Origin of the sequence: Pseudomonas sp. Irchel 3F6 (assembly GCF_900187595.1) — a bacterium.
Lineage (GTDB): Bacteria > Pseudomonadota > Gammaproteobacteria > Pseudomonadales > Pseudomonadaceae > Aquipseudomonas > Aquipseudomonas siliginis.
In genome coordinates this window covers 1-230,686 of the sequence record NZ_FYDP01000004.1, presented here as the reverse complement: position 1 = coordinate 230,686, position 230,686 = coordinate 1, and the positions used below count along the sequence as shown (strand labels likewise).

The window sequence follows — 230,686 nt, the reverse complement described above, 5'->3', positions numbered from 1 at the left end:
CTCGTTCAGCGGGTAGGCTGGCAGTTCACGGCGATACAACTCCAGATACTCGACACTAGCACCAAGCGCGCGCAGGCGCTCGGCGAGCAGTTCACGACCGCCCTCGCCGCGCAGGATCATCACCTGCGCGCCGGGCTGGCTGACCGCCTCGCGCAGACGCGGCAATTGCAGCAAGGCTTCACTGTCATCGCCGTCAACCGGAAAGCTCACATCGAGACCGTGTTCGCGAAGAATGCCTGCGGTCGCCGCGCCGACGCTGAACCACGGCATGCTCAATGGCGGCGCGCCTTCAGACTTGAGCAAGTCCACCGCGATCCGCGCCGCCGGTTTGCTGACCACGATCACTGCGCTGCAAGCGGGCAATCGCGAAATCGCTTGGCGAATAGTGTCAGAGACCGGCAGCGGAACAATGTCCAAAAGCGGCAGACAACTGCTGAAAATCCCGTGCCCGGCCAGCTGTTCGGCCAGCGCCGCGCAGTCGTCTGCCGGGCGCGTCAGCAGCAGGCGCCAGGCTGTCACTCGTGACCCGCCTCGCCGTAGACAGCTTTGAGAATGTCGTCAGCGCCTTGCTTGAGCAAGTCTTCAGCGACCTGCACACCCAAGGTTTCCGCGTCGGCACGCGGCGCCCGGGCTTCGGCACTGAGAAGCTTGCCGCCGCTCGGCTCACCGACCAGACCGCGCAACCACAACTGCTCGCCTTCAAGCACGGCGTAGCAGGCGATCGGCACTTGGCAGCCGCCGTTCAAATGTTTGTTGAGGGCGCGTTCCGCATTCACTCGCGAAGCGGTATCGGCGTGATGCAAAGGCGCGAGCAAGGCGTGGATTTCGTGGTCGGCGCTGCGGCATTCGATGCCGACCGCGCCCTGGCCACCGGCCGGCAGGCTGTCATCGACACTGATCGCCGAAGTGATGCGATCTTCGAAACCCAGGCGGATCAGGCCGGCAGCGGCGAGGATGATCGCGTCGTACTCGCCGGCGTCGAGCTTGGCCAGACGGGTGTTGACGTTGCCACGCAGGAACCGGATCTGCAGATCCGGGCGACGCGCCAGCAATTGCGTCTGCCGACGCAGGCTCGAGGTGCCGACGATGGCACCGGCAGGCAGCGCTTCAAGACTGGCGTAGGTGTTGGAGACGAAAGCATCGCGCGGGTCTTCACGCTCGCAGATGCAAAACAGGCCCAGGCCTTGCGGGAAGTCCATCGGCACGTCTTTCATCGAATGCACGGCGATATCAGCTTCGTTTTCCAGCAGCGCGGTTTCCAGTTCCTTGACGAACAGGCCCTTGCCGCCGATCTTCGACAGTGGCGAGTCGAGCAGCTTGTCACCGCGACTGACCATGGGCACCAGCGTCACCAGCAGGCCCGGGTGGGCCGCCTCGAGACGGGCTTTGACGTATTCGGCCTGCCAGAGGGCCAGCGCACTTTTACGGGTGGCGATGCGGATTTCGCGAGGGGACATGGAACAATCCGTACTGAATAGATACCGCGGATAATAACAGCTCAGTCAATTTCACTTTGACCTGAATCAGAACCGGCGCGGCCTCCCTGGCCTGCCATGCCGGGTAAAAGAACTCGAAAGGCCCGGCGAAGACCGGGTCACAGCCCCTGCATCATCTTGCGCACACCGGCAACATGCCGCCGACTGACAATCAGCGCATCGCCATTGAGGCCTTTGAGGAACAACTGGAAATGTCCCAGTGGTGTGCGTTGCAAGCGCTCGATGCGGTCGCGAGCGACCAGCGCGTTGCGGTGGATACGCACAAAGCGTTCGCCGAATTCGTCTTCGAGGGCTTTGAGGGGTTCGTCGAGCAGCACCTCGCCGGCTTCATGACGCAGGGTCACGTATTTGTGGTCGGCGATGAAGTAGACCACCTGATCCAGCGGAATCAGCTCGATGCCTTTACGGGTCCGTGCGCTGATGTGGCTGCGTGGGCCGTTGCCACTTTCGGCAGCGGGACGGGTCAGGGCCGAGAGTTGCGCCCGGTTGGGACGTTCAGCCCGCTTCAGGGCTTCATTCAAGTGTTCGGTTCGCACAGGTTTCACCACATAGCCCACGGCGCTGGCCTGCAGGGCTTCCACGGCAAATTCATCGGGACTGGTGCAAAACACCACGGCCGGCGGCGTCTCTCGTTCGCACAGTCGGGCAGCAACCTGCAGGCCATCGAGGCCCGGCATGCGGATATCGAGCAGCACGATATCCGGCTTGTGGCTGTCGATCAGCGCTAACGCCTCCTCGCCATTCGTGGCACTGGGCTCCAGGACTGTGTAACCCTCGAGCTCGCTCACCATACGGCTTAGGCGCTCGCGAGCCAGGGGTTCGTCATCAACGATCAGGACATTCATATTGCGCTGGATTCCTGCGTGAGTCTCGCACAAGGATAGCGTAGACAGGTGTAGTGACCTCCGTCACCGCGATCCACGCTAAGACTAGCCCGAGCGCCAAAAAGTGCCGTACGTCGGCCAGCAATATTTGCCAGCGTCCGGGTCGAACGGCTCAGAGCCCAGTGTTTCCTGCGTTTCTCGCGGTGGGTGACCGTTGTACAACTCACCCGCCCCCTCTTCTTATAGCCAGTGGCCGGACCTTTGCATGATCCGCATTCGCACCGACCCTTATGTCCACTGTAGACGTTCGTCGGAACGATATTGCTCAATCAAAAAATATCCTTTTGTAAATTCCTTGCAGACCGCGCCGGACATGCCTGACACATCCGCGAAAAAACGTATCGACCGGTGTCAGCGACAGGATTGGCAACCCTGTTATTATCCGCGCCAGCGTTTCACGCCATTTCTTCAAGCCGATACGAGCGAATTCATGAGCACTGACAAGACCAATCAGTCCTGGGGCGGCCGCTTCAGTGAACCCGTCGACGCCTTCGTCGCCCGCTTCACCGCCTCCGTCACTTTCGACCAGCGCCTGTATCGCCACGACATCATGGGCTCAATTGCCCACGCCACCATGCTGGCCAAGGTCGGCGTGCTGACCGATGCCGAGCGCGACAGCATCATCGATGGCCTGAAGACCATTCAGGGCGAAATCGAGGCCGGCCAGTTCGACTGGCGCGTCGACCTCGAAGACGTGCACATGAACATCGAAGCACGCCTGACCGACCGCATCGGCGTCACCGGTAAAAAGCTCCACACCGGGCGCAGCCGCAACGACCAGGTCGCCACCGACATCCGTCTGTGGCTGCGCGATGAAATCGACCTGATCCTCGCCGAGATCACCCGCTTGCAAAAGGGCCTGCTGGAGCAAGCCGAGCGTGAGGCCGCAAGCATCATGCCGGGCTTCACCCACTTGCAGACCGCGCAGCCGGTAACTTTCGGGCACCACATGCTGGCCTGGTTCGAAATGCTCAGCCGCGACTACGAGCGTCTGGTCGACTGCCGCAAGCGCACCAACCGCATGCCATTGGGCAGCGCCGCGCTGGCCGGCACCACCTACCCGATCGACCGCGAATACACCGCGCAACTGCTCGGCTTCGACGCCGTCGGCGGCAACTCGCTGGACAACGTTTCCGATCGCGACTTCGCCATCGAATTCTGCTCGGCCGCAAGCATCGCGATGATGCACCTGTCGCGCTTCTCCGAAGAGCTGGTGCTGTGGACCAGCGCGCAGTTCCAGTTCATCGATCTGCCGGATCGTTTCTGCACTGGCAGCTCGATCATGCCGCAGAAGAAAAACCCTGACGTGCCCGAACTGGTACGCGGCAAGACCGGCCGCGTCTTCGGCGCGCTGATGGGCCTGCTGACCCTGATGAAGGGCCAGCCGCTGGCCTACAACAAGGACAATCAGGAAGACAAGGAGCCGCTGTTCGACGCCGCCGACACCCTGCGCGATTCGCTGCGCGCGTTTGCCGACATGATCCCGGCGATCAAGCCGAAACACGCGATCATGCGTGAAGCGGCACTGCGCGGTTTCTCCACGGCGACCGACCTGGCGGACTACTTGGTGCCCCGTGGCCTGCCGTTCCGTGATTGCCATGAAATCGTTGGCCACGCGGTGAAATACGGCGTCGACACCGGCAAGGATCTGGCCGAGATGAGCCTCGAAGAACTGCGTCAGTTCAGCGATCAGATCGAGCAGGACGTGTTTGCCGTGCTGACCCTGGAAGGCTCGGTGAATGCCCGCGATCATATCGGCGGGACTGCGCCGACGCAGGTCAAGGCTGCGGTGGCGCGCGGTCAGGCCCTAATCGCCAGCCGCTAAAAGCCAAGAGCTTCGCGAGCAGGCTCGCTCCCACCGGGATTCTGGATGTTCACAAAATTGTGTTCACCACCGACTCAATGTGGGAGCGAGCCTGCTCGCGAAGGCGTCCTTCAGAGCGCTATATAATTCACTTTTTGGCAGCAATCATCGCCAAAAACGCCGGCATCGCCGCATCCTTGTCAGCGGCAATCTTCTGCACATGCGGATTCTGCTCTAACCGCTCCAGCAGCGCCTTCGCCTGCGGCATCTCGGCCAGCAGATCAATCCCGAACAGCTTCTGCCCGACCGCACAGGCCAGCGGCACGCTGTAGAGGAAATACAAATCGGCAATGCTCAGGCTGTCACCCGCCACATACGGGGCGAACTGGCCGTGGCGGCCGAGTGCCGCGAAGCCCAGCAGCAGCTCCGTCCGGGTCTTCTCTTTGATCGCCTCCGGCAACGTCATACCGAAAAACGCCTCGCCATAGCAGGCACGCCCCGGCAACTCGATGTACAACTCGATCTCCTTCGCAATCGCCAATACCTGCGCGCGCTCGAACGGATCGCTGGGCAGGAGCGGCGTGCCCTTTTGTGATTGTTCGAGGTATTCGAGAATGATCGCGGTTTCGTTGATATAACCGGCGTCGACGCCCAGCACCGGGACCTTGCCGCGCGGGCTGATCGCCAGTGACTCCGGGGTTTGCGCCGGGTAGAACGTCACCTCTTCGAAGGGCAGGCCTTTTTCCAGCAGCGCCAGTTTGACCATGTTGTAGTAGTTGCTGACAGCAAATCCGTAGAGCTTGAACATCACAGAGCCTCCAGGCCGTGCGGGGTGGGCAGTGCCTGTTTATAGATCGCCGCGACGTTTCCCGCCAGCAGCATCACGCCGCTGAATGCGGGTAAACTGGCGCCTTTCCCTGAGGAGCCTGCCATGAGCGAGCCGACAGATATCGTCAACGATGACGACGAAGAAGCATTCACCGAAGCGACGCTGATCGAAGCCATCGAGAACCAGATCGAAAGCGACACCCCCCCAGCGGCCAAGGCGACATTGAACAAGCTGACTCTGGTCGGTATGGAGCGCGAAGAGATCCTCAACCTCATGGCTCACGTGCTTGCCTATGAGATTGACGCGATGCTCGATGAAGACCGCGCGTTCAACACCGAATGGTATGAAGCGGCCTTGCGCGCATTGCCAGAGCTGCCACCGGAAAAGCTCTAAGATCAAAAGATCGCAGCCTTCGGCAGCTCCTGCACCAATCTTCTGTAGGAGCTGCCGAAGGCTGCGATCTTTTTTATGCGGACTACACTGGAATTCGCCTCAAGACAAAATCCCCTGATCCGAGCACTGGACATGCTGCACCAGCGGGTTCACCTTAGAGGCGCTGTCGTCCAATTCCTAGAAAGTCTGGAGTCCTTATGTCGCTTACCCCTGAGTTGGTTGCCGAACTGGAAGTCCTTGCACTCTTCAACCTGGACAGTTCCCAGGAAGGTCTGAAAATTCATCAGACCGCTGCCCCGAAACACATAGCCGCCGCCAAACGCCTCTTCGAAAAAGAACTAACCGACCAGCCCGATGGCGGTTATCTGACCAGCCTCGGCCGCGATGCCGCGCAAAACGTGCAGACCGTACTGACGATTCTGAGAGAGCAGGAAACCGCCTGACTTTTTCCGACTTTGCCCACGGAAACTCCTGCCACGGGATTTCCGCGGGCCAGCCTGATCACTGCCGATGAAAATCTGACGTCAAAAAACAAATTCAGCTTAAACCTCCTGCTGCGCAGAGGCTAAACTGCGGCCATTCCGAGACCCTCTACGTCCGAGCCTGCAAGCCGGTTTGAGCTGACATGACGCGCACCCACGAAATCCGCCCCGACCTGGACGAAGGCATCGACCGCAAGGTGCTCAGCCAACTGCGCGCCCGTTTTCTCAAACTCAATGAAGGCCGCCTCGGCCGCGCCCTCGAAGGTTTGTCGACGCGCCAGCAAAGCGTGCTGACGCTGTTGCCGCTGTTCTTTCACGTCAATCATCCGTTGCTGCCCGGCTATGTCTCGGGCAGTACGCCGGCCGGTCTCTCGAATTATGAGCCGGACGCCAATGCGCTGACCGAGGCGCAGCGCCTGACCCGCTCGTTTTCTTACAAACCGCGCCATGGCAGCAACCCGCCGCGACCGATTCACGGTTTGTTCCTGATGGGCAGCCTCGGCACGCTGGCACAGGCCGATCAGAGCGACATGGATGTGTGGGTCTGCCATGCCCCAGATCTGAGCGAAAGCGAACTCGCCGAGCTACGCAAGAAATGCCAGTTGCTGGAAACCTGGGCCGCGAGCCAGGGTGCCGAAGCGCATTTCTTCCTGATCGACCCGGCGCGCTTCGTCAAAGGCGAACGTGATGCTCAGCTCAGTTCGGAAAACTGCGGCAGCACCCAGCACTATCTGCTGCTCGACGAGTTTTATCGCACGGCGATCTGGCTGGCCGGGCGCACGCCGATCTGGTGGCTGGTGCCAGTCTATGAAGAAACAGCCTACGACGCTTACACCCACACCCTGCTGTCCAAACGCTTTATTCGCGCCGATGAAACCCTCGATCTCGGGCCGATGGCGACCATTCCGCCCGGGGAATTCATCGGTGCCGGGTTGTGGCAGTTGTTCAAAGGCATCGAGTCGCCCTACAAGTCGGTGCTCAAACTGCTGCTGACCGAGGTGTACGCCAGCGAACATCCGCAGGTGCAGTGCCTGAGCCTGCGCTTCAAGAAAGCCGTGTTCGCCAATCAGCTCGATCTCGATGAGCTTGACCCGTACATGGTCGTGTACCGGCGTATCGAGGAATACCTGCTCGCCCGCAACGAGCCGGAACGTCTTGAGCTGGTGCGCCGCGCGCTGTATCTGAAGGTCAACCGCAAGCTCACCGGCAACAGCCGCAGTCAGGGTTGGCAGCGCGCACTGCTCGAACGCCTGGCCGGCGAGTGGCACTGGGATCAGCGGCAACTGGCGCTGCTCGACAGCCGCAGTCAGTGGAAAGTCCGCCAGGTCAGCGCCGAGCGCCGCGCGCTGGTCAACGAACTCAACTACAGCTATCGCTTCCTGACCCAGTTCGCCCGCAGCGAACAGACTGTCAGCCTGATCAACAAGCGCGACCTCAATGTGCTTGGCCGTCGACTCTACGCGGCATTCGAGCGCAAGGCCGACAAGGTCGAGTTCATCAATCCGGGCATCGCCCCGGACCTGGCCGAAGACACCCTGACCCTGGTGCAGTCGCCGAACAAAAAGGAGCCGGGGCAGACCCAGTGGGGTTTGTACAACGGCAGCCTGACGGCGCTGGAGTGGGAACATTTCGCGCCGATCAAGCGCAGTCGCGAGCTACTTGAACTGCTGACCTGGTGCCACCGCAACGGCGTGATCGACAGCAGTACGCGCCTGGCCCTGCATCCGGGCACCAGCGACTTGAGCGAGTTCGAGCTGTTCAACCTGCTCGGCAGCCTGCAGCAGTGCATCGCCCTGCCCTTGTCCACCGTCGCCGAAGAGCCCTTGCTGCGCGCCGCCGTGCCCAGCGAAGTGCTGCTGCTGATCAACGTCGGCGTCGATCCGCTCAAGCATCACCGTGATCTGAATATTTTGATGACCACCGAACGCACCGACTCGCTGAGCTATGCCGGCGTGCGCGAGAACCTGGTGCTGACCCTCGATCAGGTCACGCTCAACAGCTGGAACGAAGTGCTGGTCAATCGTTTCGACGGCCCGCATGCGCTGCTCGACTGCCTGCGCGATTACCTCAACAACCTGCCGCGCGGCCCGGTGCAGCCGTCGCTGAAAGTGCGCTGCTTCTGCCACAACCGCGCGCAATTCATTGCCCGCCGCGTCGAAGAAATCGTCGACAACGCGCAGACCCTGTTGCTCAGTGACTTGAATCATCGCTACCTGATTCAGGTACAACAGCACTATCACGTGCTGGAGCTGGTGCCGGGTCAGGTCAACCATGTCGCCCTCGCCACCCTGCCGGCACTGCTCGATTATCTGGGCGAAGAACAACCGCGCTACAGCCCGCTGCACCTCGACCCGATGGCGCTGGAAGATCACGACCTCGCGCTGATCCTGCCGATGGGTCAGCCGGAGTGCATTCAGGTGTTCTATCGCATCAGCGAACAGCAGGCGGAGCTGTACGTGCTGGATGAATTCAATGCGCTGTGGCAACAGCAGCTGCCATACCACGACGAGCAGAGTCTGCTGGTGCCGCTGCAGCGTTTTCTGCAATCGATCCAGTACCGCCGTGAAGCGCAATTGCCGATGGACGGTGGCCCTGCGGGCAGCCCCGAGACTTTGTATTACCAGCTGTTGCCGTCAGGCCCGGGGCGCTCGCGCAGGGTCGAAACCCGACCGGCACCGCAGACGCCGGTAAACAAACCGTTCTACGACGTGCAGGCAATCATCGGCAAAGCCGCACCCGGTGAAGTGCAGGTCACCCTGTATTGCAATCAGCGGGAATTCAGCGAGCTGGAGCATGGCGACCAGTTGTTCAGCGTGGTCGCCCGGGAGATCGTCGAGCAGCGTCGCGAGACCGAGCGTTATCGCTGCTACATCACCGACCTCGACCTGTCGGGTCTGCTCGGTGACGGGCACAGTTCAAGCAATCTGTATCTGCGCTACAAGGCGGACCTGGAGCGCTCGTTGAATGAAGCGCTCGAACAGGTTTGAAGCGGGGATTTATTCGGGAAAGGCGCCGCCGTTGACCGGTTGCGATTCCACTTCCAGCAAGGTCAGTTTCAGCGATTTGCCGCCCGGCGCCGGCCAATCGATATGCTGACCGACCTTCAGGCCCAGCAGCGCACTGCCGACCGGCGCCAGAATGGAAATTTTGCCTTCGTCGGCGTTGGCGTCCTTGGGATAGACCAGCGTCAGGTGGTAATCCTTGCCACTGCCTTCTTCGCGGCAATGCACGCGGGAATTCATGGTCACGACATCGGCGGGCACTTCATCGTGGCCGACCACGGTATCGGCGCGGTCCAGCTCGGTTTGCAGCGCAATCACGCCCGGCGCAGCCTGGTCTTTGTCGCTCAGGCTGTCGATCAGGCGCTCCAGACGTTGCACGTCCAGACGGGTAAGGGTGATGGAAGGTGCGGTCATGATCCAGGCAGACTCCTTTCTTCTGCACAAAAAAAGCAAAACCCCGCCAAAAAAGACGGGGTTTTCACCGTGCCTCGGTGGTTTGAGGCGTTCGCGGACACTATCACAGCTCAAAAAATATACAAGTCACGCCCTTTTTTGCCTGGGTGAAACCCTTGTGGCGAGGGGATTTATCCCCGTTCGGCTGCGCAGCAGCCGTATAGATTTTGGGGCCGCTACGCGACCCAACGGGGATAAATCCCCTCGCCACAATATCAACAGGCTTGGGACTTTCGTGCGGTAGCCTGCTGGCAAATCACCCGGCGCCGCTGATCATCCGCCGAGCGCCACTCGCGAATGTCCTCAACGTGGCGCGCGCAGCCGAGACAGACTTTCTGTTCGTCCAGCCGACATACGCCCGTGCACGGCGAAGGCACCGCCGGGCTGACGTTGCTGTAGAGCGGTTTCGGCGGGCGAACAGGCGCTGCATCCGTCACGAATCACAGACCTTCGAAATCGAATTCGGCGCCAGCCTGCTGCTTTACGAGGCGCTGAAGCATTTCGCCCAATTGCTCTTCGCTCTTGTCGCACATCCAGCGCTCGCTTTCTTCGTCATAGTCGAAGTGGAAACCACCGGACACGGCCGCCAGCCACAGCTGACGCAACGGCTCCTGGCGGCTGAAGATCAGCTGCGAGCCATTTTCGAACTTGACGGTCAAGACACCTGCCGAGCTCTCCAGGTCGATATCCAGGTCGCTGTCATCAAAGATATCTTCCAGCGTCTGCTGGGTAGCATCGACCAGATCGTGGAAACGGGCTTCGGACAAACTCATTGCGGCAACCTCAAAAATGTCTGATCAGGCTCAAGCGCCGAAAGATACGGACGCTGCCGACCGATTGCAAAGATTAACGACCAAGCACCTGTCGGCCCATCCAGCACCGCCCCCGTGGGAGCGAGCCTGCTCGCGAAAGCGGTGTGTCAGGCAACGAGCCTGTTGAATTTGCCGACGCCTTCGCGAGCAGGCTCGCTCCCACAGGGATGATGCGCATCACAGGAGCCCCGCCGGACGGGAACCCCCTCGCATAGGCAAGCTGCCGGGTGGCCGGTATACTCCGGCGCAATTAACGCATTTTCAAGGATTTCGCCATGAAGCGCCTGATCTCTTCCCTTGCTGCGCTCGTCGCGGTTGCCTGCCTCGTTTCGGCCTGTGGTCAAAAAGGCCCGCTGTACCTGCCGGATGACGATCAGGACCCGGCCGAACAAGCCCAGTCTTCGCAGAAGCAGCCATCCAAGGCTCACAAGCACGACGTTTACTAAGGGATCGCCATGGACGCTTTTAACTACCGTGGCGGGGAGCTGTTCGCGGAAGGTGTGGCGCTGTCCGCCATCGCCGACCGCTTCGGCACGCCCACCTATGTCTACTCGCGCGCGCACATCGAAGCGCAATATCTGGCCTACGCCGATGCGCTGGCCGGTATGCCGCATCTGGTCTGCTTCGCGGTCAAAGCCAACTCCAACCTCGGCGTACTGAATGTCCTGGCCCGTCTCGGCGCCGGTTTCGACATCGTTTCCCGTGGCGAGCTGGAACGTGTACTGGCCGCTGGTGGCAGCGCCGACAAGATCGTTTTCTCCGGCGTCGGCAAGACCCGTGACGACATGCGCCGCGCCCTCGAAGTCGGCGTACACTGCTTCAACGTCGAGTCCACCGATGAGCTCGAGCGCCTGCAAGTAGTCGCCGCCGAGCTGGGTGTTCGCGCCCCGGTTTCGCTACGCGTGAACCCGGACGTCGATGCCGGCACCCACCCGTACATTTCCACCGGTCTCAAAGAGAACAAGTTCGGCATCGCCATTGCCGATGCCGAAGACGTGTACGTGCGCGCCGCGCATCTGCCGAACCTGGAAGTGGTCGGTGTTGACTGCCATATCGGTTCGCAACTGACCACCCTGCCGCCGTTCATTGATGCGCTCGATCGCCTGCTGGATCTGGTCGACCGCCTCGGCGATTGCGGCATTCACCTGCGCCACATCGATCTCGGTGGCGGCCTGGGCGTGCGTTACCGCGATGAGGAGCCGCCGCTGGCTGCCGACTACATCAAAGCCGTGCGCGAACGTCTCGACGGGCGTGATCTGGCGCTGGTGTTCGAGCCAGGCCGCTTCATCGTTGCCAATGGCGGCGTGTTGCTGACACAGGTCGAATACCTCAAGCACACCGAGCACAAGGATTTCGCCATCGTCGATGCGGCGATGAACGACCTCATCCGTCCAGCGCTGTATCAGGCATGGATGGACGTCACCGCGGTGAAACCGCGCGACAGCGCTGCACGCAAGTACGACATCGTCGGCCCGATCTGCGAAACCGGTGACTTCCTCGCCAAGGACCGCGAACTGGCGCTGGAAGAAGGCGATCTGCTGGCGGTGCATTCGGCCGGCGCCTACGGTTTTGTGATGAGCTCCAACTACAACACCCGTGGCCGTGCCGCCGAGGTGCTGGTGGATGGTGATCAGGTTTTTGAAGTGCGTCGCCGCGAAACCGTGGCCGAGCTGTTTGCCGGCGAAAGCCTGCTGCCGGAGTAACCCATGCTGCTGCGTTTTACCAAAATGCACGGCCTGGGCAACGACTTCATGGTCCTCGACCTGGTCAGCCAGCACGCGCACATTCAGCCCAAACACGCCAAGCAATGGGGCGACCGCCACACCGGTATCGGTTTCGACCAATTGCTGATCGTCGAAGCGCCGAGCAACCCGGATGTGGATTTCCGCTACCGGATCTTCAACTCCGACGGCTCGGAAGTGGAGCAATGCGGCAACGGTGCGCGCTGCTTCGCCCGCTTCGTGCTCGACAAGCGTCTGACCGCCAAACGGCAGATCCGCGTCGAGACCAAGGGCGGCATCATTGAACTGGACGTGCGTAACGACGGCCAGATCGGCGTGAACATGGGCGCGCCGCGCCTGGTGCCGGCAGACATTCCATTCCAGGCGCCGGCCCAGGCCAGCAGCTATCAGCTTGAAGTCGATGGCACCACGGTCGAACTGGCCGCCGTGTCGATGGGCAATCCCCATGCGGTCATTCGCGTGGACGACATCAACAGCGCACCGGTGCATGAACTGGGGCCGAAGATCGAGCACCATCCGCGCTTCCCGGCGCGGGTCAATGTCGGCTTCCTTCAGGTCATCGACCGCCATCGCGCGCAACTGCGTGTTTGGGAACGCGGCGCCGGGGAAACCCAGGCCTGCGGCACCGGCGCCTGTGCCGCGGCGGTGGCGGCCATCAGTCAGGGGTGGATGGATTCGCCGCTGTTGATCGACCTGCCCGGCGGACGCCTGTCCATCGAGTGGGCCGGCCCGGGCGAACCGGTATTGATGACCGGTCCGGCAGTGCGTGTATACGAAGGACAAGTGCGTCTTTGAGCGAGCAGAAATCATGACCGACAAGCCACAGGTACCCGCCCGACCAGCCGACGAATCAGCGTCCGAGAGCCTCGAGGCAGCCGCAGTTGCCGCCTACCTGGAGGCTCATCCGGACTTTTTCGTCGAGCACGAAGAGCTGCTGCCCTCGTTGCGCATTCCGCACCGACGCGGCGACACCGTGTCGCTGGTCGAGCGGCAGATGACCATCCTGCGCGACCGCAATATCGAGATGCGCCATCGCCTTTCGCATCTGATGGACGTGGCTCGTGACAACGATCGCCTGTTTGAAAAAACCCGCCGCCTGATTCTCGCGCTGATGGATGCATCGACCCTGGAAGACGTGGTCATCAGCGTTGAGGACAGCCTGCGTCAGGATTTCCAGGTGCCTTTCGTCAGCCTGATCCTGCTCGGCGACAACCCCGCACCGGTCGGCCGCTGGGTGACTCACGCCGACGCGCAAACCGCGATCGGTGGCCTGCTCACCGAAGGCAAAAGCGTCAGCGGCAGCCTGCGTGAACATGAGCTGGATTTCCTCTTCGGCGAAGAACAGCGCCAGCAGATCGGCTCGACCGCCGTGGTTGCCATCAGCCATCAGGGCATTCACGGCATTCTGGCCATCGCCAGCCGTGACCCGCAGCACTACAAGAGCTCGGTCGGCACCCTGTTCCTGAGCTACATCGCCGAGGTCATGGGCCGCGTGCTGCCACGGGTCAACAGCTCGCTGCGCTCGGTACGCTGACCATGGAACGACAACTGGACGCTTACTGCGAACATCTGCGCAGTGAGCGACAGGTGTCGCCGCACACCCTGTCGGCTTATCGCCGCGACCTCGATAAAGTCCTTGGCTGGTGCATCAAGCAGAACATCGGCAGTTGGGCCGCGCTGGATATCCAGCGCCTGCGCAGCCTGATCGCCCGGTTGCATGCGCAAGGCCAGTCCTCGCGCAGCCTCGCCCGCCTGCTCTCGGCGGTGCGCGGGCTCTATCACTACTTGAATCGCGAAGGCCTGTGTGACCACGACCCGGCCACCGGCCTGGCCCCACCGAAAGGCGAACGACGCCTGCCGAAAACCCTTGATACCGATCGTGCATTGCAGCTGCTGGAAGGTGCGGTCGAGGACGATTTTCTCGCCCGGCGCGATCAGGCGATTCTGGAGCTGTTCTATTCCTCTGGCCTGCGCCTGTCCGAGCTGACCGGGCTCAATCTCGATCAACTCGACCTCGCCGACGGCATGGTTCAGGTGCTCGGCAAGGGCAGCAAGACCCGGCTGCTGCCAGTCGGCGCCAAGGCCCGCGAAGCCCTCGAACACTGGTTGCCGCTACGCGCAATGACCAACCCGGCAGACGATGCCGTATTTGTCAGCCAGCAGGGCCGACGCCTTGGCCCGCGCGCGATTCAGGTGCGGGTCAAACTGGCTGGCGAGCGCGAACTGGGGCAGAACCTGCACCCGCACATGCTCCGGCACTCCTTCGCCAGCCATTTGCTCGAGTCCTCGCAGGATCTGCGCGCGGTGCAGGAATTGCTCGGCCACTCCGATATCAAAACCACACAGATCTATACCCACCTCGACTTCCAGCATCTGGCGGCGGTCTACGACAGCGCCCATCCCCGGGCCAAACGCATGAAAGGCGATGATTCATGAGCATTCAGTTGATCACCTTCGACCTCGACGACACCCTGTGGGACACCGCTCCGGTGATCGCCAGCGCCGAAACCGTGTTGCGCGAATGGCTGAGCGAGCATGCGTCGAACCTGGGCGCGGTGCCGGTGGAGCATTTATGGTCGATTCGCGAGCGTGTGCTGGCGGGCGAACCGGGACTCAAGCACCGCATCAGCGCGCTGCGTCGACGCGTGCTGTTCCATGCGCTGGAAGAAGCCGGATATGCCCACGGCGAGGCGTCGGATCTGGCTGACAAGGCTTTTGAAGTGTTCCTGCATGCGCGGCATCAGATCGAAGTGTTCCCGGAGGTCGAGCCGCTGCTGGAGCTGCTCGCCAATCATTACGCCCTCGGCGTGGTCACCAATGGCAATGCCGACGTGCGCCGGCTGGGGCTGGCGGATTACTTCAAGTTCGCCTTGTGCGCCGAAGACATCGGCATCGCCAAACCGGATGCGCGGCTGTTTCATGAAGCGTTGCAGCGCGGCGGTGTAAGCCCCGCAGCGGCGGTGCATGTCGGCGATCATCCTGGCGATGACATTGCCGGCGCTCAGCAGGCAGGCTTGCGCGCGGTGTGGTTCAACCCGACGGGCAAGGTCTGGGAGGCGGAGCGCTTGCCCGATGCCGAAATCCGCAGCCTGACCGATTTGCCAGCCGTTCTCGCACGCTGGAATGCCACCTCGAAATAATCCACAAACCCTGTGGGAGCGAGCCTGCTCGCGAATGCGGTGTGTCATCCAACATGTATGTCGGCTGACATGCCCTCTTCGCGAGCAGGCTCGCTCCCACAGGCGACTCCATTTGTTTTCAACGGATTTATTTCAGGCATGAAAAAGCCCGCAGCGACGGCGGGCTTTTTCAGCAAGCGAGCGACGCGCCTCAGATAGGGCGGCTGCCGTACTTGTTGTCCGGCTTCTTGGGCGGATCGGCGACCACGTTGGCCTCCACTTCCTGCACCTTGCCGCCGCGCGCAAGGAATTCTTCCATGGCCTTGGCCAGGGCGTCACGCTCCTTGTTCTTGGCTTCGATGCTCGGCAACTCGTCGACCGATACTGCAGCCTTGGCTTTGCCTTTGGCAGCCGGGGCCGGCGTGTCGTCACCGCCATCATCTTCGGCAACGTCTTCCGCTGCCGCTTCCAGGCCTTCCTCGGCCTCGTCTTCGTCGCCTACTTCGAGGTCGTCGTTTTCCAGATCATCGTCGCTCATGTTCTACCTCATGACTTGCCAAAAGCAGATTAGTTATAGACCAGCTTTGGCGACTGTCGAAGCCGCCGTTGAAAAATCTTCTGCCGCTGCCCGGCAGCGGCTCATGCCTGTTCACCGTGCAAGGTGGCGAGGACTTTACGGGCACCGCCATGCTCACGGTGCTCGCCCAGATAAATCCCTTGCCAGGTACCCAGTGCCAGCCGCCCTGCCGCAACCGGCAGACTGATCTGGCAACCGAGCACGCTGGCCTTGAAGTGCGCCGGGAGATCATCCGGGCCTTCGTCGTTGTGCTCGTAGCCGTCTGTTCCTTGTGGGATCAGGCGATTGAAAAATCGTTCGAAGTCGCGACGAACTGCCGGATCGGCGTTCTCGTTGATGGTCAACGATGCCGACGTGTGCTGCAGCCACAAATGCAACAGACCGACCCGACAGGTCTTGAGTTCAGGCAAGCCTGCGAGCAACTCGTCCGTCACCAGATGAAAGCCCCGGGGCCTTGCCCGCAGGGTTATCAGAGTCTGTTGCCACATACAGTTCTCCGCTCGTTCGGGGCGCATTCTAGCGTGCTCTGAAAAAAAACAAAGGCCCTAATATTCCTGCAGCGATGTAAGCGATTGCCCGCAGAAAAAGCCTCGTCGTAAAGACGACCAAAGCCGTAAGAAAAATCCTTTCAGCCGCACCTTGAATGACAAATCCCGGACAAAAAAATGCCCGGCGAACCGGGCAATTTTTTATCGCGCGTACTTACAGGTTGTAGCCGCGTTCGTTGTGTTGTGCCAGATCGAGGCCGACCGACTCTTCTTCCTCGGTTACGCGCAGACCCATGACGGCGTCCAGCACCTTGAGGATGATGAAAGTGACGATCGCGGTGTAGATCACCGTGAAGCCGACGCCTTTGATCTGAATCCAGACCTGCGCGCCAATGTCAGTCACGGTGCCGAAGCCGCCCAGTGCCGGTGCGGCAAACACACCAGTGAGGATCGCGCCGAGGATACCGCCGATGCCGTGCACGCCGAAGGCATCCAGGGAATCGTCATAGCCGAGTTTGCGTTTCAGGGTGGTGGCGCAGAAGAAGCACACCACGCCTGCGGCCAGACCGATCACCAGTGCACCCATCGGGCCTACAGTGCCAGCGGCCGGAGTGATCGCGACCAGACCGGCGACCACGCCCGAAGCAATCCCCAGTGCGCTTGGCTTGCCGTGGGTGACCCACTCGGCAAACATCCAGCCCAGTGCCGCAGCGGCGGTGGCGATCTGAGTAACCAGCATGGCCATACCGGCAGTGCCGTTGGCGGCAGCAGCGGAACCAGCGTTGAAGCCGAACCAGCCAACCCACAGCATCGCCGCGCCCATCAGGGTGTAGCCGAGGTTATGCGGAGCCATCGGTGTGGTCGGGAAGCCTTTGCGCTTGCCCAGTACCAGGCACGCGACCAGGCCGGCGATACCGGCGTTGATGTGCACCACGGTGCCGCCAGCAAAGTCGAGCACGCCCCAGTCCCACATCAGGCCGCCGTTACCGGACCAGACCATGTGCGCGATCGGTGCATAAACCAGAGTGAACCAGATGCCCATGAAGATCAGCATCGCGGAGAACTTCATGCGCTCGGCGAACGCACCGACGATCAGCGCCGGGGTGATGATCGCGAAGGTCATCTGGAAGGTGATGAACACCGCTTCGGGGAACAGCGCCGCCGGGCCGGTGATGCTCGAAGGCGTGACACCGGCGAGGAACGCCTTGCCCATGCCACCGAAGAACGAATTGAAGTTGACGACGCCCTGCTCCATGCCGGTGGTGTCGAAGGCAATGCTGTAGCCATAAATGACCCACAGGATGCTGATCAGACCGGTAATGGCGAAGCACTGCATCAGCACGGAAAGAATGTTTTTCGAGCGAACCATACCGCCGTAGAACAGCGCCAGGCCGGGGATGGTCATGAACAGCACGAGCGCTGTCGAGGTGAGCATCCAGGCGGTGTCGCCGGAATTGAGGACTGGCGCTGCCACTTCGTCTGCCGCCATGGCGATGCCGGGCATTACGATGGACAACAGGGCGCCTAGCCCTGCGAATTTACGCAGAGTCATATTGTTTTCTCCTGGGGCGTTGGGTTTGTGGCGGCGCTTAGATCGCGTCGGTATCGGTTTCGCCGGTACGGATGCGGATCGCCTGTTCCAGATTGACCACGAAGATCTTGCCGTCACCGATCTTGCCGGTGTTGGCCGCTTTGGTTATCGCCTCGATAACCCGATCCAGATCCTTGTCGTCGATGGCCACGTCGATTTTCACCTTGGGCAGAAAATCGACCACATATTCCGCGCCGCGATACAGCTCGGTGTGACCCTTCTGCCGGCCGAAGCCTTTGACTTCAGTGACGGTAATGCCCTGCACGCCGATTTCGGACAGCGACTCGCGCACGTCGTCCAACTTGAACGGCTTGATGATGGCAGTGACTAGCTTCATGAAACTCTCTCCCGAATTGGTGGACTTGCCCCAGGAAAACAAACCCGTCTCAAGTCTAAGCGCAGTGCCTGGCTTTGTAACGCATCGTTGACGCCAGCTAACCGCATCAGACGAAACTCCCCGCTTCGTCTGCCGCACTGCATTCGTCACAGCGACTGCATCAGTGCATGGGTCGAGGGTGACTAAGCAGAAACCTTGCCAGCTCGGCAAAAACCCTGCATTTCAATCTCTTGGCCCCTGTTGCAAGCGCTCGGGCAGAAAAGCTTTTGCCGATACGCACAACAACGGTGCGCCACCGTCCGTCCCCCTGCGCGAAAAGCGTGCATCCGTGCAACGGGATTGACTATAGACACTGCGTGATACACTGCCGGCCATTGTTTCCAGGACATTTCCCATGCTCGCGCCCAAAGACTTCCTCGACGCCCTGAGCGGCACCGCCTCCCGCCTCTTCAGCGGCGACACCCCGCTGCCGAAAGCCGAAATGGAAAGCCAGTTCAAAATGCTGCTGCAAAGTGCCTTCAGCAAACTCGATCTGGTCAGCCGGGAAGAGTTCGATAGTCAGATGGTAGTGCTGGCGCGTACTCGCGCCCGCCTCGAAAGCCTCGAAGCCAAGGTTGCCGAGATGGAAGCGAAGCTGACACCGCCCGCTGAATAATTCGCGTCCCCTGTAGGAGCTGCCGAAGGCTGCGATCTTTTGATCTTCAGCCCTTGAACCATCCCCGCAACGTCCTACAACCTTAATGACCGCCGTCCGATTGCGCCAAAAAGCCCAGGTTTCTAAGCTATCTGATGCTGAATGTTCAGCAGAGGATTGGGCGACCCGGGCAGGGCCATGGTGGAAAAGGGCTTCGCGGATGCTGCAATCGCTATGAGCCCGCATGCCGGAGCTGGGCTCTGCGCAAATCGTAAGTCGACTGAAGATTCATCCATAACTCAGGCGTAGTGTTGAGCTGAATGGCGAGGCTGATTGCCAGATCGGCGCAGATCCTGAGCTGGCATTTCACAAGCTCTTCGATCTCGCTTTCGGGCCATTTCGTGGGCATGGCCAGATCCATGACGGTCATGCTCAACGGCTCCATGAATTCCTTATTCAGAACCTCGCCCGGAAGAATCGGGCGCATACCGCTGCGGTCCATTTTTTTTCGCCTCCAGAGGCTGCGTTGAGTGGCCAAAGTGGAACATCCGACTCCCGGTACAAGACCTTCACACCCCTTTCGCCAGCGTCCTACAAATATTAGGGCATGGCCCTACAAACATCAGCGTCTGCGCCTGATTCCGTGAGCTCTTCGCTGTGATTAGGCTGGTGGCTTTCGCCTGCGCTGGTCGATCCTATTCGTCGAGTTCCAGGCGATACACATTGATCGCCAGACACTCTGGTTCTGGATCCCTCTTGTCTGATTTGCTCAAGCTCAAAGAAAACACGCTGGTTCAGCATCCAGATGGTGGTTACATCTTTGGCACGATCCCCGATATGCCAAAATTCGGCTTGCCAGGCGGGAAGATTTATCTGCGGGTAGGTATTCACCGTCGAGCGAATAGTGGTTTTGGCGTAGTGCACATTTGGGAAGCCCATAGTGCCGATTTGCTCAAGCATGGTTGCCAGACTGCCGATGGGGTAGCAGCGATTGTTGCGAAAATGATCGTCCCGGGGGCGCAAATCTATTGTGAGTTCAAAGAACAACGATGTGGAAACAGGGTCGCGGTACTGAGGACATCTATGGGAACACTGATTCTTGAACCGCGACACGAGCGCGCCACAGGATTTGGTTACTTCGTGGTGACTTGGTACCCGCAAAAACGTGCACATGGCACGTTAGTGGGGCAGATACCACGAGCACCACCAAATCAGAAATAAAAAAAGGCGTCCGATGGACGCCTTTTAAGTATTTTTTGAGGAGTAGTCGCAGCGATTCTTTAGCTCCTGGCTTTACGGCCTTGGGTTCAGAATCCGACAGGCTAGCCCGTCGTCACTACTTCAGAGAAACCAGCTTTCTCTGCTGCCAAAAATGCGGGGGAGCTTTTGCTGGTGCCCAGTCCCGACGAATGCGCAGTTGCAGTCCTCGAATGGGAGGATCCTTCAATGCCGTGCGAGAGTCAACGCTCTAATTCAGGCAAGCAGTGACACCCATCGGGTCTGGATACGTCTTGTAAACCTCTATTTCAGCACCGAAACCCGGCTCAACTACCCTTCAAAAACCCGCATGAAGCGGCTCCCCGATTCAGCTCAAGGAACGACCATGTCCCTCTCCATTGTCCACAGTCGCGCCCAGATTGGCGTGGAAGCCCCCGCTGTTACCGTCGAAGTCCATCTGGCCAACGGTCTGCCGTCGCTGACCATGGTCGGCCTGCCTGAAGCGGCGGTGAAGGAGAGCAAGGATCGCGTACGCAGCGCGATCATCAATTCCGGGCTGCAATTTCCGGCGCGGCGGATCACCCTGAATCTGGCGCCGGCGGATCTGCCCAAGGATGGCGGGCGGTTTGATCTGGCGATTGCCTTGGGGATTTTGTCGGCGAGTGTGCAGGTGCCCTGTCTGACGCTGGATGAGGTGGAATGTCTGGGTGAGCTAGCACTGTCTGGAGCCGTGCGGCCCGTGCGTGGCGTGCTGCCGGCGGCACTGGCGGCGCGCAAGGCCGGACGGGCGTTGGTGGTGCCTCGGGCCAATGCGGAAGAGGCATGCCTGGCCTCGGGCCTCAAGGTGTTTGCCGTCGATCATTTGCTGGAAGCGGTGGCGCATTTCAATGGGCACACGCCGGTCGAGCCCTACGTTTCCGATGGTTTGATGCACGCTGCCAAGCCCTATCCCGACCTCAACGAAGTGCAGGGTCAAACAGCCGCAAAACGCGCATTGCTGATTGCCGCAGCGGGGGCGCACAACTTGTTGTTCAGCGGGCCTCCGGGAACCGGCAAGACGCTGCTGGCCAGTCGTCTGCCAGGATTACTGCCGCCGCTATCCGAATGCGAGGCGCTGGAAGTGGCAGCGATTCAATCGGTCGCCAGCGGGGTTCCCTTGACTCACTGGCCGCAGCGGCCGTTCAGGCAACCGCACCATTCGGCTTCAGGGCCGGCATTGGTCGGTGGCAGTTCGAAACCGCAACCCGGCGAGATCACCCTCGCCCACCACGGCGTGCTGTTTCTCGATGAGTTGCCGGAGTTTGATCGCAAGGTGTTGGAAGTTTTACGCGAGCCTTTGGAGTCGGGACATATCGTCATCGCGCGGGCCAAGGATCGCGTACGTTTCCCCGCGCGATTTCAATTGGTTGCCGCGATGAATCCGTGCCCCTGTGGATATCTTGGCGAACCCAGCGGCAAATGCTCGTGCACACCGGATATGGTCCAACGCTATCGCAACAAGCTGTCAGGGCCGCTGCTGGATCGTATCGATCTGCACCTGACCGTGGCGCGGGAGGCAACCGCGTTGAATCCGGCAGCCAAGCCCGGCGAAAACAGCGCCAGCGCTGCGGCTTTGGTGGCCGAGGCTCGCGAACGACAGCAGAAGCGTCAGGGCTGTGCCAATGCGTTTCTCGATCTGCCGGGATTGAAGCGGCACTGCAAGTTATCCACAGCCGATGAGACATGGCTGGAATCAGCCTGTGAACGGCTGACGCTTTCGCTGCGCTCGGCCCATCGCCTGCTCAAGGTCGCCCGCACTCTGGCAGACCTCGAGCAAGTCGATGCAATCAAGCGCGAACACTTGGCCGAGGCACTGCAATACCGGCCGGCGACACCTTAATGCTCGGTCAGATCAACCAGCGGCGTCTGGCGCACTTCGGTATCACGCCCGGCCTGAATCTCGGTCACGCGCTTCAAGGCGTTATCCACCGCAGCTTTATCCGCCAACAGGCTGTAGCTGATCTGGAACTGCTTGTGCTGTTTTGGGGCGATGGTCGGCACCAGATTCAACGGCCGCTGATAGCGACGGTTATAGGAAAAACTCGTCCCAGGCTCCAGCCCGGTGACGTAGCCCTGCCCCTGGGTGTCGGTGTTTTTCCACAGCGAGAACACCGGCAACTGCTCGGTGTTGAAGCCAACGGATACGCCGAGACTACCGGCCTTGTTGTGCAACACAGTCAAGGTGTCGCCCTTGGCGTCGGCGTAAGGCACGACGTTGTAGACGGTTTCGTCGTAATCCTTGGTTGGCCCGCGATAGGTCTGCCAGTCGGGCAGGTCACCCTTGGCCTTGTCGTTGAACGGCGATACCTGCTTCACCGGCGCAGCGAATTTTGCCCCTTGCTCAAGAAACGGCGTGCTGAAATTGCTGTGATACAGCGCCTGATATTCCTTCGCATAGTCGCCGTTGTTGGTCAGGGTGTCGTTAAGGGCGAAGCTTGCGCTGCCCGGTTCGGTGACCAGTTCGGTCGCTACCGAGAAATCGACTTTCTTGAATGCCTGCTCTTTCAGCTCGCCACGCAGCGTGATGGCATACGGCGGCTTCTCGTCGATGTGCAAAGTGACGGTGCTGGCCGGGATGTTGGCGGCGCGACCGTGCAGGGTCAGCAGTTCGCCGTTGTCCATGCCGGGATGGCCAACCCACTCGTAACCGCAACGGGTGACCAGCTCATTGAAGCCTTCCAGCCAGCCCAGACCACCGCGACCGTTGAGTTCGATGAACGCTGGGTTGACCACGTCCTTGACCGGCGAATCCCAGCCCATGCGCACGTCGCCCACCGAAGCCTGCAACACGTTCATGCCACGGGTTGGCACCACCGAGAGTTTCATCGTGCCGTTATCGATGTCGACGATGCTGACGCCCTCCTGACGACCGCCATGCAGAGTACGCAAGGTCACGGAAAACGGTTTGGCGGTTTTTACACCGAGTTGCTCACTGGTGATCGTCCGGTTTTTTGCCGGAGTGTTGGCGTCGAGCAGGACATAGTCCCAAGCCATGGCATGAGAAGCGGCAGAGAATGCGCCGAGGGCGACGAGGAGTTTGAGCGGGGTCATGGCAGCAGCCTTTATTGGAGTTGTGCCATTTTTATAGCGCTGCGGAAACGTTTCAGCAAGTGTAAAGAAGCGGTGGGAGAAAAGCATTCGCGAGCAGGCTCGCTCCCACAGGGACATCGGGCCTTCACAATATTTGTGAATTACGCCGACTACTGTGGGAGCGAGCCTGCTCGCGATAGCTGTTTCAAAGATGCATCAACGGAAGCGGTCAACCTCGGAACGCAGATCCGCCGCCAGCTTCTCCAGCTCTTTCGCGGTGACAGCCAGGTTCGACACCACCTCACGCTGCTCGCTGTTGGCCAAGGCGATGCTCTGCAAATTGCTGCTCAGCAACGTCGCAGTGCTGCTTTGTTCCTGAGTGGCGGTGGTGATCGCAGCAAACTGCTGGCCTGCCGAACGGCTCTGCTCGTCAATCCGCGCCAGCGCCGAGGCGACATTGGCGTTGCGCGACAGGCCTTCCTGCATCAGCACGTTGCCCTGTTCCATAGTGCTGATCGCGTTGCCGGTTTCCTGTTGGATGCTGTGGATCATGCTGGAGATTTCATCGGTCGCCTGACGGGTACGCGAGGCGAGGCTGCGCACTTCGTCCGCGACCACGGCAAAACCGCGACCTTGTTCACCGGCACGCGCGGCTTCGATGGCAGCGTTGAGTGCCAGCAGGTTGGTCTGCTCGGCGATCGAGGTGATCACACCGACAATTCCGCCGATTTCCTGAGAGCGCTGCCCCAGCGTGTTGATCACGCTGGCGGTGCTGTTCAGCGCACCGGCGATCTGCTCCAGCGACGACGACGCTTCTTCCATCGAGCTGCGGCCGATCTGCGTTTGCTGAGCGTTTTCCTGCGCCAGGCGCTGGGTCGCGCCCATGTTGTCGGCGATGTTCAACGACGTCGCGCTGAACTCTTCCACGGCGCCGGCCATGCTGGTGATTTCGCCCGACTGCTGCTCCATGCCTTCGTAAGCACCACCGGACAAACCGGACAGCGCCTGCGCACGGCTGTTGACCTCTTCCGAGGCGCGGCGGATGTGCTCGACCATGGTCGACAGCGCCTGGCTCATCTGGTTGAACGCGCGGGACAGCTGTCCGATTTCATCGTGGCTCGATACGTTCAGACGCACGCTCAGATCACCAGCACCCAAGGCCTCAGCCTGACGCACCAGATCGCCCAACGGCGCGAGTTTGCTGCGCAGCAGCCAGACCACGGAACCGACCGCAAGCAACATCGCCAGCAGGCTGCCGATCGCCAGTTGCGTACCGACGCTCCAGGTCACCGCGCGGATCTCGGCTTTCGGCATGCTCGCCACCACCGACCACGGACCACCTTCAAACGGCACGGCGATGCTGTAGAAGTCCTCGCCCTTGTCGCTCCAGAACTCACCCTTGCCCGGGGTTTTCACCAGGTTGTTGATGGTCGGGGCGGCTTGATCCAGGTTTTCGACGCCGGCAATCGGCACCAGCCATTTGTTCTGCTCGTCGAGCAGGGCCAGCGAGCCGGTCTTGCCAATGCGGAAGCGCTTGAGATTGGCGAACTGCGCGTTCTGCGCGTCGGTGTAATCGAAACCTACGTACAACACGGCGATGATCTTGCCGCCCGCATCGCGCACCGGTGTGTACTGCGACATGTAGTAGCGCTCGAACAGCAGCGAGCGACCGACATAACTCTGCCCCGCCATCAACTTCGCGTAGGCCGGGTTGGCATGATCGAGCACGGTGCCGATGGCACGGGTGCCGTCCTGCTTGCTGACGTTGGTGCTGACGCGAATGAAGTCTTCGCCGCTGCGCACGAATACCGTGGCCACACCGGCGGTCATCTGCTTGAACTCGTCAACTTCCTTTAAGTTGTTGTTCAGCACTTCGTTGCCCAGATGCAGACCCGGGGTCTGCACGCCGGCCACGGTCACTGGCTGATCAGGGTGCACACTCAGGCCACTGCCGAAGCGTTTTTCGAACAGACCGCTCAGGCGCAGGGTGCTTTCGCGCAGCGTACCGTGGAAGGTACTCAGTTGATCGGCCAGCAGCCGGGCCTCACTGGCCAGATGCTCTTCACGGGTGGCGAGGTTGGCGGAATCCAGCGAACGCAAGGCGAACACCGTACTGCCGCTGATGACTATCGCCAGTATCACAGCAAGGGCAAGACCCAGCTGCGAGGCGATCCGAGCACGAGGTTGAGACATGAACAGCTCCTGGCCGAGCCACCGAATCCTCCTTGATCGCGGTAATTGCCCGGAAAATATTCTAATAGTGGGGTGTAACGCGGAACCGGCACGACGGTTCCACATGCTCGTAGTCGGCGGTAAAACCGAATACTTGAGCGGATTGCGTGGGTATGGCGCAGTAGTGGCATTGTGCCGGCTCGAACGTTTCAGCTCAAGCGCTCTACCGCCGGCAATTGCATGGCGCGGACTTCGCCTTGGAGAAAATCGCTGAGGCGGCGCAAACGTTCACCTCCCGGGCGCGGTTTCGGCCACACCAGGTAATAATTCAGGCCACTGGCGACGGCCGTAGGCCACGGCAGGCTCAAGCGCCCCTGCGCAACATCTTCGGCAACCATCAACAGATCCCCCATCGAAACGCCGTAGCCGCGCGCCGCCGCGATCATGCCCAGCTCCAGCGTATCGAACACTTGTCCGCCCTTGAGCGAGACCTGATCGGACAGGCCCATGCGCTCCAGCCAACTGCGCCAGTCACGGCGATCCGGGGTCGGGTGCAGCAGTTCGGCGGTCGCCAGACGCGCTACATCCCAAGGTTGATCATTGAGCAGGTTCGGCGCGCCGACCGGGATCAATTCCTCGGGAAACAGCAGGCTCGCTTCCCAGTCCGGCGGGAAATGCCCGTCACTGAGCAACACCGCGCAATCGAACGGTTCGTTGTTGAAGTCCACCGAATCAATGTCCATCCACGCGCTGGTCAGTTGCACCTCATTGCCCGGCTGCAAATGGCGGAAGCGACTCAACCGCGCCAGCAGCCAACGCATGGTCAGGGTCGATGGCGCTTTCATGCGCAGGATGTCGTCCTCGGCACGCAAGGTATTGCAGGCGCGCTCAAGGGCGGCGAAGCCTTCGCGGATTCCGGGTAGCAGCAGCCGTGCCGATTCGGTCAGTTGCAGGTTGCGCCCGCTGCGATGAAACAGCCGGCAGGCGAAGTGTTCTTCAAGGGTGCGCATGTGCCGACTGACCGCGCTCTGGGTGATCGACAATTCTTCCGCCGCGCGGGTGAACGAGCTGTGTCGCGCTGCCGCTTCGAATGCGCGCAGGGCATACAACGGCGGAAGGCGTCGGGACATACAAAAAGCTCCAGTAGCGGGGATATAGCCAATCCGGCGGGTACGTTTCAGGATGAGTATTAATCATGCCACCCATCCTTTTTATCCCTTTGTGCAAAGCCTGCCAAGCGCCGAGAATCGACGCTCTTCTGCTTCCTCTGATATTTGGGTGGTGATGACCATGCAGCATCCTGTGCGTACCGAACTCTGGGCCATTCTGCGGCTGGCGGGGCCGCTGATTGCTTCGCAGTTGGCGCACATGCTGATGGTGCTCACCGACACCCTGATGATGGCGCGCCTCAGTCCCGAAGCGCTGGCCGGTGGCGGCCTCGGTGCGGCGAGCTACTCGTTCGTGTCGATTTTCTGCATCGGCGTGATTGCAGCGGTCGGCACACTGGTGGCGATCCGTCAGGGTGCCGGCGACATCATCGGCGCGGCGCGGCTGACGCAGGCCGGGTTGTGGCTGGCGTGGCTGATGGCCCTCGGCGCCGGGCTGCTGATGTGGAACCTCAAACCTGTGTTGCTGCTGTTTGGCCAGACCGAAACCAACGTCAACGCCGCCGGGCAATTCCTCATCGCCCTGCCTTTCGCCCTGCCCGGTTATCTGAGCTTCATGGCTCTGCGCGGCTTTACCAGTGCAATCGGCCGGGCGACGCCAGTGATGGTCATCAGCCTCGCCGGCACGGTGGCCAACTTCCTGCTCAACTACGCGCTGATCACCGGCATGTTCGGCCTGCCGCAGTTGGGTCTGACCGGCATCGGTCTGGTCACGGCGATTGTCGCCAACTGCATGGCACTGGCGCTGGCATGGCATATCCGTCGGCATCCGGCTTATGACGCTTATCCGTTGCGCGCCGGTCTGTCGCGGCCGAACCGGCAATACCTGAAAGAACTCTGGCGCCTGGGCCTGCCGATTGGCGGCACCTATGCGGTGGAAGTCGGGCTGTTTGCCTTTGCCGCGTTGTGCATGGGCACCATGGGCAGTACGCAAATGGGTGCGCATCAGATCGCCCTGCAGATCGTGTCGGTGGCCTTCATGGTCCCGGCCGGGATGTCCTATGCCATCACCATGCGCGTCGGCCAACACTACGGCGCCGGGCAACTGGTCGATGCACGGATGTCCGGGCGTGTCGGTATCGCTTTCGGCGCCGTGGTGATGCTCGGCTTCGCCCTGGTGTTCTGGCTGTGGCCGAACCAGTTGGTCGGCCTGTTCCTGGACCATAATGACCCGGCGTTTGCCGAGGTGATCCGTCTGGCGGTGAGCCTGCTGGCCGTAGCGGCGTGGTTCGAGCTGTTCGACGGCACGCAGACGATTGCCATGGGCTGTATTCGCGGGCTCAAGGATGCCAAAACCACATTTCTGGTCGGACTGGCTTGCTATTGGCTGATTGGCGCACCGGCGGCGTGGTGGATGGCGTTCCATTTGAACTGGGGGCCGACGGGCGTCTGGTGGGGATTGGCGCTGGGCCTGGCGTGTGCGGCGGTGAGTTTGACGCTGGCATTCGAATGGAAGATGCAGCGGATGATTCGGCGCGAGCCGCAAGCTCAAGGTTTCAACATCCCCCAGGCCGAATGAGGGTTTCCTTTGTGGGAGCGAGCCTGCTCGCGAAGACCGAGTGTCAGGCCCAGATCATCCAGCTGACATAACGCCTTCGCGAGCAGGCTCGCTCCCACGGGGATTTGCGCCGGCCGCAACAATTGTGATCAACCGACGATTTCCAGGGCCGGCTGCTGGTTCGATCCAGACGTCAGATATTCCACCAGCTCATCCAACGGCAACGGCCGGCTGATCAGATAACCCTGCACCTGATCGCAGCCGAACCCGCGCAACAACTCCAGTTGCTCCGGCGTCTCGACGCCCTCGGCGACCACTTCCAGATGCAGGTTGTGCGCGAGGTTGATCATCGCGTGCACCAGTTTGCGGTTCTCTTCGCGCTGTTCCATGCCGCCGACAAAACTCTTGTCGATCTTCAGCAAGGTGATGGGCAGGCTGTTGAGGTGCACGAACGACGAAAACCCGATGCCGAAATCGTCCAGGGAGAAGCGCACACCGAGGCGGCCGAGCGCATCCATGGTCTGTTTGACCAGATCGCTGCGCCGCATTACCGCGGTTTCGGTCAGTTCGAATTCCAGCCACTGCGCCTCGACGCCGCGCTCGGCAATCAGACGGCTGAGCGTCGGCAGCAACTGGCTGTCCTGAAACTGGCGGAACGACAGGTTGATCGCCATGTGCAGTGCCGGCAGACCCTGCTCGCGCAAGGCCTGCATGTCGCGCAAGGCGCGGGAAATCACCCAGTAACCCAATGGCACGATCAGACCGCTCTGCTCGGCCAGCGGCACAAATTCACTCGGTGGCAGCAGACCGCGCTCACCGTGACGCCAGCGCACCAGCGCTTCGAGGCCGACAATCTGGCCGTCCTCAAGATTCAGGCGTGGCTGGTAATGCAGTTCCAGCTCATCGCGGCGCAACGCCCGGCGCAGTTCACTTTCGAGGTCGGCCATGCTTCGTGCGTTGCGGTTGATGCGTTCGTTGAAGATATGAAAGGTGCAGCCCTGCGTGCTCTTGGCCTGCTGCATGGCGATATGGGCGTGCCACATCAGTGGATCGGCACCGCCATTGGCGCGGGCATGGGCGATGCCAAGGCTGGAGCCGATCAGCAGGCTCTCGCCGTCGACCCAATAAGGTTCGGCCAACGCCTCAGTGATGCGTTCGGCCATCCACTCGGCGCGTTGCGGCGCGCGGCGGGTATCGATCAGCAGAGCGAATTCATCGCTGCCCAGCCGTGCCAGTTGATCGCCGGCCTCCAGCTGACTTTTCAGCCGCGCGACGACTTGCAGGATCAAGCGATCGCCGGCCTGATGCCCGAGGGCGTCGTTGGCATGGCGAAAATTGTCGAGATCAAGATGGCCGAGGGCGAGACCGCGCCCGTCGCCCTCGGCAAGACGCGCAGTAAGCAGGGTCTGAAAGCCCTGGCGATTGGCGATGCCAGTCAGCGGGTCCTGTTCGGCGAGGCGCTGAAGAGTGTTTTCCAGCACGCCGCGTTCGCGCACATGGCGCAGGCAACGCTGGAGCATGCCGGCGTCGAGGGCGTCGAATACCAGCCAGTCGCTGACACCGACCGGCGCGGTGGCCGGTTCGTGCTCCAGCAGCAGAACGGTCGGCAGGCTGCAACGCCCGGGCGCCGGTTGCAACGCTGGCAGGGTCAGCAGTACCGCGTGGCGGTTGTCTTCGAACAGGCGGCTGACCGAATCCCAGTTCGGCGCGCTGATCAGCACCGCCGCGCTCCCCATCGGAGCCAGACACTCACGCAACAACGCTGTCCACGCTGGCTCTTCGGCCAGTAGCAGCAAACGCAAGGGTTCGACAGGCGTAGACAAGCTGACTCCCTAGACTCTGCAATGATGTAGGCGGGGCATTATGCCGGTGTGCTGAACAATGACCAATGCGTTGTCTGATGACAACGGCATCGAAACGTTATTTTGTGTCACGAATGAGAACATTAGCCGCAAAATCCCCGCGTATCCTGCGTGAAAGTAACAAAACCGGCAAATTTGAATCGCGTGTTGCGTCACAAGTCGGACAGAGCAGCACAAATCGCTGAGCCTGTTAAAATGCCGGCCCATTTCGTCAACGACTCCCGAATTTTCGTATGTCCCGACTCAATCCCCGGCAGCAAGAAGCCGTGAACTACGTCGGCGGCCCTCTATTGGTGCTCGCCGGTGCTGGCTCCGGCAAGACCAGCGTGATCACGCGCAAGATCGCGCACCTGATTCAGAACTGCGGCATCCGCGCCCAGTACATCGTCGCCATGACCTTTACCAACAAGGCCGCGCGCGAAATGAAAGAGCGGGTCGGCACCCTGTTGCGTGCCGGCGAAGGACGCGGCCTGACCGTCTGCACCTTCCACAACCTGGGCTTGAACATTATCCGCAAGGAGCATGCGCGGCTGGGCTACAAACCCGGTTTCTCGATCTTCGACGAGACCGACGTCAAAGCCCTGATGACCGACATCATGCAGAAGGAATACGCGGGCGACGACGGCGTCGACGAGATCAAGAACATGATCGGCGCCTGGAAAAACGACCTGATCCTGCCCGCCCAGGCCCTGGAAAACGCGCGCAATCCCAAGGAACAGACCGCCGCGATCGTCTACACCCACTACCAGCGCACGCTCAAGGCGTTCAACGCGGTGGACTTCGATGACCTGATCCTGCTGCCGGTAAAGCTCTTCGAAGAACACGCCGACATTCTCGAAAAGTGGCAGAACAAGGTGCGGTACCTGCTCGTCGACGAATACCAGGACACCAACGCCAGCCAGTATCTGTTGGTGAAGATGCTCATCGGCAAGCGCAACCAGTTCACCGTGGTCGGCGACGACGACCAGTCGATCTATGCCTGGCGTGGCGCGCGCCCGGAAAACCTGATGCTGCTCAAGGACGACTATCCGTCCTTGAAAGTGGTGATGCTGGAGCAGAACTACCGCTCCACCAGCCGCATCCTGCGCTGCGCCAACGTGCTGATCTCGAACAACCCGCACGAATTCGAAAAACAGCTGTGGAGCGAGATGGGCCACGGCGACGAGATCCGCGTGATCCGCTGCCGCAACGAGGACGCCGAAGCCGAGCGCGTGGCCATGGAAATCCTCAGCCTGCACTTGCGCACCGACCGCCCGTACAGCGATTTCGCCATTCTCTATCGCGGTAACTACCAGGCCAAGCTGATCGAATTGAAGCTGCAGCACCACCAAGTGCCGTATCGCCTGAGCGGCGGCAACAGCTTCTTCGGTCGTCAGGAAGTGAAGGACCTGATGGCCTACTTCCGCCTGATCGTCAATCCGGATGACGACAACGCCTTCCTGCGCGTGATCAACGTGCCACGCCGCGAGATCGGCTCGACCACCCTGGAAAAGCTCGGTAACTACGCTACCGAACGCAAGATCTCGATGTACGCCGCCACCGACGAAATTGGCCTGGGCGAACATCTCGACAGCCGCTTCACCGATCGCCTGGCGCGCTTCAAGCGCTTCATGGACAAGGTCCGCGAGCAGTGCGCCGGCGAAGATCCGATTTCGGCGCTGCGCAGCATGGTCATGGACATCGACTACGAGAACTGGCTGCGCACCAACAGCTCCAGCGACAAGGCGGCGGACTACCGCATGGGCAACGTCTGGTTCCTGATCGAGGCGTTGAAAAACACCCTCGAGAAAGACGAAGACGGCGAAATGACCGTCGAAGACGCCATCGGCAAACTGGTGCTGCGTGACATGCTCGAGCGCCAGCAGGAAGAAGAGGACGGTGCCGAAGGTGTGCAGATGATGACGCTGCATGCGTCCAAAGGGCTGGAATTTCCCTACGTGTTCATCATGGGCATGGAAGAGGAAATCCTCCCGCACCGTTCCAGCATCGAAGCCGACACCATCGAAGAAGAACGCCGCCTGGCCTATGTGGGCATCACCCGCGCCCGCCAGACCCTGGCCTTCACCTTCGCTGCCAAGCGCAAGCAGTACGGTGAAATCATCGACTGCGCGCCGAGTCGCTTTCTGGATGAGCTGCCGCCGGACGATCTGGCCTGGGAAGGCAACGACGACACCCCGACTGAAGTCAAAGCCGTGCGTGGTAATAGCGCATTGGCCGATATACGCGCGATGTTAAAGCGCTAGAATCGACTACTTTTTAATCTACCTTCGGCGCCCATCGCGCCACCAGAGGAAGCTGTTGTGGAAGCACTGCACAAAAAAATCCGCGAAGAAGGCATCGTGCTTTCCGATCAGGTCCTGAAAGTCGACGCTTTCCTGAACCACCAGATCGACCCGGCCCTGATGAAGCTGATCGGTGACGAATTCGCCGCGCTCTTCAAGGACTCCGGGATCACCAAGATCGTCACCATCGAAGCCTCGGGCATCGCCCCGGCGATCATGACCGGTCTGAACCTCGGCGTGCCGGTGATCTTCGCCCGCAAGCAACAGTCGCTGACCCTGACTGAAAACCTGCTCTCGGCGACCGTCTACTCGTTCACCAAGAAGACCGAAAGCACCGTGGCCATTTCCCCGCGCCACCTGACCAGCAGCGACCGCGTGCTGATCATCGACGACTTCCTGGCCAACGGTAAGGCCTCGCAAGCGCTGATCTCGATCATCAAACAGGCCGGCGCCACCGTCGCCGGTCTGGGCATCGTCATCGAAAAGTCGTTCCAGGGCGGCCGCGCCGAACTGGACTCGCAGGGCTACCGCGTCGAGTCGCTGGCTCGCGTGCAATCGCTGAAGGATGGCGTCGTTACCTTCATCGAGTAACCAGCGGCACCGAGTTTCCCCTGTGGGAGCGAGCCTGCTCGCGAATGCATTGTGTCAGTCACCCTGTTGAGTGAATGACACACCGCTTTCGCGAGCAGGCTCGCTCCCACAGTGGGTTCTGGTGTGGGCAGTTATTGCGCGGTAGCTTTGAGGCCTGTGAGCAGCAGGCGTTGGAAAAGGTCCTCCTTCAGGCCCTCCGGATTGGTCAGCTGCATCCGCTCAAGGTGTTCCGGGAACGTTGAGGCCTCCGGCGCATCCAGCGCTGCCTTGCCCAATTCCAGAATCTCAGTCAGCTTGAACTTGCTCTTCAGCCAGTTCAGCGCCCGCAGCAGATCCCGTTCGATCACAGTGAAATCACAGCCCAGCGGATACTCCGGAAACAGGTTCGGATGTCGCGCGGCAATCGCCTGCAAGCGTTGCGGTGTGTTATCGGCAAACCGTGGATCGATACGGAAATCCTTTGGCAGCTTGCCGACTTTCTGCGCCTGTTCGATCAGTCCCGGCTGGAAGCGAGAATCGCTGATGTTGAGCAGCGCTTCGATCACCGCTGCGTCGGATTTTCCGCGCAGGTCGGCGATGCCGTACTCGGTGACGACGATGTCGCGCAGGTGCCGCGGGATCGTGCAGTGGCCGTAGTCCCAGACGATATTGGAACTGACCTCGCCGCCCGATTCGCGCCAGCTGCGCAGGATCAACATCGATCGCGCGCCCTCCAGCGCATGGCCCTGAGCAACAAAGTTGTACTGGCCGCCAACCCCGCTGAGCACGCGTCCGTCTGCCAATTGATCAGCCACGCCGGCGCCGAGCAGAGTCATGGTGAACACGGTGTTGATGAAGCGCGCATCGATGCGCTGCAAGCGCTTGAGCTCTTCCTGGCCGTACAGCTCGTTGATGTAGCTGATACGGGTCATGTTGAATTCCAGCAGCTTGCTTTGCGGCAACTCGCGCAGCCGTTCATAAAAGCTGCGCGGCCCGAGGAAGAAGCCGCCGTGGACGCAGATACCGTCAGGCTGTGCCGCTTCATCTAGGCTGCCGGCGTTGGCCTGCTCTTGGGTCGGCACATCCGGATAGACCTTGCGCCGGATGATCCCGGCATCCGCCAAAACCAGCAGCCCGTTGACGAACATCTCGCTGCAACCGTAGAGGCCTTTGGCAAATGGCGCGGTGCCGCCCTCGCGCTGAATCAATTGCGCCCATTGGCTGAGGTTGATGTCATCGAGCACCGCCTGATAGCCGGCGTTATCGGCCTGCCGCGCGAGTAGCGCAGCAGTCAACGCATCCCCCATCGAGCCGATACCAATTTGCAATGTACCGCCATCGCGCACCAGCGCACTGGCGTGCAAGCCAATGAAATGATCCTGAAAGCCCACCGGCATATTCGGCGTGGAAAACAGCGTGCTGCTGTCCTTTTCGTCGATCAGCAGATCAAACGTGTCGATATCGACTTCCGCATCGCCGGGCATGTACGGCAGATCCGTATGGACCTGGCCGACCAGCACAATGGTCTCCCCCGCTTCGCGGCGCTTGGCGATCATCGGCAGCAGGTCGAGGGTGATGTCCGGGTTGCAGCTCAGGCTCAGACGATCGGGATGCTCACTGTTGCTGGCCAGCAGTTGCGCCACAAGGTTCAGGCCCGCCGCATTGATGTCGCGGGCAGCATGGCTGTAATTGCTGCTGACGTAATCCTGCTGCGCCGGCGCGCTGTTGAGCAGACTGCCCGGCTGCATGAAGAACTGTTGGATTCGGATGTTGGCGGGCAGGCTGTCATGCTGGAGATCGGCGAGAAAATCAAACTCCGGATAATCACCAAACACGCGTTCGACGAAAGGCTCGATAAAGCGCTTCTGCAACCCATCGCCCAGATTCGGCCGACCGAGGCACAGCGCGGTATAGATCGTCAGCTGCCGCTCGGGCAGGTCCTTGATGCGCCGGTATAGCGCGTTAACGAAGTGATTCGGCTTGCCCAACCCCAGCGGCAGGCCCATGTGGATGTGCGCAGGCAAACGCGCCAGCACGTCGTCCACCGCCTGTTCGATCGAACACAACTGCACCATCTGAAGCCTCCCGCCCGTTCTATTGATAGGGGTAGACCGAGATTGCCTTGAGTTTGCTGCAAAGGACAGTGTTTGGTTTGGAGGGATCAGGGCCTGAATGAATCGGAAACCAGAAACCACAGACACAAAAAAACCGTCCGAAGACGGTTTTTTCAAAGCCGGCGCTGATTACAGACCGGACATCTCTTTGATCGCGCCCTTGAGCTCTTCATCGGAGCAATCGGCGCAGGTGCCTTTTGGCGGCATGGCGTTGATGCCGGTGATGGCCTTGGCGAGGATGCCGTCCAGACCACCCTGATGATCGGCCCGCTCCTTCCAGGCTGCCTTGTCGCCGATCTTCGGCGCGCCGAGCAGGCCCGTGCCGTGACAAGCGTTGCAGTGCTTGGCGATCACGTCTTTAGGGGCCTTTGCTCCCCCGCCACCGCCAGCGGTAGCAGCCACTTCCATACCCTTGCATTCCTGCCCTTGAACACACACCTGGCCGACGGGCTCGAGGCGCTTGGCGATGTCGTCATTTGTCGCAGCTTGAGCGCTGACAGCCCAGAGGGCCAGTACGGTTGCTGGTGCGGCCAGCATTTTCATAATTAGGTTCACGCGTTCACCCTCAATGGTGGCTATTCACGCCTGCGGCCACGGTTCGCAGGCGGGCGCAAGTATAGCGGGTAGGCCGCCGTACTGAAACAACCCCATGGTTAGAGGGGTCTTGTTGCCCATCGGTAAAATGGTTCTGGGGCCTTTGCCGTATTGGCTTGGCGCCTTCTGCTTAGAAATTCGCCGGCGTGGCTGCGCTGATTAGTCGCGCCGGCACGTCGAACGGGTTACGGAAACGATGCGGCTTGGTACTTTCAAAATAGTAGCTGTCGCCAGCTTCGAGGATAAAAGTTTCCAGACCCACCACCAGCTCCAGGCGACCTTCAACCAGAATCCCGGTTTCCTCGCCCTCGTGGGTGAGCATTTCTTCGCCGGTGTCGGCGCCCGGCGGGTAGATTTCGTTGAGGAAGGCGATGGCGCGGCTCGGGTGGGCGCGGCCGACCAGTTTCATGGTCACGGCGCCGTCGGAGATGTCGATCAGCTCATTGGCCTTGTAGACGATCTGGGTCGGCTGGTCCTGCAGGATCTCTTCGGAAAAGAACTCGACCATCGACATGGGAATGCCGCCGAGCACCTTTCTCAGCGAACTGATCGATGGGCTGACGCTGTTCTTTTCGATCATCGAAATGGTGCTGTTGGTGACGCCCGCGCGTTTGGCGAGTTCACGCTGGGAAAGCCCTTTGAGCTTGCGGATCGATTGCAGTCGTTCACCGACGTCCAAGGCGGGAGCCTCCTGATGTTGTAAGAATATTGAGCGTTATCATGGCGACAGCGTTCAGTATTTACAACACTTGGCCCCCGCAGCGGCGTCAACCCTCGGAATAGAGCCTTGGCACACGTTTCAGGTTGCAGAAGATCTGATACGGGATGGTATCGGCCCACTTCGCCACATCGCTGGCGAGGATGTTTTTGCCCCACAGTTCGACGTTGGAACCGAGGCCCGCTTCCGGTATGTCGGTCAGGTCGATGCAGAGCATGTCCATCGACACACGCCCCAGCAGGCGGCTGAGTTTGCCGGCCACCAGCACCGGCGTGCCGGTCGGCGCCTGACGCGGGTAACCGTCGGCGTAACCCATGGCGACCACGCCGATGCGCATCGGCTTGTCGGTGATGAATCTGGCGCCATAACCGATCGGTTCGCCGGCCGGCAATTCACGCACGCTGATGACTTTTGATTCGAGGGTCATCACCGGTTGCAGGCGTTCGGCCACGGCGTTGACTTCTTCGAAGGGGGTCGCGCCGTAGAGCATGATGCCCGGGCGTACCCAGTCGCTTTGGATTTCTGGCCAACCGAGCACGGCTGGCGAGTTGCGCAGGCTGACTTCCGCCGCCAGACCCTGACGCGCCGCTTCGAACACCGCGACCTGCTCGGCGCTGCTTTGCGCATGCAGTTCATCGGCGCGGGCGAAGTGGCTCATCAGCACGATTTTCGCCACCTTGCCGCTGGCCAGCAGACGCTGATAGGCCGCTGGATAATCTTTCGGATGCAGGCCGACGCGATGCATGCCGGAATCGAGCTTGAGCCACACCGTGATCGGTTTGCTCAGGACTGCCTGTTTGATCGCTTCGAGCTGCCACAGCGAATGCACCACGCACCAGAAATCATGCTCGACGATCAACGCCAGCTCATCGGCTTCGAAGAAGCCTTCCAGCAGCAGTACCGGCGCGCGAATTCCGGCAGCGCGCAGCTCCAATGCTTCTTCGATGCAGGCCACGGCAAAACCGTCAGCCTCGGCTTCCAGCGCCTGAGCGCAACGCACCGCGCCATGGCCGTAGGCGTCCGCCTTGATCACGGCGAGCGCCTTGGCGCCGGTGACTTCGCGGGCAATTCGGTAGTTGTGGCGCAGGGCTTGGAGGTCGATCAGGGCACGGGCAGGACGCATGGCGGCAGACTTCTGGGCGGTCATGGGAAGAAAAACCGGCGCTGACTGACGACGTGAACCGCCAACAGCACCGGGAGAGGGATCTGTAAAACGTTATGGCAGCGCGGCGACGATGGATATCTCCACCAGAATGCTTGGCTTGGCCATCTTCGCTTCGACGGTGGCACGGGCCGGTGCGGCGCCTTTTGGCAGCCACTGGTCCCACACCGCGTTCATCCCGGCGAAGTGCGCTTCAATGTCGTTCAGGTAGATCGTCGCCGACAACAGATGCTGCTTGTCCGTCCCGGCCAGATCGAGCAGGCGCTCGATATTGGCGAGCACCTCGCGGGTCTGCTGTTCAATTCCGGCGTCAAAGTCGTCGCCGACCTGCCCGGCCAGATACACGGTGCCGTTGTGGCTGACGATCTGACTCATGCGCTCATTGGTGAGCTGGCGCTGGATTGACATGTTTTGCGGACTCCTGGGTCTGGTTGCCGTAACGGGAAATATCGAGGCCTTCGGCGCTGATCTGCGGCTTTTTCTTCGCCATCAGGTCGGCGAGCAAACGGCCGGAACCGCAGGCCATGGTCCAGCCGAGCGTACCGTGACCGGTGTTGAGGAACAGGTTCTTGAACGGCGTGGCGCCAACGATCGGCGTACCGTCCGGCGTGGTCGGACGCAGGCCGGTCCAGAAACTCGCTTCGGCCAGATTGCCGCCCTGAGGATAAAGGTCGTTGACGATCATCTCCAGGGTTTCGCGCCGACGCGGGTTCAGCGACAGGTCAAAACCGGCGATCTCGGCCATGCCGCCGACGCGGATGCGGTTGTCGAAGCGGGTGATCGCGACCTTGTAGGTCTCGTCGAGAATGGTCGAGGTCGGCGCCATGTCCGGATTGGTGATCGGCACGGTCAGCGAGTAGCCCTTGAGCGGATACACCGGGGCCTTGATGCCCAGCGGCTTGAGCAACTGCGGCGAGTAGCTGCCCAGCGCCAGTACGTAGCGATCCGCAGTTTCCAGCTTGCCGTCGATCCACACACCGTTGATGCGGTCACCGGCGTAATCGAGCCTCTGGATGTCCTGGCCGAAACGGAATTCCACACCGAGCTTGCGCGCCATTTCGGCGAGACGGGTGGTGAAGATCTGGCAGTCGCCGGTCTGGTCATTGGGCAGACGCAGCGCGCCAGCGAGAATGTCAGTTACGCCTGCCAGAGCCGGTTCGACGCGGGCAATGCCGGCGCGGTCGAGGACTTCAAAGGGCACGCCGGATTCTTTCAGCACGGCGATGTCTTTGGCGGCGTTATCCAATTGCGCCTGGGTGCGGAACAACTGCGTGGTGCCGAGGCTGCGGCCTTCGTAGGCGATACCGGTTTCGGCGCGCAATTCATCGAGGCAGTCGCGGCTGTACTCGGACAGACGCACCATGCGCTCCTTGTTCACCGCGTAACGGCTGGCGGTGCAGTTGCGCAGCATTTGCGCCATCCACAGGTATTGGTCGATATCAGCGGTGGCCTTGATCGCCAATGGCGCATGGCGTTGCAGCAACCACTTGATGGCCTTGAGCGGCACGCCCGGCGCGGCCCAGGGCGAGGCGTAACCCGGCGAGACCTGGCCGGCGTTGGCGAAACTGGTCTCCATGGCCGCAGCAGGCTGCCGGTCGACCACCACCACTTCAAACCCGGCACGGGCCAGATAGTAAGCACTGGCGGTACCGATGACGCCGCTACCCAAGACCATGACGCGCATTTTCAATCCCTCATCGCGGCTTTTCGCCGAACTGTTTGTTAGAGCAATGATGGGCGCAGTGTAAAAAAGAAATGCCAGTGCTTTTCACTATATAAGCACCTATATTTGGCGACAATTCTCGGCAAAAACCCTTTTCACGGAGGCGCATCCCCTATGCGTACCAACACTCAGACCAAACGTGAGCTGGACAAGATCGACCGCAACATCCTGCGCATCCTGCAGGCGGACGGGCGGATTTCCTTCACCGAACTCGGGGAAAAGGTCGGTCTCTCGACCACGCCCTGCACCGAGCGTGTGCGGCGCCTGGAGCGCGAGGGGATCATCATGGGCTACAACGCCCGGCTCAATCCGCAGCACTTGAAGGGTAGCTTGCTGGTGTTTGTCGAGATCAGCCTCGACTACAAATCCGGCGACACATTCGAAGAATTCAGACGCGCGGTGCTGAAGCTGCCCCATGTGCTGGAGTGCCATTTGGTCTCAGGAGATTTCGACTATTTGGTGAAGGCGCGGATTTCCGAGATGGCCTCGTACCGCAAACTGCTCGGCGACATTCTGTTGAAGCTGCCACATGTGCGTGAATCGAAGAGCTATATCGTCATGGAAGAGGTGAAAGAGAGCCTTTGCCTGCCGATTCCGGACTGATCACCGCAATGATCGTTCCCACGCTCTGCGTGGGAATGCAGCCCGGGACGCTCTGCGTCCCAAAGGCCGAACGCGGAGCGTCCGAAGAGGCATTCCCACGCAGAGCGTGGGAACGATCGCTTACACCAACACCTGCCGATTCGCCGCCATGTACTCGAAAATCTGCTTCTCGACCCGTGGATGTATCAACTCCACCGGCCGCCGCTCGTTCGGGCACGGCAGGGTCTTGGTCGTACCAAACAATCGACAGATCAGCGGCCGCTCTTCATACACCGTGCAGCCATTCGGCCCCAGGTGCACACAGTTGAGTTCTTCCAGCGCGGCATCCTGCTCGGCGCGGGATTTGCGCGGCAGCCGGGCCATTTCCTCGGGCGACGTGGTCACCGGGCCGCAGCAGTCGTGGCAGCCCGGCACGCAGTCGAACGTGGGGATCTGCTGACGCAAGTTGCGGATTTTCTGGCTGTTGCAGCTCATCGAAACGTTGACCAAAGTGGCGGGCTGATGATTGTGCCGCAAAAGTCCGGATCCAGACACCGCAGGCCGACCGATGTTGCCCACGTTCGGGCGCGCGGCTTATGCTCCGTCAAATTTTCTCGACACTCAGCCGTTGGATGATGCCCATGACCGCCCGCGCCCCGACCACCGCGAGCCAACCCCACGTTGCCTCTTATTACGCCGCCAGCAGCCTGCCGCAGCCTGACCATCCCGTGCTGCAAGGCGAGGTGGTGGCGGATGTCTGCGTGGTCGGCGGCGGCTTTTCCGGGCTGAATACGGCGCTGGAACTGGCCGAACGCGGTTTCAGCGTGGTGTTGCTGGAAGCGCACAGGATCGGCTGGGGCGCCAGCGGTCGCAACGGCGGGCAGTTGATTCGCGGTGTCGGTCACGGCCTTGATCAGTTCGCCAATGTCATCGGTGCCGAGGGCGTGCGCGAAATGAAACTCATGGGCCTGGAAGCGGTGGAGATTGTCCGCCAGCGCGTCGAGCGTTTCGGCATTGCCTGCGACCTGACCTGGGGCTACTGCGATCTTGCCAACAAGCCCTCCGATCTAGAAGGTTTTGCCGAAGACGCCGAAGAGTTGCGCAGCCTCGGTTACCGCTACGAAACCCGCCTGTTGCAGGCCAGTGAAATGCACACTGTGGTCGGCTCCAAACGATATGTCGGCGGCTTGATCGACATGGGCTCCGGGCATCTGCACCCGCTGAATCTGGCGCTGGGCGAAGCGGCAGCGGCTCAGCAACTGGGCGTGCAATTGTTCGAGCGTTCGGCAGTGACGCGCATCGATTACGGCCCCGAAGTGAAGGTGCACACGGCGCAGGGCTCGGTGCGGGCGAAGACTCTGGTGTTGGGCTGCAATGCCTATCTCCATGACCTCAACCCGCAACTGAGCGGCAAGGTCCTGCCCGCCGGCAGCTACATCATCGCCACCGAACCGCTGAGCGCAGAGCAGGCGCACAACCTGCTGCCGCAGAACATGGCGGTCTGCGACCAGCGGGTGGCGCTCGATTACTACCGGCTCTCGGCGGATCGACGTTTGTTGTTTGGTGGCGCCTGCCATTATTCAGGGCGCGATCCGAAAGACATCGGGGCCTATATGAAACCGAAGATGCTTGAAGTGTTCCCGCAACTGGCCGGGGTGAAAATCGATTATCAGTGGGGCGGGATGATCGGCATCGGTGCCAACCGCTTGCCGCAGATTGGCCGGCTCGCCGACCAGCCGAACGTGTATTTCGCCCAGGCTTATTCGGGCCACGGAGTGAATGCCACACACCTGGCCGGCAAGCTGCTGGCCGAGGCGATCAGCGGGCAGCATGGCGGCGGCTTTGATCTGTTCGCCAAGGTGCCGCACATCACCTTCCCGGGCGGCAAGCATTTGCGCTCGCCGTTGTTGGCGTTGGGGATGTTGTGGCATCGGCTGAAAGAGTTGGTCTGACGAATCAGGATCGTTCCCACGCTCCGCGTGGGAATGCATCCAGTGACGCTCTGCGTCACAGCGGACGCAGAGCGTCCGGGGCGGCGTTCCCACGCAGAGCGTGGGAACGATCTGTGGTATTCATATCCGCCAAAACGGCTTCAACCCCTCCTCCCTTGCCTGCTCCCGCGTCAACCCGACATCCTTGAGCTGCTCCGGTGTCAGGCCGAGCAACGCCTTACGCGTGTGCAGACGATGCCAGAACAGCTCCCAGCGACTGAGGCCGGACGGCGCGTTACGCAGCAGATTGCGCGCGTGGTCTTTTTGCCCTGCCGCCAGTTCCTGACTGTGTAACGTCAGCCGCACATCGCTCAAGCCGTTCATTTTCGTTGCTCCTGTTTACTTGGGTAGCCAGAGATTCCATGATGCGCGGGCCAGCAAAACCATTACAGACTCAAAGAACCTGTATTAAATCCATACAGATTTGCCGATTCGCTGACTGAATGATCGATTTTTGCCGCATCTGTACTGGTTTTCACCGATACGCACCGAGGCCGCCATGACTCTGTATGTAAACCTCGCCGAATTGCTCGGCACCCGCATCGAACAAGGCTTCTATCGTCCCGGCGACCGCTTGCCGTCGGTCCGTGCCTTGAGCGTCGAACACGGAGTCAGTCTGAGCACGGTACAGCAGGCTTATCGCGTGCTTGAAGACAGCGGTCTGGCCACGCCAAAACCCAAGTCCGGCTATTTTGTCCCCGTCGGACGCGAGTTGCCGGAGCTGCCTGCGATCGGCCGCCCGGCGCAACGGCCAGTGGAGATTTCGCAGTGGGACCAGGTGCTGGAATTGATCCGCGCCGTACCGCGCAAGGACGTTGTGCAATTGGGCCGCGGCATGCCCGACGTCGGCTCACCCACCATGAAGCCGCTGCTGCGTGGGCTGGCGCGAATCAGTCGGCGGCAGGACATGCCCGGTCTGTATTACGACAATATCCACGGCAACCTCGAACTGCGCGAACAGATCGCGCGCCTGATGCTCGATTCCGGCTGCCAGTTGAGCGCCAGCGATCTGGTGATCACCACTGGCTGCCACGAAGCACTGTCCACCAGCATCCACGCGATCTGCGAGCCGGGCGACATCGTCGCGGTGGACTCGCCGAGTTTCCACGGCGCCATGCAGACCCTCAAAGGCCTGGGCATGAAAGCCCTGGAAATCCCCACCGACCCGCTCACCGGGATCAGCCTCGACGCCCTGGAACTGGCGCTGGAACAGTGGCCGATCAAGGCCATTCAGCTCACCCCAAACTGCAACAACCCGCTCGGCTACGTCATGCCCGAGTCGCGCAAACGCGCGTTGTTGACGCTCGCCCAGCGTTTCGACGTGGCGATCATCGAAGACGATGTGTATGGCGAGCTGGCCTATACCTACCCGCGCCCGCGTACGATCAAATCCTTCGACGAAGACGGCCGCGTGTTGCTCTGCAGCTCGTTCTCCAAGACCCTGGCGCCGGGGCTGCGCATCGGCTGGGTGGCGCCGGGTCGATATCTGGAGCGAGTGCTGCACATGAAATACATCAGCACCGGCTCCACCGCGCCACAACCGCAGATCGCCATCGCCGAATTCATCAAGGCCGGCCATTTCGAGCCGCACTTGCGGCGCATGCGCATGCAGTACCAACGCAATCGTGACGCGATGATCGACTGGGTGACGCGCTATTTCCCGGCCGGCACCCGCGCCAGTCGCCCGCAGGGCAGCTTCATGCTCTGGGTGGAGCTGCCGGAAGGTTTCGACACGCTGAAACTGAATCGTGCGCTGCACGATCAGGGCGTACAGATTGCCGTTGGCAGCATCTTTTCCGCCTCGGGCAAGTACCGCAATTGTCTGCGGATGAACTACGCTGCCAAACCAACAGCGCAGATCGAAGAAGCGGTGCGCAAGGTCGGCGCTGCGGCAATCAAATTACTCGCCGAGACCGACTGACCTTTTTTGCGCGCCCGGCGTCCAAATTGCCGACCTCAGCCGCCAACCGGAACGACCCTACGTGAGCTTCAGACAGCCCTTACTCGCTTTACTGATACTCGCCTCGTTCCTCAGCGGCTGCGCCAGCCTTGATGTACCGCGCGAACCGAGCCAGGCTTTGCCAGCTTCGCAATCCAGCTTCGGCCGTTCGATCCAGGCGCAGGCCGCGCCCTACAAGGGGCAGTCAGGGTTTCGCCTGCTCTCCGACAGCGGCGAGGCGTTTACTGCCAGGGCCGAGCTGATTCGTCACGCCCAGGTCAGCCTCGATTTGCAGTACTACATCGTCCACGACGGCATCAGCACGCGGATGCTGGTGGAGGAAGTGTTGAAGGCTGCCGACCGTGGCGTGCGCGTGCGCATCCTGCTCGACGACACCACCAGCGACGGCCTCGACCAGATCATCGCGACCCTTGCGGCACATCCGCAGATCCAGATTCGTTTGTTCAATCCGTTGCACCTGGGACGCAGCACCGGCGTAACACGCGCGGCCGGGCGACTGTTCAATCTGTCCGTGCAGCACCGGCGCATGCACAACAAGTTGTGGCTGGCGGACAACAGCGCGGCCATCGTCGGCGGGCGCAATCTGGGCGATGAATATTTCGACGCCGAACCCAACCTGAATTTCACCGACATCGACATGCTCAGCATCGGCCCGGTGGCCGAGCAGCTCGGACACAGTTTCGACCAGTACTGGAACAGCGCGCTGAGCAAGCCGATCGACGAATTCCTCTCCAGCCAACCGACCGCCGCCGACCTGCAAAACACGCGCACGCGCCTGGAAGAGTCGCTGGAAGAAACCCGCAAGCAGAACCACGCGCTGTATCAGCAGTTGATGAAGTTCACCACCGACCCGCGCATGGACATCTGGCGCAAGGAGCTGATCTGGGCCTGGAACCAGGCCTTGTGGGATGCGCCGAGCAAGGTCCTGTCCAAGGGCGAACCCGATCCGCATCTGCTGCTGACCACACAACTGGCGCCGGAACTGACCGGCGTCAGCAAAGAGCTGATCATGATTTCCGCCTACTTTGTGCCCGGCCAGCCGGGGCTGGTCTACCTGACCGGGCGCGCCGATGCCGGGGTCTCCGTGAGCCTGCTGACCAATTCACTGGAGGCCACTGACGTGCCGGCGGTGCATGGCGGTTACGCGCCCTATCGCAAGGCGTTGCTTGAACACGGGGTGAAACTTTATGAACTGCGCCGCCAGCCTGGGGATAACTACGGCAGCGGGCCGCGAGTGTTCTACAGCAAGTCGTTTCGCGGCTCGGATTCCAGCCTGCACAGCAAGGCGATGATCTTTGATCGACGCAAATCGTTTATCGGCTCGTTCAACTTCGACCCGCGCTCGGTGCTGTGGAACACCGAAGTCGGCGTCCTGGTCGACAGCCCGGAACTGGCCGAGCATGTGCGCGCACTGGCACTGCAAGGCATGGCGCCGACCTTGAGTTATCAGGCGAAACTCGAGGACGGCAAGGTCGTCTGGGTCACCGAAGACAACGGCCAGATGCACACCCTGACCAAGGAGCCGGGGAGCTGGTGGCGGCGCTTCAACTCATGGTTCAGCACCAACGTCGGCCTGGAGCGGATGCTGTAAGTCCGTCTGTTGATGATCCCTTGTGGGATGCGCTCAGGCTGCTTCCGCCGTTGTGCCAAAGGCGCCTTGGCGCAACAACAAAAGCACCAGGCCAAACGCCCCAGCCGCCATCAACAGCGGCAACGCATGCCCATTGATCCACTGACTGCCCGCCCCTGCCGCCAGCGGCCCGACCAGACAACCGACACCCCACAACTGCGCGATATGCGCATTGGCGCGAACCAGCGCATCGTCTCGATAACGCTCGCCAATCAGAATCAGCGACAGGGTGAACAAGCCGCCGGCACTGGCGCCGAACAGCACCCACAACGGCCAGATCAGCAGCGTGTCGAGCAACATCGGAATGGCCAGACTCGACAGCATCAACACCACCGCGCATCCGGCGAACAGCGTGCGCCGCGACAGGTAATCGGCCAACGCGCCGATCGGTAATTGCAGCAGCGCATCGCCGACCACCACGGTGCTGACCATGGCCAGCGCGATTTCGGCGGTGAACCCTTGTTGCAGGCAGTACACCGGCAGCAGCGTCAGAATCATCGCCTCGAACGCGGCGAACAACGACACCGCCCAGGCAATCGCCGGCAACTCGCGGGCGAAGCCCCACAGATCACCAAAGGTCACGCTGTTGGCTTCACTGCTCGGCGCCCCGCTGCGCCCCAGCAGCAGGAAAGGCGAGAGCGTCAGCAGACCGACCCCGACCCAGAAACCGTAATCATGCTCGGTACCGAGCGCACCCAGCAGCAACGGACCGGACAGCTGGCTCAGCGCATAGCTGCTGCCATACAGCGCTACCAAACGCCCGCGCCACTGCTCGACCACCAGCTGATTGATCCAGCTCTCGCCGAGGATGAACACGATGGTCAGGATCACCCCGATCAGCAGGCGCAGCAGCAACCAGATCGGGTAACTCGGCAGCAGCGCCAGCAGGCCGATCGACAATGCCCCGGCCCACAGGCACAGACGCATCAGGTTCGCCGTGCCGAAATACGCGGCGAGATGGCTGGAAATCTTCGCCCCCAGCAGCACGCCGATTGCCGGCATGGCAGCCATCACACCGATCGCGAACGAGCCGTAGCCCCAGCCCTCCAAACGCAACGACACCAGCGGCATGCTGACCCCCAGGGCCAGACCGACACTCAAGACAGACGCCAACACGGCGAAATACGTCGCCCACCGCATGCTCCACGCTCCTGTGGATATTTTTATATGCACCACAAAATCACTGTGGGAGCGAGCCCCTGTGGCGAGGGGATTTATCCCCGTTGGGTCGCGCAGCGGCCCCAAAACCTGCAACCACGATGTATCAGGTACATCGCGTGCAATGGTTTAGCGACTGCTTCGCAGCCGAACGGGGATAAATCCCCTCACCACAGAGGCTCGCTCCCACAGGGGATCTCTGTCTGGTTCGGGAGCCTGACTGAATCAGGCTCCTCTTAGCGGTTTACAGCTTGATCCACGTCGCCTTCAGCTCGGTGTACTTGTCGAAGGCGTGCAGCGATTTGTCGCGACCGTTGCCCGACTGCTTGAAGCCACCGAACGGCGCGGTCATGTCGCCACCATCGTACTGGTTGACCCACACGCTACCGGCGCGCAGGGCCTTGGCAGTCAGATGCGCCTTGGAGATGTCCTGGGTCCACACCGCTGCGGCCAGACCGTATGGCGTGTCGTTGGCAATCTGGATGGCTTCTTCGGCGCTGTCGAAAGCGATCACCGACAACACTGGGCCGAAAATCTCTTCCTGAGCAATCTTCATCGCATTGCTCACACCATCGAAAATGGTTGGCTCGACGTAAGTGCCACCGGTCTCCTGGAGGATGCGCTTGCCGCCGGCGACCAGTTTGGCGCCATCGCTATGGCCGGATTCGATGTACGACAGCACGGTGTTCATCTGCTGGGTATCGACCAGCGCACCGACGTTGGTCGCCGGGTCCAGCGGATTGCCCGGCTTCCAGGTTTTCAGCGCCTCGATCACCATCGGCAGGAATTTGTCCTTGATCGAGCGCTCGACCAGCAGACGCGAACCGGCGGTGCAGACTTCGCCCTGGTTGAAGGCGATGGCGCTGGCGGCGGATTCAGCGGCGGCCTGCAGATCCGGCGCATCGGCGAAGACGATGTTCGGGCTCTTGCCGCCGGCCTCCAGCCAGACGCGCTTCATGTTCGATTCGCCGGCGTAGACCATCAGTTGCTTGGCGATCTTGGTCGAGCCGGTGAAGACCAGCGTGTCGACGTCATTGTGCAGACCCAGCGCCTTGCCGACGGTGTGGCCATAGCCCGGCAGCACATTGAGCACGCCTTTCGGAATCCCGGCTTCAATGGCCAGCGCAGCGATACGGATGGCGGTCAGCGGCGATTTTTCCGACGGCTTGAGGATCACCGAGTTGCCGGTCGACAGCGCCGGGCCGAGTTTCCAGCAAGCCATCATCAGCGGGAAGTTCCACGGCACGATAGCGCCGACCACGCCCACCGGCTCGCGAGTCACCAGGCCCAGTTGATCATGTGGGGTCGCGGCGACTTCGTCGTAGATCTTGTCGATCGCTTCACCGCTCCAGCTCAGCGCCTGCGCCGCACCCGGCACGTCGATGTACAGCGAATCGCTGATCGGCTTGCCCATGTCGAGGGTTTCCAGCAGCGCGAGTTCTTCGGCGTGCTGTTTCAGCAGGCTGGCGAAGCGGATCATGGTGGCTTTGCGTTTGGTCGGCGCCAGGCGCGACCAGACGCCGGAGTTGAAGGTGGCGCGGGCGTTTTCTACAGCACGGTCAGCATCGGCGGCGTCGCAGCTGGCGATCTTGCCGAGCAAGCGGCCATCGACCGGGCTGATGCATTCGAAGGTTTCGCCGGAAACGGCGTCGGTGTATTCGCCATTCAGGAAGGCGCGGCCTTCGATTTTCAGATCGCGGGCGCGTTGTTCCCAGTCGGCACGAGTCAGGGTGGTCATTCGGGTGTCCTCCTCTTATTGAATACGAGCACCGCAAGCGCTGCGGCGCTGTTCAAGAATTCTGCCCGGCCAGCCTGCACTTTCGGCCCGAGGCACCCGCCACCCTAAACCAGCGACCGGGTTTGTTTCAATATATTTGACATAAGCTGGCCATACGGCCTTGCGGTGTTCATTTTAATAAACATAGACTTTGGCCCATTCCAGCCAACGCGCCGTCATTAACGGAGAAAACAACAATGAACATCCAGAACGTCGTCGACATCAGCCTCGCCAGCAGTGAAGCCGAGCGTTCTCGCCCGGACCCGGCGAAAGTGCTCAAAGGCGACCCTGAGCAAGCGGTGTTTCATCAATACGACAGCCCTTGTGGGCAAATGGGTGTTGGTGTGTGGGAAGGCGCGGTGGGCCAGTGGACGGTGAATTACACCGAGCATGAGTACTGCGAGATTCTGCAGGGGGTTTCGGTATTGCGTGACAGCGATGGCAATGCCAAGACCTTGCGCGTTGGCGATCGCTTCGTGATCCCGGCGGGGTTTCGCGGAACCTGGGAAGTGCTGGAGGCTTGCCGCAAGGTTTATGTGATCTTTGAACAGAAGGCTTGAGATGTTTGCTGGCTGATCGGCCCTCATCGCTGGCAAGCCAGCTCCCACAGGTTTTGTGCATGACACAGGTTCTGTGAAGACCGGCAATCAATGTGGGAGCTGGCTTGCCAGCGATAAGGCCTAACCGGTCACCGCAGAATCCAAGCAAAAAAAAGGCCCGTATCTCACGATACGGGCCTTTTTCGCAGTCAGGAAAAATCAATTACTTGATTTTGCCTTCCTTGTACATCACGTGCTTGCGAACAACCGGATCATATTTCTTGATCTCGATTTTGTCCGGGGTAGTACGCTTGTTCTTGTCGGTAGTGTAGAAGTGACCAGTACCGGCGCTCGAGATCAAACGAATCAATTCACGCATGATTAGCTCCCTTAAATCTTGCCATCGCGGCGAAGTTCGGCGAGCACGACAGTGATGCCACGCTTGTCGATGATACGCATGCCTTTGGCAGATACGCGCAGACGCACAAAACGTTTCTCTTCTTCAACCCAGAAGCGGTGATGCTGCAGGTTCGGCAGGAAACGACGACGGGTTTTGTTGTTTGCGTGGGAAATGTTATTCCCAGTCACCGGACCCTTACCGGTAACTTGACATACTCTCGACATGCCTCAGCCCTCTAAAACCACATGCCCAACCCGGCATGGGTTGGCCGCTTAATCTCTCAGTCATTTGGCGCCAGGCGCCGCGTTTCTTTAGAGGTCTTACCGGCTACACCTACAGTGAAGGAACCGGGCCCCTAGAAAAGAGCGCTGCTTTATACCAGAAAGACCGGGGTGCAACAACAATCGGTGTGCAATCAATCGGCAAAAGGGCGATTTTTTCCGCCGCAGACGCCTTGGACAAAGGCTGCGGCCAGTTTTGACCACTCGTCGCAGAAATCCCGTCCTACAGGCGATTCAGACTTTTCATCGGGCGGCCCACGCTCGAAACCGCGCAAGAGTGCGCCTGAAAATGCAAAAAGGGGATAGTCATTTGCAATTCAGAGCTCTAGGGTAGGACTTTTCCAGACTGCACTTGCAGATGGGCCTTCGATCTGTAAAGGAAACCGACCATGCGCCTCGCTGCCCTACCCCTGTTGCTCGCCCCGCTCCTGCTGAGCCCCCTTGCCCAGGCCGCCGCGTTGAGCGTGTGCACCGAGGCCAGCCCTGAAGGGTTCGACGTGGTGCAGTACAACTCGCTGACCACCACCAATGCTTCAGCTGACGTACTGATGAACCGCCTGGTGGATTTCGACACCGCCAGCGGCAAAGTCATCCCGAGCCTGGCCGACAGCTGGGAAGTCAGCACTGATGGCCTGACGTATGTATTCAAGCTACACCCGCAGGTGAAATTTCATACAACCGAGTACTTCAAGCCGAGCCGCGAGCTGAGTGCCGAAGACGTCAAATTCAGCTTCGACCGCATGCTCGACCCCGCCAACCCGTGGCACAAAGTCGCGCAGAGCGGCTTCCCGCATGCGCAGTCGATGCAGCTGCCAACCCTGATCAAAAAGATCGACGCCCTTGACCCGCTCACCGTGCGTTTCACGCTTGATCATCCGGATTCGACCTTCCTCGCGACCCTGAGCATGGGTTTCGCCTCGATCTATTCCGCCGAATACGCCGACAAACTGATGAAGGCCGGCGCCACCGACAAACTCAACAGCCAGCCGATCGGCACCGGTCCGTTCGTGTTCAATCGCTTCCAGAAAGACGCGGCGATTCGCTACAAGGCCAACCCGGATTATTTCCATGGCAAGCCTGCCGTCGACCCGTTGATCTTCGCCATCACGCCGGACGCCAACGTGCGCCTGCAAAAGCTGCGGCGCAATGAGTGCCAGATCGCCCTGTCGCCGAAACCATTGGATGTACAGGCAGCGCTGAAGGAACCGACACTGAAAGTCGAAAAGACTGACGCGTTCATGACCGCTTTCGTGGGCATTAACAGCCAGCATCCGCCGCTGGACAAGCCGGAAGTGCGCCAGGCGATCAACCTCGCCTTCGACAAGGCCAACTACATCAAAGCCGTGTTCGAAGACACCGCCGAGGCAGCCAATGGGCCATACCCACCGAACACCTGGAGCTATGCCAAGAACCTGCCGGGCTATCCGCACGACGTGGCCAAGGCCAAGGCGCTGCTGGCCAAGGCCGGCTTGAAGGACGGCTTCCAGACCACGATCTGGACGCGGCCATCGGGCAGCCTGCTCAACCCGAACCCAAGCCTCGGCGCGCAGATGCTGCAGTCGGATCTGGCCGAGATCGGCATCCAGGCAGAAATTCGTGTGATCGAATGGGGCGAGCTGATTCGTCGCGCCAAGGCCGGCGAACATGATCTGCTGTTCATGGGCTGGGCCGGTGACAACGGCGACCCGGACAACTTCCTCACCCCGCAGTTTTCCTGCGCAGCAGTGAAGTCCGGGACCAACTTCGCCCGGTACTGCAACGCCGATCTGGACAAGCTGATCAGCGCCGGCAAGACCACCAGCGAGCAAGGCGTGCGCACCAAGCTGTATGAGCAGGCACAAGCGCAGATCCAGCAGCAGGCATTGTGGCTGCCACTGGCGCACCCGACGGCCTACGCTTTGACGCGCAAGGATGTTCAGGGTTATTCCGTCAGCCCGTTTGGCCGGCAGGATTATTCCAAGATCAGCCTCAAATAACCTGCCTGACACACCGGTGGATGGAAACAATCTGTGGGAGCGAGCCCGCTCGCGAAAGCGGTCTTTCAGCAAACAATGATGCTGACTGATAAAACGCCTTCGCGAGCAGGCTCGCTCCCACAAGGTCCAGAATCGGCGCCGAGAACTACATCCAACCACACTCCGCCATCGACAGCGGCTCGCCGTCGCCGACGATGAAGTGATCGAGCACTCGCACGTCAATCAGTTCCAGGGTTTTCTGCAGGCGCTTGGTCAGCAGCCGATCTGCCTGACTCGGATCGGTGTTGCCGGACGGATGGTTGTGACACAGGATCACCGCCGCCGCGTTATTGGCCAGCGCCCGCTTCACCACCTCCCGTGGGTGCACGCTGGTGTTGTCGATCGAGCCGCGAAACAGCGCCTCGAAATTCAGCACCTGATGTTTCGAATCGAGAAACAGGCAGCCGAACACCTCGTGCGGCTCATGCCGCAGCATCGCCTTGAGGTAATCGCGGACGACCTGAGGGTTCTCCAGTGCCGGTTTCTGTCGTGAGCGCTCGGCCAGATGGCGCTTGCTCATTTCCTGCGCGGCTTGCAGCTGCGCGAACTTGGCGGGGCCGAGGCCCAGTTGTTTGCTGAATGCGTCCTGATCGGCCTCGAGCAGCAAACGCAGGCCACCGAATTGCGTCAGCAGATGTCTGGCGAGGTCGACAGCGCTTTTTCCGGGCAATCCGGTGCGCAGAAAAATCGCCAACAACTCAGCGTCCGAAAGACTCCCTGCGCCGTGTTCCAACAGCCTTTCCCGCGGCCGTTCCGCCGCCGGCCAATCGCGAATACTCATAGCACCTCCTTGTCTGTGGGCGCCGCTGTTCCGTAGCGGTCGCTGTGATATCGTAGCCCATCTTTTTGGCGGTCGATTCAACCCTGGGGAGGGGTATCGCGCCGCCGTCATCAACGAAATGAAAGGCAGACCTATGCAGCGGCTGTATCGGAAACGCATCGTTCTGGGCGTCGGCGGCGGCATTGCGGCCTACAAGAGCGCCGATCTGGTTCGCCGCCTGATCGACCAGGGTGCCGAAGTGCGCGTGGTCATGACCCATGGCGGCGCCGAATTCATCACCCCGCTGACCATGCAGGCCCTGTCGGGCCACCCGGTTCACCTCGACTTGCTCGACCCTGCCGCCGAAGCCGCCATGGGTCATATCGAGCTGGCGAAATGGGCCGATCTGGTGCTGATCGCCCCGGCCACCGCCGACCTGATCGCCCGTCTGGCCCAAGGCATTGCCAACGATCTGCTGACCACCTTGGTGCTGGCCACCGACGCCGTGGTTGCTGTCGCGCCAGCGATGAATCAGGCGATGTGGCGCGACCCGGCGACCCAGGCCAACCTGCAACTGCTGGAAAGCCGTGGCCTGAAGACTTTCGGCCCGGCCTCGGGCAGCCAGGCCTGCGGCGACGTCGGCATGGGCCGCATGATGGAGGCCACCGATCTGGCCCTGCTCGCCGCTGATTGCTTCCAGCGCCAGGCCCTGACCGGCAAGCATGTGGTGATCACCGCCGGCCCGACTCAGGAAAACATCGACCCGGTGCGCTACATCACTAACCACAGCTCCGGCAAAATGGGTTTTGCCCTCGCCGAAGCAGCCGTGGAAGCCGGCGCCCGTGTCACTTTGATCAGCGGCCCGGTGCACTTGCCGACGCCTGATCGCGTGACGCGGATCGATGTGGTCAGCGCCCGCGACATGCTCGCCGCCTGCGAATCGGCCATGCCTTGCGACGTGTTCATCTCGTCGGCAGCGGTGGCGGACTACCGCCCTGAAGTCGTCGCCCCGCATAAACTCAAGAAAGATCCTACGAGCGGTGACGGCTTCGTCCTGCAAATGGTGCGCAACCCGGACATCCTTGCCACTATCGCGACCCGTCCCGACCGTCCGTTCAGTGTCGGCTTCGCCGCCGAAACCGAACACCTGCTCGACTACGCTGCACGCAAGCTGAAGGACAAGAATCTCGATCTGATCGTCGCCAACGACGTCGCCAATCCGAGCATCGGTTTCAACAGCGAAGAAAACGCCTGCAGCGTCATCGACCGTGAGCTGCACGCCACGGTTTTCGCCCAGACCAGCAAGAGCAAGATCGCTCGCCAACTGGTCACTTTTATCGCCGAACGTCTGAACCAGGTTTAATTTACATGCACGCTTTGCAAGCCAAGATCCTCGATCCACGCATCGGTAGCGAATTCCCGCTGCCGCAATACGCTACGCCGGGCTCCGCCGGCCTCGACCTGCGCGCCATGCTGGAACAGGACATCGTGATCAAACCGGGTGAAACCGTGCTGATTCCCACCGGCCTGTCGGTGTACATCGGCGACCCGAATCTCGCCGCGCTGATCCTGCCGCGCTCGGGCATGGGCCACAAACATGGCATCGTGCTGGGCAATCTGGTCGGCCTGATCGACTCCGATTACCAAGGCCCGCTGATGGTCTCCTGCTGGAACCGCGGCCAGAGCGACTTCACCATGACCGTGGGCGAACGCCTGGCGCAATTGGTGCTGGTGCCGGTGGTGCAGGCGCATTTCGAAATGGTTGAAGAGTTTGTCGAGACCGAGCGCGGTACCGGTGGTTTTGGCCATACCGGCACCAAATAACCGGATAGAAATTATTGTGGTGAGGGGATATATCCCCTCGCCACAAAAAATGCGCTACATCGGCAGCAGGTTTTAACACCGTAAATCAAGGTTTTGCCGGCCGAAAGCCACGCCAGCCGGGGCGTCATGGCCCTTTCATAGCACGAACTCTCTGTGGAAAACGCCGTCATACCCTTCAGTTTGAGCCTGCCGTCGAATCTTTCGCCGGTCTGTCCCGCCCTTTTCGAGATGGAGCATGTCCACAGATGAGCACCCCCGCCAAGATCGCCCCGAAGCTGCCTGACAGCATTTTCCGCGCCTACGACATTCGTGGCACCGTGCCAGAATACCTCAACGGTGAAACCGCCTACTGGATCGGTCGCGCCATCGGCTCGCAGAGCCTGGCTCAGGGCGAACCGAACGTGTCGGTCGGTCGTGACGGTCGCCTATCCGGCCCGGAGCTGGTCGCGGAACTCATTCGCGGCATCGCCGAGAGCGGTTGCCACGTCAGCGATGTCGGCCTGGTGCCAACGCCGGCACTGTACTACGCCGCCAATGTGCTGGCCGGCAAGTCCGGGGTGATGCTCACCGGTAGCCACAATCCGTCGAACTACAACGGCTTCAAAATCGTCATCGCCGGCGACACCCTCGCCAACGAGCAGATTCAGGTGCTCCACGAGCGCATCAAGAACAATGACCTGAGCAGCGGCCAGGGCAGCGTCACTCAGGTCGAAATCCTCGACCGCTACAACACCGAAATCGTCCAGGACATCAAACTGGCCCGCCGCCTGAAAGTCGTGGTCGACTGCGGCAACGGCGCGGCCGGCGTGATCGCCCCGCAACTGATCGAAGCGCTGAACTGCGAAGTCATCCCGCTGTTCTGCGAAGTCGACGGCAACTTCCCGAACCATCACCCGGATCCGGGCAAACCGGAAAACCTCGTAGACCTGATTGCCAAAGTCAAAGAGACCAACGCCGATATCGGCCTGGCCTTCGACGGTGACGGCGACCGCGTTGGCGTGGTGACCAATACCGGCAGCATCGTCTACCCGGATCGCCTACTGATGCTGTTCGCTCGCGACGTAGTGGCGCGCAACCCGGACGCGGAAATCATCTTCGACGTCAAATGCACCCGTCGCCTGGTGCCATTGATCAAGGAATACGGCGGTCGGCCGCTAATGTGGAAGACCGGTCACTCGTTGATCAAAAAGAAAATGAAACAATCCGGCGCGCTGTTGGCCGGCGAAATGAGCGGGCACATCTTCTTCAAGGAGCGCTGGTTCGGTTTCGACGACGGCATTTACAGCGCCGCACGTCTGCTGGAGATTCTCAGCAAGGAAAAATCCACTGCTGAAGAGCTGTTTGCAACCTTCCCGAACGATATTTCCACGCCGGAAATCAATATCCATGTGACCGAAGAGAGCAAATTCAGCATCATTGATGCACTGCACGATGCTCAGTGGGGCGAAGGCGCCGACCTGACCACCATCGACGGCGTGCGTGTCGATTACGCCAAAGGCTGGGGCCTGGTGCGCGCATCCAACACCACACCGGTGCTGGTGCTGCGCTTCGAGGCCGATGACGAGGCTGAATTGCAGCGCATCAAGGATGTGTTCCACGCCCAACTGAAACGCGTTGCACCTGATCTCCAACTACCGTTCTGATCCACCCGGAGCCCTGAATGACCCTCGAACGCGAAGCCGCCGCCAACACTGCCAAGGTCCTGTCCGAAGCGCTGCCTTACATCCGACGCTATGTCGGCAAGACCTTGGTGATCAAATACGGCGGCAACGCGATGGAAAGCGAGGAGCTGAAAACCGGCTTCGCCCGCGACATCGTGCTGATGAAAGCCGTGGGCATCAACCCGGTGGTCGTGCACGGTGGCGGCCCGCAGATCGGTGATCTGCTCAAGCGCCTGTCGATCGAAAGCCACTTCGTCGACGGCATGCGCGTTACCGACGCGGCGACCATGGACGTGGTGGAAATGGTCCTTGGCGGTCAGGTCAACAAGAGCATCGTCAACCTGATCAACCGCCATGGCGGCAGCGCCATCGGCCTGACCGGTAAGGATGCCGGGCTGATCCGGGCAAAGAAGCTCACCGTCTCCCGCCAGACCCCGGAGATGACCCAGCCGGAAATCATCGACATCGGCCATGTCGGCGAAGTCGTCGGCATCAATACCGAGCTGCTGAACCTGCTGGTCAAAGGCAACTTCATCCCGGTCATCGCGCCGATTGGCGTCGGTGAGAACGGCGAGTCGTACAACATCAACGCCGACCTGGTGGCGGGCAAGGTTGCCGAAGCACTGAAAGCTGAAAAGCTGATGCTGCTGACCAACATTGCCGGCCTGATGGACAAGTCGGGCACCGTGTTGACCGGCCTGAGCACGCAGCAGGTCGACGACCTGATCGCCGATGGCACGATCTACGGCGGCATGCTGCCGAAGATCCGCTGCGCACTGGAAGCGGTTCAGGGTGGCGTAGGTAGTTCGTTGATCATCGACGGTCGTGTGCCGAACGCGATCCTGCTGGAAATCTTCACCGATACTGGCGTGGGTACGCTGATCAGTAATCGCAAGCGTCCCTGATCGCTGATACACCGGAGATCGCAGTCTGCGGCAGCGCCTGCAAATTTCGTTGATGCGAAATTTCTGTAGGAGCTGACGAAGGCTGCGATCTTTTTTGTGCGCGCAGGAAACGCCTGACTCGACACAGCGAAACGTCCGACATCCCTTCAGAACAAATCTCCATAGGATCTTCCCCTCATCCAACGGAGATCTTCCCATGCAAAAAAACAGCGTTCCTTACGGCAGTGACATTTCGGCTGGCACTTACGCCTGCGTGGACTGCGGCCGAGAGTATTCAGCCCCTTCGCAGACTTCGATGCCGCCCTGCCCTGACTTCACCGAAGCCTCTCACCCACTCAAGGGCTGGAAAGTGCTCACCGGCCAAGGAGATGCACCCCAGGATCCCTACCCAGCCGCCAGCGACAAATAACCGGAGCGGCGACTCATGCAGATCTCGTTCACGATCGACGCAGATGCTTTCGAGCAGGAACAAAAGGAACCGGTAAAAAAGACCTTGCGCATCGGCGACGCTGAAATCGCCCATGCGCTGGAGCGCATCGCCAAAGCCAGCCTGACCGAATACCTGAAAATGCTGGTTGAGGGCGGCATGCCCAGCCGGGCGGACGAAGCCAAACAGGATCGCCTGCTGTATCTGATTCAGAGTTACTTCGGGCAAACCCTGCCGACCGAATCGCAGATCTCGACGATCTTTCAGCTGACACAGAGCCAAAGCAAAACCCTGCTGAAAAACACCGTTTCGCGTTTTCGCAACCAGCTCGACGACATCCTGCAGCACAGCATGCGCGCCGTAATCCAGTCCGCCGAGCATGCGCAAAACGTGTTTCTGGTGGTGATCAGCTCGGACGTGATCCGCGATGAATTGAACATGCTCATCACCCAGAACGAGCCGACCTTCAAACCCATCACCAAACGCAAGGGCAGCGCCGGGCAATTCGAGATCAGCGAAGATTCCCACGCATTGCTCTGTGCAACGCTGGGTCTGAATGCCGTTCAGTGACATCGTCGCGGTCAGTGGCTTGCTGCTGACCCTGACCACGTTCATGTTCAATCTGGCATGGCCGGCGCTTAATGCAGCGTTGGCTGAGGATGAATTTCAAAAAGGTTCGCAGGGCCGAAAGCGCAGTCGAGACAAGGTGATGGCTGCTTTCTGCTGGCAAGCAGTGCCACTGACGTGCGCGTTTGTGGCGCTGTTTTACGTCAACTTGCCGGCTGCGGTTAGCATCATCGACAGCAGCACGCTGGATTTGTGGGATTTCGATGTGGATCGCACGTTGTACGTGATGGTGGTTGTAGCGCTGCTGGTGTTTGCGCTGGTCAATGCGGGACTGGCGCTGAGACTGCTGATCAAATGGCAAAAACTGCGTAGACCACTGTAGGAGCTGCCGAAGGCTCGGGCCGCGATCGGACGATCTTTTGATCTTGATCCTGAAAAACAAGATCAAAAGATCGCAGCCTTCGGCAGCTCCTACAGGTGCGTATCACACGCCAAATTGGGCGCGGTACGCTTCCACGGCTGGGAGGTGTTGCTTGAGCTGCGGATCGTCGGCGAGGAACTCCAACACCTGATTCAGCGAGACGATGCTGATCACCGGAATGCCGAAGTCGCGCTCGACTTCCTGGATGGCCGACAATTCGCCGTTGCCACGCTCCTGGCGGTTCAGTGCGATCAGCACACCGGCGGCCTTAGCGCCGTCCTGGGAAGCAATAATCTGCATCACTTCACGAATGGCGGTGCCGGCGGTGATTACGTCGTCGATGATCAAGACTTCGCCAGTCAGCGGTGCGCCAACCAGGCTGCCGCCCTCGCCGTGGGCCTTGGCTTCCTTGCGATTGAAGCACCATGGCAGGTCACGGCCGTGATGTTCGGCCAGCGCAACGGCGGTCGTGGCCGCCAGCGGAATACCTTTATAAGCCGGGCCAAACAGAACGTCGAAGGGGATGCCGCTCTCGGTGATGGCGGCGGCGTAGAAACGCCCCAGCTGCGCCAGGGCCGAACCCGAGTTGAACAGGCCGGCGTTGAAGAAGTAGGGACTGGTGCGCCCGGACTTCAGGGTGAACTCACCGAAGCGCAAAACGCCGCGATCGATGGCAAAACGAATGAAATCGCGCTGATACGCTTGCATGAAAAAAACCCCAAATACCACGGATTTAGCTAATTAGCTTGACGCCGTGTATCATACACGCACGCGATTTTTGGGGCCATTTATGCGGATCATCAGTGTGAACGTCAATGGTATTCAGGCGGCAGTCGAGCGCGGTTTGCTCAGTTGGCTGCAAGCCCAGAATGCCGACGTCATCTGCCTGCAGGACACCCGTGCCTCCGCCTTTGAACTGGATGACCCAGCCTTCCAACTGGATGGCTACTTCCTTTATGCCTGCGATGCTGAAGTCCCTGCCCAAGGCGGCGTGGCTTTGTATTCGCGGTTGCAACCGAAGGCTGTCATCAGCGGTCTCGGTTTCGAGACGGCCGACCGCTACGGGCGCTACCTGCAAGCAGATTTCGACAAAGTCAGTATTGCCACCTTGCTGTTTCCTTCGGGGATGAACGGCGATGAGGACTTGAACCAGAAGTTCAAGCTCATGGACGATTTCGGCAAGTACCTGGACAAACAGCGACGCAAACGTCGCGAGTACATTTATTGTGGCTCGCTGTACGTTGCGCAGCAGAAACTCGACATCAAGAACTGGCGCGACAGCCAGCAATCTCCAGGCTTCCTGGCGCCGGAACGCGCCTGGATGGACGAGATTGTCGGCAACATGGGCTATGTCGATGCGCTGCGCGAAGTCAGCCGCGAAGGCGATCAGTACAGCTGGTGGCCGGATAACGAACAGGCCGAGATGCTCAATCTGGGCTGGCGTTTCGATTATCAGATCCTGACCCCGGGCCTGCGTCGCTCGGTGCGCAGTGCACGCCTGCCGCGTCAGCCACGGTTTTCGCAGCACGCGCCGTTGATCGTCGACTACGACTGGACGCTGACCATCTAAGCGTCGTATCGCAGCCAAAGAAAATGCCCGCATCGTGAGATGCGGGCATTTTTTATGAACTGTGCTTCCTAGACCGCAGCGAAAAATGGCAAGGCCAGGTACAGCTTGATCACGATGACGTTAACGATATCGATGAAGAACGCTCCTACCATCGGCACCACCAGAAACGCGATCTGCGAAGGCCCATAGCGCTGCGTCACCGCTTGCATGTTGGCAATGGCCGTAGGCGTGGCACCCAGCCCAAAGCCGCAATGTCCCGCAGCGAGCACCGCGGCATCATAGTTGCTGCCCATCACACGGAACGTTACGAAAATCGCGAACAGCGCCATGACCAGCGTCTGCACGGCCAGAATGATGAAGATCGGCAATGCCAACGCCGCCAGATCCCAAAGCTTCAGCGACATCAGCGCGATCGCCAGAAACAGCGAGAGGCTGACATTGCCGAGCACGGAAACTTCACGCTCGAACACCTGATACAAGCCAAGTGCTGACAGACTGTTGCGCAACACCACACCTACAAACAGCACGCAAACAAACGTCGGCAGTTCGAACGCAGTGCCATGCAGAACGCCATTCAGAAGGTTGCCCGCGAGCAGGCTGACGGCAATCAGCGCCAGCGTTTCGACGAACGAAAACGGCGTGATCGAGCGTTCCTTGTTTGGCTGCTCAAAACCTCTTGGCAGTCGTGGCGCTTGTTGCGGATTGCAACCCGGCACTTGCACGCGCTTGATCAGCAACCGGGCAACGGGCCCACCAATCAGACCACCCAGCACCAGACCGAACGTCGCTGAGGCCAGCGCCAGCTCCGAAGCCGAAGCCAGGCCATATTTCTCGCTGAACACCGCGCCCCATGCCGCGCCAGTGCCGTGGCCGCCGGCCAGCGTGATCGAGCCCGTCAGCAAGCCCATCAAAGGGTCGAGCCCGAGCAGGGTTGCCAACCCGATGCCCATGGCGTTCTGCACCACCAGCAAGCCAATGACCGCCAGCAGGAAGATACCGACAATGCGGCCGCCCTTCTTCAGACTGGCAAGGTCAGCACTCAAGCCAATGGTGGCAAAGAAAGCCAACATCAGGGGGGTTTGCAATGATGTATCGAAGCGGACTTCAATGTCGAAAGTGCGCAATATCAACAGGAGCACGGCAACCACAAGACCGCCTGCTACCGGTTCAGGAATATTGTAACTTCGCAGAAAGCCGACACGCGTAACAAGTCCGCGTCCGAGCAGCAGTACTAAAGAAGCGGCCACGAGCGTGCCGTAGAAATCGAGCTCAATCATGTGGATTATTCTTGGCTAAGTATTCACGAGGCGAGCGTTTACCTGGGCTCGACGGGTGAACCGGCTGATTTTCTCAACACTGATTACTGGGGAATTCAAGTGCCATCGATGGCTTGAACATATCGGAATGTTTCAACCGAAACATTACATCGGGCAACTTTAACAACCAGCTCGCGCCAATAACAAGAACGGGAATAAGCACTGGACCGATCAGTTGTGACCAAAGATGTAATAGAGGAACATCAGCAAATAAATGCCAAACCGCACATCGTTAACAGACTAGTCCTACAACAAAAACCAATTATTAAGTTGCACAAATAAAAATACCCCGATAAGTCGGGGTATTTTCATATTGCGACACAACAGACTTTCACTTGATCAATCGCCAGGTGAACGGATATCTGTATGGGAAACCTTCGTTGGCTTTGACCCCTGCAATGATCGTCAGGACCAGTGCGGCGATCGCCAACAAACCAAACAGGAAGAAACCAATGATCAGCAGCATGAGCAGGAAGCAGATCATTGAGGCTATCGCCACCGTGATCTGAAAATTCAACGCCTCTTTGCCCTGTGCATCGATAAAAGGGTCTTTCTCGCGCTTCATCTGCCATAGGATCAACGGCCCGATCAGATTGCCGAACGGAATCCAGATCCCCAGCAAGGCGGACAGGTGACAGAACATTGCCCACTGGCGAACCTCCTGGCTCGGTTTGGGCAGCAACTCTTGCTCGTCACTCATCATGTCCTCCTTGTGGTCGAAAACCTCAGTCGGCCAGTGCAGCCTTCTGCAGTTCGAAGATCTCGTTCATGCCTTTCTTCGCCAGTTCCAGCATGGCGTTCAAGTCTTCAGGCTGGAACGGCGCGCCTTCAGCAGTGCCCTGCACTTCGATGAAACCGCCGGTGCTGGTCATCACTACGTTCAGGTCGGTTTCAGCAGCGGAATCTTCAAGATAGTCCAGATCCAGCACCGGCTCGCCCTGGTACATGCCCACCGAGACTGCACCGATCATCTGCTTGAGCGGGTCACCGCCTTTCAGGCCGCCGCGCTTCTTGATCACTTTCAGGGCATCGACCAGCGCAACCATGGCGCCGGTGATGGACGCGGTGCGAGTACCGCCATCGGCCTGGATCACGTCGCAATCGACATACAGGGTCACGTCGCCAAGCTTGGACATATCCAGCGCCGCGCGCAGGGAGCGGCCGATCAGACGCTGGATTTCGAGAGTACGACCGCCCTGCTTGCCACGGCTGGCCTCACGCTGGTTACGCTCACCGGTGGCGCGCGGCAGCATGCCGTACTCGGCAGTCAACCAGCCCTGGCCCTGGCCTTTGAGGAAGCGCGGCACGCCATTTTCGACGCTGACGGTGCAGATGACTTTGGTATCACCGAATTCGACCAGTACAGATCCCTCGGCGTGTTTGGTGTAGTTGCGGGTGATGCGGATCGAGCGGAGCTGATCGGCAGCGCGACCACTTGGACGTTTCATAGGGATACCTGTACTGAGGACGGAAAACTGCCGAGCATTATAGAGCCCTGCACCGCGAGTGGGCACTGGTTAAAACCGCCGGCCGACGACCGAAGCCCCTCGAGCGCGCATAACCGACGGGCTGCAGCGCTTTGTCACACCGTGTGTTTGGGCGCATTCGCCGCACTGCGCTACAATCCTGCGCCTTTGCTGCCAGTCGGCTTAAATTCATTGAAATCGCGCCTGCGAAACAGCGTTTCGCGCCGATCTGCATTGCGAGGTCACCGCCATGGTGCACAGCATGACCGCCTTCGCCCGCGTCGAGAAAGCCGGCGTTCAGGGCACCCTGAGCTGGGAACTGCGCTCGGTCAACAGCCGCTATCTGGAACCGCACCTGCGCTTGCCCGAATCGTTTCGCGACCTCGAAGGCGCCGTGCGTGAAGCACTGCGTCAGGGCCTGTCGCGGGGCAAACTGGAATGCACGCTGCGCTTCACCGAAGAAAGCACCGGCAAACCGCTGCAAGTGGACCGCGAACGCGCCGCACAACTGGTGGCCGCTGCGGAAACCGTTGCCGGGCTGATCAAGAATCCTGCTGCGCTGAATCCGCTGGAAGTGCTGGCCTGGCCCGGCGTGCTGGTGGCCGATGCGACCGACCCGCAAGCGCTGAACGCCGAAGCGCTGGCGCTGTTCAATCAGGGCTTGAAGGATCTGAAGGCTGGTCGCGAGCGCGAAGGCGCGGAGCTGGCTCGCTTGATCAACGACCGCCTGACTTCCATCGAAGAAGACGTGGTGACCCTGCGTGAACTGGTGCCGCAGATGCTCGCCACCCAGCGCCAGAAGGTCCTCGACCGCTTTGCCGACATGAAGGCCGAGCTCGACCCGCAGCGCCTGGAACAGGAAATGGTCATCCTCGCGCAAAAAAGCGACGTGGCCGAAGAACTGGATCGCCTGAGCACTCACATCATCGAAGTCCGCCGGGTGCTCAAGTCCGGTGGTGCCGCCGGGCGGCGTCTGGACTTCCTGATGCAGGAGCTCAACCGCGAGGCCAACACACTGGGCTCCAAAGCCTTCGACCCGCGCAGCACCCAGGCCGCCGTCAACCTCAAGGTGTTGATCGAGCAGATGCGCGAACAAGTGCAGAATATTGAGTAAGGCTACCCTGACATGACCCAACACACCGGCACCCTGTACATCATTTCCGCGCCATCGGGCGCGGGCAAGAGCAGTCTGGTCAAGGCGTTGACCGACGCCGACCCGGAGATCCGCGTTTCGGTCTCGCACACCACCCGCGCCATGCGCCCGGGCGAAGTGGATGGCGTGAACTACCATTTCGTGACCCGCGAAGAGTTCGTGAAGATGGGCGAGCACGGCGACTTCCTTGAACGCGCCGAAGTCTTCGGCAACTTCTACGGCACCTCGCAAAGCCGTTTGCAACAGACCCTGGACGAAGGTCACGACCTGATTCTGGAAATCGACTGGCAAGGCGCCGAGCAAGTGCGCAAGCTGATGCCGCAAGCGCGCTCGATCTTCATCCTGCCGCCATCGCTGCAAGCCCTGCACCAGCGCCTGACCAACCGCGGCCAGGACAGCGACGAGATCATCGACGGCCGCATGCGCGAAGCGGTCAGCGAGATGAGCCATTACGTCGATTACGATTACCTGATCATCAACGACGATTTCGCCCACGCGCTGGACGATCTGAAAGCGATTTTCCGCGCCAATCAGCTGCAACAGAAACGCCAGCAAGTGCGTTTCGGCAAATTGCTGGCTGAATTGCTCGGCTAAAACAGCACTTCCCAAAATGCCTGCAAGCGCTTTACATTGGTGCTTGCAGCGCGTTGAAGGGTCTGGTCAAAAAATCAGCGCTTCCCTAATCGCTGGTGATTTTTTAAACTGCTCAGTCCGCTCGCCCAACCGGGCAGCGCGCATATTGCATTCGCTCCGAGGAATACCATGGCCCGCGTAACCGTTGAAGACTGCCTAGAACACGTGGAAAACCGCTTTGAGCTGGTCATGCTCTCTACCAAGCGTGCCCGTCAACTGGCCACCGGCGGCAAAGAGCCATTGGTGCAGTGGGAAAACGACAAGCCGACCGTTGTCGCGCTGCGTGAAATTGCTGAAGGCCTGATGAGCTACGAGTTCATCGCCGAGCAGGAAATCGTCCAGGATGAACCGCTGTTCGCAGCGTTCGAGGACGAGTCGAACGAGGCCGTCTAAGCCTATGCCTGGTCGACGTAGCACGGCGCGGGGTCACAGCTTTCGGCAGGAATCATCATGCCGAGCATAGACGCCCTCGCCGATCGCTTATCGACCTACCTCGGCAACGACCAGGTCAACCTGGTCCGCCGAGCGTATTTCTACGCCGAACAAGCCCATGACGGTCAACGCCGTCGCAGCGGCGAGGCGTATGTCACGCATCCTCTTGCCGTGGCCAATATTCTTGCCGACATGCACATGGACCATCAGAGCCTGATGGCCGCGATGCTGCATGATGTGATCGAAGACACCGGTATCGCCAAGGAAGCGCTGCAAGCGCAGTTCGGTGAAACCGTGGCCGAACTGGTCGACGGGGTCAGCAAACTGACCCAGATGAATTTCGAGACCAAGGCCGAAGCCCAGGCGGAAAACTTCCAGAAAATGGCCATGGCCATGGCGCGCGACATCCGGGTGATCCTGGTCAAGCTCGCCGACCGCCTGCACAACATGCGCACGCTGGAAGTGCTGTCCGGCGAAAAACGCCGGCGCATCGCCAAGGAAACTCTCGAGATCTACGCGCCCATTGCCAACCGGCTGGGCATGCACGCGATCCGCATCGAATTCGAAGACCTCGGCTTCAAGGCCATGCACCCGATGCGTTCCGCGCGGATCTACCAGGCGGTCAAGCGCGCCCGGGGCAACCGCAAGGAAATCGTCAACAAGATCGAAGAATCCCTCGGTCACTGCCTCGCCATCGACGGCATCCAGGGCGAAGTCAGCGGTCGGCAGAAACACCTCTACGGCATCTACAAGAAAATGCGCGGCAAGCGTCGGGCCTTCAACGAAATCATGGACGTTTACGCGTTCCGGATCATCGTCGACAAGGTCGATACCTGCTACCGCGTATTGGGTGCTGTGCATAATTTGTACAAACCGTTGCCAGGGCGCTTCAAGGATTACATCGCGATCCCCAAGGCCAACGGCTATCAGTCGCTGCACACCACCCTGTTCGGCATGCACGGTGTACCGATCGAGATCCAGATCCGCACCCGCGAAATGGAAGAAATGGCCAACAACGGCATCGCCGCCCATTGGCTGTACAAATCCAGCGGTGACGAGCAACCGAAAGGCACGCACGCACGTGCCCGCCAGTGGGTCAAAGGCGTGCTGGAAATGCAGCAACGCGCCGGCAACTCGCTGGAATTCATCGAAAGCGTGAAGATCGACCTGTTCCCGGACGAGGTCTACGTGTTCACGCCCAAAGGCCGGATCATGGAGCTGCCAAAAGGCTCCACGGCGGTCGACTTTGCCTACGCAGTGCACACCGATGTCGGCAACAGCTGCATCGCCTGCCGCATTAACCGTCGTCTCGCGCCGCTGTCCGAACCGCTGCAAAGCGGCTCCACGGTCGAGATCGTCAGCGCCCCCGGCGCACGGCCGAACCCGGCGTGGCTTAACTTTGTGGTCACCGGCAAGGCACGCACGCACATTCGTCATGCGCTGAAACTGCAGCGCCGCTCCGAGTCCATCAGTCTTGGCGAACGCCTGCTGAACAAGGTCCTCAACGGTTTCGACAGCTCCCTGGAGAAGATCCCGGCAGAGCGCGTCAAAGCAATGCTTACCGAGTACCGCCTCGAACTGATCGAAGACCTGCTCGAAGACATCGGCCTGGGCAACCGCATGGCGTACGTGGTCGCCCGTCGCCTGCTTGGCGAAGGCGAGCAGCTGCCGAGCCCGGAAGGTCCGCTGGCGATTCGCGGCACCGAAGGCCTGGTGCTCAGCTACGCCAAATGCTGCACGCCGATCCCGGGCGACCCGATTGTCGGGCACCTGTCGGCGGGCAAAGGCATGGTCGTGCACCTGGACAACTGCCGCAACATCAGCGAAATCAGGCACAACCCGGAAAAATGCATCCAGCTCTCGTGGGCCAAGGATGTCACCGGCGAATTCAACGTCGAGCTGCGCGTCGAGCTGGAACACCAGCGTGGCCTGATCGCCCTGCTGGCCAGCAGCGTCAACGCGGCCGACGGCAATATCGAGAAAATCAGCATGGACGAACGCGATGGCCGCATCAGCGTCGTGCAGTTGGTGGTCAGCGTCCACGACCGTGTGCACCTGGCCCGCGTGATCAAGAAACTGCGCGCCTTGACCGGGGTGATCCGCATCACCCGCATGCGCGCATAACCTGCCTATTACAAGGAGTCCTACATGACCAAAACCGTCATCACCAGCGACAAGGCCCCGGCCGCCATCGGTACTTACTCCCAGGCGATCAAGGCAGGCAACACCGTTTACATGTCGGGCCAGATTCCTCTGGACCCAAAAACCATGGAATTGGTTGAGGGCTTCGAAGCCCAGACCGTCCAGGTCTTCGAGAACCTCAAAGCCGTGGCCGAAGCCGCCGGCGGTTCGTTCAAGGACATCGTCAAACTGAACATCTTCCTCACCGACCTGAGCCACTTCGCCAAGGTCAACGAGATCATGGGCAAGTACTTCGACCAGCCATACCCTGCCCGCGCCGCCATTGGCGTGGCCGCCCTGCCGAAGGGTGCGCAGGTTGAAATGGATGCCATTCTGGTCATCGAGTGATGCGCACGGCGCGGCCTTCACGCCGCGCCGACTGCTGCAAGAAAAGGTTTTGAAAGGATTTCACCATGCGCAAAGCGCTAGCTCTCTCGCTGCTCGCCCTGTTTCTCGGCGGCTGCGCCAGCGACCCTGCCGACCGTGACATCAGCGGCACCTGGATCAACCAGGTGGCGATCGATGCCGCCGCCAAGGGTGGTCCCCTGCGTGAAGCGCTGCAGGCTTACGGCCCGAATCTGGAGTGGGACGTCAACACCAAGGCCGGTCAGGCCCGCTATACCAACGGTTTTGAGAACGTCGAAGGACGGCTGCTGGGCGAAGAGTCCGGCGCCTGGAAAGTCGATTTCTACGGCAGCTCCGCCAGCGAACTGAAACGCGATGGCGGGCGCCTGCAGCAAGCTGCCAGCGACAACGAACCCGAACAAGTCTTCGATCGCGCACAGATCCCCGTGCCGGAAGGCGCGCCAATCGGTGCCAGCTTCGAACGCGCGCTCTACTCAGCATACCTGGGCGGCAACTGGATCATCGCCAGTGGCCAGGGTGAAGGCGGCACCGTGCAGTTCCAGGCCGACGGCCAGGTGACCGGCCTGCCGGGCGTTGACCGTTATGCCTTGTGCCTGGCTGGCGATTGCGCGTCCATGAGCAATGGCAACGACAGCATGTGGCTGCAACTCAATGGCCAGGGCAATAACTGGATCTTTGTGCGCAAGGGCAAGGAGCTGGAGATTTTGCAAGCAGTCAACGCTGCGCTGGCGGATGAGCAACCGCAGTTTGCCGCGGGTGAGCGCAAGTGGTTGCTGGAAAAACAGTAACCCGCTGAAAAGATCGCAGCCTTCGGCAGCTCCTACTTTGGAATGCATTTTCCTGTAGGAGCTGCCGAAGGCTGCGATCTTTTGCTTTTAGCGACCTTCCAGGATCGCTGCATAGCCTTCGCGGTAACTTGGATACTTCGGCACCCACCCCAACGCTTTCGCCCGCGCATTGCTGCAACGCTTGCTGCCGGTGCGCCGCACACTGGCGTCGTCCGCCCATTCAGTCACACCCAGGTACTCGCGCAACCAGCCCACCACTTCGGCCAATGGCGCAGGCGCGTCATCCACACCGATAAAGAGCTCGTCCAGCTTGACGCCCTCGCGGTCTTTTTCCAGCAAGAACGCCAGCAGCCCCGCTGCATCATCGGCATGAATACGATTGCCATACAGCGGTGGCTCCGTAGCCACGCGATAGCCGCGACGCACCTGAGTCAGCAGCCACTCGCGGCCCGGGCCGTAAATGCCGGTCAGGCGCAGCACGCTTGCCGGGATGCCGCTATTGAGCGCGACCTGCTCGGCTTCGAGCATCAAGCGACCTGAATATCCGGCCGCGACCGTCTCGGAGGTCTCATCCACCCATGCTCCGTCCTGCTGGCCGTACACGCTGCTGCTCGACACGAAGATCAGCCGCTCGGGCACTTGCCCATAGTCACCCAGCCAGCTCAGCACATTCTGCAAACCCTGCACGTAGGCCTTGCGATAGCCCTCTTCGTCGTGATCGGTGGCCGCAGCGCAATACACCAGATAATCGACAGCGCCTACCGGCCAGGTCGCCGGGCACTCTTCGCTGAACAGGTCGCCGGCGACGCCGATGACACCCTCCGGCAGCTTGGAAACGTCGCGGCGCAGGCCATGAACCTGCCAGCCAGCCGCCAGCAATTGCGTGGCCAGACGACTGCCGACATCACCACAACCGGCAATCAAAACAGAAGGCGCGGACATCAGAAAACTCCCATCAGAAAGGCACAGACTAGCTCTGGCACAGGACGAACGGCTAGCAATGAAGGAAAAAAAGTTACTCTATTACTTTTGTTAACAAGAATTACTTGCAATAATGCACGCCACTTTTGTTCTCGGCCTCACGAGGCCTGGAAGAGCAACAACGTTTTTCTATCTCAGGTCCGGCCAGCATGACACGTAATCAAACTCCCGCTTCGCCAACCACTCGACCTCGCGCCTGGAGCGCCGTCGCGGCTCTGTTGCTCAGCCTGATGCTGGCACCGACCGCCGCCTTCGCCGACGCTCAAGCACCCGCCACCCCAGCCGCCACCGAGCAGAGCGCACCCGCTGCCGCTCCGGCTGCACCAGCCGCCACCGATCCGGTGCAGGCTGTCGACGCCGCCGACGCACCTGAAGCCCTCGAAGCCGACAACACCTTGGGCATGGCCCACGACCTTTCGCCGTGGGGTATGTACCAGAACGCCGACATCATCGTGAAAATCGTGATGATCGGTCTGGCCATCGCTTCGATCATCACCTGGACTATCTGGATCGCCAAAGGCTTCGAGCTGATGGGCGCCAAGCGTCGTCTGCGTGGCGAAATCGCTGCACTGAAAAAAGCCACCACCCTTAAAGAAGCAAGCGCCACGGCCGGCAAGGAAGGCACCCTCGCCAACCTGCTGGTGCACGACGCGCTCGAAGAGATGCGCCTGTCGGTCAACAGCCGCGAGAAAGAAGGCATCAAGGAACGCGTCAGCTTCCGCCTTGAGCGCCTCGTTGCTGCCTGCGGTCGCAACATGAGCAGCGGCACCGGCGTCCTCGCCACCATCGGTTCCACCGCACCGTTCGTAGGTCTGTTCGGTACCGTGTGGGGCATCATGAACTCGTTCATCGGCATCGCCAAAACCCAGACCACCAACCTCGCCGTTGTCGCACCGGGTATCGCTGAAGCCCTGCTGGCCACTGCACTGGGTCTGGTTGCGGCGATTCCTGCGGTGGTGATCTACAACGTCTTCGCCCGCTCCATCGCCGGTTACAAGGCGCAGGTCTCCGATGCCTCGGCAGAAGTCCTGCTGCTGGTCAGCCGCGATCTCGACCACCAGCCTGAGCGCAGCTCGCAGCCGCACATGGTTAAAGTGGGGTAATCGGCCATGGGCCTGCATTTGAAAGAAGGCGCAGACGACGATCTGGCCGAGAACCACGAAATCAACGTCACGCCGTTCATCGACGTGATGCTGGTGCTGTTGATCATCTTCATGGTGGCCGCGCCGTTGGCCACTGTGGACATCAAAGTCGACCTGCCCGCCTCGACCGCCAAACCGGCGCCGCGGCCAGAGAAACCGGTGTTCCTCAGTGTGAAAGCTGACCAGCGCCTGTTCCTCGGTGACGACGAAGTGAAAGCCGAAACCCTCGGCGCTACCCTCGACGCCAAGACTCAGGGCAAGAAAGACACCACGATCTTCTTCCAGGCTGACAAAGGCGTGGATTACGGTGACCTGATGAGCGTGATGGACAGCCTGCGCGCCGCCGGTTACCTGAAGGTCGGCCTGGTAGGTCTCGAGACGGCAGCCAAGAAATGATCACGACGCGCCATAAGCTGACGCGTTACAGCGGTAGCCTGGCCGTGGTGCTGGGCGTGCATGCGCTGGCCATCGCGCTGGCGCTGAACTGGACTGCCCGCCCGCCCATCGAATTGCCGCCGCAGGCAATGATGGTCGAGCTGGCCCCGTTGCCTGCCCCGCCACCGCCGGCTCCGCCGAAAGTCGTCACACCGCCGCAGCCACCGGCTCCGGTGGAAGAATTGCCGATTCCGAAACTGGCTGAAGCACCGAAAGCGGAAATCGCGGTACCCAAACCCAAGCCGAAGCCCAAGCCAAAACCGCCGAAGCCGGTCGAGAAAAAGCTGCCCGAGCCGCCGAAGGAAAAACCTTCTGAGGAGAAACCGGCCGATACCCAGCCGACCCAGGCACCGACGGAGAAATCCGCCCAGCCTGCACCGGGCCCATCGCCAGCTCAAGTGGCGGCCAAGGCCAGTTGGCAAGGCGCCCTGCTCACGCATCTGGCCAAGTACAAGAAGTACCCGCAGAGTGCGCAGTCGCGCGGCAAGGAAGGCTTGAATCGTCTGCGCTTCGTGGTTGATGGCGAAGGTAATGTGCTGTCGTTCGAACTGGTGGGCCGCTCTGGCAACGCTGATCTGGACCGGGCCACCCTGGACATGATCCGCCGCGCCCAACCGCTGCCAAAGCCGCCGGCCGACATGCTCAACAACGGCTCGATCGAAATTGTTGCGCCGTTTGTTTATTCGCTCGAACGCCGCCGCTAAGCAACACCGCAATACCTGTGGGAGCTGGCAAGCCAGCTCCCACAAGGTTCTCCGCCAGCCGAGAGAACCAAGCCAAGAGGCACCGAAAGGTGCCTTTTGCATATCTGCCAGCGGCAAACCGACCTCGACCGGTGTCGCACTCAGCCCGCAGTCTGATAACGTGCGTCTATCGATTGCAGCCGGTATGCTTGGCGCGCATCTTCATGGACGCTTGCTATGACCCTCACAGAATTACGCTACATCGTTACCCTCGCCCAAGAGCAGCATTTCGGCCATGCCGCCGAGCGTTGCCACGTCAGTCAGCCGACGCTGTCGGTGGGCGTGAAAAAACTTGAAGACGAACTCGGTGTGCTGATTTTCGAGCGCAGCAAAAGCGCCGTGCGCCTGACCCCGGTCGGCGAAGGCATCGTCGCCCAGGCGCAGAAAGTACTGGAACAAGCCCAGGGCATCCGCGAACTGGCCCAAGCCGGCAAGAACCAGCTGACCGCACCGCTGAAAGTCGGCGCCATCTACACCGTCGGCCCGTACCTGTTCCCGCATCTGATTCCACAACTGCACCGGGTCGCCCCGCAGATGCCGTTGTACATCGAAGAAAACTTTACCCACGTGCTGCGCGACAAACTGCGCAACGGCGAGCTCGACGCGATCATCATCGCCCTGCCGTTCAATGAAGCCGACGTGCTGACCCTGCCGCTTTACGACGAGCCGTTCTACGTGCTCATGCCGGCCCAGCATCCGTGGACCAAGAAAGAATCCATCGACGCCGGCCTGCTCAACGACAAGAGCCTGCTGCTGCTCGGTGAAGGTCACTGTTTCCGCGATCAGGTGCTCGAAGCCTGCCCGACCCTGACCAAAGGCAACGACGGCGCCAAGCACACCACGGTAGAATCCAGCTCGCTGGAAACCATTCGCCACATGGTCGCGTCCGGCCTGGGCATCTCGATCCTGCCGCTGTCGGCGGTGGACAGCCATCACTACGCCCCCGGCGTGATCGAAGTGCGTCCACTGACCGCGCCAGTGCCGTTCCGCACCGTGGCAATCGCCTGGCGCGCCAGCTTCCCACGGCCGAAAGCCATCGAGATCCTCGCCGACTCCATTCGCCTGTGCTCGGTGGCCAAGCCAGCGGCGCCGGTCACGGCCGGTTAAGCGAGCGTCATGACGGAGCTGTCGCAAGTGTCGGTGACGGCACTCAAGGGTGTCGGCGAAGCCATGGCCGAGAAACTGGCTAAGGTCGGCCTCGAGAATCTGCAGGACGTGCTCTTCCACTTGCCGCTGCGTTATCAGGATCGCACCCGCGTGGTGCCGATCGGCGCATTGCGACCGGGGCAGGACGCCGTGGTCGAAGGCACCGTCAGCGGTGCCGACGTGGTCATGGGTCGCCGCCGCAGTCTGGTCGTGCGCTTGCAGGACGGCACCGGCGGGCTGAGCCTGCGCTTCTACCATTTCAGCAATGCGCAGAAAGAAGGCCTCAAGCGTGGCACGCGGGTTCGCTGCTACGGTGAAGCCCGGCCCGGCGCCTCAGGCCTGGAAATCTACCACCCCGAATACCGCGCCATCACCGGCGACGAACCGCCGCCAGTGGATGAAACCCTGACCCCGGTCTACCCGCTCACCGAAGGGCTGACCCAGCAGCGCCTGCGCCAGTTGTGCATGCAGACCTTGACGCTGCTCAAGCCGAGCACCCTGCCGGACTGGCTGCCGACCGAACTGGCCCGCGACTACCAACTGGCGCCGCTGGCCGACGCGATCCGTTACCTGCACAACCCGCCCGCCGATGCCGACGTCGATGAACTCGCCCTTGGCCATCACTGGGCGCAGCATCGCCTGGCTTTCGAAGAACTGCTCACGCATCAACTGTCGCAACAGCGTCTGCGCGAAAGCATGCGTTCACTGCGCGCGCCGGCGATGCCGAAAGCCACAAAGCTGCCACCGAAATATCTGAAAAACCTCGGCTTCAACCCGACCGGCGCGCAACAGCGCGTCGGCAACGAAATCGCCTACGACCTCAGTCAGCACGAACCGATGTTGCGCCTGATTCAGGGTGACGTTGGCGCGGGGAAGACCGTGGTTGCCGCCCTCGCCGCACTGCAAGCGCTGGAGGCCGGTTACCAGGTTGCATTGATGGCGCCGACCGAGATCCTCGCCGAACAACACTTCATCACCTTCAAGCGCTGGCTCGAACCGCTTGGCATTGAAGTCGCGTGGCTGGCCGGCAAGCTCAAAGGCAAAAACCGCGTCGCCGCGCTGGAGCAGATCGCCAGCGGAACACCAATGGTGGTCGGCACCCACGCGCTGTTTCAGGACGAAGTACAGTTCAAGAATCTGGCGCTGGTGATCATCGACGAACAGCACCGCTTCGGCGTGCAGCAGCGTCTGGCGCTGCGGCAGAAAGGCGTTGGCGGGCGCATGTGCCCGCACCAACTGATCATGACCGCCACACCGATTCCACGGACGCTGGCGATGAGCGCCTACGCCGACCTCGACACCTCGATCCTCGATGAATTGCCGCCCGGGCGTACCCCGGTCAACACCGTGCTGGTCACCGACACCCGCCGCGTCGAAGTCATCGAACGGGTGCGCAGCGCCTGTGCCGAGGGGCGTCAGGCCTATTGGGTGTGCACGTTGATCGAGGAGTCCGAAGAGCTGACCTGCCAGGCCGCCGAAACCACGTTCGAAGACCTCACTGCCGCCCTCGGCGAATTGAAAGTCGGGCTGATTCACGGGCGCATGAAACCGGTAGAGAAAGCCGCCGTCATGGCCGAGTTCAAGGCCGGCAACCTGCAACTGCTGGTCGCCACTACAGTGATCGAAGTCGGCGTCGACGTGCCCAACGCCAGTCTGATGATCATCGAAAACCCTGAACGCCTTGGTCTCGCACAGTTGCACCAGTTGCGTGGTCGCGTCGGCCGGGGCAGCGCCGCCAGCCATTGCGTACTGCTCTACCATCCGCCGCTGTCGCAGATCGGTCGCCAGCGCTTGGGCATCATGCGCGAGACCAACGACGGTTTCGTCATCGCCGAAAAGGACCTCGAACTGCGCGGCCCCGGGGAAATGCTCGGCACCCGCCAGACCGGCCTGCTGCAATTCAAGGTCGCCGACCTGATGCGCGACGCCGATTTATTGCCCGCCGTGCGCGATGCAGCCCAGGCTTTGCTGGAGCGCTGGCCGACCCACGTCAGCCCATTGCTTGACCGTTGGCTGCGGCATGGGCAGCAATACGGCCAAGTGTGAGCACCGTCGCAGTTTGTGCAGGATCGTTCCTACAGAGCTGGTTATACTCCTGCCATTGTTTCAAAAACGGATACAGACCATGACCGAAGCTGCTCTCGTCCCCGAATCTCCGCAAGCTCCGTCTGTTATTCGGCTGCTGCTCAACAAGCTGGGCGTTGCCTACGAAGAAGTGCTCGACCACCACGGCCTCAATGCCTCGCGCAAAGTGCAGGCCGTGTTGCTGGACGACGCCGTGGGCGCGTTGATGGTGCTGTTTCCACAGAGCCAGTTGCTGGATCTCAATCGCCTCGCCGAACTCACTGGTCGCCGCCTCACCGCCGTGTCCACCGAGCGTCTGGAAAAGATGCTCGGCAAACACAACCTGAGCCTGCTCCCAGGCCTGCCGGCGCTGACGAGTTCGCCGTGCCTCTACGAAGAAAGCCTGCTGCGCGAGCCGAAGCTGCTGATCAACTCCGGCGAGCCGGGCCTGCTGCTGGAAATTAGCAGCGAAGACTTCAAATCGATGCTGACCAAGGCCAGCGCCGCCAACTTCGGCGAAGCCCTGAGCAGCATCCGCCCGAACCTCGACCGCCCGGACGATGACCGCGAGGAAATCACCCAGGCCGTGCAGGCGTTCACCGCACGCCGCATTCAGCAGCGTCTGGAAGCGACCATCGAGATTCCGCCGCTGGCCGAAACCGCGCAAAAAATCATCAAGCTGCGCGTTGACCCCAATGCCACCATCGACGACATCACCGGCGTGGTTGAAACCGACCCGGCGCTGGCCGCGCAAGTGGTGAGCTGGGCGGCGTCACCGTACTACGCCTCGCCGGGCAAGATTCGTTCGGTGGAAGACGCGATCGTCCGCGTGCTGGGCTTCGATCTGGTGATCAACCTCGCGCTGGGCCTGGCCCTCGGCAAGACCCTGAGCCTGCCGAAAGACCACCCGCAACACACCACGCCGTACTGGCAGCAGTCGATCTACACCGCCGCCGTCATCGAAGGCCTGACCCGCGCCATGCCGCGCGCCCAGCGCCCGGAAGCCGGCCTGACGTATCTGGCCGGTCTGCTGCATAACTTCGGTTACCTGCTGCTGGCCCACGTGTTTCCGCCGCACTTCTCGCTGATCTGCCGCCACCTGGAGGTCAACCCGCACCTTTGCCACAGCTACATCGAGCAACACCTGCTCGGTATCAGCCGTGAACAGATCGGCTCGTGGCTGATGCGCTACTGGGACATGCCGGATGAACTGGCCACCGCCCTGCGCTTCCAGCACGACCCAAGCTACGACGGCGCCTACGCCGAATACCCGAACCTCGTCTGCCTGGCCGTACGCCTGCTACGCAGCCGCGGGATTGGCTCCGGGCCGGATGAAGATATTCCGGATGCCCTGCTTGAACGCGTCGGCCTGAGCCGTGACAAAGCCAACGATGTCGTCAGCAAAGTGCTTGAGGCTGAAGTGCTGCTGCGTGAACTGGCTTCGCAGTTCAGCCAGGCCTGAAAAGCTTCGCAGGCAAGCCCGCTCCCACAAGATCGATGCGATCTTCAGGAGCGGGTGCGTTGCGGCCAACTGTTGATTATTGGCGTAATCAACCGCGGTACCGAATCACCCAGCCCTGCGGATTCGGGAAGCTTCCAATGAAATACCCTCCCACTACAATTCGGCCGTCCCCCATTACCGTCATGTCATGAAGAGCCTCCAGGACCCCGGCCTCGTCGAAGATGCTGAACCCTGTGCCGTTGAATGACAGGTCCAGTGTTCCGTCCGCCAAAAACTTCGCCGTGATCGCACTCGGATCATCGTCGGTGACTCCGATTCCGGTGTCGCCGCTGACGACGATTGAACCGTCAGGTCGCGCTACACAGCGCAACCATCTCAAACCTTGCGGGACAAAGTCGGAGAACAACGGTTTACCGTTATTGAATACGAGATTGTAGGAGCCTTTGGACGTGAGGACCGCAATCACTCCACGCATGCCACCGTCCCTTACGGCAGCCCCTGCAAGAACAATCTTGCTATCCACAATTGAAATGGCGGACAGGTGGATCTCATCCTCACCAGAGATGATCACGACTCCGTTACCGCTCTCGCCAAACTCCCTGTCGATCTTGCCGTTAGCGTCGAATCGAATGACGTAAGCGCCCGAAGATGGCCCGCTATAGCTGCCACCAACCACCACAGCGCCGTCAGGTTGATGCACGACCAGCTGCGCAGAACTGTGTTGGTATGCAATGCCAGCGAGCTCGACAAGCGCGAAACCCGTGCCATTGAACGTGGTGTCGTCGGAGCCATCCGCATTGAGCCGCATGACGATGCCGCTCACACGGCCAGTGTCGTCTTCGACGGAGCCGACCAGCAAGATTTTCTCGTCTTGCCGCAAGACATTGTCGCCATGACCCGCGCTCCCCATCTGCCCATAAGGAATGTAACGCACACCCTGGTCAGCAAAGTTGTGATCCAGCCGTCCATCTTTGTCTTGTTTCACGACAACCAGCCCGGCAGAAACATCAGGCCCATTGTTCTGGTACTCGGCACGAACGAGCCAACCGCCATCCGGGAACGGCGTCAACTCGAGCATCGAGTGCATATACAAACCGTCCTTGAGTGAAATCTCGACGAATCCGGTCTTTTCTTCACCAAAACCGAGGTCTAGTTGGCCGTCCTCCAGAAGCCGGGCGATCAGCGTTTCCAGGCCATCCTTGCGTCGACGAACAGCCACCAGCAACTTGTTGTCCGGCAGAGCCAATACCGCTCTTACGTCAAACTCAGACAATCCTCCAAGCGGAAATCTGACAATGCCGTTTTCGCCAAAAGACGGATCAAAATTCAGCGTGCCACTCGTCAGGTTTGCGCTTAGATAGCGAGTGATCCAACCATCCACCCGGGAAGGGTCAGAAAGGCTGGTGTGGGTCATGGACACCACTATCCGACCGTCCTCCATGATTGCCAGATCATGAGGAAACACTGGCCCCGCTACGTTATCGAAGAGCGTATAGCCAATACCGTTGAAGGCCGTGTCCAGCTTGCCGTCTGCGAGAAAGCGCGCGGTAATTACCGCGGAATCACCGGCTCCAACGACAATGATCGAGCCGTCGAGCTGTGATGTATGCCGCCACGTCAATCCGTCTGGCAGTAACGGGGAAAACAGAGGCTGGCCATTATTGAATACAAGATTGGATGCTCCACTGGCGTTCAGCACAACCACCAACCCGCCATGGACGTTCTTTTGCCAGGCGTCACCCACCGCAACGATCCTGCCATCACTTTCGCGCACCGAAACAGCGTTCAAAGAGCTCTCGCCATCCTCGTCGAAAATCAGCTTCGCCTGGCCGTTGTTGAAATCCTTATCCAGCTTCCCCGCTACGTCCAAACGTGCCAGAAAAACTCCGGAGGCTGTCTCACCACTCTGAAAAACGCCGCAAACCAATACTTTGCCATCGGCTTGAACAGCGATAGCGCCGGCGGTGTTCGAGGTGGCACCGACATCCACCAAGACGTACCCCGCGCCGTCAAATGATGGATCGAGCGAGCCGTTCGCCAAAAGACGCATCACGACGGGCGATGGCCATGGCTCATCGATCAGCAGGAAATGGAGCAGGACGATTTTGCCATCGGCCTGCTGAACTGCAGAGACGGTAGAGGCATTTGTAGCGGGGGACTTTTGGCTTGACTTCGCCCCTGCCGACGACGCAAGCGTGGAGCCCGGGATCTTGTAGAAAGAAAATAAACTCACGCCTTTATCGCCGAACGAATCGTCCAGCTCACCGTCGCCTTTCAAGCGGATCATTGCTTGGCCGGCATCGACGGCCTTCTGTGTGAAGTATTGAACGCGCACCAGCCAGCCGCCGTCCCGCAACGCATCGAGCCCAAACACGGTGCTGATGCTAGCGCCGTTCAAAGATATCTCGACGAAACCCGTCTCATGACTTCCGAAGGACTTGTCGAGCGTACCGTCTTCGTTCAATCGGGCGATGGCCAGCAGCGCGTCACTTCCTTCCAGAGGAAGAGCGACCAGCAACTTCCCGTCGGGAAGGGCCAAAACGGCCGCAGCCTCATGGCTCGCAATGCCCGGTATCGGTAATTTCAATAAACCATTCAGGGCAAAAGAGGGATCGGGGGTACCTGGCGTGGTCAAGTCCTGAGCCTGAGTCATGTTCTTGCTCCATCAAGTGCGTGGCGTCCTTTACGGGACCGGAGCTTGAGTAGAGCATCGCGAAGATGAGCAAAGCACCTGACAGAAATGACAGTTCGACCGTCTTTACAGGCCTGAATAAAGACTTTGCGAGCCAAAGAACGCACGATTCTTCATTGTGCTTCGCTTGAAGCCAACCCAAAAAAATCTCAAGCCTTGGCCTTTGCCTTCCTCGGCTTCAAATACTTCATCAACCCCTGAAACCACATCACCAGCGCCGGGTTGCCCTTGAGCTGGATCGACTTGTCCTGAATCCCCTGCATAAACGCCAACTGCTTGTTCTTCGCCTGCATCGTGGCAAAGCCATAACCCGCGTCTTTAAACGCAATCGCAAACGCCGGCTCCGGCACCACGCCAGACTTGCTGGTGATGCGCTGATCCTTGACCACGAAATGCCGCGCCACTTTCCCGTCCAGCGTCTGCAGCTGAAACACCAGATCCTTGTCACCCAACTGCTGCTGGAACGCAGGATTTGTCCGGCTGGCCTTACCCATCAACAAACCCATCATCCACAGGAGAAAACGAAATTTCATGCGCACAGCCTCAAAAGGAAAATGAACGGCCGAGGCAGTGTAAGGGATTCGGACGATAACGCCAGTATCTGAAGCTGTTGGAAGAGGATGCAGACCATTTCCCGCACGATGACCGCCAAGTCACGATTCAGCGCTCGCCCACTGATCGTTCCCCCGCTCCGCGTGGGAATGCATCCCGAGACGCTCCGCGTCTCACCACTCACCTTTCCTACACCTGTTGAAACACATCCCTGTAGGAGCCGGCGAAGCCTGCGATCTTTTGATCTTCCGCCCCGCGAATCCATGGGAAATTTCCTGCAAAGTGCGGGGCTGTCCATGAACTAGGCGAGCTTGAAGATCACCGATAGGCTTCCTGCGTCATCGGGTATTCGGTGACCAGATGTGCAAGTCCGAATTCGGGAGCAATTACTTCTTACTCCAAGGGATTTACACCGATGACCAATTCAACTACCAACACGGAGGACACCTCCCCCTACGAATCTTTCGATTCAAGAAAACTACATGAAGCCGCCGAACGCGCCCTCGATCACCAGTTCTGCAAACCCGACCTCCCTCAGGCCCCACGCCGCGAAGGCCTGTTCAGCCTGAACCCGGACATCGACGCCGAAGCCCTCCTGGCCAACGCCTCGGAAGACCTGCTATCCATCAGCATCATCGCTGCGGACCTTGCGGACGACATAGATGGCTCACGCCGCTCGGTTGCATTGGCATTGAGTAGGATGGCGGACGGGGTCAGATTGATGGTGGAAGGGACGCTTGATCACATTGAAGTGCGAAGCGTGGCGGCCAAGCCGTAGCGAGATTGGTGAATGAAAGAAAGGGGACGTTAAGTCCCCTTTTTGAATATTCCCTGCTTCACCACTGGCAACCTGTTTCAGGTTTCGAATCCACGTTGTAATCGTTTTCAAACGAATACTTCTTTGCAGATTTGTAATTCGTATACGTCATCGCATCAACCCGGCCACCCTGAGTGACCATCTGATACTCACCTGTCAGTGCGCCATCAACTACTTCAACCCAATTTGTCGTGTACTGGTAGGGCCGGCCATAGACCAATTCCTCTTGTTCAGTATTGCGATGAACCAGAGTGATGGCCTTCTTCGACTTGCTGTACTTGACGCCAGCACCGCTCCACTTGGCGACAGAGTCGTAATAGGTTCTAAATTCAAAATTTATGGGTTTGCCTTCGTAGGAACGGAAGCAAAATACCTCGGTCGTGACCTCGCTATGAGCCGCCAGAGGAACGAAAACGAGCAACGCGGAAATCAATGCAGACGAAAATTTCAAACCGAATATTCCTTTAGCGGTTCATGGGTACAGAACACACAGTTACAGCAACTCAACGAGTTCTTGTCACGCCTCGGGCGCCACAGCGCTGCGCTCACCCACCCTCGCCGGGATTTTCGAAGCTTTTCCCGCTTCAGACATTCGCGATGCGTATTGCTTGTACGCCGCCACCGCCCGCTCTTTATCGTTCACGGCCCAATAACTGTCAGCGAGATTCAGGTAAGCAACCGTCCTGTTTGGGTGGTTGGCAATCACTGCATTGAGCAACTCAATCGACTCAGCGTAGTAACCCGCCTCGCCGAGCAGAAAACCGAGGTCGTTGGACCAGCCGGGACGCTGCGGGTAGTAGTACTTTGCGACGATATAGCTATCCGGGGGACAAGTGTCATGCGAACCACCGCCCATCAACGCGTAGCTCATCGCATCCTTGAAGGAAGAGTCATCACCCTTTCGGTAGGCTGCCAGCGCCATATCCAGCAAATCAGCCGAATCGACAGTCATCAATTTCTTTCTAACGCCCTCAATACTGCCAGTACGAGCAACCTGCAGCTTCTGCAGCACTTCACGCCCATCGAAAGAAGCGAGAGTGATGGGGCCCAGTGTCTGCACCGGCAGCTCCACTACGCTAACAAGCGACCGGTCACAGGAGTCGTTGTTCGCCACTTCCAGCAGAGCTTTCAGCTCAAACTGCTTTGAACCTTTGTTGAAGGCGAACAACAGGTTGAAGTTGTAAACCGCGTTATCTTCCTCGCTGGTTGCCAGCGCGATGTAATCCCCAGCCTCAACGAACGGTTGCTTGACCACAGCTTCCTCAGCCTGAGGATCAATGACGGTCATGACGCCAGGGCGACCTTTGAGTACATGGACGCTGAAGAGAGCGGACGAGTACTGACTCTTGATCAGAGGCAGCGCCTTCGACGTATCGAGCAAAATTTCCTCATTACGTGCCTGCACCGGCGCGATCAACAACCGATTGGAGGCCTCGTCCGCACCCCCTGTCAGAACAAATACCTTTTGCCGTGATGCATCACCCAGCAAGCTAGCCGGAATTTCCTTCAGGACTTGTGGGGCAGCGAGTGCGTATGAAGTGATTAGCAGCCCAAGGCTCAACACGATAAAGCGGAAGAACATATTCACTGTCTCAGTCCCTGAATTTCAGATCGCTCAACGACGCGTTGCGGAATCTTCTGCGCTTTACCGGCGGCACTCATCGCGTCGCGGTACTCGCGGTAATAACGCTGCGCTTCTTCTTGCCGAGACATTGGTAGCGCTGAACAAACTGCTGATCATCAACACCCACTTAAGGCTGGCCATAGACGATCCTCTTCACCACCGGGCTTTCTGACATTAACTGTCTCTTCGTAACGCCATAGGCCTTGATCAGCTCTTCCCGAGATCCCTTCGAGCCAAAAGAGCGTTGGTTATTATCGAAGCTGTATTGCTCCAATCGCCCTGCTGTCGAGTAATACCCATGCCACTCCGCGCAGGCACCACAACCGCCATATCCGCCTATCGAAACAAGGCTGCCCTGGGTGCCTTCCACGCAATCCATCGCCACAACAACATTGCTCAACATTTTCGTCTTCGCACCGTCGGAAGTGAGTTGTAAAACTTTGCTGATATCGCGACGAAGCACTTTGCCGCCGATGTTGATGGTTTGGTCAGAGCAAACCGGGATGACGTGGGTTTGCGCACCATCCACCGTCACCGATCGGCAGGACGACACCAACACCACTTCAACACCGCCGCACTGCATGACATCGCGTTGGGTGTAAGCATCCGTCGGCGTGGCGAAGGCTGGGGAAGAGAACAACCATGCCAGGCTCCCGGCGAACAAAAGCTGATTCATTGAGAAATCCTTTTCGCCGTTAGCCGGCCTGTTGCTACGCCAAGCACTTCGCATAGCCGTCCGCAAACTTGGCATCGAATGACAATGCCACTGGCTCCTCCAACTCCGCCGAGCTATTGAGCAATACACGGGTAGCCGGGGTGTATTTGATCCAGCCAATCGTGCCGCTGCCGTCGGTGTCGAAAAGCAGCTGAGCGCGCACTACTTCACCGTCGTCCTCGTCGATCAGCAGGTTGACCTTGTCCTTGCCGACATAACGAAACGGAAAATCGCTGCTCCTGACAAGCTCAGTAAGGTAGCCGTAGCAACTCCCTTCACTGGCAGTCGCGGGCAGTGAATGAGGTAAAAGCGAAAGCGCAATCAGCACAGGCCGAATGAAAAACCAGTTCATCCACTCACTCCTCATCCATCGGCGACGATTCAACGTCGGTCATGCTCAGCAGCCGGAATTCGTTGCTCACAAACTCGTAGTAACGATCCCGGTTGCCGCTCTCCAAAGCATTCCCCTGCGCATCTTCTTCGCCGTCGAGCGTGATGCCGGACACGATAATCAAGCTGCTGTCGGGCTGGAAAACCATGCCGAACGAGCTGCCGTCGTAAGCATTCGGTAGACCACCAACGACTTCCCCAGTCTGAGCGTCCAGCACTTCGCCGCAAATGGCGCTGCCGCCACAGCCGAGCCTGTGCAGGATGTAATGGCCGGCGAAGTTGACCTTGCCTTTCAGGGCTTGCACCCGTGCCTGATCCATCATTGGGCTGCTGTTTTCTTGCGGCACCAGCTTATGGTTGGGGCCGGTGAAAACTGGCGTGACGGTGTAATCCTTGAAGGTTGGATCGGCAGCGAATGCCATGGACGCGGCAGCTAATATCAAGCTGCCGAGAAGAACCGAAAATCCTTTCACGTAGTAACTCCGTAAATGCAGCGGGGACCGTCGGCTTACTCAGCCTGCCCTTCATAACGCTGTGTCTGCGGGTCGAATTGCCACAGATGTGGCCGTGTCATGGCCTTTTCACCCTTGTAGCGAATCCGCCCGTGCCTGTCCCTGATGTAGGAGTAGATCTCGATGTCCTTGAACTTACCTCCCCCCTTGGGTGGGCCGTCCAGAACTTTGACCCCGGCGAAGTAATCGCCGCCCGAATACCTCAAATAACCACGGCACTGGATCAGGAAGGCAAATGTGCTATCCATTGATGAGCCAATGCCGACGCGGGAATTGAAGATGAAGTCTTCGATGCCATCGCCATTTAGATCGCCGCGAAAAACCACGTGGCCCGGATCGATAGAAAATTCTTTTCCATCAAGACTGGAAAGTATGTCTTCCGGATGTTCACCGCTTTGCGACCATTGCGATAAGAAATATTTTGAGTCAGTTTCCTGATTGCAAACATCTGCCGCCATAACCGCTATCGGCAACCAACTCACACATAACACCAGCAATCGTTTCACTTCGCATCCTTCGAATTGATCAATTCCAACTCACCATCCCGATACAACACCTCACACCCCACCCACGCGGGATCCACCTGCGGTATCACTGCCGACGGCTTGCGCAACTCGCGCAACAACGTCGAGCCATGCGACAAGCGCCCGCCCATTCGCGCAATCACCGCCTGCGCCGCTTGATAGTGCGCATGTCGCCCCGGATCGAGGGTGTCTTCGAGCAAAATATCCTCGCCCAGAATGCCCTGCACCTGCCCCGGATAAATCATGAACCCGGTGGCCTGCTCAGCACCTTCGCGACCGTCCTGCCAGAAGCTGCCGTCGCGGGTGCGCACGTCCGGATGCGGTGCGAACCAGTGCTCGCGATCCGCCAGCGGCATGGCGTGGTGCAGACGGAAGAAGATTCGCATGAGGTTGTCGCGATACCACTCGCGCACTTGCAGGTAGTAGCCACGCAGGCCCGGCAGGCCGCTCGAATGCGCGAAGCGGATCAGATTTGGCCATTGCGGGAATGGCTGTAGCGGCAGTTCGCTCGACGCAGGCCGAGGGGTGGCCGGATCGGTTTCCCACGGCAATCGATGCGAACTGTTTTCAAGGTTGTCGTAAGCGGTTGGCGGGCGGCCCAGCCAATCACCGCCGCTGCTCGCCAGCGCTGTGGCGATGCACAGATTGCCTTGCACCACGAACACGTAAAACCGGGTGAACCAGTCCGCGAGTTGTTGGCCATCGGCACTCTGGGCGACGAGTTCGGCCAGTTCCCGATCGAAGCGCTGCAAGCCGTTTTCAAGGTTCAGCAAATGGCTGCGAGCGCTGCGTTGCATGCGCAAAAACAGCGGCAACGAACGCAGCATTTTGAGCGGTTGCCACGGCAGATGCGGAGTCGCGCCGCCGACTTCACCGGCGTAGTTAGCGGCGCTGATGCCCCAGTCGGCCAGCCGGGCAAGAAACAGATCATTGTTGATATAGGACGCGCCGCCGAACACGGCGGTGAACGGCTCGTTGTCCTGCAACACCCGCGCATCCCAACGCGCCATGATCGCAGGGATACTCGCTGCCGCGCGGCGCTGGGCGTATTCCACCAGCACGCTCGGTTGCGGCGGCAGGATCTCGGCGATGTTGGCGGCGGTCAGGTGCCGGCGCCAGCCGTAATCGCTGATCGGCCGGTATTGCAGCAGCCACAGTTGTGAGCCGTCCCAGGCCCATTCGACATCGCCGGGCACGTAGTGGAACACGCGCAGTACGTCTTGCAAAAAGCGCCAGAGCAGGTCTTCGGTCAAACCGTGGGACGGCGTGAACGTGCCGCTGCGCCAGGCATCGCCGAGCCGCGAAAGCGTTGCCCGCGAGGGGCTGACGTGACCGTCGGCCAGCGATTCGAGATGGCCTTCCACCCACTCAAGTTCTACCGAGAGATGGCGCACGAAAGCGATGCCGGAAACGACCGGCGTGATGAAGCGCTGCACCACCACTTCCTCGACGCCCTCGGCCGTCAGTTCGGCGATGCGTTTCGGCACATTGGCGGTCGGCTCACGCAGATAAGTCGTGCTCAAACCGGCATTCGCCGAATCGGCCTGATCCTCGCCATAACTGGAGGAGCGCACCGCCCAGGTCACATCAGGTTGAGCAGCGAGAAATGCCGGCAGGCGCGGATCGCTGCAATCGTTGAGCGTCAGTGCTGCCGGTACCGCTTGCCCCGCCAGTTCAGCCAAGCGCAAACGCCCGCCCTTGGTGTGCGCGACAAACCCGCGCTCGCCCGACTCCAGCCACTGCGCGAACTGCGCGGGCGAGTCGATCCACGGGTAATGACCCCAACCAGATTTGAGGCTGATGGTCAGATCAGCGCGGGCGAGAATCGCCGACCACGCCGCCGCTTGCTCGATGCCGAGCACCGCGTCCTGATCGCCCCAGACCAGCTCGACCGGATCGGTGATCCACTCCAGCAGCGGCAGCGCAGTGTCGGCGCGAACCAGATCCCAGTGCGGTACGAACGCACGGCAGCGCGCATAACCGGCGCCCATGCGCTGGTACTGCGCGGGTGTCCAAGTCTGGTTGGAAAACTTGCGCGCGAACAGCGTGGGTTTGTTCGACAGCAGCCAGTGGATGGTCTTGCGGATCGGCAGCGGTGACATCAGCGCCGGTAACCGTCGCTGCCACAGAAACGCACCGACCGGCGCCAACAAAACGCTGCGGGAAAAGTGCCCGGACCGACGCTGCAACGCATGCAATACAAGCAAGGCATTGACCCCGACCGCCATGATCGCGCTGCCCTTCTGCGTCATCGCCAGCAAAGTCTGCGCGTAGTCCGCCAGATCCTCGCAAGGTGGCTGCGGGTTGGCGCCAAAGCCCGGCAACTCCAGCGGCACGACTTCGTAACGCTGGAAGTGCGGCAGCGCGTCGTCCCACCAATCGGCAGCGCTGCCGTTGCCGGCCAGCAGATACATCAAGGGTTTGCTCATGGACGATCCTCAGGTCAGATCGCGCAGAGCAGCGTCGAGAGTTGGATAACGGAATGTGTAGCCGGCCTCGGTCAAACGCTGCGGCACCACGCGCTGACCGTCGAAGAACAACTGCGCCATCTCCCCCGCCAATGCACGCACTGGCGCGGCGGGAATGTGCAACCACACCGGGCGCTTGAGGACCTTGCCGACCTGCTCGGCGAACGCGGCCTGACTGACCGTTTCGGGCGCGACCATGTTGTAGATGCCACGTAGAGTGTCGTCGTTGAAAGCCCGCGCGATCACCTGAAGCACATCGTCGCGATGCACCCAGCTCATGATCTGCCGACCGTCGCCCATGCGCCCGCCGAAACCCAGGCGTAACGGCATCAGCAGCGGCGTCAACGCACCGCCCGGGCCGAACACCACACCGAGACGCAGCACCACCTGACGCACGCCAAACTCGGTGGCCGGTTGCGCGGCGGCTTCCCAACGCGCGCAGAGTTCGGCCATGAAGCCATCGCCCTTGCTGGCGTGTTCGTCGAGGCTTTCGCTGGCATCGCGCACGCCGTAGAAACCGATGGCTGATGCTTGAATCCATAGCGTTGGTTTGTGCTTGGTGTGTTTCAGCCAGGTTATCAACGCTTCGGTGGTGCCGACTCGACTGGCGAGCAGTTGCGCCTGACGTTTGGGAGTCCAGCGCGGGCCGGCGACAGGGGCGCCGGCGAGATTGATCACTACGTCAAAGGCTTCGTCGTGGCTGAGCTCGCTGAACGAATGCACACAGCGAGCGCGGCCGTTGAACAGGTTGGCCGCGTCCAACGGATCGCGCGTTAGGACGCTGACCGAATGGCCGGCGTCTAGCAGTTGGTTGACCAAGGCTTCACCGATAAACCCGGTGCCGCCAGTGATCAGCACACGCTTGAAAGCGCCGCCGGCAAACGGGTTGGATTGGCTCGGAGTCTTTACTGAAGGGGAGTTTCGGCGGTCATGCCGATACAGCCAAAACAACGGTGGCAGTAAAACCAGCAACGCAAAACCGTCGAGCCACAGGTGCGACCAGACCTGTTGTTGCGCCGAGAGCCACATGTCCTGCGGCGCCCATAACAGGATGCCGGCAATCAACCAGCCCCAGACTGCCGGGGTTTTCAAGCGATTGCCCAAGTGCACCAGCGCGAGCATGTACAGCGAATAACTTTGCAGCGTCGCGCCGAACAGCGCGAGCCACCAGACTTGTTGTTCGTGGCCGGCGGTGGGAACCGCATCGGCATCCCAGAACGACAGTTCGAGGACTTGCAGGTAGCCATCGAGCAAGCCGGAGTCACCGGCCCAGGTCAGGGTAAGACCGGCGAGGATGTGCGTGATCGCAGCGGCATATAGCCAAAGCACCAACGCTGGGCGAAGCGAGGAAGAAGAGGCTGGCATTCCGTGTCCTGAGCGCGTTCCTTGGGGGTGGGGAGTTTAAAGGAAAATCGCGGTCGTCAGATGCTCAAGCGTTAAACGTTTTAGCGTGAGGGATTCAGACAAAACTTTTGCAAAAACCGCCTCAAACAGCCCCTCGAAATTCAAATGCAGTGGCTGGCTTTGATCGGCGCCGTGGCTGACGATCCCAATCGCCCCACGTTGAAGACGCCCAACTGGTCACCTTTGTCAGCCGCCATTTGATAACAGGCTAAAAGAAAAAGAGGACAGACCATAAAAGAAAAAAGGGACAGACCGCGTTTTTCGGGTAATTGCTAAAATCGTGGTCTGCCCCCATTTCACTGTCCCCATTTCACCCATGTCTCCATTTCACCCAAACGGGGCAGATTTACTCATGCTCAACGATAAAATAGCCATCGCACGAAACTAACAAAGCCGAACCCCCATGCGACTTCGAAATTTCATTTATCCTGCGCGGTAAAATATTTTTTAATACTTGCAGCGTCTTTATAACTGCAAACCACCTTCGCTCCAGAAACTAAGTCCTTTCCATCCTTGCAGTTTTCCAAAGCTGGATCAGATGGGTCACCTGTGAAATAGAGCAATGAAGCGTTTTCACCATCGACCCTGAGCGGAAGCTCCATGACTGAATACGAAAAACCATCAAACGCGGAGTCAGACAGCTTGCTCTTCACCAAGACATACATTGATTTACCGCGTCGCTCCGGAGATTTCCAATCGTAGAAGAAGACGGAGGCAATTTGATCACCCTCAACTTTCCAAACATATTTGAAAAATGTTTTATCTGAACCAATCGGAGAATAATATATTTCGGCGTCAGCAACATACTCTCCGTTCACCAGTTTTTTCAGACTATTTTTTAAAAAGAACACTGCAATCTTTTTTTCTCCTACTGAAGCCACGACCGCTGGATGAAACTCACTCAATGTAGGTGCCGCATCTGCTAACACATTGGATACGACCAAGCTTATGACCATCGCAAAAATGCAACGAATTTTAGACAGTTTCAAATATTTTTTCATTTTTATATATCCTCTGGAAATGCTTCCGACGTTCATCATAACTATCAGTATCTCTGTTAATAATACGAGTAACAGCATCTACGTTTTCGTCCGCATCACCCTTATCCGCTTCTACAAAAATATTGTTTTTAAGCCAGAAATAAACACCCGAACGAACAGAGTATTTAAACTGTGTATGCAAGATATCCGGCTGACCAACAAAATCAACTTCTTCATCCCAGAACGTTTTATGATAATCCTTAAAGGCTTGATAGTTTGCTCTACCCGTTAAATGTTTAAGACCTCTACCACGATATTTCCACCCCTCACCAGACGATATATTGCCGTTACCTAATTTCCCGCCATATGCTCGATTCGCTATCGCGATCTGATTTTCGTGAGACACATATTTATTAGATCCTGGATATCCATAAAGTGTTGCTTCATCAGGGTGATCCCTAAAATACTTAAATGTACCCTTTAGGCCAGGCACTCCATAGGTAAAGTCCTCTACCACCGCGCACTTCGATCCAATTTCCTGCCTTACCTGAGCAAAAAAGTGACTCAACCTCAACGGAGTATCTAATTTATATCTTTCACAGTTTTCATTTAGCTGGGTGGCAACTTCCGCCAATAAGACATCTTGTTCGGAGGTATTTTTTAGTCCTTCAAATACCCTTTTTAACATCTCGACGGTGATCTTTATTTTTCCGCGACTACCGATCTGATTACCAAGAAATGCAATTGGATGAAAATGCCATAAAACGCCATCACCTAAGCCTTTAGACTGTATAACTGAATCATCCCAAAATATTAAACTATCTATTCGTTCTTTTTCGTGATTTAGAACAGATGGGTAATTCTCCAGCAATGTATCCAGCCGCGCCCATTTGGAAGAGTCCGACTTAGATTTCCACTCCGTAGGGTGATATGCAATGAGCTTTGACCAATGATCCCTGAACTCAATATTCTTGAGTGCAATCGGGAAATCTTCGGGAGTGACTTTTTGATCTCTGTTACCAAATCGATCCAAGTCGTTATATAAGGTCTGGAAGAATTCTGGCATATCATCAGGATCCAGAAAACCATCAGAATTTGAATTTGATTCCTTAACGACGCGAAAGCCTAGTTTTTCCCAGTCGTGCTGAGCAATAAGCTCCGCCCCTTCTTTTTTGAGCAAACCCGATTTGCTTTCTGATTCATCAACTACGGTTACTTCGTACCACTCTTCAGGGTCCTTATAGATAACAGTTTTCCCAAGCTCCACAAAGGTTTCATTCGAAATTGTCACAACCCCAGTTAGAGGGGGCTTACTTTTCAAAGTTGTATTCGCTGGCAAGTGCAAGTATTGCTTTCCTTGCTTCACTGCTGCCTTGTTTTTCAAGAAATCCTCAATTCTCGGATCTGCCGAAAAAATTTCCACATGGACTTGATAACTTCTCGAAACCCCTCCATCAGGACCTGCCAATGTTTCATTTAAACCAAGAAAGCCGATTACGTCACCTGCCTTAATTGCCGTATCCATAGCTACGACCTTGTCAAACTCCGTAGGAATCAATCCAAGCAGTTGAACATAAGGCTTTTCAACACAAGCCCAAAAAGTTGCTGGGACAGGAGTGGAATGGCTTTTCAAACCGGTTGCAGTGCCAGAAGTACTTGGCACGAAGCAACATTCCGCCATTTTGTATGACTTAGAGCCAATCTTCAGGCTAAAAACTTTCCCACTATCAAATTCTATTACGCTATTTGTACAAAGTACTAAATCTTCGTTTTGCCCCAGACTATTTACCTGTCTCATTGCAGCCCCAGCTAAAGCGCCGTTACTCTGCGGTGAGGGGGCTACCCTTAAGGTAAGCCCAGAGCCGGTAACTATAGCTCTGACCTTGCCCTTCCAATAATCTGGCTTCTTTCGCTCCGGTGCAGTTATTGCTTTCCAGCTCGCACTGCCATCACCTCTTGGGTATGCAACACCGTTTTGCTTGTAGGCGAACCAGAAATCCTGTCCTGGCGTGCGTCCACCTACTGTACCTTTAATTAGTTTGCCTTTCGCGTGGATGTGATCAGAGTGCTCTTCAAGTATTTCAATTTGAGTTCCAGCAGAAATCGAACCGTATTCGATGCAGCCAGTCGCACCAGCAACATCGCTTCGAGCTTTAAACCCACTTGCGATCATCTTTATTTTCTGATGGCCCGTCTGTTCTGGTTCATCCGCGTACCTCTGGTATGGTAGCAAATGCATATACAGGCTATAAAATACGAGTTCATTACTAGTATTGGGCACGACCTCTTTATTAGGTGGTGATTTATAGTCGTGCTTGACAAGGCAGAATGAATTTGAGTACTTCAATTCCTCTGTAGTACTCGAACCTTCAAACTCAGTCTTTAAATAATCCTCATTCAACCGATAGGCTACGACGACACCATCTCCAATACAACGAATAGGTTCATCTCTCACACACTGCGGAGCAGTCTTATGCGTGATATGAATACCGCCATGCCAAAATCCATGATTCCCAAGTAAAAAGTTACCTGAGCTTTCACTCTCAAGTGCTTTAAAGATTTCTTCAGCATCCTTAAATTGCGATCCGTCCGCTTTTCTAAACGGGTACTGAAAATTCATTAATGGTGTAGATTCTACCGGTGCAGGTGCAGGTGCAGGTGCAGGTGCGGGCGCAGGTGCGGATCCTTCCCCCGTCCGAGTCGATTCCTTAACCCTTAGAAATTTTGTAGGGACTGGCCAAAAATATGCTTTGCTATAGGCACCAAACTTTGCAGTAGCTGGACCAGAGCTTTGCGCCCCAAAAAACTCACCATATTGAGAGTCCAGCGTACTATCATAGTGCTCTACGATACCCGTATGATTTAGCGTTTTATTATCTCGATTAGAGATTACGTTAATCCAGAGTACGATATCTCCTCGCCTCACATTAGCAGGACTAATTACATCATAGTATTGAAGTGCGGCTGCACTATTTAGCCCCGCCGTATTCTGGTAAGGAACTTGATATCCAGCGCCTGTGAGCAACAGGTTTACCATATGAGAGCAATCGACGATTTTTTTGCCATTTTCTACGACGAAACCATCTCCTCCTTCCTTATATCTATAGTTAGCACTCGTATAGTAACTTGATAAATCTAGTGGCTCTGTCATTTCTGCTTCCTGCAATAATCAGTAGCAATAGCTCGCTTTAGTAATTTCAGCGGTCTGTTTATTTAGACGTTCCAAATGTGCGATAGACCCTTTGCTGCCTTTTTTGGCAGCCACTTGGTAGCACGCAACCGCCCGGGACATGTCCTTCGTTACCAGCTCTCCAGTTTCAAAGGCACGCCCGAGTGCATTTATCGCAAAAGCACTTCCCATACGGGCCGCTTGCGTCAGCGCTTCCTCGGCCTGTGCTGGATGCTGGCAAGGGCCATTGGAGGAAATGTTGTTTCCATCGCAATAAAACAACGAGAGGCTCATCGCCCCCTCAGGCAGAGTGGTCGCTGCTGCCTTGAATAGCTGCTCAACCTTCTCCGTTTGCAACTGCGGAGCCATTCCGGAAAGACTCAAGCTTGCTGCATTCAAACTAGCCTGGGGATCACCGGAAGCGGCTGCGCATAGATAGTTTTCCAAGGAAGCTTCAAACAACTCACCTGTGAGTCGGTACTGCTCCAGCCCCCCTAGGCCTCTAAAGGCCTCTGCACGTTGAAAGCAAAAATTCTCTGCCTCGCTCATGCGGGGCTTGCTCGTCTCTACGAGATCTTTCTCACTGATCGACCAATCTTCAACCCCCTCAAGCACCCAACACGCTTGGCGAGAAAAATTAAAAATCTTGATGTTGCTATTACCTGCTCGCTTATCCACTACGTTGAAATGATTATCGTCAATCTCCTCAACCTCTACGCCTTCAGTCTTGTCCGCGCCTACAGGCGCCATCAACGGAAACGCTAAATTGGTGCTAGTAAGCCCCATCGTTTTAGGCTCAAAAACCCCATGATCTCCCACCGGTTTCAAAACCAGCGACTTCACCGTCATCGCAGTCAAACGCTGCTGGGTTTCAGCATTCGCAGAAAACGCCGGCAGAAACTGGGAAAAGTCCTCGGACGGACATTCATCCGCATAAGCGCTGCCATGAAACAGGCTCAACAGCGACGCGGTGAAAACCGCTATCGCGATGCCATTGCTCTTCTTCAAAACACCATTCATGTCGATCACTCGGAAAACACAAAAAAAGCCTTCGGCTTAACCTTCTCAGGCACCGCATTCCCCAACGCCTGATCCATCAAACTCCCCGCCTTATCCTTATCCGCCGCCCCCGGCAGCACCGGCGGTTTAATCCCGATGCCAGTCCCCGATCCCGCAGAACCACCCGCATTGATCTTGATCACCGGCCCAACCACCGTCACCCCACCGCCATCCAGCTTGATAAAGCTCCCACCCCCAAGAATGGTCAGCTCTGTCCCCGCCTCAATAACGATCTTGTCCCCAGCCTTGAGGTGAATCTCTTTCCCCACGCTGGTCAGCTGCGCCGTGCCCAACTTCACATGCTGGTTCTGCCCAACCGTCAGGTGATCATCCAGCTTCGCTTCAATCTTGCGGTCAGAGATCGTGGTGCGGTGCTCTTCAGCCTTCAGCTCGGTGTAGGTGTTCTTAACCACCGTGTCATGACGTTCATTACCGACGCGAATCTTCTGGTCATGCTCAACGTTCTCATCCCAGTCACGCTGCGCATGAATGTAGATCTGCTCCGCACCTTTCTTGTCTTCAATGCGAAGTTCGTTATAACCACCACCACCCGGTGAGCTAAGCGTTTTGAACACACTGCGGGTTTTGTTCGCCGGCAGTGCGTACGGCACCGGGTTTTCTTTGTGGTACAGGCAACCGGTGACGAGGGGTTGGTCGGGGTCGCCTTCGAGGAAGGTGACGAGGACTTCCATGCCGATGCGCGGGATGCTGATGGCGCCATAGCGGTCGCCGGCCCAGGAGCTGGAGACGCGTAGCCAGCAGCTGGTTTTGTCGTCGGCCTGGCCTTCGCGGTCCCAGTGGAATTGCACTTTGATGCGGCCGTATTGGTCGCAGTGGATTTCTTCGCCTTTTGGGCCGGTGACCATGGCGGTCTGGCTGCCGAGTACGCGCGGTTTCGGGTGTTCGAGGGCCGGGCGGTAGAACACGTCCCACGGGGTGGCGAGGAAGGTGTTGCGGTAGCCCTGGTGGAAGTCGTCCTTGTTGTCGGTGGTGTCGCTGGTTACGCCTTCTTCGAGGACTTGCGGCTGCTTGCCTTCGTGGAAGATTTCGGTGAGCAGCCACAGGTCGTTCCACTCGCTGCGCGGGTGGTCGGACATTTCCATGAAGTGGCCGCTGACCAGTCTGGTCTGGTCGCCGCGGCCTTCGGCCTGGCGGTAGTCAGCGCGGTGGCGTTCGAGGGCGCGCTGGCTGAGGAACTTGCCGCGCGCGCGGTCGATGAAGCGGCCGGGGTAGTCGTAATCTTCGAGATCCGGCTCGGTGCTGTCGCCGTCAGGTTTGTACGCCGCTTCCATTCGCAGGCGCGGTTTTTCGAAGTCGTAGTCACGGCGAGTGGTGCGCGTGGTGCGGGTTTCCAAGCGCAGTTTGAAGGCTTTGATTACCGGCTCGTCCGCGACCATGCCGCTGCCCTGCACGTAGGCGGTTGGCTGCCCAAGGTTCTGGAACACGGTCTGGTCGTCGCCGAACACCAGCAGGTGGGCCTTTTCGCTGTGCTGGAAGTGGTAGTGAATGCCCTCTTCTTCGCACAGGCGCTGGACGAAATGCAGGTCGGTTTCGTCGTACTGCACGCAGTAGTCGCGATCCGGGCACGGCTGGCTGAGCTGGAAGCTGTAGGCGTTGCTCTTGATGCCGTGCTCTTCAAGGATCAGCGCGATGATTTTCGGCGCCGACATCTGCTGGTAGATGCGCTGGTTGGTGCGGTGATGCAGGTATTGCAGTTGCGGCACGATCGAGACTTTGTAGCGGGTCAGGCGCTTGCCGGCATCGCCCTGGGCGACGCGGTAGATCTGCCCGTGAATGCCCGAGCCCTGTGGATCGAATGCCAGAAACGCCTGCTTGTGCAGCAGTTGTTCGAGGTCCAGATCGGGGTTTTCGCTGACCAGTTCGAGGTCGAAGCGATACGCCTGGCTGATGCCTTCGGTGCCGGTGAACGACAGCACTTGCAGGTCGCCGACGTAGTCTTCGACCTTGAGGCTGAAGTGGGTTTCGTTAGCTGAGTTGAACATCGTGTGCTCCCTGTTCGAATGTCATCCGTTACGCCCGAAGTCGCAGACGTTGCAGCCAGGACGAAGTGGCGCCCAAGGCGTCACGCAATTGTTGGGCAGTGATGGTGCGTTCTGCCGGGTTGAAGCTCAGCGCGGTTCGCAGCGCTTGCCAGCCGTGCTGGGGTAAATTCGCTGGGGCGCGCAGCTCGCGCTCCAGATGCTCGTCGCGGGCCTGGGTCGAGGGCAAGCGGCGGAACGGGTGTTTGCCGCCCGCCAGTTCATAGATCACGCAGGCCACGCCGTACACGTCCGCGCTGGCCGACAATGGTTGGCCCTCAAGCAGTTCGGGGGCGGCGTAGCCCGGGGTCCAGGCGTTGAAGCGCTCGCGGCTCAGGTGCGGCAGGCCGGGCAAGATGCCCTCCTCTGCCTGCCCCAGACCGAAGTCGAACAGGCGCAGGCCGTCTTCGCTGAGCATGACGTTGCTCGGTTTCAGGTCACCGTGCAGCACGCCGCGACCGTGGGCGTAGGCCAACGTGTCGAGCAGCGGCAGGACGATGTCGCGCAGTTCTTTCCACGGTAGGCCGAGGGGCCGTTCGCAGAGCAATTTGTCCAGGGTCAGGCCACGCATGTATTCCATGGTGATAAAGGCCCGCTGGCAGTCGGTGTCGACTTCAAAGGTGTGTGCACGCACGACGTTGTCGTGGCGCAGGCGTCGGGTCAGGGCGAACTCGCTGTAGAGCAAGGCACTGGCGTCCGGCGATTCGGCAAATTCTTCGCTGAGGATTTTCAGCGCAATGTAAGGGTCGGGATCGCCGAACTGCTCATGCAGCAGATCCCGCGCCCGGTAAACGGCGCCCATGCCACCGGCCCCGAGCAGACGCTCGAGGTGGTAGCGACCGGCGAGTACATCCGGCAGCGCACCGATGCTGGCCTTGGTCGGCGCCAGCAACGGTTCGGCCTGGTTGCCCTTGGCGAAGGCGAAGTAGGTCAGGTTGTTGGCCTGCTCTTCGCTGATCAGCAGGTCATCGATGGGCGATTCGAGTTCACTCATTGGCGGATCACCACGGCAGTCAGGTTGTCCCGCGCAGCGCCACGCAGGGCGCCGTCGAACAGACGTTCCAGCGCCACGTGCGGCGCGCTGAGGCTGAGGGCGTTGCCGAGGGCATCGCTGCTCAGGCCCTGATACAAACCATCGCTGCAGAGCAAAAACACATCGCCCGGGTAGACCTCAAGTTCCAGCACATCCAGGGTCAGTGTTTCGGCCGCGCCGACGGCTCGGGTGAGTGCCTGAGCCGCCGGGTGCGCTGCCGCCTGTTCGACGCTCATTTGCTGCTCGTCGATCAGTTGCTGTTGCAGCGAATGGTCCTTGGACAGCTGATACAACCGCTGCCCGCGCCACATATAGCAACGGCTGTCACCGGCCCAGATGCAGGCCGCGCGATTGCCTTCCACCAGCAGCGCGACGACGGTGCTGCCCATGATGCTGTCGTGGCGTCCGGCGGTGACCGTCAGCTCTTGCCCCAGTCGCCGGTTCAGCCAGTGCAGGCACTGGCGGATGGCTTTGAGGCGTTCGTCGAAGTCCTCGTGTTGCGGCAGCTCAGCCAGGCTGGCGACGATCAACTGGCTGGCGATGTCGCCCCCCTGATGACCGCCCATGCCGTCCGCGACCACCCACAGCCCATGCTGCGGCGAGTCGAGGAAGGCATCTTCGTTGCGCGCCCGCACCTTGCCCGGGTCGGTACGCGCCGCGCTGCGCCAGGGACTGGCCACCAGCATCAGAGCTGCACCGGCATACGGAAGGTGCGCAGCACGCCCATGTCGAACGGGTTCGGCGTGCGCTGGCTGGTCAGCAGGTAGTTGGCGCGCAGGCCGCCCACGTCGGCTTTCAGTACCAGCACGTCGCGACCGTTCAGGTACTCGGTCTGCATCAGGTCGAACAGACGGAACAGCGACCATGGGCCGGAGTTCTTCTCGATCCCGATCGGACGCCCGGCCATCTTGTCCATGACCAGGCTGGTGCGACCGTCTTCAGCATCGGTCGGCCACTTGAAGGTCATTGGCAGGATCGGGCCGTGACGGTATTCCATGGTCTTGTCACCGAACTTGAATTCGGAGCGGCTGACCGCCGGATCGAGGGTGTAGGGCTCAAGCTTGAACTGCACGGTCGGCTCGGCCGGGTTGATCGAGAAGAAGCTCTGGCGAATGGTCTGCGCCGCCGCCATCTGATCGAGGTAGACCTTCGATACCGGCAGGCTGTGACCGTCGACGCTGCGCATGCGGTAGTTGCCCGGATCGCCGCTGACGAATGGACGCATGTAGCTGTCGAAGAAGCGGTCGACGGTACCTTGAGCACGGAAGAACTCGCGGAAGTCGCTGATCGCCACATCGCTGGTGCTGCTGGCGCTGAACGGATAACGCTTGCTGATGGTTTTGCCGTACACGCTGTACAGCTCGTTCTGATAACGGCCGTTCAGGTATTGGTAGGCATCGTTAAGCACCAAACGCCACGAGTCTTCGGCCAGCACGTTGAACCACACGCTCAGCGGACGCGGCAAACGACCTGAGGCATTACGCAGGTTGGTCAGCGCATCACGCTGGCCGCTCATGCGCGTCTTGGCCATCTCGAACGCAGCTTGCTCCGGCGTGCTGGAACGGGCCAGACCGGCCAGTTGCAGTTGCAGGTCGTTGAGCGCGCTGAACGCTGGCGTCAGGTCAGCGCCCGGGCCGTTGTTGTCGTCGAGCAGACGATGCAGCGGTTCGAAGCGGCGTTGCAGGGATTTCTTCGCGGTGTCCGGCAGGTTCTTCGCCACGTTCAGCGCCGAAGCCTTGTCGGCGGCAGCGGCGGCGGGTTTGCCGACCTTGCCCAGTTTGCCTTTCTGTCCGGCCAGCGCATCGGCGGCTTCGCCGGCTTCATCGACCGGATCAGCCGCGGCTTCGAAGCGGGTGTTTTCACGCACTTCGGTGAGCAGCGCGAGGACCGGCGAGTTGGCCGAAGTCAGGCCCGCCAGTTGCTCGGCGCCTTCGCCAGCGTCGCTGATCGGTGGCAGTGCGACCTGGCCAACGGCTTCGCTCCAGTAGTTGGCGTAGTCGCGGAAGTACAGCTGCTCAAGCTCGACCATCAGGCGACGCAAATCCATGTCGCTGATGCCCGCGCCTTCGCCCAGCACCCAGTTGTCACGCAGGATGTCGGTGACCAGCGCCGCGCCCTGCACCGAGAAATACTGCTGATAACCCTGCTGGGTGTAGAAACCCGGGATCACGTATTCAGTGCCGATGAACAACGAACCTTGCGGGCCGAGGTGCTGGCTGAAGCGGTAGTCCGGCAGGTTGCGCGCCTGCTCGCGGAGCATGCGGTAAACCACGTTGGCCAACGACTCGCTGCGCAGGACCTGACGCGCCTGCGTGACCAGTTGATCGTTCAGCGGATAAATGAACGGCTGCTTGAGCAAACGCTCGAGGTGCGTGTTCAGACCATTCTGCACCGCAGTGTTACCGGTGTAGCGCTGCGACCAGTCAGTGGCGACCCAGTCCTTGAGCCACGCCGCGTCGCGACGATCCTTCATGTTCAGCATCAGGTACGCGCGCAGGCTGTTGAGCAGGCGATCGCGGTCCTTCATGTTGGCGCGGATCTGCCCCTCGAGCATGGTCGCCACCCGTGGCAGCAACTGCGCTTCCAGCTCACGCTCGTAGGCGGTTTTCACCACCGGGTTGATCTCTTCGCCCTGATACAGGCCGCCACGCTCGTGGTACGACACGTCGCTCTTGTTCGGGAACACCTGGGTCGCGGCGTAGCTGGTGTCGAGGACTTTCAGCACGCCCATGGCGTCATCGCGCGGCGTCACGGCCGAGCGTTGCTGGGTCCAGTTCTGCGCCAGCGTGCGCAGGTTTTCCAGACGCTCGTAGTTGGCCGAGAAACCACCGGCCCAGAGCATGCCGAACAGTGCCAGTGCCGCCAGAGCGCCGACGTACAGCGCACGCTGGCCCCAATGAATGCGGCTGCGCTCGCGCTTGTCCAGACCGGCCAGATCGGCCTCGGGGAAAATCACCTGGCTGAGCAAGTGGTGGATGAATCGCGAACGACCGCTGCGCAGAGTCGGCAGCACACCGGCGTTCATGCCCAGGCTGGCGCCGATGCCGGCGGTGGTCGAATCCATTTCCTGGGTCAGGTGCGGCGCGCTGGTCAGGTAGAAGCCGCGCAGTTGCGTGGCGCGCTGATAGCGGTTGCCGGTGAACGCCATGTCGACGAACAGGCACAGGCGCTCGCCGATCTGCCCGAGCTGATGCGGGAAGTCGAGGATGCGGCCACGGCGCTGAGTGTCGCGCTCGGAGTGCATGCGCATGATCACTTGGCTGTTCAGGCGGCGCAGCAGCTCTTCGAACTCGTTGCGCAGGACCGTGACGTCGGTGCCGACCTGATCCTTGCGGAAACTGGTGCCGAGCACCTGATCGCTTTCTTCGCGGGTCAGTTGATCGAAGAACTCGTCGAAGCCGAGCAGCTTGTCAGCCTTGCTCAGGACCAAATACACCGGCACGTCGACGTGCAGTTTCTGATGCACATCCTGCAGACGGCTGCGCACCTGGCGTGCGAGGGTTTCGATGTCCTGCTCGCTGCCGCCGGTCAGGGTTTCCACCGGAATGGTCACCAGCACGCCGTTCAACGGACGACCGCGACGACGCTTGCGCAGCAGCTCCAGCAGTGTTGTCCAGGCGTTGCCGTCGACTTCGGCGTCCGGTTGAGTGGTGTAACGCCCGGCGGTGTCGATCAGTACACCGTGATCGGCGAAATACCAGTCGCAATGACGGGTGCCGAGGGTGTCGCGGGTCAGCTTGCGGTCGATCTTGTTGATCGGGAATTCCAGACCGGAGAAGTCCAGCAGGCTGGTTTTGCCCGAGGCCTGCGGACCGATCAGCAGGTACCACGGCAAGTCACTGCGCCAGCGCTCGCTGCGACCGCGATACAGGCTCGACGTCTTCAGGGTTTTCAGCGCGTCCTTGAAACGCGCCTTCAACTCTTTCTGTTCTTCGTCGATCAGCTCTTCGCGGCGAATGCGGTCCTGACCGTCCTCGCTTTCCTCCTCGGCTTTCTTGCGGATACCGGCGCGCCAGCTGACGAAGACCATGGTCAGGCCCCAGATCAGGAACAGCACGCTGATGGTCAGCAGGCGCGAGGTCGCGCTTTCCCAGAACTTGTAATCATCGACCGCCAACAACGGGCCGACGAACCACACCAGCAGCGCCACGAACAGCACCAGCAGCAGAGTCCAGACCCAGGTCTGGCGCAGGAAGGCGCCGACTTTCTTGAAAAACTTTTTCATCACACGTCCCTGTTTTACGGCTGCGCCTGCGGTTGCACCGCGGCTGGATCAAGCGGCTGATAAAGATGCAGAACGGTGTCGCGTTGTTCGCTCAGGACCCAGGCGAAGCCCGAATACATCACCACCAGACAGACCAGAGTAAAGAGCATCACCATCCACGCCGGCACGATGCGCACCAGGTTGCGGCGCTGATCGTTGAGACCTTCCCAGTGCGGCGACAACTCGCGCGGCACGTCGCCGCGCAACTGACGGATCTGCCGGTACAAGGCGTCGCGGATGCCTTCAAGCTCAAGCATGCCGCGCGCCTGCACGCGGTACTTGCCCTCGAAACCGAGGGACAGGCACAGGTACATCAGTTCGAGCATCGGCAGGTGCTTGACCGGGTTTTTCGACAGCCGATCGAGCAGCTGGAAAAACTTCTCGCCGCCGAAGGTTTCGTTGTGGAAGCTGCTCAGCAGGCTCATCTGCGACCACTCGCTTTCGTTGCCCCACGGCGTGGTCACGACGGCTTCGTCGACCACGGTGCAGAGCACGTAACGCGCGGCCATTACCTGGCTGCTTTCGGCGCCGTTGTGCAGGGCGCGTACTTCAAACAATTTCAGCCCGGCGGTCAGACGCTCATTGAGAGCGTACAGATCTTCACGGGTTTCGCTGTGCTTGAGGCGCACCACTTCCGAGAGCAGGTCGGACGAGGCCGCGACCAGCGAGTTGAGGCTGATGTTGAACGCCTCGGCCGGACGCAGGCGCGCGGCGTAGATCATGCGTTCTTCCAGTTGCTCGAAACGCGGCGGCGCGGCGAAGTCGGTCAGCGGACTCGATGCCGGTCCGTGGCCCTGACGGTCGAGCAGGACGGTTTTGTCGTCCTGGTTGTAATCCGTTTCCTTGATCATGTCGGTCAGTTCCTGATGGCCCAGAATTTCAGTTCAAGCTCGGCGAATTCGCCGGACACGTGGAACGCGAAACCGCCGGAGCGCTCGAGTTGTGCCAGGTCTTCGGAACTGAGTTCGAGGATGAAATAGGTTTTGTTCGAATGGAACGCGATCTGCCGTGGGGCCACCGGCAACGGTTTGACCTTGATCCCCGGCAAGTGCAGGTTGACCAGTTGGCGGATGCGCTCCACCGGGCCGACCTTGAGGTGCTGCGGCAAGCGCTGACGCAGTTCTTCGGAGTCGCAGTTGGCACTGGCTGCCAGCACGAACGAGGCCGAGCCGAGCAATTTGTGATCGTGCAGCGGCGAGACGATGATGCCGTACTGACGCGCCTGCAGGATCAGTTCGATGGCGTGCTGTTCGAGCACCATCGACAGCACTTGGCGGATCGCTTCCATCAGTTTGCGAAAGCTCGCGCCCTGATCGGCGTGGGAATAGCGGCTGTCCAGACGCGGGCGTTTGCTCTCGCCGGAGAAGGTCGCCAGATCGCCGAGCATGGTCAGCAGCGTGCGATACAACTCTTCCGGGTGAACCTGCTCAAGACCGAGGTAATGGCGCAGCAGCAGTTCGGTACGGTTGATCAGTTGCAGCATCATGAAGTCGCCGACTTCAGCGCCGCCGACCTTGCCGTTGGAGCGAATCCGCTCGGCGATGGTGTCGCCACGGTGGCTGAGCATGCTGATGACTTCTTTCAGGCACGACAGCAGATAGCTGGAGGCGTGGGCCTGAATGTAGGTCGGGACGAAATCCGGGTCGAGGCTGATCACGCCGTCGGGCGTGGTGTCGAGCACGTCGCAGATTTTCAGCTTCACGTAGGCCTGATCGCTCTGCTGCTCGCCGAGCAACAGTTTGAAATCCGGGCGACCGCAGCTGACCTGACTGGCGGAATCGTCGCCGGCATTGGAGTCGGCGACTTCGGCGTCATACGCGGTGTAGCGCGCGAGCACGTCGGATTGCTCCGGGCGCCGGGCCTCGATGTGGTTGCCAGTGACCAGCGGCAGCGCCAGATAGATCGGCGTGTTGCCGGTGTTCGGCGGCACGTCCAGCGCCAGCGGCTCAGTGTTGCCACCGAGTTCGAACAGGCTGCCGTCCGGCAGAATCCCCGAGGCTTCACTGATCACCAGTTTGCCCATGTTGAGGAACTGCAAGTCGATTTCCAGATTGAGAAAACCCCAGGTGTAGCCACCGAGCAATTGCGTGCGGGTTTTCATCTGGTGATCGTAGTAACGATCGTTGTGCTGGAAGTGCTGCGGTCGCAGCAGCATGCCTTCCTGCCAAATGACTTTATGGGTGTTCATGATCAGTCATCCGCCTTGGCGAGCACTTGTTGGGTATTGCGGATACCGGCCTGATCGAGGGTCAGATCAGCCTCGGTGAGTTCCAGCGGAGTGATCTGCACGGTGTGGCGCCACTGGGTATCCGGCAGGTCGCGATAAGCGGCGAGGATGCCCACGTAACGGCTACCCTCCTCCACGCTGAGTTTCAGTTCCACGGTTTCACCCGGGCGCAGTTCGAGTTCTTCGCTGGCCACCAGATCCGGGTTGAGGGATTCCTTGGCGCGTTCGTAGAGGCTGAAGAAATCAGCGTTCTCGAAGGTCACCGGGTGCTTGAGTTCGAACAGACGCACGACGATCGGCGACGGCCGCCCGTTGAGGTCCGGGTTGAGCTGATCGCTGCCGGTCAGTTTCAGATTGATCTTGGTCACTTTCGAGTACGGCGACAGCGACGAGCAACCGGCGAGCAGCACCAGCACGGTGAGCGCAGTCAGCGTCTTGAAAAAAGCGGTCGAGCGGCGAGACATGCGCATCATCCTTGGTGGTCGGTGTGGAGGGTGGAGATCAGGCGGATCTGTTCTTCGTAGGCCTGGGCGAAGTCGCGGGCCAGCAGACGCTCGCTCCAGTCATCGTCCTGACGCAGTGCCTGGTGATAGCGGCCGAACGCTCTCCAGCGCCCACCCGATGTTGCAATCAACGGCTTGCTGTCGCGCTCGAAACGCAGGGTCAGTTGCTCCGGCGAGAAGTGCTCCAGCGTGCCACGCACAGCGGCGCGACTGGCGGTCAGCAGTGCCACTTGGTGCGCCTGCAAATCACGGAATGCACGGGAGATCGCTTGCTCGGCGGGCAGATGGCCAGGCTTGCTTGGCTGCAACAGAATCTGCAGTGCTTCGCTCGGATCGACGGCGAATTTCAGCGGGTTCTTGTTGGTGCCCTGCACGGTGGTCTGGGCCAGACGCAGTTCGTTTTTCAGCTCGGAGCGGGTGCGCAGGCTCTGCTGCAAACCGCCGATGCTCTGGCGCAGCAGCCGCGCAGCGTTCAGCGCCAGCGCTTCGCGTTCGTCGTGGCTGAGGCCTTTGACGTCGACGCCCAGCGCCGCGCCGAAGTGTTCCCAGAAACCTTCGCTCTGACGCTCGACGGCTTTCGGTGCAGGCGCCGGCTCAGGTTCGACCGGGGCGGCAATCAGCTCCGGGACCATCAGGCTTTCCATGTCGATGCGCGCGTAGTCGGCACGTTGACGGGAGTCTTCCGGCTTGGCGGTAGGCGACAGCAGCTCGTCGATTTCCGAGTACACGCGCTCTTGCTGTTCGAGGGCATTGAGCGGGTCGAGGTCGAGGAACGCGTCGTCCGGAATGATGCTGCCAGCGGCACGCGGGCGGCCGACTTCGCCGTCGAACGTGGCCGGGTCGCGGACCAGCCGCGCACGGATCTCGAAGTCGCCGAGAATGTAGGTGCTGCCGTGCTCGATGCGCACCGGTTCGCCCTTGTGCAGGCGTGCGCCGCTGCTGCCGTCCTGGACACCGTTGCTGCTGGTGTCGGTGAGGAAGAACGAGCCCTCGCGGTAGCTGACAATCGCGTGATGATTGGACAGGTGCCGCTTGCGGTCAGGGATGATCCAGTCGCAGTCCTCGCCGCGCCCGATCACGCCGCCGGCCTGCTTGAAGGTCCGCTGGCACAGCTCGGTGGGCACGAACTGCTTGGTGTTCAGCATTTCGAAAACCAATTCCATGTTTGATGCTCCTTGCGGTCACTTGCCGCGATTGACCGCTTGCGGATCACCCAACGGGCGATAGTCGTTGTCGTTGAATTTGTAATTGCCGCTACAGCCGCCAAGGCCGCATAGAACGACGAGGGTCAGCAGGACAGCGTGCCAGTGACGAACAGACATCAGAGGGTCTCCAGGTGTAGACAAAGCACAAAGCGCCGACCCTTGCGGGCGGCGCTGAAATAAGTTTTTGGGGTGGGCTCGAAGCCTCTAGATCGGGGCCTTGAGCCATAGCCTGGAGGTACGGCGACCTCCCGTGGCGAGGGGACTTGTCCCCGTTGGAGTGCGCAGCGCCCCCATAACCTGCCAGCGCGATTTCTCAGTGAAACCGTATGTACCGGACTGCGACTGCTGCGCAGCCGAACGGGGATAAATCCCCTCGCCACAGGGTATGTGTTGGGTTCGAAGAAGTGCTGTAGCTCAACCATCAAAGTCACCCAAATTGATATTCAGGCGCCCGAGGCGGTACAGCAGCGTGCGCCGTGGCAGGCCCAGCTCGCGGGCCGCGAGGGTCTGGTTGCCGTCGTTCTTGCGCAGACAATCAAGCAGCAAAGTGCGCTCGACTTGCTCCAGGCGTTCGCGCAGATTCAGGCCGCTGTTGTCTTCGGGCATCGGTTCCAGACGCAGGGAAAAATGCTCGGCGAGCAACTCGCCACCCTCGCAGAGCAACACCGCGCGCTCGACCAGTGCCTTGAGTTCGCGAACGTTGCCGGGGAAGGTGTAACCGCACAGATGCTCCAGCGCCGAATCCGACCAGCGCACCGGATCACGCTGCAGAAAGGTGCAGGTCTTCTCGGCGAAATGCCGGGCCAGATCGAGGATGTCGCCTTCGCGCTGACGCAGGGCCGGCAGCTCGATCGGAAATTGTGCGAGGCGGTAGTACAAGTCCTCGCGGAACTTGCCTTCGCTGACCAGCGCCGCCAGATCACGGTGCGTCGCGGCGATGATGCGCACGTCGATCTTGTGCGTGTCGTTGGAACCCAGCGGACGAATCTCGCCTTCCTGCAACACACGCAGAATCTTCGCTTGCAGCGACAACGGCATGTCGCCGATTTCATCGAGCAGCAACGTGCCGCCATTGGCCGCGTCGAACAGCCCTGCGCGATCTCGATCGGCGCCGGTGAAGGCGCCTTTGCGGTAGCCGAACAGTTCGCTTTCCAGCAGGTTTTCCGGGAACGCCGCGCAGTTCTGCACGATGAACGCCTGGGAGCGACGCGGGCCGCAATCGTGGATCGCCCGCGCCACCACCTCCTTGCCGGTGCCGGTCTCGCCACGCAACAGCACGGTGTACGGGCTGTGAAGAATCTTGCTGATCAGCGAATAGGTCTGGCGCATCGCCGCGCTTTTGCCGATCAGGCCGTAGCCGCTGATGCTCGGCACACTGCGAGTGGCGGTGGCCGATTCGGCGGCTGGCTGACGCAGGCGTTGCAGCAGATGCAGTTGGCCGAGTACGAACGAGCCGAGCTGGCCGAGGGAATCGGCAAAACCCTGCAAGTCAGTACGCCGACGGCTGGCACACAGCAACAAGCCCTCGACCGACTTGTGCTGATTGACCAGCGGCACGCACAACAGCGACTGCCACGGTGTGCTCGCCGCCGGTAGAAAACTGGTTTCGTGCAGGCTGCCGGTCAGGTCGTCGAGGCACACCACGCGGTTCTGGCACAGGGCAAATTGCAGCAGTTGTTCACCGTTGTAATCCGCCGGCAGGCTCGCCGCCTGACGCGGTTGCAGCGCGCCGTCGAGGCACTCGGCGTTCATCCCCAGGCAGGTGTGGGTGGCGTCGAGCAGATACAGCTGCGTCAGTTCGCAGCCACTCAGCTCGGCCAGGCCACGGACGAATTCACCCAGCAGCGCAGCACTGTCCGCCGCCCGCGACAGACTGGCGAACTGCGCCAGCAACGCTTCGGCATAGACCAGTGGCTGCGGCACCTGAGTGAACATCACGCCCACCTCAGACGAACTCGCAGGTCACGCTGGAGTTGCCGTCGAGCGTGGCATGCACACGCTTGAGGCTCTCGCCGGTCGCCATCGCATCAAGCAGACGATCGGCCACCAGCGGCAGCACGTGTTGATCGAGCAGATGGTCGATCAGGCGCGCGCCGCTTTCGCTTTGCGTGCAGCGCTCGGACAGGTGATCGACGAGGTTCTGGCACCAGCTGAACTCCAACTGACGACGGTTCAGGCGCTCGCCGAGACGGCCGAGTTTGATCTCGATCAGCTCGCGCAGCACCGGGCCGCCCACCGGGTAGTACGGCACCACTTTCATCCGCGCCAGCAGCGCCGGTTTGAAGTGTTTGCTGAGTACCGGGCGAATGGTTTCTTCGAGCACTTCGGCGGTCGGCCGCGCGCCGTCTTCGCAGAGTTCGCTAATCTTGTCGCTACCGAGGTTCGAGGTCATCAGGATCAACGTGTTGCGGAAGTCGATCTCGCGACCTTCGCCGTCGTTGGCCACGCCTTTGTCGAAGATTTGGTAGAACAGGTTGAGCACGTCCGGATCAGCCTTCTCGACTTCATCGAGCAACACCACCGAATACGGCTTCTGGCGCACGGCTTCGGTGAGCATGCCGCCCTCGCCGTAACCGACGTAGCCCGGTGGCGCACCGATCAGGCGCGAGACGGTGTGCTTTTCCTGGAACTCGGACATGTTGATGGTGGTGATGAAGCGGTCGCCGCCGTACAGCAGGTCAGCCAGGGCCAGCGCGGTTTCAGTCTTGCCGACGCCGCTCGGGCCGACCAGCAGGAACACACCGACCGGTGCATCAGGCTTGTTCAGACCGGCAGCGGTCGCGCGCATCGAACGATCCAGCGCGTGCACCGCTTGCTCCTGACCACGGATGCGTGTGCGCAGATCGGTGGCGAAACTGGCGACCTTGGCGTTGTGCTCGCGGGCCAGTTGCGCCAGCGGCACACCGGTCCAGGCGCTGATCACTTCGGCGACCAGACGCGGGCAGACTTCGAAGCTGACCAGGCGTTCTTTGACTTGCGCAGCCGTCAACGCGGCGTGGGTTTCATGCAATTGGGCTTCCAGCGCTTCGACGCTTTGGCCTTCTTCGACTTCGGCGACCAGAGTTTCAATCACGGTGCCTTCGGCGTCTTCTTCCACGCTGACGGTCGGCTCAACAGCTGCAGCCTCGCGGGCCTTGGCCAGTTGCTGACGCAGTTCCAGCAGACGCTCGGCCAGCTCTTTCTGCTCAGTCCACAGGGTCTCGAGCGCAACCATCTCGCTTTCGGCTTCGTCCAGCCGCGCTTCCAGTGCTTCCAGCGCTTCGTGGTCGATCAGCAGACCGGCCTCGGCATCGCGGCGCAGGGCCTGACGCTGACGGCCGCCTTCAGCCAGTTCGCCACGCAGGCGCTCGAGGCTTTCCGGGGCCGCAGCGAGGCTGATACGCACGCGGGCGCACGCGGTGTCGAGGACGTCTACAGCCTTGTCCGGCAGTTGCCGACCGGCCAGGTAACGCGCAGACAATTCAGCAGCGGACACCACCGCGTCATCGCGCAGGTAGATGCCGTGGCTCTTCTCGTAGACCTGAGCCAGACCACGCAGAATGGTCACCGCTTCGCTGACAGTCGGTTCGTGCAGCTGCACAGGCTGGAAACGACGGGCCAGCGCCGGGTCTTTCTCGAAGTATTTCTTGTACTCGGCCCAGGTGGTGGCAGCGATGGTGCGCAGTTCGCCACGGGCCAGTGCCGGTTTCAGCAGGTTGGCCGCGTCGGAACCGCCGGCATTGCCGCCCGCGCCGATCAGCGTGTGGGCTTCGTCGATGAACAGAATGATCGGTTTCGGCGAGGCTTTGACCTCGTCGATCACGCCTTTCAAACGACGCTCGAATTCGCCTTTGACGCTGGCGCCGGCCTGCAACAGGCCCATGTCCAGCGACAGCAATTCAACGCCTTTGAGTACCTGCGGCACTTCACCGGCAGCGATGCGCGAGGCGAGGCCTTCGACGATGGCGGTCTTACCGACACCGGCCTCACCGACGACGATCGGGTTGTTCTTGCGCCGACGGGCGAGGATGTCGACCATCTGCCGGATCGCGCCATCGCGGCAGAGCACCGGGTCGAGTTTGCCGTCGCGGGCCTGTTGGGTCAGGTTGTGGGTGAAGCGCTGCAACAGCGATTCGCCCTGTGCGGCCGGTTTGCCGTTGGCCGCCGGTTGCTCCTGTTGCGACAGGGCAAATTCTTTCAGGCGATCAATGTTCAGTTTGGCAAGCAGCGGTTGATAGCGGCTGCCGGCATAACGCATCGGGTTGCGCAGCAACGCCAGGATCAGCGCGGCGTCTTCGACCTGGGTCTGGCCCAGCTCGAGGTTGGCCACCAGCAGCGCGTCTTGCAGCCATTGCACCAGTTCCGGAGCGAATACCGGGTTGCGCGAAGCGCTGTGTTCGACCCGCGACTGCAATGCAGCGGTCAGTTCACCGGCGTCGACGTCAGCATCTTGCAACGCGCGCGACAGCAAACCGTTCGGACGCTCGAGCAAGCCCAGCAGCAAGTCTTCGACCAGAATCTTGCTCCCCCCACGGGCGACGCAACGCTCGGCCGAACGTTCCAGATCACGACGGGTTTCGGCGTCCAGCGCCTGGATGAGTTGTTGCAGGTCTACGTTGATCATGGCTCACGTCCTTAATGAATTTTGCTGCCCAGGGTCACCACGCCGTCCGCTTTTTCGCGGCCCAGCCAACTGGTCCAACCGAGGCGACAGGCGTTCTGCTCACCGATGCGCAGTTCGCGGATTTCTTCCTGGCGCAGGACCAGGCGAATGTCGTAATCGAGCGGGTCACGCAAGGTGAACCGCACCAGCGCGCAGAGCGGCTGGTAGCCGAACCCGATCGGCAGGAATTCATGGAATCGCTGCCAGTCGAGTTCGGTGATGTGAATGCGGAATTTGCCGCTGCGGTCGCGCACGTGTTCACCCAGCACCAGGTCTTCGCCGAGTACGCTGTTGGCGCGGCCCAAACGATTGCGTTGCTCTTCGAGAATTTCCACGCGGCGCTCGATGCACTGCTCGATGACCAGGTCTTCGTGCTTGAAGTAGTAACGCAGCACGGCTTCGATCAACGCCGCCGAGTGCGCCCGCAAGCTGAGCAAACCGAGGTACGGCAGCAGGCGTTTCCAGTTGAGTTCCTTGGCCTTGCGGATCTCGTCGCCGCCCAGGCCGATCAGCGCAAAGAGTTGCGCCGAGAACGGATCGATCGCGCCGCTCTGGAAGCTCGCGCGGTAGCGGTACTTGCGCCAGATCGGCAGCATCAGCCGTTGCAGGCGATGGTGGAACAGGTCGAGGAAATTGCGCGTCGGGTTGCCATCCTCGCTGTCGCCCAGGGCTTGTTCGCCATAGAACGCCGGCAGCGGCGAACCAGAGCCGACCAGGCCGATCAGGTTGAAGCGCATGCGCGCGCGCATCTTGCCGTGTTCTTCGAAAAACTCGACGCGATCGACGTCGCTGCGCGGAAAGCCCAGGCTCGGGTTGGCCTGGAACTCGACCTGGTCGTACAGATCGTCTTCGCTCAGATGCGGGTGTGCCTCGCGCAGCCGGTCGATCACCAGCAGCACGGCCTGAAACAGCGAGTACTCGCGTATTACCTTGGTCAGCCCGCTTAAAGCAGGGGCTGCAGGCCCATACGTGGTGTCCATTGGTACACCTCTCCCTGTGTGCTTTTTACCCGCAGCTCATGGAATGAATTGAGACTGGCGTAAAGCGCGAAAAACTCGTTGAGAACCGAAGCGAAGACGAACAGGTCGCCTTCGCCGATATAGCCTTCCGGGTCGATGGTCAGTTCGGTGCGCAAGCCGCGTACCGGCAGACCGCGATGCAGTCGGTCGACGTGGTGATGCTTGATGTGCTTGAGGCCGCCCAGCAGGCGCTTGCTGACCTTCTCCGCGTGCTGGTCGTAGTAGCGCGGCAGGTCGTAGGTTTCCAGAATCACCTTCAACGCATTGACGTCCGCCAGCGACAGATAGTTAAGCGACATGTTGCTGATCAGCTTCCACAGGAAGTCACGGTTCAGCGGCGGCGCGAAACTCGGAGTGGCCGGGGTGATGTTGCGGAAACTGAGGAATTCCGGGGTCTGCTCGCTGGCCATGCAGATGTCGCCGAGCTTGAGCTTTTTCGGCAGGTTCTGGTTGGTGCACATCAGCTCGATCGACAGGGTTTCGTGGGCTTCGGTGTGGCGGATGCCGAAGCTCAGGTAAGTGTCGAGGCCGTCATGCAATAAGGACGAACGCTGGCGAATGCTGTAATGCGGACGGCTGTTGGGCACGTCGAAACTCGGGTCGTGCTCGAAGGACTCGAACGGCACGTATTCCTGATAACCGAGACCGCCGGGCTTCCAGCCAGTGACGGTTTCCACCGAGAACACACCGCAGTTTTCCAGGTCGTATTCCGCCGGCAGCAACAGGTACTCGTCCTGCTTGCCATCGAGACGGATCGGCAGCGCGTCGTGCTCGAACAGATTGACGATCGGCGTGCAGAACAGCTTCACGTTATCGAGGGTCGGACGCATGCGCATGATGCCGCTCTTGCGGATGTCGAAGCGCAGTTCGAGACCACGCATCTGCTTGAGCGTGTCTTCCGGCAGCGCCTTGAGAATGTCCAGACCGTTGACGTCGACGAACAGGAACTTGTCCTGGAAGGCGAAATATTCCTGCAGGTAGCGATAGCCACGGAAGGTGTTCAGCGGATACGGAATCAACGCTTCTTCTTCGGCAAAGCCCACTGGTTTGACCCGATCACCGGGAATCTTGAACGCCATCGGTTTGCCGCTGACGCCATCAATCGGCTTGCCGGCGGCGTCGAGCGGGATCAGCTCGATGCCTTCGAGGTTGCGCAGCAGGCTCAGATACAGCATCTGGCTGATGTAACGCTCACCGGCAAAGTGCAGGCGCAGCTTGCTCAGTTCCAGTTCGCCGAGGTGGCCGTCGGCGCTCATTTCCAGACGCAGGCTGAGCAGCGAACCGTCGCCCTTCACCGAGTAATTCAGCGCGGCAAGATCCAGCGGCAAGACTTCGGTCGGATAGCAGGTGCGGAAGCGGCAGCGCACGTCTTCTATCGGCTTGCTCTCGATCGGCGTATCGCGCTCAACCAGCAGCGCCGGGCCGGAACGCTTGAGCGGATCAAACTGCAAAATGCTGAACGCCGGCAGCGGGCGCATGTAGTTCGGCCACAGCAACTGCATCAGCGAATGGCTGAGCTCCGGCAGTTCGTCATCGAGCTTCTGGCGCAGGCGCCCGGTGAGGAATGCAAAGCCTTCGAGCAACCGCTCTACATCCGGATCCCGCCCGGCCTGCCCCAGATACGGCGCCAGCGCCGGACTACGCTCGGCGAAACGGCGACCGAGCTGGCGCAGTGCGGTGAGTTCGCTTTGGTAGTAGTGGTTAAAGGACATTTCTGGCTGCCTGGGTATTGATTCGTTTGATTTGAAAAATTAATCGACCAAAAGCACTAATAGCGGAAAACGAAAAAAATCATTTCGCACCCCGGGCCAACAAAAACCTTTCAAACTTGCCGGCCACCAATATCGCCAGCGTAGTAAGTCCGCCTGTTAGAACGATATAGGCCAACGCTCGAACGGGATAAAGCGGCAGCAGATAAACCAATATCAAGGCCACCATAAAAAACACAACACACAACTTAAAACGTCGATTCGGAATTACAGCAACGAGCAAATTAACAAAAATGAATAAGTAAAAAACCATATACATGGCAATTCCAATGGAAGCACCACGGGACGTTAACCCGCCGAATAAAAATTTATAGAGAGAAACACCATAGTAATTAACAACGACGTAAATTACGCAGGTAAAAAAATGGACGAGCAAGCTCCCAGCTATTCTCGTCATCATCTCTTCCACTCTCCGTACGTATCTACAGAGCCCTGCGTAATGAAGCTTTTCAACTTCTGGTCGGAAACGCCGAGATAAACCGTGCTCGTAATTACTTTCTCGCGATAGCCCATTCGCCCCACAAATACTTTTACCGTTTCCGTACGTAGATCAAAGTTCTCGGAGGCCCACAAAGCACCGCGCAGCACCATGTAGTTATCGTATTCATTGGTTTTGTCCTCCTTCGGAAATATAGGAAGACCATCGCCATACTCCATGCCGGTTTCAACGGTTTTCTTGATAGCCGTTTCCACGGACTTGGTTTCCTCCAGATATAACCGGTATGTATCGGTAGCGAATGGTATTTGCCCTACACCGTCAGCCCAGTAAGGTTCGCCCTCGATCATGACCAACAAGAATCCAGAACCGCCCTCCGGACTGTTTTTCCAATCACCCGGCATTTTAGCGGCGAAGCTAATCGACATTCTGTCAACAGCTGCAAACTTGGCAATTTCCGCCCAAGTAAATTGTTTATATGCATTGTATGCATCGGTGCCAGCGACTTTGGACTCGGGATTTATCCAAGATTTTTCCCGATAATTATCAGCTAACGGCTCAAACCACTGAATGGCTTCCGCATACAGTTTTTCGGCCGTCATGATTCTGAACTGTGCATCTGTCGCATTCGGCTTTACCGCGAAGAGAGGCACGCCATTGCCTCTAGTTATCAGCCACATACTTGGCAAAGGAAGCTTTTTCGGCTCTTTATCCTCGCTAGGCGTAGTTTCGCCTTCAATTTTCAACTCCGTTTTACCATCGGAGGTCTCGAAAATATGTGCGATGCCATCGATAACAATAGAGGTTTCCACGTGCTTACTCCGCCGACACGTAGATGGTAACCATCTCGCCTTGTTTACCCGTCGAGAAACATCCCGTGCCACCGGCCGCCGATGAACGTCCTGCTTTTTCTAATCCACTCTCAGAAACCATTCTGTAATTCAAGTTCTCGACGGGCTGTCCATCCGCTGCATGGAAGGAAAAAACACGGTTAAAGACTCCGGGAATAACAACAGGCTCTGGCGGCACAAACGGCGCTGGCGTATGCGAATTGCCAATAATCACCGTCCCGGACCCAGCCGTGACCTTGTTGCCGTGAGATCCAACCGAACCTACTGTCGCAGCCGGTTTGCCGTTGATCAGAACAGTGGTCGCCAAGCCGCCCGACAGCGCACCACCACACGCCGAGGCATCGCCTTGGCGGGCGGCCGCGAGGCCGTCGAAGAACACGTCGCCGGAACCGGCGGCGATCGGGTTGGTGCCGTGGCCGGGGAGCGGGCAAGCGGTGGGGTCGGATACGCGTGCTGCGGGTTTGCCAGACATCGGGGATCTCCTTAGTTGACCTTGGCTTGAGGACTGTTCATTTCTTGACCACACGCTGGAATATTCCAGCCTTCGTAACCCGTAACTGTCGGGTAGATCGCGTGACCGTATACCCATTGCGAGCGTTCATCGGTGGTGAACTCGTTCTGCCAGAGCAACCATTCGGACGATTTCAGCAGCGTGCCGTCTTTTGCGTAGACCCGGAAAAAGGCTTCGCTGGCAAACAGCTTGAAAATCATTCCCGGTATGCCGAGGGCCGAATACTGCGGAATGTAGGAGCGGATGAAGCACGTACCCGCATCGTTCCAGTCGGTGGAGTACTCGTGAGCCAGCCGTGCCGCCGTCGTCTTCACGTAACAGGCAGCTGAAACGAGGGCAGCAGCCGTCAGGGCGAGAAATAGCAACACGCCACGCCCCCACTTCGCCAATGCACCCGGATTCACGGCGCTCCCTCGCATGGTCCTAATTCACCTTCACTTGACCGCTGCCATCCAGGCGCGCGGAAAAACTGACCTGACGCTTGAACCCTTCAACTTCCAGCAGGCCTTCGATACTGAAGGCCAGGCGAAGTTGATCGTGGTCACGCGGCAGGGAAATGACACGCACGTTGCTCAGGCGTGGCTCGTAGGCTTCGATGAAGTTTTCGATAGCCAGACGGGCCTGACTCAGCGAGTCGTGCAGGCTCAGGCGCATGTCATTGAGATCGGGCAACCCGTAGTCGGCCAGCGTTTGCACGCTGCCGGCCCGGGTGCTGAGCATTTTGGCCAAATGGGCAGCCACTGACGCCATGGCACAAGCCTCAAGGCTGTTGCCCTTGCGTAGTTGTGCGTCGCCGTTGAGGCGTTCGAACAGGCTGCCGTATCCGTCCATGAGTCGCTCTTACTCTTTGTCCAGCTTGCCAACCAGCGACAGGGTGAAATCGGCACCCATGTACTTGAAATGCGGACGCACGTTCAAGCTCACGCGGTACCAGCCCGGCTCGCCTTCAACGTCGCTGACGATCACTTGCGCAGCGCGCAGCGGACGACGGCCACGCACTTCGGCGCTCGGGTTTTCCTGGTCGGCAACGTACTGACGGATCCACTTGTTCAGTTCCAGCTCGAGGTCGGTACGCTCTTTCCACGAACCGAGTTGCTCGCGCTGCAGCACTTTCAAGTAGTGAGCCAGACGGTTGACGATCATCATGTACGGCAGTTGGGTGCCGAGCTTGTAGTTCAGCTCTGCCGCCTTGCCTTCTGCGCTGATGCCGAAGAACTTCGGCTTCTGCACCGAGCTGGCGGAGAAGAACGCCGCGTTGTCGGAGCCTTTGCGCATGGTCAGGGAGATGAAGCCTTCCTCGGCCAGTTCGTATTCACGACGGTCGGAAACCAATACCTCGGTAGGGATCTTGGTTTCGATTTCGCCCATGCTTTCGAAGTGGTGCAACGGCAGGTCTTCAACCGCGCCACCGCTCTGTGGGCCGATGATGTTCGGGCACCAGCGGAATTTGGCGAAGCTGTCGGTCAGCTTGGTGCCGAACGCGTAAGCGGTGTTGCCCCACAGGTAGTGCTCGTGGCTGTTGGCAACGGTTTCCTTGTACACGAACGACTTGACCGGGTTTTCTTCCGGATCGTACGGGTTGCGCAGCAGGAAACGCGGCACGGTCAGGCCAACGTAGCGGGAGTCTTCCGAAGTCCGGAAGCTCTGCCATTTGGCGAATTGCGGGCCTTCGAAGTGGTCTTTCAGATCTTTCAGATCCGGCAGGCCGGTGAAGCTTTCCAGACCGAAGAATTTCGGCCCGGCGGCAGCGATGAACGGCGCGTGGGACATGCACGAAACGCTGGCCACGTACTGCATCAGCTTGACGTCTGGCGAGCTTGGCGACATGTAGTAGTTGGCGATGATCGCGCCCACTGGCTGACCACCGAACTGGCCGTATTCAGCGGTGTAGATGTGCTTGTACAGGCCCGACTGCATGACTTCCGGCGAGTCTTCGAAATCGTCCAGCAGGTCTTCTTTGGAGACGTTGAGGATTTCGATCTTGATGTTTTCGCGGAAGTTGGTGCGGTCGACCAGCAACTGCAGACCACGCCACGACGATTCCAGCGCCTGGAAATCCGGGTGGTGCAGGATCTCGTCCATCTGACGGCTGAGCTTGGCATCGATCTCGGCGATCATGCGGTCAACCATGGCTTTCTTGACCGGCTCACCGTTGTTCTGCGGCTTGAGCAGCTCTTCGATGAACGCCGACACGCCACGCTTGGCGATGTCGTAGGCTTCGTCGTCCGGAGTCAGACGGGTTTCGGCGATGATGCTGTCGAGAATGCTGTATTCGCCGCTGGCGGCGCTCTTCTCTTGTGCTGCGCTAGTGCTCATTGTGTTGGCTTCCTTGGCTACTGGAGTCTCAGGCGTCCGGGGCTGCGGCGTTCAGGCCCAGCTCACCGAGTACGCGACCGCGGGATTCGTCGTCGGCGAGCACGCCTTCGATCGCTTTACGGAACGCAGGTGCGTTACCCAGCGGGCCTTTGAGGGCCACCAGCGCATCGCGCAGTTCCATCAGTTTTTTCAGCTCAGGCACTTGCTCGACCAGGCTGGCCGGGTTGAAGTCCTTCATCGAATTGACGCGCAATTGCACGGCCAGCTCTTCAGCCTCGCCATCTTCCTGCAGACGGTTCGGCACGCTCAGCGTCAGACCCAGCTCTTGCTTGGCCAACACTTCGTCGAAGGTCATCTTGTCGATGCTGATCGGCTTGCGATCTTCGATTTTGCGATCGTCCTTGCGGTGGGTGTAGTCACCGATTGCCAGCAGCTTCAGCGGCAGTTCAATCTCTTCCTGAGCTCCGCCGGTGGCGGGTTTGAAGGTGACGTTGATGCGTTCCTTGGGGGCTACCGAGCCTTCTTTGGCCATGGCTTTTCTCCTTGCGGTTGTGGCCCTGGGGCCTATTCGAGTACCACTTCGAGGTCGAGGTGGCACAGCCTGCGATAAATCTCTTCCTTGCTTTCACGTACGGCGTGGTTCTGCGGCAACAACTCGCAGCAACTGTGCAGCAGGTGCAGCACTTGCAATGCAAGATCGGGCTCCCAGGCGTGCAGGCCTGAGTCCTGTAATGTCTGATCGAGGGTTTCGAGCTGGTTCTTGGCCAGTTCGTATTTCTTGGCCAGGAAACACAGCCGCGCGAGGGTGAACTGCCAGAAGAAGCGTTCACGGCCACCGTGGGCCGATTGCAGACCCTGCTTGAGAATCTGCACGGCCGGCTTCAAGCCTTCCTTGCGCAGGATCGGCTGGACTTCCTCGAGGGCTTTTTCCCAGGCCGGCTGGGTTTCGACGTTCTCGCTTTCGACCTTGCGCGGCGCGCTGGCGCTTTGCAGGTGCGGCATGACATTGGCGGCGATCCACGCCCGGGTGGACGGATCGGCAAACGGCGCGCCGTCATGGAAGCGCAACTCGATGATGCCCGGCAGGCGCTGAATCAAAAGCGCGAAGTGGATTTCCACTTCGCGCATTGCCAGCTCGGCGTTGAGGTTCTGGAGACATTCCCAGACCATCCTCTGGCCATCGAACCAGAACGGCGCCTTCGCCAGGCTCGCCTCCAGTTCCACCAGCAGATCGGCGTATTTGCCCTGATCGAAACGGTCCTGATAGAGCTTGAGTTTTTCCAGCGGCAGACCGCGCAGCACGGTGATCTGCTCGGCGTTGCGCTCGGGCACTGCGTCGATGGTCATCCACAACAGCGTGCGATTGAGGCGCAGGGCACGCAGATCGGTAGCCTTCTGCTTGAGCCACCAGGCACACAACGGCCGGGCGCTGTCCTGCTGGGCGCGCAGGGCTTTGTGCGCATCCCGCTCGTTGTCGATCGGTGCGCCAGGAGTGAGCAGCTGGGTCGCGGCCTGCTTGACCTGCGCCACCGCCGCCCCCACCACGCCGGGTGCCGGCTGGTTGTCGGCGGCACGCTGGATCATGGTTTTCAGGCGGCGGGAGATCGGCAGCAGCAGTGGCGCGTCATCGCCCAGATGTTCAGTGCACGCGGCCTCAAGACCGGCCAGGTGCTCAGAGAGCTGCCGGAACATCGGCAACTGCTCTTTGATCGCAATGTTTTCGGTGATGACCTGCTCGAGACGCGGCACCAGCCAGCCGATCGCGGCGGCACGGGTGCGGGGTTTGAGCGGGTGGACGTCGGCCCAGTTGTTTTCCGACAGATGGTGCAGCAGACCGAGGCCGGCAAGCAGCCCGGGGAAGGATTCGCGCTGGTACAGCGACCACGTCAGCCAGGCGCCGACACGCAGATCCTTGGATTGGGTACGCAGCAGATTTTCACTGTTTTCGCGGATTTTCAGCCAGTCGATCTGCCCGCTTTCGTGCATCGACGAAGCCTTGGCCAGCTCACTTTCCAGCGCCTCGAATTCGCTCGAAAAACGAACGTCTTCGCCCGCAAAATTCTCTTTGGAAACAGAGACTTTTGCGAGTTCGAGGTAATGGGCGGAAAGTTTGCTTGAGTAGGACATCCATGGCCTTTATTAAGGATTACAGTCATGCGCGCGAATGGAGTTTCAGCAACGCGGGACAGTATCGAAGAGCAGTTCAGCGACTCATCCAATTGAGATGTGCTCTTTCAAGTGGGCGCATCGTAATCACTATGATGGCCACTAGCAAGCATCTGATTAAACAACAAGACGAACTGTTCATTGCGGTCTGTAGGAGATCGCCCTATATATCGCAGGGGTTTCCCTGATGCCGTTTATAAATCAGCGCATTTTCCCGGCTCCCGCCAAACCATTGTCCCAGAGCCTCGGCCGCAGCCGGGCGAGTTTACCTGACGCCCGCACCCTCGAGCGGCGTGCAGCATGCCAAATTCAAAAAAAAATAGAAGTAGGACACTTCCTAAAATGACCGGGTTCCATCGAGAAGTTTGCAGCGACAACGATCAATGCAAAAAGTGCCACTACAATGATGGCATTTCATTATTCTGAAACTTTTACTCCCCCGGCAAATACTGGCACTTCGATAGTTATCAGAGCCGCGTCCTACAGACACTTCTCCCATCTCGGCCAAGACTTCCACACCCGGAATACTCTGACAAATGTCAGGGATACTTCTTACATCAATTAGTTTGCCGCGCCGCTAGCTTGCCCTGGCAACTTTTCATGCGCGGCGATCAGGGAGGACGGTATCGCGCTTTGACTCACTTTGCTTAAGGACAAGCCCATGTTCGGCAAAGGCCACTGCGCGCCATTCTCACTGCATATCCCGGCCATTCGTCACGACTTCAAGGTGCTCGCGTTCACTGGCACCGAAGCGATCAGTCAGCTGTACGCATTTCGCATCGAGCTGGTGAGCGAGTACGCGGACTTCGATCTGGAAAGCCTGCTCAGCCAGCCTGCTTTTCTGCAATTCGGGTTAGCGGGCGAAGGCATTCACGGGCGGATCGAAAATGTCATGCTCGGCGAATCGGGAAAGCGCCTGACCCGCTATGAGCTGTCAGTCCGATGACTTCACGTTCAATGTCGCCGCCGGTGAGCCTCGTGAGTACTGCACGCAATACGGCGAAAGCGACTTCCTGTTCATCCAGCGCCTGTGCGCCGAAGAGGGTATTGCCTGGCACCACCAGCATTCGCTCGACAGGCACTTGCTGGTGTTCAGCGACAGCCCGGTGTTCGCGCGCAAATTGGGTACGACAGCCTTTCGGGTGGATAGCGGCATGGTCGCCGAACACCCGGTGGTCAACCACCTGAGCATGGGCTTCAACACCCGTACCAGCACGGTCACCCGCCGCGACTATGACCTCATGCGCCCAAGCCTGCTGCTGGAAAGCCGCTTCACCGCCGAGTTCACGCCGGCTCTGGAGGACTATCGCTATCCACTGCTGATCAAGTCCGAGAAGCACGGCAAACAGCTGGCGCGTCAGGCCTTGGAGCGCCATCGCAGCGACTATCAATGGATTGAAGGCAAAAGCAATCAGCCGATTTTGCGCAGCGGTCACCTGTTCAAGCTGAGCGAACATCCCAGGGCCGACTGCAACGAGTTGTGGCTGTTGGTCAGTCTCAGTCACGAAGGCAAGCAACCGGCAGTACTCGAAGAGGCTTTCAGCAGCGAGGCGAATCCTGCCGATGGTTTTTCCCAGGGCTACCGCAATACCTTCAGGGCCATTCCCGCAGAGGTGGTTTACCGTCCGCCTTTGCCCGCGCCAAGACCCTTGCTGGTCTGCCAGACCGCGCGCGTTACCGGGCCTCCCGGAGAGGAGATCTTCTGTGATGAATACGGCAGGGTTCGTGTCGAGTTTCCCTGGGATCGCGCTGAACGCAACAGCGAAAAAAGCAGCTGCTGGTTACGCGTAGCGTCCAGTTGGGCAGGTGACGGATTCGGTGCGGTGACCATTCCCCGGGTCGACATGGAAGTGGTCGTGACCTTCCAGGAAGGCGACCCGGACCAACCGCTGATTACCGGCTGCGTCGCCAACAAGGTCAATGCCGTCGCCCATCCCTTGTCGGCGAGTAAAACCCGCACGGTATTACGCAGCCAGAGCTCACCGCGCAATGGCGGCTACAACGAACTGTCGATCGAGGATCGCGCCGGGCAGGAGAAGATCTACCTGCGCGCGCAGCGCGACCTCGAGCAACTGATCCTCAACGACAGCCGCAGCCTGATCACTCGCGACCGCCATGAGCATGTCGGCAATGACAGCACCAGTCTCATCGAGGGCAAGGATTCGCGCACTCATCAAGGACTGCGCAGCACAGTAATCAACGCCGATGACTTGTTGCAGGTCAGCGGTACCAGCAGCCAGACCCTGGGCGCTCTGGTGATCCAGGCCGGCCAGCAGGCGCATGTCACGGCAAGCAACGTGGTGATCGATGCCGGCATGAGCCTGACGCTGTCAGCGGGCGGTCATCACATCGTGATCAATGCCGGCGGGATTTTCAGCAGCGTGCCCATCGTTCAGGGCGGCGCGCCACTGCCGGCTCTCGCACCGCTACAACCGCTGCAAGTTGAGGCCGGCCTGCCAGCTGCGATCAACGCCACGCCGCTGTCGATCGTCAACAGCGCCCGCCAGCAGGCAGCGGATTTTTGCCCGCTGTGCGAAGCCTGCGCAGCGGGTCTGTGCGAGCTGGGAGAAGTCGCATGAGCCCGGTCGAACAATGGTTGCACGCTCAGTCCCGCGCCGGCTGCGATCTGTATCTGATGCTCGACACCGACGGCCACAGCGCAGAGCACGCTGCGTTGACCCGCGACCTCGGCACCGAGCGGTTTCGTCCGCTCTACACCGGCACGCCGGCCGAGTCGCTGGTGCCGACCGGCCCGCTGCTGTTGCAGATCGATACGGCGCAGCATCCCGCGATCCAGACCTTGCTCGCCACGCCCGAGCGCAATTGGGGCTGGCTGGCCAGTGCCCGTCACGTCGAACTTGATCTGCTGGCGGCGCATTGGCGCGATCGCCTGATAACCGGCGAACGTCCGAATCAGGCGGTGTACCGCGTGCATGACAACCGGGTTCTGGGACGTGCGCTGGCGCACCTGCAACCCGAGCACCGCGCGGCGTTTCTCGGGCCATTCAACAGCGTTTGCTATTGGCACGCAGAACGATGGAACGCCATCGACAACCCGGACCCCGGCCACCACCCGCTGCCGATGGATCCGCCGTGGCTGCACACGCCGACCCCGGAACTGATCTACGCCAACGTGCTGTTCGACAACACCCGCCGTTACCTGGTCGGCGAACACACCGAAGCCATGGCCGAGCTGGCCGAACAACTGGACGTCGATGAATGGTTGTGGGGCCTGATTCAACTGACGCACCTGTGGGGCTGGCAACAACCGGAGCACGTGCATTTCTTGCTGACCCGCAGTTTGCAGTTACCGGGATATCGGCCAGGCAAATCATGGCTGCCCAAACCCGGTGAAGATCCGGCGATGCATTTTGAGCGGGTATATCAGGAAGCGTTGTATTGGCAGGGAGAGGTAGGTCGATGAGGAACTTGAAACGAGGGTTGCTGCTGAGTGGTTGCCTGGGATTGCTGGTGGGTTGTACGACGGTGAAGACCCCGAACACCTTTATGTTTGTTCCGGATTTTCCACCTGGATTCAAGTACGACCTGACGGCCACCTATGTTCCGGCCAAGGGCCAAACATGCACCGTGCCTGGCGGGAGAAACACTCAGCTGGGATACAACAAAACCAATATGAAGTACCAAGGGACTTCCGAGATCCCGCTGTACAGAACCGTAAGCGAATGTCCGCTGGCGCTGAATTACATCGAGATCAAGGTCATCGGTATTTATGGTTCAGGGCGAAGCAACTTCAGCTATGACTACGCCTCGATTGCTGTACGTCCGGAGTTGCTGGAACGACAGATGGGTAGTTTCAGAGATGACGAGACAGCTGAGTTCTTTGGTGAGTGCATGTGGTCTTTTCGCACGGTGGGCCCGAAGCGTTATCTGATCAAACTGCTGACCTGCAAAAAAATGGATGCACAGGGCAATGTCGGGCGGAGCCGTCCTTTCACGGCGTACACGCTGACTCAGCTTTCTGGAAAAACGGTGACTCTGAAAATCCAATTATCTGAGCGGGAAAAGCCCGCTTTTGGTGACACGTGGGTAAAAGTGCCCGGCGGATGGAAGCGCTGCATGGGGAAAGCCTTTGAGGATCAGGATGCGTTCTGTTTCGGCAATTACAAAGACTTCAGCACATTCAGGATGGTAGACGAGCGCATCTGCACTATTTACCCCGATTGCACTGAAAACAAGGATCAGACCCCATGAGCATTGAGCCGACAGATTCCGGCATTGCGGCCTTTATGCAAGGCAACATCCACGCCTGCCCAAGACGCGGACAAGCCACAAGTTTTCAATTGGTGGACGAGTTCGGTGATGGCAAACCCTACGCCGGTTTGACCTACGAAGCCGTCGATTACGAAGATATTGTTTATACCGGCAAACTGGATTCCTCGGGCTCCGGAAAAGTTCTTGATCATTACTGCGGTCCCGTAACCCTGAAGCTCAGTCAGTTTTATCAGGGTAAAGAGGAAGTATATGCGCGACTGAAGGAACAACCGCACTACCCTCTCCCCATCACCGAACTCCAAGTCCGCGCCGAAAAAACCCGCTTCTTCCACAAAACAGGCACTCGCACCCAGGCCAACCCCGCCAAGGACCTGTCCGAAACCGATGCGTACTGCCAGGTCGAAGTCAGTGAACTGGTAAAATACATCGCCCACTTGCCGCCGCTGGCTGCTCGTCGCGACGCTCCGAAGAGGGCGGCGCACAAGCTCATGCGCCCCGCTGCGAAGTCCAGAGACTTCACGGTCGTCGATAAAACTTCTGCGGATGGCGGACTGCACACCATCTTGAGTGCGGCGGAGATGGCCACCGTCGAGTTGGGGTTTTCCCCGCCGCCGCCCAAGGGCGTCGCACTGCTGCCGAACAAACACCATGTGCTGGAAGTACGGCCGATGAGAGCGCTACGGCCAATGCTGTCGACAGGCGACGCGTTCTGCGCGCTCAACCTTTATCAGCTGTCGGTGATGGCGACGCTGAGCTACACCGATTTCGGACAGGAACCCAACACTCAACCGGTGCAGACCGACACGGTAAGCTTTCCGCTACAGCCCAGCAGCGGCAACTGGTTCGGCCACGCGCTGCCGCAGTTCGATGAGTTGTGGAAGGTCGATGACTCACAATCGCAGAAATACTATCCACTGTATGAAGACGTGCCGTATTCGAAACGCCTGGAAGTGGTGCCGTTTGACCCGAATCTTTACCCCGAAGTGAATGACCCCGCGTTAGGGAATCAACAAGAACACCCCGCCAGACTGCATTTTTTCGATGATCGCAAACAGGTCGAAAGCACGGACACTCAGGCTTTCATCTGCCACCACGACGAACTGATCCTGATCAGCGTACGCGGTACCAGTGAGATCTGGCCCGACGGCCGGCGTGACGGCGATGCCTATCAGGTTCCCTTTGCCGAAGGCGAAGGCAAAGTGCACCGCGGTTTCTACGGTGGCGCTTTGGCGGCTTATCCATTTATCGTGACTTATCTGGAAAAATTCTACAGCGGGCAAAAGCTGCTGATCACGGGTCACAGTCTGGGCGGTGCAGTTGCACTGATCCTGTCCGAGATGCTGAGACGCAACCTGGAGTTCTCCCCGCAAATCGTGCTCTACACCTACGGCGCCCCCCGCGCCGGCGACACCACCTTCATCGAAAGCGCCAGATCGCTGGTGCATCACCGCATCGTCAATCAGAACGATCCGGTACCGAGCGTGCCGGCGACCTGGATGAACACCTTTGCCAAGCCTGGGCCGATGTACGCAACCAACGCCGTGGTGCTGGGCTTCAACCCGGTCGCCGGCCTCGGCCTGCTGATCTGGGGAATCATCAATTTCTTTGGCGACGACTATGGGCATCACGGTGCTTTGCGCCATTTCATGCCCGTTGAGTTCGACAAGGACCACCGATCCTCCCTTCTCTGGGAGCCGGGTTGCAGCACGATCGTCGATCACGGCTGCGCCAAGGCCCTGCGCGCTACCAACGGCTTGCCCGAACGCGGATCGTTTCTGCGGCAGTTGTTCGACCGGGGTCACCACTCAATGGTCGGCAGCTACATCCCCGGCTGCTGGGCCAGCTTGCGCCGTTGGCAGGAAGCACTGCAGCTCAAGCGTTCGCTGGTGACCAATCGCGAATACGAATGGATCAGCAGCGCCCTGGAGAATATTCAGCAACAGCTGCGGGCCGTTAAGCGCGATCTGCAAAACAACCACCGTTCTTACGTGCGAGAGCAGGAGCGCGCGCACAAGACGCTGATGCTCAATCAGGAAATAGACAAGATCAGCATGACCATGGCCCGCCTGACAGCGCTGCGCAGTCAACGGGTCACCGAGGTCGACGTTTACGGCAGCTATGCCGACCAGCCCGAATGGGTCGAGGAAGGTCTGCTGCGCTGGAACGCCCATCCTGAAAACCTGGTTCAGGAGCAACTGGCGATGATCCCGCCAGCCGCTGAAGACCACGATGCCGATATCGCCGCGATGACCGGAGGGCATGCGGTTGGCGCGCCGTTTCGGCTGGATATTGATTCGTTCATTTAACTTAATCAGTCAACAAGGAAGTACCGATGCTCTCGTTGTCCCCCAAGTTAAACTTCGTCACTGCAACGCACTCGATCCGCGCTTTGTTATTGGCCAGCTTCATAATATTTGGAACTGGATGCAATTCGTTCTCCAGTTCGGCAACACTGAACATGGACATCCCTGCGAATTTTAGCGTCACCGCCGAAGCGTACTATCAGCCGTTTTCCCCATATTACTGTTACGCGCCAGAAAACTACGCAAGAGACCCCAACCTTGGAGTCAAAAAATTTAAACAACCTTGGCAACCCACTGCGCAGACCGCCAAGTTCAACGTCAAATTACTTCCCAGCATTGGGGGCTGTCTCACGCTCCTCAGCGAAATCAAGATCTGGATCATGGACATGACTGAGGATCCAGAGAAACTTGGCTTAAGCGCCGTCTGGATACATATTAATGACCTGGCAGATGAACCACTGGACGAGCATGGGTCGAACGAGAACTTGCTTTCAGTCGAGTGTAAATATGCGGACTCCCGGTTAAGTAAAGTCTTCAAATATGAATTGGTATGCAAAGGGCAGAGTACGAACGATGAAATTTTGGGCAGGCTACGAATTGAGCAATTCCAGGATAAGCCATTGCGATTAACAGTTCGGATGACCGAGTAGTCGGCGTGCTGCCCGATGCTTAAGTCCCAATGACTGCCGCAAGCTGGCTAGGCAGCTTGGTCATGTCCGCTATCAAACGCAGTCTGAGCGCGAAGGACTGGGGCACAATGATCAAAGGTCACGGCGGAATCCTCGATTGGATGGACTCGATATGCTTCGCGGCACCGCTCTTCTTTCACCTGACGCGTTACTTCTTCTCCGTCTGATCTAGACGAATGCTCCAACCACAAAAAATGGGCACCCGACCGCAATCGGTGTGCCCATTTTTCATTTGCGGTTCTCCCCGTCATTCAGGGGAGCACGCCGCCATCAAGGATTGACGCTGTCTTTCAACGATTTGCCTGGCTTGAACGCCACGGTGTTGCTGGCCTTGATCTTGACCGGTTCGCCGGTCTGCGGGTTTTTGCCGGTGCGGGCGCCGCGGTGGCGTTGCAGGAAGGTGCCGAAGCCGACCAGCGTCACGCTGTCCTTGCGGTGCAGGGCGCCGGTGATTTCTTCGAGGACGGCGTTGAGGACGCGATTGGCCTGTTCTTTGGTCAGGTCTGCCTTTTCGGCGATTGCAGCGGCGAGTTCTGGTTTACGCATTAGTGAAGCCCCTTTGACGGTTTTTTGTTGTTATGTCCGTGCTGTTCTCGTTGGAACAGCGCCCAAGGCGCCGCAGGCTCTACTCTGCGGCAGACGGGAGTGAGAATGGCACGCCGCCAACGGCGGCGCCAGTCTCCCCAAGACCTTTGTCGGGGCAAAAGAGCGGTGTTTGCGACAGAACGACCGGCATTTACGCCAGCAACGGCGGCAGTTGTTTGTTGAGGGCCAGTTTTTCCATGACTGCCCCGCCGGTCAGGGCGTATCCGAGTAACTGACCGTCGGCACTGTGGCACAGCGCTTTGATGTCGGCGCCCTGCCCTTCGACGCTCCAAATGCCTTCGCTGCCCCGTGGCGGCGGCGAAACCACCAGCGGGCACACCGGGGTTTTCACGGTGATCGGCATCGGCCCATAGCTGACCGCGGTCGGGTTTCCGGCGAGGGTTTGCGCCAACGCGCGCGCGCAACTCATTAGCGGCATCACGTAAAGCAGGTTGAGCCCGTCGACTTCGGCGCAATCGCCCAAGGCGTAAATGTTGGCGTGAGAGGTCTTCAGGTAACGATCGACCATCACGCCGCGATTGATCTGCACGCCGGCAGCCGCTGCCAGATCGATGCGCGGGCGCAGACCGATCGCCGAGACCACCACATCGCACGGGATGATCTGACCGTCGGACAGGTGCGCTTCCAGGCCATCGACTACTTGCTCAAGGCGGGTCAGCACCGGGCCGAGGTGAAACTTCGCCCCGATACTTTCCAGCCCGGCCTGCACGGCCGCCGCAGCGGCAGGATGCAAAAGCATTGGCATGACTTGTTCGCACGGCGCGACCAGTTGCACTTCGTAGCCGCCGAGAATCAGGTCATTGGCAAATTCACAGCCGATCAGCCCGGCGCCGAGCAACAACACCCGACGCTTGCCCGCGGCTGCGGCACGAAAGCGCGCGTAGTCTTCCAGATCGTTGATCGGAAATACCAGTTCCGCGCCGTCGCCTTCGATCGGCACGCGCACGGTTTCCGCGCCCCAGGCCAGGATCAGATCACGATAAGGCACGGCTTCTTCACCGATCCACAAGCGTTTGTGGCCGGCGTCGATGCCGCTGATGCGCGTGTGGGTGCGCACTTCGGCCTTCAACTGCTCGGCCATGGCGCCGGGTTCGGCCATGCTCAGGCCGTCGGCATCCTTGTTCTTGCCGAAGCCGGTGGAGAGCATCGGCTTGGAGTAAGAGCGGCCGTCATCGGCGGTGATCAGCAGCAGCGGGGTTTCGCTGTCGAGCTTGCGAAACTCGCGGGCCAGGTTGTAGCCCGCAAGCCCGGTGCCGATGATGACGACTGGTGCGCTCATGCCTTACTCCTTGGTTGTGTTCAGTTAATTTCGATCATTTCGAAGTCCATCTTGCCGACGCCGCAGTCGGGGCACAGCCAGTCTGCCGGGACGTCTTCCCAGCGGGTGCCCGGCGCGATGCCGTCATCCGGCCAGCCATCGGCTTCGTTATAGATCAGGCCACAGACGATACATTGCCACTTCTTCATTCAGGTACTTCCTCAGGGTTCAGGCGTAGTGCCGGCGCGGACGGTCGATGGGTGCTGCGTTGCCATCCGGCTCAGGGCGTTTTGTACTGAGGGTGCCGGGCAGATGCAAGCCTGTTCGGCGCAACGGCAGCCGGCGCCGCTCGATCTTGTCGCCCGCCATGGTAAGCTCGCCGCCTCATTTGCGGCCAATAATGACTCATTGTGCAACATTCAAATGCCTGCCCCGCCCCGCTCTGGCTGACCCAAGACCGCCTGACGCCCCGCCCCGATCCGTTGACCCTGGACTGGTTGTTCGACGAAGGTTCGCTGACCCGCCGTTTGACCCGTTTGTCCGAGGATGGCTTCAGCGTGTCGCCGTTGTTCGAAGGCTGGGACACCCTGCGCGCTGATGAATGCGCGGCGCTGGATCTGGCCGAGGGCAGCGAAGGCTGGGTGCGTGAGGTGTATTTGCGTGGTCATGGCGAAGCCTGGGTGTTTGCCCGCAGCGTCGCCTCGCGCGCCGCCCTGCAAGGTGATGGTTTACACATGGATGAGCTGGGCAGCCGCTCGCTGGGCGAATTGCTGTTTTGCGATCGGGCATTTCAACGCCGCGCCATTGAAGTCTGCCACTACCCTGAACAATGGTTGCCGCCAGCGGTGCAAGCCCCTGAATTGTGGGGCCGGCGTTCGCGTTTCGACCGTGGTGCGCTGAGCGTGCTGGTCGCGGAAATCTTCCTGCCGAGCCTGTGGGACGCCGCCCGCGCCCATCCGGAGAACTGCTGATGTATCAAAGCCTGCTCAAGTCCCTCAACCGTCTGAACCCGCGCGCCTGGGATTTCGTTCAGTTGACGCGCATGGACAAGCCGATCGGCATTTACCTGCTGCTGTGGCCGACATTGTGGGCATTGTGGATTGCCGGCAAGGGCTCGCCGTCGCTGGCCAACGTGGTGATTTTTGTTCTTGGCGTAGTGCTGACCCGTGCCGGCGGCTGCGTGATCAACGACTGGGCCGACCGCAAGGTCGACGGCCACGTCAAACGCACCGCGCAACGGCCGCTGGCCAGCGGCCGGATCAGCTCGAAGGAAGCGCTGGTGTTCTTTGCCGTGCTGATGGGCATCAGTTTTCTGCTGGTGCTGTGCACCAATGCGCCGACGATCTGGCTGTCGCTGGGCGGTCTAGCGCTGGCATTCACTTACCCGTTCATGAAGCGCTACACCTACTACCCGCAAGTGGTGCTGGGCGCGGCGTTCTCCTGGGGCATGCCGATGGCCTTTACCGCCGAGACCGGCGAGTTGCCAGCGGCGGCGTGGCTGCTGTGGATTGCCAACCTGCTGTGGACGGTGGGCTACGACACTTATTACGCGATGACCGATCGTGATGACGACCTGAAGATCGGCGTGAAATCCACGGCGATTCTGTTTGGCGAGGCGGATCGGGTGATCATCCTCAGCTTGCAGGCGCTGTCATTGGGCTGCCTGATTCTGGCCGGGTCGAAGTTCGAGCTGGGGATCTGGTTCCACCTCGGCCTGCTGGTGGCTGCGGGGTGTTATGCGTGGGAGTTCTGGTACACACGCAGCAAGGACCGCATGCGCTGCTTCCAGGCCTTCTTGCACAACCACTGGGCAGGGTTGGCGATATTTGTCGGGATCGTGCTGGATTACGCACTGCGCTAATGCATGACACCTGTGGGAGCGAGCCTGCTCGCGAAGGCGTCATGTCAGTCACCTCTGCGATAACTGACACATCGTTTTCGCGAGCAGGCTCGCTCCCACAGCGTCTGGGTTGCATCTATTTGGCCTTGGCGACTTTCCAGGCGCCGTCCATTTTGCCGTCGCCGGTCATGTCGCCGGCCTTCTTGTCCATCACGAAGGTGTACAACGGCATGCCCTGGTAGGCCCACTGCATCGTGCCGTCGTCACGCTTGATCACCGTCCAGTCGCCCATGGATTTGTCACCCGCCTGCGCCATCAACGGCGGCCAGTTTGCCGCGCACTTGTCGTTGCACGCGGACTTGCCAGCGGAGTCCTTGGCGAAGGTGTACAGGGTCATGCCCTTGTGGTCGGTGTACATGCCGTCCTTCTCCATCGCCGGATCGGCCGCCATGGCCAGCCCCGGTATTGTCAGGGCGGCGGCCATCAGCAGGGCTTTGAACGAAGCAGTCATCTGAGTCATGGAAACCTTCTTTTGTGGTTGTCAGGATTCGGACTTAGAGCTTAGTCGAGGATGGGTGCAAATGTTGCGGGCCTGAAATACTGTCACACGACTGCAATAATTCCGTTATCTAATGCGGCGCAAGACAGTTAAATGACAAGAGGATTAAGGCATGGTTGGCAGGAGCATTCTGATCGTCGACGACGAAGCGCCCATTCGCGAAATGATCGCCGTGGCGTTGGAAATGGCCGGCTATGACTGCCTAGAGGCAGAGAACTCGCAGCAGGCTCACGCCATTATTGTCGACCGCAAACCGGACCTGATCCTGCTCGATTGGATGCTGCCCGGCACCTCGGGCATCGAACTGGCCCGGCGCCTCAAGCGCGACGAGCTGACCGGGGACATCCCGATCATCATGCTCACCGCCAAGGGCGAAGAGGACAACAAGATCCAGGGCCTGGAAGTCGGCGCCGACGATTACATCACCAAACCGTTTTCCCCGCGTGAACTGGTCGCCCGCCTCAAGGCTGTGCTGCGCCGCGCCGGACCGACCGATGGCGAAGCGCCGATCGAAGTCCGCGGCCTGCTGCTCGACCCGATCAGCCACCGCGTGACCATCGACGGCAAACCCGCCGAGATGGGCCCGACCGAATACCGCCTGCTGCAATTTTTCATGACCCATCAGGAACGCGCCTACACCCGTGGCCAGTTGCTGGATCAGGTCTGGGGCGGCAACGTCTACGTCGAAGAGCGCACCGTCGACGTGCACATCCGGCGCCTGCGCAAGGCCCTCGGCGACGCCTACGAAAATCTGGTACAAACCGTGCGCGGCACCGGTTATCGGTTCTCCACAAAAGCATGAAAGCAGCTGCAAGCTTTCAGCTACAAGCGGCAAGAAACAGCGAGCCGCTCTGACTTGCAGCTTGTAGCTTGAAACTTGACGCTGCGGCTAAGGACGCCTCTGTGAATCAAAACTGGCATGGCACCCTGATTCGCCACATGTTGCTGCTGGTCACAGCGTGTCTGGTGATCGGGTTGATCACCGGCTATTACGGCTGGAGCCTCGCGGCGGGTCTGGGGCTTTATCTGGCCTGGACGCTCAAGCAATTGCTGCGTCTGCACGAATGGCTGCGCCAGCACCAACCCGACGAAGCGCCGCCCGATGGCTATGGTCTGTGGGGCGAGGTGTTCGACAGCATCTATCACCTGCAACGCCGCGACCAACGCGTGCGCGGGCGTCTGCAAGCGGTGATCGACCGGGTGCAGGAATCCACCGCCGCGCTGAAAGATGCAGTCATCATGCTCGACAGCGACGGCAATCTCGAATGGTGGAACCGCGCCGCTGAAACCCTGCTCGGCCTGAAGACTCCGCAGGACAGCGGCCAACCGGTGACCAACCTGGTGCGCCATCCGCGCTTCAAGGAATACTTCGAGCAGGACAGCTTTGCCGAGCCATTGGAAATCCCTTCGCCGACCAACGATCGCGTGCGCATTCAGCTGTACCTGACGCGCTACGGCAACAATGAACACCTGATGCTGGTCCGCGACGTGACGCGCATCCATCAGCTGGAACAGATGCGCAAGGACTTTATCGCCAACGTATCCCACGAGCTGCGCACACCGCTCACGGTGATCTGCGGCTATCTGGAAACCCTGCTCGACAATGTCGAAGAAGTGAACCCGCGCTGGAGCCGAGCTCTGCAACAGATGCAGCAACAGGGCGGGCGCATGCAGACGCTGCTCAACGATCTGTTGCTGCTGGCCAAGCTGGAGGCTACCGACTATCCGTCGGACAACCAGCCGGTGCAGATCGACACCTTGTTGCAATCGATCACCAGCGATGCGCAGCAGTTGTCCGGGGCGAAGAACCAGCGCATCAGCCTCGAGGCCAATGCCGGAGTGCTGCTCAAGGGCAGCGAAGCGGAGTTGCGCAGCGCGTTCTCCAATCTGGTGTTCAACGCGGTCAAGTACACCCCCGCCGAGGGCAACATCCGCATTCGCTGGTGGGGCGACGATCAGGGCGCGCACCTGAGCGTGCAGGATTCCGGCATCGGTATCGACAGCAAACACCTGCCGCGCCTGACCGAGCGTTTCTACCGCGTCGATTCCAGCCGCAACTCCAACACGGGCGGCACCGGCCTCGGCCTGGCCATCGTCAAGCACGTGCTGCTGCGCCACCGCGCGCGCATGGAGATCAGCAGCGTGCCCGGCCACGGCAGCACGTTCACCTGCCATTTCGCCCCGGCTCAGGTGGCCAGCGCACGGGCGATCAGCGCCGCCGAGTGATGCCGCCCGGCACACGCCACTAGGCAATCGCACGGTCAGCCGCTACATTGGCTGACTTGTGCCTGCCTTTCAGGCGCTGTTTCTCCCTACTTTCGAATCACACGGAACCCGCAAAACTCCATCATGGACCCTTCCCCTGGCTTGTCCCTCGCAACCATTTTTGCCGACTTCGGCATGATTCTTTTTGCTCTGATCCTGGTTTTGCTCAACGGTTTTTTCGTTGCAGCGGAATTCGCCATGGTCAAACTGCGCTCGACCCGGGTCGAGGCCATCGCTGAACAACACGGCTGGCGCGGACACATCCTGCGCACCGTGCACAGTCAGCTCGATGCCTACCTGTCGGCGTGTCAGCTCGGCATCACCCTCGCCTCCCTTGGCCTGGGCTGGGTCGGTGAACCGGCGTTCGCGCATATTCTTGAGCCGCTGCTGAGCGCAGTCGGCGTCGACTCGCCAGAGATCATCAAAGGCGTGTCGTTCTTCACCGCGTTCTTCATCATTTCGTACCTGCACATCGTGGTCGGCGAGCTGGCGCCCAAGTCATGGGCGATCCGCAAACCCGAGCTTTTGTCGCTGTGGACGGCGGTGCCGCTGTACCTGTTCTACTGGGCGATGTACCCGGCGATCTACCTGCTCAATGCCAGCGCCAACGCGATTTTGCGTATCGCCGGGCAAGGTGAACCCGGCCCGCACCATGAACACCATTACAGCCGCGAAGAACTGAAACTGATCCTGCACTCCAGCCGTGGCCAGGATCCGAGCGATCAGGGCATGCGCGTGTTGGCTTCGGCGGTGGAAATGGGCGAGCTGGAAGTGGTCGATTGGGCCAACTCCCGCGAAGACCTGATCACCCTCGAATTCAACGCGCCGCTGAAGGAAATCCTGGCGATGTTCCGTCGCCACAAGTTCAGCCGTTATCCGGTGTACGACAGCGAGCGCCAGGAGTTCGTCGGCCTGCTGCACATCAAGGATCTGCTGCTGGAACTGGCCGCGCTGGACCACATTCCCGAGTCGTTCAACCTGGCCGAGCTGACCCGCCCGCTGGAGCGCGTGTCGCGGCACATGCCGCTGTCGCAACTGCTGGAGCAGTTCCGCAAGGGTGGCTCGCACTTCGCCGTGGTCGAAGAGGCTGACGGCAACATCATCGGCTACCTGACCATGGAAGACGTGCTGGAAGTGCTGGTCGGCGACATTCAGGACGAGCACCGCAAGGCAGAGCGCGGCATTCTCGCCTATCAGCCAGGCAAGCTGCTGGTGCGTGGCGATACGCCGTTGTTCAAGGTCGAACGTCTGCTGGGCATCGATCTCGATCACATCGAAGCGGAAACCCTTGCCGGGCTGGTTTACGAAACCCTGAAACGGGTGCCGGAAGAGGAAGAAGTGCTGGAAGTCGAAGGCCTGCGCATCATCATCAAGAAGATGAAAGGGCCGAAGATTGTCCTGGCCAAGGTGTTGATGCTCGATTGATGGGAGTTTGGGGGGCTCTTGTGGCGAGGGGATTTATCCCCGTTGGACGGCGCAGCCGTCCCAAAACCATTGAATGCAGTCAGTTAGTACAGAGTTGCAATATTTGGGGCCGCTTCGCGGCCCAACGGGGATAAATCCCCTCGCCACAAAAACCCTCAACACCCTATCGCGCCTACTGCTTGCCCAACGCAAAGTTGGGCAAGGCTCCCAGTGGCTGGTTGAACTGATAGGGAATCGACACCAGCCCCTCTCCGGTATTGCGCTGCACCACGAAGTGCAGGTGCGGGCCGCTGCTGTTGCCGGTGTTGCCGGACAGCGCCAGCGGGCTGCCGACCTTGACCCGCTGGCCTTCGCGCACGCTCACCGAACCCTGTTTCAAATGCAGGTACACGCCCATGGTGCCGTCGTCGTGCAGCACCCGGACGAAATTGCCGGAGGCATCGGTGCCGCGTCCGCTCTGGGAGTTCTCGGTCTTGACCACCACTCCCGCTCGCGCGGCGATGATCGGCGTGCCCACCGGCATGGCGATGTCCATGGCGTAGCGGTTCTTCGGCCCGTAGTGGCTGTACTGGCCGTTGGCGCCCTGACTCAGGCGAAACGGCCCGCCACGCCAGGGCAGCGGATAGCGATAGCTCTGTGCGGTGCCTGCGGGGTCGCCCAGCGAATACTGGAACTGCGGCGAATACACCAGCGGCTGGTCACGGCTGATCGCCGTCAGCAGCGCCAGCCGCGTGTTGCTGCGCGGTGGTAGCACACGACGGATCGCCCGCGCGGGCACGCCGCGCACATTGCTCGTGCCAATGAAGGCCAGGGCAACCTCGACCGGCGCGTACAAATCGTTGCGCGCAAACACCACGTCGACGCCTTTCTGCTTCTTGATGTCCAGGTACACCTGGCGGTCGAGGCGCTCGACCATACGGTCCTGAAACACGAACACCTTTGCGCCTTTGCTCGGGCGGTCGCTGTACGAGACCACGCCGTTGGCGTCGGTGGATTTGTAGACGGTCATGGCCATCGCCAGCTGGGAGGCCAGGCAGAGACCGCAGAAAAACAGCAGGCGCGCGAGCATGGGCAGAAGTCTGTCGAAGGAAGGCCTGGGAATCAGCCTAGCAGCTGAGACAGACCAGGCTAGTCGACAGATGTTTCAAATGATCGTCCCCACGCTCTGCGTGGGGATGCAGCCCGGGACGCTCTGCGTCCCCTGCACAGAGGACACGGAGCGTCCGGTTGAGGGATTCCTTTGCTGCGCGTGGGAACGATCAGAGCACGGGAGACAAGTGGTGTTTTGGCTGGCCCCTTCGCGAGCAGGCTCGCTCCCACATTTGGAATGCGTTCCAGGGTGGGAGCGAGCCTGCTCGCGAAGGCGGCCTATCGGGCGACGAAGCTTACGCGCCGGGTACGAAATGCTTCTGCGCCGTGCCCCGGGCGATCAGGCGCGAGATGTAGTCGAGCTTCTGCGCATCCTGGTCGACAAAGCGGAAGGTCAGTTGCAGCCAGTCGCTGTCGGCTTTCTGCTCGTGGGCGACGATGGCGTGCAGGTAACCATTGAGGCGCGCGATCTCGGCGTTGTCGCCCTGCTCCAGATCGAGCACGGCGCTGTCGAGGATCTGCGGCAGGGTCTCGGTGCGCTTCACCACCAGCAGGGCTTCCTTGATGCTCAAGGCCTTGATCACGCATTGCTGAGTACCGCTCGGCAGGCGCAACTGGCCCTGACCACGACCGCCCACCGGCGCCTTGGATGCACCGGGCGCCTGAACTGGCGGGCTGTTGAGCAAACCGCGCGACGGCGCAGCGGCTGGAGCGGGTGCAGCAGCGGCAGGCCTGGCCGCAGCGCCGCCGACCACGGCAGGCTTGCCGCCGGTCAGTGCGCTCAGGGAATCGTTGCCGAATGCCGAATTCATCTTGGTCGGCGCGCTGTTCATCAAGGTGTCGAGCTTGCCGACCTTGTTCAGTGCCTGCTTGACCTTGGTCAGCAGCTGCTCGTTGGTGAACGGCTTGCTGACGTAACCGGATACGCCGGCCTGAATCGCCTGCACGACGTTTTCCTTGTCGCCACGGCTGGTGACCATGACGAACGGCATGGTCTTGAGGTTGTCCTGCTCGCGGCACCAGGTCAGCAGTTCGAGGCCGGACATTTCCGGCATTTCCCAGTCGCACAGCACCAGGTCGAAAGCCTCTTTGGCCAGCATGGCCTGGGCCTTTTTGCCGTTGATGGCGTCCTCGGTGCGGATCCCCGGGAAGTAATTACGCAGGCACTTTTTCACCAGGTCACGAATGAACGAAGCATCGTCCACGACCAACACACTGATCTTGCTCATCCAACACCCCTATTAAAATCCCGGCAAGCATAACGCTGGCTGATGGCACATTGCCAAAACTCTTCAGTCACGCCGGGACTTTTCGTTCGCGGGTGCTGCTTTTAATTCGAATCCGCTTCTGAAAAGCAGAAACAAAAACGCCCGGCCAGAGGGCCGGGCGCTTTTCTCAGGCAATCTTACTTATCGTCAGCTTCGCCCGGAACATTAGCGGTTTCAGCGCTTGTGCCTTCAACTTCTTCTTTCATACGCTTGAGGCCCATGTGCCGCACGTCGGTGCCGCGCACCAGGTAGATCACCAGTTCGGAGATGTTGCGCGCATGATCGCCGATGCGCTCCAGTGAACGCAGGACCCAGATGATGCTCAGCACCCGCGAGATAGAGCGCGGGTCTTCCATCATGTAGGTGGCCAGCTCACGCAGGGCGGTTTTGTATTCGCGGTCGATGATCTTGTCGTACTGCGCCACCGACAAGGCCAGATCGGCGTCAAAACGCGCGAAGGCGTCCAGCGCATCACGAACCATGTTGCGCACCTGGTCGCCAATGTGACGAACCTCGACATAACCGCGCGGCGCTTCACCTTCTTCGCACAACTGGATGGCGCGGCGGGCGATCTTGGTGGCTTCGTCGCCGATACGCTCGAGGTCGATCACCGATTTGGAAATGCTGATGATCAAACGCAGGTCAGAGGCTGCCGGCTGACGACGGGCGAGAATGCGCAGGCATTCTTCGTCGATGTTGCGTTCCATCTGGTTGATCTGGTCGTCGATCTCACGCACCTGCTGAGCCAGGCCGGAGTCGGCCTCGATCAGCGCCGTGACCGCGTCGTTGACCTGCTTCTCGACCAGCCCGCCCATGGCAAGGAGGTGGCTGCGCACTTCCTCCAGTTCAGCGTTGAACTGCGCGGAAATGTGATGGGTAAGGCCTTCTTTGGAAATCATTGTTCGCTCCGCGAAAGTTGCAAGCTTCAAGCTGCAAGCTTCAAGCAGTTATGTATAAGTCCTGATATCGCACCAATTATTTCTTGCCGCGTGAAGCTTGCGGCTTGCCGCTGCTGCAATCAGCCATAGCGACCGGTGATGTAGTCTTCGGTCTGCTTCTTCGCCGGATTGGTGAACAGAGTATCGGTGTCGCCGAATTCCACCAGTTTGCCCATGTACATGAACGCGGTGTAGTCGGACACCCGTGCCGCCTGTTGCATGTTGTGGGTAACGATGACGATGGTGAACTTGGACTTCAGCTCGTAGATCAGCTCTTCGACTTTCAGCGTCGAGATCGGGTCGAGAGCGGAGCAAGGTTCGTCGAGCAGCAGCACTTCCGGCTCGACCGCGATGGTGCGCGCGATCACCAGACGCTGTTGCTGACCACCGGACAGGCCAAGCGCCGAGTCGTGCAGGCGGTCTTTGACCTCGTCCCACAGTGCTGCGCCTTTCAACGCCCATTCAACGGCTTCGTCGAGGATGCGCTTCTTGTTGATGCCCTGGATGCGCAGGCCATAGACCACGTTTTCGTAGATGGTCTTCGGGAACGGGTTGGGCTTCTGGAACACCATGCCGACGCGACGACGCAGTTCGGCAACGTCTTCGCCCTTGCGATAGATGTTGTTGCCGTACAGGTTGATCGCGCCCTCGACACGGCAGCCGTCGACCAGATCGTTCATCCGGTTGAAGGTACGCAGCAGCGTCGACTTACCGCAGCCGGACGGGCCGATGAACGCGGTCACACGCTGCTTCGGGATGTTCATGCTGACGTCGAACAGTGCCTGTTTGTCGCCGTAGTACAGGCTCAGGCCCGGCACTTCGATGGCAACGGTTTCCTGCGCCAGGTTGAGGCTCTGCTTGTCGCGGCCCAAGGCAGACATGTTGATGCCGTGGCTGTGTGTTTCGTGCTGCATGGGAGGCTCCCTGTGCTAACAAATTCGGTTCGGTTTTGTAGGAGTGAGCCTGCTCGCGATTCAGGCGCTGCGGTTTGTCTATGAAACCGCGGTGATGCCTTCGCGAGCAGGCTCGCTCCCACATAAAAATCAGTGCTGCAAAATCAGCTATCCAGTGCTTTGTATTTTTCGCGCAGGTGGTTGCGGATATACACCGCCGACAGGTTCAGCGTCGCGATCACCAGCACCAGCAGCAGCGCGGTGGCGTACACCAGCGGGCGGGCTGCTTCGACGTTGGGGCTCTGGAAGCCGACGTCATAGATGTGGAAGCCCAGGTGCATGATCTTCTGGTCCAGGTGCAGGTACGGGTAGTTGCCGTCCACCGGCAGCGACGGCGCCAGTTTCACCACACCCACCAGCATCAGCGGCGCCACTTCACCGGCGGCACGGGCGACGGCGAGGATCATGCCGGTCATCATGGCCGGGCTGGCCATCGGGATAACGATTTTCCACAGCGTTTCCGCTTTGGTCGCGCCGAGGGCCAACGAGCCTTCACGCACGGTACGAGGAATCCGCGCCAGACCTTCTTCGGTCGCCACAATCACCACCGGCACTGCCAGCAGCGCCAGGGTCAGCGAGGCCCAGAGCAGGCCCGGCGTGCCGAAGGTCGGTGCCGGCAGTGCTTCAGGGAAGAACAAGCGGTCGACCGAGCCACCCAGCACGTAAACGAAAAAGCCCAGGCCGAACACGCCGTAAACGATCGCCGGTACGCCGGCGAGGTTGTTCACCGCGATACGAATGACGCGAGTCAGGGTGTTCTGCTTGGCATATTCGCGCAGGTACACCGCTGCCAGCACGCCGAACGGTGTAACGATCATCGCCATGATCAGGGTCATCATTACGGTGCCGAAGATCGCCGGGAAGATCCCGCCTTCGGTGTTCGCTTCACGCGGGTCGTCCGAGAGGAATTCCCAGATCTTGCTGAAGTAGAAGCCGACCTTGGTCAAGGTACTCATGCCGTTCGGCTGGTAAGCGTGAACCACTTTGCCCAGACCGATTTCGATTTCCTTGCCGTTGGCGTCACGGGCGGTCAAGGCGTCGCGGTTGAACTGTGCATGCAAATCAGACAGACGTGCTTCGATGTCTTTGTAGCGCGCGTCCAGCTCGGCGCGCTCGGACTCCATGTCCGCTTGTGCGGTGGCGTCGAGTTTGCCTTCCAGCTCCAATTTGCGCCCATGCAGTCGGATGCGTTCGAGGCCGGCATTGATCGCGCCGATGTCGGTTTTTTCCAGCGTTTTCAGTTGAGCCGCAAGATCGTTCACACGGTCGATGCGCGCTTGCAGTTCAGGCCATGCGGCCTCGCCTTCGGCGATGACCTTGCCATCCTGTTTGACGTTGACCAAATAGCCGTAGAAGTTGCCCCACTCGCGACGCTCGATCGCCATCAGCTCGGGCGGCGTGGTCTGCTTGGTCAGCCACTCGCCGACGATCCAGGTGAAGTCGTTGCCGTTCAGGTCACGGTTGCCGACCTTGATCAGCTCGCGGGTCATGAATTCCGGACCTTCGTCCGGCACCGGCAGACCGGCGCTCTTCAGACGCGCGCGCGGCACTTCTTCTTTCTGCACCACTTCGCCGATCACCAGGTGATTGGCCTGGCCCGGTACGTCGTAATGCGCGTGGATCAGGTCCGCCGGCCAGAAGTGACCGAGACCGCGCACGGCAATCACCGCCAACAGGCCAATGGTCATGATGACCGCGATGGACACCGCGCCACCGCTGATCCAGACGCCCGGGGCGCCGCTCTTGAACCATCCTTTCAGGGAGTTCTGTTTCACAGACTTCTACCTTTGCTTAAAGCGACGAGTATTTCTTGCGCAGACGCTGACGAATCAGTTCTGCCAGGGTGTTCATGACGAAGGTGAACAACAGCAGCACCAGCGCCGAGAGGAACAGCACGCGGTAGTGGCTGCCGCCGACTTCCGACTCGGGCATTTCCACCGCGACGTTGGCGGCCAGGGTGCGCAGGCCTTCGAACAGGTTCATCTCCATCACCGGGGTGTTGCCGGTGGCCATCAGCACGATCATGGTTTCGCCGACCGCACGGCCCATGCCGATCATCAGCGCCGAGAAAATGCCCGGGCTGGCGGTCAGGATCACCACGCGGGTCATGGTCTGCCACGGCGTCGCACCCAAGGCCAGCGAACCCAGGGTCAGGCCGCGCGGCACACTGAACACGGCGTCTTCGGCGATCGAGTAGATGTTCGGGATCACCGCGAAACCCATGGCCAGACCGACCACCAGAGCGTTGCGCTGGTCGTAGGTGATGCCCAGGTCATGGGAGATCCACATGCGCATGTCGCCGCCGAAGAACCAGTTCTCCATGAACGGGCTCATGTACAGCGAGAGCCAGCCCACAAACAGGATCACCGGAATCAGCAGCGCACTTTCCCAGCCGTCCGGGACTTTCAGGCGGATCGACTCGGGCAGGCGGCTGAAGGTGAAACCGGCGACCAGAATGCCGATCGGCAGCAACATCAGCAGGCTGAAGATGCCCGGCAGATGCCCTTCTACATATGGAGCCAAGAACAGACCGGCGAAGAAACCGAGGATCACCGTCGGCATCGCTTCCATCAGCTCGATCACCGGTTTGACCTTGCGGCGCATGCCCGGGGCCATGAAGTAAGCGGTGTAGATCGCCGCAGCGACGGCCAGTGGCGCGGCCAGCAGCATGGCGTAGAACGCGGCCTTCAGAGTGCCGAAGGTCAGCGGCGAGAGGCTCAGTTTCGGTTCGAAATCGGTGTTGGCGGCGGTCGATTGCCAGACGTATTTAGGCTCGTCGTAGTTCTCGTACCAGACCTTGCTCCACAGCGCGCTCCACGATACTTCCGGGTGCGGGTTGTCGAGCAGCAACGGCTGCAGCTTGCCGCCGGCTTCGACGATCACTCGGTTGGCGCGCGGCGACAGACCGAACAGGCCCTGGCCTTCAACCACCTGATCGACCAGCAACGTGCGGTGTGCGGTGCTGTGGAACACGCCGAGCTTGCCGCTGGCATCGAGGGCGAGGAAGCCTTTGCGGCGCTCTTCGGCAGCGATTTCAACGATCGGCGTGGTGCCCATCTGGAAGGTGCGGATCTGCTTCAGACGCTGCTCGCCATCGGTATCGCGAGCCATGAACCACTGGGCCAGACCGCCCTTGGAATCGCCGACGATCAGCGAGATACCGCCGACCAGTTGCGCGGTGGCGGTGACTTGGGCGTCGGCATTTTCCAGCAGTTTGTAGCGCCCGTTGAGGCTCTTGTCGCGCAGGCTGAACACGTCGGCCTGAGCACGACCGTTGACCACGTACAGCCACTGCTGGCGCGGGTCGACGAAGATGTTTTTCACCGGCTCGGTCATCTGCGGCAGATCGATGCGCGTCTGCTCGTTGGTGACTTCGCCGGTCATCATGTTTTCTTCGCTGGTCAGCGACAGCACATTGAGTTGCGAGCCAGTGGAGCCGACCAGCATCAGGGTCGAATCGGTGGCATTGAGGCTGACATGCTCCAGCGCGCCGCCGCTTTCGTTCAGCGCGATCGGTGCTTCGCCATAGGGATATTCGATGGCCGGGCTGATGGTTTTCTTGCCATCGGGATAGCTGACTTTATAGGTATGACGGAACACCAGCGCCTGACCGTTGGACAGACCCACGGCCACCAGCGGATGACCCGGCTGGTCTTCGCCAATAGACGTCACAGTGGCGCCCGCAGGCAGCGGCAGATCGACACGCCTCAATTCAGCGCCACTGTCGAGATCGAAAAACAGCGCCTGGCCCTTGTCGGATACACGCATGGCCACCTGATTCTGCTCCTCGAGCGAGATCATCAGCGGCTTGCCCGCGTCCTGCATCCAGGCCGGGGTGATCGAGTCTTTCGCGGTCAGGTCGGCGCCTTGAAACAGTGGCGCAACGACGTAGGCGAGGAAGAAGAAGATCAGGGTGATGGCCGCGAGCACCGCCAGGCCGCCGACGAGGACGTACCAACGGGTGAAGCGATCCTTGAGCGCGCGAATGCGGCGCTTGCGTTGCAGCTCAGGCGTATTGAAATCAATGCGCTTGGGAGGGGAAGACGTAGTCATTGGGGAATTGGCCAGATCATTCATGCGCACACCCTAGCGATCCTGTATGACAGAAAGATGACAGTGCAGTGACGCAGCAAATCCGCCAGCCGGAAGTCCGGCAGCGGAGTCGAGAATTCGAGGTTGTGAAAACTGTGCAGGAGCTGTCGAGGGAACCGAGGCTGCGATCTTTTGATCTTGCGATCAGAGGCCAGATCAAAAGATCGCAGCCTCGTTTCACTCGTCAGCTCCTACACGGTTCCAGCAGGTCCGGGGGGTTGCCCCGGATCTGCGGTGTTACTTCTTGGCGACAGCGCCGCCTTCTTGCAGACCGAGGTCAGCCAGTGCTTTGGCAGCAACCTTGGCTGGCAGCGGGATGTAGCCGTCTTTCACTACCACTTCCTGGCCCTGCTTCGACAGCACCAGCTTCACGAACTCGGCTTCCAGCGGGGCCAGAGGCTTGTTCGGGGCTTTGTTGACGTAAACGTAGAGGAAGCGCGACAGCGGATACTTGCCGTTCAGGGCGTTTTCTTCGGTGTCTTCGATGAACTCGCCGCCTTCTTTCTTGGCCAGGGCTACAGTTTTCACGCTGGCAGTTTTGTAGCCGATGCCCGAGTAGCCGACGCCGTTAAGCGAGCTGCTGATCGACTGCACCACCGACGCCGAACCTGGTTGTTCGTTGACGTTTGGCTTGTAGTCACCTTTGCACAGGGCTTCTTCCTTGAAGTAGCCGTAGGTGCCGGACACCGAGTTACGGCCGAACAGCTGGACCGGCTTGTTGGCCAGGTCACCGGTCACGCCCAGGTCACCCCAGGTCTTGACGTCAGCTTTGGCACCGCACAGGCGCGTCGAGGAGAAAATCGCATCGACCTGAGCCATGGTCAGGTGCTTGATCGGGTTGTCCTTGTGCACGAACACGGCCAGAGCATCCACGGCAACCGGGATCGCCGTCGGCTTGTAGCCGTACTTCTGCTCGAAAGCCTGCAGCTCGTTGTCCTTCATCTTGCGGCTCATCGGGCCCAGGTTGGCGGTGCCTTCGGTGAGTGCAGGTGGCGCGGTGGAAGAACCGGCAGCCTGAATCTGGATGTTGACGTTCGGGTATTCTTTTTTGTAGTTCTCGGCCCACAGGGTCATGAGGTTGGCCAGGGTATCGGAACCGACGCTGGACAGGTTGCCCGACACACCAGTGGTCTTGGTGTAGCTCGGGATAGCAGGGTCAACAGCGGCGAACGCGTTGGCAGTCGCAACGCCAGCAGCGACAAAAGTCATTGCCGCCATCAAACGCTTCAGTTTCATGCCTTACTCCTAGCAGATAGGGTGTGTTAAGTCGGGGCCAAGTATCAGCAGGCCATGTGAACACTCTATGGCTGAAATATGACAATTGGATGAAAGGCCAGCATGTCGCGACAGATCGTTCCCACGCTCTGCGTGGGAACGCCGCCATGGACGCTCTGCGTCCGCATTTGAGACGTGACGCGGAGCGTCACAGGATGCATTCCCACGCGGAGCGTGGGAACGATCAGGCGGGAGAGAAAATCAACGCCCCTTCTTCCAGAGCCACGCCCCGACCAGAATCCCCATCCCGCACAGCACTGCCACATAGTAAGCCGGCCCCATCGCGCTTTCCTTCAGCAGCAGGCTCACCACCATTGGCGTCAGGCCACCGAAGATCGCGTACGCGACGTTGTACGAGAACGACAGGCCACTGAAGCGAACCACCGGCGGGAACGCTTTGACCATCACGTACGGCACCGCGCCGATGGTGCCGACCAGCAAGCCGGTCAATGCGTACAGCGGGAACAACCAGTCCGGGTGGTCGGCGAGGCTGTGGTAGAAGGTCCAGGAGCTGATCAGCAGACCGAGGCAGCCAAAGACAAAGACGCGACCGGCGCCGAAGCGATCGGCCAGCGCGCCAGCGCCAATGCAGCCGAGGCTGAGGAAGACGATGGCCAGGCTGTTGGCCTGCAGCGCCGTGGTCGGCGAGAAGTGGTAGACCGTTTGCAGCACGGTCGGGGTCATCAGGATCACTACGACGACGCCAGCCGAGAGCAGCCAGGTCAGCAGCATCGAAATCGCGATGGCGCCGCGATGGTCACGCAGCACCGCGCGCAACGGCACTTCTTCGGCCAGTGCCTTGCGCAATTGCAGTTCGGCGAACACCGGTGTCTCGTGCAGCCAGCGGCGCAGGTACACCGAGAACAGGCCGAAGACGCCGCCGAGCAGGAACGGGATCCGCCAGGCGTAATCCGACACTTCGGCTGGCGTATAAATGCTGTTGATCGCAGTGGCGACCAGCGAGCCGAGGAGGATGCCGGCAGTCAGCCCGCTGGTGAGCGTGCCGCAGGCATAACCGATGTGCTTTTGCGGTACGTGTTCGGAAACGAAGACCCACGCCCCCGGCACCTCACCGCCAATAGCGGCGCCCTGGATCACCCGCATCAGCAGCAACAGGATCGGCGCCCAGATACCGATCTGCGCGTAGGTCGGCAGCAGGCCCATGATCAGCGTTGGCACCGCCATCATGAAAATGCTCAGGGTGAACATCTTCTTGCGCCCCAGCAGGTCACCGAAGTGCGCCATGACGATGCCGCCCAAAGGACGTGCCAGATAGCCGGCGGCGAAGATGCCGAAGGTCTGCATCAAGCGCAGCCACTCGGGCATGTCGGCCGGGAAGAACAGCTTGCCGACGACGGTGGCGAAGAAAACGAAGATGATGAAATCGTAGAACTCCAGCGCCCCGCCGAGGGCGGACAGCGACAGAGTCTTGTAGTCATTGCGGGTCAACGGTCGTGCGGGTTGCTCGGGCTGCGCGAGGCTCGAAGGCGCTGTGGTCATGGCAAGGGCTTCTCTTATAGTCGAATCTGTCGCCACAACAACGCTGGCGGTGGCTTGGACAGGTTCGGCACCATAGCAAATTGTTCGAAAAAGCACATAGAGGCGCGTAATTGACGGTCGAAATCAGAACCGGGTGGTCGTCGCGGGGTCTATCGACCGATATACTCGCCACCTGCGCAGGATTTGTAAGAGGTTGCTGTGCGAAAACGTTGTTGGCCCGTCCTTTGCTCGGGATTTAGCCTTTTTCGCAGAGTTTCCCTTTAGGCGCCTGATGGAAAACGTGACGAACGCAGTGTGTTCGGTGTTGAATCGTTTTTCTTGAAGACGGCTACCACCCGCAATACCCACGAAGAGTCACGGGTCAGAGGCCCCTCGGCATGATAGAGCTCGAACAAGAAGATCCGATCCCACAGGGCGACCTGGCCCTGCAAATCACCGCACTTCCCCGCGAAACCAACGGCTTTGGCGATATTTTCGGCGGCTGGCTGGTCGCGCAGATGGATCTGGCCGGCACCGCCATGGCCAGCCGGGTGGCCGGTGGCCGCGTTGCCACTGTCGCCATCGACCGCATGGCGTTCCTCGTCCCGGTCGCGGTCGGCGCGCAGTTGTCCTTTTATACCCAGACCCTGGAAATCGGCCGCAGCTCGATCCAGATGATGGTCGAAGTGTGGAGCGATGACCCACTCTCCAGCGAATGGCGCAAGGTCACCGAAGCGGTTTTCGTTTTCGTCGCCATCGACGGCAGCGGTCGCACCCGTTCGGTGCCGCCACGCGCGCGTTAAACCTCGCGACCGTTTTGCGGTCGATAGTCGTCCCCAGTGTCTGATCGAGAGTTGCCCATGAACACGCCCAACGTTGAAGCCGTGAAACAGGATGAACTGAACTGCTGGCGCATCCGCCACGGCAAGGCCGAAGTGCTGGTGGCCCAGCAAGGCGCGCACATCCTCAGTTATCAGATCGACGGCCAGCCGCCGATCATCTGGCTCAACGACAAGGCCGAGTTCAAGACCGGCAAGAGCATCCGCGCCGGCGTGCCGGTGTGCTGGCCGTGGTTTGGCAAATTCGAACGCAACCCGAGCAGCGTGCAGGCCATGTATACCGGCGAGCAGCCGGCCCCCGCGCACGGTCTGGTGCGGGCGATGGACTGGGAGTTGGGCAACATCGAATCAGAGGCTGACGGCATCAAGGTCGAATTCAAGCTGCCCTACCCGGAAGGTGGCCTGCCGGGCTGGCCCCACGAAGTCGATCTGACCCTGACCCTGCATCTGGCGGATCAACTGCAATACAGTCTGACCAGCCATAACCGGGGGACTGACAGCGTCAAGCTGAGTCAGGCGCTGCACACCTATTTCGCCGTGAGTGACGTGCGTAATGTGCATGTCGACGGCGTGGCCGGGCTGAAATACATCGAGACCCTGGACGACTGGAACACGGCCAGCCAGAGCGGCGATCTGCATTTCGCCGGCGAGACCGACCGCATCTACCTCGACGTTCCGCCGCAATTGAGCATCGTTGATCCGACCTGGGAACGACGCATTGTGCTGACCTCTACCGGCTCGCGCACTGCGGTGATCTGGAACCCGTGGATCGACCGCGCCGCCGCACTGCCGGACATGGACAACGATGGCTGGCTGCGCATGCTGTGCATCGAAACGGCGAATGTGATGGATGATCTGGTGACCCTGGCGCCGGGTGCGAGCCATACCATGGGTGTCAGCGTAGCCGCTACGCCGTTCTAAGCTCTAGCGCAATACAAAAGGGCAAAGAGCCCCGTGGCGAGGGGATTTATCCCCGCTGGGTCGCGAAGCGGCCCCCGCTTTTTTTTAAATCAAAAGCTGGGGCCTGCTGCGCAGTCCAGCGGGGATAAATCCCCTCGCCACAGATAAATCCCTTCACCACAGATAAATCCCTTCACCACAGATAAATCCCCTCACCACAAAGGCTCGCTCCCAAATTTATGTGCGGCGCGCTTTAGAGGTCAGCCTCTTGCACCACCCGCACCTTCTCCGCCTCCAGCGCATACGCTGCATCCGCCAGGTCATTGCTGACCTTCTCGATTTTCAGCGTGCCGGTCACCCACAGCGGCGTGTAGATGTCCTCCAGCTTCAACCCTTTTGGATACCGCACCAGCACCAGTTGATTCGGCGGTGGTGGCGGCACGTGGATGCAGGCGCCCGGATACGGCACAAGGAAGAACAGCGTGCTGCGGCCCTTGGCATCCGACTCAAGCGGCACCGGGTATCCGCCGATGCGGATGTGTTTGTCGTTCATCGACGCTACGGTTTTCGTCGAATACATCACCGCTGGCAGACCTTTGGCCTGCTTCATCCCGCCCTTCTCGGTGAAGGTGCCGGTGGCTTCGGGGGAGTTGTGGTCGATTTCCGGCATGGCCTCAAGGGCCTTTTGATCCGACTTGGGCATCAGTTCCAGCCAGTCGGTTTCCGGCAGTTCGCCGGCGTGGGCGAGATAGCTGCCCAGCAAGAGGAGAGTCAACAGAAGACGGCGCATGAAGGTGCTCGGCAGGCAAAGGAATGGACGGTGAGTCGCCGCGCATTCTAGCCCTCCCGGCCGCGCTGGCCGAGAGGGCTTTGTCGCTTTCGATCAGTTCTTTTTGATCAGACCGTAGATCACCAGCAACACCACAGCGCCGACCAGTGCGCCGAGGAAACCCGCGCCCTCGCCCGCCTGATAGATGCCCAGAGCCTGGCCGCCGTAGGTGGCCGCCAGCGAACCGCCGATACCGAGCAGGATGGTCATGATCCAGCCCATGCTGTCATCGCCCGGTTTCAGGAACCGAGCCAGCAGGCCGACGATCAAGCCGATAAAGATGGTTCCGATAATTCCCATGGCATTTCCCTCTGATTTGGAAGATATGCGAAAGACTAGCCAGTGTTTCGCATCCTGCCATGAGAGAACGGCGGCCCCTGAATGGTTCCGCCGCGGCCACATGAAACTGGTTTACTCGGCGATCAGCGCTTCGACCTTGATGATCTGCGCTTGCAGCGTGGCCATGTCGGCGCAGCGCAGGTTGGCGTGGCCGACCTTGCGTCCGGCCTTGAAAGCTTTGCCGTAGTGATGCAGGTGGCAGTCTTCGATGGCGATGACTTTTTCCACCGGCGGCACTACGCCGATGAAGTTGAGCATCGCGCTCTCGCCGACCTTGGCGGTCGAACCCAGCGGCAGGCCAGCCACGGCGCGCAGGTGGTTTTCGAACTGGCTGCACTCGGCACCTTCGGTGGTCCAGTGCCCGGAGTTGTGCACGCGCGGGGCGATTTCGTTGGCTTTGAGGCCACCGTCGACTTCGAAAAACTCAAAAGCCATCACGCCGACGTAGTCGAGGTGTTTGAGCACGCGACTGGAATAATCTTCCGCCAGCGCCTGCAGCGGGTGATCGGTGCTGGCCACCGACAGCTTGAGGATGCCGCTGTCGTGGGTGTTGTGCACCAGCGGATAGAACTTCGTTTCACCATCGCGGGCACGCACGGCGATCAGCGACACTTCGCCGGTGAATGGCACGAAGCCTTCCAGCAGGCAGGCAACGCTGCCCAGTTCGGCGAAAGTACCCGCTACGTCTTCCGGTTTGCGCAGGACTTTCTGGCCCTTGCCGTCGTAACCCAGGGTGCGGGTTTTCAGCACGGCCGGCAGACCGATGGAAGCGACGGCGGCATCCAGGTCGGCTTGCGACTGGATGTCGGCGAAGGCCGGGGTCGGAATGCCGAGGTCTTTGAACATGCTCTTTTCGAACCAGCGGTCACGAGCAATGCGCAGGGCTTCGGCGCTCGGGTAGACCGGCACGAATTGCGAAAGAAACGCCACGGTTTCGGCCGGGACGCTTTCGAATTCGAAGGTCACCAGATCGACTTCATCGGCCAGTTGGCGCAGATGATCCTGATCGCCGTAATCGGCCCGCAGGTGTTCGCCCAGCGCGGCCGCACAGGCGTCCGGCGCAGGGTCGAGGAAAGCGAAGTTCATGCCCAGCGGAGTGCCCGCCAGGGCCAACATGCGACCCAACTGGCCGCCACCGATTACACCGATCTTCATCTCAACAACCTCAGGCAATACGTGGGTCTGGATTGTCCAGGACGCTGTCTGTCTGCTCGGCACGGAAGGTTTTCAGTACCGCGTGAAATTGCGGGTGCTTGGCGCCGAGGATGCTCGCCGAGAGCAGGGCGGCGTTGATTGCGCCGGCCTTGCCGATAGCCAGGGTGGCAACCGGAATGCCAGCTGGCATCTGCACGATCGACAGCAGCGAATCGACGCCCGAGAGCATGGCCGACTGCACCGGCACGCCCAGCACCGGCAGGTGGGTCTTGGCCGCACACATGCCTGGCAAGTGGGCTGCGCCACCGGCACCGGCGATGATCACCTCGATGCCGCGGCTTTCAGCCTCTTCGGCGTACTGGAACAGCAGATCCGGGGTGCGGTGGGCAGAGACCACCTTGACCTCGTACGGGATGCCGAGCTTTTCCAGCATATCGGCGGTGTGGCTAAGGGTGGACCAATCGGACTTGGAGCCCATGATCACGCCAACCAGTGCACTCATCGTCGCGCCTCTTCTCTCTGGAGCGCCCGCAGGCGCGTCATAAAACAACAAGCCACGCAGGTTGCGTGGCTTGATTGTACGAAAAATGGCCGGACGTGCCGGCCGAAGGCCGCGCAGTATACCGCAAAGAAAGCAATAAACAGCCCCCGAAACGACCATCTGTCAAATGAGCGAAACGCCCGGTTTTATTGACCTAGAGGTCAGCGAAAGAACACCGCAAAAATCCCCCTGTGGGAGCGAGCCTGCTCGCGAAAGCGTTGCGTCAGACGATACCTCAGCGCCTGAAACTCCGCGTTCGCGAGCAGGCTCGCTCCCACATTCGATCTTCATCAGCTTCAAGCGCTTTGTGCGGCGCCACCTTCTAGTTTTCGCCAAAGCAACCGCACGTTGGCCTTGCGCACCAGGGCGCAGCGGTACAGGCGGATCTCCAGCGGCACATGCCATTGCGGGCCGCCGCACACCACCAGTTCACCGCGAGCCAGTTCGGCGCGTACGCTCAGTTGCGGCACCCAGGCAATGCCGAGGCCTTCCAGGGCCATGCTTTTCAGGCTGTCGGCCATCGCGGTTTCGTAGATCGTGGTGAAGCGCAACTGGCGCTGGCGCAGCAAGCCGTTCACCGAACGCCCAAGAAACGCCCCGGCGCTGTAAGCCAGCAACGGCACACTCGCCTCGCCTTCCAGATCGAACAATGGTTTGCCATCCAGATCTGCCGCGCACACCGGCAGCATCTCGGTCTGGCCCAAGTGCAGCGACGGGAAAATCTCCGGGTCCATCTGCATCGCCGAATCCGGGTCGTAGAACGCCAGCATCAGATCGCAGCCACCTTCACGCAAAGCGTGCACGGCGTCGCCAACGTTGGTCGCCACCAGCCGTGTGGCGATGTTCAGCCCTTCGTTGCGCAACTGGGCGATCCAGCGCGGGAAAAAGCCTAGCGCCAGCGAGTGCGCCGCTGCGACTTGCATGACCTCGCCCTGCCCGCCTTCCAGATGATGCAGGTGGCGCAGCACTTCACCTAGTTGTTCGACCACGGTGCGCGCAGTCACCAGAAACAACTGCCCCGCCGCCGTCAGTTCGACCGGCGTGCGCGAGCGATTGACCAGAGTCAGCCCCAGCGCCGCTTCGAGGCTGCGGATCCGCCGACTGAATGCCGGCTGGGTCACGAAGCGCCGTTCGGCCGCCTGAGAGAAGCTGCGGGTGGCGGCCAGGGCACTGAAGTCCTCGAGCCATTTGCTTTCCAGATTCATCACGTCCTCCCGGACACGCACCAAAACAGGTCACACGTCTGCCGCACAGGCGGCGTCACACGGGCATTATGCCGAATGTGCATAGGGCAGTGCTGAACAGCATTGGCCCAAAAATCCCCACAAGCCTAGCATTCGCAGCGTTCCGGCACAGACCGGGTCCTTATCGAGATGATTTCTATCATGTCCTCCGCTGCATCTTTCCGCACAGAAACCGACCTGCTTGGCGCCCTCGAAGTACCGGCCCATGCGTATTACGGCATCCAGACCCTGCGAGCGGTGAACAACTTCCGCCTCTCGGGCGTTCCGATTTCGCATTACCCGAAACTGGTTGTGGGCCTGGCGATGGTCAAACAGGCCGCCGCTGACGCCAACCGCGAGCTGGGTCACCTGAGCGAAGCCAAGCACGCTGCCATCAGCGAAGCCTGTGCGCGATTGATCCGCGGCGATTACCACGAAGAGTTCGTGGTCGACATGATTCAAGGTGGCGCCGGCACCTCCACCAACATGAACGCCAACGAAGTGATCGCCAACATTGCTCTGGAAGCGATGGGCCACGAGAAAGGCGAGTACCAGTACCTGCACCCGAACGACGACGTGAACATGGCGCAGTCGACCAACGACGCCTACCCGACGGCGATCCGTCTGGGTCTGCTGCTCGGTCACGACGCGCTGCTGGCCAGTCTCGACAGCCTGATCCAGGCCTTCGCGGCCAAGGGCAAAGAGTTCGACCACGTCCTGAAAATGGGCCGTACCCAGCTGCAAGACGCCGTGCCGATGACCCTCGGCCAGGAATTCCGCGCCTTCGCCACCACTATGGGCGAAGACCTCGCGCGCCTGAAGACGCTGGCCCCGGAATTGCTGACCGAAGTCAACCTCGGCGGCACCGCGATCGGCACCGGCATCAACGCCGACCCGCGTTATCAGGCGCTGGCTGTTCAACGTCTGGCATTGATCAGCGGACAACCGCTGGTACCGGCCGCCGACCTGATCGAAGCGACCTCCGACATGGGCGCCTTCGTGCTGTTTTCCGGCATGCTCAAGCGCACCGCGGTCAAGCTGTCGAAGATCTGCAACGACCTGCGCCTGCTGTCCAGCGGCCCACGCACCGGCATCAATGAGATCAACCTGCCGGCGCGTCAGCCAGGCAGCTCGATCATGCCCGGCAAGGTCAACCCGGTGATCCCGGAAGCCGTGAACCAGGTCGCGTTCCAGGTCATCGGTAACGATCTGGCGCTGACCATGGCAGCCGAGGGCGGCCAGCTGCAACTGAACGTGATGGAGCCGCTGATCGCTTTCAAGATCCTCGACTCGATCCGCCTGCTGCAACGTGCCATGGACATGCTGCGCGAGCACTGCATCGTCGGCATCACCGCCAACGAAGCGCGCTGCCGTGAACTGGTCGAGCACTCGATCGGTCTGGTCACCGCACTGAACCCGTACATCGGCTACAAAAACGCCACCCGCATCGCCCGTATCGCTCTCGAAAGCGGCCGCGGCGTGCTGGAACTGGTGCGCGAAGAAGGTCTGCTCGACGAAGCCATGCTCGCCGACATCCTGCGCCCGGAAAACATGATTGCCCCGCGTCTGGTTCCGCTCAAAGCCTGAGCCGACGCGAACTTGTAGCACCGCTCACCAGGTCGAGGGACTAGACACCTCTCACCTTTTGAGGGCTTGGGGATTTTGTCCCCGAGCCCTTTTTTTTAACTTCTTTGCGGGCAGGACGTTAGATGCTTTGTGTATTCGATACCGCCAAGATCGCAGCCTTCGGCAGCTCCTACAGGATTGACGTGCACCTGTAGGAGCTGCCGAAGGCTGCGATCTTTTGATTTGCAGCAACCTCGTTTCGTCGCTTGCACCACTACCGTGCAGACGGGCGCGCCACTGATCGGTATAGTGCCGCCCCTCTTCGCGTGAGCGGTCGTCGGTAACGAGGCCATAACCCATGCGAAACCCGAACTAATAACAAAACCCGCGATATGGATCCGGGACGAAACCTTCGCCTCACCCGTCGTGCCGCGCGCAGACCGGTGTAACACGATGTTTCTCCGATCCAGCATTTGCACCCACAAAAAACAGCGAGGATAAATCCATGCTCGAAGTCATCAACGACTTCCTCTCAGGGAAAGTACTGATCGTGCTCATTGTCGGGCTCGGTAGCTACTTCACGATTCGCTCGCGTTTCGTTCAACTGCGTCACTTCTTCCACATGTTCGCGGTGTTCCGCGACAGCCTCAAAGGCAGCGCCGGGCAACTCAGCTCGTTCCAGGCCTTGATGCTCAGCCTCGCCGGCCGCGTCGGTGCAGGCAACATCGCCGGTGTCGGCATCGCCGTGACTCTCGGTGGTCCGGGTGCGGTGTTCTGGATGTGGGTGACCGCACTGGTCGGCATGTCCAGCAGCTTCTTCGAGTGCACCCTGGCCCAGGTCTACAAGCGCGCGGATGGCGACGGCCTGTACCGTGGCGGTCCGGCCTACTACATCCAGCACGGGCTCAAGCTCAAAGGCATGGCGATAGTGTTCTCCGTTCTGCTGCTGGTCACCTACGGCTTCGCCTTCATCGGCCTGCAGTCCTACACCGTGACCCACTCGCTGCAGAACGCCTTTGACTTCAACCCGCAACACACCGGTATCGTCCTGGCGGTGCTGCTGGCCATCACCTTTATCGGCGGGATCAAGCGCATCGCTTCGGTGTCCGACCTGCTGGTACCGATCAAGACCCTGGCCTACATCGGCGTGACCCTGTACGTGATCGGCACCCAGATCGAACACGTGCCGGCCATGCTGGAAACCATCTTCAAGAGCGCCTTCGGCCTCGACCCGGCCTTTGCCGGCCTGCTCGGCAGCGCCATTGTCATGGGCGTGAAGCGTGGCGTGTTCGCCAACGAAGCGGGCCTGGGCAGTGCGCCGAACGTTGCCGCCGTGGCCGCCGTCAAGCACCCGGGCGCGCAGGGCGTGGTCCAGGCTTTCAGCGTGTTCCTCGACACCTTCGTGATCTGCACCTGCACCGCGCTGCTGATCCTGCTGTCGGGCTTCTACACCCCGGGCTTCGAAGGTGACGGCATCGTCCTGACCCAGAACTCGCTGGCGGCCGTGGTCGGTGACTGGGGCCGCATGTTCGTCAGCGTCGCGCTGTCGCTGTTCGTCTTCACCTGCATCCTCTACAACTACTACCTGGGCGAGAACAGCTTGCAGTTCCTCAGCCGCAACCGCGCCCTGCTGATGCTGTTCCGCGGCCTGGTGCTGGCGCTGGTGGTATGGGGTTCGATGCAGGACCTGACGACGGTGTTCGCCTTTGCCGACATCACCATGACCTGCCTGGCCTTCGTCAACCTGGTGGCCCTGGCCATGCTGTTCAAGGTCGGCCTGCGGGTGATGCGCGACTACGATGAGCAGCGTCGCGCCGGCGTCAAACAGCCAGTGTTTGATTCGAGCAAATTCGCCGATCTGGATCTGGATCGCAACGCCTGGCCGGTGAACCCGCCAGCAGCGGCGGGCCAGACCGAAACTGCGCCGCAAGGCGTACCTGCAGCGCAACGCTGACAGGTGAATGACGGGCGCATCCCCTGCGCCCGTCAGTTATTGTGATGCAATAACCTGTAGGAACGAGCCTGCTCGCGATGGCGGACTTTCAGCCAACATCATTGTTGAATGACACACTGCTTTCGCGAGCAGGCTCGCTCCCACAGGGCCCTCATCGTTTCGGAGAATCCTATGAGCTCGTCGACCTATCCCGCCGCTCAACACGTCATGGTGCTCTACACCGGTGGCACCATCGGCATGCAGGCCAGCGCCAACGGTCTGGCCCCGGCGTCCGGTTTCGAAGCGCGGATGCGCGACTACCTGCACAGTCAGCCTGAGCTGGTAGTGCCGCAGTGGCAATTTCGGGAAATGTCGCCGCTGATCGACAGCGCCAACATGACCCCGGCCTACTGGCAGCAACTGCGCGAAGCGGTGGTCGATGCCGTGGATGTGCAAGGTTGCGACAGCGTGCTGATCCTGCACGGCACCGACACCCTGGCCTACAGCGCGGCGGCGATGAGTTTTCAGTTGCTCGGTCTGCATGCCCGCGTGTGTTTCACCGGTTCGATGCTGCCAGCGGGTGTGACCGACAGCGATGCCTGGGAAAACCTCGGCGGCGCGCTGGTCGCCCTCGGCCAAGGCCTGGCGCCGGGCGTGCACCTGTACTTCCACGGCGAACTGCTGGCGCCGACCCGCTGCGCGAAAGTGCGCAGCTTCGGCCGCCATCCGTTCAAACGCCTGGAGCGTCAGGGCGGTGGTGTGAAGGCGCCTTCGATTCCAGGCGCGCTGAACTACAACCAGCCGAAGCAACTGGCGAAAGTCGCGGTGTTGCCGCTGTTTCCCGGCATCAGTGCCGAAGTCCTCGACGGCCTGCTCGACAGCGGCATTCAAGGTCTGGTGCTGGAATGCTACGGCAGCGGGACCGGGCCGAGCGATAACCCCGAGTTCCTCGCCAGCCTTGGCCGTGCACGGGATAACGGCGTGGTGGTGGTGGCAGTGACGCAATGCCATGAAGGCGGGGTAGAGCTGGATGTCTACGAGGCTGGCAGCCGCTTGCGTGGGGTGGGCGTGTTGTCCGGTGGCGGCATGACCCGCGAGGCGGCGTTCGGCAAGTTGCATGGCTTGCTGGGGGCCGGGCTGGAAACGGCTGAAGTGCGCCGATTGATCGAACTGGATTTGTGTGGTGAGTTGAACTGAGCTCGGCGCTGGATTGCCCCTCACCCTAACCCTCTCCCAGAGGGAGAGGGAACTGACCGTAGTGTCTTGCGCTATACACCGACCTGATAAACAGTGTCGATTATGGATTCGGCGGCGGTGTCTCCGTCGGTGTATTTCTGCAATATCCCCCGTTCGGCCCCCTCTCCCTCTGGGAGTGGGCTGGGGTGAGGGCCTGCGGCATGCAACTTGCTGCGTTCCAGCCACCTCCAGGCTGGAAGATCCCATGCTCCACTCCCACCTCACCACCCTCAACGCGGTCTCGCTGATCCTCAACACGTTCAAGGCCGAAGGCCTGTCGAGCGAGGCGTTACTGGCCGGCAGCGGCATCGTGGCGGCGGATCTGCAGCGGGCCGATACGCGCATCACCACCCATCAAGAGATGCAGGTCTGCACCAACGCGGTCGCGCTCAAGCGTGACATCGGTCTCGAATTGGGCCGGCGCATGCACGTGTCCTGTTACGGCATGCTCGGTTACGCCCTGCTGACCTGTGCCACCTTCGGTGACGCTTTGCGTCTGGCAATCCGTTATCCGGCGCTGTTGGGCACGTTGTTCGAACTGAGCCTGGAAGACGATGGCGAGCAGGTCTGGTTCGTCGCTGCTGATTACCGTGAAAGCGCGGCGATGGCGGTGTTCAACGCCGAATTCTGTCTGGTGTCCCTGAAAGTCATCTGCGACGACTTGCTCGGCCATTCCTTGCCGCTGCGCGCCACGCGCTTCGAACATGCAGCGCCGGACTACCGCGACAGCTATGCCGAACCCTTTAACTCGCCACTGCACTTCTCGGCCAAAGACAACGCCTTCGCCTTCGACCGCCATTGGCTCGATCAGCCGCTGCCGCTGGCCGACGCCATCACTCATCAGGCCATGGCCGAACGTTGCCGCAAACAGAATCTGGAATTCACCGGACGCCAGGCCTGGCTGGGGCGGATTCGTCAGTTGCTCAGCGCACAATTGAATGCCGCGCCGGGGCTGGAGGGGCTCGCGCAGCAAATGAAGTGCTCACCGCGCACCCTGCGCCGGCATTTGAAAGACATGGGCAGCAGCTATCAGGAACTGCTCGATGAACTGCGCTTCGAACGGGCCAAGCAGATGTTGTGTGAGGACCAGTTGCCGATCTATCGGATCGCCGAGACGCTGGGCTTCAGCGAGACCGCGAGTTTCCGTCATGCATTTGTGCGCTGGAGTGGCGTGGCGCCGAGTCAGTTCAGATCCTGAAGATCAAAAGATCGCAGCCTTCGGCAGCTCCTACAGGGATCGGTGAGCTGCCGAAGGCTGCGATCTTTGGTTGTGAGGGGCGAATTGCGGTCAGAGGTTTTGGCCATATCGATCCCCTTTTGGCCGCTCCCGACGTTCTCCGATTCAAACTGCGCCGCAACACTGAAAGCCACCGAATCAGCCTTGCGGAGAACAACAAATGCTGACGATCTACTCAGACGATCACCACTTGCACCATGGCCGCTGCGAGCTCATCGATGGCCAGCTCAAGCCGTGCTTCGAAATGCCGTCACGTGCCGACCATGTGCTGCAACGCGTGCAGAAGCAAAACCTCGGGGCGGTCGAAGCGCCGAAGGATTTCGGCCTGGAGCCGATCGCGCGCATTCACAGCCGTGACTATCTGGAATTTTTCAAAGGTGCGTGGGATCGCTGGACCGAGTTCAACACCGACGGCGATTTGCTGCCCTACACTTGGCCGGCGCGCACCCTGCGTGCGATCAAACCGACCAGCCTGCACGGCCAGCTCGGTTATTACAGCTTCGATGGCGGCGCGCCGATTACCGCCGGCACCTGGCAAGCGGCTTACAGCGCGGCGCAAGTGGCGCTTAGCGCGCAGGCAGAAATCCAGCGTGGCGCACGCGCGGCCTTCGCGCTGTGCCGTCCGCCGGGACATCACGCCGCCAGCGACTTGATGGGCGGTTATTGCTACCTCAACAACGCCGCCATCGCCGCTCAGGCCTTTCTCGATCAGGGCCACAAGAAAGTCGCGATCCTTGACGTCGACTACCACCATGGCAACGGCACCCAGTCGATTTTCTACGAACGCAGCGACGTTCTGTTCACTTCGATCCACGGCCACCCGGAAGCGGAGTTTCCGTTCTTCCTCGGCTACGACGACGAGCGCGGCGAAGGCGCCGGTGAAGGTTTCAATTTCAACTATCCACTGCCGGCCGGTTCCGGCTGGGATGTCTGGAGTGCAGCGCTGGATCAGGCCTGCGACGAGATTGATCGCTACGGAGCGGACATCGTTGTCGTCTCCCTCGGCGTCGATACGTTCAAAGACGACCCTATCTCGCAGTTCAAACTCGACAGCCCGGATTACCTGGCCATGGGCAAGCGCATCGCCGCCCTCGGCAAGCCGACCCTGTTCGTCATGGAAGGTGGCTACGCGGTGGAAGAAATCGGCATCAACGCAGTGAACGTGCTGGAAGGTTTCGAACAATGAAAAAGCGACTGATCGCCTCGGCGCTGTGCGCGGCCCTGCTAAGCGCTGGCGCCCACGCCGAAGAACGCACGCTGCGCGTCTATAACTGGTTCGACTACATCACGCCCAAGGCGCTGGACGACTTCAAGGCACAGAACAGCCAGACCAAACTGATCTACGACATCTTCGACACCAACGAAGCGCTCGAGGCCAAGCTGCTCACCGGCAACTCCGGCTATGACGTGGTGGTGCCGTCCAACGTGTTCCTCGCCAAGCAGATCGAGGCTGGAGTGTTCCAGCCGCTTGATCGCAGCAAGTTGCCGAACTGGAATCATCTCGATCCGAAGCTGATGAAGCTGATCGAAGCCAATGATCCTGGAAACAAATTTGCCGTGCCGTACATGTACGGCACCATTCTCATTGGTTTCAACCCGGCCAAGATCAAGACAGCGCTGGGCGACGACGCGCCCGTGGACAGTTGGAACCTGATCTTCAAGGAAGAGAACCTCAGCAAGCTCAAGCAGTGCGGCGTCGCCCTGCTCGACTCGCCGTCGGAGATTCTGCCGCTGGCCCTGCAACACCTGGGCCTGGACCCCAACAGCAAGAAGCCGGCGGATTACGCCAAGGCCGAAGCGCTGCTGATGAAGATTCGTCCTTACGTGACCTACTTCCATTCGTCCAAGTACATGGCCGACATCGCCAACGGCGACATCTGCGTGGCCGTTGGTTATTCCGGCAGCTTCTCGCAAGCGGCCAACCGCGCCAAGGAAGCGAAAAACGGCGTGGTGGTGGAAATGCGCTTGCCCAAAGAAGGCGCGCCGATCTGGTTCGACATGCTCGCCATTCCCAAGGGCGCGAAGAACACCGAGGACGCCTACACCTTCATCAACTATCTGCTGCAACCGGCGGTGATTGCCCCGGTCAGCGATTTTGTCGGCTATCCGAACCCGAACAAGGACGCCACCGGCCTGGTCGATCCAGCCATTCGCAACAACCCGAACCTGTACCCGACCGACGCGGCAATGAGCACGCTCTACACCTTGCAGCCGCTGCCTCGGGATGCCGAACGCGCACGCACGCGAGCATGGACGAAAATCAAGTCCGGGACCTGAAACCGGCTCGTTTGCTCAAGACCCGCCTCGGCGGGTCTTTTTTTGCCTGGCAGCTTTATCTACCGCACGGGTCGCTGTTGCGCCTTTTAACTTGCCCTGCTCCGCCGCCCTTGCGGCGTCCCGACAGAGCAGGAAACCACCATGACCGCCATTCCCAAAGCCAGTGCCGTCGATATCGTGACTCAGCTGGTTACTGGCCCCTCACTGCAGGAAGTCGCTTCAAAAACGCTGCGCGATGCCCTCAAGACGCTGTATCCGAATCTCGACATAGACCCGCGTCTGGCGATGGTCGTGCAACCCACCTGGGCTATTGTGGATGGTCGAGTCGTACCCGACGGGTATCAGGCTGGATCGCTGACCAACGCCCTGGTGCGGCTCGGCCTGTCCGGCACCACGGTGACGTACCTTGATGGCGAGCATTATCTGACCCTGCAACCCGGCATGCCCGCACCCGCGCATCTGCCGGTAAAGATCGATGCCATCGGCCTGTTGCTCAACGAACTGGCGCCACTGCTGTTCATCGCCTACAAGGAGCAGCACGTCGAATACTGGGACGAGTTCACCTACCCCGGGCAACCGCGCTGGCAGCAGTTGTCCGAGGCACTGCGCAACCTGTGGAACGTCGATGCCAGCGTCGGCTGGGACGCTGACGAGATCGCCATGGCCCGGGCGATTTTCAAACAGCCCGACCCGCAACAACGCCTGGCCCCCGCCCCGTACTCGGCAAAGGCATATCTGATTGACCTCGATCGCGGTAGCTCCGACAAGTCATCGCACTTGACCCTGGTCGATGCCGCAGTAGTGATCGGCACAATCGCAGACCGCAAGTTGATTCTCACCCACGCGGTCACCCAGGGCTTTCAGCGTTTCGATTCACTGGAGGAGCTCGGCGAGGCTCTGCTGCGGATATATGGCGCAAGCGCCTCGGGCGAAGATCTCAAGTGGCGGCTGGTCGAACCCCAGGGCAATTTCTTCGACCAGCAGGCGTGCACGCTGATTTCCATGGAAGCGGATGCCTTGGGCGAAATCAGTTTTTTTCAGGATTCCCCTGGTAAACGCGTCTATCCGCATACCGGCACGGCCGGCAAACCGGCACAACCGACACCGCGCCTCGAAGCGCACTTCGAGCGTTTGCAGCCGATGCTTCCGGACTGGCTGAACGACGCACTGCCCATGGATCAGACGCGTTACAGCCGGCACCTGCTGGATCTGACAACGCTGCAGCACGAGAACAACGGCAAATCCTTTCAAAGCGAAATCACCAGCCTGCAGGCGTTCACTCGTGCAGCGCTGATCAAACAGATTCTCAAGGAGCAGCCCGGCGCCAAAGACGTGAACATCGACAACATCGAAATCACCATCACCAGTCTCGTAGTCTGGGGCACCTTTGTGTTGCCGGGAAATACTCAGACTCAGACATGGACGCTGACCGAGCTTGCCCTGCAAAACCTCGCAGGCCTGCCCTTGGGCAACAAGACTGTGCGGTACAAGGATGGCAGCCCGGTACCCGAGTGGATGAGCGCGACTTTTCTGGAAAAACTGGTCAGCACGGTCGACATCGGCAAGACCTACCCGGCGCATCTCAAGGCCATGCTGCTAGACGACCCCGTGCAAGCGCCGCTGTTGCAAGGGCTCTACACCAGTCAGCTGCGCATTGAGCTGCCATTGCTGGCGTTGCAGCACAAGATCCGGGGTAGAGCCGGCCTCGATGAATCGGGTTATCGATACGTGGTCGCCGCATTCGCCACGACTGGCGCGGAACGCTACGTCGATGGCGAGGAAATCGTCATTCGCCCATTGGCCTTCGTCGCTCATCGCAGCCGCTCCACCGCAGACACTGTCGACAACATGTATGTCATAGGCCCTCGCGATGCCGACAAAGGGCCGTGCGTGCTGTATCGACCACTGTTTGACAAGACTCTGCTGCAATATCCGGGGCCCGCGAATCTGCTTTTTGCGATCCAGCATTCGCGACATTTGCGTGACTCGGTACTGGCCTGGTTGCCGGACGATGTGCGCTTCAATTACAGCCAGTTCGTCTTCACCGCCAGGCTGCCGTCGGTGTGGACGATCCCGCAACTGATGATCAATCCGACCACTGCGCTGGATATGTCAGGCGCGGTCGCGCTGGGCACTCAGGTGATCGCCAGCGACGTCCTCGCAACCCTGCACGAACGCAACGTCAAGGCGCTTGTCACTCAAGCCGACCGGCAGTCGGTCTCCGATGCCGAAGCACGCTGGGCCTCGCTGAAACAGGGCGGCTGGGTGATGCTCAATGCCGCGCTGCCGTTCCTGGGCCGCAGCGTAGGCACAGCGGCGTGGATCTGGCAGATCATGGATGATCTGCAGGAAATCACCGACGGCGCCAACGAGCAATCGGGGAAGATCGCCTGGACGGCCATCGCCGATATTCTCCTGGCGCTGGGCATGGTGCTCGCCCACCGTGCGGCGGTGGGCGATGCGCCATCGACACCCGTGGCCACGGAGCTCGAAGAGGATGCAGCGACGACCAGACCTGCCGCCAGAATCGTCAAAGCGCTGCGCCAGCCCGATATCACCGGCCCGCAATTAACCCAATTCCATGGCACATCAATCGACAGCATCACGGCGCTGAAGCGATCCCCGACGGCACTCGCCACGCTGTTGGACGGGTTCGAGGTCGGCAAGCCCGAAGCCCTTGGCGCAGCCACCCGGGAAGGGGCGTACCGAGACCTCTACGCCCACGCAGACAAATGGTACGCCCGGGTCGGTGAGCGCTGGTTCGAAGTCGCGCGCAACGCGCATGGCGATGTGCACATCGTCGATACGCGTCAGCCCACCCGACCAGCCGGGCCCAGGCTTGCCTATACCGCCAATGGCCAATGGGTGATAGATCTGCGTTTGCGCCTGCGCGGAGGCGGGCTGGAGGACGGGCGCAAGGTGGCGCAAGGCAAAAAAAACCAGGAGGTGGCCGTATTGTCCGAGCAGATTACCGCGTTCGATTTGACGATGGAGAGCAAAGGCAGCCGTCTCGATGCCGAACGCAATAGCCTGCGCGATGCCCCTGCGCAGGCACGCGAACAAGCGCTTGCGCAGTACCTCGCCACGCTCGATTCACAGCACAACGAATATGCCGCGAACATTCAGCTGATCAAGACACTCAACTGCAAGCAATCGATTCCCAACTACCGCACGGTCATGCCGGAGCGGTTGGACATGCAGTTGTTTCTGGGGCAGGAGTGGCTCAGTAATAACGCTTCGGATTACCAGCAACGCGTACTGAGGGTGCAGGCGATACTGGACGACGAACTGCGCGGCGAATCGCAGGCGGTCACCTCTGCGTTCGAACAGTTGAACGATGCCACTCAAACCATTATCGAGAAAATGGAGTCGGCTGAAGCCTGCCTGGATGAACTGACCAGGCTGGGACCTGATGGCCTGGAGATAAAGCAGAAATACAACATCAGCCTGGCGCCCTACCCGCTGGATGATCTGAAGACTCTGCAGATCAGTCTCGGCCAGTACACCTGCATCAAGCCCGGCGATTCCACCGCTCATGTCGAGGCGCAACAAGCGCTGGCCAGTCTGTTCGAAGATGCTGCGCTGAACGTTCAGAGTTCGCGGGACCTGAGCGCCGATGAAAGCCTCAGTGATCTGCGCATACGCATCGACGCCCTGAGTCAGGTGAGCGAACAGTTCGCTTCCGTGGACAAGCGTTTCGATGACCTGGCGAGTGAATATTCCGAACACATACACACGGAACGACTCAGGCAATTGCAGGCGCGCGTGGCCGCATTCAAGGAAAGCGCCGACAATCGACTCGCCGATCTGTTGCGCTACCGGCATCTACTGGTGCCGCAAGCCGGTCCGTCGAGACCCGCAACGTCAGCTTCGAATCGGCAGATCATCAAGACACGCAACAAGGGCACCCTGGTCGGCCAGCGGAAAAAAAGCCTCGACGGCAAGAACACCGATCTGGTCGAAGTCGGTACGGCGCTGACGAGAGTGATCGCGACATTCAAGGAGGAATCGCCAGGTATCTGGGTCGAGCAGAGTGCACGGCCTGCACCGTTGCCTAAAGCCCGGCCCAACCTCAACAAGAGCATCAGCGAAGGGCAGGCATTGATCGACGGGCTGGCGGCGTTTCATCGGCGCATCGAGGCGCGTCTCAAACGCGGCTCGCGCATCCCCGTGGAGGTCGAAGAGGAATACCACAACCACGCCACCCTATTGCGCAAAGCCGGTGCGGCGATCGATGAAGCGTTAACGGCGAGTAACCTCACCGCTGCTCTGCATGAACCGTCCGAAGAGCTCAACCACAAGCTCGACGCTGCGGCTACGACACTGGAGCAAAAAGGCACCAGCACGCGAATCCGCCTGGTCAAGCAACAACTGCCAACAGCTGCCGGGGTCGAGTGGCTCAAGGACAAGGGCGAAGTGAGCATCTCGAAAACCCTGACCCGACGGCGTCTGAGGCGCCATCAGAACGATTTTCTCGACGAGTATCAGATTCGTGATGCGCATACCGACAAGGTCCTCTGCTATGCGCATTTCCATTACAGCAGCGTCGACGCGCCCGTTGGTGCATTTGTGCGTGGACATATGAAAACGCTCGCTCAGCACCGCATGGGGGGCGTCGCCGAAATAACGGGTGTGGATAATCAGAGGCTGATAGAAATCCATCGCAGCGAAATTTCCACTCGCAGCGCCGAAACGCTGTTCTTCAATCTCTCCAAGCCTGCCGCAGACGCGACAGCGCCGCTTTGATCGCAGGCTCAGGTACGGCGGCAAAACCCAGCACCAGGCCGGCGCGCTGATCCATGGGCGTAGTCGAGTCGGGTAACCAGTAGCTGCTCAGGCCGTTGATTTCGACATCGACATCAGCGGCCTGAGCGATCAATTGCTGCTCGCGCTCGATGCTGTCCACGGCGACGGTCAGGTGCAGCCCGGCCGACACGGCGGGCAACTGACCGACACCGGCGATCATCGGCCAGCCTTCGAGCAGGCAGTTGCGCCGGCTCAGCGCAGCCCGGCGCATGCGACGGATATGTCGCTGGAAATGCCCGGCAGCCATGAATTCGGCCATCACCGCTTGGGTGCTGACCTCCGAATGCCGCACATCGACGGCGCGGCGTTGCGCAAACGCGTCGACCAGCGCTGGCGGCAGCACCAGATAACCAAGGCGCAACGCCGGAAAAGCGACCTTGCCGAAGGTGCCGACGTAGAGCACACGCCCCTGACGATCAAGTGCGGCCAACGGCGCCAGCGGTGCGCCGGTGTAGCGGTACTCACCGTCGTAATCGTCTTCGACGATCCAGCCGCCGACCCGCTCGGCCCAGGCGAGCAATTCCAGACGCCGGGCCAGACTCATCACCACTCCGGTCGGGTACTGATGAGACGGCGTGACATAAGCCACCCGACAATCGCTGAGCCGGGCCATGGCGCTGCAATCGATGCCGTCGCTATCTACCGCCACCCCATGCAATTTCGCCCCCGCCACAGCGAAGGCATGCCCGGCGGCGCGATAGCCCGGATTCTCGATCGCCACCCCGTCCCCCGGCTCGACCAGCAACTGTGCACAAAGGCTGATGCCCTGCTGTGCGCCACTGGTGATCACAATTTGCTCAGCCGTGCACTGCATGCCGCGCGAGCTGCGCAAATACGCAGCAATCATGCCGCGCAGCCGCGCATCACCGGCCGGGTCGCCGTAACACAGCTGCTGCAGATCCGGTTTGCGCCAGAAAGCCGCGTTCAGCTTGGCCCAGACCTCGAACGGGAACAGATCGAATGCAGGCACACCCACCCGAAAAGCGCGCGGCGGACCGCTCGGTGGTCGAGGTAAATGATGCCTTTCAATGCGAGAAAAGCCACCACTGTGGATAACTTTGCTGGATGGATTCACAGGTAAATCCAGCCAATTTGTGGATAAGGCTGTGGGTAAGCCTGTTGACAAGCCTGTGGATGAATTTGTGGATAGTTTTTTCTTCGACGTGGCTGTCTGAGCCAATTGCGCCACGTAAGTACCGTCGCCGACGCGCCCTTCGATAAAGCCCTCGGCATACAACTGATCGTAGGCACGCACCACGCTGTTACGGGAAATGCCCAGCGCCGAGGCCAGGTCTCGGCTGGCCGGCAATCGCGTGCCACTGGCCAGGCGTCCATCCAGCACCCGCAGGCGCAGAGCCTGATAGAGCTGGCGACTCAGGCCTTGGCGGCGATCAAGCGCGATACCGGCCGGGTTGAAGGGCATCGACAAGGGTGGCAGATCGGGCATGGCGAATGGACCTATGAAATGGCTCATCAATGGCTCTTACAACGGACCAATAGCCTGCCTAGGATGCAGGCATTCGCCAAGGAAAATCTGTCCATGTACACGCCACGCGCCTTTGCCATCGAAGACTTGTCCCAACTGCACGAACTGATCCTCGCCACGCGCCTGGCCATTCTGGTCAGCCACGGTGACAGCGGCCTGCAAGCCAGCCACGTGCCGGTGCTGCTGCATCGCGAACAGGGCGAATACGGCACGCTCTACGGCCATCTGGCCAAGGCCAATCCGCAGTGGAAAGACCTGCGTGACGGCGCCGAGGCGATGTTGATCTTCGCCGGCCCGGACGCCTACGTCAGCCCGGGCTTCTATCCGAGCAAGGCCGAGCACGGCAAGGTCGTGCCGACCTGGAACTACATCGCCGTGCACGCCTACGGCCAGGCCGAGACCTTCAGTGATGGCGGCCGGTTGCTCGACATTGTCAGCACCCTGACCGACCGTCACGAGGCAGGCCGTGCCCAGCCATGGTCGGTCGACGATGCGCCAGCCGAATACATCGACGGCATGCTCAAGGCCATCGTCGGGTTTGCCATTCCCATCGACCGCCTCGAAGGCAAACGCAAGCTCAGCCAGAACCGTAGCGCCGAAGATATCGCCGGGGTGCGCGAAGGCCTCGCCGCCAGCCCCGACGCCAACGATCAAACCCTCGCCAGCCTGATGCGCTAAGGAAATCCGCATGACTCAGATCGACATTCGCCCGGTCAGCGCCAACGACCACGCCGCTTGGCTGCCGCTATGGCAGGCGTACCTGCGCTTCTACAACACGGAACTGCCGGACGCCGTCACCCAGAGCACCTGGCAGCGCTTTCTCGACCCGAATGAACCGACCCACGCCGCCCTCGCGTGGGCCGATGGCAAAGCATTGGGCATGGTGCATTACATCTATCATCGCTCGAACTGGAGCATCGAAAATTCCTGCTATTTGCAGGATCTGCTGGTGGTGCCGGAAGCCCGTGGCACGGGAGTCGGTCGGCTGTTGATCGAGCATGTCTACGCTACCGCCAAGGCCGATGGTTGCTGCAAAGTCCACTGGCTGACCCATGAAACCAACGCCACGGCGATCCAGCTCTACGAGCGCATTGCCGAACGTCCGGGATTCATCCAGTTTCGTAAAGCCCTTTAAGGAGACGCGCACATGACTGCTTCACTCGCTGACTGGAAAGGCGTCCCCGCCCCCTCCGCCACCCTGCTCGAGGGCCGTTTCATTCGTCTGGAAAAACTCGACCCGGCGCGTCATGGCGATGAGCTTTACGCCGCCCTCGAAGGGCCGGGTGCCGATCCGAAGCTTTGGGATTACTTGCCTTACGGTCCGTTTCCCGAGCGCAGCGCGTTCAACGACTGGCTGAACAATCATGCAGCCAACAGCGACCCGTATTTCTTCAGCATCATCGACCGTGCGACTGGTCAGGTCCAAGGCATCCTCAGCCTGATGTCGATCGTCCCGGCGCAGGGCCGCATCGAAATCGGCCACGTCACTTTCGGTGCGCCAATGCAACGCTCGCCGAAAAGCACCGAGGCGGTGTACCTGCTGGCAAAATATTCGTTCGAGCTGGGTTACCGGCGCCTGGAATGGAAGTGCAACAACGGCAACGCCCGCTCCAAATACGCGGCCGAGCGTCTGGGCTTCAGTTTCGAAGGGGTGTTTCGCCAGCACATGGTGGTCAAGGGGCAGAACCGCGACACCGCGTGGTATTCGATTCTGGATGCGGAATGGCCGGCGATTGGTGCAGGGTTCGAGCGCTGGCTGAGCGATGAAAACCAGACGCCTGCTGGCCAACTCAAAGGTCTGGCCGAATGCCGTAGCTGAACTTCACGGATACCCCTGTGGGAGCGAGCCTGCTCGCGAAGGCGGTGTGTCAGTCACCGCAGATGTTGACTGACTGACCGCTTTCGCGAGCAGGCTCGCTCCCACAATGGGCGGGGTCTTTCTTAACAACGCAGTTCTTGCGCCAGCACCGCAATGTGCTCTGGCCCGATCCCGCAGCAGCCACCCAGATGACTGGCGCCGCGCTGTTGCCAGTCCAGCGCCCAGTGCAGATACCCCGGCGGATCAAGATCGTCACGCAACGGGTCGAGCCCGTCGTTGGCCGTGGCTTCTTTCGGTTGCGGAGGAAACGCGTTGGCATACGCGCCGATATTGATCCTGACGCCGAGACGCTCAAAGGTTGCGCGCGCCGCGTCGATTGCTGCGCCAATCACTTCAGGCTGACTGCAGTTGAACAGCAGGGTTTCGACGCCGAGTTCAGCCGCCACCGCAGCCGCTTCGGCCACTGGCTCGCCAGAGCGCAGGCGCGGCACTTCATCGGTGTCTTCATCCTTGAGCGTGAATGACAGCCAGAACGGTTTACCGTCCTTCGGCAGCCCGGCGTGGATAGCGCGGGCCTCGACGATCGAGCTTTGCGTTTCTGCCAGCCACAGGTCCACATGTGGCGCCAGACCGTTAACCAAAGGCGTCAACAGTTCGGTCACGCGACCAGCCTCGAACAGATCCGGACGGTACGAACCAAACAGCGGCGGCAATGAACCGGCAACCCGCACTGCTTTGCCCGACGCCTGCACGGCACGCCGTGCCAACTCACCCGCCAATGCCGCGAGCGCTTGGCCTTCAGCCGCAAAGCGCGCCTCGCCAATGTGAAACGGCACCACCGCGTAACTGTTGCTGGTGATCACATTGGCACCACTGGCGATGTAAGCGGCATGCACCGCCTCGACCGCCTGCGGCGCTTCACTCAGCGCCAGTGCCGACCACTCGGGCTGGCGAAATGGCGCCCCGGCGCGTTGCAGTTCACGGCCCATGCCGCCATCGAGAATGACCGTACTTGCTGCGCCCATATGCTTTTCACTCATATGCTTATGAAAATAACTCACTATCAGAGTCGTTCTTATAACTATTTAATACGCACCACTCGGTTAATAACAACCTCTTTTTTCAACAGGAAGCGACTGTGAAATTCCAACCGCTATTGGCCCTGGGCCTGACCATTCTGGCCTCCACCCAAGCCTTCGGCGGCGCGACGCTGGACCGTGTCGAACAGAAAAAAGAGCTGGTCGGCGTGCTCATGGAAAGCTATCCGCCCTTCTCGTTTCTCAATGAGCAGAATCAACTCGACGGTTTCGATGTCGACGTTGCCAAAGCGGTGGCGGATAAGCTTGGCGTCAAACTGCGTCTCGAAACGCCGTCCTGGGACGTGATCGCCGCCGGTCGCTGGAGCGGGCGCTACGACATCTGCATCTGCTCGATGACCCCGAGCAAGGCCCGCGCAGAAGTGTTCGACTTCCCGGTCGAGTACTACGCCTCGCCAGCGGTAATCGTGGTCAATGCCAAGGACGATCGCATCCACAGCGCCAAGGATCTGAGCGGCAAAAAAGTCGGCCTGACCAGCGCCTCCAGCTACGAAAGTTATCTGAACAAAAATCTGGTGATCGAAGGCGCCGAGGATACGCAGTTGCAGTATCCGTTCGAGGATGTGCAGATCGCTCCTTATGACACCGACAACGTCGCCTTCCAGGATCTGGGCCTGGGCGCCGGCGTGCGCCTGGATGCAATCCTTACCAATCTGGTCACCGCACAGCCGCGTCTGAATCAGGACCAGCGCTTCAAATTGGCCGGCGAACCGCTGTACTCGGAACCGAACTCGGTGGCCATCGAAAAGGGTGACCCGCAGTGGGACGCCAAGGTGCGCGAGGTGTTCGCCCAGCTGAAACAGGACGGCACCCTGAGCAAGCTGTCGCAGAAATGGATCGGCGCCGATATCAGCCAATGACTTCCTTTCCGACCCCGCCCCAGCCACCGCAACCGGTGGCTGAAACCCGCCTGCAAAAGCTTTTCGGGTTCCGTACGCGCCTGTACCTGACGTGGGCTGCGCTTTTCTGCCTGTTCGCCGGATTCTTCCTGAGCTTCGACCTGAAGTTCGCGATCATCCTCGACAAACTGCCCAACCTCGTTGGCCTGAAGCTGGCGCCGAACGGCTTCCTGCAAGGCGCAGCGCTGACCCTGTTCCTCTGCGCCTGCTCGATCATCGCCTCGTCGCTGCTCGGTTTCATCACCGCGCTGGCGCGCCTGTCGAGCAGCGCCGTGGCGTTTGGCATCGCCAGTTTCTACACCTCGTTCTTTCGCGGCACGCCATTGCTGATCCAGATCCTGCTGATCTACCTCGGCCTGCCGCAACTGGGCATCGTCCCCGGCGCCATCGTCGCCGGCATCATTGCCCTGTCGCTGAACTATGGCGCCTACCTGAGCGAAATCTTCCGCGCCGGCATCCTCGGCGTCGATCACGGCCAACGCGAAGCATCCCTGGCGCTGGGCCTGCGCGAAAGCGTGATCTTCTGGCGCATCACCCTGCCCCAGGCCATGCGCACGATTATCCCGCCGACCACCAACCAGTTCATCTCGATGCTCAAGGACTCGTCGCTGATCTCGGTAATGGGCGTCTGGGAAGTGATGTTTCTCGCCCAGTCCTACGGGCGCTCAAGCTATCGCTACATCGAAATGCTCACCACGGCGGCGATCATCTACTGGCTGATGTCGATCGGGCTGGAGCTGATTCAGGCACGGATGGAGCGGCATTTCGGCAAGGCGTATGTGCGCCGTAGTTGAGGTGCATTCAAATGGTGTCCCGGCGAATCCGCACTACGCCCATTTTCATGCCGAAGGGGCGGAACACCGCGTTCAGCGACTTCAGGGTCTGATTGCCTTCGCCATGTTCGATATGCACCAGCGTGCGCACTGAAATCTTGCACATCTTCGCGAACTGGGTCTGATGCAGACCGGTGACTTCGACCCGTAAACGGCGCACGGCGTCACCGATTTCCAGAGTGCCTTCGGCCAGTGATTGCTGAATGCTTTCGATGAGCGCCATTCGATCAAGGACAGTAAGGTCCCGTGCAGATTTGAGTTTACTCATGACGCGGCTAATTCGTTTTGTGAAGACGCAATTTAATGCAGCGTGATGACAGTTTTGGTAATTAAACTGCAACAAAATGCAGACGGGAGCCGCTGGGGCTTCAATCGACGCAAAACAATGCAGATGTACCCCGACGTATGTCGCTGTGACCCATATCGGCTGTAGGAAAACGAACCGCCGCCACCGCGCAAAAGTCTTGTTTGCGAAATCCCGTGAGGATTTTCGACAGAACGGTCCGACGTCGCCTGCACAGCATCAGGAACCGACCGACATCGTGTTTTTCAAGGCAGCAATAGAGTTGAGCCTTTCATACAAGGAGGTTGAACTCGATGCCTGCCCTACACAAATACCGTCCCCATCACCTCGCTTTGGCGATCGCGCTGACCATTGGATCTGCCGAGGCGTCCATCGAACAGCAACCTGACGTCCAGGTTTCTGCAGAGATCAGCGAAGACAAAACCGCCAAGCCTCGAAAGAAGAAAACGCCCACGCCGAAAGCGGATCCTGATGACTTGTTTGCGATCAAGGAATTCATCGGCCCGCTGGAGCACACTTCTCCGTCGCCCGGACAGGCCTCTGACGCGCCTTCGGTCGATGCCGTACGCGCGACGGTTGCGATCGAGGATTTCAGTCCGGCCTTTTATGAAGGGCTGGAGTTTCCAGAGTTCGTGGTGGAGGAAACCGGCGATGAGGAATTCGATCTCGTCGACCCGTTTGAACGCGACATGTTGGCGATCACGACGCAGCGCTCTTTTGTCTCGAGCCCGCTCGAGAATATCGACGGCGTATCCCTGCAACTGGGCGATGGAGATGACCTGCTGGTGATCAATAAGGGCGCGCGTTGGGACGGTCGCCTGGACGGTGGCAAAGGTGCGAACGGGCTGCTGTTCAATGCCGTAGAAGGCGGCGAGATCGGTGAGACGCGCAACTTCTCGGCTATGCGAATCGCACGCGGGCAGTGGACATTGCGTCACGTTTTCGAGGGTGATGCTGACGTCAAAGCCGACGCCGTGCTGCTCAACTACGCATCGATCAATGGTGTCGATGTCGACCCGGGAGCGGTTTTTGGCGGTTATGGACACGTGACGGGGCTGTATGTCGCAGGAACCCTGCTTGCCAGCCAGCAACACGGCTCTCCCAATATCAAAGGCAATCTGACGCTCCATGAGGACGCTGTGTTTTCTTACGCCGTATCTGCCGACCGCGGCTCAGATCCCGTGCATGTTCAGGGCACCGCGAGCCTGGGAGGTGCGCGTGTCGAGATTTATGGCGTACCGGGCGACTACGCTCGTACCAATGAGTATCGGCTGTTGTCTGCAAACGTCATTGATGGCGAGTTCGGTGAGGTCACCACCAATCTGGCCTACATGACACCAACGCTCTCCTATGAGCCAAACGCGGTGAACCTGCACTACGTGCGCAACGATGTAGGGTTCGAACAACTGGCCCGAACGCGCAGTGCTCGTTCGATTGCGCAGAGCTTGGATAATCGAGGGGCTTACACTCAAGCTTTCGATATCGGCACCAACAGGGCCGTCGCCGCACTGCTGACCAGCGATAAAACCACCGCGCCCATCGCCCTCGATCAACTTGCCGCAGGCAGCAATGCCAACCTCGCCAAAGCCACGCTGAGCAGTATCACGCCGGTCAGTACGAGCATGCTTTCGGCAATGCGGCAGCTGGACAATCATTCCGCCTCGACCTTCGGCTCGCGCAGTTCACCGCGTCAGGCCGCAGGCAACGAAGATTCCGGGCAGGTGTGGATTCAGGCGCTGGGCCACGGCGGCAAGGTTGATCGCGACGCTGACGGTATCCTCCAACATGCCACGCAAGGGCTGGTCGTGGGCGCTGACTGGCGACTCGACGAGCACTGGCATGTCGGCCTGCTTGGTGGCAAATCGCAGACGAAACTCGATGCCCGCCAGTACAACGGCGACCTCGACAGCTGGCACCTCGGTGCCTATGCCGTGCGTCAGGACGGCCCGCTGTCTTTGCGCCTAGGTGCGACCTACGCCAGCCATGACGGCAGCAGCACACGGCGGGTAGCGTTCAAGGGTTTCAGCGATCGTCTCAAGGGCAATTACGACGCCAATACTCAGCAAGCATTTGCCGAGGCCGGGTTCAACCTGGGCCGCAACAACGTGACCCTCGAACCCTTCGCCAGCCTCGGCTATCAGCGCTATCAGCGCGACAGCTACAACGAAAAGGGCGGCGACGCGGCGTTGAAAGTCTACGGCCAGACCCGCGACAACTTCAGCAGCACCTTTGGCCTGCGGCTTGCGCAGATCAATACGCTGGATAACGGCATGCATTTGACCCCGCGCTTGAGCGCAGGCTGGAAACATACCTTCGGCGCGATCGACAGCGACACCCGCCAGCAACTGCGCAAGGGCGGCAAGCGCTTTGAAGTGACCGGGGCGACACTGGATCGGAACAGCCTCGCGGTGGATGCGGGGCTCGACCTTGGTCTATCGGCGGCGCACACACTGGGCGTGGGCTTAACGGGTGAGCTGGGTAATGACAGCCGAACGTATGGCGTGGCGGGTCAATGGCGCATGGCGTTCTGATGCATTAAGCACGCCTCCTGTGGGAGCGAGCCTGCTCGCGAAAGCGCTGGATCATACAAAGATGCTATTGGCTGACCTGGCGCATTCGCGAGCAGGCTCGCTCCCACATGTGATCCTTGGCAATGACCTGACAAGGTCGAAAATCACAGGCAAAAAAAAGGGGAGCACATGCTCCCCCGAGGTTTAAAGCGTTGGATCGCGACTGTTATCTCAGCCTTCGATCTCGATGAGGATTTCGCCCGGGTTGACCCGGTCGCCCTTGGCCACATGAATCGCGGCAACCTTGCCGGCAATGGCGGCCTGGACTTCGGTTTCCATCTTCATCGCTTCGGTGATCAGTACCGCCTGGCCAGCCTTGACGCTGTCGCCCTCCTTGACCAGCACATCGACGATGTTGCCGGGCATGGTGGTGCTGACATGGCCTGGTGCCGAGGCCTGTTTGCGTTTGCTGCTGCCGCCGCCAACGAATTCGTTGAGCGGCTCGAACACCACTTCTTCCGGCATGCCGTCGATGGACAGATAGAAGTGGCGCTTGCCTTCAGCCTTGACGCCGACACCGGTGATGTCGACGCGATAGGTTTCGCCGTGGACGTCGATGACGAACTCGGTCGGCACGCCTTCGCCGCCCGCCGAAGCAACGGCGCCCGCTTCCGGGATTGGCAACAGCACTTCCGGCGTGAGGGTGCCGGCGGCACGCTCTTCGAGGAACTTGCGGCCGATGTCCGGGAACATGGCGAAGGTCAGTACGTCTTCTTCGGACTTGGCCAGTGCACCGATATCGGCACGCAGCTTGGTCATTTCCGGTTTGAGCAGATCGGCCGGGCGCACGTCAATGACGTCCTCGCTGCCGATCGCCTGACGCCGCAGTTTTTCATTCACGACGCCCGGTGCCTTGCCGTAGCCGCCCTGCAGGTACAGCTTCACTTCGTTGGTGATGGTCTTGTAACGCTCGCCGGCCAGCACGTTGAAGAAAGCCTGGGTGCCGACGATTTGCGAGGTTGGGGTCACCAGCGGCGGGAAGCCGAGGTCTTCACGTACGCGCGGGATTTCTGCGAGCACTTCGCCCATGCGATTCAGAGCGCCCTGCTCTTTCAACTGGTTGGCGAGGTTGGAGATCATCCCGCCCGGCACCTGGTTGACCTGCACACGGGTATCGACGGCGGTGAATTCGCTTTCAAACTGGTGGTACTTCTTGCGCACGGCATAGAAGTACAGGCCGATTTCCTGGAGCAGCTCCAAGTTCAGGCCGGTGTCGTACTCGGTGCCCTTGAGCGCGGCAACCATCGACTCGGTGCCCGGATGGCTGGTGCCCGAGGCGAAGCTGGAGATCGCGGTGTCGATGTGATCGGCGCCGTTTTCGATCGCCTTGAGCTGGCACATGGCGGCCAGGCCAGCGGTGTCGTGGGAGTGGATGAACACCGGCAACGACTGCTCGGCTTTCAACGCGCGCACCAGTTCACCGGTGGCATACGGGGTCAGCAGACCGGCCATGTCCTTGATCGCTACCGAGTCGCAGCCCATGGATTCCATTTGCTTGGCCTGGGTGACGAAGGCCTCGATGGTGTGCACCGGACTGGTGGTATAGGCGATGGTGCCCTGTGCGTGTTTGCCGGCAGCCTTCACCGCTTCAATGGCCACGCGCAGGTTACGCACATCGTTCATCGCATCGAAAATGCGGAACACGTCGATGCCGTTCACCGCTGCTTTGGCGACGAAGGCTTTGACCACGTCGTCGCTGTAATGGCGATAGCCGAGCAGATTCTGCCCGCGCAGGAGCATTTGCAGACGGGTGTTGGGCAACGCCGCACGCAGTTGGCGCAGGCGCTCCCACGGGTCTTCCTTGAGAAAGCGCACACAGGCGTCGAACGTCGCGCCGCCCCAGCATTCCAGCGACCAGTAGCCGACCTTGTCGAGCTTGTCGCAGATCGGCAGCATGTCTTCGGTGCGCATGCGGGTGGCGAGCAGCGATTGGTGAGCGTCGCGCAGGATGGTGTCTGTTACGAAGATTTTCTTGCTCATTCTTGTATTCCTCACAGGCCTGCGTGGGCGGCGATGGCGGCGGCGATGGCCAGGGCCAGCTCTTCGGGTTTGCGCTTGATCGAGTAGTTGGTCAGTTCCGGGTGGCTTTCAACGAAGCTGGTGTTGAACTGGCCGCTACGGAATTCCGGGTTGCGCAGGATTTCCTGGTAGTACGCGGCGGTGGTCTTCACGCCCTGCAGACGCATGTCGTCCAGCGCCCGCAGACCACGGTCCATCGCCTCTTCCCAAGTCAGCGCCCAGACCACCAGTTTCAGGCACATCGAGTCGTAGAACGGCGGAATGGTGTAGCCGGTGTAGATTGCCGTGTCGGTGCGCACGCCCGGGCCGCCGGGGGCGTAGTAACGGGTAATTTTGCCGAAGCTCGGCAGGAAGTTGTTCTTCGGGTCTTCGGCGTTGATACGGAACTGCAACGCAAAGCCACGGTGCTGGATGTCTTCCTGCTTTACCGACAGTGGCAGGCCGGAAGCGATGCGAATCTGTTCGCGGACGATGTCGATGCCGGTGATTTCTTCGGTGATGGTGTGTTCCACTTGCACCCGCGTGTTCATTTCCATGAAGTACACCTCGCCCTCGGCGAGCAGGAACTCCACGGTGCCGGCATTCTCGTAACCCACTGCCTTGGCCGCACGGACCGACAGGTCGCCGATGTAGCCGCGCTGTTCCGGGGTCAGCTGTGGGCTCGGCGCGATCTCGATCAGCTTCTGATTGCGGCGCTGGATCGAGCAGTCACGCTCGAACAGATGCACGACGTTGCCGAAGCTGTCGCCAAGGATCTGCGCTTCGATGTGCTTGGGATTGACGATGCATTTTTCCAGGAACACTTCCGCCGAACCGAACGCCTTGGTGGCTTCGGAGATGACCCGGGGGAAGTTCTGTTCGAGTTCTTCGCGGCTGTTGCAGCGACGGATACCGCGACCGCCACCACCGGAGGTGGCCTTGAGCATTACCGGGTAACCGATGCGGTCGCCCTCAACCAAGGCTTCTTCGATGCCGGAGACGTTGCCCTCGGTGCCGGGCGTCACCGGTACGCCGGCCTTGATCATGCTGCGCCGCGCTTCGGTCTTGTCGCCCATGCGCCGGATGACTTCCGCCGACGGGCCGATGAATTTGATGCCGCGCTCAGCGCAGATTTCCGCCAGCTCGGCGTTTTCCGACAGGAAACCGTAGCCGGGGTGCAGCGCATCGCAGCCGGTTTCCACGGCGAGGTTCACCAGCTTGCGCGGGTTCAGGTAACCGGCCAGTGGCTCGGCACCGACGCTGTGGGCCTCGTCCGCACGCTTTACATGCAAGGCATGGCGATCGGCATCGGAGAAAATCGCAACCGAGCGAATGCCCATTTCGGCGCAGGCTCGTACGATGCGTACGGCAATCTCACCACGGTTGGCGATCAGGATCTTTTTTATCACTTGGAAATTCCCTTGAGCCGGTGGCACCACGACCTGCTGGAGCCAGGTCGACGCGTGACCAAATGTTTCAATTCAGTCGCAGGTCCACACTAGCGCTGCTGAGGGATTAACAAAAATGAATAAAAATTGGGTCAGGCATAAGTAAACACTTATAGTCGGAACAACCGTGTGCCGTGAGAGCCCGAATAAAATGCGTAAGTCATTGATGCGTATGACATTGCGTCAGTTGCAGATCTTTAATGAGGTGTGTGATTTACGCTCCTACAGCCGCGCCGCCGAGGAAATGTCCCTCACACAACCGGCCGTGAGCCTACAGATTCGTCAGCTGGAAGAGCTGATTGGCCAGCCGCTGTTCGACTATGTCGGCAAAAAACTCTACATGACCGAGGCGGCGGAAGCGCTCCAACGTGCCAGTCGCGACATTTTCGGGCGGCTGGAAAACCTCGATATGCAACTGTCGGACATGCAGGGTTCGCTGCAGGGTCAGCTGAAACTGGCAGTGGAATCGAGCGCCAAATATTTCGTGCCGCATCTGTTCGCCGCGTTCAAGCGCCAGCATCCGGAAGTCAATTTGCAGCTGACTGTGGTCAACCGTGGCCAGGTCATTCGCCGCCTCTCGGACAACCGCGATGATCTGGTGATCATGTCGATGGTGCCGCAGGACATGGGCCTGGAATTCCTGCCGTTCCTCAACAATCCGATTGTCGCCGTGGCGCGCCCGGATCATCCGCTGGCGCACATGGGCCCGCTGCGCTTGCAGGATCTGGAACCGTATACGCTGCTGATCCGCGAGCCGGGCTCGGGCACACGTCTGGCCTGCGAGGAATACTTCAAGGAAAAACGCGTGCACTTCACTCAGACCCAGGAAGTGGCCTCGGCCGAAGCTCAGCGCGAATGCGTGTTGGCGGGTCTGGGCCTGGCGCTGCTGACGCGCCACGCCCTGAATCTGGAGCTGGCGACCGGCGGCCTGGTCGAGCTGCCGGTCGAGGAGTTGCCGCTGATGCGCAGCTGGTGTCTGGTGCAAGCCAAAGCCAAACGGCTGTCACCGGTGGCGCACGCCTTCCTGGCGTTCATCCGCAGCGAGCGGGCGCAGATTATTGCGCTGGTTGAGCGTTTCGACGGGAAGCGGCGGGCGCTGCCTGCCAGTGCGTGATCTCGGGAAAATCGCCGATCTCGGCCTGAAGCTGGCGAAGTTCGAAGCGATCCTCGATTGCGCGGCGAAATTCCATGCGGCGCTGATCTTCCTGCTGACGACGGGTTTTCGCGGCGCTGTTGCGTTCTTCGTAGGGCTGAGCCATTTCGAGTCTCCCAGGGCGAGTACGGGAGTTTTACGATAGGCGTGGGGGATGACGGTTTGGCTGCGCGGGGATGACAATGTGATGAAATGTGCGCAGGGATGTGCTGTTGTTGAGGACGCTTTCGCGAGCAGGCTCGCTCCCACATTTGATCCCGTTATGACCCAGAATTTATGTTCTCAGAAGCCCCCCTGTGGGAGCGAGCCTGCTCGCGAACAAGGTCGGAACGACCTTGCTCAATCGTCCAGCGCTTTCACGGCCTTGGGCGACAAACGCAGACTGCGCAGACTGCGCTTCACGCTCTTGAGATGATTGACCAGGCTCGGCCCGCGCGCCATGGCCACGCCCATCGCCAGCACGTCGATCACCACCAGATGGGCGATTCGCGAGGTCAGCGGCGTATAGATCTCGGTGTCTTCATGCACATCGATCGCCAGATTGACGGTCGACAGTTCGGCCAACGGCGTCTGGCTCGGACACAGGGTGATCAACGACGCCCCGCTTTCGCGAACGAGGTTAGCGGTGATCAGCAAATCCTTGGAGCGCCCCGACTGGGAAATACAGATCGCCACATCGGTAGGCTTCAGCGTCACAGCCGACATCGCCTGCATGTGCGGATCGGAATACGCCGCTGCGGTCAGCAACAAACGGAAGAACTTGTGCTGTGCATCCGCGGCCACCGCACCGGAAGCACCGAAGCCATAGAACTCGACACGCTGCGCCTGGGACATCAGCGTCACCGCGCGCTGTAACTCCACCGGGTCGAGCTTCTCGCGCACTTCCATCAGGGTGTGCAGCGTGGTGTCGAAAATCTTCAGGCTGTAGTCGGCGACGGAGTCATCTTCGTGGATCGCGAACTGGCCGAAGCTGGCGCCGGCGGCCAGGCTTTGCGCCAGTTTCAGCTTGAGATCCTGAAAGCCGGAACAACCGATGGCGCGGCAGAAGCGCACGATGGTCGGCTCGCTGATGCCGACGCTGTGAGCCAGGTCGGCCATGGAGCTGTGCATCACTGCCGCAGGGTCAAGCAGCACGTGGTCGGCGACCTTGAGCTCCGACTTGCGTAACAGGTGACGTGACTGGGCGATGTGTTGCAGCAGATTCAAGGGGCTGGACTCTTCTTGTGGGCAAGGATGTAGCAAGCTTGTAGTTATACTACATGAATGGGCATTTTGCCTGCTCAATGCGTAACTCGATGTCCCGGCATCAGGCGCGCTGAGGTGCATGTAGCCCTTACTGCGGATTTGCCTGATCACGCAGAAGCCCGGCCAGACGGGCAGCGTCCACCGGCCGGCTGATCAGATAACCTTGCACTTCGTCGCAGCGTTCGGCGCGCAGAAATGCCAGCTGATCCTCACGCTCGACACCCTCGGCGACGACTTTGAGGGCCAGTCCGTGAGCCATGGCGATGATCGCGCGAGTGATCGCCGCGTCCGCACTGCCCTCGCTCAAGCCGCGAATGAACGCCTGATCGATCTTCACGTAATCCACCGGAATGCGCTTGAGGTAACTCAACGACGAATACCCGGTACCGAAATCATCGATCGCCAGTTTCAATCCCAGATCGCGCAGTTGCTGGAATGTGGCAATGATGTGTTCGACGCTGTCGAGCAAATGACTTTCGGTCAGCTCCAGCTCGAGGTAGTGCGGCGCCAGCCCGGTTTCTTCCAGCACTTGCCGGACCAGACTGACCAGCTTGCCTTGGCGCAGCTGATGCACCGACAGGTTCACCGACACGCGGATCGGCGCCAGGCCCTGGCGCTGCCATTCGCAGGCTTGCCAGCACGCCTGACGCAAGACGAATTCGCCGATCGGCCCGATCAGACCGGTCTCTTCGGCCAGGCCAATGAAATCTGCCGGCGGCACCTGGCCCATGCTCGGATGATCCCAGCGCACCAGCGCTTCAGCGGCATTCATCCGACCGGTTTGCAGGCACAGTTTGGGTTGGTAGAACACTGTCAGTTGCTGTTCTTCAATGGCTCGGCGCAAGTGGTTTTCCAGCTGCAAGCGTTCGAGTGTGCTGGCTTGCAGGCTGTCGGTGAAGAACTGGAAATTGTTGCCGCCCAGATGTTTGGCATGCTGCATGGCCATGTTCGACTGGCTGACCAGCGCGGAAATCTCCCGCGCGTTGTCCGGCAGCAGGCTGATGCCCATCGAAGCGCTGACCACCAGTTCATGCCCGTCGACGCTCAGCGGCAAACGCAGCTTGGCCGACAACCGCGTCGCTACCCGTGCCAGGCTCGACAGATTGCCGTAAGCATCGAACAGCACGGCAAACTCGTCTCCGGACAAGCGCGCAATGGTGTCGGCCTCAGGCAAGGCATTGACCAGCCGCCGCGCCATTTTTTGCAGCAGCTGATCGGCGACTTCATGGCCGAGGCTGTCATTGAGCAATTTGAAGCGATCCAGATTGATGTGCAGCAATGCGAGACTGCGGCGCCCGCCCTGCCGCACGCGCTGATGGGCTTCGTGCAGGCGTTCGCGGAACAGTGAACGGTTGGCCAGGCCGGTGAGCTCATCGTAATGGGTCAGATAACGCAGGCGTTCTTCCGAGGCACGCCGCGCCGAGAGATCGGCGAAGAAGCCGACGATATGGCTGACATTGCCCCGGCTATCACGCACGGCATTGAGTTGCAGCCACTGCGGATACAGCTCGCCGTTCTTGCGGGTTTCCACCAACTCACCCTGCCAACTGCCGTGCTGCTCCAGTGCATGCCGGATCGCCACATAGTGGCGATGGGCATCGCGGCTGCAGGGCAACTCGACGACGTTGCGCCCGAGCATGTCGTCGATCTCGTAACCGGTGACCCGGCTGAAAGCCTGATTGATCGCAATCAGCGCGTAGTTCGGGTCAAGAATCACGATGCCTTCGCTGGCCGCTTCGAACACCGTGGCCGCCAGCCGCTGCTGCTCTTCGAGGCTTTTGCTGGCGCTGATATCGCGGCGAGTACCGACCATGCGGATCACCCGGCCGCTGGCGCTGCGCTCCACGGCACGGCCACGGTCCTCGATCCACACCCAGTGGCCGTCGCCATGGCGCAGGCGATATTCGACCTGATAATCCTCGGTGCGCCCCTTCAGATGCTCGACCAGGGCGAACTTGAGTGACGGCACATCTTCAGGATGCAATCGCGGCTTGAGGTCGCGCAGCAGCGCCGTGACGTATTCCGGGGCGAGGCCGAACAGTTCCTGAATCTGCGTGTGATGGACCTCGTCGGTCTGCAGATTCCAGTCCCACAATCCGAGCTCACTGGCCTTGAGCGCCAGCGCCAGGCGCGCTTCGCTTTTGCTCAGGGCCTGATTGGCGGCATCCAGTTCGCGGCTGCGCTGGGCCACGCGATTTTCGAGATCGACCTGCGCTTCACGCAATTGCGCCTCGGCACAGCGGCGCTGTTCGATCTCTTTGCCCAGCTCCTGATTGAGTTGTTCGCTGCGCGTTTGCGCTTGCTGTAAATGCTCGATCAGATGCTGATTCTGGAAGCGCCGAAGCAATCCACGGTCGATCAGCCGATTGACCTGCCACGCCACCACGCTCAACGAACCGAGCAGGATCAGACCCAGCCAGCCCCAGCCCCGGGCCTGATCGTCGCCGCCCCAGAACAGGTAGCCGATCGCTGGCAGCAGGCACGGCAAGGTAAACGAGAGGAACGCCGGCAGGCTCACCGCGTAGGCGACGCTGGCCGACAGCGTTGCCGCGCCGATCAGGCCGAATACCCAGGCTTGCTGCATGAAGTTGTCAGCGGGCACCAGAGCGATGCCGGCTCCGGCCAGCGTCAGGCCGGTCATGGTCGAACCGAGCAGGAACATGCGGAACCAGATTGGCCGGGCCTGACGATCGGGAATCGCCGAATCGAACGCGGCCACCTGAATCACCCGCAGCGCGACCAGCGACAGCAGCCACACCAGCCAGACGCTGACCACGAAGTAGCGCTGCGGGCTCCAGAGCAAAGCGGCGCAGACCAGACCATTGATCAACATGAACAGCGTGGGCAACAACGAGCCCTGATACAGCAGACGCGTGCGCTCCACCGCCATTTCGACGGCATAGTGCTTGCGGATCACCCGGGGGTCCACGGAGGGCCCCGACAGTTCGGCGCTGAGGATCATGGGCAACGTTCTTGTTCTTATAGGAGGGCGTGCGCCCGAAACGTGGACGGAGCATACACAAGCCGATCCCGATGCCAAACTGCTGCCGATCACAATTGCGGGGAAATTTTCCGCCGCTTGCGCACCGCTGCAACCCCTCAGGCGAGACGGGCCGAAGCCTGCAGCCAGTGACCGACCGGTCGTCATCGGCAGCACTTTCATCGGCTAATGCAACGCACGGTTTGCCCGGGCCTGCGGCGCACCCTAGAATGCCCCGATGCGCGATGATCTCTCCCTTCTGCTGAACTCCCTCAACGATGCCCAACGCCAGGCCGTAGCAGCCCCCGTTGGCCGTCAGTTGGTCCTGGCCGGCGCCGGTTCCGGTAAAACCCGAGTGCTGGTGCACCGTATCGCCTGGTTGATCCAGGTCGAAAACGCCTCACCTCACTCCATCCTGTCGGTGACCTTCACCAACAAGGCCGCTGCCGAGATGCGCCATCGCATCGAGCAGTTGCTGGGCATCAACCCGGCCGGCATGTGGGTCGGCACCTTCCACGGCCTCGCGCACCGCTTGCTGCGGGCGCACTGGCAGGAAGCGGGCCTGAGCCAGACCTTCCAGATTCTCGACAGCGATGACCAGCAGCGTCTGGTCAAGCGGGTGATCCGCGAGCTGGGCCTGGACGAGCAACGCTGGCCGGCGCGTCAGGCGCAGTGGTTCATCAACGGCCAGAAAGACGAAGGTCTGCGGCCGCAACACATTCAGGCCAGCGGCGACCTGTTCCTGGCCACCATGCGCGGCATCTACGAAGCCTACGAGGCGGCATGCCTGCGGGCTGGCGTGATCGATTTCTCCGAGCTGCTGCTGCGCGCCCTCGATCTGTGGCGCGATCACCCGGGCCTGCTGGCGCACTACCAAAAGCGCTTCCGGCATATTCTGGTCGACGAATTCCAGGACACCAACGCCGTGCAGTACGCCTGGTTGCGCCTGCTCGGCAAGGGCGGCGACAGCCTGATGGTGGTCGGCGACGACGACCAGTCGATTTACGGCTGGCGCGGGGCGAAGATCGAGAACATCCATCAGTACTCTTCGGACTTCCCGGACTCCGAAACGATTCGTCTGGAACAGAATTACCGCTCCACCGCCGGTATCCTCAAAGCCGCCAACGCGCTGATCGCCAACAACACCGGGCGTCTCGGTAAAGAGCTGTGGACCGACGGCGGCGACGGCGAAGCGATCAACCTGTACGCCGCGTTCAACGAACACGACGAAGCGCGTTACGTGGTGGAAACCATCGAAAGCGCGCTGAAAACCGGTCTGGCCCGTAGCGATATTGCGATTCTGTACCGCTCCAACGCCCAGTCGCGGGTGCTCGAAGAAGCCCTGCTGCGCGAGCGCATCCCGTACCGCATCTATGGCGGTCAGCGCTTCTTCGAACGCGCGGAAATCAAGAACGCCATGGCCTACCTGCGCTTGCTCGAAGGTCGTGGCAACGACGCGGCGCTGGAGCGAGTGATCAACGTACCCGCGCGGGGCATCGGCGAGAAAACCGTCGAAGCGATCCGCGAGCATGCGCGGCACAGCGACGTATCGATGTGGGAAGCGATGCGCCAGCTGGTGGCCAACAAAGGCCTGACCGGCCGTGCAGCGAGCGCGCTCGGTGCATTTATCGAACTGATCGAGAACCTCGCCGCCAAGTGCGCCGAGATGCCGCTGCACCTGATGACGCAAACCGTCATCGAGCAATCCGGCCTGATCGCTTATCACGAAGCGGAAAAAGGCGAAAAAGGCCAGGCCCGGGTGGAAAACCTTGAGGAACTGGTCAGCGCCGCACGTAACTTCGAGAACACCGAAGAGGACGAAGAACTGACCCCACTGGCGGCGTTCCTCGGCCACGCTTCGCTGGAGGCCGGCGACACTCAGGCCGACGAGCACGAAGACAGCGTGCAGCTGATGACCCTGCACAGCGCCAAAGGCCTGGAATTCCCTTACGTGTTCCTCGTGGGCATGGAAGAAGGCCTGTTCCCGCACAAGATGAGCCTGGAAGAACCGGGGCGTCTCGAGGAAGAACGGCGTCTGGCTTACGTCGGTATCACCCGGGCGATGCAGAATCTGGTCATGACCTACGCCGAAACCCGGCGCCTGTACGGCAGCGAAACCTACAACAAGGTGTCGCGTTTCGTCCGCGAGGTGCCGAAAGGCCTGATCCAGGAAGTGCGCCTGTCCAATAGCGTCAGCCGACCGTTCGGCGGCAACCAGTCGATGAGCGGCAGCAGCCTGTTCAACGGCAGCGAGATTCCGGAAACCGGTTTTGTGCTCGGTCAGGCCGTACGTCACTCGATCTTCGGCGAAGGGGTGATCCTCAACTTCGAAGGTTCCGGCGCCCAGGCCCGGGTGCAGGTGAACTTCAGCGAAGGCAGCAAGTGGCTGATGCTCGGCTATGCCAAGCTGGAAGCGATCTAATCACCGGCACTGAACCCATGTGGGAGCGAGCCTGCTCGCGAAAGCGCTGTGTCATCAAGCAATCATTTGCCTGACACGACACCTTCGCGAGCAGGCTCGCTCCCACAGGTTATGCGACGCAAGTGCATCAATCCCTCTGAACCTATCGCCTTTTCCTACAGACAAAAGTACATCGGCTGATTGCCTCGCCAAGCTGAACGCAACCTGTCAGGCAAAAGCCCGAAACACTCTCTCGCTAGCCAGTAACACTTCAGCTGTGCAACATGGCGCGCGTGTCTCCACAAAACGGGAATACCCTTTATGAAACGTTTTCTTAGCATCGCCATGGCGTTGTGCATCGGCCTGACGATGAGCCTCGACGCCAACGCCAAGCGCTTTGGTGGTGGCAAAAGCGCCGGCGCTGCGCCGACGCACCAGACCAGCCAGATGGCTCCCTCTTCTCCAGGCGTGGGCGGCGCAGCAGCGACCGCTGGCGCTGCCGGTGCTGCTGGCGCCGCGGCCAAGGCCGGCGGTGCTTCGCGCTGGCTCGGCCCATTGGCGGGCATCGCCGCCGGTGGCCTGCTCGCGTCGATGTTCATGGGCGACGGTTTCCGGGGCATGCAGATCTTCGACATCCTGATCATGGCCCTGATCGCGTTCGTGATCTTCCGCTTCATCGCCGCCCGTCGTCGCAAGCAGCAGGAGCAATTCGCTCCGGCCGGCGCGCCGATGCAGCGTGAAGTGTTCGAGCAGAAGCCTGCCGCCATGGGTTCGATCTTCGGTGGTTCGGCTGCTCCGGCTGCCGCCCGTCCAGTGATCAACGCACCGGCTTGGTTCAACGAAGAGCGCTTCCTTGAAGCTGCGCGTAGCCACTTCCAGTCGCTGCAGCAGCACTGGGACGCCAACGAAATGGACAAGATCGCCGAGTTCGTGACCCCGCAAATGCTTGAGTTCCTCAAGCGTGAGCGTGCGGATCTGGGCGATGGCTTCCAGTCGACCTACATCGACAACCTGCAGGTGCAGCTGGACGGCGTCGACGATCGTGCCGACAAGACCATCGCCACCCTGACCTTCACCGGCGTGTCGAAAACCTCGCGTTTCGACCAGGGCGAAGTGTTCAGCGAAAGCTGGAACATGGAACGTCCGCAGGGCGACAACCAGCCTTGGCTGGTCGCCGGTATCCGCCAGAACGGCTGATCCCTGCTGCGCTTCACTTGCGGTAACAGAACCCCGGCCTCGGCCGGGGTTTTTCATTTCACGGTTGCATCTATGGCGAGCTACTGTATAAACCGGCCCATATAAACCGCGCCATTCAGCAAGAGGATCCCGGACGTGGAAGAAATCATCGAACAACTGCGCGAAGCCAACGAACCCGTGCCGGTTCCTTTGGAATTGCCTGACGAAGACCTGCTGGTGGAAATCGAAGAACAACTGTTCATCGACATTCCGTTCGTCTTCAAAGAATTTTTGCTGACCGTCAGCGATGTGGTCTATGGCAGCCTCGAGCCGGTGACCGTCACTGACCCGCAATCGCACACCTATCTGCCGGACGTTGCGGCCAATGCATGGGACGTGGGTGTTGATCGCAGCTTGATCCCGATCTGTCAGGACGGCGATGACTACTACTGTGTCGAAGAAGACGGCACCGTGGTGCTGTGGCAGGCCGAAGAAGAACTGATTGCTGAAGAAACCTGGGAATCGGTGTGGCACTGGGCGCGGGACGTCTGGCTGGAAAGCTGAGCCGCCAAACGCCCCTGTGGGTCAATGCCCCGACGATTCCTTATGGTTGTCGAGGGTTTCCAGCAAGGCCACCTGCATCCGCGTATGCACGCGGATGAACCAGCGCCAGAGCAGCGCCGCTACGGCGGCCGCCACGACTGCGATCAGCACCAGCAGCTTGTTGGTCGGCAGGATACTGGCCGACAAGGCTGCCAACAGCAGGAAAATCACCAGCAGCGAGAGAATCGGGATCACTTCGGCGATCACCCGGCGCACTCGCTGTGTGTGACGCCCGGCCATCTCCGGCTTGACGCCCATTTCCGCCAGCAGCATCGACAGCGCCTTGAGCTTGCGATAAGCCGCAATCAGGAACGGTAGCGAGACCAGCAACGCCCCGCCCCAGATCAGTGCCTTCTGCCAGCTCGGATCGCTGATCCAGTCCTGCAGCCACAACGACATGCGCTCGGCGAAGTATGCGCCGGCAAAGAAGATCGCAATCACCAGCGCCAGATTGACCCCGACCTGCAACAGGATCCGTCGGATCATCGACGCCAGTAGCGCGCCCTCACCTTGCGGCTGGATGCTGCGCAACCATTCGCCATACATGCCGAGTACACGCCCGAGACGCTTGGGCACGACTGCCGAGAGCTTGATCGACAACGGATCCGCCGCGCGGATCAGATACGGTGTCAGCAGTGTGGTGATCACCGACACGGCTACAGCGACCGGGTAGAGGAAGTTGCTGGTCACCTGCAAGGTCATGCCCAGCGCGGCGATGATGAAGGAAAATTCGCCGATCTGTGACAGACCCATGCCGACCCGCAGTGAGGTCCGTCCGTCGTTGCCAGCGATAAACGCACCGAGGCCGCAGGACAACATCTTGCCCAGCACCACGGCCACGGTGATCACCGCGATCGGCCAGGCGTATTCGATGAGAATCAGCGGGTCGAGCATCAAGCCGATGGCGACAAAAAAGATCGCACTGAACAAGTCGCGAACCGGCTCGACCAACTGCTCGATTTTCAACAACTGCTTCGACTCGGCCATGATCGCACCGATCAGGAAAGCCCCGAGAACCATGCTGTATTCGAGCTTGACCACAAGGAGGCAGAAGCCGAAACACAGGCCGAGCACGGTGATCAGCAGCATCTCGTTGCTTTCGAATTTCGCCACATAAGCCAGCAGACGCGGCACCAACAGAATGCCGATGACCAGCGCGACGATCATGAACAGCGACAGCTTGCCGACCGTGGAAAACACTTCCCCCGAGCTCACCGTGCCGCTGACGGCGATGCTCGACAGCAACGCAATGATGCCAATGCCAAGGATGTCCTCGACAATCAGTACACCGAAGATCAACTGCGCAAAGCGCTCGTTCTTCATCTTCAGGTCATTCAGCGCTTTGACGATGATGGTGGTTGAGGAGATCGCCAGAATCGCGCCGAGGAACAACGAATCCATGGTGTTCCAGTCGAACCAGCGGCCGATTTCGTAGCCGATCCAGATCATCAGGATGATTTCGAGAAACGCGGCAATGAACGCCGTGGCGCCGACCTTGAACAGCTTGCGCAGGCTGAACTCCAGGCCAAGGCAGAACATCAGGAAGATCACCCCGAGTTCGGCCAGGGTCTTGATGGTTTCTTCGTCGTGAATCAGGCCGAACGGCGGCGTATGCGGGCCGATGATGAAGCCGGCGACGATGTAGCCGAGCACCACCGGTTGTTTGAAACGATGAAACAGTACGGTTACCACGCCCGCGACCAGCATGATCACTGCCAGATCCTGAATAAAACTGATGGCATGCATGGCGTAGGCTCCTTGATGACGAGGCGCGCGGACAGACGTCAGAACGTTCTGCGCGAGCAGGGTAAAAATCCGCTTTTAATGTAGGAATTGCCCTTGGGCAGGGCTTTTGCAGGTTAACACCGCGACTTCGCTCTGGAAGCCGGTGCAATATATGGAAACAGATCGCTACCGGCGTGACGGCGGCCCGCCGCGCGGCGTCCCGATAACGGTGCTTTTTGAAAAGCCACCAGGTGCCCGCAGAGGCGCTTCCTGCAATCAGCCTTGATCCGTGAGAACGTTATGGAACCCGGAAACGCCCAGCTGTCGATGACGGTACTGATGACCCCCGACATGGCCAACTTCTCTGGCAATGTCCACGGCGGCACCCTGCTCAAATACCTCGACGAAGTGGCCTACGCCTGCGCCAGCCGTTATGCCGGGCGCTACGTGGTGACCCTGTCCGTGGATCAGGTGATTTTCCGCGAGCCGATTCATGTCGGCGAACTGGTGACGTTCCTGGCCTCGGTCAACTACACCGGCAACACGTCGATGGAAGTTGGCATTAAAGTGGTCACCGAAAACATCCGCGAACGCTCGGTGCGCCACACCAACAGCTGCTTCTTCACCATGGTCGCGGTGGATGATCAGCGCAAACCGGCCGCCGTGCCGCCGTTGCAACCGCAGAACAGCGAAGACAAACGCCGCTTCATGCAGGCGCAGCAGCGCCGGCAGATTCGTCAGGAACTGGAGAAGCGTTATCAGGAGATCAAGGGCGACGCCTGAGACCAAAAAGCAAAAGATCGCAGCCTTCGGCAGCTCCTACATTTTGGAATGCAAACCCATGTAGGAGCTGCAGAAGGCTGCGATCTTTTTTGAACAACGACGAGATTAAAGACTGATCGCGGTCGCCTCGAACTTCACCCGCGGATGCGCAATGCGATCCTGCGCCCGCACCAGTTGCAGCTCATAACTGGCGCACGCCTGGGTTTCCAGCAACACCTCGTGCACTGCCGCTGCGGTGAATTCGAATGCCGCCAACAGCGTGTCGCCCAGCAGTACCCGCGCCAGGAACAGGCCGGATGTCAGATCGCCCACCCCCACCGGCTGACGCGGAAACGCCAGCAAGGGACGGCGCAAATGCCAACTGCCCTCAGCCGTCACCAACAACATTTCGAAGCCCTCCGCCGGTTTGCCCGGATAATCCAGATGCTTGACCAGTACCGCTTTCGGCCCGCGCGCCAGCAGCGCCCGCGCCATCGCCAGGCAATCGAACAGTGACTGCGGCTTGCGCCCGGAAAAACTGTCCAGCTCCAACTGGTTCGGGCACATGATGTCCGCCACGGCCGCCGCTTCATCGAGAAGGAAATCGCTGACCTCGGTGGGCACGCTGCAGCCTTTCTCCGGATGGCCCATCACTGGATCACACAGATACAGCATCTTTGGATTGACCGCTTTGATCCGCGCCACACCGCTGAGAATCGCCCGGCCCTGCGCGGCGCTACCGAGATAGCCGGACAGCACCGCGTCGCAATTGCCCAGCTCGCCAATCGCAGCGATGCCTTCGATCAGCTCGGGAATCTGCTGCGGTGCCAGCACTTCACCGGCCCACTGACCATACTGGGTGTGGTTGGAAAACTGCACGGTGTTGAGCGGCCAGACGTTGACCCCGACCCGCTGCATCGGAAAAACCGCAGCGCTGTTGCCGGCGTGGCCAAACACCACGTGGGACTGGATGGCGAGCAGATGAGGCGTACGTTTCATTCGGGTCATTCCGTAAAACGATTGAAATTCAAGCCGCGCAGTATGCGACGAAACACAGCCTGTACGACAGACCGGCGAGACAGTTAAGCTGACGCCATCTTTTGGAGTTTGATGTCGATGCTGACCCTGGAAAACATCTTCGTGCTGATGCTGTTCGCCGCCGCTGGTGCCTGGCTATGGCACAACCACGGCTTGCGCGAGCGCGCGCTGGAGCGGGTCAAACAGCATTGCACCAATGTTGGCGTTGAACTGCTGGACGGTAACGTCGCGCTGAAAAAAATCGCTCTGATCAGGGATGCCAACGGTCGCCGACGACTGGCGCGGGTCTACAACTTCGAGTTCACCGTGACTGGCGAAAGCCGCCACAACGGCACCGTCACCCAGTTCGGCGCGCACAGTGCGCAGATTGAACTGGCGCCCTACCCGGCGCCGTTCGACGACACGCCGCCGGTGGTCGAAGTGCCCAAGCCTCGGGCGGAAGTAATCGAGCTGAGCCAGTGGCGCCAGGAACATACCAAGTGGAAGCCTTGAGCTGACTCACTGAATCCGACATTCAGCCAAATCGGCTTGCAGCTGTTCGATGTTCTGCGGTTCAGCGAAGATCAGCTCAATTCTTGAGTCTTTTCGCCATTCGCTGGCTTGCCAACTCAGCTGCGCATGCTCCAGCGCATTGCCCGAAACCCAGCCATCCGTACTGTGGATAACCAGTTTCGCCCGGTTCCAGTCGAGCGCGCTCAGCCAATAGGCGATGCGTGCTTGATCAAATACCTGCTGCGGATGCCAGCGCCAACCGATGCTCCACCCCCCCTCCTGCGCCTGACTCAGGCAAATCGGTTCGGCCGGATCGCTCCAGACCGCTGGCAGCTGTGCCAATCCAGTGGGCAGCGGCAGATGCCCTGCGCCTTCGTTCGCTTTTACTGCCAGCCCCGGAAGCTCGCTCAGAGGCAGCTGGGCTTGCTGCGTCCAGATCAGTCTGACGGGCGGCAACTGGCTGGCGATTTTCTGTCGAACCGCTTCATCGAGATTTTCCGCCTTGTTCAACAGCAGCAAACCCGCGCTGGCCAACGCTTGCTGCTGGGCGTCCGGCAAGGCTCTACCTGCGTGCAATGCCTGAGCGTCCAAAACCAGAACACAGGGCTGAACCGCCAGCACACCCAGCCACGGCGCCTCATTCAGTTGCTTGAGCAATTGCGCCGGATGGCCCAACCCGGATGGCTCGATAAACAGTCGATCCGGCCTGGCCTTGCGCAGCAGGCGGCCAAGGCCGATCTGGAATGGCGCGCCATTGACGCAACACAGGCAGCCCCCGGCCACCTCACCCAGTGCGATACCATCGTCGTCGCGAGTCAGCAACGCGGCGTCCAGACCAATCTGGCCGAACTCGTTGATCAGTACCGCCCAACGTTCGTCCGCCGGCCGTTGCGCCAGCAACTGGCGAATCAGGCTGGTCTTGCCGGCGCCCAACGGGCCGGCGATGACGTGGGTCGGAATGTTCTGCAACATGGCGGGTACTTTCTGCGGACAGTTATTGAGGAGATCGAAGATGCACTGGTCGGGATGGTCGTTGCTGTTGGCGCTGCTGTCGAGTGAAGCGTGGGCTCAGGCCTGCGTGGTGCACACACAGGGCGAACGGCTCGACGTCAAAGTCTGTCAGCAGAACCGGACGATTCCGCAGAAATTGTTCAATGACGGCTTCTGCCAACCGACGCTGGCCGGGCAGAAGGTCGAGGTGCAATACGTCGACCAGTGCCCGAGCGGCGCTTTCGGCGTGTGCAGCAACGCGCAAGTCGCCAATATGCCCTATCGCCAGGATATCCACTATTACGGCGTGGCCACCGATACGGCGTATCTCAAGCCATATTGCGAAGGCCAGAGCCAGGGCGTCTGGCGCAAGCCCTGATGTGTCAGCCGAGCCAGTCGAGGGTCAGCAACAGACGGCGCTCACCGGGTGCCGGTTGCGGCGAACGATGGATCAGGCCGAAGCCTTCATTGCCGTGCCACTTTTCGCCTTTGAGCAGCGCGACGTCGCCGCTGTTGAGCTGACGAATCGACGCTGGATCTTGCGGTTCGGCATCGGACTGGCCAAGTTGCGCGCGGTCCATCGCACCCTCCTCAAGCCATTGGCTGCCGATGCCAGCGTAAGTAGTGATCAGGCGCACCGGCACGTGATCGACGTGGAAACGCGGACACATGGCCTTGTCCAGCACGCGCAAACGCACGCCGATACGCCGCGCGCCCAACAGACAGGCGAAGGCACTGATCAGCCACTTGAGGTCGCTGATGAAACCTTCGAAACCGTGCAGATCACGCATCCCTGCAGCCAGACCGGCGAGATCCGGTTCGGCATCTTCGTCGGGCAATTCCAGACACAGCGACTCGGCCAAGGGCTCGTTGAGCGACAGCACCAATTGCGCAAAGTCGGCAATGTGCACGGGCAACTGGCGTTGCCAGACGGCGAGATTGGTCTGATCTTCGAGGATTCGCGTCAACGTTTGCGGGGTCAGGCCCTGGTACTGATGACGGGCAAGAAGCGGCTGATCCTTGAGTGCGAGCATCAGGCGGCCTCGTCGTGCCACGGGCCGAATGGATCAGGCAGCAAACGCCAGCCTTCTACACCCATGGCCATTTCTTCGTCGGTCAAAAGACAGGCATCGAGTTCGGCGGAGAGCTGTAGGAAATCGATGTTCTGACCGATGAAAACCAGCTCCTGGCGGCAATCTCCTACGCTTGGAGTCCAGTTTTCCATGATCGCCTGGACACTTTCCTGATCTTCGGGCCATTGATTCTTTGCTACGAAACGCCACCAGCGCCCGGCGAATCCATGCCGCATCAAACCACCGGCCTGCGACCAGCTACCGGCGTCGGTGGGTTTGCTGGCGAGCCAGAAGAAGCCTTTGGAGCGCAGCAGCTTGCCGTTCAGCCAAGGCCGGTCGATGAAGCTGAAAAAGCGTTGCGGGTGGAATGGCCGGCGGGCGCGGTAGGCCGTCGAGGCGATGCCGTATTCCTGTGTTTCCGGGACGTGCTCACCGCGCAATTCCTGCAGCCATCCCGGGGCTTGTGCGGCTTTCTCGAAATCGAAACGACCGGTGTTGAGGATTTTCTCCAGGGGGATTTCGCCCATCACCATTGGAATGATTTCAGCCTGGGCATTGAGGCGCTTGAGGATCGCGGTAAGTTCTTCGCGCTCGTGCTGGCTGATCAGGTCGATTTTGCTGATCAGCAGGACGTCGGCGAACTCGATCTGCTCGATCAACAGATCGGTGATGGAGCGCTCGTCTTCTTCACCGAGAATCTCGCCGCGAGAGGCGAGGCTTTCGGCCGTTTGGTAATCGAGCAGGAAATTCACACCGTCGACCACGGTGACCATGGTATCGAGGCGAGCGATGTCGGCGAGGCTTTGCCCCTGTTCATCGCGGAAGGTGAAGGTTTCAGCGACCGGAAGCGGTTCGGAAATGCCAGTGGACTCGATCAGCAGGTAATCAAAACGATCCTCGCGGGCGAGTTTGCTGACTTCTTCAAGCAGGTCTTCGCGTAACGTACAGCAAATGCAGCCGTTGCTCATCTCAATGAGCTTTTCTTCCGCACGGTTAAGACTGACATCGCGCTGGACTTCACTGCCATCGATGTTGATTTCGCTCATATCGTTGACGATCACCGCTACACGCAAGCCGTCTCGGTTACGTAGTACGTAATTCAAAAGTGTACTTTTTCCGGCGCCGAGAAATCCTGAAAGTACGGTGACGGGCAATTTGGCTGACATTGGATAATCCTCATAAATGGCAGCCGATTTGCGCTTTCAGGTGTGCGCTTGGCGTGTTGCGCTTCAATTAATTGGGGCAATGAAGGCAAACGATCGTAATCGGCAGCTCAGGCTGGTTACGGACGATGTTATAGTATAACAATCACAGCTTGCCAGTCCGACACAGGAGAATTCGTAATTTGCCGCAGCACCGATCATGGAAATTCTCAATGAACAATGGGTTGAAATACCTGCTTTTGAGCTTTGCTACGTCGCTGGCCGGCCAAGCCCAAGCGCAGATGCCCTCGCTTGCGCACTGCACGCGCAGCGCTAATTTGCTGGCATGTGTGGACGCCGACGGCAATGCCTATAGCGTCAATACGGTCGGCACCACGCTTTACCTGCGCGGATTCGAGAAGGACGGCCATCGCTATTGGGCGCAAACCAACAGCCGCTTCGGCCAATTAACCTTTTTTACCGGCATCGCCTCGGATGGCGAGGCTTGGGTTGGCTATACCCGTCGTGTCGGCTGGACGACCATCAACCGTTTTTCCAGCTCGGGTGGTAGCAGCGCAAGGTTCACTTGCAGCCGGATGACGGGCTGCTAGTGAAAACCTTTTCATGAAAAAAGCATCGCTGAATGGATTGTTATAATGTAACGTAAACAGAGATCAATACGACGGTCTCAACCATGAATGCTCTTACTCTCCCGGATATCGCCGCCCAATCTGCGCGCCAGGCACTGCCACTCGATTGGGTAGGCATGCGTGGGATTGCCCTACCTGTTGTGCTCGAAAGCCAACGCCTCAGCGCCAGAGTCGACGCTGGCGTGAGTCTCGATGATGGTGAAGCGCGTGGTATTCACATGTCGCGCTTGTATCTGGCACTCGAAGCCCTCGAACTGCGAAGCCTTTCTCCCGCTCTGCTGCATCAGGTACTCAAGGGTTTTCTGGTAAGTCACCAAGGTCTATCCGCCTGCGCATATCTGAACGTTCACACCGACTTATTGCTGAAACGACCGGCGTTAGTCAGCCCCCTAGCCGGCTGGAAATCCTATCCGACAACCATTTCAGCAAGCCTGAAACAGCAAATGTTCCACGTGGAACTAAAACTCGAGGTGCCCTATTCCTCGACATGCCCCTGCTCGGCAGCCTTGGCAAGGCAATTGATCCAGCAGCAATTCATCGACGACTTCGCCAACAAGGCCCTGCAACATGCCGATGTTTTGGCATGGCTTGGCTCAACCAAAGGGATCGTAGCGACGCCGCACAGCCAACGTAGCTATGCGCAACTGCACCTGCATCTCGACAATTTCATCGACGAGCTACCGCTGACAGCGATCATCGATGACGCTGAAGCAGCCCTCGGCACCGCCGTGCAGACCGCAGTAAAGCGCCCCGACGAGCAAGCCTTCGCACTCGCCAATGGGCAAAACCTGATGTTCTGCGAAGACGCCGCGCGCCGCCTCAACCTGGCACTGCAACGCACACCCGGCATCAAACAATTGCATATCCGCGTGATCCACGCCGAAAGCCTGCATGCTCATGACGCCGTGGCCGAAAGCAGCTGGCAGCGGGAGCAAATATGATCCGCTGCCAATCACTGGCCTGGGGCGCTCCCGGTCAACCGCTGACGACGCCTCTGAGTCTTGAGTTCGAGAGCGCCAGCCTGACCGCCATCATCGGCGCCAACGGCTGCGGCAAAAGCAGCCTGCTAAAGGTCATCGCCGGATTGCAGAAGCCCCTCGCTGGCAAAGTGGAAATGGCTGTTCCACGTCAAAGCGGAATTTCCTTCCTGCCGCAACAACAGCACCTTGATCGCCAGTTCCCAATCAGCCTGGAAGAACTCATCGCCGCAGGTTTCTGGGGCCGTCGGCTGTCGACGCAACTGCGCACGCAGCGACTGAAAAACGCACTGGAAGACTGGCACCTGAGTGGACTCGAACAGCGTCCGTTGATGGCCCTGTCCGGCGGTGAGCTACAACGTGCCCTGCTCGCGCGACTGAGCCTTGCTGACGCCCCGGTGCTGTTGCTGGACGAACCGCACGCCGCACTCGACGAACTCGGCCAGCAACTGCTCTGGCAACACATTCACCACTGGCACGCCGAGGGCCGGACACTGCTTGTGGTCTGCCATGACCTGGCGGCTGTCCGCCAACACATTCCGCATACCCTGCTGATCAAAAACGGCCACTGCGTGTACGGAACCAGCAGAGAACTGATCCAGCCAACACCGCACATGCAGGTCGCCTGATGCTCGCCACCGTCAGTTATTTCTGGCAGCCGTTCAGCGAATTCGTGTTCATGCGCCGGGCCTTGCTCGGCGGCCTGGTGTTGGCGTGCAGCACGGCGCCCTTGGGCGTGTTTCTGATTCTCAGACGGATGAGCCTGATCGGCGACGCTGTCGCCCACGGCATTCTCCCTGGTGCAGCGCTGGGATTCTGGTTTGCCGGTTTGAGCCTTCCTGCCCTGACGCTCGGCGGCCTCGGCGCCGGCCTGAGCATGGCCGGACTTGCAGCCTGGATAACCCGGCGTACGGGTTTGCGCGAGGACGCCAGTCTCGCCGCGATCTATCCGATTTCACTCGCCAGCGGCGTGCTGATTCTCGGTATTGCCGGCAAGCGCCTCGACCTTCTGCACTTGCTGTTCGGTTCGGCGCTAGCCGTGGATGGACCGACGCTGACCGGCATGCTTTGGGTCTCGGCCATCAGCCTCATGGCCATGGCGGCGATCTACAAACCCCTGCTGTTGGACACACTCGACCCGCTGTTCTTGCGCACAGTCAGTCGTCTCGGGCCACTGGCTCATGGCGTGTTCCTGACTCTGGTCGTGCTGAATCTGGTGATCGGTTTTCAGGCCATCGGCGCGCTGATGGTAGTGGGACTGATGATGCTTCCGGCTGCCGCGTTGAGATTCTGGAGTCGTCGTCTGCCGATACTGATTGCCGTCGCCGCCGTCATGGGCTGCGTGTCTGTGTGGCTGGGCTTGCTGCTGTCGTTCTACTACTCGCTGCCCAGCGGCCCGGCCATCGTGCTGGTCGCGGGGGTCGGCTATCTGCTGTCGGTGGTGTTTGGACCGGTTCACGGTTTGCTGCGCCGCCCGCCTTTGCTCACATCCCAATGAGGTGTTTCCCGATGCGCGCTCTACTCGTGCTGTTCAGCCTGATGCTGTCGATGTCCTTGTCGGCCGCCGAAAAACTGCCGGTGGTCACCAGCTTCAGCATCCTTGCCGACATGGTTCATCAGGTCGGCGGCGAGCACGTGCAGATTACCAACATGGTCGGCGCGGACGCCGATGCGCACACCTACGAGCCGACACCGGACGATGCCAAGGCGCTGCTCGAAGCCAAAGTGATCATCAAGAACGGCCTCGGTTTCGAGCCTTGGCTGGATCGCCTGGTGACCAGCACCGACAGCAAGGCAACGGTGATCAGTGCCAGTCGCGGGGTGATTCCACGTTCGCTCGATGAAGACGGCGAGACCGTTGCGGATCCACACGCCTGGCACAATCTGGCGAACGCTGAGTTGTACGTCGCCAACATCACCAAGGCGCTGATCGCCGCCGACCCGGCCAACAAGGCTGACTACGAGCGCAACAGCCAGACCTACCTCAAGCAGATCTATGCCCTGCTCGCCGAAGCCAAAAACAAACTCGGCGCGCTGCCGCCGGGTAATCGCAAAATCGTCACCAGCCACGATGCCTTTGGCTATCTGGGACAGGCCTATGGCATCGACTTTATCGCGCCACAGGGTTTGTCCACCGAACGCGAACCCTCCGCCGCCGAAGTCGCTGCGCTGATCACGCAGATTCGCCAGGCGAAGGTCAAAGCGGTGTTCATGGAAAACATCAAGGACGCGCGCCTGCTCAAGCAGATCGCGGACGAAAGCGGCGCGCACATTGGCGGCACACTGTACTCGGATGCATTGGCGGCGAGTGGACCGGCGAGCACCTTTACCGGGCTGTTCGAATACAACCTCAATACGCTGTACAAGGCGTTGAGTCAGCCATGACTTGAGGTGTACTTCCGATCTATTCGCGAGCACGCTCGCTCCCACAGTTGGAATGGGTTCCAGCTGTGGGAGTCGGAGGTTTTAAGCGCGGGGTTTTACCGTACCGCAATCCTGGCCGAGCCACACTGCCCGGGTTTCCAGACTGCCCTTCTGGTTGATGCCGATGGCGTTGAAGGTGCCATTGGCAACGGTGGTGAATTCGCGGTCACTGAGGAATGTCGCCACACCGGTGCCTTGGGCTTTCGGGCAGCTGAAGCGGAATTTCCACTGGTTGCCGGTGCGCTCGGTGATCTGCTGTTTGCAGCCCGATTGCGGATCGGCCAGCGGGATATCGTTGGTTGCCACCTGCTGCGGCGTCAGGCAGGCACGGATCCCCTTGCCGCCAATATTGATGCCGTTTTTCTCGAGCGCAGCGCGCTGCTGCGGGGTGATCTGGCCTTGAATCTGGCCAAGGATCGATTGCACGTCCATGGCCTGATCATCGACCTTCAGATTGCTCGAAGACATTTCCCACAAGCCCGGCTGCAGCATTTGTGCCTGCGCAACCACCGGTAATGCCAAACCCAGGCCCAGCGCCAAACCCAGCAGACGAACGTTCATCGAGTAACTCCTGATCAGTTGTGGCCGTTAGACGCCGGCCGATTGTGTCGGTTCATGCGCCGATTAAATAGAGACAATCGCCGCAGAACATGGTCTGTTAAGCATTGCATCTCGCGGAGCAAGGCTGCCCCATGGATTTTTTCGGACCGCACATTTTCGGTTACCTGATCGCCCTGTTGCACACACTCGGTTCGATCGCTGCGATCCATGCGGTGCTCACCGTGCGCACAGCGCAAGGCTCGATCGCCTGGGCATTGTCGTTGATCTTCATTCCCTACTTCACGCTTATTCCGTATCTGGTATTTGGTCGCAGCACCTTCGATGGCTACATCAAGGCCCGGCGCCAGGCCAACGAGCAGATGCGCCTGGCCATTTCCGAACTGAACTGGCGTCCGTGGGTGGAGGAAGCCCTGGCCGCTCGCGCTTCGAGTGCCTACGCCTCACTGCGCGCGATGCCGAAACTGGGCCGCATGCCGTGCCTGGCGAACAACGAGGTGCAACTGCTGGTGAACGGCACCGCGACCTTCGATGCGATATTTCATGCGATCGAACAAGCCAGGCAAGCAGTGCTGGTCCAGTTTTTCATCATTCACGACGATCGGCTCGGCCAGCGCTTGCGTGATTTGCTGTTGAAGAAAGCCGCCGAAGGCGTGTCGATTCATTTGCTCTACGACCGCATTGGCAGCCATGCCCTGCCCCATCACTACGTGCAAGCGTTGCGTGATGCCGGCGTCGAGGTCAAAGCCTTTGCCACGCGCAGTGGCTGGCTCAACCGCTTTCAGGTCAATTTCCGCAATCACCGCAAAATCGTCGTGGTCGATGGCGTAGTCGGGTTTGTCGGCGGGCATAACGTCGGCGATGAATACATGGGTGAGAAACCACCGCTGGCGCCATGGCGTGACACCCACGTCAAAGTTCGCGGGCCGGTGGTGGCCTGCATGCAGGAATCGTTCGCGGAAGACTGGTTCTGGGCTGCTCGCACTCTGCCGCCGTTGATCCTGCCGGATACGTACCCGGAGGATGGCGTGCTTTGCCAATTGCTCGCCAGCGGTCCGGCGGACGCATACGAAACCTGCTCGCTATTTTTCGTCGAAGCCATTCACGCAGCAACGCAACGCGTATGGATCACCAGCCCTTACTTCGTCCCGGACGAAGCGGTGTTCGCGGCATTGAGGCTGGCAGTTTTGCGTGGTGTCGATGTGCGCCTGCTGTTGCCGTCGCGGCCTGATCACCGCATTGTCTACGCCGCCTCAAGCCTGTATGCCTTTGAAGCGGTACGGGCCGGCGTTAGGGTGTTCCGTTATCGACCGGGTTTTCTGCACCAGAAAGTGGTGTTGATCGACAGCGAAATCAGCGCCATCGGCAGCGCCAACCTGGACAATCGCTCGTTCCGCCTGAATTTCGAAGTGATGTTGCTGACCGTCGACAGTGAGTTCGCCGCCGCCGTGGAACACATGCTCAATGACGATTTCGCCCAGGCCGATGAGGTGGCCAAAGAAGAAAGCCGGGAGATCCACCGCCTGCAACAGGTCGGCATGCGGATCGCCCGGCTGATTTCGCCGATTCTCTGAGCGCCCCGCTTCAGGGGTGGTAGATGTCGTCGCGGGTCCAAGGCAGCTCGTGGCTGCCATCCGGATGCGCTTTCACAGCGAGGATCTGATGCAGATTGATCCAGCCCCGCGCGAAGGCATAAGCGCAACCGGCCAGATACAGACGCCAGATACGCAGTGCTTGCTCAGGCACCAGTTTCGCCGCAGCTTCGAGGTTGTCCTCCAGTCGCTCGCTCCAGTGATCGAGCGTGCGCGCGTAATGCAGGCGCAGGCTTTCGACATCGACAATTTCCAGTCCCGCTTCACTGATTTCGGCAGAGATCATCGCCAGATGCGGTAACTCGCCGTTGGGAAACACGTATTTTTCGATGAAGTTGCCTGCGCCGCGTCCAACCGGGCGGCCGTCGGTGTGCTTGGCGGTAATGCCGTGGTTCATTACCAGGCCGCCCTCCTTCACCGCACCAAACAGGGTTTTGCAGTATTCGGCGAGATTGGCGTGTCCGACGTGTTCGAACATGCCGACGCTGACAACCTTGTCGAAGCGGCCGTCCTGGGGCAAATCGCGATAGTCGAGCAATTGCAGTTCGACCTGATCGTCCAGCCCTTCGGCTTTGACTCGCTCCTGCGCCAGGGCCAATTGTTCCTTGCTCAAGGTAATACCGAACACTTTGACGCCAAACTCTCGCGCCGCATACCGCGCCAGACCGCCCCAACCACAACCGACATCCAGCAAATATTCGCCCGGCTGCAAGCGCAGCTTGCGGCACAGATGGCGGAATTTGGCTTGCTGAGCCTGTTCGAGGGTTTCGCTGCCGGTTTCGAAATAGGCACAGGAATACGCCATGTCGCTGTCCAGCCACAGCTGATAAAAGGCATTCGACAGGTCGTAATGATAGGAGATGGCTTTGGCGTCGGTGTCCTTGTCGTGTTGCGCGCGCACCGGCTGACTGTCTTCGTCTTCGTCGAGCAGCGCATTGCTCAACTCATCGCAAACCCGGATGACCTCGCTGATCGAGCCCTCCAGTTCCAGTTTGCCTTCGACGAACGCCGCACCCAGCGCATCCAGGCTTGGGTGGGTGAATTGAGTGACCATCTGCGGGTCCTTGACCACGATGGTTACGCTGGGCGTCGGCCCCAGATTGAACTCGTGGCCGTCCCAGAGTCGCAGGCGAAGCGGTAACTGCAGATTCTGTAAGGCCGGTGGAAGTTGCGCAAGCATGGAAAATCCCCCCTTGTTTCAGACGTCTGATCTGAGGGTAGACCAACCTTGAAAAATAGCAGGCTATCGATTCGATCGGCCTTGTCTATCGTGATCGGCACATCGGCTGAACGCCACAGGCGGCGTGCCTTACGATAGATGACTGCCTGTGCACTCGGCGGTTCGATGAATTTTCTTTCATTTAGCCTGAGGGTCGAGCCGGAGCAATGGCTCCTGAAAGCGCAGCAAACGTCCGGCGTTGCCCAACACCAACAAGGTACTCAGGTTATGCAGCAGCGCCGCGATCATCGCCCCGGCCGCGCCAAGCCAACCGAAAGCCGCGAAGACCACGATCGCCAGGGTCCAGCCCAGACCGATGATCACATTGACCTGCAAAGTACGCCGGCACTGACGACTCAAGCGCACGCAGGTACCGAGGCGGCGCAAATCGCTGCCGATCAACACAATGTCCGCTGAAGCCAGCGCAATATCGGCCCCGCCAGCGCCCATCGCCACGCCGACCACGCCGGCCTTGAGCGCGAGTGAATCGTTGATGCCGTCACCGACCACCATCGGGCGGAAGCCGTGATCGATTTCCTTGAGCACGCGATTGAGTTTGTCCTCCGGTAGCGCTTGCGCCTGCACTTCGTTCAGCCCGACTTCCTGCGCCAGGGTTAGGGCAACGCTCTGACGATCACCGGTCAACAGGAGTTGGCGTCCCAGCCCCAGTTCGCGCAATTCGCTCAAGGCAAAGCGCGCTTCCGGTTTGATGCTGTCTGCTAGCAGCAGCCAGGCGAGGAATTCACCGTTCAAAGCCAGGCCGGCAATCGGGCCATCGTGTTCAGGAACGAGGGGCGTTGTGATGCCCAGTTGCGCGAACAACTCTGGACGACCGAGCGCAGCTTCGCCCTTCTCTGTCGTCGCCACTACGCCCAAGCCTTGGCGCTCATGGATTTTGGTCAGAGGCCAATAGGCTTCCTGATCGGCCATCCCGGCGAGTGCCCGGCTCACCGGATGACTGCTCGCCGCGCCAAGACTGGCGGCCAGCGCCTGCACTTCTTTAGTGTCCACACTGAGGCTGTCGATCGACTGCAAACGCAACGTGCCGTAAGTCAGCGTGCCGGTCTTGTCGACCACCAGCGAGGTCAGATCGGCAAGTTCTTCGAGGAACGCCGAGCTGCGAATCAGAATCCCGTGGCGCGCGGCGACGGCGACACCGGCAATCGCCGTGGCCGGCGCCGACAGCACCAACGCACACGGACACGCCGCCACCAGCACCGCGAGCATCGCCTGTGCATCATGGGTGACGAACCAGGTCACCGCCGCCAGCAACAAGACCAGCACCATGTAACTGCCGGCATAGCGTTCGAGCAATCGCGTGATCGGCGGTTTCGAGCGCTCGGCGTTTTGCATCAGGGCGATGACTTTGCCCAAGGTGGATTCGTCGCCGATGCGGGTGACTTCGACGCGCAGCAATCCATCGAGGTTGATCGCGCCGCCGAACACCAGCATGCCCACGCCCGCTTCCACCGGTACCGATTCACCGGTAATCGACGCCGTATCGAGACTCGCCTGGCCGGACAATACCCGACCGTCCGCCGGCACCCGATCACCGGCCCGCACCTCGACAATATCGCCAGCACTGAGCGTGCGGTTGTCCACTTCGATGATCGAACCGTCCGCTTGCAGCTTGCGCGCATGGCTGCGGGTCAGCCGGCCAAGCGCATTGATCGCTTCCTGGGAACCGATGACGCTGCGCTCCTCGAGCACATGGCCGAAGATCATGATGATTGGCAACAACGCCGCGGTGAGCAGATCACCGGTCGCCCAGGCACCGAGCATGGCCAGCGCAATCAATTGATCGGTAATGCCGTGCAGGCTTGGATAACGCAGGCTGTACCAGGCCGACCGCATCACCGGAACCGCTACGAGCAAAGAAGCGAAACCCAGCAGCAGTTGGCTGACACCGATTTGCTCCGGGAGTATCCAGCGCCAGACCAGCCCCACACCCAGCAGCCCGAGCGCAAGCATCGCCAGGGTCAATTGGCGCGCGGCGCGACGTTGTTCGGCCGAGGACAACAGACTTGGAGCAGCGGTGGTCGCGGTCATTGACTGGCTCCTTGAATGATCAACCGGGAATCGTCTTTCGGATTGACGGTGGTGACCGACCCGGCCTGACCGAGAATTTTCGGCAGGCGTTCGCGATACAGACGCAGGAGCATTTGCGGGTCGGTAGACGTGGCCAGACTCGTGACGGTTGCGGTATCGGTTGAGGCTTTTGCAAGACGCTCGCCTGCCTGCGCGTGGGCCACCTGGAGCGTGCGGTCTGCCTGTTCGTTGGCGGACTGGGCAAGTTTCTCGGCATCGGTGCGCGCGTTAGCCACTGCTTTGTCAGCCTGCTGACTGGCCGTCAGAACCGCATTGAAAGCAGTGATCGCTGGCTCCGGCAGACTCGATTGCACATCGACCCGCGACACCTCGATACCGATGCCCTGCCCGCTCGCCTTCAGTTCAGCAAGACGCGCGTTGATGCCTTGCACCAGATCACCGCGCAATCGCTCACGGCGCTCGGCTGCCTGATTGTCGGCGCCGATCAATTCCGGGCGAGCGACCAGAATGGTGTCGAGATCTCGCGCGGCGGTCAGTGCCACGGCGCTGCGCATCACCAAGCGATCGAGTGCTGGCAGCACATGTTCGCCCTGTAACACGAACGCATAGGGATCGGATACTTGGTAAAACACTCGCACGTCCAGTTGCACTACACCGGCGTCACCGGTCAATAAATAACCAGACCCGGCGAGTGCATCGCTCAATGGCGTGGCGAAGGACGCTACCCGGTCTGCCTTTAACGCTTCGTCACTGCGCAACAGATTTCCCACTCGACGCTCGATCACCCGATCCGCCGCCGGCAACAGAACCACCTGCTCAAACGGCTGCGGCCACGCCCATAACAGCCCGGCATTCTGAACGCGAACAAGCGCGCCAAAGTGCAGTACTACTGCGCGGTTTTGCGGATCAATCTGCCGGACATTCGAGACCGCCCATGCTAATGCGGCCAAAACAGTGATCGCATACAACGCGATGAAGGTCAGACGGCCGGCCTGAATCCACGGACTGCTGAACGCATGTGTTCCACGTGGAACTTCTTCGCTCATGGCTGCGATCCGACTTTTTTGTCGAGAGTCGGTGGGCCGTCGACCAACACACGGAACGGCGCAGCATCGGTGCGCAGAATCAGTTTGGTTTCCGGTGTGACAATGGTGCCGAGGGTATCGAGCGAGCGCAGCAGGTTGTAAAGCTGCGGCGAGCTGGCGTAGGCGCGTCCATAAATCTGCGCAGCCTCGACTCGCGATTGCGCTTCAATGTCGGCGGCTTTCACCGTCGCATCAGCCTGGACGATTCGCGCATCGCGCTCGGCGGCGGAGCGAATTTGCGCCGCTTCGCGTTTGCCGATCGCTGTACGTTCCGTAGCAATGGTTTCACGCTCGGCGCGCATGCGATCGACCGTGGCACTGAGCGTGACCGAGGGCAAAGTCAGCCGCTCGATACCGACCTGCACCACGCGCACGCCATAAGTGGCGAGCAACTGTTGGTCGATCTGCTGACGCAACTGCGCTTCAAAATCGCCAATGCGAACTTGCCTGGCATCAGTGTTGACCAGATTGGCCAGATCGAAACTGCTGGCCGTGGTCTCCAGTGCCGAGCCGACAAAGGTGCGAATCTGCCGCGCCGCCTCGTCCGGCTGATTCTGCACGGCACGCATGAAACGCTGCACATGTTCAGGATCACCCTGCACCTGCCACGCCACGTAGGCCTGAACGATGATGCGCAAACCGTCCTTGGTGCCGACGTCCTGCAAACCACTTGAGGTGGTACGTAGACGCAAGTCCACTGGAATCGCCGCTTCGAACGGCGCAGGCCAGCGCCAGCTCAAACCGGGATCAAGCAATACCCGCGACGGATTTCCGAAACGGGTGATGACCGTGGCTTCGCCGGAGCGCACTTGCACCAGACTCGCGGCGGCAATGGCAAACGCCACCAGCAACGCAGCCCAGCCCATACGCCGCCATGGAAATGGTCCGGCCTCTTGCGGATCGCCGTGATGGTGATGATGACCATGATGATGGTGATGCCCGCCGTGGCCGTGGTCGTGGCCGCTGTGGTCGTGAACGTCATGAACAGGCGACTGGCTCAATGGGTGGCTCCTGGTTGAGCGGTGGTGCGGGGGGACGACGGATCAGTCGGCAGTGTGAAAGTACGCAGATCGATGGTTGGCGCATTTGCGCTCCCGCCAAGTCGATGGTCGAGCACCAGCAACCTGGCTTTACTCAAGCCCTGACTGAGCTGGCTGAGATATTGCTCCAGCACGAAGGCCTGGCCAGCACTGGCGAACGCTTTCTGTTCGGCGCTGAATTTCAGGTCTGCCGTTTGCGCAGCGGCATTGATCTCCCGCGCATTGGCCGTCGCCTGATCCCGCGCCGCGCTCGCCTGCAACTGCGCCTCGTTAGTGGCCTGCGCAGCCGCCCCGCGTTCGCGAGCGATCAACGCCTGCGCGCCGATCTGCGCCGCTTGCACACTGTGATAGGCATTCGCCGCGCCGGCCGGTGGATGAATCGCTTCGACGACTGTGGCAAGGATCTCCACACCACTGTTCAATCTGTTCAGATCGCTTTGCACCGAGCGACCGATTTCCTCGGCCAGGCCTGCCCTGTCGTCGCCGAGCAGACCGTCGAGGGTGCGCGAGGCAAAATCGTGAACCAGGATGCGGCTGGCGGTGCTGCGAATCAGCGTCGGTACATCGGCGCTGTTATAGGTCGCGGCGAGCACCGCCTCGTCGTTCAAACCGATGCGATAAACGAAGCGCACGTCCATGTTGACGATTTGCAGGCCCTGTTGCGCGCCGCGGCTGCTGGCGATGACCTGGGATTTGTCGTTGACGTGGCTGGCGTCCCACAAACGGTTGGCGGTCAGCGGCGCCGGGCCTTCAGCGGAATCGGACTGCACGGCGATTGGCTTGTCGCCGACACTGGTTGCCAGTTCATGGACCACGCCGTTTTCAACGGAGATCACACGCCCCAATGGCCAAGGCAACCCGCTATGCAAACCCGGGCCGAAAACCTGTACCGGTTTACCGAAGCGCTCATAGATGCCGCGACCTTGCAGGGGAATTTCATGTACGCCGGTCAGCAGCCAACCGCTAAGGGCGACCACCGCCAACACTGGCAACAAGGCCCGGCGCATGTAACTGAAGGCCCAGATCTGGCGCAAATCGATGCCGAAACGGTTGTGCATTTCATGCTGTAACGCCAGCCACGGCTGCGGCGGCCAACGCAGCATATCGGCGATAAAACTGCGCGCCAGCAGGCTCGGTTCGAGTTGTTCGCGGCGCGGGCTGAAAACAGACAGCACCGCGCGCAATAACAGTTCGATGGCAACCAACATCGGCAGGATTGCGCTGAATACCGCAACACGCGCCGGCCAGACTGCGTCTTCGCTGGCAAACAACAGACACAGCGCACCGATCAACAGAGTGATGATCACCACCCGGATCAGTTGTGCCAGCGCAGCCGCTTCCGGCCACTGCGCCGGCGGTTCCTGCGCCAGTTGCCGCTCCAGCACCAGCAGGGCAAACGCCAGCAACAACGCCAATGCCGCACCGATGCTCGCCGACAGCCCCAAGGCCGCCGCAGGCAACGTGAGATTCCACACCTGCTCAATACCAAGCAGAACCAGCAACGCCCAGCCGCCAAGCCACAACGTCGGCGCGCCGATTTGTCCAAGCACATGGCGGCTCTGCTGACTCAAGCGCTCCAGAAGCCTTTCGTACCAGCCCTCGGCTGCGCCGCCCTCTTCCACGACGGTCGATTGCGAAGCGGGCGCATGCATCACCCGCGCGCGCCATTGCGTCACCCACCAGGCCGATTGCAGACCGGCGACGAGCACCAGCAACGCCGCGTTCTGATTGACCAATGACGGTAACCACAGGGACTGCGGCGCAAACAGGCCGACGAAAAACGCCAGCACCCAGCCCGACGCGGCCACTGCGCCGAGTCCATACGCCAACCGACGCAATTTGCGTGACTGCGCGGCTGCCTGCTGAAAGCGCGGCAGCCCGGTGACTGGCGTGGCTTCCAACTCAAGATCGACTTGCATAACACCCCGAAAATGTAGGCTCAGCGTTCATAGCGTTACGATATAACGGACACTGTGAAATATTCGTACACAATTGCATCTATTCAAAGATGCTGCAGCTGTCGCTTGCCTGAAGCCTTGACCGAAATGTTCGACGAAGCTCATATTACGCACATAATTTTTATCGCGACTAACCTTGGCTATCCCCATCGAGCAATCTGGAGCAAGCGCATGAGCAACTATGACGTAGTGATTCTGGGCGGCGGCCCCGGCGGTTATAACGCGGCGATCCGCGCCGGCCAGCTCGGGCTCAAGGCCGCTTGCGTTGAAGGACGTGCAACCCTCGGCGGCACCTGCCTGAACGTCGGCTGCATGCCGTCCAAAGCCTTGCTGCACGCGTCGGAGCTGTACGCCGCTGCGGTGGGGACAGAGTTCGCCAATCTCGGCATCGAGGTCAAACCGACGCTGAACCTCGCGCAGATGATGAAGCAGAAGGACGAAAGCGTCGCCGGCCTGACCAAGGGCATCGAATTTCTGTTTCGCAAGAACAAGGTCGACTGGATCAAGGGCTGGGGCCATATCGATGGCCCGGGCAAAGTGACAGTGACCGACGCCCAAGGCAACAAGAGCGAGCTCAGCGCCAAGGACATCATCATTGCCACCGGCTCCGAGCCCACTCCCCTGCCCGGCGTCGAGATCGACAACCAGCGCATCCTCGATTCCACCGGCGCGCTGTCATTGAGTGAAGTACCCAAACATCTGGTGGTCATTGGTGCCGGGGTGATCGGCCTGGAGCTGGGTTCGGTATGGCGCCGACTCGGCGCGCAGGTCACCGTGGTCGAATACCTTGATCGCATCTGCCCCGGCGTCGATGGCGAGGCCGGCAAGACCTTGCAGCGCGCGCTGAGCAAGCAAGGCATCGCCTTCAAACTGAGCTCGAAGGTCACCAGTGCCACCAGCTCCGCCACAGGCGTGCAGCTTAGCGTCGAGCCTGCCGCCGGTGGCACGGCTGAGCTGATCGAAGCCGACTATGTGTTGGTAGCCATCGGGCGCCGCCCGTACACCCAAGGCCTGGGGCTGGAGAACGTCGGCCTGAGTACCGACAAACGCGGCATGCTCGCCAACAAGCAACATCGCACCGAAGCCGCCGGGGTCTGGGTGATCGGCGACGTCACGTCGGGGCCGATGCTCGCGCACAAGGCTGAAGACGAAGCCATGGCCTGCGTCGAGCAGATCCACGGCAAGGCCGGCGAGGTCAATTACGCGCTGATCCCCAACGTCATCTACACCCAGCCGGAGCTGGCCAGCGTCGGTCAGACCGAAGAACAGCTCAAGGCCGAGGGCCGTGCCTACAAGGTCGGCAAGTTTCCCTTCACTGCCAACAGCCGGGCGAAGATCAATCACGAGACAGAAGGCTTCGCCAAAGTCCTCGCCGACGAGCGCACGGACGAAGTCCTCGGCGTGCACCTGGTCGGGCCGAGCGTGAGCGAGATGATCGGCGAGTTCTGTGTGGCGATGGAGTTCAGCGCCTCGGCCGAGGACATTGCCCTTACCTGCCATCCGCACCCGACGCGTTCGGAAGCGTTGCGTCAGGCAGCGATGAATGTCGAGGGGATGGCGACGCAGATGTAGGTTCCAAACCTTGCCGCCGTCTTCGCGAGCAGGCTCGCTCCCACTTTGGAATGCGTTCCCCCGTGGGAGCGAGCCTGCTCGCGAATGGCGCCACCCGGTCTACAGCGGCAGATGGCCTAACGGCAACGCCCCCGGCGCTTTCACCGTGTGAATGGCAAAGTTGCTGCGAATATCGCTCACCCCCGGCAGTTTCAGCAGGTGCGCGCTGACAAAGCGGTCATAAGCGCGCAAGTCAGGCACCACTACCTGCAACAAAAAGTCCGATTCGCCGGACACCAGAAACGCCGAGACCACCTCGGGCAATGCAGTGACGGCGGCATAAAAAGCCTCGGCGCGTTCTTCGTTGTGCCGCTCGACCTTGACCCCGACAAACACCGTCAGCCCCAGCCCGACTTCATCGCGATCCAGATTGGCCTGGTAGCCCCGGATCACCCCCGCCTCTTCCAGCATGCGCACCCGGCGCAGACACGGTGAGGCCGACAGGCCGATTTGTTCCGCCAGCTCGACATTGCTCAGGCGGCCGTTGCGCTGCAGCGCAGCGAGAATCTTGCGGTCATAAGCGTCGAGTTTCATCTTTGGCAGATCCCGATAGTCTGACGGTTGAAAACCAGCAGGTTATGCCAAAGCTGTAAACAATTGAAGCCGACTACGCAAGCACCTGCCCTGCCGTCTCGCTCTAGACTGGCGCGAGAAAATCGACATCGAAAACGGGGTGTGATGTGGCAAGTCTTTGGCTGTTTATTCTGACGCTGGCTGTGGTTCTGCTACTGCCGGGACCGGACATGATCCTGCTATTGCAAACCGGTGCGCGGCAAGGTCGCGGTGCGGCGCTGGCCACCGCACTGGGCCTGGCCATCGCCCGCGCCTGTCACGTTGCCTTGGCGGCACTGGGGCTGGCGGCGCTGTTCAAAACGGCGCCGTGGACGTTTGACGTGGTGCGCATCGCTGGCGCGGCCTATCTGTTGTGGATCGGTATCCAGTGTTTGCGCAGCTCGCTGGTACCGCGTCTGCAAAACCAAGAGCAGGCACCTGCTCCCGGCCAGTGGCGCGATGCGATCCGTCGCGGCTTGCTGACCAACCTGCTTAATCCCAAGGCGTTGCTGTTCTGCTCGGTGCTGTTGCCGCAATTCATCGTCAGTCACGGCGCGCCGGTGCTGAGCCAGTTTGCCTTGCTTGGCATGGTGCTGGTCGCCGTAGGTCTGCTGTTCGACAGCGTGGTTGCCCTGACCGGCGCGGCACTGGGCCGTTGGCTGCAACACAGTCCAACCGCCCAGCGCGTTCAGCAATGGCTGTTCGGCAGTCTGTTGATTGGCTTCGCCGTACGCCTGAGCTTCCTTCAGCAGACTTAAGCCTTGTGTACCCTGCGCTGACGACGGGTGATCAGTAGTAACGCAATGGCCGCGACTACGATGATCGCGCCGATCTGCACCGGCCACTTGTACGGCCGCAGCGTTTCACGCACGGCATCGGTCACCTGGGTGACGTAGCGCTTGTCGGCATTTTCGAAGTCCGGGTACGGGCATTGATTGCCGAAGTCTTGCGCCCACGGCACATAAGGGCCTTCCTTGACGTAGCGCTGATACAGCGCACTCTGGTCCTCAAGGCTGCTGTTCCAGCCGGCCGCGTTGCACAACACGGCGGCAAACGCCTGACTGGTGTGCGGCAGGTTATCGGCGGCGCGACTGGCCAGTGCCGTGGCGACAAAACGATAGTGATAACGCTGATCCGGTTGCGCGGCGCTGGCCTGCTGGCGCTGCACTTCCGCCGTGGAAATCAGCGGGCCGACATCCAGCTTCGTGCTCTCCAGCGTGTAATTGCCACCGAAGGTGGCGTAATCAGGCGCCATCTCATAACCGAGGATGTCCATGCCCCACTCCCGGGCTGTCCATGCGGCGTTGTACAACGCACTGGCGCGTTTGCTCGGCCACCACGCCGACTCGGCCTTGAGCCGTTGCTCGCCATAGAGCCGGGCCTTGTGCTGCAGATCGTCACTGGCGAAATAACCGACCGCTTCCTCGTAACGGCCCTCACGCAGCAAGCGCCGACCGAGCAGATTGCGCAGGTTGGCGGCCACCGACAGCGGCACATAGTTATCGCGCTCTTGCTGCGTCAATGGCGGCGGCGCCGGCACGTTCTCATCGACGTACCGCTTGAGCTCATCGACCGTCAGCACCCGCTCGGCAACGGTGGCGGCATCGAACCAGTAAAGGCTGTTGCTGCGATACAGCTGCACGAATGCTTGCAGGTATTCGCCGCGTTGCAGCGCGAGGATCGCGCTTTCGCCTTCCACCCGACATTTGGGCTGCACCGTTTCAAACGCCCAGTCCGGCGTGCGGCGATATCCCCAGTCTTCATTCTGCGGAAAGGCCTGGGCGGCTTTGGCGTAAGCGGCAGCGGCGGCAGTCGTGTCGCCCTCACGCACTGCCAGTTTTGCCCGCAGCCACCAGGCCAGTCCGCCGTCCCCGGCGTTTACCAGAAAGGCCTTGGCAGACGCGTAGTCGCCCTGTTGATAACTCATCGCCGCCAGTCGATCGGCATTGTCGAGGCTGCCACGGGTGCTGCTCTGCAACAGCGTTACCAATTTCTTTTCGTTGGCCGGCTGCTCGCCAAATGACCAGCCTTGGCGGCTGACCAGCGACGCCGTGACCAGTTGCTGCACTGCTGGCTGCTGCAGCAGTTTGGCCAGCTGAGATTCCGGCAATTCGGCCAGTTCGTTCATCAGTTGCTTGAGCGAGGTATAACCGACGGCCGAACCGTGCAGGTTCTGCGATTCGTACAGTTCGATGGCGCCGCTCCAGTCGCCCGCGCTGCGCAACGCCCGCGCCTCTTCACCGAGGCTGGCAACGCCCAGTTCCAGCGGATCGCTGAAGCCGTCGATGCTCAGTTGCCGGGCTTGGCGAAAGGCATCGCGCGCCTGCTCCAGCGCTTCGATGCGATCGTGCGCCTCGTTGCTCATGGCGAAGGCGATGCGCCCGAGGGAATACGCCGCCCACGTGCTGCGCAACGGACGCTGGTCCGCCGGCAGGGCCAGCACCTTGTTGAAATACTCACTGGCCAATTGATGATCACCGGTGGCAAAAGCCACCGCGCCGGCAACGTACAAACGGATTTCCACCGGCAGACTGGCGCCCTGCTCCTCGGCCTGACATGCATCGCTGAGCCCGCGCAGTCGCTTGACCACGGCGTATTGCTCAGCGCTCAGGCCCACCTGCTCAGCCTGTTCGCGCGCCAGCTCTGACGCGTTGTCTTCGGCATAGTCGTTGGGGTTATGGGTCGCTGCGGTGACGTTTTTCAGCCCGGCAATGGTTTTACCCAGGCGACTGATTTCGAAGCTGAAGCTGCCCTCGGGCAAATCGGCCAAGGTCTGCGCGCGGTTGTCGAGCAGGCGCATCGGGAAGTCCGGGCCGCAGGCCAGCGCCGAACCCAGCGGCAGGCTGAGGCTCAGGCAGAGCAGATGGCGGGGCCAGTTACGGGTCAACATGCGAACCTCCTTGATCAATATGTGCACAACGCGCCCAACCGACAGCGCGCTGCCCGCCCGCCGGCAAGCGGCCGTCACGCAGGCGGGTGAAGGTAAGCAGATTGGCACTTTGTTGCAACGAGTAACCGGCGAGCGCATCAGCGTCTGCACAATCCTGCGCCTTGAGCGTAATTTGCGCGGGCCACGGGCTGTCGAGATTGCCGCGGTTATCGAGCAGGATGTCATAGAGTCCACCCTGCTCTTTGAATGACAAGCGCAACTGACTGTTCAGCCCATCGCCCCGCGCCACGGCGCGCAAAGTAGTCAGGCTCCAGGCGCGACGATCGTTGGTCAGCGGCAAGCGAAACCAGATCAACCCGGCCAGATGCTCAGGCGGATCCTCGCGCAAGGTTTTGGCCAATTGGCTTAGTTGCTGCGGATCGGCGAGCAATTCCCGGCGCTGCCCGCCGCGCTCCAGTTGCACTTCGCTTTCCACTACCGGCGCGCCACCATCATCGCTCAACAGCGCAACGCCGTAGGCCGGCAGCGCCAGATAGAACGGTTTGTCGCTGACATGTGCCCAGGCCTTGGCCCACTTCAACGCCTGCCTGGCGTCGAAAAGACCCAGTCGCGGATCGCTCACGGCGTGGACTTGCAGCACGCTGCTGTCGACGCTCTGCAACAGCGCCGGCAAGTGCGCGCTGTCGAGCCAGGCCGGCAGTGCGGTGATGCTCAAAGGCAACGATGGCGGCAAGGTCGCGCGCAGATCTTTGAGCAATTGGGCATACGCATGCAGCCGTGCTGTACCGGCGTCGTGATCGATCTCGACGCCGCTCAACGTGAGGCCCTGCGCCTGCCAATCGGCGATGACTTGCAGAATCTGCGCGGTGACCTGCTGCTGGTCCAGTGATTGCAGCTGACCATCAAGGCGAATCACTGCAATCAACGGCCGGCCATCGGCTCTCAACAAGGCTGGATCAACCCGCGCCCTGCTCCACCGCTCGCCGGGAAAGGCCTGCAATGCCAGTACGCGCAGCGTCGAGAAATCATCGCGACTGTCACGCAATGCCGGTTCATGCGCCGGTGTCCATTGGCGCTGCCAGACGTAGAGTTGCTGGTCGAGGGCCGGCGCGACGTGTTGCTCGCAACCTGCCAGCAAGACGCCAAGGAACAGACACACAATCAACCGCATACCTTGAAAATCCCTGAAACCACAGGGCTGCAAGGTTACACAAAAACCGTGTAGGAGCTGACGAGTGAAACGAGGCTGCGATCTTTTGATCTTGCTTCAAGACTCCAGATCAAAAGATCGCAGCGTGCCGTAGCGCCTACAGGGATGCCGCAGGCTTGCGCGCGATAATCACCTGACTCTTGGCCACCACCGCATCCAGCGCCTGCTTGATCTGCGCGCCGCGCGGGGAATCCAGCACCGCTTGCCAGGTATTGGCCCAGTGCTCGAGCATCGGGTGATCGGGGTTGCTGAGATCGACCTTGGCTTCCCAGAACAACATCATCCACATCGACCAGTAGAAGCCATATTTACTGTGGCTGATGATCTCCAGCCCGGCGTCGCTGACCATGGCCTTGAACTGGTCTTCGCTGATAATGCGTATGTGATTGGGTTTCTGGAAATACTCCGGCGCGGCGATGTCCTTTTGCAGGTCCTCGGAGCTGGGATGCGGCACGCTCAGCAGATACAAAGCGCCCGGCTTGCCGACACGCACCAGTTCGGCGAGAAACTGCGCGGGATCATCAACATGCTCGATCACCTCGGTGGAGACCACACGCGTCGCCGTTGCGTCGGCGATCGGTAGCGGGTTGCAGTCGGTAATGTGGCATTCGATGTCCCGGGCCGGGGTGTCGCTCAGGCGCTGGCGGGTGGCTTCGACCTTGGCCGCATCGATATCGGCAAGAATGATCTTCGCCCCACGCATACCGCAGAAGTGCACATTGCCGCCATCACCGCAGCCGACATCAAGCAACGTATCGTCGGCACTCACAGGGAATCCCGTGTACAGCTCGTGGGTCGCCTGGTTGTACCAGCCGCTGAGTTTCGCGTCGTAAAGGCCGAGCGAGTACGGATCAACCTTGTCGGCAACCGCAGCGACCGGTTCTGCCGCAGTTTGCGCAGGCGTTGTCGCCGAGAGTTTCTTCAAAAAGCTCAGCATGAGGTGGCTCCGGGTGAGGTAACAGCAATTCGGGAGGAACCGAGGCGCTTGACCAGCGCAGCACCGCGATTGCGCATCGGCATTTCGATCAAGCGGTAGTTGAGTTCGCTGAGCACCGCGATCAGGACGAAGGCAATCAGCATCGTAAGGATGGGATGTCCGGCGGGGCTCGGCAGGCCACTGCTCTGCAAGCGAAAGATCAGTTCACGCACCAATAGATACGCCGGAATGTGAATGAGGTAGATACCGTAGGAGCGGCTGCCGATCCATGCCAGCAACCGCTGCAAGCGTCCGGCAGGCATCAGGTAGTCACAGTTGTACGAGGCGATCCAGACCAGCAGCGCACTGAGCACGGCGATCGAACCGATCCGATAATTGGCCAGGGTAAAACGGTCGGTGGCCATGAAGCTCAACAGCGCTCCAATGACCATCAACGCTGAAATGCCAAGCCATGGTCGGCGCAAGAACGAGGGCTGCCAGCGCTGAAAACCCGGCTGCGCACTCCACATCGCCAACAGCACGCCAAGGGCCAGCGCATCGGTGCGTACTACCATCAGCAAAGGCGTGCGCACAGTCAGAATCTGCACCGCCACCAGCGCCAGCAATGCCCAGACCAGGTGTCGGCGAAACAACAGGATCAGCAACGGAAAGAGCAGGTAGAACTGCTCCTCCAGCGCCAGGCTCCAGTAGACGAAACTGCTGCCGTATTCGTATTGGAAAAAGCTGTCGGCGAAGCGGAAATTGGCGTATTGCAGTACCCCGGCCAAGGTCGCCTGAAGATTGGCGGACAGCGTACCGAACGCACCGGACCGGTTGAAAAACACACAGGCCAGCAGGATCACCGCCAGCCATAACCAGGCCGAAGGCAACAGGCGAAAAGCCCGGCGCAGCCAGAAATGGCGCACCTGTTGCCAGCGCTCCTGACCCGTCGTGCAGCCTTGCAGCACCGGGATCAAGCTGCGGGCGATGACAAAACCGGAGATCGCAAAAAACAGGTCGACGCCCCACCACGTCTGCGCCCATTCGTGGATCCGGGCAAGCGACGGCACCGGGTCAGTGAACAGATTGTCCGGCAAATGGTGGAACAACACCGCGAGCACCGCGACCGCACGCAGGACTTCAACGTCCATGATGCGCTTGGCGTTCATGCTTGGGGAGCTTCCAAAGCAGGCGCACGATGCTCGAACAACTGCGTCAGAAACCCTCGCAAACGCTGTTCAGCCACAGTCTGGCTGCAGAACGCCTGCAAACTTACGACTGCCTGCGCCGACATCTCGGCATAGCGCTGCGGCTGGTTTTTCGCGACGTCGTAACTGGCCCGATAGGCCTCGCACAATGAGCTCCAGTTGGTCACATAACGCAGGGTTCGGAAGGCTTTGCGCGGGTCGTGGGGCCAGGCTGTCAGCTCGTCGGTGGACTCGATGAGAAAGGCATTTTCCGTGCTCAGGTAATCGATCATCGCCGTGGTACGCGGCGCCACCGCCGGCTTGCCGCAGGACATGAATTCCATCAGCGGCAGACACTGACCTTCGCCGTAGGAGGTGTTGACCACGTACCGCGTGGCCTGCACCAGTTGCTCGTAGTCCGGATCGGCGAGGTAACCGTAGATCAGAACGATGCGGCAACGGTAAGACTGGTTTTTGTACAAATGATGGAGGATATCGCTGAGCGCTTCTTCGGCGTCGTGGTGAGTGAGCTTGAGCACCAGCGTCGCGTCTTCGACATCGCGAAAACTAACGCAAAAAGCGCTGAGCATGTCTTCCCAGTTCTTGCGCCCGTCACCGGGATTGAACACCGAGGTATAAACCACGCCGTCAAGCACCAGCGTCTGCTCGGAGGCCGGCGCGGCGAAGTCGATGCCGTCGCCGCTGCGCAGGTGCGCCGGCCCGAATGCATTCAGATTGAGGGTGCGGCTGTCCGCGACCAGCCCTTTGATCGTCAGGCTGTAGGCGGTGGCCAGGGCTTGCTCGGGCATTTTCGCGCCACGGGCAGCAAAGCGGTCCCAGACCGGCGCCGGCACCGCGACGATCGGGTACTCGGCACCCATCGCCTCGTGCACGGCATTGACCGTGTAGCTGGAGTGGGTGATCGCTGCGCCACAGGCATGCAAGACGCTACGCCAGTCATTGCGCGGCTCGCCCGCAAAGGCTTCATTGGGGATCGTGCTGAACTCCCACGCAAACACCGGCAGCGTCGGACAGGCCAGGTGAACGGGAGTGCGATGCGGCGGCGAGAACGACAGAAACACGCAGGGCTCGCCACGGCTCAGACATTCCAGATACAGAGCATCGACTTCTGTCTGCGGATCGGCCACTTCCACGACCCGACCGATGCGTTCGAGCACCGGACGATACTCCTTGAGCACGAAGTAATAGCTGTACTCCGAACGCCCGAGGTTCTGCGCAATGGTGTGCCGGTTGGTTTCCGAATGAATGATGATCAGCATGAGGCGTTATCCGTCACAGGCGCAGCATCGGTGGGGCCTGCTGTCAGCGCAAAGAACTCCGCGAGCCGTTTGCGCACCGGCGCGAAGGCGCAGTATTGCTGCATACGCGCGACGGCGGCGGCAGACATCCGCTGATACTCCTGCGGCTGCGCTGTGGCCATTCGATAGCTGTTTTCGTAGGCGTTTTTCAGCGAGCCCCAGTCGGGGCGGTGCCGCAGCGTGCGGTAGATGATCCGCGTGTCCTGCGGCCAGATCGTCAGCTCTTCACTGGACCTGACCACGAACGCCACCGAGTCATCGATGTAATCTTCCATCGCCGTGTGATCGGGGGCGATCACCGGTTTACCGCTGGACATGAACTCCATCAAGGGCAGGCACAGCCCTTCGCAGCGTGACGCGTTGACGTAGAAACTGGCCGCCTGATAGAGCCTGGCGTACTGCGCGTCGTCGAGGTAACCGTGCATCACCACGATCCGACAGGCGAACGGCGTGAGTTGCGCCAGCAGGGTCATCAACTCGCTGTAATAGGACGCCAGATCATTCTGGGTAATCTTGAGCACCAGCGTCGCGTCGGGCGTTTCGCGGAACGCCCAGCAGAATGCGCTGATCAGTCGATGCCAGTTCTTGCGGCCATCCTTGGGATTGAATACCGAGACGTACACCACACCCTCGACTGTGGTTTCGACCACCGATGAGGTGTCCGGCAGATCGAGTGGCGCCGGTTCGATCACGGGCACCGGCGCAGCGCCGCACACCTCAGGCCAACGCTGTTGCAGCCGGCCATGCAAAGCGTCCGGCAGCAGATCGCGAATGCCCTCCCAGTACCAGTTGTGCAGAAATTTCACCCGCGGCACCGGTTCCGCCTGTTCGCGTCCCAAGTCCAGTGCCCACAGGCGCAGATAATGTCGAGCAATGACCAGTCGGCGTTTGAACGTCAACGGTGGCGGGCGCGCGGCTTCAATTGCTGCGGCCAGTGCAGCCTGCTCTTCAGGGCTGATTGGCGTTGGGATCAGCGCATCGGCTGACAGGCCGAGGGTGCGCGAATCGAAAATACAGCCCTTGATCGCCAGTGCAGTCCTGGGATTGACCGGCATGGGTTGGTGTTGCTGACGAATCGTTGCGAAGCTGTCCCACAACGGCGTCGGCAAAACCAGCACCGGGAACGCTTCGCCCATGGCGCGGCGGATGGCCGTTGCCGTGTGGCTCGACAGAGTGATGACCCGGCCGTGGCGTGCGAGCATGCGTGTCCAGTCCTGACGCGGATCGTCGTCCCACTGTTCATCGGGGATCGAATCGAACTCCCAGGCCACCACGCAAATCGTCGGGCATTCCAGATCAACCGGGGTCTTCTGCGGTGGGGTGAAGGACAGGAACACAGTGTCTTCACCTGCGGCGAGCAATTGCCGGTAAATCACATCGACGTCGGCGACAGATCCGGCCACGTGCACGCGCCCCAGGCTTTCCAGCACCGGGCGATAGGCTTTGAGGACAAAGTAATAGCTGTATTCCGGACGCCCCAGACTGGCACTGATGGAGCTGTCGTTGACGTCCGAGTAGAGAATGAAATTCATGGCATCCCACGATGAAGCGCCATCCCGGCGACTTCATGCTATGACGGCCGCGCGTCGGATCGGGTCGGCAGGGCCGGCACTCGTCCGTCATCATCGGGCACGTCTCTGTTCTTGTTTTAGTGGTCAGTTTCACCCCGCGTCGCGGCGTCCGGAAAACAATCGGCCAACTCGCGACGAAGGCCATTCTAAACACATCCATCGCGAGTCCGGGAACCGCCGGGCGAGAATAAATCGGACTATGCTGACGAGAACTGACCAGTCACGGTTTGCCCGGTTGAAATTGCCGAGCAATTGGCACAGATTGGCAACCAAACAACTACAACAACGGCTTCGCCTGCTGTTTGCGCGGATATTCCCCGCTGTATTTCAGACTTATCCCAAAAGCATCCGGGAAAGCGGCGCGAGTCATGACCAAGGGGTCGCTGTTTGAAAAAACGTCTGTTCGTCACGGGCCTCAGCGGCTTCGTGGGACAACACATTCAGTCTCGTCTGGCGTCGCCGGGCTCGTCGTGGGAGCTGCTGCCTGCCGCATCGGCCTACGACCTTACGAACGCCGACAGCCTCATCGACCTTTGGCCCGAGATGCCGGATGCAGTCATTCATCTGGCCGGACAGACCTTCGTGCCGGAAGCCTTTCGTGACCCGGCCCGCACCCTCGACATCAATCTCTTCGGCACCCTCAATCTGTTGCAGGCGCTCAAGGCTCGCGGCTTTGCCGGGACGTTTTTGTACGTCAGCTCCGGCGACGTTTACGGGCAAGTCGGCGAGCAGCACCTGCCGATCACCGAGCAACAACCGCCGCTGCCGCGCAATCCTTACGCGGTGAGCAAACTTTCAGCGGAGTTCCTCAGCTTGCAATGGGGCCTGAGTGAAGGCTGGCCGGTGCTGGTGGCGCGTCCGTTCAACCACATCGGCACCGGGCAGAAAGACAGCTTCGTCATCGCCAGCGCAGCCCGGCAGATCTGCCGTATCAGACAGGGTCTGCAAGCACCGCAACTGCAAGTCGGCGATATCGACGTGACCCGCGATTTCCTCGATGTCGGCGATGTGATTCGCGCGTACTTCGCATTGCTGGAAAACGGCACACCGGGGCAGGTCTACAACATCTGCTCGGGCCGCGAGCAAAGCATTCGCAGCCTGATCGAGCAATTGGCCGATCTGGCCGAAGTCGACGTTGAACTGGTGCCGGATCCGGCGCGCATGCGTCGCGCCGACCAGCGCCGCGTCTGCGGCAGCCACGCAAAACTGGCCAACGCCACAGGATGGGCGCCAGCCATCACCACACAACAATCCCTGCGGGCGATCCTGTCCGACTGGGAGATGCGAGTACGACAACAATGACAAAAAGTGCACTGATTACCGGGATCACGGGCCAGGATGGCGCCTATCTGGCCAAACTGCTGCTGGACAAGGGTTACAAGGTTCACGGCCTCGTTGCTCGACGCAGCAGTGATTCACGCTGGCGCCTGCGCGAGATGGGTGTCGAAGCCGACATCGTCTACCTCGACGGCGACATGGCCGATGCCTGCTCGGTGCAGCGTGCGGTAATCAAATCAGCACCAGACGAAATCTATAACCTCGCCGCACAGAGCTTTGTCGCCGCCTCGTGGGATCAACCGGTCACCACCGGCATCGTCGATGGGCTGGGCGTGACGCACCTGCTCGAAGCGATTCGCCAGTTCAGCCCGCACACGCGCTTCTATCAGGCCTCGACCAGCGAAATGTTCGGCCTGATCCAGGCAGAGCAGCAGGACGAAAACACCCCGTTCTATCCACGCAGCCCTTACGGGGTGGCCAAGCTCTACGGCCACTGGATCACCGTCAACTACCGCGAAAGCTTCAACCTGCACGCCAGCAGCGGCATCCTCTTCAACCATGAATCACCGTTGCGCGGTATGGAGTTCGTCACACGCAAAGTCACCGACGCCGCCGCGCGCATCAAGCAGGGCAAACAGCACGAGTTGGCGCTTGGCAACATTGACGCCAAGCGCGATTGGGGCTTTGCCGGCGATTACGTCGAGGCCATGTGGTTGATGCTGCAACAGGACAAACCCGACGATTTTGTGGTCGCCACGGGCGTCACCACCACCGTGCGCGAAATGTGCCGCATTGCCTTCGATCACGTTGGCCTTAACTACCGTGACTACGTGAAGATCGACCCGGCGTTTTTCCGCCCGGCCGAAGTCGAAGTGCTGCTCGGCAATCCGGCCAAGGCTCAGCGCGTGCTGGGCTGGAAACCGAAAACCGACCTGGATACCTTGATCCGCATGATGATGGATGCGGACATGAAACGCGTCGCCAAGGAGTAGGCCATGCTGATTCCGGTGATTCTGTCCGGCGGTGCCGGCACCCGTTTGTGGCCGGTGTCCCGTGAGGGCCACCCCAAGCCGTTCATGACCCTGCCCGACGGCCAGTCGCTGCTGGGCAAGACCTACCAGCGAGCGGCGGCGTTGCTGGACGGCTGGGGCGACATCGTCACGGTGACCAACCGCGAGTATTACTTCCAGAGCAAGGATCACTACTGCGCGGCGCAGGTGTCGCGCCATCGCGGGCACTTTCTGCTGGAGCCGAGCGGGCGCAATACCGCACCGGCGATCGCAGCGGCAGCACTGTCATTGCAGGCGCTGCATGGTGACGACGCAATCATGGTGGTGATGCCGGCGGATCATTTGATCGTCAATCAGGACGCCTTGAAGTGTGCGGTCGAGCACGCAGTGAATCTGGCGAAGGACGGTTATCTGGTGACCTTCGGCGTGGTCCCTACCGCGCCGGAAACCGGCTTCGGCTATATCGAAACCGGTGCGCCGCTGGATGCCAGAGGCGCGGCCAAGGTGCAGCGTTTCGTCGAGAAACCCGACTTGCAGACCGCCACACATTACCTGGAGAGCGGCAACTTCCTGTGGAATTCGGGGATGTTCTGCTTCACCACCGCGACGCTCATTGCCGAACTGCAACTGCACGCACCCGAGTTGCTGGAACAGACCCGCGCCTGCATGGCCGTCAGCGCACCGGTCGAAACGGTCGGCTGCCTGCAACAGGAGTTGTCGTCGACCCTGTTTGCCGAAATCACCGACATCTCCATCGATTACGCGCTGATGGAGCGCTCGGAAAAAGTCGTGGTGGTGCCTGCCGGTTTCGACTGGAGCGACATCGGTTCGTGGAGCGCGGTCGCCGCGCTGATTCCCGCCGATGCCGACAACAACCGCGCCAGCGGCGAAGCGATCTTCATCGACAGCCACAACAACTTCGTGCAGAGCGAAGGCCGGCTGGTGGCAACCGTCGGCGTGGATAACCTGATCATTGTCGATACCGCCGACGCGGTGCTGGTGGCCCATGCCGACCGTGCGCAGGATGTACGCCGCGTGGCGAAGCAACTCAAGGACAAGTCCCACGAAGCCTATCGCCTGCATCGTACGGTCAGCCGTCCGTGGGGCACCTACACCGTTCTGGAGGAAGGCCCGCGTTTCAAGATCAAGCGCATCGTGGTCAAACCCGGTGGCAAGTTGTCGTTGCAGATGCACCATCATCGCAACGAACACTGGGTAGTGGTCGAAGGCATGGCCAAGGTCACCAACAACGGTTCCGGCACGACCCTGGTCGCCAAGAATGAATCAACGTTCATCGCCGCCGGCCACAAGCATCGCCTGGAGAACCCCGGGGTGATCGACCTGGTCATCATTGAGGTGCAAAGCGGCGAATACCTGGGCGAGGACGATATCGTTCGCTTTGAAGATCAATACGGCAGGACGGTCTGAATGCTGCTTTCCCTGTACCGCTCGCTGCGCAGCTACCGTGGATTCATCCTCGGCAGCGTGCAGCGCGAGTTTCAAGCGCGTTATCGCAATTCGCTGTTCGGCGCGCTATGGCCGATTTTCAATCCGCTGTCGATGATCATTGTCTACACGGTGATCTTTTCCCAGATCATGCGCGCACGTTTACCGGGTGTGGACGACAGCATGGCCTACAGCGTCTACCTGTGCGCTGGTCTGCTGGCCTGGGGACTGTTTTCCGAAATAACCCTGCGCAGTCAGAACATGTTTCTGGAAAACGCCAACCTGCTGAAGAAAATCAGCTTCCCGAGGATCTGCCTGCCGGTGATTGTATTGATCAATGCCGGGATCAATTTCGCCATCATCATCAGTCTGTTTCTCGGTTTTCTGCTGATCACCGGGCGCTGGCCGGGAATGGCTTTGCTGGCGCTGATTCCGCTGATTGCTCTGCAAATGATGTTCTGCGCCGGGCTGGGCATGGTCCTAGGGGTGTTGAACGTGTTCTTTCGCGATGTCGGCCAGTTGTTCGGCATCTGCCTGCAGTTCTGGTTCTGGCTGACACCGATCGTCTACCCGATCACGATCCTGCCGGAATGGGTGCAGCGCCTGCTGCAACTCAACCCGCTGACCAACCTGTTCAGCAGTTATCAGAACCTGTTTCTCTACGGTCAGTGGCCGGTATGGAGTTCGCTGCTGCCGGTTTTCATTACTGGCGTGGTGTTCTGTCTGATCGGTCTGCGGCTGTTTCGCCAGCGCGTCGGCGAAATGGTGGATGAACTCTGATGGGACATATTCGCGTCACCGGCCTGGGCAAGGCCTATAAGCAATACCCAAACCGCTGGGCACGGCTGGCCGAGTGGCTGATTCCGTTTTCGCCGCTTCGGCATCAACAGCACTGGGTACTGCAAGATGTCGAATTCGAGATTGCTCCGGGTGAAGCGGTGGGTATCGTCGGCGCCAACGGAGCAGGCAAAAGCACCTTGCTGAAAATGATCACCGGCACCACTCAACCCACCCAAGGCAAGATTGAATTGCAAGGGCGCGTCGCAGCGCTGCTGGAGCTGGGCATGGGTTTCCATCCGGACTTTACCGGTCGGCAGAACGCAATCATGGCCGGTCAGTTGTTGGGCATGCAGCTTGAAGAAATCCAGGCCCTGATGCCCGATATCGAGCGTTTTGCCGAAATCGGCGAAGCCATCGATCACCCGGTCCGCACTTACTCCAGCGGCATGCAGATGCGCCTGGCGTTCAGTGTCGCCACCGCCCGGCGCCCGGACATCCTGATCGTCGACGAAGCGCTGTCGGTGGGTGATGCCTATTTCCAGCACAAGAGCTTCGAACGCATCCGCAGCTTTCGCAAATCCGGCACGACGTTATTGATCGTGTCCCATGATCGCTTCGCGATTCAGTCGATTTGCGACTCGGCGATCCTGCTCAAGGATGGGCGCGTGGCCATGCGCGGCAAACCGGAGCCGGTTCTCGATTATTACAATGCGCTGATGGCCGAACGTGAGGGTCAGGTAGTACGCCAGGAAACGCTCGCCGGCGGCGAGGTGCAAACGGTCTCCGGCACCGGCGAGGCGGCGATTCTGAGCGTACGCCTGCTCGATGAAAACCAGCGCAGCATTGAGGCTGTCGAAGTCGGCCAACCGGTGGTGCTCGAAGTGCAGGTCGAAGTGCGCAAGGACATCGAACGGCTGGTGCTGGGCTTCATTCTCAAGGATCGCCTCGGCCAGATGATGTACGGTATCAACACCCACCGGCTGAACAAGGCATTGACCGATCTGCGCGCCGGTGAACGCTTCACCTATCGCTTCGCCTTCATCATGGGCCTGGGCAAAGGCAACTATTCGGTGTCGCTGAGCCTGTCGCGTCTGGACTCACATCTGGATCGCAATTTCGAGTGGCGTGACTACGGGATGGTGTTCCAGGTGATCAACAGCCGTCGGGAAGACTTCGTCGGCTGTACCTGGCTGGACGCTAAAACCACCATCAGCCGCGACACCGAGGCCCGGCCTGTCGAGCGTGCGCCATGACCCGCCTCTTGGTTGAATGCACTCACGTATTCAAACACCCCAAGATCAATTCGGGGATCCAGCGCGTGGTGCGCAACGTCATCAAGCAGCTGCCCGCCAGCGCTGACGGCGTTGAGTGCATGCCGGTGGTGGTGATCAATCGCCAGCTCTACCGCGTGCTGCAACTGGCGCCACTCGATACACCGTTCTGGAACAGCCTCGAAACCTTCGGTGAACGCCTGGAGCGCCTCGCCCATCGTTTCTGGCAGTGGCATCAGCGCCGCGATGCGCTATGCACTTCGAAACTGGCGCGGCGGCTCCTTTACGCCAGCTATCGGTTGACCCAGTTTGCCGTGCTCGGCCTGCCGATTCGGCTCGTCAGACGGATCAATCGCAGGCAGCTGCTTAAACGTTGCTCGCCGCTTCAACACCACCCGGGCGATCAACTGGTGCTGCTGGATTCATCCTGGCACTCGGACTTTTTCGCCCATGTCGAGCAGCTCAAACGCGACGGCGTCGGCATGATCGCGGTGATCTACGACCTTATTCCGCTGACGCATCCGCAGTTTTACGACACGCGGCTGGTCGAAGTTTTCAATGAGTGGTTCGACTGGATCACCCGCACGGCCGATGGCTACATGGCGATTTCCGCCACAGTGCGTGATCAGGTGCGTGGTGAATTGCAACGCAGAGTCGGTGCCGAGCAGACTGAAAAGCGCTGGTTCGATTACTTTTATCTGGGGTCCGAGCTCGATCTGCAGCACAGCGAAGCCACGGTCGAACCGCGCCTGAGTGACCTGTTCACTGCGACCGAAGCGGTTTTTCTGATGGTCAGCACCATCGAGCCGCGCAAGAACCATGGGTACCTGCTCGACGCCTTCGAACGCGCCTGGGCTGCCGGTTCGACCGCACGCTTGTGCATCGCCGGGCGTATCGGCTGGAAATGCGAGGCGCTGCTTGAGCGAATCCGCAATCATCCGGAACTGAATCGGCGCCTGTTCATGTTCAATGACCTGAGCGACACCAGCCTCGAATACGCCTATGCGCAGGCCAGCGCGTTGGTGTTTCCTTCGTTTGTCGAAGGCTTCGGCCTGCCACTGGTAGAAGCCATGCAGCGCGGTTTGCCAGCGATGGGCAGCGACGTCGCGGTATTCCGCGAAATCGGTGGCGAGTTCATGGCGTATTTCGATCTGCTGGATCCACAAAGCCTTGCCGATCTGATCGAAACCTATCAGCGCAGCGGACAGTTTCCCGCCGCCCGCGACGTCGCTGACTGGCGCTGGATCGGCTGGCGCGAGGCCAGTGAGCAGTTGGCGACACGCAGCCTTGCCCATGTTCAGCAGGCCCTGCGCGTGCAAGCGAGGCCGCATGCGCATTGCTCTTAACGCCCGCATCCTGCAAGCGCCGCGCACCGGCATTGGCCACTACGTCGCCGAACTGGTCAACGCCTTGCGCAGCGAACCCGATGTGGACGTAAGCCTGTTTCACGGATGGGGCTGGAGTTCGGCCCTGCCGGCCGCAGCCATGCCCGGCTACTCGCGCATGACGCCATTGCTGCGGCAAATTCCCGGGGCCTATCAGGCGCGCCGCTGGCTGGAGCAGAAACGTTTTGATCAGGGACGTGCACAAGGGCTCGATCTTTATCACGAGCCGAGCCTGTGGCCCCTGGCCTTCGACGGCCCGACCGTGATCACCCTGCATGATCTGACGCACCTGCATTTTCCAGAAACCCAGCCACCAGCACGTTTGAGGGAAATCGAACGTCGTCTGGCCGCCGGCGTGGAGCAGGCGCGGGTCATTCTGACCGATTCGCAGGCGATCGCTGACGAGGCGCAAACCTATTTCAACCTCCCTGCACAGCGATTCGTGGTGGCGCCGTTGGGTGTGGCAGAACGCTTCCGTCCTCGGCCACTTGAGGAAATCGATAGTGTACTCAAGGCCCACGCCGTCCAGGCACGAGAATATTTCCTCTGTGTCGGCACCCTGGAGCCACGCAAGAACCTGAGCCTGGCGTTGCAGGCCCACGCCCTGCTGCCAGACGCTGTGCGCCAGCGCTTTCCCTTGTTGATTGCGGGCATGGCCGGCTGGCAACGCGAGCAGTTCAACGAGCCACTGCGCCAGGCATTGGCCAGCGGCCATGTATGCCTGCTTGGCTATCTGCCCGATGAGCAACTGGCGCAACTGTTGGCCGGCGCCCGCGCGCTGCTATTTCCATCGCTGTATGAAGGCTTTGGCTTGCCGGTGCTGGAAGCCATGGCCAGTGGCACGCCGGTGGTGACCACCCGTTCTTCGGCGATGCCGGAAGTGGCCGGTGCGGCTGGCAACTATATTGAAGCGAACGATGCCGAGGGCCTGCGCGATGCAATGAGCCGTCTGCTTGACGACTCGCAGCATTGGCAGGCCTGCCGCGAAGCAGGATTGCAGCAGGCGCGGCTTTTTTCCTGGCAACGTTGTGCACAGGCTACGGCCGGTGCCTATCGCCAGGCCATGGGAGGTTGAATGCGCGTTCTTCATTTCTTCAAGACGTACCTGCCCGATTCGGTCGGCGGCATCGAACAAGTCATCTTTCAGTTGTGCGAAAGCGGCGCCCAGCATGGCATCGATGGGCAAGTGCTGACCCTCAGCACCAATCCGACGCCGCCTGTGGTGCAACTGGGCCAGCACGAAGTACATCGGGCGAAGCTGGATATTCAGTTCGCCTCGACCGGTTTTTCCTGGAGCGTGTTCAAGCAGTTCCGTGAGCTGGCCGCCGAAGCCGACGTGATCAACTATCACTTCCCGTGGCCATTCATGGACCTGGTGCATTTCGCCAGCGCTGTGAACAAGCCGAGCGTAGTTACTTATCACTCGGACATCATTCGCCAGAAGCATCTGCTCAAGCTCTATCGGCCACTGATGAATCGCTTCCTCGCCAGCGCCGACCGCATCGTTGCTGCATCGCCGAACTATCTGCACACCAGCGATGTGCTGCAGCAGTTTCAGGACAAGACCCGCGTTATCCCCTACGGCCTGAATAAAGCAGGTTATCCACAGCCCGATACCGAACGCATGAACCGCTGGCGCCAACAGCTTGGGGATAAGTTTTTTCTGTTCGTCGGGGTGATGCGTTATTACAAGGGCCTGCACATCCTGCTCGACGCGCTCAAAGACATTGATTATCCCGTGGTGATTGTCGGTGCCGGTCCGCTGGAGCAGGAACTGCACGCACAGGCCGCCGCGCTGGGCCTGCGCAATATTCACTTCCTCGGCCGTCTGAGTGACGAGGACAAGGTGGCGTTGCTGCAATTGAGCTATGCGATTGTCTTTCCTTCGCACCTGCGCTCCGAGGCTTTCGGGATTTCGTTGCTCGAAGGCGCGATGTACGGCAAACCGATGATCTCCAGCGAAATCGGCACCGGCACCAGTTTCATCAATATCCACAACGAAACCGGACTGGTGGTGCCGCCGAGCAATCCACAGGCCTTTCGGGAAGCCATGCGTACGCTATGGGACAACCCTGAGCGTGCCGCCGAGATGGGGGTCAAAGCGGAAGCGCGCTATCGGCAGTTATTCACTGCCGATGAAATGGGCCGCAAGTGGACAGAGCTGTATCAGGAACTGCTGGCTGAAAAGGCTCTGTCCTACGCTTGAGTGCAGGTCACGCGGTTTTCTGCAACCCGGCCACCGTGCGCGGCATTGCGACAAAGCCCGGCAACGCTTCGACTCGTGCCAGCCAGGCGCGAACGTTGGCGTAGTCGTCCAGCGCGACATTGCCCTCCGGCGCATGTGCAATGTAGCTGTAGGCAGACACGTCAGCGATGGTCGGTTCTTCGCCCGCCAGATACGCTGTTTTGCCCAACTCCAGCTCCATGACCTTGAGCAGATTGTGCGCACGGCCGATGACTTCCTCGGCATTCAGTTGCGCACCAAACACCGTGATCAGGCGTGCCGCCGCCGGGCCAAACGCAATTGGTCCCGCCGCTGCCGACAGCCAGCGCTGCACATGCGCTGCGCCCACCGGGTCGGCCGGCAGCCAGCGTCCGTTGCCATATTTCTGCGCCAGATAAACCAGAATCGCGTTGGAATCGGCCAGCACCACGCCGTTGTCATCAATCGCCGGCACTTGGCCAAAGCTGTTGATCGCCAGGTACTGCGGCTGCTTGTGCTCACCTTTGGCCAGATCGACGAAGATCAGCTCGGTCGGCAGTTGCAGCAGCGACAGCATCAACTCGACGCGGTGGGCGTGACCGGAACGGGGAAAGTTGTAGAGTTTGATCGCTTGCATGGTCGACTCCGCTGGAAAGTGACGTCGCTACGGGGATGAGCGCGTCGATGGAGTCATCATCTATGGGTTGCCGGAACAACAGAATAACCAGCCACTGCAATCGATTATTTCATCTCGTGCAATAACGCCGCAGCACTCAAGGCTGGATGCTCACGCAGCGCCTTCACGGCGAAGTCGACAAAACTGCGGATCCGCGCCGGTGCCTTGCGCCCGCCCTGATACACCACATGGATCGGCAACGGTGGCAATTCAAACTCGGCGAGGACGATTTCCAGCTCCCCCGCCGCGACTTTGTCCGCCACTTGATACGACAGCACTCGCGTCAGGCCCAGGCCTTTGCGCGCGGCAGTGATCGCCGACTGATTGGCCGTGACGGTCAGGCGCGGTTCGGTGCGCACACTGAGTGCTTCACCGCCGTCGAGAAACGGCCAGTTGCGTTGCTGACCGATCGCCGATGTCGCCACCACCGGCAATCCGGCCAAGGCCTGCGGATGCTCCGGGCGGCCATGTTCAGCCAGAAACCCCGGCGAAGCACAGATTACCCGCCGCACTTCCCCGACGCGAATCGCATGCTGATTGCTGTCCGGCAGCTCACCGATGCGTACCGCGACATCAATGCCCTCCTCGACCATGTTGACGACCCGGTCCAGCAACAGCGCGTTGATCGACACATCCGGATAACGACAAAGGTAATCGGCCATCACTGGCGTCACGAACAGATCGCCAAACAGCACCGGCGCAGTAATCGTCAACTGCCCGCGCGGCAAGGCATGGCTGCCCGCCGCCGAATCCTCGGCCTCCTGCACCTCGGCAAGAATCCGCCGGCAGTCATCGAAATAACGCTGCCCGGCTTCGGTGAGATGCACGGTGCGCGTGGTACGCACCAGCAGCTGCGTACCGATATGCTGCTCCAGCGCCGCCACCGCCCGGGTGACACTCGCCGCCGACAGACCCAGACGCCGCGACGCCGCCGAAAAGCCTTGCTCCTGGGCGACGACAACGAAGATCTGCATTTCCTGAAAGCGGTCCATGGGATTCCTCGGCGGCGGATACGACAATCGCAGCCGAGGCTGCGATTGTGGGAGCGTAGATCAACGGTGGATAACTTATTCCACGGTGACCGATTTCGCCAGGTTGCGCGGCTGATCAACGTCGGTGCCCTTGAGCACGGCGACGTAATACGACAGCAGTTGCAGCGGGATCGTATAAAGGATCGGCGAGAGAATGTCGTGGATGTGCGGCATTTGCACCACGTGGGTACCTTCGCCGTTGGTCATCGCAGCCTTCTCATCCGCGAACACGATCAACTCGCCGCCGCGAGCGCGGACTTCCTGCAGGTTGGATTTGAGCTTTTCCAGCAGTTCGTTGTTCGGCGCGACGGTCACCACTGGCATGTCGTTATCCACAAGTGCCAGCGGCCCGTGTTTGAGCTCGCCGGCCGGGTAGGCTTCGGCATGGATGTAGGAGATTTCCTTGAGTTTCAAGGCACCTTCCATCGCGACCGGGAATTGCGCGCCACGGCCGAGGAACAGGGTGTGGTTTTTCTCGGCAAACAGCTCGGCGATTTTTTCCACGGTGCTGTCCATCGCCAGCGCTTCGCCGAGACGGGTCGGCAGGCGACGCAGTTCTTCGACAAGTGTGGCTTCGACGCCGTTGGCCAGAGTGCCGCGCACCTGTCCCAGCGACAGGGTCAGCAGCAACAGGCCGACCAGTTGCGTGGTAAAGGCTTTGGTCGAGGCCACACCGATTTCGCGGCCGGCCTGGGTCAACAGGGTCAGATCGGATTCGCGCACCAGCGAGCTGATGCCGACGTTGCAGATCGCCAGGCTGGCGAGGAAGCCCAGCTCCTTGGCATTGCGCAGGGCCGCGAGGGTGTCAGCGGTTTCGCCGGACTGCGAGATGGTCACGAACAGCGTGTCCGGCTGCACCACCACTTTGCGATAACGGAATTCGCTGGCGACTTCCACCTGGCACGGAATACCGGCCAGTTCTTCGAGCCAGTAACGCGCGACCATGCCGGCGTGATAGCTGGTGCCGCAGGCGACGATCTGCACGTTGCGTACTTTGGCAAACAGCTCGGCAGCTTGTGGACCGAAGGCCTCAACCAGCACTTGATTGTTGCCCAGGCGACCTTCGAGGGTGCGCTGGACCACGGCCGGCTGCTCGTGGATTTCCTTGAGCATGTAATGGCGGAACTCACCCTTGTCGGCGGCTTCGGCGCCATCGGTGTACTGCACGGTCTGGCGCTCGACAGCGTTGCCGTTCACGTCCCAGATCTGCACGCTGTCGCGACGGATTTCAGCGATATCGCCTTCTTCCAGGTACATGAAACGGTCAGTAACCTGACGCAGAGCGAGTTGGTCGGAAGCAAGGAAGTTCTCGCCCAGGCCCAGGCCGATCACCAATGGACTGCCACTGCGCGCGGCGACCAGACGATCCGGTTGCTGTGCGTTGATCACTGCCAGACCGTAGGCGCCATGCAGCTCCTTGACGGTCGCTTTGAGCGCGGCAGTCAGGTCCGGTTGTTCCTTGAGCTTGTGGGTCAGCAGGTGCGCGATGACTTCGGTGTCGGTGTCCGAGCTGAACGCATAGCCCAGCGCTTTCAGCTGTTCGCGCAGGGCTTCGTGGTTCTCGATGATGCCGTTGTGCACCACCGCAATGTCACCGGAAAAATGCGGGTGGGCATTGCGCTCGCACGGCGCGCCATGGGTAGCCCAACGGGTGTGGGCGATACCGAGACGGCCGGCCAGCGGCTGTTCGGCCAGCGCGGTTTCCAGTTCGCTGACCTTGCCCGGACGGCGCATGCGTTCCAGGGTTTCGTCGTTGGTGTAGACCGCCACGCCGGCGCTGTCATAGCCGCGGTATTCGAGGCGCTTCAGGCCTTCGAGAAGGATGGCGGTGATATTACGTTCAGCTACAGCGCCAACAATGCCACACATGGTTATTTCTCCTGACTGACAGCCGCACAGATCAACGTGATCCCACGGGCCTGAAGCTGATCGCGTGCCTCGACGGACAGGCGATCATCGGTAATGAGGGTATGGATGCTGCTCCAGGGCAGCTCCAGGTTGGGAATCTTGCGACCGATCTTGTCGGCCTCGACCATGACGATGACTTCTCGCGCAACGTCGGCCATGACCCGGCTGAGGCCGAGCAGTTCATTGAAGGTTGTGGTGCCGCGCACCAGATCGATACCGTCGGCGCCGATGAACAGTTGGTCGAAGTCGTAAGAGCGTAGTACCTGCTCGGCGACCTGGCCCTGAAAGGATTCCGAGTGTGGATCCCAAGTGCCGCCGGTCATCAGCAGCACTGGCTCGTGTTCCAGTTCGCTCAAGGCATTGGCGACATGCAGCGAGTTGGTCATCACCACCAGACCCGGTTGCTGGCCCAGTTCGGGAATCATCGCGGCGGTGGTGCTGCCGCTGTCGATGATGATGCGCGCGTGCTCGCGGATGCGTTTGACCGCCGCGCGGGCGATCGCCTGTTTGTATTTGGAAATACTCTGCGCCGTTTCTGCGACCAGCTCTTGCGGCATGGTGATCGCACCGCCGTAACGACGCAGCAACAGACCATGGGTTTCCAACGCGGCGAGATCCTTGCGAATCGTAACTTCCGAAGTTTCGAAACGCTTGGCCAGCTCGTCGACACTGACTTCGCCCTGCTCATTGAGCAAGGCGAGGATGTTATGGCGACGTTGAGGAGTATTGCGCTTGGACATGGCGGCCTAAGTTTCGATTCGAAAGATAACGCAAGCAATGAAACTCTATCGAAAGGTTGCCGTCAAGACGCGGGGAGAAAAATTCAGAAAGATTGAAATGACTGTGGGAGTGAGCCCGCTCGCGAAAGGGGAGTCCTAGCCACTCAAGACGTGACTGAGAGACCGCATTCGCGAGCAGGCTCGCTCCTTGTATGTTCCCCACACACCAGCATGAATGAGATCTAAGCTCGCTGGTGCGACATACGAAGATGTGTTTCTGGGGGAGACCGATCGCTCCTTAAGGCAGGACTTGCTCCTGACCTTGTATGT

Annotated in this window: 202 protein-coding genes and 5 pseudogenes (1 of these 207 cut by a window edge); 91 read left to right on the top strand and 116 right to left on the bottom strand. The window is 60.1% G+C overall.

Annotated elements, in window-relative coordinates:
* The 4 genes and pseudogenes from CKW30_RS27590 to CKW30_RS27585 all read right to left on the bottom strand — a co-directional run.
* Positions 1 to 519: pseudogene (locus CKW30_RS27590) on the bottom strand (uroporphyrinogen-III synthase); its annotated part reaches 228 nt to the left of the window's first position; the annotation flags it as partial.
* A complete protein-coding gene (hemC, locus tag CKW30_RS15565; protein ID WP_095181260.1) occupies positions 516 to 1,457 on the bottom strand; it encodes a hydroxymethylbilane synthase in 942 nt (313 codons plus the stop codon). The pseudogene CKW30_RS27590 and the gene hemC, both read right to left, overlap by 4 nt.
* A 137-nt stretch (positions 1,458 to 1,594) precedes the next feature.
* Positions 1,595 to 2,341, bottom strand: coding sequence for a LytTR family DNA-binding domain-containing protein (locus tag CKW30_RS15560; RefSeq protein WP_016772598.1), 747 nt, complete (start codon positions 2,339 to 2,341; stop codon positions 1,595 to 1,597).
* Positions 2,338 to 2,493 (bottom strand): annotated as a pseudogene (locus tag CKW30_RS27585) (sensor histidine kinase); the annotation flags it as partial. The gene CKW30_RS15560 and the pseudogene CKW30_RS27585, both read right to left, overlap by 4 nt.
* Before the next feature lie 317 nt (positions 2,494 to 2,810).
* Between CKW30_RS27585 and argH the strand changes: the two are divergent.
* Entirely contained in the window at positions 2,811 to 4,205 is a 1,395-nt protein-coding gene (argH, locus tag CKW30_RS15550) for an argininosuccinate lyase (RefSeq protein WP_095181259.1), read from the top strand.
* Positions 4,206 to 4,332: 127 nt separating this feature from the next.
* Here the strand turns inward: argH and CKW30_RS15545 are convergent, their stop codons facing one another.
* On the bottom strand, positions 4,333 to 4,992 hold the full coding sequence (locus CKW30_RS15545) for a glutathione S-transferase (protein WP_056791651.1): 660 nt from the start codon (positions 4,990 to 4,992) through the stop codon (positions 4,333 to 4,335).
* A gap of 123 nt (positions 4,993 to 5,115) precedes the next feature.
* Here CKW30_RS15545 and CKW30_RS15540 point away from each other — a divergent pair, with 123 nt between their 5' ends.
* The 3 genes from CKW30_RS15540 (at position 5,116) to CKW30_RS15530 (ending at position 8,875) form a co-directional block, all read left to right on the top strand.
* The gene (locus CKW30_RS15540) at positions 5,116 to 5,406 is read left to right on the top strand and encodes a hypothetical protein (protein WP_095181258.1); all 291 of its coding nucleotides are present in this window, start codon (positions 5,116 to 5,118) and stop codon (positions 5,404 to 5,406) included.
* 197 nt (positions 5,407 to 5,603) lie between these two features.
* Positions 5,604 to 5,849, top strand: a complete 246-nt coding sequence (locus CKW30_RS15535) for a TIGR02647 family protein (protein ID WP_003229392.1) — start codon at positions 5,604 to 5,606, stop codon at positions 5,847 to 5,849.
* Between the two features lie 182 nt (positions 5,850 to 6,031).
* Positions 6,032 to 8,875 carry a class I adenylate cyclase gene (locus tag CKW30_RS15530; RefSeq protein WP_095181257.1) on the top strand — a complete coding sequence of 948 codons (2,844 nt, stop codon included), beginning with the start codon at positions 6,032 to 6,034 and terminating at the stop codon, positions 8,873 to 8,875.
* Positions 8,876 to 8,884: 9 nt separating this feature from the next.
* Here CKW30_RS15530 and rnk read toward each other — a convergent pair whose 3' ends face one another.
* The 3 genes from rnk to cyaY form a co-directional block, all read right to left on the bottom strand.
* On the bottom strand, positions 8,885 to 9,304 hold the full coding sequence (rnk, locus tag CKW30_RS15525) for a nucleoside diphosphate kinase regulator (RefSeq protein ID WP_024014769.1): 420 nt from the start codon (positions 9,302 to 9,304) through the stop codon (positions 8,885 to 8,887).
* A gap of 254 nt (positions 9,305 to 9,558) precedes the next feature.
* Positions 9,559 to 9,780, bottom strand: a complete 222-nt coding sequence (locus CKW30_RS15515; protein ID WP_076564524.1) for a DUF1289 domain-containing protein — start codon at positions 9,778 to 9,780, stop codon at positions 9,559 to 9,561.
* Between the two features lie 3 nt (positions 9,781 to 9,783).
* Positions 9,784 to 10,116, bottom strand: coding sequence for an iron donor protein CyaY (gene cyaY / locus CKW30_RS15510; protein ID WP_056791639.1), 333 nt, complete (start codon positions 10,114 to 10,116; stop codon positions 9,784 to 9,786).
* Positions 10,117 to 10,430: 314 nt separating this feature from the next.
* Here cyaY and CKW30_RS15505 point away from each other — a divergent pair, with 314 nt between their 5' ends.
* From CKW30_RS15505 to CKW30_RS15480, 6 genes are read left to right on the top strand one after another with little or no spacing between them, the layout of a single operon-like run.
* Complete coding sequence (locus CKW30_RS15505) at positions 10,431 to 10,601, top strand: lipoprotein (RefSeq protein WP_016772589.1); 171 nt, start codon at positions 10,431 to 10,433, stop codon at positions 10,599 to 10,601.
* 9 nt (positions 10,602 to 10,610) lie between these two features.
* The gene (lysA, locus tag CKW30_RS15500; RefSeq protein WP_056791636.1) at positions 10,611 to 11,858 is read left to right on the top strand and encodes a diaminopimelate decarboxylase; all 1,248 of its coding nucleotides are present in this window, start codon (positions 10,611 to 10,613) and stop codon (positions 11,856 to 11,858) included.
* 3 nt (positions 11,859 to 11,861) lie between these two features.
* Positions 11,862 to 12,692 carry a diaminopimelate epimerase gene (gene dapF / locus CKW30_RS15495; RefSeq protein WP_041476933.1) on the top strand — a complete coding sequence of 277 codons (831 nt, stop codon included), beginning with the start codon at positions 11,862 to 11,864 and terminating at the stop codon, positions 12,690 to 12,692.
* A gap of 13 nt (positions 12,693 to 12,705) precedes the next feature.
* Positions 12,706 to 13,431 (top strand): DUF484 family protein, encoded by a 726-nt coding sequence (locus CKW30_RS15490; protein WP_041476935.1) that lies wholly within the window; start codon positions 12,706 to 12,708, stop codon positions 13,429 to 13,431.
* A gap of 2 nt (positions 13,432 to 13,433) precedes the next feature.
* Positions 13,434 to 14,333: a tyrosine recombinase XerC gene (xerC, locus tag CKW30_RS15485; protein ID WP_095181255.1), complete on the top strand. Its 900-nt coding sequence runs from the start codon at positions 13,434 to 13,436 to the stop codon at positions 14,331 to 14,333.
* Positions 14,330 to 15,037 carry an HAD family hydrolase gene (locus CKW30_RS15480; RefSeq protein ID WP_095181254.1) on the top strand — a complete coding sequence of 236 codons (708 nt, stop codon included), beginning with the start codon at positions 14,330 to 14,332 and terminating at the stop codon, positions 15,035 to 15,037. The genes xerC and CKW30_RS15480 overlap by 4 nt, the downstream gene beginning before the upstream one ends.
* Positions 15,038 to 15,227: 190 nt before the next feature.
* Here the strand turns inward: CKW30_RS15480 and sutA are convergent, their stop codons facing one another.
* The 4 genes from sutA to glnK form a co-directional block, all read right to left on the bottom strand.
* A complete protein-coding gene (gene sutA, locus CKW30_RS15470) occupies positions 15,228 to 15,554 on the bottom strand; it encodes a transcriptional regulator SutA (RefSeq protein WP_016772583.1) in 327 nt (108 codons plus the stop codon).
* Between the two features lie 101 nt (positions 15,555 to 15,655).
* Entirely contained in the window at positions 15,656 to 16,081 is a 426-nt protein-coding gene (locus CKW30_RS15465; RefSeq protein WP_076564528.1) for a secondary thiamine-phosphate synthase enzyme YjbQ, read from the bottom strand.
* 214 nt (positions 16,082 to 16,295) lie between these two features.
* Positions 16,296 to 17,633 carry an ammonium transporter gene (locus CKW30_RS15460; protein ID WP_041476939.1) on the bottom strand — a complete coding sequence of 446 codons (1,338 nt, stop codon included), beginning with the start codon at positions 17,631 to 17,633 and terminating at the stop codon, positions 16,296 to 16,298.
* Between the two features lie 37 nt (positions 17,634 to 17,670).
* Positions 17,671 to 18,009, bottom strand: a complete 339-nt coding sequence (glnK, locus tag CKW30_RS15455) for a P-II family nitrogen regulator (protein ID WP_002555808.1) — start codon at positions 18,007 to 18,009, stop codon at positions 17,671 to 17,673.
* 394 nt (positions 18,010 to 18,403) lie between these two features.
* Between glnK and CKW30_RS15450 the strand changes: the two genes are divergently transcribed.
* Positions 18,404 to 18,664, top strand: coding sequence for an accessory factor UbiK family protein (locus CKW30_RS15450; RefSeq protein WP_095181253.1), 261 nt, complete (start codon positions 18,404 to 18,406; stop codon positions 18,662 to 18,664).
* A 211-nt stretch (positions 18,665 to 18,875) separates the two neighbouring features.
* Here the strand turns inward: CKW30_RS15450 and CKW30_RS15445 are convergent, their stop codons facing one another.
* Positions 18,876 to 19,145 (bottom strand): HigA family addiction module antitoxin, encoded by a 270-nt coding sequence (locus CKW30_RS15445; RefSeq protein WP_095181252.1) that lies wholly within the window; start codon positions 19,143 to 19,145, stop codon positions 18,876 to 18,878.
* 254 nt (positions 19,146 to 19,399) lie between these two features.
* On the opposite strand from CKW30_RS15445, the gene CKW30_RS15440 reads away from it, so the two are divergent.
* Both CKW30_RS15440 and CKW30_RS15435 read left to right on the top strand, forming a co-directional pair.
* Positions 19,400 to 19,864, top strand: coding sequence for a hypothetical protein (locus CKW30_RS15440; RefSeq protein ID WP_082530345.1), 465 nt, complete (start codon positions 19,400 to 19,402; stop codon positions 19,862 to 19,864).
* A 382-nt stretch (positions 19,865 to 20,246) separates the two neighbouring features.
* Positions 20,247 to 21,740 carry a YifB family Mg chelatase-like AAA ATPase gene (locus tag CKW30_RS15435; RefSeq protein WP_095181251.1) on the top strand — a complete coding sequence of 498 codons (1,494 nt, stop codon included), beginning with the start codon at positions 20,247 to 20,249 and terminating at the stop codon, positions 21,738 to 21,740.
* Here the strand turns inward: CKW30_RS15435 and CKW30_RS15430 are convergent.
* From CKW30_RS15430 to CKW30_RS15420, 3 genes are all read right to left on the bottom strand, one after another.
* Positions 21,737 to 22,951 carry an aldose 1-epimerase family protein gene (locus tag CKW30_RS15430; protein WP_095181250.1) on the bottom strand — a complete coding sequence of 405 codons (1,215 nt, stop codon included), beginning with the start codon at positions 22,949 to 22,951 and terminating at the stop codon, positions 21,737 to 21,739. The genes CKW30_RS15435 and CKW30_RS15430 overlap by 4 nt on opposite strands.
* A gap of 195 nt (positions 22,952 to 23,146) precedes the next feature.
* Positions 23,147 to 25,123, bottom strand: a complete 1,977-nt coding sequence (locus CKW30_RS15425) for a methyl-accepting chemotaxis protein (protein ID WP_095181249.1) — start codon at positions 25,121 to 25,123, stop codon at positions 23,147 to 23,149.
* Between the two features lie 188 nt (positions 25,124 to 25,311).
* Entirely contained in the window at positions 25,312 to 26,232 is a 921-nt protein-coding gene (locus CKW30_RS15420; protein ID WP_024014781.1) for a LysR substrate-binding domain-containing protein, read from the bottom strand.
* A gap of 160 nt (positions 26,233 to 26,392) precedes the next feature.
* Here CKW30_RS15420 and CKW30_RS15415 point away from each other — a divergent pair, with 160 nt between their 5' ends.
* The gene (locus CKW30_RS15415; protein WP_095181248.1) at positions 26,393 to 27,787 is read left to right on the top strand and encodes a NorM family multidrug efflux MATE transporter; all 1,395 of its coding nucleotides are present in this window, start codon (positions 26,393 to 26,395) and stop codon (positions 27,785 to 27,787) included.
* A gap of 128 nt (positions 27,788 to 27,915) precedes the next feature.
* Here CKW30_RS15415 and CKW30_RS15410 read toward each other — a convergent pair whose 3' ends face one another.
* Positions 27,916 to 29,589, bottom strand: coding sequence for a bifunctional diguanylate cyclase/phosphodiesterase (locus CKW30_RS15410; protein WP_095181247.1), 1,674 nt, complete (start codon positions 29,587 to 29,589; stop codon positions 27,916 to 27,918).
* Between the two features lie 272 nt (positions 29,590 to 29,861).
* On the opposite strand from CKW30_RS15410, the gene rep reads away from it, so the two are divergent.
* Together rep and CKW30_RS15400 are read left to right on the top strand one after the other, a co-directional pair.
* Complete coding sequence (gene rep / locus CKW30_RS15405) at positions 29,862 to 31,871, top strand: DNA helicase Rep (RefSeq protein ID WP_016772574.1); 2,010 nt, start codon at positions 29,862 to 29,864, stop codon at positions 31,869 to 31,871.
* Between the two features lie 57 nt (positions 31,872 to 31,928).
* Positions 31,929 to 32,501, top strand: coding sequence for a xanthine phosphoribosyltransferase (locus CKW30_RS15400; protein WP_016772573.1), 573 nt, complete (start codon positions 31,929 to 31,931; stop codon positions 32,499 to 32,501).
* 131 nt (positions 32,502 to 32,632) lie between these two features.
* On the opposite strand, the gene CKW30_RS15395 is transcribed toward CKW30_RS15400, so the two are convergent.
* From CKW30_RS15395 to dadA, 6 genes are all read right to left on the bottom strand, one after another.
* The gene (locus CKW30_RS15395; protein WP_095181246.1) at positions 32,633 to 34,555 is read right to left on the bottom strand and encodes an acetyl-CoA hydrolase/transferase C-terminal domain-containing protein; all 1,923 of its coding nucleotides are present in this window, start codon (positions 34,553 to 34,555) and stop codon (positions 32,633 to 32,635) included.
* 168 nt (positions 34,556 to 34,723) lie between these two features.
* On the bottom strand, positions 34,724 to 35,137 hold the full coding sequence (locus tag CKW30_RS15390) for a cytochrome c5 family protein (RefSeq protein ID WP_039757383.1): 414 nt from the start codon (positions 35,135 to 35,137) through the stop codon (positions 34,724 to 34,726).
* 181 nt (positions 35,138 to 35,318) lie between these two features.
* Positions 35,319 to 35,867, bottom strand: a complete 549-nt coding sequence (locus tag CKW30_RS15385) for a cupin domain-containing protein (protein ID WP_016772566.1) — start codon at positions 35,865 to 35,867, stop codon at positions 35,319 to 35,321.
* Positions 35,868 to 35,955: 88 nt separating this feature from the next.
* Positions 35,956 to 37,029, bottom strand: a complete 1,074-nt coding sequence (alr, locus tag CKW30_RS15380) for an alanine racemase (RefSeq protein ID WP_095181432.1) — start codon at positions 37,027 to 37,029, stop codon at positions 35,956 to 35,958.
* Positions 37,030 to 37,122: 93 nt separating this feature from the next.
* Positions 37,123 to 37,476: a RidA family protein gene (locus CKW30_RS15375; RefSeq protein ID WP_041476645.1), complete on the bottom strand. Its 354-nt coding sequence runs from the start codon at positions 37,474 to 37,476 to the stop codon at positions 37,123 to 37,125.
* On the bottom strand, positions 37,448 to 38,752 hold the full coding sequence (dadA, locus tag CKW30_RS15370) for a D-amino acid dehydrogenase (RefSeq protein ID WP_056791607.1): 1,305 nt from the start codon (positions 38,750 to 38,752) through the stop codon (positions 37,448 to 37,450). Before dadA ends, CKW30_RS15375 begins: the two co-directional genes overlap by 29 nt.
* 153 nt (positions 38,753 to 38,905) lie before the next feature.
* Between dadA and CKW30_RS15365 the strand changes: the two genes are divergently transcribed.
* Positions 38,906 to 39,394, top strand: coding sequence for an Lrp/AsnC ligand binding domain-containing protein (locus tag CKW30_RS15365; protein WP_010465173.1), 489 nt, complete (start codon positions 38,906 to 38,908; stop codon positions 39,392 to 39,394).
* A 120-nt stretch (positions 39,395 to 39,514) separates the two neighbouring features.
* Here CKW30_RS15365 and CKW30_RS15360 read toward each other — a convergent pair whose 3' ends face one another.
* Positions 39,515 to 39,868: a YkgJ family cysteine cluster protein gene (locus tag CKW30_RS15360; protein WP_095181431.1), complete on the bottom strand. Its 354-nt coding sequence runs from the start codon at positions 39,866 to 39,868 to the stop codon at positions 39,515 to 39,517.
* A gap of 146 nt (positions 39,869 to 40,014) precedes the next feature.
* Between CKW30_RS15360 and CKW30_RS15355 the strand changes: the two genes are divergently transcribed.
* Positions 40,015 to 41,325, top strand: coding sequence for an FAD-binding oxidoreductase (locus CKW30_RS15355; protein ID WP_095181245.1), 1,311 nt, complete (start codon positions 40,015 to 40,017; stop codon positions 41,323 to 41,325).
* Between the two features lie 120 nt (positions 41,326 to 41,445).
* Here CKW30_RS15355 and CKW30_RS15345 read toward each other — a convergent pair whose 3' ends face one another.
* Positions 41,446 to 41,688 carry a DUF1127 domain-containing protein gene (locus CKW30_RS15345; RefSeq protein WP_095181243.1) on the bottom strand — a complete coding sequence of 81 codons (243 nt, stop codon included), beginning with the start codon at positions 41,686 to 41,688 and terminating at the stop codon, positions 41,446 to 41,448.
* 175 nt (positions 41,689 to 41,863) lie between these two features.
* Here CKW30_RS15345 and CKW30_RS15340 point away from each other — a divergent pair, with 175 nt between their 5' ends.
* Together CKW30_RS15340 and CKW30_RS15335 are read left to right on the top strand one after the other, a co-directional pair.
* Complete coding sequence (locus CKW30_RS15340; protein WP_024014794.1) at positions 41,864 to 43,285, top strand: PLP-dependent aminotransferase family protein; 1,422 nt, start codon at positions 41,864 to 41,866, stop codon at positions 43,283 to 43,285.
* Between the two features lie 61 nt (positions 43,286 to 43,346).
* Positions 43,347 to 44,915, top strand: a complete 1,569-nt coding sequence (locus CKW30_RS15335; protein ID WP_095181242.1) for a phospholipase D family protein — start codon at positions 43,347 to 43,349, stop codon at positions 44,913 to 44,915.
* A 33-nt stretch (positions 44,916 to 44,948) separates the two neighbouring features.
* On the opposite strand, the gene CKW30_RS15330 is transcribed toward CKW30_RS15335, so the two are convergent.
* Both CKW30_RS15330 and CKW30_RS15325 read right to left on the bottom strand, forming a co-directional pair.
* A complete protein-coding gene (locus CKW30_RS15330) occupies positions 44,949 to 46,094 on the bottom strand; it encodes an MFS transporter (protein WP_016772557.1) in 1,146 nt (381 codons plus the stop codon).
* Between the two features lie 262 nt (positions 46,095 to 46,356).
* Positions 46,357 to 47,850, bottom strand: a complete 1,494-nt coding sequence (locus tag CKW30_RS15325) for an aldehyde dehydrogenase (protein WP_041476638.1) — start codon at positions 47,848 to 47,850, stop codon at positions 46,357 to 46,359.
* A 236-nt stretch (positions 47,851 to 48,086) separates the two neighbouring features.
* Between CKW30_RS15325 and CKW30_RS15320 the strand changes: the two genes are divergently transcribed.
* Complete coding sequence (locus CKW30_RS15320; protein WP_095181241.1) at positions 48,087 to 48,449, top strand: cupin domain-containing protein; 363 nt, start codon at positions 48,087 to 48,089, stop codon at positions 48,447 to 48,449.
* Between the two features lie 202 nt (positions 48,450 to 48,651).
* Here the strand turns inward: CKW30_RS15320 and rpmG are convergent, their stop codons facing one another.
* Complete coding sequence (rpmG, locus tag CKW30_RS15315; protein WP_016772554.1) at positions 48,652 to 48,807, bottom strand: 50S ribosomal protein L33; 156 nt, start codon at positions 48,805 to 48,807, stop codon at positions 48,652 to 48,654.
* An 11-nt stretch (positions 48,808 to 48,818) separates the two neighbouring features.
* Entirely contained in the window at positions 48,819 to 49,052 is a 234-nt protein-coding gene (gene rpmB, locus CKW30_RS15310) for a 50S ribosomal protein L28 (protein ID WP_007920377.1), read from the bottom strand.
* 446 nt (positions 49,053 to 49,498) lie between these two features.
* Here rpmB and CKW30_RS15305 point away from each other — a divergent pair, with 446 nt between their 5' ends.
* Entirely contained in the window at positions 49,499 to 51,085 is a 1,587-nt protein-coding gene (locus CKW30_RS15305; RefSeq protein ID WP_095181240.1) for an ABC transporter substrate-binding protein, read from the top strand.
* 145 nt (positions 51,086 to 51,230) lie between these two features.
* Here the strand turns inward: CKW30_RS15305 and radC are convergent, their stop codons facing one another.
* A complete protein-coding gene (radC, locus tag CKW30_RS15300; RefSeq protein WP_095181239.1) occupies positions 51,231 to 51,905 on the bottom strand; it encodes a DNA repair protein RadC in 675 nt (224 codons plus the stop codon).
* A 133-nt stretch (positions 51,906 to 52,038) separates the two neighbouring features.
* On the opposite strand from radC, the gene coaBC reads away from it, so the two are divergent.
* The 6 genes and pseudogenes from coaBC to CKW30_RS15265 all read left to right on the top strand — a co-directional run bounded on the left by coaBC (position 52,039) and on the right by CKW30_RS15265 (position 57,650).
* Positions 52,039 to 53,247: a bifunctional phosphopantothenoylcysteine decarboxylase/phosphopantothenate--cysteine ligase CoaBC gene (gene coaBC, locus CKW30_RS15295; RefSeq protein WP_016772551.1), complete on the top strand. Its 1,209-nt coding sequence runs from the start codon at positions 52,039 to 52,041 to the stop codon at positions 53,245 to 53,247.
* Positions 53,248 to 53,252: 5 nt separating this feature from the next.
* Complete coding sequence (gene dut, locus CKW30_RS15290) at positions 53,253 to 53,708, top strand: dUTP diphosphatase (RefSeq protein WP_041476635.1); 456 nt, start codon at positions 53,253 to 53,255, stop codon at positions 53,706 to 53,708.
* A gap of 239 nt (positions 53,709 to 53,947) precedes the next feature.
* Positions 53,948 to 55,351: pseudogene (locus CKW30_RS15285) on the top strand (phosphomannomutase/phosphoglucomutase); the annotation flags it as partial.
* Between the two features lie 17 nt (positions 55,352 to 55,368).
* Positions 55,369 to 56,274, top strand: coding sequence for an acetylglutamate kinase (argB, locus tag CKW30_RS15280; RefSeq protein WP_016772548.1), 906 nt, complete (start codon positions 55,369 to 55,371; stop codon positions 56,272 to 56,274).
* Positions 56,275 to 56,698: 424 nt separating this feature from the next.
* Positions 56,699 to 57,271 (top strand): hypothetical protein, encoded by a 573-nt coding sequence (locus CKW30_RS15270; RefSeq protein ID WP_016772546.1) that lies wholly within the window; start codon positions 56,699 to 56,701, stop codon positions 57,269 to 57,271.
* Positions 57,258 to 57,650: a hypothetical protein gene (locus tag CKW30_RS15265; protein WP_095181238.1), complete on the top strand. Its 393-nt coding sequence runs from the start codon at positions 57,258 to 57,260 to the stop codon at positions 57,648 to 57,650. Before CKW30_RS15270 ends, CKW30_RS15265 begins: the two co-directional genes overlap by 14 nt.
* Before the next feature lie 102 nt (positions 57,651 to 57,752).
* On the opposite strand, the gene pyrE is transcribed toward CKW30_RS15265, so the two are convergent.
* Positions 57,753 to 58,397: an orotate phosphoribosyltransferase gene (gene pyrE / locus CKW30_RS15260; protein ID WP_095181237.1), complete on the bottom strand. Its 645-nt coding sequence runs from the start codon at positions 58,395 to 58,397 to the stop codon at positions 57,753 to 57,755.
* Positions 58,398 to 58,479: 82 nt separating this feature from the next.
* Between pyrE and CKW30_RS15255 the strand changes: the two genes are divergently transcribed.
* Positions 58,480 to 59,259 carry an exodeoxyribonuclease III gene (locus CKW30_RS15255; protein WP_016772543.1) on the top strand — a complete coding sequence of 260 codons (780 nt, stop codon included), beginning with the start codon at positions 58,480 to 58,482 and terminating at the stop codon, positions 59,257 to 59,259.
* 68 nt (positions 59,260 to 59,327) lie between these two features.
* On the opposite strand, the gene gltS is transcribed toward CKW30_RS15255, so the two are convergent.
* The 3 genes from gltS to rph form a co-directional block, all read right to left on the bottom strand.
* Complete coding sequence (gene gltS, locus CKW30_RS15250) at positions 59,328 to 60,536, bottom strand: sodium/glutamate symporter (protein ID WP_095181236.1); 1,209 nt, start codon at positions 60,534 to 60,536, stop codon at positions 59,328 to 59,330.
* Positions 60,537 to 60,906: 370 nt separating this feature from the next.
* Positions 60,907 to 61,275: a DUF4870 domain-containing protein gene (locus CKW30_RS15245; protein ID WP_016772541.1), complete on the bottom strand. Its 369-nt coding sequence runs from the start codon at positions 61,273 to 61,275 to the stop codon at positions 60,907 to 60,909.
* A 25-nt stretch (positions 61,276 to 61,300) separates the two neighbouring features.
* Positions 61,301 to 62,023, bottom strand: coding sequence for a ribonuclease PH (rph, locus tag CKW30_RS15240; RefSeq protein WP_027610407.1), 723 nt, complete (start codon positions 62,021 to 62,023; stop codon positions 61,301 to 61,303).
* A gap of 268 nt (positions 62,024 to 62,291) precedes the next feature.
* Between rph and CKW30_RS15235 the strand changes: the two genes are divergently transcribed.
* The 6 genes from CKW30_RS15235 to CKW30_RS15210 all read left to right on the top strand — a co-directional run bounded on the left by CKW30_RS15235 (position 62,292) and on the right by CKW30_RS15210 (position 67,594).
* Positions 62,292 to 63,155: a YicC/YloC family endoribonuclease gene (locus CKW30_RS15235; protein WP_016770639.1), complete on the top strand. Its 864-nt coding sequence runs from the start codon at positions 62,292 to 62,294 to the stop codon at positions 63,153 to 63,155.
* A gap of 12 nt (positions 63,156 to 63,167) precedes the next feature.
* Positions 63,168 to 63,788, top strand: a complete 621-nt coding sequence (gene gmk, locus CKW30_RS15230; RefSeq protein WP_039757364.1) for a guanylate kinase — start codon at positions 63,168 to 63,170, stop codon at positions 63,786 to 63,788.
* Between the two features lie 168 nt (positions 63,789 to 63,956).
* Positions 63,957 to 64,220, top strand: coding sequence for a DNA-directed RNA polymerase subunit omega (gene rpoZ / locus CKW30_RS15225; RefSeq protein WP_008030604.1), 264 nt, complete (start codon positions 63,957 to 63,959; stop codon positions 64,218 to 64,220).
* 57 nt (positions 64,221 to 64,277) lie between these two features.
* Positions 64,278 to 66,383, top strand: a complete 2,106-nt coding sequence (gene spoT, locus CKW30_RS15220; RefSeq protein ID WP_007920338.1) for a bifunctional GTP diphosphokinase/guanosine-3',5'-bis pyrophosphate 3'-pyrophosphohydrolase — start codon at positions 64,278 to 64,280, stop codon at positions 66,381 to 66,383.
* Between the two features lie 24 nt (positions 66,384 to 66,407).
* Positions 66,408 to 66,788, top strand: coding sequence for a RidA family protein (locus CKW30_RS15215; protein ID WP_014340863.1), 381 nt, complete (start codon positions 66,408 to 66,410; stop codon positions 66,786 to 66,788).
* 65 nt (positions 66,789 to 66,853) lie between these two features.
* A complete protein-coding gene (locus CKW30_RS15210; protein ID WP_016772538.1) occupies positions 66,854 to 67,594 on the top strand; it encodes a hypothetical protein in 741 nt (246 codons plus the stop codon).
* A gap of 87 nt (positions 67,595 to 67,681) precedes the next feature.
* On the opposite strand, the gene CKW30_RS15205 is transcribed toward CKW30_RS15210, so the two are convergent.
* Positions 67,682 to 68,536 carry an SDR family oxidoreductase gene (locus tag CKW30_RS15205; RefSeq protein ID WP_095181235.1) on the bottom strand — a complete coding sequence of 285 codons (855 nt, stop codon included), beginning with the start codon at positions 68,534 to 68,536 and terminating at the stop codon, positions 67,682 to 67,684.
* 188 nt (positions 68,537 to 68,724) lie between these two features.
* Between CKW30_RS15205 and exbB the strand changes: the two genes are divergently transcribed.
* The 6 genes from exbB (at position 68,725) to CKW30_RS15175 (ending at position 75,567) form a co-directional block, all read left to right on the top strand.
* Positions 68,725 to 69,678 (top strand): tonB-system energizer ExbB, encoded by a 954-nt coding sequence (exbB, locus tag CKW30_RS15200; RefSeq protein ID WP_041476629.1) that lies wholly within the window; start codon positions 68,725 to 68,727, stop codon positions 69,676 to 69,678.
* A gap of 6 nt (positions 69,679 to 69,684) precedes the next feature.
* On the top strand, positions 69,685 to 70,113 hold the full coding sequence (gene exbD / locus CKW30_RS15195) for a TonB system transport protein ExbD (RefSeq protein WP_016772535.1): 429 nt from the start codon (positions 69,685 to 69,687) through the stop codon (positions 70,111 to 70,113).
* Positions 70,110 to 70,856, top strand: coding sequence for an energy transducer TonB (locus CKW30_RS15190; RefSeq protein WP_071172106.1), 747 nt, complete (start codon positions 70,110 to 70,112; stop codon positions 70,854 to 70,856). Before exbD ends, CKW30_RS15190 begins: the two co-directional genes overlap by 4 nt.
* A 216-nt stretch (positions 70,857 to 71,072) precedes the next feature.
* Positions 71,073 to 72,002, top strand: coding sequence for a hydrogen peroxide-inducible genes activator (locus tag CKW30_RS15185; RefSeq protein ID WP_024014805.1), 930 nt, complete (start codon positions 71,073 to 71,075; stop codon positions 72,000 to 72,002).
* Positions 72,003 to 72,011: 9 nt separating this feature from the next.
* Positions 72,012 to 74,087: an ATP-dependent DNA helicase RecG gene (gene recG, locus CKW30_RS15180; RefSeq protein WP_041476627.1), complete on the top strand. Its 2,076-nt coding sequence runs from the start codon at positions 72,012 to 72,014 to the stop codon at positions 74,085 to 74,087.
* 79 nt (positions 74,088 to 74,166) lie between these two features.
* On the top strand, positions 74,167 to 75,567 hold the full coding sequence (locus CKW30_RS15175) for an aminoacyl-tRNA deacylase and HDOD domain-containing protein (protein WP_041476626.1): 1,401 nt from the start codon (positions 74,167 to 74,169) through the stop codon (positions 75,565 to 75,567).
* Positions 75,568 to 75,655: 88 nt separating this feature from the next.
* Here CKW30_RS15175 and CKW30_RS15170 read toward each other — a convergent pair whose 3' ends face one another.
* Positions 75,656 to 78,220: a hypothetical protein gene (locus CKW30_RS15170; RefSeq protein WP_095181234.1), complete on the bottom strand. Its 2,565-nt coding sequence runs from the start codon at positions 78,218 to 78,220 to the stop codon at positions 75,656 to 75,658.
* Positions 78,221 to 78,408: 188 nt separating this feature from the next.
* Positions 78,409 to 78,792 carry a hypothetical protein gene (locus CKW30_RS15165; RefSeq protein ID WP_056790828.1) on the bottom strand — a complete coding sequence of 128 codons (384 nt, stop codon included), beginning with the start codon at positions 78,790 to 78,792 and terminating at the stop codon, positions 78,409 to 78,411.
* Positions 78,793 to 79,226: 434 nt separating this feature from the next.
* Between CKW30_RS15165 and CKW30_RS15160 the strand changes: the two genes are divergently transcribed.
* Positions 79,227 to 79,589 carry a DUF6124 family protein gene (locus tag CKW30_RS15160; RefSeq protein ID WP_095181233.1) on the top strand — a complete coding sequence of 121 codons (363 nt, stop codon included), beginning with the start codon at positions 79,227 to 79,229 and terminating at the stop codon, positions 79,587 to 79,589.
* 58 nt (positions 79,590 to 79,647) lie between these two features.
* On the opposite strand, the gene CKW30_RS15155 is transcribed toward CKW30_RS15160, so the two are convergent.
* The 32 genes from CKW30_RS15155 to tssA all read right to left on the bottom strand — a co-directional run bounded on the left by CKW30_RS15155 (position 79,648) and on the right by tssA (position 117,415).
* Positions 79,648 to 80,079: a hypothetical protein gene (locus tag CKW30_RS15155; RefSeq protein WP_095181232.1), complete on the bottom strand. Its 432-nt coding sequence runs from the start codon at positions 80,077 to 80,079 to the stop codon at positions 79,648 to 79,650.
* Between the two features lie 66 nt (positions 80,080 to 80,145).
* Positions 80,146 to 81,210 carry a M48 family metallopeptidase gene (locus CKW30_RS15150; RefSeq protein WP_095181231.1) on the bottom strand — a complete coding sequence of 355 codons (1,065 nt, stop codon included), beginning with the start codon at positions 81,208 to 81,210 and terminating at the stop codon, positions 80,146 to 80,148.
* 169 nt (positions 81,211 to 81,379) lie between these two features.
* Positions 81,380 to 81,928, bottom strand: coding sequence for a hypothetical protein (locus CKW30_RS15145; RefSeq protein WP_056790838.1), 549 nt, complete (start codon positions 81,926 to 81,928; stop codon positions 81,380 to 81,382).
* Between the two features lie 34 nt (positions 81,929 to 81,962).
* Complete coding sequence (locus CKW30_RS15140; RefSeq protein WP_056790839.1) at positions 81,963 to 82,319, bottom strand: hypothetical protein; 357 nt, start codon at positions 82,317 to 82,319, stop codon at positions 81,963 to 81,965.
* 4 nt (positions 82,320 to 82,323) lie between these two features.
* On the bottom strand, positions 82,324 to 82,779 hold the full coding sequence (locus CKW30_RS15135) for a hypothetical protein (RefSeq protein ID WP_056790842.1): 456 nt from the start codon (positions 82,777 to 82,779) through the stop codon (positions 82,324 to 82,326).
* A gap of 86 nt (positions 82,780 to 82,865) precedes the next feature.
* Positions 82,866 to 83,375, bottom strand: coding sequence for a hypothetical protein (locus tag CKW30_RS15130; protein WP_236167776.1), 510 nt, complete (start codon positions 83,373 to 83,375; stop codon positions 82,866 to 82,868).
* The gene (locus tag CKW30_RS15125) at positions 83,372 to 85,822 is read right to left on the bottom strand and encodes an alpha/beta fold hydrolase (RefSeq protein WP_095181230.1); all 2,451 of its coding nucleotides are present in this window, start codon (positions 85,820 to 85,822) and stop codon (positions 83,372 to 83,374) included. Before CKW30_RS15125 ends, CKW30_RS15130 begins: the two co-directional genes overlap by 4 nt.
* Before the next feature lie 9 nt (positions 85,823 to 85,831).
* Complete coding sequence (locus CKW30_RS15120; RefSeq protein WP_095181229.1) at positions 85,832 to 87,226, bottom strand: TIGR01777 family oxidoreductase; 1,395 nt, start codon at positions 87,224 to 87,226, stop codon at positions 85,832 to 85,834.
* A 458-nt stretch (positions 87,227 to 87,684) separates the two neighbouring features.
* Positions 87,685 to 88,266, bottom strand: coding sequence for a hypothetical protein (locus CKW30_RS15115; protein ID WP_136493193.1), 582 nt, complete (start codon positions 88,264 to 88,266; stop codon positions 87,685 to 87,687).
* Positions 88,241 to 91,396, bottom strand: a complete 3,156-nt coding sequence (locus CKW30_RS15110) for a hypothetical protein (protein WP_256584352.1) — start codon at positions 91,394 to 91,396, stop codon at positions 88,241 to 88,243. The genes CKW30_RS15115 and CKW30_RS15110 overlap by 26 nt, the downstream gene beginning before the upstream one ends.
* Positions 91,397 to 91,414: 18 nt before the next feature.
* A complete protein-coding gene (locus tag CKW30_RS15105; RefSeq protein ID WP_095181430.1) occupies positions 91,415 to 92,434 on the bottom strand; it encodes a tetratricopeptide repeat protein in 1,020 nt (339 codons plus the stop codon).
* A 5-nt stretch (positions 92,435 to 92,439) separates the two neighbouring features.
* Entirely contained in the window at positions 92,440 to 94,476 is a 2,037-nt protein-coding gene (locus CKW30_RS15100) for a type VI secretion system tip protein VgrG (RefSeq protein WP_095181226.1), read from the bottom strand.
* A gap of 28 nt (positions 94,477 to 94,504) precedes the next feature.
* On the bottom strand, positions 94,505 to 95,506 hold the full coding sequence (locus CKW30_RS15095) for a serine/threonine-protein kinase (RefSeq protein WP_095181225.1): 1,002 nt from the start codon (positions 95,504 to 95,506) through the stop codon (positions 94,505 to 94,507).
* Positions 95,503 to 96,231 (bottom strand): PP2C family serine/threonine-protein phosphatase, encoded by a 729-nt coding sequence (locus CKW30_RS15090; protein ID WP_042608097.1) that lies wholly within the window; start codon positions 96,229 to 96,231, stop codon positions 95,503 to 95,505. Before CKW30_RS15090 ends, CKW30_RS15095 begins: the two co-directional genes overlap by 4 nt.
* Positions 96,231 to 99,770 carry a type VI secretion system membrane subunit TssM gene (tssM, locus tag CKW30_RS15085; protein WP_095181224.1) on the bottom strand — a complete coding sequence of 1,180 codons (3,540 nt, stop codon included), beginning with the start codon at positions 99,768 to 99,770 and terminating at the stop codon, positions 96,231 to 96,233. The genes CKW30_RS15090 and tssM overlap by 1 nt, the downstream gene beginning before the upstream one ends.
* A 14-nt stretch (positions 99,771 to 99,784) precedes the next feature.
* Complete coding sequence (icmH, locus tag CKW30_RS15080; RefSeq protein ID WP_095181223.1) at positions 99,785 to 100,660, bottom strand: type IVB secretion system protein IcmH/DotU; 876 nt, start codon at positions 100,658 to 100,660, stop codon at positions 99,785 to 99,787.
* Positions 100,661 to 100,665: 5 nt separating this feature from the next.
* Positions 100,666 to 101,997: a type VI secretion system baseplate subunit TssK gene (tssK, locus tag CKW30_RS15075; RefSeq protein WP_016772510.1), complete on the bottom strand. Its 1,332-nt coding sequence runs from the start codon at positions 101,995 to 101,997 to the stop codon at positions 100,666 to 100,668.
* 2 nt (positions 101,998 to 101,999) lie between these two features.
* Entirely contained in the window at positions 102,000 to 102,500 is a 501-nt protein-coding gene (tssJ, locus tag CKW30_RS15070) for a type VI secretion system lipoprotein TssJ (protein ID WP_016772509.1), read from the bottom strand.
* Between the two features lie 5 nt (positions 102,501 to 102,505).
* Positions 102,506 to 103,702, bottom strand: a complete 1,197-nt coding sequence (tagH, locus tag CKW30_RS15065) for a type VI secretion system-associated FHA domain protein TagH (RefSeq protein WP_016772508.1) — start codon at positions 103,700 to 103,702, stop codon at positions 102,506 to 102,508.
* An 18-nt stretch (positions 103,703 to 103,720) separates the two neighbouring features.
* Entirely contained in the window at positions 103,721 to 103,861 is a 141-nt protein-coding gene (locus tag CKW30_RS15060; RefSeq protein WP_003229566.1) for a hypothetical protein, read from the bottom strand.
* A gap of 297 nt (positions 103,862 to 104,158) precedes the next feature.
* The gene (locus CKW30_RS15055; protein WP_056790872.1) at positions 104,159 to 105,679 is read right to left on the bottom strand and encodes a sigma-54-dependent Fis family transcriptional regulator; all 1,521 of its coding nucleotides are present in this window, start codon (positions 105,677 to 105,679) and stop codon (positions 104,159 to 104,161) included.
* Between the two features lie 10 nt (positions 105,680 to 105,689).
* On the bottom strand, positions 105,690 to 108,347 hold the full coding sequence (gene tssH / locus CKW30_RS15050) for a type VI secretion system ATPase TssH (RefSeq protein ID WP_041476615.1): 2,658 nt from the start codon (positions 108,345 to 108,347) through the stop codon (positions 105,690 to 105,692).
* A gap of 11 nt (positions 108,348 to 108,358) precedes the next feature.
* Positions 108,359 to 109,366 carry a type VI secretion system baseplate subunit TssG gene (gene tssG / locus CKW30_RS15045; protein WP_095181222.1) on the bottom strand — a complete coding sequence of 336 codons (1,008 nt, stop codon included), beginning with the start codon at positions 109,364 to 109,366 and terminating at the stop codon, positions 108,359 to 108,361.
* The gene (tssF, locus tag CKW30_RS15040; protein WP_056790882.1) at positions 109,330 to 111,117 is read right to left on the bottom strand and encodes a type VI secretion system baseplate subunit TssF; all 1,788 of its coding nucleotides are present in this window, start codon (positions 111,115 to 111,117) and stop codon (positions 109,330 to 109,332) included. Before tssF ends, tssG begins: the two co-directional genes overlap by 37 nt.
* Positions 111,118 to 111,196: 79 nt before the next feature.
* Positions 111,197 to 111,574, bottom strand: coding sequence for a hypothetical protein (locus tag CKW30_RS15035; protein ID WP_056790885.1), 378 nt, complete (start codon positions 111,572 to 111,574; stop codon positions 111,197 to 111,199).
* Complete coding sequence (locus CKW30_RS15030) at positions 111,571 to 112,422, bottom strand: hypothetical protein (protein WP_095181221.1); 852 nt, start codon at positions 112,420 to 112,422, stop codon at positions 111,571 to 111,573. The genes CKW30_RS15035 and CKW30_RS15030 overlap by 4 nt, the downstream gene beginning before the upstream one ends.
* Positions 112,423 to 112,426: 4 nt before the next feature.
* Entirely contained in the window at positions 112,427 to 112,933 is a 507-nt protein-coding gene (locus tag CKW30_RS15025; protein ID WP_056790890.1) for a PAAR domain-containing protein, read from the bottom strand.
* A gap of 11 nt (positions 112,934 to 112,944) precedes the next feature.
* Complete coding sequence (locus CKW30_RS15020; protein ID WP_237143795.1) at positions 112,945 to 113,376, bottom strand: hypothetical protein; 432 nt, start codon at positions 113,374 to 113,376, stop codon at positions 112,945 to 112,947.
* Between the two features lie 19 nt (positions 113,377 to 113,395).
* Positions 113,396 to 113,803 carry a type VI secretion system baseplate subunit TssE gene (gene tssE / locus CKW30_RS15015; protein ID WP_041476611.1) on the bottom strand — a complete coding sequence of 136 codons (408 nt, stop codon included), beginning with the start codon at positions 113,801 to 113,803 and terminating at the stop codon, positions 113,396 to 113,398.
* A gap of 9 nt (positions 113,804 to 113,812) precedes the next feature.
* The gene (gene tssC, locus CKW30_RS15010; RefSeq protein ID WP_016772499.1) at positions 113,813 to 115,288 is read right to left on the bottom strand and encodes a type VI secretion system contractile sheath large subunit; all 1,476 of its coding nucleotides are present in this window, start codon (positions 115,286 to 115,288) and stop codon (positions 113,813 to 113,815) included.
* A gap of 28 nt (positions 115,289 to 115,316) precedes the next feature.
* Positions 115,317 to 115,820: a type VI secretion system contractile sheath small subunit gene (gene tssB / locus CKW30_RS15005; RefSeq protein WP_016772498.1), complete on the bottom strand. Its 504-nt coding sequence runs from the start codon at positions 115,818 to 115,820 to the stop codon at positions 115,317 to 115,319.
* Positions 115,821 to 115,852: 32 nt separating this feature from the next.
* On the bottom strand, positions 115,853 to 117,415 hold the full coding sequence (tssA, locus tag CKW30_RS15000; RefSeq protein WP_056790892.1) for a type VI secretion system protein TssA: 1,563 nt from the start codon (positions 117,413 to 117,415) through the stop codon (positions 115,853 to 115,855).
* 700 nt (positions 117,416 to 118,115) lie between these two features.
* Between tssA and tssI the strand changes: the two are divergent.
* The 6 genes and pseudogenes from tssI to CKW30_RS14965 all read left to right on the top strand — a co-directional run.
* Positions 118,116 to 120,033, top strand: a pseudogene (gene tssI / locus CKW30_RS14990) (type VI secretion system tip protein TssI/VgrG).
* Positions 120,030 to 120,878 (top strand): DUF4123 domain-containing protein, encoded by an 849-nt coding sequence (locus tag CKW30_RS14985; protein ID WP_095181220.1) that lies wholly within the window; start codon positions 120,030 to 120,032, stop codon positions 120,876 to 120,878. The pseudogene tssI and the gene CKW30_RS14985 overlap by 4 nt, the downstream one beginning before the upstream one ends.
* Positions 120,875 to 121,666: a hypothetical protein gene (locus CKW30_RS14980; RefSeq protein ID WP_095181219.1), complete on the top strand. Its 792-nt coding sequence runs from the start codon at positions 120,875 to 120,877 to the stop codon at positions 121,664 to 121,666. Before CKW30_RS14985 ends, CKW30_RS14980 begins: the two co-directional genes overlap by 4 nt.
* Positions 121,663 to 123,993 carry a lipase gene (locus tag CKW30_RS14975; protein ID WP_095181218.1) on the top strand — a complete coding sequence of 777 codons (2,331 nt, stop codon included), beginning with the start codon at positions 121,663 to 121,665 and terminating at the stop codon, positions 123,991 to 123,993. Before CKW30_RS14980 ends, CKW30_RS14975 begins: the two co-directional genes overlap by 4 nt.
* A gap of 26 nt (positions 123,994 to 124,019) precedes the next feature.
* Complete coding sequence (locus CKW30_RS14970) at positions 124,020 to 124,640, top strand: hypothetical protein (RefSeq protein ID WP_143497966.1); 621 nt, start codon at positions 124,020 to 124,022, stop codon at positions 124,638 to 124,640.
* Positions 124,641 to 124,684: 44 nt separating this feature from the next.
* Positions 124,685 to 124,846 (top strand): annotated as a pseudogene (locus CKW30_RS14965) (phosphatidate cytidylyltransferase); the annotation flags it as partial.
* Positions 124,847 to 124,949: 103 nt separating this feature from the next.
* On the opposite strand, the gene CKW30_RS14960 reads toward CKW30_RS14965, so the two are convergent.
* From CKW30_RS14960 to CKW30_RS14950, 3 genes are all read right to left on the bottom strand, one after another.
* Positions 124,950 to 125,225: an HU family DNA-binding protein gene (locus CKW30_RS14960; protein ID WP_003213368.1), complete on the bottom strand. Its 276-nt coding sequence runs from the start codon at positions 125,223 to 125,225 to the stop codon at positions 124,950 to 124,952.
* A gap of 190 nt (positions 125,226 to 125,415) precedes the next feature.
* Positions 125,416 to 126,564, bottom strand: coding sequence for an NAD(P)/FAD-dependent oxidoreductase (locus CKW30_RS14955; protein WP_095181216.1), 1,149 nt, complete (start codon positions 126,562 to 126,564; stop codon positions 125,416 to 125,418).
* 20 nt (positions 126,565 to 126,584) lie between these two features.
* Entirely contained in the window at positions 126,585 to 126,752 is a 168-nt protein-coding gene (locus tag CKW30_RS14950; RefSeq protein ID WP_003177199.1) for a rubredoxin, read from the bottom strand.
* Between the two features lie 201 nt (positions 126,753 to 126,953).
* Between CKW30_RS14950 and CKW30_RS14945 the strand changes: the two genes are divergently transcribed.
* Entirely contained in the window at positions 126,954 to 127,514 is a 561-nt protein-coding gene (locus CKW30_RS14945) for a chorismate lyase (protein ID WP_076564594.1), read from the top strand.
* Positions 127,514 to 128,404 (top strand): 4-hydroxybenzoate octaprenyltransferase, encoded by an 891-nt coding sequence (gene ubiA, locus CKW30_RS14940; RefSeq protein ID WP_056790919.1) that lies wholly within the window; start codon positions 127,514 to 127,516, stop codon positions 128,402 to 128,404. Before CKW30_RS14945 ends, ubiA begins: the two co-directional genes overlap by 1 nt.
* Before the next feature lie 115 nt (positions 128,405 to 128,519).
* Here the strand turns inward: ubiA and CKW30_RS14935 are convergent, their stop codons facing one another.
* The gene (locus CKW30_RS14935) at positions 128,520 to 128,903 is read right to left on the bottom strand and encodes a hypothetical protein (protein ID WP_056790922.1); all 384 of its coding nucleotides are present in this window, start codon (positions 128,901 to 128,903) and stop codon (positions 128,520 to 128,522) included.
* Between the two features lie 151 nt (positions 128,904 to 129,054).
* On the opposite strand from CKW30_RS14935, the gene phoB reads away from it, so the two are divergent.
* From phoB to CKW30_RS14920, 3 genes are all read left to right on the top strand, one after another.
* Positions 129,055 to 129,744 carry a phosphate regulon transcriptional regulator PhoB gene (gene phoB / locus CKW30_RS14930; RefSeq protein ID WP_095181215.1) on the top strand — a complete coding sequence of 230 codons (690 nt, stop codon included), beginning with the start codon at positions 129,055 to 129,057 and terminating at the stop codon, positions 129,742 to 129,744.
* A gap of 137 nt (positions 129,745 to 129,881) precedes the next feature.
* Positions 129,882 to 131,168 carry a phosphate regulon sensor histidine kinase PhoR gene (gene phoR, locus CKW30_RS14925; protein WP_231991049.1) on the top strand — a complete coding sequence of 429 codons (1,287 nt, stop codon included), beginning with the start codon at positions 129,882 to 129,884 and terminating at the stop codon, positions 131,166 to 131,168.
* A gap of 123 nt (positions 131,169 to 131,291) precedes the next feature.
* Complete coding sequence (locus CKW30_RS14920; protein WP_016772486.1) at positions 131,292 to 132,632, top strand: hemolysin family protein; 1,341 nt, start codon at positions 131,292 to 131,294, stop codon at positions 132,630 to 132,632.
* Between the two features lie 172 nt (positions 132,633 to 132,804).
* Here CKW30_RS14920 and CKW30_RS14915 read toward each other — a convergent pair whose 3' ends face one another.
* The 8 genes from CKW30_RS14915 to CKW30_RS14880 form a co-directional block, all read right to left on the bottom strand.
* A complete protein-coding gene (locus CKW30_RS14915; protein WP_095181214.1) occupies positions 132,805 to 133,701 on the bottom strand; it encodes a M23 family metallopeptidase in 897 nt (298 codons plus the stop codon).
* 316 nt (positions 133,702 to 134,017) lie between these two features.
* Positions 134,018 to 134,950 (bottom strand): response regulator, encoded by a 933-nt coding sequence (locus tag CKW30_RS14910; protein WP_041476598.1) that lies wholly within the window; start codon positions 134,948 to 134,950, stop codon positions 134,018 to 134,020.
* Between the two features lie 176 nt (positions 134,951 to 135,126).
* Positions 135,127 to 135,888 (bottom strand): phosphate signaling complex protein PhoU, encoded by a 762-nt coding sequence (phoU, locus tag CKW30_RS14905; protein ID WP_016772483.1) that lies wholly within the window; start codon positions 135,886 to 135,888, stop codon positions 135,127 to 135,129.
* Positions 135,889 to 136,007: 119 nt separating this feature from the next.
* Positions 136,008 to 136,841: a phosphate ABC transporter ATP-binding protein PstB gene (pstB, locus tag CKW30_RS14900; RefSeq protein WP_041476597.1), complete on the bottom strand. Its 834-nt coding sequence runs from the start codon at positions 136,839 to 136,841 to the stop codon at positions 136,008 to 136,010.
* A gap of 143 nt (positions 136,842 to 136,984) precedes the next feature.
* A complete protein-coding gene (gene pstA / locus CKW30_RS14895; protein WP_016772481.1) occupies positions 136,985 to 138,655 on the bottom strand; it encodes a phosphate ABC transporter permease PstA in 1,671 nt (556 codons plus the stop codon).
* 16 nt (positions 138,656 to 138,671) lie between these two features.
* A complete protein-coding gene (locus tag CKW30_RS14890; protein WP_024014834.1) occupies positions 138,672 to 140,957 on the bottom strand; it encodes an ABC transporter permease subunit in 2,286 nt (761 codons plus the stop codon).
* 252 nt (positions 140,958 to 141,209) lie between these two features.
* The gene (locus tag CKW30_RS14885; RefSeq protein ID WP_016772480.1) at positions 141,210 to 142,208 is read right to left on the bottom strand and encodes a phosphate ABC transporter substrate-binding protein PstS; all 999 of its coding nucleotides are present in this window, start codon (positions 142,206 to 142,208) and stop codon (positions 141,210 to 141,212) included.
* A gap of 240 nt (positions 142,209 to 142,448) precedes the next feature.
* A complete protein-coding gene (locus CKW30_RS14880; protein WP_016772479.1) occupies positions 142,449 to 143,747 on the bottom strand; it encodes an MFS transporter in 1,299 nt (432 codons plus the stop codon).
* A 377-nt stretch (positions 143,748 to 144,124) separates the two neighbouring features.
* Here CKW30_RS14880 and CKW30_RS14875 point away from each other — a divergent pair, with 377 nt between their 5' ends.
* The gene (locus CKW30_RS14875) at positions 144,125 to 144,529 is read left to right on the top strand and encodes an acyl-CoA thioesterase (RefSeq protein WP_003229628.1); all 405 of its coding nucleotides are present in this window, start codon (positions 144,125 to 144,127) and stop codon (positions 144,527 to 144,529) included.
* A gap of 57 nt (positions 144,530 to 144,586) precedes the next feature.
* The gene (locus tag CKW30_RS14870; protein ID WP_095181213.1) at positions 144,587 to 145,486 is read left to right on the top strand and encodes a D-hexose-6-phosphate mutarotase; all 900 of its coding nucleotides are present in this window, start codon (positions 144,587 to 144,589) and stop codon (positions 145,484 to 145,486) included.
* A gap of 232 nt (positions 145,487 to 145,718) precedes the next feature.
* On the opposite strand, the gene CKW30_RS14865 is transcribed toward CKW30_RS14870, so the two are convergent.
* From CKW30_RS14865 to CKW30_RS14845, 5 genes are all read right to left on the bottom strand, one after another.
* Positions 145,719 to 146,255 carry a DUF3299 domain-containing protein gene (locus tag CKW30_RS14865; RefSeq protein WP_056790934.1) on the bottom strand — a complete coding sequence of 179 codons (537 nt, stop codon included), beginning with the start codon at positions 146,253 to 146,255 and terminating at the stop codon, positions 145,719 to 145,721.
* 93 nt (positions 146,256 to 146,348) lie between these two features.
* The gene (locus tag CKW30_RS14860) at positions 146,349 to 146,594 is read right to left on the bottom strand and encodes a GlsB/YeaQ/YmgE family stress response membrane protein (protein ID WP_016772475.1); all 246 of its coding nucleotides are present in this window, start codon (positions 146,592 to 146,594) and stop codon (positions 146,349 to 146,351) included.
* A 111-nt stretch (positions 146,595 to 146,705) separates the two neighbouring features.
* Positions 146,706 to 147,788, bottom strand: coding sequence for a 5-(carboxyamino)imidazole ribonucleotide synthase (locus CKW30_RS14855; RefSeq protein ID WP_041476593.1), 1,083 nt, complete (start codon positions 147,786 to 147,788; stop codon positions 146,706 to 146,708).
* Between the two features lie 10 nt (positions 147,789 to 147,798).
* Complete coding sequence (gene purE, locus CKW30_RS14850) at positions 147,799 to 148,290, bottom strand: 5-(carboxyamino)imidazole ribonucleotide mutase (protein ID WP_007920220.1); 492 nt, start codon at positions 148,288 to 148,290, stop codon at positions 147,799 to 147,801.
* 335 nt (positions 148,291 to 148,625) lie between these two features.
* A complete protein-coding gene (locus CKW30_RS14845) occupies positions 148,626 to 149,534 on the bottom strand; it encodes a LysR substrate-binding domain-containing protein (RefSeq protein ID WP_024014837.1) in 909 nt (302 codons plus the stop codon).
* A 180-nt stretch (positions 149,535 to 149,714) separates the two neighbouring features.
* On the opposite strand from CKW30_RS14845, the gene aspA reads away from it, so the two are divergent.
* From aspA to CKW30_RS14810, 7 genes are all read left to right on the top strand, one after another.
* Positions 149,715 to 151,139 (top strand): aspartate ammonia-lyase, encoded by a 1,425-nt coding sequence (aspA, locus tag CKW30_RS14840; RefSeq protein WP_016772472.1) that lies wholly within the window; start codon positions 149,715 to 149,717, stop codon positions 151,137 to 151,139.
* Positions 151,140 to 151,623: 484 nt separating this feature from the next.
* Positions 151,624 to 153,072, top strand: coding sequence for a sodium:alanine symporter family protein (locus tag CKW30_RS14835; protein WP_016772471.1), 1,449 nt, complete (start codon positions 151,624 to 151,626; stop codon positions 153,070 to 153,072).
* Between the two features lie 171 nt (positions 153,073 to 153,243).
* Entirely contained in the window at positions 153,244 to 154,248 is a 1,005-nt protein-coding gene (locus CKW30_RS14830) for an asparaginase (RefSeq protein ID WP_095181212.1), read from the top strand.
* Between the two features lie 244 nt (positions 154,249 to 154,492).
* Positions 154,493 to 155,485, top strand: coding sequence for an AraC family transcriptional regulator (locus CKW30_RS14825; RefSeq protein ID WP_095181211.1), 993 nt, complete (start codon positions 154,493 to 154,495; stop codon positions 155,483 to 155,485).
* 199 nt (positions 155,486 to 155,684) lie between these two features.
* Positions 155,685 to 156,710, top strand: a complete 1,026-nt coding sequence (locus CKW30_RS14820) for a histone deacetylase family protein (protein WP_095181210.1) — start codon at positions 155,685 to 155,687, stop codon at positions 156,708 to 156,710.
* The gene (locus CKW30_RS14815) at positions 156,707 to 157,801 is read left to right on the top strand and encodes a polyamine ABC transporter substrate-binding protein (protein ID WP_095181209.1); all 1,095 of its coding nucleotides are present in this window, start codon (positions 156,707 to 156,709) and stop codon (positions 157,799 to 157,801) included. Before CKW30_RS14820 ends, CKW30_RS14815 begins: the two co-directional genes overlap by 4 nt.
* 141 nt (positions 157,802 to 157,942) lie before the next feature.
* Entirely contained in the window at positions 157,943 to 162,547 is a 4,605-nt protein-coding gene (locus tag CKW30_RS14810) for a dermonecrotic toxin domain-containing protein (protein ID WP_095181208.1), read from the top strand.
* Here the strand turns inward: CKW30_RS14810 and CKW30_RS14805 are convergent.
* Entirely contained in the window at positions 162,504 to 164,054 is a 1,551-nt protein-coding gene (locus CKW30_RS14805) for a PLP-dependent aminotransferase family protein (protein ID WP_095181429.1), read from the bottom strand. The two genes, CKW30_RS14810 and CKW30_RS14805, sit on opposite strands and share 44 nt — an antisense overlap.
* 93 nt (positions 164,055 to 164,147) lie before the next feature.
* On the opposite strand from CKW30_RS14805, the gene CKW30_RS14800 reads away from it, so the two are divergent.
* Genes CKW30_RS14800 through CKW30_RS14790 form a run of 3 tightly spaced genes read left to right on the top strand, consistent with a single transcriptional unit; the run spans position 164,148 to position 165,912 of the window.
* Entirely contained in the window at positions 164,148 to 164,771 is a 624-nt protein-coding gene (locus tag CKW30_RS14800) for an FMN-binding negative transcriptional regulator (RefSeq protein ID WP_095181428.1), read from the top strand.
* A gap of 10 nt (positions 164,772 to 164,781) precedes the next feature.
* Positions 164,782 to 165,228: a GNAT family N-acetyltransferase gene (locus tag CKW30_RS14795; protein WP_095181207.1), complete on the top strand. Its 447-nt coding sequence runs from the start codon at positions 164,782 to 164,784 to the stop codon at positions 165,226 to 165,228.
* A 12-nt stretch (positions 165,229 to 165,240) separates the two neighbouring features.
* Positions 165,241 to 165,912 (top strand): GNAT family N-acetyltransferase, encoded by a 672-nt coding sequence (locus CKW30_RS14790; protein ID WP_056790955.1) that lies wholly within the window; start codon positions 165,241 to 165,243, stop codon positions 165,910 to 165,912.
* A gap of 122 nt (positions 165,913 to 166,034) precedes the next feature.
* On the opposite strand, the gene CKW30_RS14785 is transcribed toward CKW30_RS14790, so the two are convergent.
* Entirely contained in the window at positions 166,035 to 166,937 is a 903-nt protein-coding gene (locus CKW30_RS14785) for a homocysteine S-methyltransferase family protein (protein WP_095181206.1), read from the bottom strand.
* 113 nt (positions 166,938 to 167,050) lie between these two features.
* On the opposite strand from CKW30_RS14785, the gene CKW30_RS14780 reads away from it, so the two are divergent.
* Together CKW30_RS14780 and CKW30_RS14775 are read left to right on the top strand one after the other, a co-directional pair.
* Positions 167,051 to 167,869, top strand: a complete 819-nt coding sequence (locus CKW30_RS14780) for an ABC transporter substrate-binding protein (RefSeq protein ID WP_095181205.1) — start codon at positions 167,051 to 167,053, stop codon at positions 167,867 to 167,869.
* Positions 167,866 to 168,702: an amino acid ABC transporter permease gene (locus CKW30_RS14775; RefSeq protein ID WP_056790962.1), complete on the top strand. Its 837-nt coding sequence runs from the start codon at positions 167,866 to 167,868 to the stop codon at positions 168,700 to 168,702. Before CKW30_RS14780 ends, CKW30_RS14775 begins: the two co-directional genes overlap by 4 nt.
* A gap of 7 nt (positions 168,703 to 168,709) precedes the next feature.
* Here the strand turns inward: CKW30_RS14775 and CKW30_RS14770 are convergent, their stop codons facing one another.
* On the bottom strand, positions 168,710 to 169,009 hold the full coding sequence (locus CKW30_RS14770) for a helix-turn-helix domain-containing protein (RefSeq protein WP_056790965.1): 300 nt from the start codon (positions 169,007 to 169,009) through the stop codon (positions 168,710 to 168,712).
* A 368-nt stretch (positions 169,010 to 169,377) separates the two neighbouring features.
* On the opposite strand from CKW30_RS14770, the gene CKW30_RS14765 reads away from it, so the two are divergent.
* The gene (locus CKW30_RS14765; RefSeq protein ID WP_256584350.1) at positions 169,378 to 171,576 is read left to right on the top strand and encodes an autotransporter domain-containing protein; all 2,199 of its coding nucleotides are present in this window, start codon (positions 169,378 to 169,380) and stop codon (positions 171,574 to 171,576) included.
* Positions 171,577 to 171,786: 210 nt separating this feature from the next.
* Here the strand turns inward: CKW30_RS14765 and oadA are convergent, their stop codons facing one another.
* Positions 171,787 to 173,595, bottom strand: a complete 1,809-nt coding sequence (oadA, locus tag CKW30_RS14760; protein ID WP_073470865.1) for a sodium-extruding oxaloacetate decarboxylase subunit alpha — start codon at positions 173,593 to 173,595, stop codon at positions 171,787 to 171,789.
* Between the two features lie 11 nt (positions 173,596 to 173,606).
* On the bottom strand, positions 173,607 to 175,022 hold the full coding sequence (locus tag CKW30_RS14755; RefSeq protein WP_095181204.1) for an acetyl-CoA carboxylase biotin carboxylase subunit: 1,416 nt from the start codon (positions 175,020 to 175,022) through the stop codon (positions 173,607 to 173,609).
* Between the two features lie 190 nt (positions 175,023 to 175,212).
* Here CKW30_RS14755 and CKW30_RS14750 point away from each other — a divergent pair, with 190 nt between their 5' ends.
* Entirely contained in the window at positions 175,213 to 176,175 is a 963-nt protein-coding gene (locus CKW30_RS14750) for a LysR family transcriptional regulator (protein WP_095181203.1), read from the top strand.
* Here the strand turns inward: CKW30_RS14750 and CKW30_RS14745 are convergent.
* The 3 genes from CKW30_RS14745 to CKW30_RS14735 form a co-directional block, all read right to left on the bottom strand.
* Positions 176,117 to 176,320, bottom strand: a complete 204-nt coding sequence (locus CKW30_RS14745) for a PA3496 family putative envelope integrity protein (RefSeq protein WP_080902479.1) — start codon at positions 176,318 to 176,320, stop codon at positions 176,117 to 176,119. The genes CKW30_RS14750 and CKW30_RS14745 overlap by 59 nt on opposite strands.
* A gap of 233 nt (positions 176,321 to 176,553) precedes the next feature.
* Entirely contained in the window at positions 176,554 to 177,420 is an 867-nt protein-coding gene (gene hexR, locus CKW30_RS14740; RefSeq protein WP_007962240.1) for a transcriptional regulator HexR, read from the bottom strand.
* A 127-nt stretch (positions 177,421 to 177,547) separates the two neighbouring features.
* Positions 177,548 to 180,421 (bottom strand): GGDEF domain-containing phosphodiesterase, encoded by a 2,874-nt coding sequence (locus tag CKW30_RS14735; protein ID WP_095181202.1) that lies wholly within the window; start codon positions 180,419 to 180,421, stop codon positions 177,548 to 177,550.
* A 256-nt stretch (positions 180,422 to 180,677) separates the two neighbouring features.
* Between CKW30_RS14735 and uvrD the strand changes: the two genes are divergently transcribed.
* From uvrD to CKW30_RS14715, 3 genes are all read left to right on the top strand, one after another.
* Positions 180,678 to 182,861, top strand: coding sequence for a DNA helicase II (uvrD, locus tag CKW30_RS14725; protein ID WP_095181201.1), 2,184 nt, complete (start codon positions 180,678 to 180,680; stop codon positions 182,859 to 182,861).
* A 300-nt stretch (positions 182,862 to 183,161) separates the two neighbouring features.
* Positions 183,162 to 184,037, top strand: a complete 876-nt coding sequence (locus CKW30_RS14720; RefSeq protein ID WP_095181200.1) for a Tim44 domain-containing protein — start codon at positions 183,162 to 183,164, stop codon at positions 184,035 to 184,037.
* A 135-nt stretch (positions 184,038 to 184,172) separates the two neighbouring features.
* On the top strand, positions 184,173 to 184,580 hold the full coding sequence (locus tag CKW30_RS14715; RefSeq protein WP_038359443.1) for an SMI1/KNR4 family protein: 408 nt from the start codon (positions 184,173 to 184,175) through the stop codon (positions 184,578 to 184,580).
* Positions 184,581 to 184,601: 21 nt separating this feature from the next.
* Here the strand turns inward: CKW30_RS14715 and CKW30_RS14710 are convergent, their stop codons facing one another.
* Positions 184,602 to 186,365, bottom strand: a complete 1,764-nt coding sequence (locus CKW30_RS14710; RefSeq protein ID WP_095181199.1) for a cation:proton antiporter — start codon at positions 186,363 to 186,365, stop codon at positions 184,602 to 184,604.
* A 279-nt stretch (positions 186,366 to 186,644) separates the two neighbouring features.
* On the opposite strand from CKW30_RS14710, the gene CKW30_RS14705 reads away from it, so the two are divergent.
* A complete protein-coding gene (locus CKW30_RS14705; protein ID WP_016772447.1) occupies positions 186,645 to 187,127 on the top strand; it encodes an acyl-CoA thioesterase in 483 nt (160 codons plus the stop codon).
* A 105-nt stretch (positions 187,128 to 187,232) separates the two neighbouring features.
* On the opposite strand, the gene pdxY is transcribed toward CKW30_RS14705, so the two are convergent.
* Complete coding sequence (pdxY, locus tag CKW30_RS14700) at positions 187,233 to 188,105, bottom strand: pyridoxal kinase PdxY (RefSeq protein ID WP_095181198.1); 873 nt, start codon at positions 188,103 to 188,105, stop codon at positions 187,233 to 187,235.
* 117 nt (positions 188,106 to 188,222) lie between these two features.
* Between pdxY and CKW30_RS14695 the strand changes: the two genes are divergently transcribed.
* Entirely contained in the window at positions 188,223 to 188,636 is a 414-nt protein-coding gene (locus tag CKW30_RS14695; RefSeq protein ID WP_095181426.1) for a DUF3301 domain-containing protein, read from the top strand.
* A 6-nt stretch (positions 188,637 to 188,642) separates the two neighbouring features.
* Here the strand turns inward: CKW30_RS14695 and CKW30_RS14690 are convergent, their stop codons facing one another.
* Positions 188,643 to 189,608: a GTP-binding protein gene (locus tag CKW30_RS14690; protein ID WP_095181197.1), complete on the bottom strand. Its 966-nt coding sequence runs from the start codon at positions 189,606 to 189,608 to the stop codon at positions 188,643 to 188,645.
* A gap of 40 nt (positions 189,609 to 189,648) precedes the next feature.
* On the opposite strand from CKW30_RS14690, the gene CKW30_RS14685 reads away from it, so the two are divergent.
* A complete protein-coding gene (locus CKW30_RS14685) occupies positions 189,649 to 190,005 on the top strand; it encodes an NADH:ubiquinone oxidoreductase (RefSeq protein ID WP_095181196.1) in 357 nt (118 codons plus the stop codon).
* A gap of 4 nt (positions 190,006 to 190,009) precedes the next feature.
* On the opposite strand, the gene CKW30_RS14680 is transcribed toward CKW30_RS14685, so the two are convergent.
* Both CKW30_RS14680 and zigA read right to left on the bottom strand, forming a co-directional pair.
* Positions 190,010 to 190,660, bottom strand: coding sequence for a DUF1826 domain-containing protein (locus CKW30_RS14680; protein WP_095181195.1), 651 nt, complete (start codon positions 190,658 to 190,660; stop codon positions 190,010 to 190,012).
* The gene (gene zigA, locus CKW30_RS14675; RefSeq protein ID WP_095181194.1) at positions 190,660 to 191,865 is read right to left on the bottom strand and encodes a zinc metallochaperone GTPase ZigA; all 1,206 of its coding nucleotides are present in this window, start codon (positions 191,863 to 191,865) and stop codon (positions 190,660 to 190,662) included. Before zigA ends, CKW30_RS14680 begins: the two co-directional genes overlap by 1 nt.
* A 209-nt stretch (positions 191,866 to 192,074) precedes the next feature.
* Between zigA and CKW30_RS14670 the strand changes: the two genes are divergently transcribed.
* The 5 genes from CKW30_RS14670 to CKW30_RS14650 all read left to right on the top strand — a co-directional run bounded on the left by CKW30_RS14670 (position 192,075) and on the right by CKW30_RS14650 (position 195,853).
* Positions 192,075 to 192,452, top strand: coding sequence for a hypothetical protein (locus CKW30_RS14670; protein ID WP_041476568.1), 378 nt, complete (start codon positions 192,075 to 192,077; stop codon positions 192,450 to 192,452).
* An 83-nt stretch (positions 192,453 to 192,535) separates the two neighbouring features.
* Complete coding sequence (gene folE2 / locus CKW30_RS14665; RefSeq protein ID WP_095181193.1) at positions 192,536 to 193,432, top strand: GTP cyclohydrolase FolE2; 897 nt, start codon at positions 192,536 to 192,538, stop codon at positions 193,430 to 193,432.
* Entirely contained in the window at positions 193,429 to 194,097 is a 669-nt protein-coding gene (locus CKW30_RS14660) for a metal ABC transporter ATP-binding protein (protein WP_095181192.1), read from the top strand. Before folE2 ends, CKW30_RS14660 begins: the two co-directional genes overlap by 4 nt.
* The gene (locus CKW30_RS14655) at positions 194,097 to 194,966 is read left to right on the top strand and encodes a metal ABC transporter permease (protein WP_095181191.1); all 870 of its coding nucleotides are present in this window, start codon (positions 194,097 to 194,099) and stop codon (positions 194,964 to 194,966) included. The genes CKW30_RS14660 and CKW30_RS14655 overlap by 1 nt, the downstream gene beginning before the upstream one ends.
* An 11-nt stretch (positions 194,967 to 194,977) precedes the next feature.
* The gene (locus tag CKW30_RS14650) at positions 194,978 to 195,853 is read left to right on the top strand and encodes a metal ABC transporter substrate-binding protein (RefSeq protein ID WP_095181190.1); all 876 of its coding nucleotides are present in this window, start codon (positions 194,978 to 194,980) and stop codon (positions 195,851 to 195,853) included.
* An 81-nt stretch (positions 195,854 to 195,934) separates the two neighbouring features.
* On the opposite strand, the gene CKW30_RS14645 is transcribed toward CKW30_RS14650, so the two are convergent.
* The gene (locus CKW30_RS14645; RefSeq protein ID WP_016772436.1) at positions 195,935 to 196,453 is read right to left on the bottom strand and encodes a DUF3617 domain-containing protein; all 519 of its coding nucleotides are present in this window, start codon (positions 196,451 to 196,453) and stop codon (positions 195,935 to 195,937) included.
* 131 nt (positions 196,454 to 196,584) lie between these two features.
* Between CKW30_RS14645 and cls the strand changes: the two genes are divergently transcribed.
* Positions 196,585 to 198,024 carry a cardiolipin synthase gene (cls, locus tag CKW30_RS14640; RefSeq protein ID WP_095181189.1) on the top strand — a complete coding sequence of 480 codons (1,440 nt, stop codon included), beginning with the start codon at positions 196,585 to 196,587 and terminating at the stop codon, positions 198,022 to 198,024.
* A gap of 10 nt (positions 198,025 to 198,034) precedes the next feature.
* Here cls and cfaB read toward each other — a convergent pair whose 3' ends face one another.
* The 5 genes from cfaB to hflK (CKW30_RS14615) form a co-directional block, all read right to left on the bottom strand.
* Positions 198,035 to 199,222 carry a C17 cyclopropane fatty acid synthase CfaB gene (gene cfaB, locus CKW30_RS14635; RefSeq protein ID WP_095181188.1) on the bottom strand — a complete coding sequence of 396 codons (1,188 nt, stop codon included), beginning with the start codon at positions 199,220 to 199,222 and terminating at the stop codon, positions 198,035 to 198,037.
* Between the two features lie 177 nt (positions 199,223 to 199,399).
* Complete coding sequence (locus CKW30_RS14630) at positions 199,400 to 201,310, bottom strand: heavy metal translocating P-type ATPase (protein ID WP_095181187.1); 1,911 nt, start codon at positions 201,308 to 201,310, stop codon at positions 199,400 to 199,402.
* Positions 201,307 to 202,356, bottom strand: coding sequence for a protease modulator HflK (gene hflK / locus CKW30_RS14625; protein ID WP_095181186.1), 1,050 nt, complete (start codon positions 202,354 to 202,356; stop codon positions 201,307 to 201,309). Before hflK (CKW30_RS14625) ends, CKW30_RS14630 begins: the two co-directional genes overlap by 4 nt.
* Positions 202,353 to 203,396, bottom strand: a complete 1,044-nt coding sequence (hflC, locus tag CKW30_RS14620) for a protease modulator HflC (protein WP_095181185.1) — start codon at positions 203,394 to 203,396, stop codon at positions 202,353 to 202,355. Before hflC ends, hflK (CKW30_RS14625) begins: the two co-directional genes overlap by 4 nt.
* On the bottom strand, positions 203,393 to 205,354 hold the full coding sequence (gene hflK / locus CKW30_RS14615; RefSeq protein WP_095181184.1) for a protease modulator HflK: 1,962 nt from the start codon (positions 205,352 to 205,354) through the stop codon (positions 203,393 to 203,395). The genes hflC and hflK (CKW30_RS14615) overlap by 4 nt, the downstream gene beginning before the upstream one ends.
* A gap of 210 nt (positions 205,355 to 205,564) precedes the next feature.
* Between hflK (CKW30_RS14615) and lpdA the strand changes: the two genes are divergently transcribed.
* The gene (lpdA, locus tag CKW30_RS14610) at positions 205,565 to 206,965 is read left to right on the top strand and encodes a dihydrolipoyl dehydrogenase (protein WP_016772429.1); all 1,401 of its coding nucleotides are present in this window, start codon (positions 205,565 to 205,567) and stop codon (positions 206,963 to 206,965) included.
* Positions 206,966 to 207,064: 99 nt separating this feature from the next.
* Here lpdA and CKW30_RS14605 read toward each other — a convergent pair whose 3' ends face one another.
* Positions 207,065 to 207,538 carry an Lrp/AsnC family transcriptional regulator gene (locus CKW30_RS14605; RefSeq protein WP_095181183.1) on the bottom strand — a complete coding sequence of 158 codons (474 nt, stop codon included), beginning with the start codon at positions 207,536 to 207,538 and terminating at the stop codon, positions 207,065 to 207,067.
* A 146-nt stretch (positions 207,539 to 207,684) separates the two neighbouring features.
* Between CKW30_RS14605 and CKW30_RS14600 the strand changes: the two genes are divergently transcribed.
* A complete protein-coding gene (locus CKW30_RS14600; protein WP_056791039.1) occupies positions 207,685 to 208,314 on the top strand; it encodes a LysE family translocator in 630 nt (209 codons plus the stop codon).
* Here CKW30_RS14600 and CKW30_RS14595 read toward each other — a convergent pair.
* The 6 genes from CKW30_RS14595 to CKW30_RS14570 form a co-directional block, all read right to left on the bottom strand.
* Positions 208,311 to 210,446, bottom strand: a complete 2,136-nt coding sequence (locus tag CKW30_RS14595; RefSeq protein ID WP_095181182.1) for a hypothetical protein — start codon at positions 210,444 to 210,446, stop codon at positions 208,311 to 208,313. The genes CKW30_RS14600 and CKW30_RS14595 overlap by 4 nt on opposite strands.
* Positions 210,433 to 211,617: a DUF3142 domain-containing protein gene (locus CKW30_RS14590; protein ID WP_056791045.1), complete on the bottom strand. Its 1,185-nt coding sequence runs from the start codon at positions 211,615 to 211,617 to the stop codon at positions 210,433 to 210,435. Before CKW30_RS14590 ends, CKW30_RS14595 begins: the two co-directional genes overlap by 14 nt.
* Positions 211,618 to 211,753: 136 nt before the next feature.
* Positions 211,754 to 212,593 carry a class I SAM-dependent methyltransferase gene (locus tag CKW30_RS14585; protein ID WP_095181181.1) on the bottom strand — a complete coding sequence of 280 codons (840 nt, stop codon included), beginning with the start codon at positions 212,591 to 212,593 and terminating at the stop codon, positions 211,754 to 211,756.
* A complete protein-coding gene (locus CKW30_RS14580; protein ID WP_095181180.1) occupies positions 212,587 to 213,741 on the bottom strand; it encodes an acyltransferase in 1,155 nt (384 codons plus the stop codon). The genes CKW30_RS14585 and CKW30_RS14580 overlap by 7 nt, the downstream gene beginning before the upstream one ends.
* The gene (locus CKW30_RS14575; protein ID WP_056791055.1) at positions 213,738 to 215,039 is read right to left on the bottom strand and encodes a glycosyltransferase; all 1,302 of its coding nucleotides are present in this window, start codon (positions 215,037 to 215,039) and stop codon (positions 213,738 to 213,740) included. Before CKW30_RS14575 ends, CKW30_RS14580 begins: the two co-directional genes overlap by 4 nt.
* On the bottom strand, positions 215,033 to 216,610 hold the full coding sequence (locus CKW30_RS14570) for a glycosyltransferase (protein ID WP_095181179.1): 1,578 nt from the start codon (positions 216,608 to 216,610) through the stop codon (positions 215,033 to 215,035). Before CKW30_RS14570 ends, CKW30_RS14575 begins: the two co-directional genes overlap by 7 nt.
* A gap of 426 nt (positions 216,611 to 217,036) precedes the next feature.
* Between CKW30_RS14570 and CKW30_RS14565 the strand changes: the two genes are divergently transcribed.
* From CKW30_RS14565 to CKW30_RS14530, 8 genes are read left to right on the top strand one after another with little or no spacing between them, the layout of a single operon-like run.
* Entirely contained in the window at positions 217,037 to 217,951 is a 915-nt protein-coding gene (locus CKW30_RS14565; RefSeq protein ID WP_095181178.1) for a GDP-mannose 4,6-dehydratase, read from the top strand.
* Complete coding sequence (gene gmd, locus CKW30_RS14560) at positions 217,948 to 218,919, top strand: GDP-mannose 4,6-dehydratase (protein ID WP_095181177.1); 972 nt, start codon at positions 217,948 to 217,950, stop codon at positions 218,917 to 218,919. Before CKW30_RS14565 ends, gmd begins: the two co-directional genes overlap by 4 nt.
* Before the next feature lie 3 nt (positions 218,920 to 218,922).
* Positions 218,923 to 220,365 (top strand): mannose-1-phosphate guanylyltransferase/mannose-6-phosphate isomerase, encoded by a 1,443-nt coding sequence (locus tag CKW30_RS14555; protein ID WP_095181176.1) that lies wholly within the window; start codon positions 218,923 to 218,925, stop codon positions 220,363 to 220,365.
* Positions 220,366 to 221,163 carry an ABC transporter permease gene (locus tag CKW30_RS14550; RefSeq protein WP_095181175.1) on the top strand — a complete coding sequence of 266 codons (798 nt, stop codon included), beginning with the start codon at positions 220,366 to 220,368 and terminating at the stop codon, positions 221,161 to 221,163.
* Positions 221,163 to 222,416, top strand: a complete 1,254-nt coding sequence (locus tag CKW30_RS14545; RefSeq protein ID WP_095181174.1) for an ABC transporter ATP-binding protein — start codon at positions 221,163 to 221,165, stop codon at positions 222,414 to 222,416. The genes CKW30_RS14550 and CKW30_RS14545 overlap by 1 nt, the downstream gene beginning before the upstream one ends.
* Positions 222,413 to 223,780: a glycosyltransferase family 1 protein gene (locus CKW30_RS14540; RefSeq protein ID WP_095181173.1), complete on the top strand. Its 1,368-nt coding sequence runs from the start codon at positions 222,413 to 222,415 to the stop codon at positions 223,778 to 223,780. Before CKW30_RS14545 ends, CKW30_RS14540 begins: the two co-directional genes overlap by 4 nt.
* Positions 223,764 to 224,894 carry a glycosyltransferase family 1 protein gene (locus CKW30_RS14535; protein WP_095181172.1) on the top strand — a complete coding sequence of 377 codons (1,131 nt, stop codon included), beginning with the start codon at positions 223,764 to 223,766 and terminating at the stop codon, positions 224,892 to 224,894. The genes CKW30_RS14540 and CKW30_RS14535 overlap by 17 nt, the downstream gene beginning before the upstream one ends.
* Entirely contained in the window at positions 224,895 to 226,025 is a 1,131-nt protein-coding gene (locus CKW30_RS14530) for a glycosyltransferase family 4 protein (protein ID WP_073470830.1), read from the top strand.
* A 7-nt stretch (positions 226,026 to 226,032) separates the two neighbouring features.
* On the opposite strand, the gene CKW30_RS14525 is transcribed toward CKW30_RS14530, so the two are convergent.
* The 4 genes from CKW30_RS14525 to CKW30_RS14510 form a co-directional block, all read right to left on the bottom strand.
* Complete coding sequence (locus CKW30_RS14525) at positions 226,033 to 226,659, bottom strand: glutathione S-transferase family protein (RefSeq protein WP_095181171.1); 627 nt, start codon at positions 226,657 to 226,659, stop codon at positions 226,033 to 226,035.
* Between the two features lie 104 nt (positions 226,660 to 226,763).
* Positions 226,764 to 227,690, bottom strand: coding sequence for a LysR family transcriptional regulator (locus CKW30_RS14520; RefSeq protein ID WP_041476539.1), 927 nt, complete (start codon positions 227,688 to 227,690; stop codon positions 226,764 to 226,766).
* 75 nt (positions 227,691 to 227,765) lie between these two features.
* The gene (glmS, locus tag CKW30_RS14515) at positions 227,766 to 229,598 is read right to left on the bottom strand and encodes a glutamine--fructose-6-phosphate transaminase (isomerizing) (RefSeq protein ID WP_095181170.1); all 1,833 of its coding nucleotides are present in this window, start codon (positions 229,596 to 229,598) and stop codon (positions 227,766 to 227,768) included.
* A gap of 2 nt (positions 229,599 to 229,600) precedes the next feature.
* A complete protein-coding gene (locus CKW30_RS14510; RefSeq protein ID WP_016772409.1) occupies positions 229,601 to 230,377 on the bottom strand; it encodes a DeoR/GlpR family DNA-binding transcription regulator in 777 nt (258 codons plus the stop codon).
* Positions 230,378 to 230,686 lie beyond the last annotated feature (309 nt).

Coding starts and splice junctions, on each gene's coding strand:
- exbB (WP_041476629.1), top strand. CDS start 68,725: ATGACACGTAATCAAACTCCCGCTTCGCCAACCACTCGACCTCGCGCC.
- CKW30_RS14880 (WP_016772479.1), bottom strand. CDS start 143,747: ATGACCACAGCGCCTTCGAGCCTCGCGCAGCCCGAGCAACCCGCACGA.
- CKW30_RS14960 (WP_003213368.1), bottom strand. CDS start 125,225: ATGCGTAAACCAGAACTCGCCGCTGCAATCGCCGAAAAGGCAGACCTG.
- CKW30_RS15480 (WP_095181254.1), top strand. CDS start 14,330: ATGAGCATTCAGTTGATCACCTTCGACCTCGACGACACCCTGTGGGAC.
- CKW30_RS14660 (WP_095181192.1), top strand. CDS start 193,429: ATGATCCGCTGCCAATCACTGGCCTGGGGCGCTCCCGGTCAACCGCTG.
- CKW30_RS15540 (WP_095181258.1), top strand. CDS start 5,116: ATGAGCGAGCCGACAGATATCGTCAACGATGACGACGAAGAAGCATTC.
- CKW30_RS14605 (WP_095181183.1), bottom strand. CDS start 207,538: ATGAAACTCGACGCTTATGACCGCAAGATTCTCGCTGCGCTGCAGCGC.
- CKW30_RS15140 (WP_056790839.1), bottom strand. CDS start 82,319: ATGAACTGGTTTTTCATTCGGCCTGTGCTGATTGCGCTTTCGCTTTTA.
- CKW30_RS14885 (WP_016772480.1), bottom strand. CDS start 142,208: ATGAAACTGAAGCGTTTGATGGCGGCAATGACTTTTGTCGCTGCTGGC.
- CKW30_RS15360 (WP_095181431.1), bottom strand. CDS start 39,868: ATGAGCTGCAACAGCCAGAAAATCCGCAACTTGCGTCAGCAGATCCCC.
- CKW30_RS14910 (WP_041476598.1), bottom strand. CDS start 134,950: ATGAGCAAGATCAGTGTGTTGGTCGTGGACGATGCTTCGTTCATTCGT.
- CKW30_RS14520 (WP_041476539.1), bottom strand. CDS start 227,690: ATGGACCGCTTTCAGGAAATGCAGATCTTCGTTGTCGTCGCCCAGGAG.
- CKW30_RS15450 (WP_095181253.1), top strand. CDS start 18,404: ATGCTCGCGCCCAAAGACTTCCTCGACGCCCTGAGCGGCACCGCCTCC.
- CKW30_RS14830 (WP_095181212.1), top strand. CDS start 153,244: ATGAGCTCGTCGACCTATCCCGCCGCTCAACACGTCATGGTGCTCTAC.
- phoR (WP_231991049.1), top strand. CDS start 129,882: ATGTTGCTGCTGGTCACAGCGTGTCTGGTGATCGGGTTGATCACCGGC.
- CKW30_RS15365 (WP_010465173.1), top strand. CDS start 38,906: ATGCGTACCAACACTCAGACCAAACGTGAGCTGGACAAGATCGACCGC.
- radC (WP_095181239.1), bottom strand. CDS start 51,905: ATGAGTATTCGCGATTGGCCGGCGGCGGAACGGCCGCGGGAAAGGCTG.
- argB (WP_016772548.1), top strand. CDS start 55,369: ATGACCCTCGAACGCGAAGCCGCCGCCAACACTGCCAAGGTCCTGTCC.
- CKW30_RS15120 (WP_095181229.1), bottom strand. CDS start 87,226: ATGCCAGCCTCTTCTTCCTCGCTTCGCCCAGCGTTGGTGCTTTGGCTA.
- CKW30_RS15110 (WP_256584352.1), bottom strand. CDS start 91,396: ATGACAGAGCCACTAGATTTATCAAGTTACTATACGAGTGCTAACTAT.
- CKW30_RS14585 (WP_095181181.1), bottom strand. CDS start 212,593: ATGCTGAGCTTTTTGAAGAAACTCTCGGCGACAACGCCTGCGCAAACT.
- CKW30_RS15025 (WP_056790890.1), bottom strand. CDS start 112,933: ATGTCTGGCAAACCCGCAGCACGCGTATCCGACCCCACCGCTTGCCCG.
- phoB (WP_095181215.1), top strand. CDS start 129,055: ATGGTTGGCAGGAGCATTCTGATCGTCGACGACGAAGCGCCCATTCGC.
- CKW30_RS14685 (WP_095181196.1), top strand. CDS start 189,649: ATGCACTGGTCGGGATGGTCGTTGCTGTTGGCGCTGCTGTCGAGTGAA.
- CKW30_RS14985 (WP_095181220.1), top strand. CDS start 120,030: ATGAGCCCGGTCGAACAATGGTTGCACGCTCAGTCCCGCGCCGGCTGC.
- CKW30_RS15060 (WP_003229566.1), bottom strand. CDS start 103,861: ATGTCTGTTCGTCACTGGCACGCTGTCCTGCTGACCCTCGTCGTTCTA.
- CKW30_RS15185 (WP_024014805.1), top strand. CDS start 71,073: ATGACCCTCACAGAATTACGCTACATCGTTACCCTCGCCCAAGAGCAG.
- CKW30_RS15320 (WP_095181241.1), top strand. CDS start 48,087: ATGAACATCCAGAACGTCGTCGACATCAGCCTCGCCAGCAGTGAAGCC.
- CKW30_RS14890 (WP_024014834.1), bottom strand. CDS start 140,957: ATGAATGATCTGGCCAATTCCCCAATGACTACGTCTTCCCCTCCCAAG.
- pyrE (WP_095181237.1), bottom strand. CDS start 58,397: ATGCAAGCGTATCAGCGCGATTTCATTCGTTTTGCCATCGATCGCGGC.
- CKW30_RS15420 (WP_024014781.1), bottom strand. CDS start 26,232: ATGTCCCGACGCCTTCCGCCGTTGTATGCCCTGCGCGCATTCGAAGCG.
- CKW30_RS15535 (WP_003229392.1), top strand. CDS start 5,604: ATGTCGCTTACCCCTGAGTTGGTTGCCGAACTGGAAGTCCTTGCACTC.
- CKW30_RS14845 (WP_024014837.1), bottom strand. CDS start 149,534: ATGAATCTGGAAAGCAAATGGCTCGAGGACTTCAGTGCCCTGGCCGCC.
- CKW30_RS14705 (WP_016772447.1), top strand. CDS start 186,645: ATGGAACCCGGAAACGCCCAGCTGTCGATGACGGTACTGATGACCCCC.
- glnK (WP_002555808.1), bottom strand. CDS start 18,009: ATGAAGCTAGTCACTGCCATCATCAAGCCGTTCAAGTTGGACGACGTG.
- CKW30_RS14750 (WP_095181203.1), top strand. CDS start 175,213: ATGCGTAAGTCATTGATGCGTATGACATTGCGTCAGTTGCAGATCTTT.
- CKW30_RS14530 (WP_073470830.1), top strand. CDS start 224,895: ATGCGCGTTCTTCATTTCTTCAAGACGTACCTGCCCGATTCGGTCGGC.
- CKW30_RS14595 (WP_095181182.1), bottom strand. CDS start 210,446: ATGTTGACCCGTAACTGGCCCCGCCATCTGCTCTGCCTGAGCCTCAGC.
- rpmB (WP_007920377.1), bottom strand. CDS start 49,052: ATGTCGAGAGTATGTCAAGTTACCGGTAAGGGTCCGGTGACTGGGAAT.
- CKW30_RS15105 (WP_095181430.1), bottom strand. CDS start 92,434: ATGAATGGTGTTTTGAAGAAGAGCAATGGCATCGCGATAGCGGTTTTC.
- CKW30_RS15530 (WP_095181257.1), top strand. CDS start 6,032: ATGACGCGCACCCACGAAATCCGCCCCGACCTGGACGAAGGCATCGAC.
- tssM (WP_095181224.1), bottom strand. CDS start 99,770: ATGAAAAAGTTTTTCAAGAAAGTCGGCGCCTTCCTGCGCCAGACCTGG.
- cls (WP_095181189.1), top strand. CDS start 196,585: ATGGATTTTTTCGGACCGCACATTTTCGGTTACCTGATCGCCCTGTTG.
- CKW30_RS15395 (WP_095181246.1), bottom strand. CDS start 34,555: ATGGTGCAGTTGTGTTCGATCGAACAGGCGGTGGACGACGTGCTGGCG.
- cfaB (WP_095181188.1), bottom strand. CDS start 199,222: ATGCTTGCGCAACTTCCACCGGCCTTACAGAATCTGCAGTTACCGCTT.
- CKW30_RS14535 (WP_095181172.1), top strand. CDS start 223,764: ATGCGCATTGCTCTTAACGCCCGCATCCTGCAAGCGCCGCGCACCGGC.
- exbD (WP_016772535.1), top strand. CDS start 69,685: ATGGGCCTGCATTTGAAAGAAGGCGCAGACGACGATCTGGCCGAGAAC.
- CKW30_RS15175 (WP_041476626.1), top strand. CDS start 74,167: ATGACCGAAGCTGCTCTCGTCCCCGAATCTCCGCAAGCTCCGTCTGTT.
- gltS (WP_095181236.1), bottom strand. CDS start 60,536: ATGATTGAGCTCGATTTCTACGGCACGCTCGTGGCCGCTTCTTTAGTA.
- CKW30_RS14570 (WP_095181179.1), bottom strand. CDS start 216,610: ATGAATTTCATTCTCTACTCGGACGTCAACGACAGCTCCATCAGTGCC.
- CKW30_RS14775 (WP_056790962.1), top strand. CDS start 167,866: ATGACTTCCTTTCCGACCCCGCCCCAGCCACCGCAACCGGTGGCTGAA.
- CKW30_RS15505 (WP_016772589.1), top strand. CDS start 10,431: ATGAAGCGCCTGATCTCTTCCCTTGCTGCGCTCGTCGCGGTTGCCTGC.
- phoU (WP_016772483.1), bottom strand. CDS start 135,888: ATGATTTCCAAAGAAGGCCTTACCCATCACATTTCCGCGCAGTTCAAC.
- CKW30_RS14865 (WP_056790934.1), bottom strand. CDS start 146,255: ATGCGCCGTCTTCTGTTGACTCTCCTCTTGCTGGGCAGCTATCTCGCC.
- CKW30_RS15345 (WP_095181243.1), bottom strand. CDS start 41,688: ATGAACGGCTTGAGCGATGTGCGGCTGACGTTACACAGTCAGGAACTG.
- rep (WP_016772574.1), top strand. CDS start 29,862: ATGTCCCGACTCAATCCCCGGCAGCAAGAAGCCGTGAACTACGTCGGC.
- CKW30_RS15115 (WP_136493193.1), bottom strand. CDS start 88,266: ATGAAAAAATATTTGAAACTGTCTAAAATTCGTTGCATTTTTGCGATG.
- CKW30_RS14970 (WP_143497966.1), top strand. CDS start 124,020: ATGCTCTCGTTGTCCCCCAAGTTAAACTTCGTCACTGCAACGCACTCG.
- CKW30_RS14810 (WP_095181208.1), top strand. CDS start 157,943: ATGACCGCCATTCCCAAAGCCAGTGCCGTCGATATCGTGACTCAGCTG.
- tssG (WP_095181222.1), bottom strand. CDS start 109,366: ATGGACACCACGTATGGGCCTGCAGCCCCTGCTTTAAGCGGGCTGACC.
- CKW30_RS14680 (WP_095181195.1), bottom strand. CDS start 190,660: ATGCTCGCACTCAAGGATCAGCCGCTTCTTGCCCGTCATCAGTACCAG.
- CKW30_RS14800 (WP_095181428.1), top strand. CDS start 164,148: ATGTACACGCCACGCGCCTTTGCCATCGAAGACTTGTCCCAACTGCAC.
- CKW30_RS14875 (WP_003229628.1), top strand. CDS start 144,125: ATGATAGAGCTCGAACAAGAAGATCCGATCCCACAGGGCGACCTGGCC.
- glmS (WP_095181170.1), bottom strand. CDS start 229,598: ATGTGTGGCATTGTTGGCGCTGTAGCTGAACGTAATATCACCGCCATC.
- CKW30_RS15545 (WP_056791651.1), bottom strand. CDS start 4,992: ATGTTCAAGCTCTACGGATTTGCTGTCAGCAACTACTACAACATGGTC.
- CKW30_RS15355 (WP_095181245.1), top strand. CDS start 40,015: ATGACCGCCCGCGCCCCGACCACCGCGAGCCAACCCCACGTTGCCTCT.
- pstB (WP_041476597.1), bottom strand. CDS start 136,841: ATGCAGCACGAAACACACAGCCACGGCATCAACATGTCTGCCTTGGGC.
- CKW30_RS14770 (WP_056790965.1), bottom strand. CDS start 169,009: ATGAGTAAACTCAAATCTGCACGGGACCTTACTGTCCTTGATCGAATG.
- CKW30_RS14690 (WP_095181197.1), bottom strand. CDS start 189,608: ATGTTGCAGAACATTCCGACCCACGTCATCGCCGGCCCGTTGGGCGCC.
- CKW30_RS15445 (WP_095181252.1), bottom strand. CDS start 19,145: ATGGACCGCAGCGGTATGCGCCCGATTCTTCCGGGCGAGGTTCTGAAT.
- CKW30_RS15215 (WP_014340863.1), top strand. CDS start 66,408: ATGACCAAAACCGTCATCACCAGCGACAAGGCCCCGGCCGCCATCGGT.
- gmk (WP_039757364.1), top strand. CDS start 63,168: ATGACCCAACACACCGGCACCCTGTACATCATTTCCGCGCCATCGGGC.
- CKW30_RS14815 (WP_095181209.1), top strand. CDS start 156,707: ATGAAAAAGCGACTGATCGCCTCGGCGCTGTGCGCGGCCCTGCTAAGC.
- CKW30_RS15460 (WP_041476939.1), bottom strand. CDS start 17,633: ATGACTCTGCGTAAATTCGCAGGGCTAGGCGCCCTGTTGTCCATCGTA.
- tssK (WP_016772510.1), bottom strand. CDS start 101,997: ATGAACACCCATAAAGTCATTTGGCAGGAAGGCATGCTGCTGCGACCG.
- argH (WP_095181259.1), top strand. CDS start 2,811: ATGAGCACTGACAAGACCAATCAGTCCTGGGGCGGCCGCTTCAGTGAA.
- CKW30_RS15160 (WP_095181233.1), top strand. CDS start 79,227: ATGACCAATTCAACTACCAACACGGAGGACACCTCCCCCTACGAATCT.
- ubiA (WP_056790919.1), top strand. CDS start 127,514: ATGTATCAAAGCCTGCTCAAGTCCCTCAACCGTCTGAACCCGCGCGCC.
- CKW30_RS14580 (WP_095181180.1), bottom strand. CDS start 213,741: ATGAACGCCAAGCGCATCATGGACGTTGAAGTCCTGCGTGCGGTCGCG.
- CKW30_RS14825 (WP_095181211.1), top strand. CDS start 154,493: ATGCTCCACTCCCACCTCACCACCCTCAACGCGGTCTCGCTGATCCTC.
- CKW30_RS14540 (WP_095181173.1), top strand. CDS start 222,413: ATGACCCGCCTCTTGGTTGAATGCACTCACGTATTCAAACACCCCAAG.
- CKW30_RS15125 (WP_095181230.1), bottom strand. CDS start 85,822: ATGAGCAAACCCTTGATGTATCTGCTGGCCGGCAACGGCAGCGCTGCC.
- CKW30_RS14950 (WP_003177199.1), bottom strand. CDS start 126,752: ATGAAGAAGTGGCAATGTATCGTCTGTGGCCTGATCTATAACGAAGCC.
- CKW30_RS14525 (WP_095181171.1), bottom strand. CDS start 226,659: ATGCAAGCGATCAAACTCTACAACTTTCCCCGTTCCGGTCACGCCCAC.
- CKW30_RS14980 (WP_095181219.1), top strand. CDS start 120,875: ATGAGGAACTTGAAACGAGGGTTGCTGCTGAGTGGTTGCCTGGGATTG.
- icmH (WP_095181223.1), bottom strand. CDS start 100,660: ATGATCAAGGAAACGGATTACAACCAGGACGACAAAACCGTCCTGCTC.
- dut (WP_041476635.1), top strand. CDS start 53,253: ATGCACGCTTTGCAAGCCAAGATCCTCGATCCACGCATCGGTAGCGAA.
- CKW30_RS14745 (WP_080902479.1), bottom strand. CDS start 176,320: ATGGCTCAGCCCTACGAAGAACGCAACAGCGCCGCGAAAACCCGTCGT.
- rpmG (WP_016772554.1), bottom strand. CDS start 48,807: ATGCGTGAATTGATTCGTTTGATCTCGAGCGCCGGTACTGGTCACTTC.
- CKW30_RS15245 (WP_016772541.1), bottom strand. CDS start 61,275: ATGAGTGACGAGCAAGAGTTGCTGCCCAAACCGAGCCAGGAGGTTCGC.
- CKW30_RS14590 (WP_056791045.1), bottom strand. CDS start 211,617: ATGCGGTTGATTGTGTGTCTGTTCCTTGGCGTCTTGCTGGCAGGTTGC.
- CKW30_RS15100 (WP_095181226.1), bottom strand. CDS start 94,476: ATGTTCAACTCAGCTAACGAAACCCACTTCAGCCTCAAGGTCGAAGAC.
- CKW30_RS14545 (WP_095181174.1), top strand. CDS start 221,163: ATGGGACATATTCGCGTCACCGGCCTGGGCAAGGCCTATAAGCAATAC.
- CKW30_RS14735 (WP_095181202.1), bottom strand. CDS start 180,421: ATGATCCTCAGCGCCGAACTGTCGGGGCCCTCCGTGGACCCCCGGGTG.
- CKW30_RS15165 (WP_056790828.1), bottom strand. CDS start 78,792: ATGAAATTTCGTTTTCTCCTGTGGATGATGGGTTTGTTGATGGGTAAG.
- zigA (WP_095181194.1), bottom strand. CDS start 191,865: ATGTCAGCCAAATTGCCCGTCACCGTACTTTCAGGATTTCTCGGCGCC.
- gmd (WP_095181177.1), top strand. CDS start 217,948: ATGACAAAAAGTGCACTGATTACCGGGATCACGGGCCAGGATGGCGCC.
- CKW30_RS14860 (WP_016772475.1), bottom strand. CDS start 146,594: ATGGGAATTATCGGAACCATCTTTATCGGCTTGATCGTCGGCCTGCTG.
- hflK (WP_095181184.1), bottom strand. CDS start 205,354: ATGCAAGTCGATCTTGAGTTGGAAGCCACGCCAGTCACCGGGCTGCCG.
- CKW30_RS14555 (WP_095181176.1), top strand. CDS start 218,923: ATGCTGATTCCGGTGATTCTGTCCGGCGGTGCCGGCACCCGTTTGTGG.
- sutA (WP_016772583.1), bottom strand. CDS start 15,554: ATGAGCGACGATGATCTGGAAAACGACGACCTCGAAGTAGGCGACGAA.
- alr (WP_095181432.1), bottom strand. CDS start 37,029: ATGCGTCCTGCCCGTGCCCTGATCGACCTCCAAGCCCTGCGCCACAAC.
- tssH (WP_041476615.1), bottom strand. CDS start 108,347: ATGATCAACGTAGACCTGCAACAACTCATCCAGGCGCTGGACGCCGAA.
- lysA (WP_056791636.1), top strand. CDS start 10,611: ATGGACGCTTTTAACTACCGTGGCGGGGAGCTGTTCGCGGAAGGTGTG.
- CKW30_RS14510 (WP_016772409.1), bottom strand. CDS start 230,377: ATGTCCAAGCGCAATACTCCTCAACGTCGCCATAACATCCTCGCCTTG.
- CKW30_RS15265 (WP_095181238.1), top strand. CDS start 57,258: ATGCCGTTCAGTGACATCGTCGCGGTCAGTGGCTTGCTGCTGACCCTG.
- CKW30_RS15490 (WP_041476935.1), top strand. CDS start 12,706: ATGACCGACAAGCCACAGGTACCCGCCCGACCAGCCGACGAATCAGCG.
- CKW30_RS15055 (WP_056790872.1), bottom strand. CDS start 105,679: ATGTTCACTCAGGTGCCGCAGCCACTGGTCTATGCCGAAGCGTTGCTG.
- CKW30_RS15035 (WP_056790885.1), bottom strand. CDS start 111,574: ATGATGACGAGAATAGCTGGGAGCTTGCTCGTCCATTTTTTTACCTGC.
- CKW30_RS15235 (WP_016770639.1), top strand. CDS start 62,292: ATGGTGCACAGCATGACCGCCTTCGCCCGCGTCGAGAAAGCCGGCGTT.
- CKW30_RS14870 (WP_095181213.1), top strand. CDS start 144,587: ATGAACACGCCCAACGTTGAAGCCGTGAAACAGGATGAACTGAACTGC.
- recG (WP_041476627.1), top strand. CDS start 72,012: ATGACGGAGCTGTCGCAAGTGTCGGTGACGGCACTCAAGGGTGTCGGC.
- CKW30_RS15560 (WP_016772598.1), bottom strand. CDS start 2,341: ATGAATGTCCTGATCGTTGATGACGAACCCCTGGCTCGCGAGCGCCTA.
- CKW30_RS15340 (WP_024014794.1), top strand. CDS start 41,864: ATGACTCTGTATGTAAACCTCGCCGAATTGCTCGGCACCCGCATCGAA.
- CKW30_RS14820 (WP_095181210.1), top strand. CDS start 155,685: ATGCTGACGATCTACTCAGACGATCACCACTTGCACCATGGCCGCTGC.
- CKW30_RS14630 (WP_095181187.1), bottom strand. CDS start 201,310: ATGACCGCGACCACCGCTGCTCCAAGTCTGTTGTCCTCGGCCGAACAA.
- tagH (WP_016772508.1), bottom strand. CDS start 103,702: ATGGAATTGGTTTTCGAAATGCTGAACACCAAGCAGTTCGTGCCCACC.
- hflK (WP_095181186.1), bottom strand. CDS start 202,356: ATGAGCGAAGAAGTTCCACGTGGAACACATGCGTTCAGCAGTCCGTGG.
- oadA (WP_073470865.1), bottom strand. CDS start 173,595: ATGAGCAAGAAAATCTTCGTAACAGACACCATCCTGCGCGACGCTCAC.
- CKW30_RS15170 (WP_095181234.1), bottom strand. CDS start 78,220: ATGACTCAGGCTCAGGACTTGACCACGCCAGGTACCCCCGATCCCTCT.
- CKW30_RS14720 (WP_095181200.1), top strand. CDS start 183,162: ATGAAACGTTTTCTTAGCATCGCCATGGCGTTGTGCATCGGCCTGACG.
- CKW30_RS14695 (WP_095181426.1), top strand. CDS start 188,223: ATGCTGACCCTGGAAAACATCTTCGTGCTGATGCTGTTCGCCGCCGCT.
- CKW30_RS15415 (WP_095181248.1), top strand. CDS start 26,393: ATGCAGCATCCTGTGCGTACCGAACTCTGGGCCATTCTGCGGCTGGCG.
- lpdA (WP_016772429.1), top strand. CDS start 205,565: ATGAGCAACTATGACGTAGTGATTCTGGGCGGCGGCCCCGGCGGTTAT.
- CKW30_RS15270 (WP_016772546.1), top strand. CDS start 56,699: ATGCAGATCTCGTTCACGATCGACGCAGATGCTTTCGAGCAGGAACAA.
- spoT (WP_007920338.1), top strand. CDS start 64,278: ATGCCGAGCATAGACGCCCTCGCCGATCGCTTATCGACCTACCTCGGC.
- hemC (WP_095181260.1), bottom strand. CDS start 1,457: ATGTCCCCTCGCGAAATCCGCATCGCCACCCGTAAAAGTGCGCTGGCC.
- CKW30_RS15325 (WP_041476638.1), bottom strand. CDS start 47,850: ATGACCACCCTGACTCGTGCCGACTGGGAACAACGCGCCCGCGATCTG.
- CKW30_RS15465 (WP_076564528.1), bottom strand. CDS start 16,081: ATGTGGCAACAGACTCTGATAACCCTGCGGGCAAGGCCCCGGGGCTTT.
- CKW30_RS14975 (WP_095181218.1), top strand. CDS start 121,663: ATGAGCATTGAGCCGACAGATTCCGGCATTGCGGCCTTTATGCAAGGC.
- tssE (WP_041476611.1), bottom strand. CDS start 113,803: ATGGACGGATACGGCAGCCTGTTCGAACGCCTCAACGGCGACGCACAA.
- CKW30_RS15255 (WP_016772543.1), top strand. CDS start 58,480: ATGCGGATCATCAGTGTGAACGTCAATGGTATTCAGGCGGCAGTCGAG.
- tssJ (WP_016772509.1), bottom strand. CDS start 102,500: ATGTCTCGCCGCTCGACCGCTTTTTTCAAGACGCTGACTGCGCTCACC.
- CKW30_RS14645 (WP_016772436.1), bottom strand. CDS start 196,453: ATGAACGTTCGTCTGCTGGGTTTGGCGCTGGGCCTGGGTTTGGCATTA.
- CKW30_RS15090 (WP_042608097.1), bottom strand. CDS start 96,231: ATGCTGGTGGCCAGTCCCTGGCGCAGCGCGGCGCGTACCGACCCGGGC.
- tssC (WP_016772499.1), bottom strand. CDS start 115,288: ATGAGCACTAGCGCAGCACAAGAGAAGAGCGCCGCCAGCGGCGAATAC.
- dapF (WP_041476933.1), top strand. CDS start 11,862: ATGCTGCTGCGTTTTACCAAAATGCACGGCCTGGGCAACGACTTCATG.
- CKW30_RS15205 (WP_095181235.1), bottom strand. CDS start 68,536: ATGTCCGCGCCTTCTGTTTTGATTGCCGGTTGTGGTGATGTCGGCAGT.
- CKW30_RS14835 (WP_016772471.1), top strand. CDS start 151,624: ATGCTCGAAGTCATCAACGACTTCCTCTCAGGGAAAGTACTGATCGTG.
- CKW30_RS15150 (WP_095181231.1), bottom strand. CDS start 81,210: ATGTTCTTCCGCTTTATCGTGTTGAGCCTTGGGCTGCTAATCACTTCA.
- rph (WP_027610407.1), bottom strand. CDS start 62,023: ATGAAACGTCCAAGTGGTCGCGCTGCCGATCAGCTCCGCTCGATCCGC.
- dadA (WP_056791607.1), bottom strand. CDS start 38,752: ATGCGCGTCATGGTCTTGGGTAGCGGCGTCATCGGTACCGCCAGTGCT.
- rpoZ (WP_008030604.1), top strand. CDS start 63,957: ATGGCCCGCGTAACCGTTGAAGACTGCCTAGAACACGTGGAAAACCGC.
- coaBC (WP_016772551.1), top strand. CDS start 52,039: ATGCAGCGGCTGTATCGGAAACGCATCGTTCTGGGCGTCGGCGGCGGC.
- CKW30_RS15210 (WP_016772538.1), top strand. CDS start 66,854: ATGCGCAAAGCGCTAGCTCTCTCGCTGCTCGCCCTGTTTCTCGGCGGC.
- folE2 (WP_095181193.1), top strand. CDS start 192,536: ATGAATGCTCTTACTCTCCCGGATATCGCCGCCCAATCTGCGCGCCAG.
- CKW30_RS14805 (WP_095181429.1), bottom strand. CDS start 164,054: ATGCCCGATCTGCCACCCTTGTCGATGCCCTTCAACCCGGCCGGTATC.
- CKW30_RS14550 (WP_095181175.1), top strand. CDS start 220,366: ATGCTGCTTTCCCTGTACCGCTCGCTGCGCAGCTACCGTGGATTCATC.
- CKW30_RS15430 (WP_095181250.1), bottom strand. CDS start 22,951: ATGACCCCGCTCAAACTCCTCGTCGCCCTCGGCGCATTCTCTGCCGCT.
- CKW30_RS15390 (WP_039757383.1), bottom strand. CDS start 35,137: ATGAAAATGCTGGCCGCACCAGCAACCGTACTGGCCCTCTGGGCTGTC.
- xerC (WP_095181255.1), top strand. CDS start 13,434: ATGGAACGACAACTGGACGCTTACTGCGAACATCTGCGCAGTGAGCGA.
- CKW30_RS14650 (WP_095181190.1), top strand. CDS start 194,978: ATGCGCGCTCTACTCGTGCTGTTCAGCCTGATGCTGTCGATGTCCTTG.
- CKW30_RS14935 (WP_056790922.1), bottom strand. CDS start 128,903: ATGACTCAGATGACTGCTTCGTTCAAAGCCCTGCTGATGGCCGCCGCC.
- CKW30_RS14655 (WP_095181191.1), top strand. CDS start 194,097: ATGCTCGCCACCGTCAGTTATTTCTGGCAGCCGTTCAGCGAATTCGTG.
- CKW30_RS14855 (WP_041476593.1), bottom strand. CDS start 147,788: ATGAAGATCGGTGTAATCGGTGGCGGCCAGTTGGGTCGCATGTTGGCC.
- tssB (WP_016772498.1), bottom strand. CDS start 115,820: ATGGCCAAAGAAGGCTCGGTAGCCCCCAAGGAACGCATCAACGTCACC.
- CKW30_RS14920 (WP_016772486.1), top strand. CDS start 131,292: ATGGACCCTTCCCCTGGCTTGTCCCTCGCAACCATTTTTGCCGACTTC.
- CKW30_RS14710 (WP_095181199.1), bottom strand. CDS start 186,365: ATGCATGCCATCAGTTTTATTCAGGATCTGGCAGTGATCATGCTGGTC.
- CKW30_RS14575 (WP_056791055.1), bottom strand. CDS start 215,039: ATGCTGATCATCATTCATTCGGAAACCAACCGGCACACCATTGCGCAG.
- CKW30_RS14915 (WP_095181214.1), bottom strand. CDS start 133,701: ATGCTCGCGCGCCTGCTGTTTTTCTGCGGTCTCTGCCTGGCCTCCCAG.
- tssA (WP_056790892.1), bottom strand. CDS start 117,415: ATGTCCTACTCAAGCAAACTTTCCGCCCATTACCTCGAACTCGCAAAA.
- CKW30_RS15095 (WP_095181225.1), bottom strand. CDS start 95,506: ATGAGTGAACTCGAATCGCCCATCGATGACCTGCTGATCAGCGAAGAG.
- purE (WP_007920220.1), bottom strand. CDS start 148,290: ATGAGTGCACTGGTTGGCGTGATCATGGGCTCCAAGTCCGATTGGTCC.
- CKW30_RS14955 (WP_095181216.1), bottom strand. CDS start 126,564: ATGAGCGCACCAGTCGTCATCATCGGCACCGGGCTTGCGGGCTACAAC.
- aspA (WP_016772472.1), top strand. CDS start 149,715: ATGTCCTCCGCTGCATCTTTCCGCACAGAAACCGACCTGCTTGGCGCC.
- pdxY (WP_095181198.1), bottom strand. CDS start 188,105: ATGAAACGTACGCCTCATCTGCTCGCCATCCAGTCCCACGTGGTGTTT.
- CKW30_RS15330 (WP_016772557.1), bottom strand. CDS start 46,094: ATGCGGTGGGCGACGTATTTCGCCGTGTTGGCGTCTGTCTTGAGTGTC.
- tssF (WP_056790882.1), bottom strand. CDS start 111,117: ATGTCCTTTAACCACTACTACCAAAGCGAACTCACCGCACTGCGCCAG.
- CKW30_RS15375 (WP_041476645.1), bottom strand. CDS start 37,476: ATGTCAATCCAGCGCCAGCTCACCAATGAGCGCATGAGTCAGATCGTC.
- CKW30_RS14795 (WP_095181207.1), top strand. CDS start 164,782: ATGACTCAGATCGACATTCGCCCGGTCAGCGCCAACGACCACGCCGCT.
- CKW30_RS15305 (WP_095181240.1), top strand. CDS start 49,499: ATGCGCCTCGCTGCCCTACCCCTGTTGCTCGCCCCGCTCCTGCTGAGC.
- CKW30_RS15145 (WP_056790838.1), bottom strand. CDS start 81,928: ATGAATCAGCTTTTGTTCGCCGGGAGCCTGGCATGGTTGTTCTCTTCC.
- CKW30_RS15135 (WP_056790842.1), bottom strand. CDS start 82,779: ATGGCATTCGCTGCCGATCCAACCTTCAAGGATTACACCGTCACGCCA.
- CKW30_RS15425 (WP_095181249.1), bottom strand. CDS start 25,123: ATGTCTCAACCTCGTGCTCGGATCGCCTCGCAGCTGGGTCTTGCCCTT.
- cyaY (WP_056791639.1), bottom strand. CDS start 10,116: ATGAGTTTGTCCGAAGCCCGTTTCCACGATCTGGTCGATGCTACCCAG.
- CKW30_RS14790 (WP_056790955.1), top strand. CDS start 165,241: ATGACTGCTTCACTCGCTGACTGGAAAGGCGTCCCCGCCCCCTCCGCC.
- uvrD (WP_095181201.1), top strand. CDS start 180,678: ATGCGCGATGATCTCTCCCTTCTGCTGAACTCCCTCAACGATGCCCAA.
- rnk (WP_024014769.1), bottom strand. CDS start 9,304: ATGACCGCACCTTCCATCACCCTTACCCGTCTGGACGTGCAACGTCTG.
- CKW30_RS15190 (WP_071172106.1), top strand. CDS start 70,110: ATGATCACGACGCGCCATAAGCTGACGCGTTACAGCGGTAGCCTGGCC.
- CKW30_RS14670 (WP_041476568.1), top strand. CDS start 192,075: ATGAACAATGGGTTGAAATACCTGCTTTTGAGCTTTGCTACGTCGCTG.
- CKW30_RS14785 (WP_095181206.1), bottom strand. CDS start 166,937: ATGGGCGCAGCAAGTACGGTCATTCTCGATGGCGGCATGGGCCGTGAA.
- CKW30_RS15435 (WP_095181251.1), top strand. CDS start 20,247: ATGTCCCTCTCCATTGTCCACAGTCGCGCCCAGATTGGCGTGGAAGCC.